Below are 223,481 nucleotides of genomic sequence, written 5' to 3' on the forward strand. Positions count from 1 at the left end.
TAGCTGGTTCTCCGCGAAATCTATTTAGGTAGAGCGTCGACCGAATACCCCAGGGGGTAGAGCACTGGATGGGCTAGGGGTCCTCACCGGATTACCAAACCTAACCAAACTCCGAATACCTGGGAGTACTAGTCGGCAGACACACGGCGGGTGCTAACGTCCGTCGTGAAAAGGGAAACAACCCTGACCTACAGCTAAGGTCCCCAAGTTATGGCTAAGTGGGAAAGGATGTGAGGATCCCAAAACAACCAGGATGTTGGCTTAGAAGCAGCCATCATTTAAAGAAAGCGTAACAGCTCACTGGTCTAAATAAGGGTCTTTGCGCCGAAAATGTAACGGGGCTAAAGCCATACACCGAAGCTTAGGGTTCGTAGCAATACGAGCGGTAGCGGAGCGTTCTGTAAGCTGATGAAGCCATACCCGTGAGGGGTGGTGGAGGTATCAGAAGTGCGAATGCTGACATGAGTAACGTAAGGGGAGTGAGAGACTCCCCCGCCGAAAGACCAAGGGTTCCTGCTTAAAGCTAATCTGAGCAGGGTTAGCCGGCCCCTAAGACGAGGCGGAAACGCGTAGTCGATGGGAACCACGTTAATATTCGTGGGCTTGGAGGTAGTGACGGATCATTGAGGTAGTCCAATCTTATCGGATTGAACGGGCTGCTGCGTGGTTCCAGGAAATAGCTCCTCCTTATAAACCGTACCCGAAACCGACACTGGTGGTCTGGTAGAGTATACCAAGGCGCTTGAGAGAACTATGCTGAAGGAACTCGGCAAATTGCACGCGTAACTTCGGAAGAAGCGTGACCCTTTTCCACGCAAGTGGAGGAGGGTGGCACAGACCAGGGGGTAGCGACTGTTTATCAAAAACACAGGGCTCTGCGAAGTCGCAAGACGACGTATAGGGTCTGACGCCTGCCCGGTGCTGGAAGGTTAAGAGGAGGGGTGCAAGCTCTGAATCGAAGCCCCAGTAAACGGCGGCCGTAACTATAACGGTCCTAAGGTAGCGAAATTCCTTGTCGGGTAAGTTCCGACCTGCACGAATGGCGTAACGACTTCCCCGCTGTCTCCAGCATAGACTCAGTGAAATTGAATTCCCCGTGAAGATGCGGGGTTCCTGCGGTTAGACGGAAAGACCCCGTGCACCTTTACTATAGCTTTACATTGGCATTCGTAGTGGCATGTGTAGGATAGGTGGTAGGCTTTGAAACCTGGGCGCCAGCTCAGGTGGAGCCACCCTTGAAATACCACCCTTATTACTATGGATGTCTAACCGCAGCCCGTTATCCGGGTCCGGACAATGTATGGTGGGTAGTTTGACTGGGGCGGTCGCCTCCTAAAGAGTAACGGAGGCGCGCGATGGTGGGCTCAGAACGGTCGGAAATCGTTCGCTGAGTGCAATGGCATAAGCCTGCCTGACTGCGAGACTGACAAGTCGAGCAGAGACGAAAGTCGGTCATAGTGATCCGGTGGTCCCGCGTGGAAGGGCCATCGCTCAACGGATAAAAGGTACGCCGGGGATAACAGGCTGATGACCCCCAAGAGTCCATATCGACGGGGTTGTTTGGCACCTCGATGTCGACTCATCGCATCCTGGGGCTGGAGCAGGTCCCAAGGGTATGGCTGTTCGCCATTTAAAGCGGTACGTGAGTTGGGTTCAGAACGTCGTGAGACAGTTCGGTCCCTATCTGCCGTGGGTGTAGGAATATTGAAAGGATCTGTCCCTAGTACGAGAGGACCGGGATGGACGGATCTCTGGTGGACCTGTTGTGGCGCCAGCCGCATAGCAGGGTAGCTATATCCGGACGGGATAACCGCTGAAGGCATCTAAGCGGGAAACCCACCTTAAAACGAGTATTCCCTGAGAACCGTGGAAGACGACCACGTTGATAGGCCGGGTGTGGAAGAGCGGCAACGCTTGAAGCTTACCGGTACTAATAGTTCGATCGGCTTGATCGTTCTCATTCCTTATGCTCATCTGACAAAGTCAGATGGTCTGCCAGCGCTCACGCATGAGCGGCCCTTACGGGCCTATGCTCCGCGAGGGCGCCGGAAAACCGGCGACGCGCAGTCGCGCTTGCGGGCTTACGCCCGAAAGCCACAAACGTCGCCTTGGCACAGAAAACAGCTTCTCGAACAACGTGCGTTTTGCCGACCTGGTGGTTATGGCGGAGCGGCTGCACCCGATCCCATTCCGAACTCGGCCGTGAAACGCTCCAGCGCTGATGGTACTTCGTCTCAAGACGCGGGAGAGTAGGTCGCTGCCAGGTCTGCTAAACGCACGTTGAACTCACATCCAAGCGGATGTCAGTGAAATCTTCTCTCTACGAACAAGGCCCGCCAAGGGACCACGGGCCGCGTAAGCGGCCCTTTCATTTGGTGAGCCATCTACCTATTTGTAAGCCAGCCTAGTCGTAGGTGTGCGCTTACGTCCAAAGCAAGCAAACGCTTGCTCAGATCAGCAAGCAAACGCTTGCTTAGTTCGGCAAGCAAACGCTTGCCTAGTTCGGCAAGCAAACGCTTGCCTAGTTCGGCAAGCAAACGCTTGCCTAGAGGTGGCGCGGGGTGGAGCAGCCCGGTAGCTCGTCAGGCTCATAACCTGAAGGTCACAGGTTCAAATCCTGTCCCCGCAACCAAATCAAAATCGGCCCGCCTCAAGCGGGCCTTTTTGTATTTAGCTGTCGGCGCCGGCGACTTTAACCCTCAGCAGCAGCCCGCAAGCAGGCCTTGCCGACCCGCGGTACAGAAAAGCCAAATCCTCTCCCCAAAACCAAATCAAAATCGGCCAGCCTGGATCAATGCCGGCCGGCCGTTCGCGTTTCTAGGCTCGATTGGAGCACATCAGTGCAGGCAGAGCTATTTTTGCATCAATGTAAGTTTGCACTGACATTATACATTGCGAGGCGCTTCACCCCTTGATGACGCCGCGCGCCCGCTTTCTCTCGGCCGCCGCGAGCAATTCGACGAAGGCGCGCACCTTGGCGGGCCGGAAGCGGGCTGGAGGAAACACCGCGTGGATGCCGCCGGTCGGCAAGGTCCACTGCGCGAATATCCGCACAAGCCGATCCCCGACGATATCCTCATCGACCGCATAGTCGGGAAATATACCCAGGCCGATGCCGGCGAGCACGCAAGCATAGGCCGCCGGGCTTTTGTCGCAGACGACGACGGGATTGAGCTCGGTCAGCACCGTCTCGCCGTCCCTGGAGAACAGCCATTGGCCGACGCCGCGCAGCTGGGCGTTGCCGACCCAGGCCAGCGATCGCGCCTGGCGTGGGGTGACGTCGGGCGGCAGGCTTGCAGCGAAAGCCGGGCTCGCCACCACGACCTGCCGTATCGTGCCCAAGCGCCGCGCCTGGTTGGAGGAATCAGTGAGCCAGCCGACGCGGATACCCAGGTCGATCTGCTCATCGACCAGATTGCTCACGGCATCGTCGAAAATCGCCTCGACCCGCATGTTTGGATAGGTCTTCAGATATGCCGCCATCACCGGCGCCACTATCCTGGTGCCATAGTCGAGCGGCGCGGTCAGCCTCAGCATTCCGCTGGGCTCAATCGCCCCGTGCGATATCTCACCATAAGCTGCCTCCGCCTCGCGCAGGATGATCACCGCCCGGTCATAGAAGAGCCGGCCTTCCTCGGTCGGCGTGACGCGTCGGGTCGTGCGCTGCAGCAGCGTCGCGCCCAACTCCTCTTCGAGCCTGCCGATCTGATGGCTGACGACGGCCTTGGCGACGTCGAGCCTGTCCGCCGCCGCCGTGAACGAGCCGGTTTCCATCACCGTGGTGAAGTAGACGAGCCGGTTGAGGTTCAGAAGGTCGGCCAAGGTGAGTGCTTTTGTCTGATCTGATCAGACAGTTTGTATTATTGAGTGGCATTTATCGCAAGACTGCCGCCTGCCACATGTGGGCCAGGACATTCGACCGGCCTCGCAGCCGGTATCCTGCAGCAAGGATGGCAGCGATCGTGAGCAATCCAGACGTGACTTACCTTTTCGATCCGCTCTGCGGCTGGTGCTATGGCGCCACGCCGATGCTGGACAGGCTGTCGGCCAGCGGTGCGCGCATCGAGCTGCTGCCGACCGGGCTGTTCTCCGGCGCCGGGGCACGGCCCATGGATGAGGGTTTTGCCGCCCATGCCTGGGCAAACGACCAGCGTATCGAGCGTCTGACCGGACAGGCATTCACACAGGCCTATCAGCGCAACGTCCTTGGCATCCGCGGCACCTTGCTCGACTCGCATGCCGCGACTCTTGGCATCTGTGCCGCCGGCCTGGAAGATTCTAGCCGCCGGCTCAGCGCACTGAAGGCGATCCAGCGTGCGCGCTATGTCGACGGTCGCGATATCGTGACTGTCGAAGGTGTCGCTGCCGTGCTCGCCGACGCCGGCATGGCGGATGCCGCAGTCATGCTGAAGAAGCCGAGCGAGACATTGCTGGCGGCTTACCGCGAACTGGTCGGGCGCGGCCGCGCCCTGTTCCAGCGCCTGCATGCCAATGGTGTGCCCTCACTCGCAATTATCCGCAACGATGCCCCCCGGCTCATCGGCTCCAACGCGCTGTTCGGCAGCTTCGACAATCTCGTCGCCCATATCGCGGCGGCGTGATCTCCCAACAACCCCCAAACAAGACTGGAAAAAGACATGGCAAAAGTCGCTCTCGTTGGCGCATCGGGCGCTGTCGGTTCGCGCCTGCTCAAGGAACTCTCCGACCGTGGCCACACGGTCACCGGTATTACCCGCAACCCTGAAAAGATTGCCGACCTGCCTGGTGTGACGGCCAAGAAGGGCGATGTCTTCGACAAGGAAGGTCTAGCCAAGCTGATCCATGGCCATGATGTCGTGATCAGCGCCGTGCATTTCCTGGACAGCGATCCCGACACGCTGATCGCCGCGGTGCGCGCTTCGGGCGCGAAGCGCTACCTCATCGTCGGCGGCGCCGGCAGCCTTGAAGTCGCACCCGGCAAGAGGCTGGTCGATACCCCCGAATTCCCGGCAATCTACAAGGCCGAGGCACAGAAGGGCGCCGATTTCCTCGACACGTTGAAGACCGTCGGCGACCTCGACTGGACCTTCCTGTCGCCTTCCGCCATGTTCATCCCGGGCGAGCGCACCGGCCAATACCGCCTTGGCAAGGACACGCTTCTGGCGTCGGACAAGGGCAGCAGCATCTCCTTCGAGGACTATGCCATCGTCATGGTCGACGAGATCGAGAAGCCTGCCCATGTCAGGCAGCGTTTTACGGTCGGCTATTGATCAACCGGCAGCGGCCGTGTCTCGATCGAGGCCGGCCGACGCCAGCCGCATCGGCGCTTCGCGGACGCCGACACGCCGATAGGTTTCGGTGACGAGGCCGTCCTGTCTCAGCTCCTGCCGGCGGCGTTCGACAAAGGCGCGTTCCTCGGCAGTCAAATCGTGCTCGCGCTTGCGAAGCCAGTCTTGGTAGGACGAGTCGAGTTCCTTGACCGGCTTGGCCGTAGTCGAAACCGAAGCCGGCCGGCTGTCGGTGTAGCGCGGCCGCAAGGCGCTGTTGGGATTGTATTCGGTTCGCTTGTCGTTACCCGAAATGACCAGATCCGGATCCGCGACCCGGCCCGACGGGCTGTAGACGAAGGCCGAGGCGATACGGTCGAGCGCAGCATCGACCTCTTTGGGCCGATGCACGACCTCGCGCGGCGCGCGATCGGGAACAGCCAGCCTTGTGATGCCGCGATCATTGATGGCGTCGAGCACCTCACGATGATCGAGCGAGGTGATGACCTCGCGCCGGGCCGGCCAGAAATCATAGGGCGCATGCGCGCCATACCCCTTGCCGATGTGGAAGGCATAGATTTCGGGATAGACCGTCAGCTCCGTGCGGCGGCTCGGCTTGATGTCGTAGAAGGCGGTGATGGCGATCTGCAGCAGATGAGTGGCGCCGATACCGCCAAGCGCATCGTCGATCACCAGGCCGAAACGATCATGCGGGTTCCAGTCCGGCAAGGCCTGCGCGATCGAGGCGGGCTTGCCGTCGATTTCGACGTCGAACATATCAGCCTTCAGCAATGTCACGACATGCATTGCAGTCTCCGTCGTCTTGCGCCGATTCGTCAGAACATCATCTGATCACCGGCGCTTGCGCTTGTCAGCCGGCGTCTGGATTGAGCCGTTCGAATCGGGACAGGTCGCTGGGCCATGCGAGACTCCTTCCCCATCAGTGTCGGCATGGTTAATAGTGTCGACTTCGCGGAGGACCGATCATGGAGCAAAGCCGACTATCGAAGAAGGAGCGGCATGCACTCATCCTGTCGGAAGTGCGCCGCTCGGCCTCGATCCGTATCTCCAGGCTCGCTTTGCGCCTGGGTGTCGCCGGCGAAACGATCCGCCGCGACCTGATCGAGCTTGGCGATGCGGGATTGCTCAACCGTACCTATGGCGGCGCGACGATCTCGCTGGTGACATCCGAGCCGGTGATCGCCGAGCGCAGCCAGACCATGATCGAGGAGCGTGCCCGGATCGGGCGTGGCGCGGCGGGACTGGTCGAGAAAGGCCAAATCGTGATGATCGATGGCGGCTCGACAACCTACGAGGTGGCGCGCAGTCTCTCGCAGCTGAAGCGCGAGCTGACCATCATCACCAACTCCATCGGCGTGGCCTCGGTAACTGGGGCCAATCCGACCTTCCGGGTTATCCTGTGCCCCGGCACCTATGACAGCCGCGAAGCCAGCGTGGTCGGTGAGGATACGGTGGAATTCGTCAGGCGCTACAATGCCGACATTGCCATCATCGGGGCGTCGAGCCTGTCCGCGGACGGGCCTAGCGACATGATCTCGGGGGCGGCGGCGGTCAAGCGGGCGATGATCTCTCGCGCGCTGTCGACGGCGCTTGTGGTGACCAATGACAAGTTCGGCCGCAACAGCCTCGAACGCGTCTGCCCGCTCGGCGAGCTTTCCGACATCGTCACCGATCGTGAGCCGCAGCCGGCACTGCGCGCCATCATCGAAGCGGCTGGAACGGAACTTCATGTCTTCAACGCCGACTGAGCGACCGCTGCGGGAGGATCAGTCGCAATCCGACTCCCGCGGAAGGTTTGCGGCCATCAGGCCGGGAACAGGAACGCCGAAGCGGGATCGAAAAAGATGCGCTGACCTGATGCAATGGCGCTGTCCGCCCCCTCCGCGTCAGAGGTTGGCCTGACATCGATCTCGTCGCCGCCGGCCAGGCGCGCCACGACGCGGCGGCGGTCACCGAAAAAGGCGGTATCGACGATCTCGACGGCCAATGCCGCGTTCGCCGGTCCCGGCGTGAGGCGGAAGGCTTCCGGGCGGACCATCAGCCGGACCTTCTGGCCTTGGCCGAAGGGCGTTGTCGTCTTGACGCCGGTCACGATCGAGCCGTCGGCCAGGCGGATCGTTGAAGCACCGCCCGTGGTTTGCAAATGCTCGGCCGGCAGGAAATTCGAGTTGCCGATGAAGCCGGCGACGAACTCGCTCGCCGGCCGGAGGTAAAGATCCTCGCCCGTGCCGATCTGTTCGATGCGGCCTTCCCTGAACAGAGCGATGCGATCCGAAAGATGCAGCGCCTCTTCCTGGTCGTGCGTGACATAGAGGATGGTGACGCCGGTCTCGCGGTGGATACGGCGGATCTCGGCCTGGATCTCCTGGCGCAGCTTCTTGTCGAGTGCCGATAGCGGCTCGTCCATCAGGAGGATCGGCGGGTCGTAGGCGAGCGCGCGGGCAAGCGCCACGCGCTGCTGCTGGCCGCCCGACAGCGCGCCCGGAAAACGGTCGGCGAAGTTTTCGAGACGCACCAGCGCCAGCATATCGGCGACCTTGCGCTTGACCTCGCCGTCGGACCGGCGGCGCACGCGCAGCGGAAAGGCGACATTCTCGGCGACGCTCAGATGCGGGAACAGCGTGTAGCGCTGGAAGACCATGCCGATGTTGCGCTTGTGCGATGGCACCGAGAGCAGCGACCTGTCCTCTAGGAGCACATCGCCCGAGCTCGGATCCTGGAAACCGGCGATGGCGTAGAGCGTCGTCGACTTGCCGGAGCCCGACGGGCCGAGGAACGTCAGGAACTCGCCCTTGGGCACATCGATGGTGACGTCATGGACGGCGACGAAGGCGCCGAACGTCTTCTCACCGCGCGTATGGACAGGAACGGTCGGGTCATCTGGACAATTTTCTGCGTAGGAGTGCGGTCACGATCATCAGGCAGAGCGTCAGGCCGACGAGCAGGCTGGAGGCGGCGGCGACGATCGGGCTGAGGTCGGCGCGCAGGCTGCCCCAGATCTTCACCGGCAAGGTCTGCAAGGTCGGGCTTGCCATGAAGATCGCCACCACGACCTCGTCCCACGAGGCCAGGAAGGAAAAGATCGCCGCCGAGAAGATGCCGATCCTGATCGACGGCAAAGTGATCCTCAGCCGCGCCTGCAGTGGGCTGGCGCCGCAGACGATGGCCGCGTCCTCGATGGATTTGTCGAAACCCTCGAGCGCGGCGGTGATCGGAATGATGGCGAAGGGCAGCGCCAGGATGGTGTGCGCGATGACGAAGCCGACCGTGGTGCCGGCGAGGCCGATGCGCAGGAAGAAGGCGTAGATGGCGATGGCGAACACGACCACCGGCAGCACCATCGGCGTCAACAGCAGTCCGCGCAGGACCTGGCGTCCGCGAAACTCGCCCCTGACCAGGCTGAAGGAGGCGAACAGGCCGATGACGACGGCGAGGATGGCGGCCATGGCGGCAATTCGGGCGCTGGTCAGCGCGGCATCGATCCAGCTCGGGTCGGCCAGCAATTGCTGGTACCATTTCAGCGTCCAGCCGGGCGGCGGGAAGGCCAGCCAGCGCGAAGAGCCGAATGACAGGAGCACGATGAAGACCACCGGCAGCAAAAGGAAAGCCGCGACCGCCGCCGTGAAGCCGACAAGCGCCACGCGCAGCCATCCGAGCCTGTCATAGTCGAGCAGCATCCTCAGATCCCTCCGCCGGCGCGCCTGGCGCCGACCAGGCGAAGCTGGATCGCGTACAGCGCCATGGTGACGACAAGCAGGACGAAGGCAGCCGCACTGCCGAGCCCCCAGTTGAGCAGCGACTGCACGGTCTGGGCGATCATTTCGGCCAGCATCATGTTCGATGTGCCGCCGAGCAGGGCAGGCGTCACGAAGTAGCCAAGCGACATGACGAAGACCATCAGCCCGCCGGCGGCGATGCCGGGAAGCGACAGCGGCAAGAGGATGCGGCGGAAGGCCTCGAACGGGCTTGCGCCGCAAAGGGCGGCGGCGCGCAGCGTCATCGGGTCGATGGCGCGCAAAGTGCCGACCAGCGGCAGGATCATGAAGGGCAGCATGATGTAGACCATGCCGATGGTGACGCCGGCGAGATTGTTGATGAGCGGCAGCGGCTCGTGGATGATGCCGAGCCCCATCAAGGCCCTGTTGATCACGCCGGTGCGCTGCAGCAGCACCATCCACGCATAGGTGCGGGTGAGAAGGTTCGTCCACATCGACAGGATGATGATGCCGAAGACGATCGAGCCGAGGGCGGGCGGCATGATCGCCAGCATCCAGGCCACGGGAAAAGCCACCACGATGGTGACCGCAGTGACGACGGCGGCGACCAGGAAGGTGTTGAGGAACACCCGCACATAGGTGCCGCTACCGAACAGTGCCGCATAGTTCTGCAAGCCAGGTTCAGGATCGATGACGCTGCGCAGCAAGAGCGCGACCACCGGCACGATGAAGAACAGGCCGACCAGGAGAAGGGCCGGCAAGGCGCTGCCGCTGCCGGCCGGCAGGCCGGCAACCGAGCCGCGTCTGAAGGAATTTCCCTGCATCGAGCGGTCCTATCTCGCAACGGGGCGCGCAAGCCGCGCCCCGTCAACCTGCACCGGCGTTACTTGGTCTGCCATGCGTACCAGCGCGTGGCGATCTCGTCGCGATGCTCGGCCCAGTAGTTCATGTCGAGGTTGATCTGGCCCTCGACATGGGCATCTGGCAGGGCCTTGACCGCATCGGCGGGCATCTCCGCCTTGGCCTTGGTGTTGATGGGCGCATAGCCGCTCGCCTCGGCGAATTTCGCCTGCCCGGTCGGGCTGGTGGCGGCGGCGAGGAACTTCATCGCGCTGCCCTTGTTCTTCGCGCCCTTCGGCACGACGAGCACGTCGGCGGCGGTGAGGTTCTGATTCCAGGCGACGCCGACATCGGTGCCATCCTGCTGCAGGGCGAAGACACGCCCGTTCCACAACTGGCCGAAGGCGGCCTCGCCGGAAGCAATCAGCTGCTGCGAACTCGGCACCGCCGCCCCACCAGACGATATCGGACTTGATGGTGTCGAGTTCTTGAAGGCACGGTCGAGGTCGAGCGGATAGAGTTTGTCCGCCGGCACGCCGTCGGCGAGCAGCGCGATTTCGATGACGCCCGGCGCCGACCATTTGTAGAAGGTCCGCTTGCCGGGGAATTTCTTGGTATCGAACATGTCGGCCCAGCCGGCCGGTTCGCCCGTAACGGCGCCCTTGTTCCAGGCGAGCACGAAGGAATAGTAGAAGCTGCCGACGGCATGCTCATTGCTGAAGCGCGGGTCGAGATCGGCCTTGGGCACGACCGCATAGTCGATCGGCTCCAGCAGCCCGTCCTTGGCGGCCTTTATGGCGAAATCCATTTCCACGTCGACGACATCCCAGGTGACATTGCCGGCGTCGACCATGGCCTTGAGCTTGCCGTAGTCGGTCGGCCCATCCTGTAGCACCTTGATGCCGGAGCTGGCTTCGAAGGGGGCCGCCCAGGATTTGGTCTGCGCTTCCTGTGTGGTGCCGCCCCAGCTGGTGAACGCCATCTCGTCGGCCTTGGCGGCGGTTGCCGCGAGCAGCCCGGCCAGCAGGCCGGTCAAAATCAGTTTCATGTCATTCTCCTCTGTTGGTCTGTTCTTGTTTTTCTCAGTGCACCTGCATCCCGCGCTCCTCAGCGCATGACGAAGGGATCGGGGATCGGCTCGTCCGAGGTGTTGATCCAGACGGATTTCGAGCGCGTGTAATCTCTGATGGCATCGAGCCCGCCTTCGCGGCCGAGGCCTGACAGGCCGTAACCGCCGAAGGGGACGAGCGGCGATACGGCGCGATAGGTGTTGACCCAGACGACGCCGGCATGGATGTCGCGCGCCATGCGGTGCGCCTTGCCGAGATTGCTGGTGAAGACGCCGGAAGCCAGGCCGAAGGGCGTATCGTTGGCGAGCGCCAGCGCTTGCGCCTCGGTGTCGAAGGCAAGCACGCTGAGCACCGGTCCGAACAGCTCCTCGCGCACGCAAGGCAGGTCGCGGTCGCCGGCGTCGATGATGGTCGGCGTGTAATAGAAGCCGCTGCCGGCTGGCCGCGTGCCGCCGCTGACCAGCATGCCGCCCGCGGCAAGGCTCTCGGCGACCACCTTCTCGATCCAGTCTAGTTGGCGCAGCGTGGCGAGCGGACCCATTTCGGTCGCCGGGTCCTGCGGATCGGCGATGCGGATCGCCTCGGCCTTGCGCTTCAGCCTGCCGAGGAATTCATCCTTCACCGAACGCTCGACCAGCAGCCGCGAGCCGGCGACGCAGCTCTGGCCGGTCGCCGCGAAAATACCGGCGACGACCGCGTTGGCGGCGCTGTCGAGGTCGGCGTCGGCAAAGACGACGACTGGGCTTTTGCCGCCGAGTTCCAGCGTGGTGTAGGCAAGGTTCTCCGCCGTGTTCCTGACGATGGCGCGCGCCGTCGACGGGCCGCCGGTGAAGGCGACGCGCGAAACCAGCGGATGGCTGGTCAGGCGCCGGCCGCAATCCTGGCCAAAGCCGGTGAGGATGTTGACGACGCCTGGGGGAAAGCCGGCCTCATGAACCAGTTCGGCAAAGGCGAGCAGCGGCGCCGGGCCGTCCTCGGAAGCCTTGAGCACGATGGTGCAGCCGGCGGCGAGCGCCGGGCCGAGCTTGACGGCCGAGAGGAAGAGCTGCGAGTTCCACGGCACCACCGCGGCAACGACGCCGATCGGCTCGCGGCGGATGGTGACGTCGAGGCCCGCCTTGTCAACAGGCACATGCGCGCCTTCGTGCTTGTCGGCGAGCCCGCCATAATAGCGGTAGTAGTCGCCGACATAGGCGATCTGGGCGCGGGTCTCGCGGATGATCTTGCCGGTGTCGCGTGTCTCGACCTCGGCCAGGCGCCGGGCATTGGCGGCAACGAGGTCGCCGAGCTTGACCAGCAGCTTTCCACGCGCCGTCGCTGTCATCCTTCGCCATGGGTCTGAGCGCAGTGCGCGGTGCGCCGCCTCGACGGCACGGTCGACATCCGCTTCGGTCGCCGCCGGCATTTTCGCCCAGGCTGCCCCGGTCGACGGGTCGACACTGTCGAAAGTGGCGGACGGCTCGTCGAAGTGGCCGTCGATGAAGTTCCTGAAAACAGCGTCGGTCATGGGCTCGCGATCAGAGGAAGGCCGGCATCACCCGGTCGATGAACAGTTGCAGCGATTTCGTCTTGCGCTCGTGCGAAAGCCCGCTGTCGATCCAGATCGAATACTGGTCGTAGCCGAGCGCCTCATAGGCCTTGAGCCGGGCGATGACCTCGTCGGCCTCGCCGATCACCAGATTCTGCCTGATCTTGTCCGGCGCGTATTGCGGCATGGCCGCGATCTCGTCCGCCGTCAGCGGCTCCAATATGCCTTGATGTACCGGCTTCTTGTTTGGAACCAGGCGCCGAACTGGCAGTAGAAAGTCGACAGGTCCTGCGTGAGGCGATCGGCGTCGGCCGCGTCCTCGGCGACGAAGGTGTGCATCAAAAGCATGATTTCCGGCCGTTCGATCTCGGGATGCGCGGCGCAGGCGGCGTTGAAACGCTGCATCAGGCTCGTCACTTCGTCATCGCCGGAAGCCAGCGGCGTCACCTGGACCTTGCATCCATTGGCGACGGCGAAGTTGTGCGAGTTCGGGTCGCGCGCCGCCACCCAGATCGGCGGGTAGGGTTTCTGCAGCGGCTTGGGCGAGGAGGTGGTCGGCGGGAATTGCCAGAACGCGCCGGAGAGTTCGAAGTCGCCGTCCCAGAGGCCGCGGATCGCCGGTATGATCTCGCGCATGCGCTGGCCGGCGCCCCAGGCGTCGAGGCCCGGGAAGACGCGCTGATATTCATAGCTGTAGGCGCCGCGCGCGATGCCGATGTCGAGCCGGCCGCCGCTGATGACGTCGGCCATCGCCGCTTCGCCGGCAAGCTTGATCGGGTGCCAGAAGGGCGCGATCACGGTTCCGGTGCCGAGACGGATACGGCTGGTCTTGGCGGCGAGATAGGCGATGTTGATGAAAGGGTTCGGCGAGATGGTGAATTCCATGCCGTGATGCTCGCCGATCCAGGCGGTCTCGAAGCCTGCCTGTTCGGCCATCAGGACCAGCTCCTCGAGCTCGGTCACAAGCTCGGAATGCGGCTTGGCCAGATCCGACCGTTCCATATGCACGAAGAGCGAGAATTTCATCCGTGGTCACCTGTGTTGACGGCGGAAGCGCCAGCCCTGGCGAGCGGCCGGACCTCGCCTTCGACATCGTTGCCGACATAGACGCCGAATGCGTCCACCGAGCATTCCCTGATATAGCGCGCGAGCATCGAGCGGATCGCCGGGTCGGCGATCTTCAATCCTTCGATCGCGTCGATCTCGATCAGCCTGATGCCGCGATCGCTGGAAGCGGGCACGTCGAACGTGCCGCGATAGTAGACGTGCGTGCGTGAAACAGGCCCGGCGTCGTCCCAGACGGCGAACAGGAAGCCGAGTTGGGCCTCGATGGCCTTCGTCGCAAGCAGCCCTCGCAGGCTTTTGCCATCGCCGGCCGAGCCCAATCCCCGGCCGCGCGGCAGTTCAAAGCCGTCCGCTGTCTCCAGGAACAGGATCCGGCCGCCATTTTCGAGGATGGCGCCGACATCGGTGCCGGGCTGGGTGGCGGCGAGCGCATCCTGGCTGAGGCCGGGTGCGACATAGGCGCCGCGGCAATAGCCGAGCGGCTGCGCGGAATTGTGCTCGAAATCGCGGACGCGGCCGATGAGGATCGAATGATCGCCGGCATCGACCAGCCGCTCCATGTCACAGTCGAAGCATGCGACGGAGCCGTCCAGCACGGGGCTGCCGGTCCGTCCCGGCCGCCAGGCCACGGAGGCAAATTTGTCGGCGGCTTTCGAGGCGAAGATGCCGGACGCCGCCTTCTGGCCCTCGTTGAGGACGTTGATGGCGAAGCTTTTCGAGGTTGCGAAGACGGGATGGCCAAGCGCCTTGTGGGCGATGCAGACCAGCACCAGCGGCGGATCGAGCGACACTGAGGTGAAGGAGTTTGCGGTGAAGCCGCGCGGCTCGCCTTCGGGGCCGATCGTGGTGACGATGGTGACGCCGGTGAGGAAAGAACCCAGCGCGCGGCGGAACTCGCCGCTGTCGAAGCCGGCATTCGTCTTCGCAGTGCCATCTTGTTCTGCCGCTTCGTCCTCGGCGAGGAAGTCAACGATATGGCGCGTGGTGAGGTCCGGTCCCGCCACCGCCATCATGTGCCTCTCGCCCCGCAGCACCGTGCAGCGGCCGCGCGGCGCCAGGCGTGCCATCGCGGCAGACATTGCCGGCGAAGAATTTCTATCCTCGGAGCCAGTCATGAACAGGGCCGGTACGGCCAGCGTCGGCAGGCGGTCGGCCTGATCGCCGTCGGCACGAGCGAACAGGCGATAGGTGCGGGCATAGCCTTCCGGGTCGACCGCGCTCAGTGCAGATGACGTCTTCTCGGCCGCTGCCTTGAGTTCGGCCGGCACCGGATCTCCAAACCAGCGCGCGATAGTCTGCGCGGCGCCGGCAGCGTCGGCACGGCTATTGAGAGCGGCCGCTCGCTCCTGGACGGCCTTGGCCAATTCAGGCGGGCGCCGGAACACGGCGTTGAGGGACACGATGCGGCGGACGCGCTCCGGTGCACGCAGCGCGAGTTCCTGGGCAACGAGCGCGCCCATCGAGTGGCCGATGACGAACGCCTTGTCGAGGCCGAGATGATCGAGCAGACGAATGGCCTGATCGGCGTAGTCGGCCAGCTCCGGATGCTGCGGCGGTAGCGGCGAAAGGCCATGGCCGAGCATGTCGATGGCGATCACGTCAAAGCTGTCGGCCATGCGCTCGATCTGCGGCTGCCAGATCGCGGCGTTCATGCCGACGCCGTGGATGAACAGCACCGGCGCGCCCGCGCCGGCGCGGATGAAGCCTGTGCCGTCGGGCGCCGTGCCCTGTCGAGCCCATGCGGAAGCGTCAGCCATGCACGTCCCCGAGCTCCTTGAGGTCCTGGTAGCGATCGCCGATGCGATGATGCGGGCGGCCGCCGATCGAAGCGCCGAGCGCCACCACCAGCTCGTCCGGCGCCGGCGCATCGCCGATCTGGAAATGCACGGTCAGGTAATGCGAGCGCCGCCCTTCGTCGTTCTTGTCCATCAACGGGATCATGATCGGCGTGTTTGGCCCGCCGCGCAGATTGGTGAAGGCGAGATAGGTCTTGGCGCCGACGGCGCGACGATAATGGTTGCCGAAATGCAGCGTGTGAATCAGCGCCGAGGCATGCTCGATCTCGCCTGACGTGCCGCAAATGGCCGCCTTGCCGTAGCCCTCGATCGCCTCGCCGGAACCGGCGGCGGCAATGATCTCGCGGGTCAGGATTTCTCCCAGCACCGGCGCACAGGCGCGGATTTCGGGCGAAAGGTCGTCGGTGAAGCCACGTCCGGCCCAGGGGTTGGTCAGCACCGCGGCGACCCCGATCAGGCGCAGCGGTCGGGGTGCAGCCTTGCCGCCTTCGATCAGCGTGTTCTCGGAATAGGTCACGATCTTGCGAATGGCAGGCAGCATGAAATCCTCGGGTCGGCGACGTCGTGGGACCATGCGATCCCTGTATCATCTTATGGTATACCATGCTATGGAGCGCCAAGTACCTTGTCAACCGGGCATGGAATCTGTTTTGTGGCGGCGCAGGAGGCAACACATGCCAGACGACACGCTTCGCATCGACCGCAGCGCCAAAACCTTGAGGACGTTAGCGCTGGAGCGCATGCGCGAGGCGATCATGGATTTCCATTTCCAGCCCGGCGAAAGGCTGGTCGAGCGACCGCTTTGTGACCAGCTTGGCGTGAGCCGTTCCGTCGTGCGCGAGGTTCTGCGCCAGCTGGAAGCCGAGGGGCTCGTGCAGATGATCCCTGGGCATGGGCCGGCGGTGGCGAGGCCCGACCTTGGCCGCACCGACGAGATCTATGAGCTCAGGGCGCTGCTCGAAGGCATTGCCGCACGCGCCTGCGCCCTGTCGGCGACCAGCGAACAGCTGGCGACGCTGGAGCGCGCCTTGGCCGACCTGTTCGAGGCGTGGGCATCTGGGACGCCGCCGGCGGTGATGCGGGCGACAACCAAATTCTACGAGGCGCTGTTCGAGGCCGCCGACAAGCGCGTCGCCTGGGAAATCGTCAGCGGGCTGAATGTCCGCATCAACCAGCTTCGTTCCATGACCATCGTCTCGACCAATCGACGCGAAGCGGCGATCGCCGAGATGAACGAGATCATGGATGCGATCCGGGGACGCAAGCCGGACGAGGCGGAAGCCGCGGCGCGGCGCCATGTCGAATCGGCCTGGCAGATCGCCCGCACGGCGCTGCGGCCGCCGGCGTGACGCTGCCTAAGCGCCGCCGGCCATGACCGCTCGCAGCCAGGCTGTGATGGCATCGAAGTCGATCGGCTTCGTCGTGTCGACGTCGAAGAGCGGCCCGCGCCGCAGCGGCTCGGCGCGCTTGGCGAGCTCGATCAGTTCGGGGACATAGGCCGCACCGGGATGGCCGGCGGGACGCTGGTCGAGTCGGGCGCCGTAGCGCTCGGCAAGCACCTCGCCGGGCGCGTGGCACCAGATTTCGAAAGTCTGCTCGACGCCAGCCTTTCGCAGATGATCCTCCAGAACCTCGCGCGGCTGGAAACCGAACCAGGCATCAACGACCACGGTGGTGCCCACCGGGGCTTCGCCGACGACCGACCAGATTGCTTGGTAGCTGGCGCGGCCGAGCGTGCGGTTGAACAAGCGGTCGCCGCCGCCGAGCACTTCGAGGAACGGGTTTTTGATCGTGTCGAGCGCCAGCAATGGCCAGCCCATGCGATCGGCGATGCCGCGTGAAACCGTGCTCTTGCCGCTGGCCGGGATGCCGTTGACGAGCACGGCGCGCCGCGCGCGATTGTGCTGGGCTGACGGCTCCGCCAGTGCCTGCAAGCCGGCGCCGATCACCCCGGCGTCGTCGCCGAGTTGCGCGGCTTCGACCTGGCATTGATACCAGGGCGCCAGCGCCGGTGCGCGGGCGAGGGCTGCGTGTGCCGCCCGGCCGAGGCCGCCGCCAAGCAGCACCAGATCGGGAGCCAGCACGGCAACGGCGGTATCAATGGCAGCGCGTAAGGGCTTCGCCCAGGCGTCGAGCACGTCGCGTGCGGCGATGTCACCCGCCGCATCGCGGGCAAAGAGCTGATCGACCGAAATGTCGACGCCGAGCCCGGCGCGCGCAATGTGGCGGCCGAGCGCCGTGCCCGAACTGGTGGTCTCGACGCAGCCGCGGCGGCCGCAGGCGCAGACCTCGCCATTGACGTCGACGGTGATGTGGCCAAGCTGCCCCGCCGTTGCCGAGCCACGTGTGATCCGCCGATCCTGAGCGACGGCGCCGCCAATGCCGGTGCCGATGGTGAACATGACGATGTTGCCATGGCCCCGCCCGGCGCCGAGCGCCATCTCGGCGGCCAGCGCCATGTTGCAGTCATTGTCGATGGTGACGGGCTTGCCTGTCATGTCTTCGAGGCGCTGGGCCAGCGCAACCGAGGCGAGGTTGACATAGCCGCCCGACAGGACCGCGCCGCGCCGCGCATCGACGCGGCCGGGAACACCGACGCCGATGGCCTTCACATCAGGCGTGTCGAGAAGGCGCACCATGTCGGCGATGCGGCCGAGCACCAGCTCCGGGTCGGGCGCGCTTTTTTCGGAAACGCGCTTGAGGATTTCACCAGTGCTGGAGATGCGGGCGGCACGCAGATTTGTGCCGCCGATATCGATTCCTATGCTGAGAGGCATGGCGTCCTGCGCGTGATCTAAATTCGACTATCAAGCAGCGGCTTTCTGCCGGTAGTGCCCGATCACGGCCTGGATCTCACGCAATCGCGGCACTGCGATGGTCTTAAGCCTTTCGCGCTGGATGTCACGATCGAGTGAGATGCAATCCTTCCACAGCGAGCGGCCAGCGATGACGCCCGAGGCGCCATTCTGCATGGCGATCTCGACCTGGCCAAGGAAGGTCGCGTGGTTGACGCCGGCCGAAAGCACCGCCCACGGCACCTCGCCGGCCATTTTGGTGATGTTGGCGCAGGCTTGCGGCGTTCCGGGGTAGGGAAGCTTCAGCACCTTGGCGCCGCATTCCAGCGAAATCCTGGTGCCTTCTTCGACCAGCCATGGCGTCTTGGCCGCATAGTCCTCGGGGCTTTCCTCATCGAGCTGATAGGTTAGGAACTCGACGACCAGCAGCAGGTCCTCCTGCGCGAAATCGGCGATGCACTGGCGCAGGATGGCGATGTTGTGCTCGTTGGCTTCAGGCTTGTCGGCCCGCAGATACACCATGATCTTGCCGCCGGTGCCGCCGAGTGCGCGGACACGGCGCGCGTCGATGTCAGGAACCAGGCGCGACAAGCGGTAGCCCTCGGGCGAGACGTCGAAACCGGAAGCGTCGAGGCCGATGAGCAGCGCCGTATCGCGGTTCAACACGCCTTCGTCGACAATGCGCGGCACCGCGCAGAGCGGGTCGAGCAGCACGCAGGACGCCGCACTGGCGAGGTAGCGCGTGATGTCGGCCTTGGTGTCGCCGAGCATGTCGTTGGTGATCTTGGCCTGTTCGTCCGGGTCCGACGCCAGCAAGGTCCGCATGCCGCCGCGCTGGTCGCAGGCGATGGCCACCATGGCCCCGTCCTTGCCGCATATCTGCTGATAGCCGCGCAGTTCCGCGGTGGTCATCTTCGTCATGGTCTCAATCCGATGTTGGCGCTCTCTTGCCGAGAGCGCGGATCCCGTGGAAACAACGATGTACAGTTCTGCCTGCCTTGCCGGCAGGACGCCGTGGCGTGCCATCGCCTCGAAGAAAGCGCCTCGCCGGCCTCGCGGCATGGCAGCAGCGCACGTTGCGAGTTGGCTGGATTTGCGCGATAACTCCCGTCGGCGTATGCGTGTGTAACACGTTGCTGAAAGGAATTGCAAGCTGTCTGTTCCCTCCATCCAGGATGCGACCGCATCGCGGACGATGCTGCACACCGTGGCCAAGCTGCATTACGTGGAGGAGATGTCGCAGGTCGATATCGCTCGCCGGCTCGGCGTCTCCACCGCGACGATTTCGCGCCTGCTGCAGCGGGCGCGGGCCGAGGGCATTGTCCGCATCGAGGTTCTCGACCTGGCGACGCCGGAGGACATCACCAGACAGCTGATCGATGGCTTGAAATTGCGGGATGCCGCGGTGGTCGAGACGCCGGCGGCGGGCACGCTGGCGGCGCTCGCGGCACCGCTTGGCGGCCTGCTCAGACAGGCGCAACTGGTGGCGGGCTCCGTCGTCGCCATCGGCTGGGGGCGCGCCGTGCGCGAGGTCATCCGGGCCGGCCTGCCGCGCATGCCCGGCGTGCTGACCGTGGCCGCCACCGGCGGCATGCAGCAGCAGGCGGCGCATTTTCAGGTCAACGAATTCGTGCGGCTCGCCGCCGAGGAGTTCGGCGGCACACCGCATTTCATCCATGCGCCCTATCTGCCGTCCAGCGAACTGCGCGAGGTTTTCCTGCGCGACACCGCCATCCGCGATGCCGTCGCTCTGTGGGAGCGGACCGATGTCGCGATCGTCGGCATCGGCCTGCCGCATGCCATCAATGCCCCGGAGGCGAGTGCCGCCACGCCGAGCGAGCAGGCGCTGGTTCATGCCGCCGGCGACGTGCTTCGCCACTACTTCGATGCCGAAGGCGCGCTGATCGCCTGGGAAGGCGAGAGCCGGATGATCGCCATGTCGCCGGCGCAGCTGCGCGCCGTGCCGCTGGTCATCGGTCTTGCCGCGTCGCCGGAAAAGGCGACGGCAGTCATTGCCGCCGTTCGCGCCGGTCTCATCAACACGCTGGTGACGGATACCAAGACGGCGCAGGCCATCCTCGCGGCGCTCGCGTAGCGATAGAGCGGCAGGACGCTACCGCGTTGCTGGCTCCGGGCGATCCAAGGTTGCGGCCACGAAAACCGATTGTGTCGCCGAAAGCCCCGGGCGATAGTTGGCCAGGGGCTCTGCGGAGCAGTCGGATGTTTTACGGTGTGAAAAGCCCGGCGCTGTCAGCTCGGAAAAACCGAGTTGCAATTTATTTCTGCAAAGTGTTACAAGTTCGAACGCCCGCCGGCAAGGCGAGGCGTGGGGCACAGTTTGCCGAACCTCGCGGAGGCTGAGGAACGGGGCTGTGACCAGGTGCGCCGGCGACTGACCGGCCGACATATCGACTGGAGGGCGCTTGGGAGGAGCTGCCCGCGAAAGGCAACAGGCGTTACCGGCCGTCGGCATCCGAACGGATGACGGCCATTCCAATGTCACTTGCAACGGCAGATCTGCCAATAATGAGGAGGATGTCATGAAGAAGATTGTTGCCGCGCTCGCGGCGCTCGCCGTCAGTGCGACGGTGCTGATCGCGCCCGCACAGGCGCAGGACAAGAAATACACCATTGCGCTCATTCCGGGCCTCACCACCGACGGCTTCTACATCACCATGCGCAAGGGCGCCCAGGCGGCGGCTGACGCGCTTGGCGTGACCCTGGTTTTCCAGGGTGCGCCGGACTTCAACCCGGTCACGCAGGTGCCGGTGCTCGACGCTGTCATCGCCAAGAAGCCTGATGCGATCCTGATCGCGCCGACCGACAAGGTCCAGTTGGTCGAGCCGCTGCGCAAGGCCAATGATGCCGGCATCCCGGTCATCACCGTCGACACTTTCATCGGCAGCGGCGTCTACCAGACCGGCGCCGGCGATGCCGATTTCCCGCTGGCCTATATCGCCTCGGACAATGTGCTCGGCGGCGAGATTGCCGCGCGCGCCCTTGCCACCGCCATTGGCGACAAGGGCAAGGTCTATGTGTCGAACGTCAAGCCCGGCATCTCGACCACCGATCAGCGCGAAGAAGGTTTCAAGAAGGAGATGGCCAAGCATACGGGCATCACCGTGCTGGAGACACAGTTCAATGACGACGACGCCAACAAGGCGGCCTCGCAGCTGCAAGCGGTGTTCGCCCGCAATCCCGACCTGGTCGGCGTCTTCGGCGCCAATCTGTTCTCGGCTCTGGGTGCCGCCAACGGCGTCAAGCAGGCTGGCCAGACCGGCACCGTCAAGGTCGTCGCCTTCGATGCTCCGACCAGCATCGTCGACAACATCAACACCGGTCTGGTCGACGTGGCGATCGCCCAGCATCCGGCCGAGATCGGCTATTACGGCGTCGTCTCGGCCTATGCCCACCTGACCGGCCATTCGATCCCGGTCACCATCGGCACCGGCTTCACGATCATGGACAAGTCCAACATCGCGGATCCAAACATCTCGAAGTATCTCTACTCCGAGTAAGTCCAGACCAGCTCGGCTCTTCCCGGTCCGCCGGGAGGAGCCTGCATTAGGTCCTCGCCAGTCGAGACCTGTTTGAAGGCGCCGCGGAGTATCCATGACCTCGACATCACCAGCCCAGCCTGCCGAGAAGCATGTCGCCCCTCAGGCCGATCACGGCGATCCGGCCCGCAGCCTGATCGCACGCATCGCCGAAGGCCGCGCGTGGCTGTTCCTCGCCGGACTGCTCATCTGTTTCGAGATCTGGTCGCGGCTCGCCTTCGGCGCGACTTTTGTGCTCAATCCGTTCAACCTGCAGTCCATCGCCATCTTCGCCGTGGCGCCGCTGCTGCTGGCGACTGGCCAGACCTTCGTCATCATTTCGGGCGGCATCGACCTGTCGCTCGGCTTCATCATGGGGCTGGCCGCCGTCATCGCCGCGCATGCCACCAATATGGCGGGCGCGGCCATTCCCCTGCCGCTGGCCATGCTGGCGGGCATCCTCGCCTCGGTGATCGTTGCCGGCGTGCCGGGCGTCATCAACGGCCTGCTGATCTCGCGGCTCAAGGTTCCGCCCTTCATCGGCACGCTCGGCATGTTCGGCGTCGCACGCGGTGCCGCTTTCCTGCTTGCCGGCGGCACCACCGTGCCGGTGCAGAATTCCTGGTTCGCACTGCTCGGCAACGGCAAGTTCTACGGCGTGCCCTATCTGGTGCTGATCACTGCCATCTTCGTCATCGTCATGCACTACCTGCTCAGCCAGACCCGGTTCGGCCAGCACAATTACGCCATCGGCGCCAATGTGCAGGCGGCGCGCCGCGCCGGTATCGACATCAGGGGGCACATATTGCGGCTCTATGTGCTGTCGGCGATGTGCGCCGGCCTTGGCGGCGCGCTCTATGCCGCGCGCTTCACGGCGGGTGCTGCACAGGCCGGCGAGCCCTTACTGCTCGACAGCGTCGCGGCGGTGGTGATCGGCGGCGCCAGCCTGTTCGGCGGCTCCGGCACCATCTTCGGCACGGTCGCCGGCGCGCTGGTGATCGCGGTCATCCAGTACGGCTTGGTCTTCGTCAATGTCGAACCGTTCTGGCAGTTCATCGCCGTCGGCGTCGTCATCATCATTTCCGTTCTTATCGACCAGGCGCAGCGCCGGTTCAGTGGAGCCCGTCAGGATGAATAGCACCAACCAGAACGGCCCCTTGCTGGAAGTCCGGAATCTGTCGAAGCATTTCGGCGCCGTGCGTGCGCTCAACGACTTCTCCATGGCCGTGCGGCCGGGCGAGGTGGTGGCGCTGGCCGGCGACAACGGCGCCGGCAAGACGACGCTGATCAAGGCGATATCGGGCGTGTTCCAGCCGACGGGTGGCGAAATCCTGCTGCGAGGCCAGCCGGTCACGTTCTCGACGCCGCAGGAAGCACGCGAAAAGGGCATCGAGACGATCTACCAGGATCTCGCGCTTGCCGACAATCTGTCGATCGGCGCCAACATTTTCCTTGGCCGCGAACCGATGCGCAAGGCGTTCGGCTTCCTGCCGGTGCTCGACCGCAAGGCCATGGCCGAGGCGGCCAAGGCAACGATGGGGCGGCTGGACTTCCATGTCAGCCGGCTCGAGGCTCCGGTCAGTAATTTCTCCGGCGGCCAGCGCCAGGCCGTCGCCATCGGCCGCGCCGTCTACTGGGATGCGCAGATCCTGATCATGGACGAGCCGACCGCCGCCCTTGGCGTACCGGAACAGCGCAAGGTGATTTCACTGATCCACCAGCTCAAGGCACAGGGGCGCGGCGTGATCTTCATCTCGCATAATCTGCAGGACATCTTTGCCGTCTCGGACCGTATCGTCGTGCTGCGGCGCGGCGTCCAGGCCGGCGAGCGCAAGATCTCCGAGACCAATCATGACGAAGTCGTCAAGCTGATGGTCGGCGGTTAGGTGCATTGATATTGAGATGATGCCGGGCTGACCTAACCTCGACACGGTTAGACCATCGATTGCTTAGCCGGCATCCCGGTTCGTCAGCGCGATGTGACAGCAGCCTGAGCCGTGGCCAGGCGTCCAGGTGACGTTGTCGAAGCGCACGCCGGTCGCCTCGAACAGGCCGCGGTCGAAGGCGCCGGCGATGCGGCAGAGCGTGGCGAGCCTTTCGTCGCCAACGCCAGCCTCGACCCAGGCGTCTTTCAGTGGGCAGCGCTTAACCTTGAAGGCGATGCGGTTGTCGCCGCGTTCGACATCGGTCGGATACATCAGGCCGCCATCCGGGCTGACCGCCAGGAAGGCCTCGCCGATGGCGCGTGCATCGTTGGCGCCGAAGCTGGCGAAGGCGGCGGCCGCCACTTCCTTGCCGCGCTGTTCGATGGTGCGAATCATGATCGCCTTGGCCTTGTCGGAACCCAGCTCTCCGGTGAGCTCTTCGAGGAACAGGCGGTAGAGATCGGCGCGGTTGCGGAAGGCGGAATCGAGTTCACGCGACAGTTTCTCGGCTCTGGCTTCCGGGTCGGTCATGGTACCTGCCTGCTGGTTCTGTTCAATCTTGGTGCTGCCGCCACCAGCGCCTTGCCAATGGCCGATTGCGGTGCGTCGATGACGGCGCGGGCATCGCCGCTTTCGGCAATCCGCCCGGCATCGAGAAGGATGACGCGGTGGGCGACGGCGCGCACGACGCCGAGATCATGGGAAATGAAGAGATAGGCGATCCGTTCCTGCCTTTGCAGGTCAAGCAACAGGTCGAGGATCTGGCCGCGCACCGAAACGTCGAGTGCCGACACGGCCTCGTCTAGTACGATCAGCGATGGTTTCGTTGCGATGGCGCGGGCGATGGCGACGCGCTGCCGTTGGCCACCGGAGATTTCGTGGATGGCGCGCGGCGCGAGATCGGCCGTCAGGCCGACGCGCTCGAGCAAGGCGGCGATGCGGCGCGGGCGCTCGGCGCGGGAGGCGATGCCATGGATGCGCAAGGGATCGTCGAGCACACGCGCCACGGTGGCGCGTGGATTGAAGGCAGCAAGCGGATCCTGGAACACCATTTGCAGGCGGGCGCGGCGTGCTCTGAGCGCAGCGTCACTCAAGGCCAGGAAATCATCACCTTCGAAGTCGATGCGTCCGGCGTCCGGCTCGATCAGGCGCAGCACCAGCCGGGCGATCGTCGACTTGCCGCTGCCGGAAGGGCCGGCCAATGCCAGTGTTTCGCCGGGCTCGATATGAAAGAGATATCGTCGACGGCGATGACGGTGTCACCGCCGCGACGGTAGCGTTTGGTGAGATTGGACACGGCGAGCAGGCTCATGCGTGCAGCCCGGCCCGGTTCAGCAAGGGTGCGGCGTCGAGGCCGATATGGGCGTCCAGCAGGGTGCGGGTGTAGGCTTGCGTTGGGGCGCTGACAATCTGTGCCGTCGCGCCAAGCTCGACTAGTTGGCCATGGCGGAACACGGCGATACGTTCGGCGAGTTCGGCGGCGAGTGCGATATCGTGGCTGATGAACAGCAGCGTCATGCCGTCCTCGGCCACCAGCTGCCGGATCAAGGCGACGATCTCTGCCTGCACGATGGTGTCGAGCGCGCTGGTCGCCTCGTCGGCGATCAGCAGTTTCGGCCCGGCCGCGATCGCCGCGGCAATCGCCACACGCTGCTTCTGGCCGCCGGAGAGTTGATGCGGGAAGGCATGCAGGGCCGAGTCCGGGTCGGGCAGGCGGACGCGTTCGAGGAGGGTTTTGGCTTTCGCGTATGCCTGGGACCAGGTGAAGCCGAGATGGGTGCGGGCGACTTCGGCGATCTGTTTGCCGATGGCCATGACGGGATCGAGGCTGGCGGATGGGTCCTGGAAGACGAAGCCGATGTCGCGGCCAAGGAGGGGTGCTCGGCCAAGGCCGGGCCATTCAATTTTTCCGCCAACCGCCGAAGATGCCGGCAGCAATCCCGCAATCGCCAGCGCCAGCGTACTCTTGCCGGAGCCACTTTCGCCGATGATGGCCAGCCGCTCGCCAGCGACGATATCGAAGCTGATGTCCTTCAGCGCCGCCACCGCACTGCCGTCACGGCGGTAGGTCACTGTGAGGTCGCGGATTGAAGCCAGAGCGGTCACGACAGGCCTCTCTTGACCGCCGTCGTCTCGACGATGCCTTCGCCGGCGAGATAGACGCCGAGCACGGTCAGCACCAGCGCAATACCCGGCACGATCGACAGGAAGGGGGCGGTGCGCAGAACGGCACGGCCTTCGGCGATCATCCCGCCCCAGGTGACGCGGTTGGGGTCGCCGAGGCCAAGGAAGGACAGCGCCGCTTCGGTGAGGATCGCGGCGGCGACGATCACCGACGACATCGCCAGCACCGGCGGCAAGGCGTTGGGCAGCACCTCGCGAAAGGCGATTTCAAGCGGATGCATGCCGATGGCACGGGCGCTGGCGACATAGTCGCGTTCGCGAATGGAGAGGACTTCGGCGCGGGCAATTCGAGCCGGTCCGGTCCAGGTGCCGAGCGCTATTGCAGCAACGACGACGCCGAGCGACGGCCCGACGACGCAGACGAAGGCCAGCGCCAGCAGGAAGCTCGGCACGGTCTGGAAGGCGTCTGTAATACGCATCAGCACCTCGTCGACGAGGCCGCCGGCAAAGCCGGCCAGCGTGCCGACCACTGAGCCGATGGCAAGTGCCGCAGCGGCAGCCGCAAGGCCGACAGCGAGCGAGGTGCGGGCGCCGTGAACGAGTTCGGCCAGCACGTCGCGGCCGAGCCGGTCGGTGCCGAGCGGCAGCGACCAGCTTTGGAAGGGCGGCAACAGCGCTGGCCCGGCAATCGCTTGTGGATCGCCGGGGAAAAGCAGCGGCGCGATGAGCGCCATTGCAACCAGTGCAGTCAGAAGGGCGGCGCCGGCGATCGCCTCGGGCGCGCGCACAAAACGGCGGAGCGGGTTCATGCGCCGGCCTCGCTGGCGCCAACGCGTGGGTCGAGGAAGGCATAGGCGATGTCGACGAGCAGGTTGATGACGATGACGAGAACGGCGCTGACGAGGATGATGCCGAGCAGCAGCGGCGTGTCGCGCGAAGCCACCGCTTCCTGCGCCAGCCGGCCAAGGCCGGGCACGGAAAACACGCTCTCGATGACGACGCTGCCGCCAAGCATCTGCGCCGACTGCAGGCCGAGCATGGTGACCAGCGGCAAGAGAGCGTTGCGAGCGACGTGCGCCAGCACGATGCGGCGGCGCGAAAGCCCCCTGGCGCGGGCGGCCAGCACAAAATCCTGCCGCCAGGCCTCGGCCATGCCGGCGCGCATCATGCGCAGATAGAGCGCGAGGTAGATGAAGCCGAGGGCAGCCACCGGCAGGATGAGATGGATGGCGATGTCGGCGGCGCGATCGAGGCCGGTCTTGTCCGAGGCCAGCGTCTCGATGCCGCCGATCGGCAGCCAGCGCAGGTCGACGGCAAAGACCACGATCAGCACGAGGCCGAGCCAGAAGCCCGGCACCGCATAGAGCGCCAGTGAGCCGATCGACAGGAAGCGGTCGCGGACGCTGCTGGGCCTGGCGCCGGCATAGATGCCGAGCGCCGAACCCAGCCCGAAGGACAGCGCGGTGGCACTGACCATCAGCAGCAGTGTGTTGGGCAGGCGCTCGAGGATGACGTCGCGGATTGGCCTGGAGAAGGTCACTGACTGGCCGAGATCGAGATGCAGCAGCGCCCAGAGATAGTTGGCGAGCCGCGTCAGTTCCGACTGGTCGAGGCCCCAGCGATGGCGCAGCAATTCGATCATGCCGGCGTCGCCACCGGTCGAGACGATATAGGCGTCAACGGCATCGCCGGGTGCGGCCTCGAGCAGCAGAAAGGTGCCGATGACGACGATCAGCAGCACGAAGATGCTGCCGAAGAGGCGACGGCGGATGAGGGTGAGGGCGCGGTTCATGGCGAAGCCGCACCAGGGCTAAGCGATAAGCGCCGAGTTCTACGGCGCCCCCCTCTGTCCTGCCGGACATCTCCCCCACTTGGGGGGAGATCAGCCGTTGTTGCCGCCCTCGCCGATTTCCAACGCTGCAGGATTGAGCGAGGCGCAGCAACTGCCAGTCTCCCCGCTTGTGGGGGAGATGTCCAGCAGGACAGAGGGGGGCGCGAAAGAACTCTCACCTTGGAAGCTGAGCACCCGACTACACGACGCGCAAGCCTTGAGAGTACACTAGCCGGCCAGATACGTGTCCGCCCAGTTCGAAACCGCCCAGCGCGGGTTGTTGGCAATATTGCCCACCGTATCACGCGCGACACTGATGAAACTCCATTCGGCGACGTTGATCAGCGGCAGGTCGGCGGCCACCTCTTTCTGGAACTCCTTGTAGAGGTCGGTGCGGGCCGTGGTGTCGAGCGTTTCCGAGGCCTTGGCGATCAGCGCGTCGAGCGCGTCGTTCTTGTAGCCGCCCTGGTTGGAGAACGGCACGCCGTCCGGAATGCCGCTCTGCACCAGGATGGTGGTCGAGATCGCCGGGTCGCCGCGGAACACCGGCGGGCCGACCGCGAGGTCGAAGGCGTGGTCGGTATAGACGGCCTTGATGTGCGCGGCGGAGTCGTTGTTGACCAACTGCGCGTCGATGCCGATGGCCGCGAGCGCCTGGCGCAGATAGTCGCCGAACTGCTTGGTCTCGTTGAAATAGGGCGCCGGCAAAAGTTTCAGCGTGAAGCGGTTGCCGTCAGCGCCCTTCTTGTAGCCGGCCTCGTCGAGCAGTGCGTTGGCCTTGGCGACATCGAAGGCATAGGTCGGCACGTCGGCGGTGTAGAATTGCGGATCGTTCTTCGGCACCGGGCCAGTTGCCGTCGCGGCATAGCCGAGGAACACCGTCTTGACGACGAAGTCCTTGTCGATGGCATGCGCGATCGCCTGCCGCACTTTCACATCGGCCAGTTCCTTGCGGCGATGGTTGATCTCGACGACGAGCTGGTAAGTCAGCCCCTCATAGCCCTTGGTGATCACCTTCAGGCCCGGCACCTTGGAGATGCGGTCGAGGTCGGCCAGCGGCACGGCGGAGAAGGCGGCGAGCTGGATTTCTTCCGCTTCCAGCGCGCTCGCAGCCGACGTGCGGTCGGGCAGCACCTGATAGATGATCTCGTCGAGATAGGGCTCGTCCTTGCCCCAGTAATCGGTGTTCTTCGTCAGCTTGTAATACTGGCCGGCCTTGTACTCGCCGAATTTGAATGGACCGGTGCCGATGGGGGCGTTGTTGGCGGGATTGTCCTCGATCTTGCCGACTTCGTAGACGTGTTTCGGCACCACGCTCGACAGCGCTGGCAGCGCATTGCGGATCAGCTGGAATGGCGTCGGCTTGGCGAATTTGAACACGGCGGTGAGATCGTCAGGCGTCTCGACGCTGGCCAGATCCTTGAACACGGTGCGGCCGAGATTTTGCAGCGGCTTCCAGATCTGCAGCGCCGAGAAGGCGACGTCGGCCGAGGTGAACGGCTTGCCGTCATGCCATTTGACGCCGTCGCGCAGCTTGAATGTCACCGAGAGCCCGTCGGCGGCACCTTCCCAGCTCAGCGCCAGGCGTGGCGCAAGCCCGTCCTTGCCGTCGAAGGAGGCTTCGGCCAGCGTCTCGACGATCTTGCTGGAGATGAAGAAGACGCCGTTGGAGGCGACGATCGCCGGGTTGAGGTTGCGTGGCTCGGAATCCGCAGCGAGCACCAGGCGGCCGCCCTTCTTCGGCGTCTGCGCCCAGCCTGATATCGGCATGGCGGTGGAGGCCAGCAGCATCGCCGAGCCGGCAAGCATTTTGCGTCTGGAAATCGTGAAACCTGACATGATCGAACTCCGTCCTCTCCGCGACCCGATCGGCGCGACAACACCCCTCGGATGCCGGCACCGGCATCCTTGCGGCGGCGATTATGAGCCTTGTCATGGGTTTCGCCAGAGACGGAATTGGCGCATCCTGGCTTGGCTTTGAAATTTTCGTCCGCTGGACCAGTTCAAGAGAACGGGTTCAATTCCATCTATCTGGTAGGACCAGATTTCGCTGATAGACGATGGATGATGACTTGGTGACCGTCAGGCCGTGCTGTCGGCGCATTTCTGGATAGACCAGAACGGGCAAAATGGTGCAGATTTGATTGATAGCCAGGGGATTGGAAGCGGAGCAGCGTCGATCCCAGGCAAATTCAGGGAGAGAGAGATGAACATTGCGCCGGGCAAGAATGCCGTCAGCAATATCCCGTTCGATCAGGCAAGGGTCGACCGGCTGATGGAGGAGGCCGGCATCGATGTGCTGCTCGCGACCTCCAAGCACAACACGCAGTATCTGCTGGGCGGCTACAAATTCATCTTCTTCGCCGCCATGGATGCGATCGGCCACAGCCGCTACCTGCCGATCGTCGTGTACGAAAAAGGCGGACCGGATCATGCGGCCTATATCGGCAATCGCATGGAAGGCGGCGAGCATCAGAACAACCCGTTCTGGACGCCGACGCTGCATGCCGCCTGCTGGGGCACGCTCGATGCCGCCAACCTCGCCGTCGAACATCTGCAAAAGATCGGCAAGGCGGGTGCCCGCATCGGCATCGAGCCCGGCTTCCTGCCGTCTGATGCCTACACGCTGATCCGCAAGGCGTTGCCGGATGCCAAGCTGATCGATGCGACCGACATGCTGGAGCGTATGCGCGCCATCAAGACCGACGCGGAACTGGAGAAGCTGCGCACCGCCTCCGAGCTGATCACCGATTCCATGCTGGCGACCATCGCCTGGGCTCGGGAAGGCACGACCAAGGCCGATATCATTGAGCATCTGCGGCGCGAGGAGACCAATCGCGGCGCGCATTTCGAATACTGCCTGCTGACGCTGGGCTCCAGCCACAACCGCGCCGCCTCGCCACAAGCGTGGAAGAAGGGCGAGGTGCTGTCGATCGATTCCGGCGGCAATTATCTTGGCTATATTGGCGACCTCTGCCGGATGGGCATTCTGGGCGAACCGGATGCCGAACTCGAGGATTTGCTGGCCGAGGTCGAGACGGTGCAGCAGGCGGCGTTCTCGAAGGTCAAGGCGGGCACTCTGGGCGGCGATATGATTTCGCACGCCGAGGGCGTCCTGAAGAAATCAAAGGTGGCGCCCTATACCGATTTCTTCGCCCACGGCATGGGGCTGATCACGCATGAGGCGCCATTCCTGATGACCAACCATCCGGTCACCTATGAAGGCACCTACGCGGCCAAGCCGCTGGAGAAGAACATGGTGCTGTCGGTGGAGACGACGATGCTTCACCCGACACGAGGCTTCATCAAGCTGGAGGATACGCTGGCGGTGACGGATGCTGGTTACGTGATGTTCGGGGACCGGGGGCGGGGATGGAGCAGGGGTGGGGTGGCTTAGCGCGAACGGCGCTCCCCCTCACCCGGATTGCCAGCCGAATTGCAAGGGCAATTCGGGGCAATCCGACCTCTCCCCGAGGGGAGAGGAGGTGCCAGCGCTGGCGCTCTCCTCTTCTCCCCCACGGGGAGAAGGTGGCCGCGTAGCGGCCGGATGAGGGGGCCTCCCCGCAATCGAGGGGGAGGAAGATCACTGCCCCGCTGGAATCAACCTGAAATCCGGCAGTTCCCGCAGCACCAGCTCCGGTCCGGCCGGCGAGTAAACGACAAACAGCTGCATCGGCCCATCGCCGGTGTTCAGCGTCGAGTGGAAACGGCTCTCCGGCACATAGATGGTGCAGCCGGGGCCGACCTTGGCGACCACCGGATTGCCTTGCTCGTCCTCGACCATCTGCTCGCCATGGCCCGAGATGACGAAAATGATTTCCTCGGCGCCTGGATGGTTGTGGCGGGTGTGGCCCTTGCCGGAAGGCAGGTCGACGACGCCGCCGGAAAAACGCTCAGCGCCATTCACTTCAGGCGCGACCGTCAGCGCCAGCCTGCCCCAGTCGAAACCGAAGGCGCTGACGTCCTGCGGATAGACAAACACCTTGCTCTTGTCGGTCATGGTCTCATCCCTTCTTTTTCTTCGCGGTTTTCTCATCACCGAGCGTCACCGCCTTGAAATCGGCCGTCTGTCTCGCGATCGCCGCCTCCGCCGGCAGCCGCTCCATCGAGCTTGCGCCATAGAAGCCGTGCAGGCCTTTGGCATGTGAGAGAATGTAGCGGGCATCATCCGGCATCGAGATCGGCCCGCCATGGCAAAGCAGGATAACGTCGTTGCGCACCGAGCGCGCGGCATCAGCGATGGCGTCGATCGCGACAACGCAGTCGTCGAGCGACTTGGCCGAGGTGGCGCCGATCGAGCCGCCTGTGGTCACGCCCATATGGGCGACGACGATGTCGGCGCCGGCTTTTGTCATAGCGCGCGCCTCGTCCGGGTTGAAGACATAGGGCGTGGTAAAGAGGTCGAGCTTATGCGCCTCGGCGATCATGTCGACCTCGAGCCCGAAGCCCATGCCGGTCTCCTCGAAACTCTGCCGCATGCTGCCGTCGAACAGGCCGATGGTCGGAAAATTCTGCACGCCGGAAAAGCCCATCGTCTTCAGCTCGGCCAGAAGCAGCGGCATGATGACGAACGGGTCGGTGCCGTTGACGCCGGCCAGCACCGGCGTGTGTCTGACCACCGGCAGCACCTCATAGGCCATTTCCTTGACGATCTCGTTGGCATTGCCATAGGCGAGCAGGCCTGCGGCCGAGCCGCGCCCGGCCATGCGGTAGCGGCCGGAATTGTAGATGATGATCAGGTCGATGCCGCCGGCCTCCTCGGCTTTGGCCGACAGGCCGGTGCCGGCGCCGCCGCCGACGATCGGCACGCCCTTGTCAATCATTCCCCGGAATTTCTTCAGTATGTCCTTGCGCGGTATAGCGGGCATGTTTTTGGACCTCAGTGTCTGGCTATGTCGAGGAAGGCGACGGTTGCCGCCCTGGCGAATTCGGGATCGTTGATGTGCAGCGGCCAGCGCGTGACGCGGCGCCTGCCATTCGGCCTGATGGTGCGTTCGATGGCTTCGAACAGGACGTCGTCGGCTTCCGGATCGAAGAAGGCGCCACCTTCAATGTCGAGTGCCGAGACGCCCTTTTCCGGGATGAGAAAATGCACCGGCCCGTCGCAGAGGGCGAGCTTGGTGCCGATCCATTCGCCGATCGCGCGGCATTCCTGCGCCGTCGTGCGCATCAGCGTGACGTTCGGATTGTGCTCGTAGAACAGTCTTCCCCGATACAGTTCCGGAATGGTCGACGGCGCCCAGAAATTGACCATGTCCAGCGCACCAACCGAACCGACATAGGGCACTTTGCTGCGAGCGATCGCGCCGAACCGATCCTGTGTCGCCGGCAGCACACCGCCGAACAAGAGGTCGCAGACCTCGGTCGTGGTGATGTCGATGACACCGGACAGCAGGCCGCTGTCGGCCAGTTTTTCCATGCTGCGGCCGCCAGTGCCGGTGGCGTGGAAGACCATGCAGTCATATCCGGTGCGAAGCTGGTCGGCGATGGCCGTCACGCAAGGCGTGGTGACGCCGAACATGGTCAGCCCGATCGACGGCTTGCCGTCGGGCGCCGGCGCCGGCCTTGCCGCCATGCCCGCTATCGCCTGGGCGGCATTGTGCAGCACCACGCGGGAGAGCCGGTTCAGCCCGGCCATGTCGGTCACAGCCGGCATCATGATGATGTCGGAGACATCGACATAGGGAGCCGTGTCACCCGACGCGAGCGTCGAGACCATGATTTTCGGCAGGCCGAGCGGCAGGGCGCGCATGCCCGACGTGATGATCGACGTGCCGCCGCCGCCGCCAATGCCGATCACGGCGGCGATGTCGTTTCGCGACTGGACGAAGCGGCTGAAGGCGACGCCCATGGCGGCAACCGCAGCACCCCGGTCATTGCCGCCGAGCACGGCTGTGCCGCCGTCCGGATGATGGCTGGCGATTTCCTCCGCTGTGACGTCGACGGGGATGGTTGCTTCGCGTGTTCCGACATCGACGCGTGAAACGGCGGCGCCCGTGGCGGCGATCGCATCGGCCAGGAAGGCGAGCTCCTCACCCTTGGTGTCCGCGGTGCCCACCACATAGATGCGCTTCATTGGCGCCTTCCAAGGTTATTGCAAATTTTTGAGACGCGCGTATCATATTGACATGAATGTCTCACGTCAACGATCTGCTGCAAGCGGCGACACCGAGCGGGGAAGCGGCGAGGCCGCCGAGCGTGGACCCCGGGCGCGCACGAAAAGGCTGATGCTGGAGACGGCGACACGGCTGATGCAGGCCGGCGTCACGCCGTCGGTCAGCGAGGTGGCGGAAGCGGCGGAAGTTTCGCGTGCCACCGCCTATCGCTATTTCCCTAGCCAGGCGGCACTGGTCCAGGCTGTCGTCGACGAGGGGTTGGGACCAATCCTGACCTGGCAGTCGACCTCTCTCGATGCCGAACGCCGGGTCGCTGAATTGTTCGACACGGCCATGCCGCGCATCGAGGCTTTTGAAGCAACGTTCAAGGCGGCGCTGAAGCTGTCGCTCGATCAATGGGCGCGACGCCAGGCCGGCACGCTGGGCGGCGAGCCGGCCTTCACGCGCGGTCATCGCGTCGATCTGCTGCAGCAAGCGATCGCGCCGCTCAAGGGCCACTTGCCGCCGCGCGATTTCAAGCGCCTGGCGCAGGCGCTGTCGCTGATCTTCGGCGTCGAGGTGCTGATCGTGCTCAAGGATATCTGGGGCCTGGACAGCCGCGGGACGAGGTCCGTCGCGCAATGGGCGGCCGGGGTGCTGGTGCGCGCCGCGATGGCCGACTCGGCAATCGGTGGAGAGAAGGCGCCAAGTGCAGGATGACATTATCTGGTTCGACCAGATAGTTGAGCTGGATGCTGATCCTAATGGCGATACGGAGCCGGAAACAAGGCCACTGCATATCAAGGAGTAGGAAAAACAAGAGAAAACAGACAGATGCTGCGCCGAACGGCTTATCGTACCGCCCTCGATCGCTCAAGAAAGAACTTGACGTCTATCTAGAATTGGTAATACCAGATTAGGAGCGACAAAGCGGATCGAAAGTGAGGGCTGCGATCCATTTTCCGGCAGGGCGAGGAGGCCCAAAACCGGAGAAATGCCATCACCGGAGGAACTACCAGGGCCGACCACGCTGCCGGCTCGCATGACAAGGGTAGAATGCGCACCAGGGAGGAACATTATGCGCAAGATAATGACCAGCGTGCTTGCTGGTATCGGCCTGACGCTTGCCTACGGAACATCCGTCCACGCGCAGGACAAGGAACTCACCATTTTCTGGGCGGAATGGGATCCTGCGAACTATCTGCAGGAACTCGTCAACGACTATACGGCCGAGACCGGTGTGAAGGTCACGGTGCAGACGACGCCGTGGCCTGATTTCCAGACCAAGGCCTTCACCGAGTTCAACGCGCATGGCGACGCCTACGACATGGTGGTCGGTGACTCGCAATGGCTGGGCGCCGGTTCGACGCAAGGTCACTACGTCGACCTGACCGACTTCTTCAACCAGCACAAGCTCGGCGACGTGATGGCCCCCGCGACCATCAAGTACTACGCCGAATATCCCGGCGGCTCCGGCAAATACTGGGCGATCCCGCTGGAAGGCGACGCGATCGGCTGGTCCTACCGCAAGGACTGGTTCGAGGACCCGAAGGAGAAGGAAGCCTTCAAGGCCAAGTACGGCTACGACCTCGCCGTGCCGACGACCTACGCGCAGCTGCGCGACATCGCCGAGTTCTTCCACCGTCCGGACCAGAAGCGCTACGGCGTCGCCATCTACACCGACAATTCCTATGACGCGATGGCGATGGGCGTCGAGAGCGCCATCTTCAGCCATGGCGGCGATCTCGGCGACTACGCCACCTACAAGGTCGACGGCATCATCAACTCGAAGGAGGCTGTCGCCGGCCTCGAGATGTACAAGGAGCTCTACAAGTTCACGCCTCCCGGCTGGGGCAAGACCTTCTTCGTGGAGGACAACCAGGCGATCACCGGCGGGCTCGCCGCGATGAGCATGAACTTCTTCGCCTTCTTCCCGCCGCTGGTGAACAAGGCCACCAACCCCTTTGCCGACCAGACGGGCTTCTTCGCCAATCCGGCCGGCCCGGACGGCAAGCGCTTCGCCGCACTCGGCGGTCAGGGAATTTCAGTCGTCTCGTATTCGAAGAACAAGGACGAGTCGATGAAGTTCCTGGAGTGGTTCATCAAGGACGAGACCCAGAAGAAGTGGGCGGAGCTCGGCGGCTACACCTGCAGCCAGGCCGTGCTGAAGTCGGACGCCTTTCAGAAGGCCACGCCTTACAACAAGGCGTTCTACGACACGATGTTCATGGTCAAGGATTTCTGGGCGACGCCTGAATACGCCGAAGTGCTCGATCAGCTGAACCAGAACATCTATCCGTTCGTGGTCGGCGGAAAGGGCACTGCCCAGGAAGCGCTCGACAAGACCGCCGCCGACTGGAAGGCGACGTTCACCAAGTACAATCGTTACAAGTAAACATCACAGCCAGAATGCCGGAGGAGGATTTCCCCTCCGGCATTCCTGTTTTCAGGGAGACGCTCGTTGGCTTCGGTAGCCCTCACCCATCTCGATCCTGCCTCAAGGGCCGCCGCGCGCGGCTGGTCGGATCTGACCATCCGCAACGTGTTCATCATCCCGACGCTGGCGTTCCTGATCGTCTTCAACATCTTTCCGCTGATCTACTCGCTGGGCTATTCCTTCACGAACTTCGCAGCGAACCGCAGCGATCCCTGGCAGTTCGTCGGGCTGCAGAACTATCGCGAACTGCTTAGCGACGATCACATCTGGTCGAATTTCGTCACCACGGCGAAATACGTCATCGTCTCCGTGGCCGGCCAGATGATCGTCGGCTTTGGCCTCGCCCTGCTGCTCAATCGCAGCTTTCCGATGAAGGGCTTGATCACGACACTGCTGCTTTTGCCGATGATGATGTCGGCAGCGGTGGTCGGTCTGTTCTGGCAGTTGCTGTACAGCCCGTCCTGGGGGCCTATTAACTACGTCTTCGGTCTGGGCGACTTCGCCTGGCTCTCCAATCCCGACAGCGCTCTTTACGCCGTTGCGATCACCGACATCTGGATGTGGTCGCCGTTCGTCATGCTGCTCTCGCTTGCCGGCCTCTCTGCCGTGCCGCAGCATCTCTACGAGGCCGCCGCGATCGACCGCGCGGGTTGGTGGTACACCTTCACCCGCATCACCTTGCCGCTGGTCTCGCCGATCCTTTTGATCGCGCTGATCTTCCGCACCATGGAAGCCTTCAAGACCTTCGACATCGCCTACACGATGACGACCCAGCCGACCGCCGAGCTCATTGCGATCCGGCTCTACAAGCAGGCCTTCCAGCAGTGGGACACCGGCAAGTCCTGCGCGCTGGCCTATATCGTGCTGATCATGGTGCTGGCCATCACCAACCTCTACGTCAAGTACCTCAACAAGGTGAAGGAGCGTTGAGATGGCTGCAGTTCGTACAAGCAGCGAAATCGCGCTCAACCGCGTCGCCATCGTCTCGGTGCTGATCGCGACGCTGATCTTCCTGGCGCCGATCTACTGGATCGCCTCGACGGCGTTCAAGCCGAAAGAACTGGCGATCACCGTGCCGCCCACCGTGCTGTTCCAGCCGGAGGTCACGCCGTTCATCCGTCTGTTCACCAAGCGCGTGCAGATGCAGAAGGCCGTCGACCCGCAAGTCTACGAGGCCGCGCCTTGGTGGGAGAAGCGCATCTATGATGGCGGCGAGCGGGTGCTGAAGGTCGGCAAGGACGTGCAGCTTTCGCAGTATCCCAACCGGTTTATGAACAGCCTGATCGTGGCGATCATCAGCACGGTGCTCGCCGTCGGTATGGGAACATTCACAGCCTACGGCTTCTCCCGTTTCAAGATCGCCGGCGAGGCGGACCTGCTGTTCTTCATCCTATCGACGCGCATGCTGCCGCCGGTGGTTGTGGCGATCCCGATGTTCCTGATGTACCGGCTGGTCGGCCTCAACGATTCGCATATCGGGCTGATCATTCTCTACGTCGCCTTCAACCTGTCCTTCTCGGTCTGGCTGATGAAGGGCTTCATGGACGAGATCCCGAAGGAATATGAGGAGGCGGCGCTGGTCGACGGCTACACGCGCATGCAGGCCTTCTTCAAGATCGTGCTGCCGGAGGCTGCCACCGGCATCGCCGCCACCGCCGTCTTCTGCTTCATCACCGCCTGGAACGAGTATGCCTTCGCGCTGATCATGACCAACCGGCGTGCGCAAACCGCGCCGCCCTTCATCCCCAGCCAGATCGGTTCCGGTCTACCGGACTGGACCACGATCGCGGCGGGCACCTTCCTGTTCCTGTTGCCGGTCGCGATCTTCACCTTCCTGCTGCGCAACCACCTGCTTCGCGGCGTGACCTTCGGAGCGATCCGCAAATGAGCTTTCGCGCGGTCAATGAGAAGTACCTTTTGCCGGCTTCGCAGATACTCATGGTTCTGGGCATCGTCGCGCTCTGCCAACCGTGGAGCCTTGGCCTGCATTCCTATGGCGTGACGATCATCCTGATCGGGCTAATCGGCTTCAACGTCACCTCCAAAATCGCGCCGGAGCGCGCGGCGGAAACCGGCGCGGCGGCGCATGGGGGGGGCCCGGCAGTGACACAGATCGAACTTCGCGGCATCGAGAAATTCTTCGGCGCCGTCCAGGTCATCCACAATCTGAACCTTGCTATTGCCGACAACGAGTTCATCGTGCTGCTTGGCCAGTCCGGATGCGGCAAGACGACGACGCTGCGCGCGATAGCGGGGCTCGAGACGATCGACCAGGGCGACATCCTGATCGATGGCAAGCCGGTGCAGCACCTCAAGGCCGCCGACCGCGACATCGCAATGGTGTTCCAGTCGTTCTCGCTCTACCCACACATGACGGTGTTCGAGAACATCGCCTTTCCGTTGCGTGCAACGCGCATGGGCAGCGACGAGGTCGACAAGTCGGTTCGCGAGGTCGCCCGGGTCCTGCGCATCACCGACCTGCTCGGCAAGAAGCCGTCGGCGCTCTCCGGTGGCGACATGCAGCGCGTGGCGATCGGCCGCGCGCTGGTGCGGCGGCCGAAGGCGATGCTGATGGACGAGCCGATCGGTGCGCTTGACGCCAAGCTGCGCGAGGAGATGCGGGCCGAGATCAAGCGGCTGCACATCAAGCAGGGTTCGACCACGATCTACGTCACCCACGATCAGATCGAGGCAATGAGTCTCGCCGACCGCATCGTCATCATGCATGAGGGCTTCATCCAGCAGGTCGGTACGCCGGACGAGGTCTATTCGCACCCCGCCAATTTGTTCGTGGCCCAATTCGTCGGCAGTCCGGTGATGAACGTCGCCGACGCGAGCGTTGCCGACGCGGCCAGCGCCGCCACTGTGACGATCGGCGATGCGCCCGCGGGTTTCGAGTTCCCGCGTGAACTCTTGTCCAAGCTCAACGGCCACGCCGCCAATGGCGGGCTGACACTGGGCATCCGGCCCGAGGGCGTGCTCGTCCGGCGCGATGCCGCGCCCGGCTACATACCGGTCGAGGCGCATATCATCGAGCCGCTCGGCTCCTTCGACGTTGTCGACCTCAAGGTCGGCTCCAAGATGCTGCGCGCCCGCACCAAGGCCGGCTATGTCGCCGGCCCCGGCGAGAAGGTCCATGTCCGCATCGATCCAGAGCAGGCGCATTTCTTCGATACGGCAAGCGGCAAGTCATTGGGGGTGAGATTGTGATGGCCGGAGGACACGAAAGGCCAACGATTTGGCCTTTCGAACAATCGAACGCCCGGAGCCATAGCGGAGGGCAGACGCCCTCGAACAGAAATTGAGACGGTAACATGGCCCATATCGAACTGAAGAACATCACCAAGAAGTTCGGTGGCCACACCGCGCTGACAAGCCTCAACCTCGAAATCGCCGATGGCGAGTTCTTCGTGCTGCTGGGCGAGACGGGCGCCGGCAAGACGACGACGCTGCGGCTGATCGCAGGCCTTGAGAAGCCGAGCGAAGGCCAGGTTCTGATCGACGGTGTCGACGTCGCCGACTGGGGTGCGGCCGAGCGCGACGTGGCGCTGGTGCTGCAGCAGTACTCGCTCTATCCGCGCTACACGGTGCGGGAAAACCTTGAGTTTCCGCTGAAGCCGAAGATCCGCCGGCTGCCCGACGCCGAGATCAAGGATCGCGTCGATCGCGCCGCCCGCACACTGCGCATCGAGCATCTGCTCGACCGCAAGACCGACCGCCTGTCCGGCGGCGAGATGCAGCGCGTCTCGATCGGCCGCGCCATCGTGCGCAAGCCGCGCGTGTTCCTGATGGACGAGCCGCTGTCGGCGCTCGACGCCAAGCTGCGCGAGGCGCTGCGGACGGAACTGAAGAACCTGCAGATGCAGCTCGGCGCCACCTTCCTGTTCGTCACCCACGACCAGATCGAGGCGATGTCGATGGGCGACAAGGTCGGGGTCTTGAACCATGGCCGCATCATCCAGACCGGCACGCCGCATGAGATCTACAACAATCCGCGCGACACCTATGTGGCGAGCTTCGTCGGCTCGCCGCCGATGAACCTCATCGACGGCAAACTGGTGAACGGCCGCGCTGTGATGGCGCCGTTGAATTTCGAACTGCCCTTTTCAGGGGGAGCCAAGGCGAGTGCGGCGACCGATGGTCGCCCGCTCGTCTTCGGCATCCGTCCGGAGGATGTCTATCTCGAGAGCGGCGCTCCCGTCGAAGCGCGCGTCCACGATGTCGAGAACCATGGCGTGGAAAAGATCCTGACGCTTCGGGTCGGCGATACGACGCTGCGCGCCACGGTGCCGGCCAGGACCGATGTCGCCATCGAGCAGCCGGTGCGCTTTGCCTGGAACCCGGACAAGGTGGTGCTGTTCGACAAGGGCAGCGGGATAAGCCTGCGCCACGCGAGTTGAATGCAGCGGGATGCTGTTGCGGTCCGGTGCTCGACAAGCCGTCGCCGATACGCCATGCTTTCGCCTGCTTCAATGTCCGCCAGTCCGATAAGGGATAGCGCATGGTCAATGCAGTCACGCCCCAGGAGGCGGCCGACCGCCTTGCGATCCGCAACCTGATTGACGCCTATGCTCATTGCGCCGATCGACGGGACGCCAAAGGACAAATGGCGTTGTTCACGCAAGACACGGCATTTCACGTGTTCATGGACAGCCGGTCCGCCGAACCGACCTATGTCCTCCACGGCCGCGACGCTCTCGCGCCGGTTTTCGCCGACTTGAACCAGTATCAGGCGACCACGCATTTCAATGGCCAGAGCACGGTTCACCTCGACGGCGACCGGGCAAGTGGCGAAAGTTACTGCATTGCGCATCACCTGACGGTGAAGGGGGAGAACCGAACCCTGATGCTGGCCTCGATCCGCTATCTCGACCAATTCGTCAACCTGGACGGCGCCTGGCTCTTTGCCGAACGCAAATTGATGGTCGACTGGACGGAGACACGCAACGCGCAACCTTGAGCGGCGTTATCCGGCCTGGCGGATGTCGGCCTGTTCCTCGGCGCGCAGATGGCTGGGCGCCGAGCCGATGACACGCTTGAAGGCACGGCTGAAGGCGGCGTCCGATTCATAGCCGAGGCGGGCGGCAACGACGGAGATTTTCATGCGGTCGCGGACCAGCCATTGCCGCGCCTGATGCATCCTGACCTGGGTGACATATCTTGCCGGCGTTTCGCCGACGATGGTGGCGAAACGCTCGGCGAAGCCCGAGCGCGAAGCACCCATCATGCGGGCGAGCGACTCGACCGTCCAGTCATGGTCCGGTTCGAGATGGATGGCGGCCAACACGCGGCCGATGTCGCGGTCCCTGACGGCGGCGATCCAGCCGGAGGAGTCGCCGCAGCCGCGTTCGACCCATGAGCGGATGACTGTGGCGGCCAGCACGTCGGCCAGCCGCGCCAGAATGCCGCCGGAGCCGACGCGCTCCATCGTCACTTCGCGCGCCATCGATTCCAGCAGATGCGGAATGCCCGGCTCATAGGCCTCCAGCTCATGTGTACGCATCACATCCGGCATCATGCCGAGCAGGGGATGCAAGCCGTCAAGATTGAAGTACATGCTGCCGCAGAACAACAGGGTTCCCGGCCGGCAGCACTCCGACATGCCTTCGTTCGACATGCAGTAGACGTCTTTGCAAACCTCCTCGACTTCATAGCCGTGGATCGGCAAAGCCTGCGCGCCGGGTTCGCTGGCAAGCACATGGGCCGCACCTCGCGGCAGCAGGATCGCATCGCCGGCATTGATCTCCACCCATTCGCCGGACGGCTGCTTCAGCCAGCAGCCTTTGCGGCCGATGAAATGAAACCGTGCCGCCGGCTGGGCCGGGAATTGGATGCCCCAGGGCTCCTTCAGCTCGAAGCGGCCATATTCGACGCCGTCGAGGCGCAGGCCGCGCAATATGTCCGTCAGCGGGTCGCCGGTGATCGGAATTTTGGACGAACGGTCAAACATAATGGGGTTTCTAGCATGGAAACTCCAGACCGTCACTCCCTATGTTGCAGTGCAGCCAAATGTTGCGCCGCAAACAAGCCGGAGATCAGCCCCATAGCCAAGCCATCACGGCAAGGCATGGAACGGGTGGAGCCCCCGGCCGGTCATTCCCTATGTGGCGCTGCAAACAGATCGGAGACTGACCATGGCCGAACCCGCGACTGATGTCATCGACGCCGCACTTCTGAACCCCGCAGACAATGATGAACGAACCGAGCCGGCATGGGGTGCCGTGGTCTCGCTGGCGCTCGGGGTGTTCGGCCTCGTCACCGCCGAATTCCTGCCCGCCAGCCTGCTGACGCCGATGGCACGCGATCTCGGCGTCACCGAAGGTGTCGCCGGGCAAGCGGTGACCGCGACCGCAATTGTCGGTGCCATTGCCGCACCCACCATGGCGATCATCACAAGGCGCATGGACCGCAGGCTGGTGATGTGGATGCTGACCTCGTTCCTCATCCTGTCCAATCTCCTGGCCACCTTTGCCTCGTCGCTGCCCATGCTTCTGCTGGCCCGCGTCGTGCTTGGTGTAGCGCTGGGCGGCTTCTGGGCGATGTCGGCGGCCATGGCGCTGCGGCTGGTGCCGATGCGGCTCATGCCGCGCGCCATGTCGATCATCCTGACTGGCGTTTCACTGGCCACCGTCACCGCCGCGCCGGTCGGCGCCTATGTCGGCGACATCTGGGGATGGCGCACGGCGTTCATGATCGCGACCATCGTCGGTGCCCTGGCGCTGCTGGTGCAATTGGCCACCATTCCGAAGCTGCCGCCAATGGGTGTCGCGAGCTTCCGCACCTTGCTCGATGTGCTGGAGCGGCCGTCGATCCGGGTGGCCCTGCTGGTCGTGCTGCTGGTCGCATCGGGGCACTTTGCCGGCTTCACCTATGTGCGCCCCTTCCTCGAAAAGGTGCCGGTGCTCCACATCGAGACGATCTCGCTGGTGCTGCTGGCCTATGGCATAGGCGGTTTCTTCGGCAATATCGCCGGCGGCTTCCTGGCTGAGCGCAACCTCAAGATAGCCGTGGCGCTGGCGCCGCTGCTGATTGCGCTCGCGGCCGCCTCGATGCTGATCTTCGGCGCTTCGCCGGCGATCGCCGCGGCTGCCGTCGCCGCCTGGGGCTTTGCCTTCGGCGCGGTGCCGGTCGGGCTGCAGAGCTGGCTGGTGCGGGCGGCGCCCGACCAGGCCGAAAGCGCCGGCGGGCTGATGGTGGCGACCTTCCAGGTGGCGATTGCGCTGGGCGCCGTCTTCGGCGGCCTGCTGGTCGACCATGCCGGCGTGGCCAGCGCCTTCGCCTATTGCGGCGCCGCAACACTGCTTGCGGCCATCGTGGTGTTCCTGCGCGGCCCGAAGCAGGCCGAATAGTCTTTCATCACCGATCTATCCAGCGGCCCGGGAACCGTCATGGTTTTCGGGCCGCTGTCTTGGGATGGCGGCAACGAATGCATGGCAGCCCGATGTGGCGGCATACCGTTGGCTTTAGACCGCGCGCCCGTCGAAATCGAAGACCGATAAGGTGGACGGGTCGAGATCGGCGACGCAGTTGAGGTTGATATAGGCGCTGCGTTCGCCGCCTTCGCGGACATCTTCCGCAAAGGGGTGGATGCCGCAAGTGCGGCAGAAGCGGTGTGCGATGGCGTGGTTGCCGAATTTATAGGTGCCCAGATCATCGCCCCAGGCCAGGACCGTCAGGTCCTCATGCGGGATGGCACACAAGAGCGCGCCCTTGCGCGAACAGATCGAACAATTGCACCTGATGGCACCGGTCAGCTCCGCCTTGAATTGGAAGGCGACCTTGCCGCAGTGGCAGCTGCCTTTGTACAGCATCAGCATCTTCCTATGGCTGGCAGGTGCAAAGGCACGCTGGCCGGGTTATCCCTTCCGCAAGCCAAACCGGCTGCTTGCCTTAAAGACGCTCTACCTCGGCGGAGTCCGACATCGATATGCAATCAGTCCGCGATTATCTCGAAATCATCCTGTCACGCCTTGCCAATCGTGCGGCCGACGAGAAGGTCTTCACCAAGCTCTATGCCGAGGCCGCGCGGGCCGCGGCTGACGCCAGTGACGCCCGCAGCCGAGCCGGCGTGACGCTTGGACCGCTCGACGGCACCATCGTCTCGATCAAGGATCTCTTCGATGTCGCGGGCGAGGCGACCACGGCCGGCTCGCTGATGCTTCGGACCGCCGCACCCGCGCTGCGCGATGCGGCCATCGTCAGCCGGCTGCGGCAGGCCGGCGCGGTCATTATCGGCAAGACCAACATGACCGAATTCGCCTTCACCGCGATCGGCGACAACATGCATTACGGCACGCCCGGCAATGCCGCCGATGCCAGCCGCATTCCGGGTGGTTCGTCCTCAGGCGCCGGCGTTTCCGTGGGCGAGGGGACGAGCGACATCTCGATCGGTTCCGACACTGGCGGGTCGATCCGCATTCCGGCGGCGCTCAATGGTGTCGTCGGCTTCAAGCCGACGGCGCGGCGCGTGCCGTTGACCGGCGCCTTTCCATTGTCCGCGACACTGGATTCGATCGGGCCGCTGGCTCTGAGCGTTGCTGCATGTGCGGTTGCAGACGCTGCGATGGCCGGAGAGGAACCGCCGCCGCTGCATCTGCCGCTCCCGCTTGCCGGGCTTCGTGTCGGGATTCCGCGCGGCCGTCTTTTCGAAGACACTGAAAGCGAGATCAGCGCGGCCTTCGATCGCAGCCTTGCCAAGATCGAGCGGACAGGGGCGCGGTTGGTGGAAATATCGATCGACGACTTCATTGCCGATATGCGGACCGTCACCAAACGTGGCTCGATCGCTTCCATGGAAGGAGCCGAGATCCATGCCGACTGGTTGGCGACGGGCGCATCTGTCCCCGTCGATCCGCATGTCAGCGGACCGTTGTCGCGGGCGGCGATGCTGCCGGCGCCGGTCTATATCAGGGCCCTGCGCCGCCGCAGCGCGCTCGTCGCCGCCATGGATGAGCGGTTGACATCGGTCGATGTGCTGGCTCTGCCGACCACGCCGGTGACGGCGCCGACCATCGTTTCCATGAGCGAGGATGACGAATTGCGCGACCACGTCGAAGGCCTGCTGCTGCGCAACACGCAGGTCGCCAACCAGTTCGACCTCTGCGCGATCTCGTTGCCAATGCCCGATATGGCCCTGCCGGCCGGACTGATGTTGGTGGCTCGCAACGGCCATGACCGGCATCTGCTGCGGATAGCCGCGGAAGTGGAGAGCCTGTTCTGACGAGCAGTGTCCCTCAGATCGGCAATCAGTGCGCCACGCAGCGCCTGCGCTCGTCTTTATCAGACGCGCGTTCGATACGGGTAACGACCAGCATGGGCGGTTCGTTCGGCTCACCGCGATGTTGGATCGATCCTCTGACGACGAGCTTTCCCGCGTAGAGGTTGTCGGAAGTATCGGGTGCGGCTCTGTCTTGCAGCGGCAATTCGGTTGTGTTTAGCGCCAGGCCCTTTATGATCTTTCCGGTGGCTAGGTCGAGTGCATTGCCCGACGGGCAGGGGGCTTTGGCGCAGACAATCCCATTGCTGCAATAGACATAATCGCTGCCTTGTGCCGCAGCGAGCGACGGCAAGGCCGCGATCGAACATGCGGCAAGACCGAGAATTGCAAGGCGAAGACCGGACATGGCCGCACCGTCGCGGAGAATTGGGGCGAAACCGCGATTGCTATATGTCGAGCGGAAACCGTTGCCGGTAATGATCGACCACGTCCGGATTGCGCAGATTGACCGGCAGTTTTCCGGCCAGCACCAGTAAGGCTTCACCGGCCGCGCCGACGCCCATGCGCATCATCGATTCCTCGGTAATGCCTGCCATATGCGGGGTGATGATGACGTTGTCGAAGCCGAAATAGGGATGGTTTGAGGGCAGCGGCTGCGTCGAAAACACGTCGAGTGCTGCACCGCCGATGCGGCGTTCCTGCAAGGCCTCGATCAGGGCGTCGTCGTCGACCACCGGCCCACGCGAAACGTTGATCAGCAGCGCGTTGGGTTTCATGCGGGCGATGCGCTCACGGCTGATCAGGCCGCGCGTCTCCGGCGTCAGCGGACAGCAGAGCACGATGATGTCGCTCTGCTCGACCAGGGCGTCGATCGACAGGAAGCCAACCTTCTCCGGCGCCGGCTGCATGCTGCGCGTCGTTGCCACCACTTTCAGGTCGAAGCCGTGCGCGGCGATATGGCCGACGGCCTGGCCGACGGCGCCAAGGCCGACAATGCCGATGGTTTTGCCGGCGAGCTCGATGTTGGAATTGGCGTGCTCGCGTCCGGCGAGCCAGCCTTTGGCGCGCAGGTCGCGGTCGACCCTGCGGAATTGCCGCAGCAGCGCAAGTGCGGTGAACATGACATGTTCCGCCACCGAGCGCGCATTGACCGCCGGCACGTTGGCCACCAGCACGCCGGCGGCCGCCGCCGCCTCCATCGGGATCATGTCGAGCCCAGCGCCATGGCGGATGGCAGCCCTCAGCTTCCAGGCGCCCTCGAACAGTGTTGGCGGCAGTGGCGCGCGCACGATGACGATGTCGGCATCCTTCGCCTCCCTGGCCAAGGTGGCAGGATCGAGCGCCGATGCGATCACAAGCTGGCCGGCGCCGGCGAGCCTGGCCGAAGCACGTGGGTGCAGCGGATGGGTCGACAGGATCTTTGGCACGGTCTGGGCCACGATCAGGCCTTTTCGAGTAAGGCGCTCGCGGGCGCAACCGCCTTGCCGCCCTCGATCAGGCCCTTCCAGTAGCTCTCCGCGCCTTGCAGATGGGCGCTCATCAACGCCTGGGCGAGATTGCCATCACGGCGCAGCAGCGCCTCGTAGATCTGCACATGCTCGGCATGAGAACGCACGCTGCGTTCGGGATCGTTGAAGTAGATCGGCAGGCGCTGTTCGCCCATCAGGTAGTAGACGCTGCAGATGTTGTGGAAGACGCTATTCTTGGTGGCGCGCACGATCTCGAGATGAAATTCGCGGTCCTCCTTGGCTAGGCCTTCGCCGGCGGCGATGCGTTCCTCGGAAGCCTTGAGGATTTCGCGCAGCCGCTCGAAATTCTCCTCGGTGGCACGTGAGCAGGCCAGTTCGGCGGCCTTGATCTCATGGATCTTGCGCAATTCGACCGTTTCATAGATCTGCAAGGGATCAAGCGGCAGGCCAGCCCGCGCGAACAGCGCCAGCGCTTCGACGCTCGCCTGCTTGGTGTCGATGTAGATGCCGGATTTGGCGCGGCGCTCGACGATGCGCATGGCTTCCAGGATGGCCAGCGCCTCGCGGATCTGGCCGCGGCTGACACCGAAATGCTCCGCCAGTTCACGCTCCGACGGGGTGCGGCCGGTCTCGCTGTCCGAGTGGGAGAACAGATAGGCGGCGAGTTCGGCGAGAAGGTTCTTTTCTTTCATCGTCAATTGCGTTGCGCGTGCGCCTCCAGGAATCGCTCCGAAACGGTGAATCCCAATCCGGGCTTTTCCGGGATCGCTATCATACCGTCCCTTGCTTCGACAGTCTCTTCGATCAGATCGTGGATCATCGGGTTGGCGCCGAGCGAATATTCGACCGTGAAACTCGACGGCGAGGCGGCGCAGACATGCAAGCCGGCGAAGAAGCAGGGCGCGCCGGCCCACAAATGCGGCGCAAAGCGCAGATTGAAAGCGCTGGCGATGGTGCCGATCTTCATCGCTTCGCTGATGCCGCCACAGAAGGCAGGATCAGGCTGGAAGATATCGGCTGATTTGAGCACGGCGAGGTCGCGGAAAGCATAGCGCGTCGCCTCGCTTTCGCCGGTGGCGATCGGCACGGCGCCGGAGGCGCGCACTTCCGCCATGCCCGGCTTGTCGTCGGCGATCACAGGTTCCTCGAACCAGGCGAGATCGAGGTCGCTGACGAGATGGATGAAGCGTTTGGCTTCGGCAACCGTATAGGTGCCGTGGGCGTCGACCATCAGCTCGACATCGGGGCCGAGCGCCTGGCGCGCGGCGCGGACACGGGCGGCGGAATATGTGCGGCGCCATCCATGGCGCCGACCCGCATCTTCAGCGCCTTGAAGCCGCCCCGGGCGATGTAGGATTTCAACTGTTCGCCGATGGCATCGGCGGCTGCCCAGCCGCCCGAGGCATAGGCCTGCATGCGATCGACCTTGCGGCCGCCGAGCAGCCGCCAGACCGGTTGGCCGAGCGACTTGCCGAGGATGTCCCACAGCGCGATGTCGACGGCGCTGATGGCGGCGATGCTCATGCCGCGCCGCGCAAGTTGCGGCATGGCGTGGCCGGCGCGCGCGGCAGTGTCGTGGCGCACGCCATTGTAGAGCATCTCCCAGATGATGCCGATATCGGCCGGATCGCGGCCGATCAGCTGCGGCCCGACCTCATGGTTCAGCATATGGACAAGGGCGCCGTAGCTGCCGGCGCTGCCGGCGGCGTTCTTGCCTTCGCCCCAGCCGACGAGCCCGTCATCAGTCTCGATGCGCAGGATGGCGGCGTCGAAGGTCGTCACCTGGCCGAAGTCGCTGCGATGTTGCTTCGCGGCTTCGATCGGGATGCGGACCCACCAGGCTTGGACGGTCTTGATGCGCATGTTTTTCCCCAGCCCTGCCGCCCGTCAGGGCGGAAGGGCAAATTTCCCGGAAGCAGTCGACTACTTGATCAGCGGCAGCAGCGTTTCGGCGGTGATGCGCATCTGGTCGGTGTAGAATTTTTCGGTGAGCACGCTGGAGCCGTGATCCTGGATGAACTTCAGCTGCTCCGGCGAGATATCGACCGGGTGGCGCTCGACCATTTCGGGATAGGGCGCTGCCGGCGTGCGGTCTACCGGGGCGACGAACTCGTTGGTCAGCGCGCCGTCGTAGCCGACTTCCTTCAAGGTGGCGACGATCCTGGGCCAGTCGATCTGGCCGAGGCCGGCGGCGAAGCGGTTGTTGTCGGCGACATGGAAGTCGAACAGGCGCTTGCCGACCTGACGGATGGCGTCATGGACGTTAAATTCCTCCATATGGATGTGGTAGGCGTCGAGGCACACGCCGCATTCGGGGCTGACCGCGTCGGCCAGCGCCAGCGCCTGGGCACCGCGGTTGAACAGATAGGTCTCGAAGCGATTGAGCGGCTCGACGGCGATCTTGACGCCGACCTTCTTGGCGTGGGTGAAGCACTCGCGGGTCGCATCGACCACCCACTTCCATTCCTCTTCCTCGGTACCGTCAGGCACCACCTTGCCGACGGTCGCGGGGACAAGGGTGATGATCTCGCCATCGAGTTCGCTGACCATGGTCAGCACGTCCTTGACGTATTGCACCGAGCGCTCGCGCTGTCCCTGGTTCTTGGCGGCAAGGTTGCGTTCGCCCAGCATCAAGGTCACCGCACCCCAGCAGCGGATGCCATGCTCCTTCAAGAGCGCCCGCGTCTCCTTGGTCTTGTACTGCTCGGGCTCGCCGGAAATCTCGATCGACTCATAGCCGAATTTCTTGATGCGCTTCAGCGTCACCTCCAACGGCTCCGCGCGCATCCAGTTGTGCGTCGAAAGATGCATGGTCTGTCCTTCCCAAATTCGTCCGTATGGTTTGCCTGCGACATGCATCGCCAAAAGGCGACGCAGGGTTCCTCCCCAAGGCATCCCCAGCCTTTTTCTCGCAAACTGGTTCGACCAATTGGGCTTGAAGTGAGGTCTACAGCAAATTCCGGGGAACGGCAAGAAGTGCGGCAGCGCAACTTTTTGTGCGAATTATTCCATTGATTGTATTGCGATATATGTCGATATTTCTGGTATGCCGAGGGCTTTGAAGATGCATTGCGGGGCTTGACCAAATTCCGCTATTTGGTAATACCAGAATGGCAATGCCTGCAAAGCGCCCGGTGCGAAAAGACCAAAATGGCTGGCCCTGCTTCCAATCGGCGCTATGCTTGGTCGCGACACAATGAGGGAGGATGCCGATGCCGACGACAATGAAGGGCCCTGGACTGTTTCTGGCGCAGTTCGCGGGTGATGCAGCGCCATTCAATTCGCTGGCCTCGATCACCAAATGGGCCGCCGGTCTCGGTTATAAAGGCGTGCAGATCCCGACCTGGGACGCGCGCCTGTTCGATCTCAAGAAAGCAGCCTCTTCCAAGGCCTATTGCGACGAGGTGAAGGGCATCTGTGCCGATGCCGGCGTCGAGATCACGGAATTGTCGACGCATCTGCAGGGGCAGTTGGTGGCGGTGCACCCTGCCTATGACGCCCAGATGGATGGCTTCGCGCCGGCCTCGGTCCACAACAATCCGAAGGCGCGGCAGAAATGGGCGGTCGAGCAGATGAAGTTCGGCGCCAAGGCTTCGCGCAATCTCGGGCTGAATGCTTCGGTGTCGTTCACGGGCTCGCTGGCTTTCCCTTACCTCTATCCCTTCCCGCAGCGGCCGGCCGGACTGATCGAGGAGGCCTTTGGCGAACTCGGCAAACGCTGGAAGCCGATCCTCGATGTCTATGAAGACAATGGCGTCGATGTCGGTTACGAAATTCACCCCTCTGAGGACGTGTTCGACGGCGCGACCTTCGAGATGTTCCTCGACGCGGTCGGCGGCCATAAGCGCTGCAACATCAACTACGACCCGTCGCACTTCCTCTTGCAGCAGCTCGACTATCTCGAATTCATCGACATCTATCACGAGCGTATCAAGGCGTTCCACGTCAAGGACGCCGAGTTCAACCCGACCGGGCGGCAAGGCGTCTATTCCGGCTATCAGAGCTGGACCAACCGTGCCGGACGCTTCCGTTCGCTCGGTGATGGGCAGGTGGATTTCGGCGGCATCTTCTCCAAGCTGACGCAGTACAATTATGGTTCCTGGGCGGTGTTGGAATGGGAGTGCTGCCTGAAGCATCCCGAAGACGGCGCGGCCGAAGGGGCGCCTTTCATCCAGCATCACATCATCCGCGTGACGGAAAGGGCATTCGACGATTTTGCCAGCGGCACCACGGACAAGAAGCTGCTGCGCGCGATGATGGGTATCTGACACGACTTATCCTTCCCCTCGAGGGGAGGGTGGCCCGAAGGGCCGGGTGGGGTTCAGGCCGAGCTCTGCCCTCTACGACCCCACTCGATCCGCCGCGCGGGATCGACCTCCCCTCAAGAGGGAGGTAACAGCCAGGAGAAAAAGCATGGTCGGCGCATCGAAGTCGGAAACGGGAGGCGGCCCGATCCGCTATGGCATGGTCGGCGGCGGGCAAGGCGCCTTCATCGGGGCGGTGCACCGGATCGCGGCACGCTTGGACAATGAGTTCGTGCTGGTGGCCGGTGCGCTGTCGGCGAATCCCGAGCGCGCCAAGGCGTCGGCCGCCGAACTCGGGCTCGATCCGGACCGCAGCTACGCCTCCTATGCCGAGATGGCCAAGGCCGAGGCCAAGCGCCCTGACGGTATCGAGGCGGTGGCGATCGTCACGCCGAACAATGTGCACGTACCGGCAGCCAAGGCTTTTCTCGAGGCCGGCATCCACGTGATCTGCGACAAGCCGCTGGCGACGACGCTGGCCGAGGCGAAGAAGCTCGCGGCGATCGTCGAGAAGACCGGCAAGGTGTTCGTGCTCACCCACAACTACACCGCCTATCCGATGGTACGGCAGGCGCGCGAAATGGTGGCCAAGGGCGTGCTTGGCGACATCCGCATCGTGCAGTCGGAATATCCGCAGGACTGGCTGACCGAGGATCTCGCCGCCACCGGCCAGAAGCAGGCCTCGTGGCGTGGCGATCCCAAGCAGGCGGGTGCTGGCGGCGCGCTGGGCGACATCGGCACCCATGCCTACAATCTCGCCCGCTTCGTCTCCGGGTTGGAACTGGATTCCCTGTCGGCCGATCTCGATGCCTTCGTGCCGGGGCGGCTGCTCGACGACAATGTCAACGTCATGCTGCGCTTCAAGCCCACTGGCAAGACGCATCCGGCCAAGGGCATGATCTGGGCCAGCCAGGTGGCGCCCGGCCATGAGAACGGGCTGAAGCTGCGCATCTATGGCTCGAAGGGCGGGCTGGAATGGGTGCAGGCCGATCCGAACTACCTCTGGTACACGCCATTCGGCCAACCCAAGCAACTGATCACCCGCAACGGCGCCGGCGCGCTGCCGGTGGCGGGCCGTGTCAGCCGTGTGCCGTCAGGCCACCCGGAGGGCTATCTCGAAGGTTTCGCCAACATCTATCAGGAAGCGGCACGCGCCATTCGTGCGGCACGCAAGAAGGGTGGCAAGCCGGCAAAGGATGTGGTCTTCCCGACCATCGAGGATGGCGTCGAGGGCATGGCCTTCATCGAGGCCTGTGTGAAGTCTTCGAAGAAGAATGGAGCGTGGACCAAGCTTTAAAACAAAAATGATCCGGGGGGATCAAACGGGGGGGGGGGCGTCGATGAAAATCGGCATGTGCATGTTCTTATGGACGACCAGCGTCTCGAAAAAGCACGAGCCGTTGCTTCGCGACATCAAGGCGACCGGCTTCGACGGCGTCGAGATTCCGGTCTTCGCCGGCACGCCGGACGATTATAAAAAGCTCGGCGACCTGCTCGATCGCATCGGGCTGGAGCGGACCGCGGTCTCGGCGATGGGTGATCCCTCGATGAACCTGATCTCGCCGGATGCGGCAACGCGCAAGGCCGGTATCGCCTACATGAAATGGGCGATTGATTGCGCCGATGCACTTGGCGCCAGGACGCTCAGCGGACCGTTGCATTCGACGCTCGGCGCCTTCTCCGGCAGCGGTCCGACGCCCGCCGAGAAGAACCGTTCCGTCGCCTCGCAGCGCGCCATCGGCGACCATGCCGGCATGCGGAACGTGACCATCGGGCTGGAGGCGCTGAACCGCTTCGAATGCTATCTGTTCAACACGATGGCGGACCTGTCGGAGCACATCGACGCGATCGGCCGGCCGCACATCAAGGCGATGTACGACACCTTTCATGCCAATATCGAGGAGGCCGACCCGATCGCGGCCTACACGAAGCACCGCAGGAATGTCGTGCACATCCATATTTCGGAGAACGACCGTGGCGTGCCGGGGCGTGGCAACATTCCGTGGGCGGAGACGTTCGCGGCGATCCGCAAGAGCGGCTATGACGACTGGTTGACGATCGAGTCGTTTGGACGTTCGCTGAAGGATTTGGCGGCGGCGACGAAGGTGTGGCGCGATTTTTCCGAGAGCCCGGAAGCGGTTTATCGCGAGGGGTACAAGCATATCAGGAATGGGTGGAAGAAGGCGGCTTAGGCGCCCTGATCGGGTGCGTCGGTGACCCTTGGCGCGAGGCGAGACGATGATTGCGCTTGGTCCATTTTGTATTTGCGTTTGTGGCTATTGCCAAGTGGTTCTCCACTCCGTCTCGGCTTCGCCGAGCCACCTCTCCCCCTCCGGAGGGAGAGGAAAGGGGAGCCTGGTGGCTGAGGAGAGGAAGAAAGCCTCGGCCTAGGGGGACAGGCGTCGGCTCGGACAGCCTGGCGCTTTTCCTCTACCCCGTCGATCGGGGGAGAGGTGTCGAGCGCAGCTCGACGGAGTGGGGGTCGACCCTTGGCGCGGCACTAAACCATGCCCGCGCTTACGCGTCACAAGGTTAACCCTGCTCGGCCTGGATCCTGTTGTAGTCGTGGATCGTCCGGCTCAGCCGGCGGCGCAGGAAATTCGAGATGTTGTCGAAGATGAAGACGACCAGCAGGATCAGCAGCACCATGTAGAAGACGTTGGCCCAGTTGGAGTTGGTGCGCATCGCTTCCCACAGTTTCAGGCCGATGCCGCCGGCGCCGACGGCGCCGATGATGGTAGCGCCGCGGGTGTTGGATTCCCACTGGTAAAGCGTCTGGCTGATGAAGACCGGGATGACTTCCGGCATCACGCCGTAGCGCTGCACCAGGAGGCCGTTGGCGCCGGTCGACAGCACACCTTCGCGCGGCTTGTCGTCGATGTTTTCCAGCGCCTCGGAATAGGTTTTGCCGAGCGTGCCGATCTCGGTGAAGAAGATCGCGGCACTGCCGGCCAGCGGACCGGGGCCGAAGGCGCGGGTGAAGAACAGCGCCCAGATCAGCATATCCACCGAGCGCATGAAGTCGAAGAAGCGCTTCAGCACCTGGCTGAGCACGCCGCTCGGCGTGATGTTGCGGGCGGCGAAGAAGGCAAGCGGGAAGGCGACGATGCCGCCGAGCAGCGTGCCCAGAAACGCCATGACGATGGTCTGCAAAAGCTTCGTCCAGACGTCGCCGTGCTGCCACTGGGCGTTGTTCCAGATGTTTTCGCCGGCCAGTGCGAGGTTCGAGGTGCCCGGCTTCAGCTCGGGACCGGACACGATCAGCGAGACCACTTCTCCCGCTGATTTTCCGAAGAAGGGCGAGCGTGTGTCGAAGACGAAATTCGCCCAGCCGAGGAAGCGCTTGCGCACCTTGACGCGGTCGACGGTGACGCGCACCTCGCCGACGAAGCCCATCTTGGCGACCACCTCGTCATCATGCGCGGTGATCCAGTCCGGTACCGGCCCTGTGACCACCGGCTTGCCGCTGGTCAGCGCAACCGGCACCGTCTCGCCATTGGCCACGATCGTCGCCTGCGCCTTGTCGAAGGTGACGGATTTCGCTGGACCATCGATCAGCACGGTGAAGGTGCCGTCCGGATTCTTGATCACCCAGTCGGGGTTCGGGTTTTCGCCAAGCGCGGAAAAGCGCGGGTATTTTGGCGTGATCTCAGGCTGGTCGAGGCGGAACTCGGGCTGCAAATCGTAGCTGATCCACTGTGTCAGGAACAGCGGCAGACGCTCCCAGTGTGATTCCCGCAGAACTTGCGGCAGGCTGAAGAACCACAGGACATAGATGAGGTAAGTCAGGATGCCGACGAACAGGAAGAGCGGCGCAAAGCGTTTGTACAGCGGCCGCCGGAACACCTGGGGATAGCGCTCCTCGATCGACAGCATCTCCTCGGCGGTCATCGTCGCCATGGTTTAAGCCCCCATCATAAAGGCTTGCTCGCCGACCAGCTTGCGGCGCAGCCAGGCGGAAAACTGGTCGATGATGAAGATGGTCGTGAACAGGAGCAGCACCAGTGCCAGCGTCTTGGCGCCGAAGCCGCGCGAGATGGAGAGCTTCAATTCCTCGCCAATGCCGCCGCCGCCGACGGCGCCGATGATGGTCGAGATGCGGACATTGATCTCGACGCGCAGCAGCGTGTAGGACATGAAATTGGGCAGCACCTGCGGCAGGCCGGCAAAGCGCACCCGCTCGAACCAGTTGGCGCCGACCGCGCGCAGACCTTCCTCGGCACGCATGTCGATGTTTTCGTTGATCTCGTAGAACAGCTTGCCGAGCGCGCCGATCGAATGCAGGCCGATGGCGATGATGGCGGCGATCGGGCCGATCGAGACGATGGCCGCGAACAGGCCGGCAATGACGATCTCCGGAAAGGCGCGCAGCAATTCCATGAAGCGCTTGACGATCAGCCGCAGCAGCGGATGGGGCGTCAGATTGCGCGCCGCGATGAACGAGAACGGCACCGCGAAGATGAAGCCGATGAAGGTCGAGACCAAGGCGACATTGACCGTGGTGATCATCAGCTCGAAATATTCGGGGATGTAGAAGCCGCCCCAGACATAGATACGGCCGAGCGGGAAGTTGAATTCCTGCGTGCCGGTGTCATGCGGCGAGGCAACGTCGAACAGTGCCCGCCAGACATCGTTCCAGTCCTTGGGGATGAGCCAGCTCAAGAAATCCAGAATATGCGGCAGCCGGTCGAAGAAATGGCCGGCATTGGCCTCGTCGGCGAACCACATGCTGGCGAACATCGCGGCGAGCAGCAGGCCGACGCCAAGCACTGTGTAGAACCGGCGCAGCGACGTCTGGCGTCGCCAGGCATCGGCCATCTGGTGGGTGGCGCCAGAAGGGGCTGTCAAAGGAGCGGCTGTCACGGAAAGGGCCATGATCGGAGATGCAAAAAGGGCGGTGTTTTCAGACACCGCCCTTTCCGATTTCGCCGTTAGCCGCCGATGGCTGCCTTACGGGCTTCGACGATGACGCTGTAGAAGTCGGGCTTCACTGGGACGTAGCCGGTGAAATCACCGCCTTCGACGCCTTCGAAGCAAGCCTTGTCCTTCTGCGGCAGCTGCGTGAAGAAGTTGGCAAGCTTGGCGGTCATGTCGTCGCCGAGCGCGGTGCGCACGACCAGCGGGCCGTTCGGGATCAGGCCCGAACGCCAGACTTCGACGAAGTCGTTGGGGTCGACGGCGCCCTTGGCGACTTCCTTGTGGAAGGTGCCGGAGGTGTAACCGTTCTTGAAGTCGCCGATGCCGGAGGAATCATCCACCGCGACATCGACCTTGCCGTCGCGCACGGCCAGGATGTTGTTCTCGTGGCCGCCATTGAACTGGGTCGAAGCGAAGAAGGCTTCGTTGGAGGCGCCGGTGGTCTTCGGAATCTGCGTCAGCGGGATCAGGTAGCCGGAGGTCGAATCCGGATCGGCATAGCCGAGCTTTTTGCCCTTGGCCGACTTGATGTCGGTGATGCCCGAGGTCTTCAGAGCCAGGCCGATCGAATAGTAACCGGTGGAACCATCGGTCTGCTTGGTGGTGAGGATCGGGGTGACAGCCTTCGGATCCTTAAGATAGACGCTGGCATAGCCCGAGGCGCCGAGTTCGGCGAAGTCGAGCGTGCCGCCGAGCAGGCCCTGGATGACGCCGTCATAATCGGCGGCGGGGAACAGCGAGACCTTTTCGAAGCCGAATTCGGCCTTCAAATGGTCGGCCAGGCACTGGTAGTTGCGCAGCCGGTCGGTTTCGTTTTCACCGCCGAGGATGCCGACGCGGAATTCCTTCAGATCGGCGGCGTGGGCCATGCTGGTCGCCATGGCAAGCACCGAAACGGCGCTGAAAACCATCTTCCTGAACATTTGATGTCTCTCCTGTAAGTTCCGGCCCCGCGCCGGCAGCGTTCTTGATCTTGACAAGTGCCCTTGACGTGGGCGGACGATCCGAGCCGCTCTTTCTTGAACTCAGTAACCTGGGAATGCAGGTTCGAGCGGTCCGGCGGATGCAGCGATCTTTTGCTTGAAGGCAACGCTTGTGGAGGTGATGGCCTCCGATATCTCTACGCCATTGCTGTCGGCGCCGTAGACGAGGCGAACGGCCTCACGATTGAGCTCTTCGGGCGGGCCATCGAAGACGACCTTGCCGGCGGCCATGCCGATGATGCGGTTGCAATAGGCGCGGGCGGTGTCGAGCGTATGCAGATTGGTGACGACGGTGATGCCTTCGCGCAGATTGATGTCCTGCAGCGAATCCATCACCACCTTGGCGTTGAGCGGGTCGAGCGAGGCGATCGGCTCGTCGGCAAGGATCACCTTGGGCTGCTGCATCAGGGCGCGGGCGATGGCGACGCGCTGCTGCTGTCCGCCGGACAGGGTGCCGGCGGGCTGAAGTGCGGTGCGGGCTATGTCGAGCCGCTCGAGCGCGGCGACGGCCTCGGCGCATTCGGCGCGCGAGAACATGCCGAGAAGGTTGGACAGGGTCGAACGGTGGTTCAGCTTGCCAAGCAGCACATTGGTCAGCACGTCGAGGCGCGGCACCAGGTTGAACTGCTGGAAGATCATGGCGCAGTCGCGCTGCCAGCGCCGCAGCGGCGAGCCGCGCAGCTGGGAGACCTCGGCGCCGTCAAAAAAAATCGACCCCTGGCTGGGGTCGACAAGACGGTTGATCATGCGAAGAAGGGTCGATTTGCCGGCGCCCGAACGGCCGATGACGCCGACCATCTGACCCTGCGGGATCGAGATGTTGACGTCGCTAACGGCGGTGTTCTTGCCAAATCGTCGGCTGACACCGCGGATTTCGAGCGTGGCAGAGCTTGCTGACATAGGCAGGTTCCAGTCCGGACCTTATTGATCGTCAGGCATTCGCCTAGCGCAGCCACATGAACCTGCCGTGTCGCCAGCATGTCAGTTTTGTTACGCTCCACAGGCGCGACGACCGGCGACTTGCGGACAATCAGCCGAGCACCAGCAATTCCTCGAAATGCTTCATGTCGCGGAAAGCGCAGAAGGCGGGTGGCTTGATCTCGATCACCGGCGCCTGCCTTGCGAAAAGCGCAAGGCCATCATCGAACAGCGTCTGCCACGCAGCCGCCCTGTCGTCTGCCAGACGCTGGATCTGATAGGCGAAGGTGATGTGGAAGACATAAGCGTCGTGATCGGGATGCCGGTAGCCGAATGGCCCTGCCAGGGCATCGCGCCATCGACGCATGATGCGCACGTCCTCGTCCGTCGCGCCGGCCACGGTGAGGCCTGTGGGCACGACCTCGACCACCTTGATGCTGAACGGGCCGAAGCCTTCGAAACCCTTCAGCCGTTCCAGATAAAGCCGGGTCATGGCGTCAATGCTGGTGTCGAGCGGTACGTTCTGCGGCCAGTAGGGCAGGCGGCGGCGATATTCGATGATGCCCTGGAACAGCGTCATGTGCAGGCTGGAGACGGGCGTGAAGGCAAGCCGGTCGGCGTCGGGCATAGCCAGCATCTTGTCGCGCACCGCAAGCACCACGGCCTCGGACGGCGAACCGCTGACGAGATGGCTGACGACGGTGTTGCCGGGCTCGGTCAGGAAATTGCCTGAGGTGTCGTAGCGCGTGCCGAGATGCGTCGGCGGCATCGGATTGGAGCCGGCAAAGAATCCGGCGAGTGAGGGTGTGACAACGTCGAACATAGCGATCTCCTTGGGGGAGATGGCGTCCTGTCCGAGTCATGTGTCAAGGATGTGAACAGGCTCTCACATGACGATGATGTGAGGGACTATCCCTCGTATTTCTCCAGGAACGCTTCCGCAGAGAGCTCGCGAAAATCGTCGAGCGAGGCGCGCAGCCTGGCGTGGTCCCAGTCCCACCAGGCAAGCGCCTGGTAGCGTCCGGCGGTGCGGCGGTCGAAGCGTTCGCGGATCGGCTTTGCCGGCACGCCGGCAACGATGGTGTAGGGCGCGACATCCTTCGAGACGACGGCGCCGGCGCCGACCGCCGCGCCATCACCGACGGTGACTCCCGGCAGGACGGTCGAGCCGTGGCCGAGCCAGGTGTCGTGACCGATGGTGACGCGCTTGGCACGGCGCTGGGCAAAGAATTCGCTCTCGTGCTCGGCATCGTCCCAATAGTCCGAAGCGCGGTAGGTGAAGTGGTGCAGCGTCGGCCGCCAGGTCGGGTGGTTGGTGGCATTGAGGCGCACGCTTGCCGCGATGTTGGCAAACTTGCCGATCGTGGCGCACCACACGGCGCAGTCCTGCATCATGTAGGAATAATCGCCGAGTTCGCTTTCCGAAACCCGGCTGCGGTCGGCGATCTCGGTCCAGCGGCCGAGCGTAGAATTGTGCACTTCCGCCGTTGGGTGAACCAGCGGCGTCTCCGACAATTTCCTTGTCATGCGGCGAGTTTTCCCGGAGCAAAAGCGGTGACGTCGATGATGCGGTCGGCCACCGCCTCGCGCACATCATGGTCGTGGAAGATGCCAAGCAGAGCGACGCCTGCCGCCTTCTTGGCGGCGATGAGTGCAATCACAACGTCGCGGTTGGTGGCATCGAGTGAGGCGGTCGGTTCATCGAGCAGCAGGATCGGGTGCTCGGTGATGAAGCCGCGCGCGATGTTGACGCGCTGCTGCTCGCCGCCGGAGAAGGTCGCCGGCGGCAGTGCCCAGAGCTTTTCCGGCAAGTTGAGCTGCGCCAACAGGGCGCGCGCCTTGCCTCTGGCTGTCTCGCGCTCCTCGCCGCGCTCGACCAGCGGCTCGGCGACGACATCCAGCGCCGAAACACGCGGCACGGTGCGCAGGAACTGGCTGACATAACCGATCGTTTGCCGGCGCACGGCAAGCACGGTGCGCGGGCTGGCATGAGCGAGATCGATCAATCCATCCTCGTGCCTGACGATGATCTGGCCTTCGTCGACGGCGTAGTTGCCGTAGAGCATTTTCAGGATCGAGCTCTTGCCGGCACCAGACGGGCCGCCAAGCACAGTGCATTCGCCCGCCTTGATCGAGAACGAGACACCGGCGACGACAGGCAGTTTGATGCCATCGCGCAGATGCATGGTGAAGCTCTTGGCGACGTCGGAGACAACGAGGGGCGTCGGCATGGTTACACCTGCAAAATGGAAGAAACGAGAAGCTGCGTGTAGGGCGCGCGCGGGTCGTCGAGCACGCGGTCGGTGAGGCCGCTTTCGACGACGCGGCCGTCCTTCATCACCATCATGCGCTGCGACAGCAGACGCGCCACCGCCAGGTCGTGGGTGACGACGATGGCCGCCAGGCCGAGGTCGGTGACCAGTCCGCGCAAGAGGTCGAGCAGGCGCGCCTGCACCGAGACGTCGAGGCCGCCGGTCGGCTCATCCATGAACACCAGCCGTGGGCCGGTGACGAGGTTGCGGGCGATCTGCAGGCGCTGGCGCATGCCGCCGGAAAAGGCGCGCGGCTCGTCGTCGATGCGATCTTGCTCGATCTCGACGCGCGACAGCCAGTCGACGGCGGTGGCGCGGATCTTGCCGTAGTGGCGGTCGCCGACCGCCATCAGCCGTTCGCCGACATTGGCGCCGGCCGACACCGTCATGCGCAGGCCGTCCGCCGGGTTCTGGTGGACGAAGCCCCAATCGGTGCGCATCAGGAAGCGGCGCTCGGCCTCGCTCATGCGGTAGAGCTCGCGGAACTGGCCGTCGCGCATGCGATAGCTGGCGGTGCCGGAGGAAGGTAAGAGCCGCGTCGACAGGCAGTTGAGCAGCGTCGTCTTGCCGGAACCGGATTCGCCGACGACAGCCAGGACTTCGCCCGGCCACAGGTCGAAGGAGACGTTGTCGCAGCCGACGCGCGAGCCGTAGAATTTGGACAGCGCCGAAACGCGCAGCAACGGTTCGTCGGTCATTGTGCCGGCTCCCCTGTTTCTGAGGCAAAATGGGTTTCTGGGGCAGGGTTGGTTTCAGGGGCAAGGTGGCCGCGATGGCCGTCGGCCCGCCGCTTCTCGCAGTGGTCGGTGTCGGAGCAGACGAACATGTGGCCGCCATGGTCGTCGAGGATGACCTCGTCGAGATAGACGTTCTCGGCCGCGCACAGCGCGCAGGGTTGATCGAAGGTCTGCACCTCGAACGGATGGTCCTCGAAGTCGAGGCTAACGACATCGGTGAAGGGCGGTACCGCGTAGATGCGCTTTTCTCGGCCGGCGCCGAACAGCTGCAGCGCCGGCGAGCGGTGCATCTTGGGATTGTCGAATTTCGGCGTCGGCGAGGGGTCCATCACATAGCGGCCCTCGACCTTGACCGGATAGGCGTAGGTGGTGGCGATGCGGCCGTGCTTGGCGATGTCCTCATAGAGCTTCACATGCATGAGGCCGTATTCCTCCAGCGCATGCATTTTTCGCGTTTCGGTCTCGCGCGGCTCGAGGAAGCGCAGCGGCTCGGGGATCGGCACCTGATAGACCAGCACCTGGCCAGCGGTGAGCGGATGTTCGGGGATGCGGTGGCGGGTCTGGATGATGGTGGCGCTGGCGGTGTCGGTGGTGACAGCGACATTGGCGACCTTCTTGAAGAAGGCACGGATCGAGACCGCGTTTGTGGTGTCGTCGGCGCCCTGGTCGATGACCTTCAGCACATCGTCTGGGCCGATGATCGAGGCGGTGACCTGGACGCCGCCTGTGCCCCAGCCATAGGGCATCGGCATTTCGCGCGAGGCGAACGGCACCTGGTAGCCGGGGATGGCGATGCCTTTGAGGATCGCGCGGCGGATCATCCGTTTGGTCTGCTCGTCGAGGTAGGCGAAGTTGTAGGTGGCGATGTCGGTCATGGCGATCACATCCACATTGTGCTATTGAATTGGCGTCCAGGACGCGGAAACAGGGGCGAATTCAGATGAACTCCACCGGATGGATGCATCTCGGAATTGTGTTTCTGGTGTTCGCCGGCGTCGTTCTCTTTTTCCTTCGGCGCATGATTCTTCCCGCGCCAAAAGGGGGCTCTCACGGTGAGTCCATAGGCATCGGCAATGGTGACTACTCCGGGTATGATAGCTATGGCGGTCATTCCCACGACGGTGGCGGCCATGGAGGCGGGCACTAAGTTCATTGCGCAGCCTCCAATCCCTTGGCATAGCGCGCCAGCCGCTCGGTGAGCGTGCCGGTGTGCAGTTCGAACATGTGGTTGTCGTCGTCGTAGAAATAGATCGAGCTCACCCTCGACACGTGGGCGTGGCGGGCGCATGTCGAGGCCTAGTCTGCCGACGCGTTCGGCGTAGCGGTCGAAATCGGCGTCATCGATCTTGAAGGCGATGTGGTTGTAGCTGCGCTCGGGCAGCGCCTCGCCTTGCATGATGGCGATCCAGATGTCGCCGATCAGGAAGAATTTTTCGCGCGACAGCGAGAACAGCGCGGCGTCGCTGGCATAGACCTCGCGCGCGTCGAACACGCCCTCGAGAATGGCAGTCATCCGGTCGAGGTCACGGACGATGAAGGTCATGTGGGACAGGCCTTCGATCATTCCGCGGCCTCCCGCTTCTCTTCGACCTTCGCGGGGTTTTCGCGGGCTTCGTATTCGGCGCGCATACGGCGCACCAGATCGAGTTCGGCCTGGAAGTCGACATAGTGCGGCAGCTTCAGATGCTCGACAAAACCGGTCGCCTGGACGTTGTCGGAATGCGATATGACGAACTCCTCGTCCTGGGCGGCGGCGACAATGTCCTCGCCAAGTTCGGAGGCTCGCAAAGCCCGGTCGCAGAGCGCCATGGCCATCGCCTTGCGCTCGCTCTGGCCGAAGACCAGGCCGTAGCCGCGGGTGAATTGCGGCGGCGCCTTGACCGAGCCCTTGAACTGATTGACCATCTGGCATTCGGTGACCCGCACCGTACCGAGTGGCGCTGCGAAAGGCAGTTCGGGAACGTCGAGTTCCAGCTCGACCTCGCCGATGCGGATTTCGCCGACAAAGGGATGGTTGCGGGCGTAGCCGCGCTGGGTGGAATAGCCGAGCGCCAGGAGAAAACCCTCATCGCCACGCGACAATGCCTGCAGGCGGATATCGCGCGCCATCGGGAATTCCAGCGGCTCGCGGGTGATGTCGCCCGGCACGTGGTCCTGCGGCATCTCACCATCCGGTTCGATCAGGCCTTCGCGGGCGAGGATCGCCGAGACGCGCGGCATGGCTTGCGCTTCCGTCTCGCGCCGCAGGGGCTCGGCGACATCGGCGCCGGCGGCAAGCTCGGGATCGAGCAGCCGGTGCGTGTAGTCGAAGGTCGGGCCGAGAAGCTGGCCGCCGGGCAGGTCCTTGTAGGTCGCCGACACGCGCCTCTCGACCCGCATCGTGCCGGTGTCGATCGGCCTGGAATAGCCGAAGCGTGGCAGCGTGGTGCGATAGGCGCGCACCAGGAAGATCGCCTCGATCATGTCGCCGCGCGCCTGGACGATGGCGAGTGCCGCCAGTTCACGGTCGTAGAGCGAGCCTTCGCTCATCACCCGGTCGACGCCGAGCGCCAGCTGTTCGACGATCTGGTCGAGGCGCAGTGCCGGCACCGAACGGTCGCCGCGCCGGCGGTCGGCAAGCAGGCTGTGGGCGTTGGCGATTGCGGCCTCGCCGCCTTTTACCGCGACATACATCTTACGCCTCCATCGTCTTGATGCGCGTCGTGCGCGGCAGGCAGGCTATGCCTTCTGGCGTGGCGAGGATGATGTCGACACCGCGCGGAAAGCGCTTGTTGTTCTGCTTCCACTGTTCAGTGAAATGACGCGGCATCTGCGACGGCGCCATCGCGGTGCTGGTTTCGATGCCGGGGCCTTCGAGCAACAGCGGAGCGCCCGAGGTGAGATCGCTGACCTGGAGGATCAGGGTGGTCGAGCGGTCGGGATAATCCTGCGTTCCCTGCGAAAAACCGTCGAGCGCCATCATCTCGGCCGGCGTGGCGACAAAGGCGAAATGCGCGTCGGCGGGTGTGTTGGCCAGCGGCGCGCCGCAGTGGAAGCCAAGCCAGGAGATGACCGCGGCAGACGCGTGCAAGGCCGGGTCGAGCCAAAGCGGCGTGTCGTTGTCGCAGAGCGCCAACGCGATGGCGCCTGATGTTGTCGAGAGCGGCGCGGGCGGGCGGGCCAAGGCCGGCAGAGGCTGCACGCTGCCCGGCCGCGCCATCGCATCCATGACCGCGCGAAACACGGTCTGGGCGTTGAACACCGGATCGGCGAAACCGCCCTCGATCGATTGCGCTGCGATATCCATCAGTCTTCTCCGCGAACCATGGTGAAGAAATCCACCTTCGTCGCCGCCGTCTCGGCGCGGCGTTTTTCATGGGCAGTCGCGAGCGCCGACCGCAAAGGCGCGATCAGCCTGGCCTCGACCTCGGCGCGGCGGGCGGGGTCCTGCCAGAGCGCGTCGGCTATTGCCGAGAGCTTCGCCTTCTGCTTGTCGCGGCCAAGCGCGTAGCAATGGCCGACCTGTCCGGACGGCAGCCGGACCGTGGCGCGGGTGACGGTCGCCTCGCCGACATTGAACGGCGCGCCACCTCCGCCGATGCGGCCGCGCAGCGTCACCAGCCCGGTCTCGGGACCGCGCAGCAGTTCGGCTTGCGAAGGCAGGCCGGCCTCGTTCCAGAGCCGGACGATGTCGTCACCGCTCGATTGCGCGAGCGTCGCCATGGCGGCCTTGCGTTCGGCCTGGTCGCGGGCTTCCTGTCCTCGCATCGGCAGCATTCCTCTTTGCTAAATTTGTCTATTGATATAGACAACTATACAAATTATACATATTACCTAACGCGAGTCCATGACGGGTGGATGACAAACAGTAGAAGCTTGGGGGCGATTCATGATCGGAAGACAGGAAGCCGACAGCATCGAACGACGTAGCGGCGTCTCCCTGTGGCGGCAGATCGCCGACAGGATCCTGCAGGCGATCGCCACCGGCGATTTCGCCGAGAATGCGGCGCTGCCGCCGGAGGTGGCACTGGCCGAGCGCTATGGCGTCAACCGCCACACGGTGCGCAGCGCCATATCGGCGCTTGTGCAGGAAGGCGTGCTGCGGGCCGAGCAGGGGCGCGGCACCTTCGTGTTGTCGCGCAAGCGGCTGTCCTATCCGATCGGCGCGCGCACGCGCTTTTCAACGGGCCTGCAGGGGCAGACCTCGGAACGGCACATCGTGCTGCTCGCCTCTGCGGTCGAGCCGGCGAGCCAGCGTGTCGCCGAGGGGCTTGGCCTGGCCAGGGGCGCCGAGGTGATCAGGTTGGAGACACGCGGCGAGGCCGATGGACGGGCTGTGTCGCGCGCTGCCGGCTGGTTCGAGGCCAGACGCTTTGCCGGCATCGACAAGGCGATGGCTGAGACGGGCTCAATCACCGCGTCGCTGGCCCGCTTCGGCATAGACGACTATCTCCGGCAATCGACCGTGCTGTCGGCGCGCCACGCCGATGCGGCCGACCTTGCCGACCTCGACCTGCAGCCGGGCGCCATCGTGCTGGTCACGGTGGCCGTCAACGTCACGCCGGACGGCCAGCCGATCCAGTTTTCGGAGTCGCGCTTTCCGGCGGAACGGGTCGAGCTGAAACTGTCGGCGCTGTGAGCCGAACTCTGCCGACTATCCGATCTCGATCACAGCTTTGATCAGGCCAGACTTTTCATGCGCCCAGCGGGCGAGGTCGCGCGGCGTGCCATCGAGTGTGGTGCGGTGGGTGACCAGCTTGGCCATGGGCACGGCGCCGTTGCGGATCGAGGCGGCGACGTGGTCGAAATCGGCCTTGAGCGCATTGCGGCTGCCAACCAGCGTCATTTCGCGCTTGTGAAATTCCGGATCGGAAAAGACGATGTCGTCCTTGACGACGCTGACCAGCACCAGTGTGCCGCCATGCGCGACATGGGCGAAGGCCGATTGCACCGACCGGGTGTTGCCGGTGGCGTCGAAGACCACGTCGAAGCCTTCGCCTGATGTCGCTTCCCTGACCAGATCCGGCACCGCTCCGTGCGAGCCGTCGAGGATACTGAAACCAAGTTCGTTTTCGGCGAAAGCGAGCCGTTCCGTACTCATGTCGAGCAGCGTCACGTCGAACCCGGCGATGCGGGCAAAGATGGCGTTGCCGAGCCCGATCGGGCCGGCGCCGATGACCAGCGTGCGGGCGCCGGGCTCGGCGCGGGCGCGCCGCACGGCATGCGCGCCGATGGCGAGGAATTCGACGGCGGCAGCGTCGGCCAGCGACAGGCCGTTGGCCGGATAGAGATTTTGCGCCGGGACAAGAATATGTTCGCACATGGCGCCGTCGCGATGGACGCCGAGCACCTCGATCCTGACGCAGCAATTCGGCTTGCCGTGCCGGCAGGCGATGCATTTGCCGCAGGAGAGATACGGATTGATGACGACCGGTTCGCCGACGGCAAGGTCGACACCGTCACCGGTCTCGACGACCGTTCCCGACACTTCATGGCCCATGATGCGGGGATAGGCGAGGAACGGGTGCTTGCCCTCGAAAATGTGGTAGTCGGTGCCGCAGATGCCGACATGGCTGACCGCGATCAGCGCCCAGCCGGCAGGCGGTGCGACAGGCGCGGGGCGGTCTTCCAGGACAAGATCGCCGGGCGAGCGGCAGACGACGGCTTTCATGCTTCAATCCAGTCAGGGTTTGTAAAACGCCGGCCCATTTCATGGCGGGCCGGCGATCGGTCTTGGTGGTGATCACTTGCCGCCGCGGCGGCGCAGGCCGTCGAAATAGACGATGACGATGATCAGCACGCCAGTGATGATGCGCTGCCAGAAGGCATTGACGTTGAGCAGGTTGGCGCCGTTGTTGATGGTGGCGAGAATGAAGGCGCCGAGCAGCGGGCCGTGCACCGAGCCGACCGCGCCGAACAGCGAGGTGCCGCCGATCACCGAGGACGCGATCGCCTGCAGTTCCCAGCCCTCGGCCTGGGTCGGGTTGCCGATGCCGATGCGCGAGGCGAGCAACACGCCGACAAAAGCCGCGCACAGGCCCGACAGCGTGTAGGCCATGTAGATGGTGCGCTGGACATTGACACCGGACAGGCGCGAGGCTTCGGCGTTGGAGCCGACCGAGAAGAGGTAGCGGCCCCAACGGCTATGATGCAGGAAGATGTAGGCGGGAATGCCGACCAGGATGACCATCCAGAACAGATTGGGGACGCCGAGGAAGGAGTTGCGCGAGAACTCCTGGAAGGCATCGTTGTTGATGGAGATCGAGTTGCCGTTGGTCATCAGAAGGCCGATGCCGCGCAGCGACGTCAGCGTCGCCAGCGTGATGATGAAGGGCGGCAGGCCCATCTTGACGATGCCGAAGCCATGGAAAAGGCCGATGGCAACGCCGACCAGCAGCGTGATCAGGATGGCGAGGAAGACCGGCACGCCGGCATTGATCAGCATCGCCGCAATGACGGTGGCAAAGCCGACCACGGCGCCGACGGACAGATCGATACCACCGGTGATGATGACAAAGGTCTGGCCAACCGCCAGGATGGCGATCATCGAACCCTGACGCAAAAGGTTCGAGATGTTGTTGGCCGAGGCGAAGCTCGATGTCGACAGCGACAGGATGACCCAGAGCAGCACCAGCAGCGCCAGGAGCGTCAGCCCGAACAGGGCGTTGTAATTGCGCTTGGGCTTTTCGGCAGGAATCGCCTCGGTGCTCATATCTTTCCTCCCAGCTTTTCTTGTTTCTCGGCGAGCGCCTGTGTGAGAATTTCCTCGTGATCGGCGGTGCGGAATCCGTGTGTCGCCACCAGCTTGCCACGGCGGAACACGTGCAGCGTGTCGGCCAGCTCATAGACTTCCGGCAGATAGGACGAGATCAGGATGATGCCGGCGCCCTTCGACAAGAGCGCGCCGAACAGGCGGTAAATCTCGGCCTTGGTGCCGACATCGACGCCGACGGTCGGCTCGTCGAAGATGAACAGCTTGGCGCCATGCGCCAGCCATTTGCCGATGACGATCTTCTGCTGGTTGCCGCCCGATAGGCTGGAGGCCAGCGCATGGCGCGTCGGCGTCTTGATGCGGAGGTCGGCGATCTGGCGGTCGGCCTCGGTCTTTTCCTGCGCGCCGGAGATCAACAGATTGTTGGAGATGCGCTTGTAGATCGGCAGGTTGAGATTGAGCCCGACCGGCAAATTGAGGCAAAGGCCTTGATCGCGGCGGCTTTCCGGCGCCAGCGCCATGCCGAGCTTGATCGCGTCATGCTCGGAATTGATCTGGACCGGCTTGCCCTCCCACAGGATCTGGCCAGCCGACTTCTTGTGACGCCCATAGAGCGTGGTGACGAATTCGCTGCGGCCGGCGCCGATCAGACCGTAGAGCCCGACGATCTCGCCGGCGCGGACCGTCATCGAGACATTTTCGAAGCCCTTGCCCGACAGGTTCCTGGTCTCGACGATCGCAGCGCCGGGGGTGAAATGCTCCTTGTGGTAGACCTGCTCGATCGAGCGGTTGATCATCAGCTTGACCAGTTCGGCGTCGTTGGTCTCGCTGATGTTCCTGGTGCCGACCAGCGTGCCGTCGCGCAGCACGGAGACGCGGTCGGCGAGCTCGAAGACTTCCTCCATGCGATGGCTGATATAGATGATGGTCACGCCCTCGGACTTCAGCCGGCGGATCAGGGTGAAGAGCTGGTCGGCCTCCTTGCGGGTGAGGTAGGCGGTCGGCTCGTCGAAGATCAGGAATTTGGTGCCGCGCACGGTGGCGCGGGCGGCGGCGATCAGCTGCTGCTGGCCGATGGTGAGGTCGCCGAGCACGACATGCGCCGGCAGGTCGAAGCCGAGATCGTCGATGATCTTCTGCGCTTCCTTGACCATGGCGCGCTGCTGCAGGATGCCGAAACGCGAATTCTCCTCGCCGAGGAACATGTTGGCGGCGACGGTCAAATGGCGGCAGAGCACGACTTCCTGGTGCACGGCGTTGATGCCGAGCGCCATCGCCTCATGCGGGGTCGCCAGCGGCGCCGGCTTGCCTTCCCAGATGACCTCGCCGGAAGTGCGCGGCATGACGCCGGTCAGAAGCTTTATCAAGGTGGATTTGCCGGCGCCGTTCTCGCCGACAATGGCGTGGATTTCGCCGGACTTGAAGGCCAGCGTCACCGGTTTCAGCGCATGGGTGCCGGGATATTTCTTCTCGAGGCCGCGCAGTTCGAGGATCGTTCTGCCAGGCTCCAGCACAGGGGCTGGATGCAGGTCTTGCGCCGTCGATGTCATGACAATCCTCCCAGATTGGCCTCCCAGATTGGTCTCACGATCTGGCACGCGGCGAGGCTTTGAAATGCCCGCAAGAGCAACCTAGCCCAGGCTGGCGGATTTCCAAGCGATATGGCTGTCGTTTCCGGGGCGCGAGGCCCCGGAAACCAGAGCGGCTATGCCGGGGCTCAGTTGAGCTTCGGGTTGAGCAGCGCGTCGATCTTGGGTTCCTTCATATTGGCCTTGGTGACGAGGTTGGCACCGGTGTCGACATTGGCCTCGACCTTCTCGCCCTTCGAAGCGGCGAGCGCGGTCTTGATGCCGTCATAGCCCATCCGATAGGGATCCTGGACGACGAGGCCGGAAATGACGCCGTCATTGAGGAACTTGATCAGCTTCTCGTCGCTGTCGAAGCCGATCAGCCCGACCTTACCGGCAAGCTTGTTCTCGGCGATCGCCTGACCGACGCCCTGCGCCATGATCAGGTTGGAGGCGAAGATGCCCTTCAGGTCCGGATTGGCGGTGATCAGGTCGGTCGCGATGTTGAGGCCAGTGGTGGCCTGGCCGTCGGCATATTTGTCGGCGACCAGTTCGAGGCCGGGATATTTGGCCTTGAGCTGTTCCTTGAAGCCCTGGGCGCGCTGCTCGAGCGAGCCGGCGCCGGGCAGCGCGGTGATCAGGGCAACCTTGCCTTCGACCTTGCCGCCATTGGCCGCACCGATGGCCGCTGCAAGACCGTCCGCGGCGACGCGACCGCCCTGGACGTTGTCGGTGGTCAGGAACGAGGTAAAGGCCTTGGAGTCGGCGCTGGAGTCGATGCCGATCACCTTGACCTTGCTTGCTGCCTCGTCGATCGGCTTGCCGAGCGCCTTGGCTTCGGTCGGCGCGATGACGACGGCGGCCGGGTTGCCGGCGACGGCATTCTCAAGGATGGAGATCTGGCCGTTGACGTCGGTTTCAGCCTGGGCGCCGAGCTCCGGCACGTTGACGCCGAGATCCTTGCCGGCCTTGCGGGCACCGGCGAGCACGATCTGCCAGTAGAAGGACGTGGTGTCCTTGACGATGATCGGAATGGTCACGTCCGCCGCCGAAACCGGCGCCGAATGCATGACGCCGGCGAGCATCGAGGCTGCTGCCAGAGCCATCACGGCGCGGCGGTTGAGAATGCTGGTCACGAATTTCATAGGATTCCTCCCTAAGTCGCCTGGTGAACGTTACGGAAGCTCCGTTCGGATAGGCGTGGCCCAAACAGAACTTTATCAATAAAAAACATTTACGCTGTTTTTGATAGTGCATCGACCTGGACGATGCAAGCGGTGTTTCGCACCCGACCTCCCATGGCGGGCACAGACACATTCACACGCCGCTCCTCCCCGGACGCAGCCAAACGCTCCCGTTCCGTTCCGCTAACGCATGGAATATTAATTCCATGTGTTAGTCAATATGGAACATTCATTCTTTCTGTCGGGTCGCGGGTTTGTGAAGTCGTGCCTCTCCCACCAAAGCCCATAGTGCCGCCTTCACGCCAGCTCCTGCACCACCGTGTAGGGACGATATTTCTGGTATTCCGTCTCCGGCACGTCGATGTCGAGCAGGTCGAGGTTGCGTGTCAGGTTCGCCAGTTTGGCGGTGCCGGTCAGCACGGTGGCGACCGTCGGTTCGTGCAGGGGAAACTGGAACGCTGCCGCCGCCAGAGGGTAACCGCCTTCGCCGGCGATCTTCTCCATGGCATCGACCCGGTCGAGCATATCGCGGCTGGCCGGCAGATAGTCGAAATGCGCGCCTTGCACCGGCCCGGTCGCCAATATGCCGGAGTTGAAGACGCCGCCGATCACCAGTGACGTCTGCTGCTCGCGGCACAGCGGCAGCAGTTCGGCTTCGGCGCTGCGGTCGAGCAAGGAATAGCGGCTGGCGAGCAGGATGCAGTCGAGCGGCGCCCGGCGCATGACGTCGAGGCAGATCTGGACTTCGTTGACGCCAAGCCCATAGGCGGAAATCGTACCGGCCCGCTTCAGCTCCTCGAGCGCCTTGAGCCCCCCATCCATCAACTGGCGAAAGTGCAGCTCGGTCTTCTCGACGCCATGCGTGTAGACGCCGATGTCGTGCACATAGAGGATATCGATCTTGTTCAGACCAAGCCGCGCATAGCTGAACTCGACCGACCGCATGATGCCGTCATAGGAATAGTCGTAGTCGAGCGCGAATGGCAGCGGATCGACATAGGAATGATCGGGCACCTGGCCTTCCGGCACCGGGCGAAACAGACGTCCGACCTTGGTCGACAGCACGTAGGAATCGCGCGGCTTGTAGCGCAGGAAATCGCCGAAACGGCGTTCCGACAGGCCGAAGCCGTAGAAGGGCGCGGTGTCGAAATAGCGCAAGCCGGCCTCCCAGGCGCCTTGCAGTGTCTCCATCGCCGCCTCGCGCGAACAGGCGCGGTAAAGGCCGCCGATCGCGGCGCCACCGAAGCTGACCTCGGTGACCTCGAGCGCCGTCTTGCCGATGCGGCGTTTTTCCATGCAAACCCTCCCCCGTTGCCGGGCGCTGTCCAGCCCGGCAGTTCTACCACATATGCGTTGAATTCAGAGCGTCGCGCCGAGATGCCAGGGCACGAACTCGTTGTCGCCATAGCCGAAATCCTCGCTCTTGGTCTTGCGGCCGGAAGCCGTCTCGACGATCAGTTCGAAGATTTCGCGGCCCATGCCGGCGATGGTCTTTTCGCCCGAGGCGATGACGCCGCAATTGACGTCCATGTCCTCTTCCATCTGGTGATACATGGTCGAGTTGGTGGCGACCTTGATCGACGGCGTCGGCCGGCAGCCGAAGCAGGAACCGCGACCGGTGGTGAAGACGATGACATTGGCGCCGCCGGCGACCTGGCCGGTGGCCGAGACCGGGTCGTAACCGGGCGTGTCCATGAACACCAGTCCGTTGCCGGTGACCTTCTCGGCATAGCCGAAGACGCCATTGAGTGGCGTCTGGCCGCCCTTGGCGACCGCGCCCAGCGACTTTTCCAGGATGGTGGTGAGGCCGCCGCGCTTGTTGCCGGGCGACGGGTTGTTGTCGATCGAAGCGCCATGCTTGGCGACGTGATCTTCCCACCACTTCACATAGCCGTCGAGCTTCTTGGCGATCTCGGGCGTCGCCGCGCGGTAGGCGAGCAGGTGCTCGGCGCCGTAGATTTCCGTGGTCTCGGAGAGGATGCCGATGCCGCCGACGCCGGCCAGTATGTCGACAGCCGCGCCCAGCGCCGGATTGGCAGTGATGCCCGACATGCCGTCGGAGCCGCCGCATTGCAGGCCGACGACGATCTCGCTGACCGGGATCGGCTCGCGCTTCAACTGGCCGACTTCCTCGGCGATTTCGGCCAGCACGCCCATCGCCTTTTCCACCGATTTGCGTGACCCGCCGGCGTCCTGGATGTTGAAATGGCGTTTGCCGGCAGCCGCACCTTTCTGGCCGTAGAGGGTGAGCTGGTTGACCTCGCATCCGAGGCCGACCATCAGCACGCCGCCGAAATTCGGGTGGCGGGCATAGCCGGCGAGCGTGCGGTGCAGCACCATCATGCCGTCGCCAGTACCGCTCATGCCGCAGCCTTGCCCGTGGACGATCGGTACGAAACCGTCGATGCCGGGATATTTCGGCAGCAAGGTCCGGTTGGCGGTGTCTGCGATGGAGTGGCAGACGGTGGCCGAGCAATTGACGCTGGCGATGATGCCGATGAAGTTGCGCGTGCCAGCGCGGCCGTCGGCGCGGCGATAACCCATGAACGTGCGGGCGCGGTCGGCCTCGGTTGCGTGCTCGGCCTCGCTCGGCGGCACCACCGGCAGGCGACCGGCCTCGAACACCAGATTGTGCGAATGAACGTGTTCGCCGGGTGCGATGTCCTGCGTGGCGCGGCCGATCGCCTGGGCGTATTTGACCACGGCTTCACCGGCGGCAATCGGCTTGATCGCCACCTTGTGGCCGGGCTCGATGATTGCGGAGGCAAGCGCGCCGCCCGGCAGAGCAGTGCCGATTTCGATGCGGCCATTGGCAACGGCGACATTGTCGGCGGGGGACAGAAGAATGGTGTTCGAGACGTTCACGGGCGGTTTCCTGGGTGATCCTGGGATGCGCTGATTGACACGCGCCTGTTAAGAGTTAATGTCTTTTATCGTGAAAAAACAGTTTTGCGTCAATTGTTTTTTCGCGAGCGTTCCGCGTGCCCCGGGTGTGTGGTGGCGCTGCAAACAATGAACCGGACCCCGGCGAAAGCGATTCCTGCTTCTCAGGGTCACGGGAACGTCATATTGCGCTTCAAGCCGGCCGCCGCAAGCGCCGGCATGGTTGGGTCAGGGGATGTCGAAGAGCAACAACGTCTACAAGGACGCCTACAACAGGTGCCTCAGGCTGCTCGACGAAACGCGCAGCCTGCCGTCGGAACCGGAACTGGGCACACTGCTCGGCGTCAGCCGCACCACCGTGCGCAGCATCCTGGCGCGCATGGAGGAAACCGGGCTGATCGCCTGGAACAAGCGCGCCAAGACGGTGCTGCGCGACCCGCGTCCCGACGACTTCTTCCCCGAGGAAGAGACCGACACGCTGGCCGAGATCATCGAGCGCTCATTCATGCGGCGCCTGCTCGCCGGCGGCGCCGAGGCCGGCATGCAGATCAACGAGCTTGAACTGGCGCGCGAGATCGGCGTCGGCACCACCAGCGTGCGCGAGTTCCTGATCCGCTTCTCGCGCTTCGGCCTGATCGAGAAGCGCCGCAACAGCCATTGGGTGCTGAAGGGTTTTACGCGGGCCTTCGCGCTCGAACTGACCGAGATCCGCGAGATGTTCGAATTGCGCTCGGCGGCTGCCTTCGCCGCTCTGCCGACGGACAGCCCGGTGTGGGCCGATCTCGAACGGCTGGAGGACGAACACCGGCAGCTGGCACGAGAGATCGCCACGCGCTTCAACGCGTTTTCCGAGCTGGACGAGCGCTTCCACCGGCTCATTCACCGTGCCTCGCGCAACCGCTTCATCGTCGATTTCTATGACGTCATCGCGATGATCTTCCATTACCACTACCAGTGGAACAAGGCGCAGGAGCGCGAGCGCAACGAAGTCGCGATCGGTGAGCATCTTGCCTATATCGAGGCGCTCAAATCACGCGATCTCGGCAAGGTCGACGCCGCCTGCCGTAAACACCTGAAGTCGGCAAGGCAGACATTGCTGACATCGATACCGGAAAGCCGTCCGCCGCAAAAATCCTGAGCCGCGTTGCCGCAGCATCGAATTGGCGATTTTCGACCTGCCGCGGCCATGATACGTATCCTTCCAGGAATTGCTTGAAGAGGCAGATGGCTTGAACCGCCGGGGGAGACGCTGGAGCATGCCGGCCGCGCTTGTCGCGGCCTGTCTGCTGTTGCTCCAGTCGACGCTCGGCGCCTTCGGCACCGGCCCGAATGCCGCGCAGCTCGACGCTTTCGGCAACGTCATCTGTAGCCGCGATGGCGCCACCCAGCTTCCCGGCGGTGACCAGCACCCGTCCCATCTGCCGGCCTGCTGCACGCTTGGCTGCGGCATGTTTTCATCGGCCTTCGCGCCGCCGCCCGATGCCGGTCTGGCCCTGGGCAGCCTTTCCGTTGAAGCGGTCGCCTTCGTCTTTCCGGCGAGCATTCATCTCGACTTCGCGCGCGAACGCTCGCCGTCGAACCCGCGCGCGCCGCCGCCGGCGGCCTGAGCCCTTTTGCCCGTCGGAACCTTTCGCGGGCGCACCCATCCAAAGATCAAACGGCTCGCGACCGGCCACGGCGCGATCATCACTTCATGGAGCAACCATGTCCCATTCTTCCCCCACAGCGGCGGGCACGCTGTTCAGCCGCACTCTGTCCCGCTTCCAGGAGCATCTCGGCATGGCCGCGCTGGCTCTGGCGATCATGCTCGTCGGCGCCCAGTCCGTCCTGGCGCATGAGTTCAAGGTCGGCGATATCGAGATCGGCCATCCCTGGTCACGCGCCACGCCGGCCGGCGCCAAGGTGGCCGGCGGCTATTTTACCATTACAAACAACGGCAGCGCGCCGGACCGGCTGCTGTCGATTTCCTCCGATATCTCGGACAAGGCCGAACTGCATGAGATGGGTGTCAAGGACGGCGTCATGACCATGCGGCCCGTTGTCGGCGGCCTGGAGATTCCAGCCGGCGGCAAGGTCGTTTTGGGTCCCGGCAGCTATCATGTGATGTTCATGGATTTGAAGCAGCCACCCAAGCAAGGCGAGATGTTCGCCGCCACGCTGACCTTCGAAAAGGCCGGGACGGTGACGATCAAATTCGCCGTGCAGGCCATGGGCAGCGCGGCGCCTCAAGAAGACAACGACTGAACCGGCCATCGTACCGATCAAGATTTTAGAGGGACCATCATGAACAAGTATCTTTTGGCAGCCGGCGCGATTCTCGTGCTGGGGACGAATGCCGCCTTTGCGCACATCACGCTCGAAACCCAGGAAGCGGCGGTCGGTTCGACCTACAAGGCTGTGCTGCGCGTGCCGCATGGTTGCGACGGCAAGGCGACGACCGCCGTGCGCGTGCAGATTCCGGAGGGGGTGATCGCGGTCAAGCCGATGCCGAAACCCGGCTGGACGCTGCAGACCAAGAAGGGCAAATATGAAAAATCCTACCAGCTCTATGGCCAGGCGGTGACCGACGGCGTCAAGGAAGTCGACTGGAGCGGCAGCAATCTGCCGGATGAATTCTACGACGAGTTTGTCTTCCGCGCGACGCTGATGGCGGATATGCCCGTCGGCCAGAAGCTCTACTTCCCGGTGGTGCAGGAATGCGGCGATGCCGCCGACCGCTGGATCGAAATCCCGGCGGCCGGGCAGGATGAAGACGCGCTCGAAAACCCGGCGCCCGGCATCAAGCTCACGCCGAAGAAATAGCTTTCTCCCCTGGCGCGCTCTGCTTGCGGAGCGCGCCGCATCCCCGTGGCATGGCATGACCGCAATATCCTCTCGAATGGTCGATACCAACAGCAAGTTCGTCGGCTGGATCGCCGGCGGGCTGCTGGCCCTGCTCGTGGGGCTCATGGTCATGGCATCGACAGATCAGGCTTTTGCCCATGCCGCGCTGATCAAGACCGATCCGACCGACGGTGCGGTCCTGACGCAGGCTCCGACGCAATTCTCGCTGACCTTCAGCGAGCCGGTTCACCCTTGGTGCTGACCCTGGTGAGGCCCGATGGCACGCCTGTCCCGCTGACATCCTTCCGCCTCACCGACCAGACGGTCGAGATCGACAATCCGCAAGCGCTCAAATCCGGCACGCATGTGCTGAGCTGGCGCGTCATTTCCGCCGACGGCCATCCGGTCGGCGGCTCGCTGCTGTTTTCCATTGGCGCGCCAAGCGAACCGCCCGCCGTGTCCGAAGCCGTCGACTGGCCGCTGCGGTCAGCGGTCTGGATCGGCAAGGTCCTTCTCTACATTGGCCTCTTCTTCGGGGTTGGCGGCGCTTTTGCCCTTGCCTGGCTCGCGGGCGACGGACGGACCGGTCAGCGTTTTGTCGCGACCGCGATCCTGTGCTGCCTGGTGGCGGCACCCTTGTCACTCGGCTTTCAGGGTCTTGACGCGCTCGGGGCGCCACTCTCCCATCTGGCGCAGCCGGTGATCTGGCGGACCGGGCTTGGCACCAGCTTCGGCTGGGCGGTGCTGGTCGCCCTGATTGCGCTTGGGCTCGGTCTGCTGTCGCTGGCCGGGCCGCGTGTGTTCGCCAAGCCATTTGCCCTTGCCGGCCTTGCCGGCGTCGGCGTCGCGCTTGCAGCCAGCGGCCACGCCAGTGCGGCCGAGCCGCAATGGCTGACGCGGCCGATGGTGTTCGTGCATGGCGTCGGCATCGCCTTCTGGGCCGGCGCCCTGGTGCCGCTCGGTCTCGCGCTGAAGCGGCAAACGACTGATGCCGTCGGTTTCCTGCGCCGATTCTCCTCAGCGATCCTGCCTGTCGTGGCGATGCTTGCCGTGGCTGGCATCGTGCTCGCCGTCATCCAGGTGCAGACGCCCTCGGCCTTGATCGGCACCGCTTATGGCCGGTTGCTGCTGGTCAAGCTTGCGCTGCTGGTCTTCCTGTTCACGCTCGCCGCCGTCAATCGCTGGAAACTCACCGCCTCGGCCGAGGCGGGAGCAACGGAAGTGCAGCGCAGGCTCACCCGCTCGATCGGCGTCGAAATGCTGATCGTGCTGGCGATCTTCGGCGTTGCCGCGGGCTGGCGCTTCACGCCGCCGCCGCGGGCGCTGGCGATCGCGGCGGCGCAGCCTGTTTCGGTCCACATCCACGCGCTGCAGGCGATGGCCGATCTCAGCATCACGCCAGGCCATGCCGGCCCGGTCGCCGCCTCGATGATCATCATGACCGGCGATTTCGGGCCGCTCGACGCCAAGGAAGTGACGCTGGTGCTGTCGAAATCCGATTCCGGCATCGAGCCGCTAAAGCGCGCGGCGACCAAGCCCGGCGATGGCAGCTGGCGTGTCGACAACCTCGTCATCCCGGTTCCCGGCCGCTGGACAGTGCGCATCGACATCCTGGTTTCGGATTTCGAGATCGTGAAGATCGAGGCGCCGGTGGACATCAGGCCGTGATGGCCTATATGGCCGCTTGCCAAGCGGCCGGGTGTCTTGCTTGCAACACAATTCGGCGAGGCGGTTGACGCGGCCCGAAAGGCCCGTCAATCATCCCGCCAAATCGCGGGCTCCAACCAACAAGATCCGAAAGCAGGGAAGAAACGATGGAAAAAGCCGAAATCGGCCTGATCGGCCTTGGCACGATGGGCTCCAACCTGGCGCTCAACATTGCCGAACACGGGCACCGCATCGCCGTCTTCAACCGCACAAGGGCACGCACCGACGCCTTTGTCGAGAATGCCGGCGCGCTGAAGGACATGGTTGTCCCTTGCTACAGCCTGGAAGAACTTGCCGCCGCGATCCGGCCGCCGCGCCCGATCATCATCATGGTGCTGGCCGGCAAGCCGGTCGATGAACAGATCGAAGCCTTGCGCGGCGTGCTGTCCAACAACGACATCGTCATCGATGCCGGTAACGCCAATTTCCGCGATACGATGCGGCGCTTCTCCGAACTGTCCGGCTCGGGCCTGACCTTCATTGGCATGGGCGTGTCCGGCGGTGAGGAGGGTGCGCGCCACGGCCCATCGATCATGGTCGGCGGCACCGAGGATTCGTGGAAGCGGGTCGAAAAAGTGCTGACCGCCATCTCGGCCAAGTTCAAGGACGAGCCCTGTGCCGCCTGGCTCGGCACCAATGGCGCCGGCCATTTCGTCAAGACCATCCACAACGGCATCGAGTATGCCGATATGCAGATGATCGCCGAGATCTACGGCATCCTGCGTGATGGTCTGGGCATGGGGCCGAAAGAGATCGGCACGGTGTTCTCCAACTGGAACAAGGGCCGGCTCAATTCCTACCTGATCGAGATCACCGCCAAGGTGCTGGCCGCCGACGATCCCAAGACCGGCAAGCCGGTGGTCGACATCATCCTCGACCGCGCCGGCCAGAAGGGTACCGGCAAATGGTCAGTCATCGAGGCGCAGCAGCTTGGCATTCCGGCGACCGCGATCGAGGCGGCGGTGGCGGCGCGCGTGCTGTCGTCGATCAAGGACGAGCGACAGGCGGCGGAAAAGGCCTATGGCAACATCGGTGTGACGAAAATTTCCGGCGACAAGGACGCTCTGCTGCACGACCTCGAACTGGCGCTGTTCGCCGGCAAGATCGCCGCCTACGCGCAAGGCTTTGCGGTGATGAGCGGCGCCTCAAAGGAGTTCAACTGGAACCTGCCGATGCCGACCATCGCCAGGATCTGGCGCGCCGGCTGCATCATCCGCTCGCAGATGCTCGACACGATGGCCGAGGCGTTCAGCAGCGGCGGCGCTTCCACCAATCTTTTGATGGCGCCGGCTTTCATCTCATTGATGCAGCAGGCGCATCCGTCGCTGCGGCGTATCGTGGCCAAGGCTTCCGAAGCCGGTGCGCCGGTGCCGGCGCTGTCTTCGGCACTTGCCTATTTCGACAGCTATCGCCAGGGCCGCGGCACCTCGAACCTGATCCAGGCGCAGCGCGACTTCTTCGGTGCGCATGGCTTCGAACGCATCGGCGAGCAGGGCGCATTCCACGGCCCGTGGGGCAGCGGCGCTGCGGGCTAGAGCATTTCGCCGTTTCGCGGAAACGGCGAACCGCTCTAACTCTTTGTTTTTGACGCAATTCCGGACGGAAAACCGCTTCACACTTTTCCTGGAATTGCTCTAGTCCGTGGAACGCTTGTAAGCCAGAACTTCGCTTGGCACGCTGAGACTTTGCAGCGAGCCGGGTGCTGCGCCGCCGATCCAGCCGAGAACCGAGCGGGCAAGCTCCGAGCCCGCCAGCCGGAAGTTCTCGTTGACGATCAGCAGTTCGGGCCGGAACAGATGCAAAAGGTCCGATGATTGCTTGGAGACGATATCGACGTCACGGCCAAGCTTGAGGCCGGCATCCTCGATGCCGGCGACGAGCGCGAGCGTGGCGGCGGCGGCGCTGCTGACAAAACCGTCCGGCCTGACATCGCGACGCATCAGCTGCGCGGTCCTCGTCCTGATCTGCTCGATCGAATGGTCGATCGATACGGTGCTGAACGGGATCTCGCTGGCGCCGACCTCGCTCAGCGCATCGGCAAAGCCGTTGACCGTATGGCCGTGATAGGTCAGTCCGACGGGTGGCGTCAGCAGAGCGAGCTTGCGGCGTCCCATGCTCGCAAGGCGCCGTACGGCTTCGACCGCGAAGGCGTGATTGTCGAAATCATGATAGGGATGAACCAGCCCCATGTCGGTGCGGCCATGCGTGGCAAACGGAATGCCGTGCTCCAGCATATAGCGAGCCCTGGCATCATTTGGCTGCGTGCGTGAAATGATGACGCCATCGGCGGAACCGGTCTCGACCAGATAGCGTATGGGGTCGAGCGGATCCTGTGAGCGCGAATAGGGCGTGACGATCAGGTGATAGGGCGTGTCGGCCAGCACTTCCGAAACGCCGTAGATGATGTCCGAGACGAAGCTCATGATCTCGCGCTCGGTGTTGAGTACCAAGCTAATGACATTGGCCCTGCCGGTGCGCAGGCGCACGCCGGCGCGGTTGGGCCGGTAACCGATCTGCTTGGCGACCAGCTGGACGCGGCGCCTGGTCTCGGCGCCGATCTCCGGAGCGTCCTTCAGGGCGCGCGATACGGTGGTGACGCCGAGCCCGGTCATGAAGGCAAGCGTTTTCAGCGTTGGCCGCTCCTTGGCCGACGTCTCGTCGTTCTTTTCCGTACGCCGTTTGTCCATTCGTCCCGCCCATCAGGCGCATAGCAGTCGCAGGGCGGGTCGGCAATCGCCGCAATTTGCGGCATCGCACAATTTCAAACCCGGCGAAGTTGGCAATATACTGAAACGTTACAGATTGCCAATCTCGATCGCCCATTGGCGAACAGGCAGGCGGACACGGGATCGTGATTTATCTTGGGAATACAAGGCGAAGGGGCCTGCCAGCCCCATTTTTCCGGCTTCCGCAGCTGAACTGTTTGTTTTGCGCTGCGATCGCTCATATTGCGACGCACAACGAGATGGTCGATGGCGTATTTTATTCGCGACTCGAAAAAATATCGGACAGGCCGCCTGCTCAGGGTTGCGTCATCCCTGCAATTGCCTTATCCAAAATCTGTAACGTTTCAGATTCTGGGAGGAACCGAAATGCGATACAGGATTTTGACCGCTGCTCTGGCAGCATCGGCCGCGCTGCAGTTTGCCGTCCCGGCCAGGGCCGCGGACCTGGAAGTCATCCACTGGTGGACGTCGAAAGGCGAGTCGGCAGCGGTCTCGCAGTTCGCAAAGGCCTTCGACAATGACGGCCATGGCGACAAGTGGGTGGACAGCGCGATTGCTCTGGGCGAAACCGCCCGCTCGACCGTCATGCAGCGCGTGCTCGGCGGCGATCCGCCCGGTGCGGCCCAGTTCAATCCCGGTCGGCAGTACGAGGAACTGATTTCGGGCGGCAAGCTGCTCGACCTCACCGACATCGCGACCGCCGGCAAGTGGGATCAGGTCATTCGACCGAAGGCGATCGGCAGCGCCTGCCTCGTTGACGGCCACTGGTGGTGCGTCCCGGTCAACATTCACTCGAACTATTGGGCCTGGTATTCCAAGCCGGTGTTCGAGAAAGCCGGTGTGCCGGAGCCGAAGAGCCTGGCTGATTTCATCGCGGCCGCGCCGAAGATCAAGGAGGCCGGCTTCATTCCCTTCGCAATCGGCGGCGACGGAAACGGCTGGCAGATCCAGTTGCTCTTCCAGGACATGGTCACCGAGGCTCTCGGTGTCGCCAAGCGTGACGAGATGTATACCAAGAAGAGCGCCGAAATCGCCGGCGGCCCCGAGATGAAAGGCGTCTTCACGCAGTTGAGGGCGCTGAAGCAGTACACCGACAATGGCTACGCCAACCGCAACTGGAACGACACCACCAATCTGGTGATCACCGGTAAGGCGGGACTTCAGGTGATGGGCGACTGGGCGCGCGGCGAATTCGCGGCCGCCGGCATGACCGGCGTCAAGGATTTCGGCTGCATGATCGGCCTGAACGAGGCCAAGCCGGTGGTCAGCACTGACGGCGATATCATTGTCTTCTTCAAGCAGAATAATCCGGATGTCGAGGCAGCGCAGAAGCGTCTTGCCGCACTGCTCATCAGCCCGGAGGTGCAGGTCGCCTTCAACAACGCCAAGGGGTCGATGCCGGTGCGTGGCGATGTCGACATGTCGACGGCCGATCCGTGCATGCAGAAGTCGCTGAAAGCGGTGGAAGACCCGGCCAACATCGTCACCGCGACGAACCGGTTCATCACCGAGAACACCAACCAGCAGCTCAACGAACTCGTCGCGCAATTCTTCGCCGACGATACCATGACGGCTGACGACGCCACCGCGAAGTTCGCCACCATCATCGGCAATTCCGACTAGGAGCCGATCAGCATCCGAGGCGCCGCACTTGCGGCGGCGCCTCGGCCTAACTCGCTCGCCAAGCAAGAAGGCTTTGTCGGCGGGCTGACAATCGCCGGATCGGAAGCTGTGGCGGTTCGGAAGGCTGGCTTGCGCGCCGGCAGATGGCCAGCGTGTCGGTAGAAGCGGAGAAAAACGGACGATGCAGAGGAGTTGGAGGCAGAGATTTCACCTGCCCGCCGTCATCGGCACGATACCGATGATTCTCGTTGCCGTCGGCGTGTTCGTGATCGGTATCGGCTTCTCGGTGCTCTGGTCTTTCACCAGTTCGAAGCTCTTCCCAACCTACGATTTCGTCGGCCTGGCGCAGTACAGGCGCCTTCGGGCCGACAGCCGCTGGCTGGTCTCGGTCAACAACATCTGGTTCTTCGGCCTGATGTCGATCAGCTGCAACATGGTGTTCGGCTATCTGCTCGCCGTTTTCATGGACCAGCGCATCCGCCAGGAAGACCTGTTCCGCTCGATCTTCCTCTATCCCTTCGCCATGTCGCTGATCGTCACCGGCCTCGTCTGGCAATGGGTGCTCGACCCCAATCTCGGCCTGCAGGCGGCAATGCGCAATCTGGGCTGGTCGAGCTTCAGCTTCGCCCCTCTGGTTGATGCCAACACCGCGATCTACGCGCTGGTCGTGGCGGGCATCTGGCAGGGTTCGGGCGTGACGATGGCGATCCTGCTTGCCGGCTTGCGCGGCGTCGACGAGGAGATCTGGAAAGCGGCGAGGGTCGACGGCATCCCGACATGGCGCACGCATCTGTCGATCGTCGCGCCGATGATGAAGGGCGCCTTCGCCACCGCCTTCGTTCTGCAATGTGTCGGCGTGGTGCGCGTCTATGATCTGGTCATTGCCATGACCGGCGGCGGCCCCGGCATCGCCACATCGATGCCGGCGGTCTACGTCATCCAGCTCATCACCGTCCGTCAGAATGTCGGCCAGGGCATGGCCGCGGCAACGATGATGCTGCTGCCGGTGCTGGTCGTTCTGGGTTTCAGCGGACTTGTCCTGTGGCGGCGAAATCGCCGGCAGGAGGCGCGCGTATGACCGCCGGCCAGATCACCGCAATTCAACCCGTCCAGGACGCGCCGGATCAGGCCGGCGTGGCGCCCTTCGGGCCGAAACCGCGGCGCGTATCGCCCGGCCGTATCGGGATCTACGTATTCCTGGTCATTGCTGCTCTCTTCTTCCTCATCCCGGTCTACATCATGATCGTCACATCGCTGAAGGGGATGCCGGAGATCAGGCTGGGACATCTTTTCAGCCTTCCGGCCGAGCCGACCTTTCAGCCCTGGGCCGACGCATGGCTCCATGCCTGCACCGGCCGCGACTGCAACGGCCTCAGCCCCGGCTTCTACAATTCGCTGAAGATCACCGTGCCGAGCGTGATCATCTCGATCATCTGCGCGTCGATCAACGGTTACGCGCTGACCTTCTGGCCATACAAGGGCGCCAATCTGCTGTTCGGCTTGCTCGTCTTCGGTGCCTTCGTGCCCTATCAGGTCGTGATCTATCCGCTGATCATCGGGCTGAGCTCCGTCGGGCTGTTTGCGACCCTTCCCGGCATCATCATCGTCCACACGATCTTCGGCATGCCCATCCTGACGCTGCTGTTCCGCAATTTCTACGCAGCCCTGCCGGTCGAGCTGTTCAAGGCGGCGCGGGTCGACGGTGCGGGGTTCTGGCGCATCTTCTTCTCCATCATGCTGCCGATGTCGGTGCCGATCACCGTCGTCGCCGTCATCCTGCAGGTCACCGGCATCTGGAACGATTTCCTGTTCGGCATCGTGTTTGCCGGCCGGTCCAACTGGCCGATGACGGTGCAGCTCAACAACATCGTCAACACCACGACCGGCGTGAGGGAATACAATGTCAACATGGCGGCCACCATTCTGACGGCGGCGGTACCTTTGATCATCTACTTCGTCTCCGGAAGATGGTTCGTGCGCGGCATCGCCGCCGGCGCGGTGAAAGGCTGATGGATATGACGCAAAACGGTACCAGCGTATCGATCCAGGACCTGTCGCTGAATTTCGGCGCGGTGTCGGTGCTGAAGACGCTCAATCTCGATGTCGCCGAAGGCGAATTCGTCGTGCTTTTGGGCCCCTCCGGCTGCGGCAAGTCGACCTTGCTCAACTGCATTGCCGGCCTGCTCGACGTTTCCGAGGGCCGCATCTTCATCAAGGGCAAGAACGTCACCTGGGAAGAGCCCAAGGATCGCGGCATCGGCATGGTGTTCCAGTCCTATGCGCTCTATCCGCAAATGACGGTGGAGAAGAACCTGTCCTTCGGCCTGCGGGTCGCGGGCCTGCCCAAGGAAGAAATCGCCAAACGCATCGCGCGCGCCGCGGAGATTCTGCAGATCGAGCCGCTGCTGCAACGCAAGCCCTCGGCGCTTTCCGGCGGCCAGCGCCAGCGCGTGGCGATCGGGCGGGCCCTGGTGCGCGATGTCGACGTCTTCCTGTTCGATGAACCGCTGTCCAACCTCGATGCCAAATTGCGCTCGGAGCTGCGCGTCGAGATCAAGTTGCTGCATCGCAGACTGCAGAACACCATGATCTACGTCACCCACGACCAGATCGAGGCGATGACGCTCGCCGACCGCATCGCGGTGATGAAGGGCGGCGTGATCCAGCAGCTCGACGCGCCGCAGACCATCTACAACCGCCCGGTCAACCGTTTCGTCGCCGGCTTCCTTGGTTCGCCGGCGATGAATTTCATCGACGGCAGGCTGGAGAAGGACAAGGGCGACTGGCACTTCGTCGTCGAGGATGTGCGCATCCCGCTCGCGACCTACGCCTTCGAGAAGGAGCCGGTGCCGGGGCCGGCCGTGTTCGGCATGCGGCCCGAGCATGTCGCCTTCAACAGCGGCACCGGCTGGCCGTTTACGGCTGACGCAAATGTCGAAGTCGTCGAGCCGATGGGCTCCGACACGCTGGTCTGGCTGAAGCTCGGCAAGCAGAATTTCACCGTCCGGGTGACATCGGAGCGCACGCCAAGCAATGCTGATGCGGTGAGCATCGGTTTCGACCCGATGCGGGCCTCGCTGTTCGATGCCGAAACCGGCAACCGCCTTTAATTTTCCCCCAGGATCCGTCCCCCCAAGAGATCCATCCCCCAAGAGACCCACCCACAAGCAGAACGGACAAAGACGATGAACTGGTCATTCCAACTTTACAGCGCCCGCAACTTCCAGCCCTGGGAAGGCGTGCTCGCCACACTCGGCAAGCTCGGCTACACGCAAGTCGAAGGCTTCGGCGGCGTTTATGAAAATCCCAAAGCTTTCCGCGCCGAACTCGATAAGAACGGCCTTTCCATGCCGACCGGGCATTTCTCCATCGATGCGCTGGAAAAGGATTTCGACGGCGTGCGCAGGACAGCCGAAGCGCTCGGCATCAAGCTTTTGATCTGCCCCTATCTGATGGCCGAGGACAGGCCGTCCGATGCCGCCGGCTGGCGCGGCTTCGGCGAACGCCTGGCCAAGGTCGGCGACGTCGCCTCGAAGGCGGGCTATGGCTTTGCCTGGCACAACCATGATTTCGAGTTCAAGGCACTCGCCGACGGCTCGGTGCCGCAGGATCACATCCTGTCTGCCGCCCCCGCTATCGGCTGGGAGATGGACCTTGCCTGGGTGGTGCGTGGCGGCGCCGATCCGCTGCCCTGGATCGAAAAGCATGGCAAGCGCATCGTCGCCGTGCATGTGAAGGACATTGCTAGGCCGGGCGAAGGACTGGACGAGGATGGCTGGTCGGATGTCGGCCATGGCACGATCGACTGGGCGGGCCTGATCAAACTGTTGCGGGCCAAGAGCGCGGCAAAGTACTTTGTCATGGAACAGGACAACCCCAACGACATCGAGCGCTTCGCCCGCCGCTCGCTCGCATCCGTCAAGGCTTACTAGGAACAATCATCATGGCAAAGAAACTGGGTATTGGCGTCATCGGCTGCGGCAACATCTCGAAGGCGTATTTCTCACTGGCGCCGCTGTTTCGCGGCATCGAGATGCGCGCCTGCGCCGACATCAACATGGACGCGGCCAGGGCGCGGGCGAAGGAGTTCAAGCTGCGCGCCGAGACTGTCGAGGACCTGCTCAAGGCCAATGACATCGACATCATCGTCAATCTGACGATACCGGCCGTGCATTACGAGGTGTCGAAACGGGTGCTCGACGCCGGCAAGCACGTCTATTCGGAAAAGCCTTTCGTGCTGTCGCTCAAGGAGGGCCAGGACCTCAAGGCGCGGGCCGAGAAGCAGGGGCTGCGCATCGGCTCGGCGCCCGACACCTTCCTCGGTGGCGCGCACCAGCTGGTGCGTGAGCTGATCGACGAGGGCAAGCTTGGCAAGATCACCAGCGGCACCTGCCATGTCATGGGCCACGGCATGGAGCACTGGCACCCCAATCCGGATTTCTTCTTCCAGCCGGGCGCCGGACCGGTGCTCGATATCGGGCCGTACTACATCACCAATCTCATCCAGTTGATCGGGCCGGTGAAGCAGGTGGCGGCTTTCGCGACAACCCCTGCCAAGGAGCGGACGATTTCATCGAAACCGCGCGCGGGCGAAAAAATCCCGGTCAACACGCCGACCACCATCCATGGGTTGCTGGAGTTCGAGAACGGCGCCGTGGTGACGCTCAACACCAGCTGGGATGTCTGGGCTCACGGCCACGCACCGATGGAACTCTATGGCGAGGCGGGCACGGTGTTCGTGCCGGATCCGAATTTCTTCGGCGGCGACGTGCGCTTCACCGAAGAGGGCAAGCCGGTCAAGAAACTGCCGAAATGGAAGCATCCGCTTGGCGTGCCCAATGAGATGCACGGCCAAGGCATGATGGCCAATTACCGCACATCAGGCCTCGCCGACATGGCGCTGGCGATCGTCGAGGGGCGGCCGCACCGCTGTTCGATGGAACTGGCGCTGCATGCCGTCGATGTCATGACCGGCATCCTGCGTTCCGGCGAGACGGGAAAATTCGTCGCCATGCAGACCACTTGCGAGCGGCCGGCCGCACTCGGCGTCAAGGCAGCCAAGGAGTTGCTGGCCAAGAAAAAGTAGACCTGGCGATTATCGATAATTTTCAAATCTCCCTCTCCCCGTTTCGCCGGGGAGGGGGTAAGGAGAGGGCGAGCATCGATTCAATCGTTCCTTCCGGCGATCCCCGCGCCGCCTCATCCCTAAGGATTTCCCATGCCCTACATCGCCGCCGAAAACCGCTACGAGAAAATGATCTACAATCGGTGCGGGCGCTCCGGCCTCAAGCTGCCGGCGATCTCGCTCGGGCTGTGGCACAATTTCGGCAATGACACGCCGCACAAGACCAAGCAGGCGATCGCCCGCAAGGCGTTCGATCTCGGCATCACCCACTTCGACCTCGCCAACAATTACGGACCGCCGCCCGGCTCGGCCGAGACCGCTTTCGGCGAAATCCTGCGCACCGATTTTTCTGCCTATCGCGATGAGCTGATTATATCGACCAAGGCTGGCTACGAGATGTGGGCGGGACCCTATGGCGAATGGGGCGGGCGCAAATACATGCTGGCCAGCCTCGACCAAAGCCTGAAGCGGATGGGGCTCGACTATGTCGACATCTTCTACTCGCACCGCTTCGATCCCGACACGCCGCTGGAAGAAACGATGGGCGCGCTCGACCATGCGGTGCGCTCGGGCAAGGCGCTCTATGCCGGCATCTCGTCCTACAATTCGCAGCGCACCCGCGAAGCCGCCGATATATTGAAGCAGCTCGGCACGCCCTGCGTCATCCACCAGCCGAGCTATTCGATGCTGAACCGCTGGGTCGAGGAAGACGGCCTGCTCGACACGCTGGAAGGGCTCGGCGTCGGCTCGATCGTGTTCTCGCCGCTGGCGCAAGGCATGCTGACCGACAAATATCTCGGCGGCATCCCCGAGGGCAGCCGCGCCTCGCAGGGCAAGTCGCTGAAGTCGGCCTTCATCAACGACCGCACCATCGCCAACATCAAGGCGCTCAACGCCATTGCCGGCAAGCGTGGCCAGACGCTGGCGCAGATGGCGCTGGCCTGGGTGCTGCGCAAGGGCAAGGTGACGTCGGCGCTGATCGGCGCCAGCCGGCCCGAGCAGGTCGAGGACTGCGTCGGTGCCCTGAAGGTGCTCGACTTCAGCGATGCCGAATTGGCCGAGATCGACAGCTACGCGCGCGAATCCGACATCAATCTGTGGGCGGCCTCCGCCGAGCGCAAAGGCCCGCCGAGGAAATAGGGTTGTCCGACAAGCCGGCAACAAACGGCGGGGGTCTCTCTCGCCGTTTGTTGCCAAATGGCGCTGGGGAGTGGAGCGTACCCACTGGCGGGTCGTGGCCAGCCGTTGATTTCCTCAGATGGCCCGTTCCATGAGGATGGAGGGCAACATCGGCCCAGGGCCAATGCGCAGTTCGATCCGCCTCACCGTTCTAAAACCCAAAGCGGCATAGAACCCCTCCGCGTTGAGGCTGGCCTGGCATTCGAAACGACGCACGCTGGACGACCGGCCATCTTCCGCGCAACGTCGGTACAATTCGCGTCCGATCCCCCGACGCAGCCACTCGGGATGTGTGGCGAAATGCCTGATATGCGCGAGGGCGGGCGTGTCACCTCGGAGCTTCCTGGCAGTTCCCGGGACCAACCGCCGCAGCCGACGGCAAGGTCATCGTCATTTGCCGCGAGATAGTAGGTGCCGGAAGAAAGCAGTGCCGGGTTCGCGCGTGTGATCAAAGGCAGCGCGCCTTCGAGAACGGCCTGATCGTAGGCGGTGCGCATCGAGCCGGGGTAGGAAGCGAGCAGCAACTCGCTTACCCCGGCTTCGTCCTGCGGTGTGGCGCGCCTGACGGTGAAGGTGGCAGACACGCGCTTTTCCCGGGAGCGCGCCGGCGTCAGGGCGTTTTGGGCTTCTGGGCGGTGCCAAGCCCGGCTTTCGGCTTTTCCGGCGCCGGAGCAGGGGTCTTCATCTTCGCCTCGATCCAGCCGCCGTAATTGGCCAGCCGCGTGTAGATGCCATAGGCGTCCTTGTGGCCGCAGGCCGCACTGCCGTCGGCCGGGCCTTCGCCCCAACTGACGACGCCGACCTGGACCGGGCCGCCGGCGCCGGTCATGAACAGCGGGCCGCCGCTGTCGCCGTTGCAGGCGTCTCGCACGCCGCTGGTGGTGCCGGCGCAGATCATGTTGCCGGTCAGCGGGTCGGTCATGTCGGCGGCAATCGCGTTGGCGGCGGCATCGATGCCCTTTTCCGAATAGCGCATGCGGTGGGACAGATCGCCAAGCGCCGCCTTCAGATCATGCGCATAGATGGCCTTGATGCCGCTGTTGCAGGCGCTGTTCGGCTGCAGATCGAGGTCGGCGACCATCAGCGTCGTCGGGAATGTCCCGTCCTGCATCTTGCCCCAGCCGGTGACGGTGGTCTTGCCGGTGTCGGGGGTCGCGTCATGGGTGAGCTTGATGGTCGGCGCATCGGCCGGCTCGGCAAGCCGGAGCAGGCCAAGGTCGTTGTCGAGCGTCTGTTCGCTGTAGCCCTCGTTGACGATGACCTGCAGCACCTTGTGGCGCTTGCCTTCGCTGAGGTCGGTGGCGCCGGTCAGCACGGTGACCGCATCAGGCGAGATCGGCTTGCCCTTGTCGTTGAGGCAGTGCGCCGCCGTCAGCACCCATTGCGGCGCGATCAGGCTGCCGCCGCAGAATTGCGCATTGGCCTGCGAGGCCGGGTTCTCGTCCAGCCTGGCGGTGGTGAGCAGCGCGACCTGGAAAGGATAGGCGCCCTTTTCGGCCTGGTTGCCGCCATAGACCCGGTCGGCGCCGTCGGGGTTCTCCGCCGCTGCCTTGGCCCTGGCCTCGGTCACCCGCTGCATCGGCGAGACCGCCGCTTCGGGCCTTGCGGTGTTTTCATCCGCCCGGCCGGTGTTGATTGAAGTAACGGCAGCGGCAATGCCAAGCAGCGATGCGGCAACGATTGGCCCGAACCGATTTGTGATGTGCACCTGAACCTCCTGAGACAATTCTCCCGCGCGGATCGACGCCGGGCATTGTGCAACGAGGTGCTGCCAGTTCGGCGATCCGCACGCGTGCCGTATCGAAACGGCGCGCGATCGGTCACAAAACCGAATCCCACTTTTGCTAACCGTGCCCGCGAGCAGAACCCGCACAAAATCCTATAGCCCCCCACGGGCTACGTGGAAGCGATTTGTCATTGCCAATCTAGGATTATTTTAGGCAGTATGTCGCGATAGGGTCTTTTGGCGGGGGCTTAGATTGACCGTGGCAAACAACGATCCGGTACGTGCGCCGATTGCCTTAACCATTTTTTCGGTACCACCACGATCTCGACAATATTTCTGTATTTTGATCCAGTCCTTGCTGACTTTTGGGAGAGTCTCACCATGACAAAACTGACAAACGCACTCATTGCGTCTGCATTGCTTTCCACCGCAATGTGGACGGTCCCGGTCTTCGCCGCCGACCCTGGTTCCGCCAGTGCCGGTAATGGCGAAAGCATGCGGGACGTTACTTCAGGCGACTTCAAGGCCGGTCGGGCAAAACCGATCACGACACCGAAACTTACCGATGAAGACAGCCGCGCCGCGCCGCTTACCGACGAGAAGACGGCTGTCAAATCCTATGGCATCGTCGGACGGTCCGCCGATGGCAAGGAGATCAAGATCGAGCCGAGCGAAGCTCTGCGCGAGCTCATCATCAAGGAACTGAACGCGCCGGCCAATGGAGCTGAAGGTGGCCCGCGCAAGACCGAAGACCCCGGGCTTGGCGAAGGCGAAGCCGGCCGCCAGGTTTTCGGCCCCGACGATCGCGAGCAGGTCAAGAACACCAAGACCTATCCGTTCTCGGCAATCGGCTATCTCGAAGCCAAATCGGCAAAGACGGGCAGCTATGGCAGCTGTTCGGCGACGCTGATCGGCCCGCGCACCGTGCTTACCGCGGCGCACTGCCTCTACAGTCACGAGGACAAGGACTGGCTCTCCGAATACCTGTTCGTGCCGGGCCTCAACGGCAGCACCGCCGACGACGCACCGTTCGGCGCCTTCACCTATGAGAGCGCCTATGTGCTGCAGGGCTTCATCGACAACTACCAGGGCTATTACGGTTCGGTGATCCCGTGGGACCTCGGCATCATCACACTGAAGCAGGATGTCGGCACCAATCTCGGCTGGCTGGGTTACGCCAACTATGACGATCTCGGCGACTTCACCGCCAACCTCGTCGGCTATCCCGGCGACAAGCCGATGGGCACGATGTGGAAGGCAAGCTGCGAAGTGCATGCCGAGAACATCGCTCCGGAATATTTCCAGTACGACTGCGATACGTTCCCGGGGTCGAGCGGCAGCTCGGTCTATGCCTATGACACCAAGTCCAAGCAGCGCATCATCACCGGCGTCAACGTGGCGGAAAGCCCCGAAGCGAACACCGCCGTGCGCCTGAACGCCGCCAACGTCCAGTGGATCAACAGCCTGTACAAATAAAACGCGTACGCGCGGTTACAAAAAGGCGGCGGAGCAATCCCGCCGCCTTTTTTCGTGCCGATCCTTCCGCACGGCTTCTCTTGCACCAGGCAGGCACCCCGACTACGCTTGCCTAGCCAAGGGGGCGAGGCATCCAAGGGGCTCAAGGGATGGCGCGGGCAAGGGCAGTGTTCGGGGTCGCGGCCGTATCGATGCTGGCCACGCTGATGCTTTCGGCGGCTTTCGCCGATCCCGCCCCTGTCGGCGGCGCCTGGGCGGAGCGCGTGCAGATCCTCTACCAGGCCGACACACGCTCCGTGCTGCGCAGGACCGTCCGCGTTTGGGATTTCCATCCGGAAGAGAACCTCGACTTCGTCTGGGAACCGGCGGCGGGCCAGTCGCCTGACAAGACGATCGCCGAGGATGGTACCATCAACGGCAAGGGCAGGCTGGTGTGGCGGGTGCGTGGCTCGGCGAGCTATGACCCGAAGACCGTCTATTCCAGCTATTTCGGCGATGTCAGGAACGGCCGGCCCGATGGGCAAGGCCGGCTCGAACTGCGCTCAGGCGAGGTTTTCGACGGCCATTGGCTTTCGGGAGAACTCGACGGAAAAGGTATTCATATCGATGCCGACGGCAATCGCTATGAAGGCCAATTCGTTGACGGCATCCCGAATGGCGAGGGCCGTTTGTTGTCGAAGACAGGCGAGATCTTTGCCGGCTCTTTTGTCGACGGGCTGAAGAACGGCAAAGGCCAGACCCGGCTTGCTGGCGGTACGGTCTATGAATCGCAATGGGTGATGGGCAAGGAAGTCGGCGGTTCGCGCCCGGACGTTCTGGCCGATGCCAGGGTCGGTGGCCTGCTCAAAGCTCAGGCCGGCGGTGGCGATGCCGACAAGGTCGAGATCGGCGTCATCGTGGACCAGCGCATGACGCAGCAGGCCCAGACACAATACCAGCATCTGGTGCGGGATGAGGACATCGCGATCTATCCCGCGGATAATCTTTACAATGACGCCTGGAACGGCACCGGAACGGTCAACACCACCAATGTCTATGACGGTCCGGATTGGGAGGACACGCCGGCCTTTGCCGAGGTCGACCTGAAGACGACAGACGAGTCCAGGGTCAAGCTCGACAGTCTGGAAATGAAGGTCGCGGCAAGCGATGCCTACCGCAAGCCGATGCTGTCGATCTCGGAACATTTCGGCTGCATCGGCTTCCGGCCGGACTTCTCGATCGTCAACAATGGCTGGGGCGACGCCAAGGACATGAAGATGTCTATCCAGTTCACCACGGTGAACGAGGAGGGCAATCCGACCGGCCAGCCAAGCCGCATGTTCACCAAGGACATAGGCGGTTTCGGCGACGGCGTCGACGTGTCGATCAAGAGCGTGCTCGACGAGGCCGGCGTCGATACGGCGAGCCTGGAAACGGGGCGTTTTCCCTGTCCCTCGGTCGACAGTCTCAATGTCTGCCGCAGCCAGCTCACCAACAAGATCAAGTTCGGCGAGGTTGGCGACTATCTCGGCAATTTCAACCAGGCGATGACGCTGAATGCGATCGGCAAGTTGGACTATTCCTGGGCCGACGATCAGGGCAATGTCTACCAGCAGAGCGAGCCCTTCCGCGCCCAGATGACCATGGCGGTCTTCGAGACCCCTGAATCGATGGCCGAATGCGGCGATGGCGGCGGTGGCAGCCCGGAAGCGATGCGCTATCAGAACATCGAATTCCCGATCGGCAAGCAGAACTACACGATCGCCATGCCGGTGCGCGGCAACAAGAATGTCAGCGCCTACACGGCGCGGCTGAAAATGTGGTCGGCGATGTCGTCGATCCACAGTTTCAGCATCGCCGCGCATTTTGCCGACGGCAGCGTGCGCGAGAGCAAGCCGGTGACCTTCTTCTATTTCCGGCCGAAGCAGTCGCTGTTCGAGACCAAGACCGAGCCGGCGGCGTGCTATCTGCCCCGCCAGATGGCCGGCTGCGGCTAAGGTGTATTGATATTCAGGTGAGGCCGGTCTGCAAACGGCCGATACCTGCGCTTCCCCGTTCTACTGCGTCGCAGTAGAACTGAGCTCACGTACGAAAAGTACGCTCCGCTCCGGTTCTCGGCATCAGCCGTTTTGGCCTGACCTGAATCTCAACACACCTTCACGTCGAAAAACGGCAGTCGCCTATTTGCGTCCCATCTCGAAATAGTTGGGCAGCGGAATGAGGCGGGTGAAGATCGTGCCCTGGGCGAAGACGCGCAGTTCCAGCATCGATCCCGGACGAGCGCTCTGCGCTCTGGTCGAACAGGAAATTGCCGAGCGAATAGACCTCCGCCACATCGCCGCCGGCAAGCGGGACGATCGCCTCGCTCGATACATGCGGATGGCCGCCGACAATGACTGAAGCGCCACGCAACCGCATCTGATCGGCAAGCATGTCTTCGCGCGCCGACGGTTCGGTCTTGTATTCGCGGCCCCAGTGGACGAAGGCGACGACCGGCCGTTCGGCATTTTCGTGCAGCAGCCTGTCAAGCAAGGCAGGGGTCAACAGGTCGGTGTTCTTCGAACCGTTGGTGTCGATGTCGGTCAGGCCGACAAGGTCGAGATCGGCAAGCGCCAGCGTCTCGCCCTGGCCGAAATGCGGGATGCCGGCCTCGTCCAGGGCGCGCAGCGTCTCGGCATAGCCGGACGGGCCGAGATCATAGGCGTGATTGTTGGCGAGGCTGACGCCGGCGACATGCAGCCGCTTCAGCATGCTGGCAGCGAGGTCTTCCGGCATGGCCAGCGTCATGTCGTCGATCGCTTCCGGCACGTTGGGCAGGATGACGCCTTCGAGATTGACGATGAGCGGCCGCGATCCGGTCAGCGCCAGGACGCTGTCGACGATCTTGTCGGCAACGCCGTCACGGACCAGGATCTTCTTCATGGCGCGGCCGAAATTCACGTCGCCAGCGAGATAGTAGATCCTGTCCTTTGGCCGCGCGGGGTTGTTGAAGCCGGGGCCAAAGGCGCCGAACAACGCCACCACGTAGCTGGTGGTGCGCTCGACATAGTCGGACGTGTGTTCCTGCGAGTTCTCGTTGGCGATCACCAGCGGCTGGGCGCCGAACAGTTCGCGCTGCAGCCTGGTCTGGATGTAGAGCGCGCCGACGGAATCGGCATGATCTGGCTGGCGAAGTGCCGCTATGCCGTCGAGCGATCCGGCGGCCAGCATGTTCAGCGTCTGCTGGTCGAAACGCCTGGCGTCATGCTGCGGCAGATAGTGCGAGAAGTCAGTGGATTCGACGATCAACGTGTCCTGGTCGACGAGGGGTTTCAGCGCCTCGGCCAGCCTGTCCCAGTCGCCGCGCTTCGCCTTCACCGACATTGCCACCGGCACGATCTTCGCCTCCGGGAAATAGTGGTGCAGGAACGGCAGCATGGCGCGCACGCCATGCTCCTTGTCGAACAGGCAGGACTCTTCGACCATGTCGCCATGCGCTTCCAGAAGGCGCACGGCTTCGGTGTCGGCCGCGACCGGGCCAAGCACGGTGTCGAAGCCGCGCACAGTGGTGGCGTAGAGCTTGTGCGTCTTGTGGAAATGGTCCGGCGACAGGATGACGATGCGCTTGTAGCGGAAGCCGGAGGCTGCCCGGAAGCCGAGCGCCACCAGTTCGGCGGCTAAAAGATGATGCGGCACGGTGATGCCGGTCAGCCGCTGGTTGGAGGGCTGGATAGTGGCGACGCTGGCGATGGCGTCCTTGAACAGCGTGGCGTCGTCGTAGAAGGGTGGGGAAGTTTTCGCTACCGGGTGGGCAGACGATCGGGGCGGCCTGTGCCGTGCCGCCGAGAACCAGAGAGAAGATGATGACCGTCAGCAGGCGGGTTATCACGGCTCGGCCAACACGATGTTCTCCACGCCGCCGACATAATAGAACGGCTTCTGCTTCGACGCGGTCAGCCGCACCACTTCGCGCGAGATGAAATCGGCGAGCCCGAACAGCGTCACGCCGCCGTCGGATGTCCGCGCCTTGCCGCGCAGGCCTTCGAGGATCGAATAGGTGAAGACGCCGTGGCCGAGCTCCGGCAATTCGGCGGCGGTGTTGTTGGCCGCGGTGGCGGAGAACACGACGATGCGCGCGTCCCGCGCATCCTTTTCCAGGCGCGGGTTGAAGGCATTGGCGGCGTGGCAGGTGTCGAGCAGCATGAAGCGCATGCCCTTGGCCCGTTCGACCGATTTCTGGATATCACCCCAATCGACAAGTGACGAACGCTTCCAGCGGTCGGCATCCTGTTTGCGGCCATCGGTCGGGATGAAATAGTAGTCCTCGTCGATGTTGATGCCATGGCCGGCGACGAAAATGATGGTGGTGTCGTGTTCGCCAGGCTTGTCGAGGAAATCGGCGAGCTGGTCGTCGATCGTGTGCGAGTCCGGCTCCATGATGTTGTCGGCGCTGGCGACCGTGTAGGTCTGCTGGGCCTTGTCGGGGCTTTCGTCGAGCGCCTCGCGGTTGACCAGAACCAGCGTCTCCATCGATGAGAACAAAGGCGCCGATTTCTGTGCGACCACTTTGAGGAATTCGGTGGCGTCGTCGACGGGGTAGCGCAAATCGCAGGCATGGCCGGAACAGGCGTCGGTCAGGAACGGATATTTGTCGACGCCGATGACGGCGACATAGAGCTTGCCCCTGGCCTCGGCCTTCTCGGTCCTCCTCGCCAGCGCCGTCACGCTGCGCTCGGTCAGATAGCCATATTCGTTGATGCCGGTGATGCGGATGGTGTTTTGGCCATCCTCGACCGGCACCTCGACTGTTGTCTTGCTGCCGTCGGCCGAACGTGTGGCGATGTCGCCGACATTGCGGCTGTTCGACAGGATCGAAAAACCGGCGACATCGGCGCCCGCCTCCTTGGCGCCTGTGATCTCAACGGCGACATAACCGTCGCGGACCTTGCTCTGGTCGTCGGCAAGGCGGATGCCGAACTCCGGCGGCTTGCGTTGCAACAGCTTCTGCAGCTCATTGTCGACGCCGGGCCGCATCTCCTTGACCGCCTGCTTGGCACTGCGCAGGATGATCGCCCTGCGCACCATTTCCGGGCTCCAGAGATATTTCTTCAGCTGGCCGGCGCGGATGAAGCGGCCTTCATGGTCGCGGCCCTGGTTGACGTGCCAGCCGATCAGCTTGTCGCCCTCGTCAGAGGAATAGTAGTAGCCCTGCGGCATCCAGGCGATCCATTGCGACCCGGCAAAGAACATCGACACGATCAGCTCGTGCGTCTTCAGGTTCCACAGCCTCAGCGTCTGGTCGGCACTGCCGGTGACCAGAAGGCCGGCTTTCTCTGAGGCGACCATGGCGTTGATTTCGCCGGTATGGCCGGTGAATTCGCCGGCAATCCTGGCGGTCGCGGCCTTGTATTCGAGCAGCGTGCCGTCATTGCCGCCGGTGATCAGCCCAAGCCCGTTGTCGATCAGCGTGAAGGCGGAATGGACAAAGCCGTTGGTGGCGTCGTTCTCGATCGAGCGCACCACCTTGCCGCCATTGGCGATCTCCAGCACCGCGTTTTCCAGCGCGTCCTTGCCGCCGGCTGTGGCATGCAGCGACCACTCGCCGTCGCTCAGCGCGGCGCGGGCAAGGAGCCCGGCTCCGTCAACGGCTGCGGATTCTCGAAGAACCGTTCGGTGGTGGGCAGTTCCAGCCTTTTGTCCAATGCGCCCAACTGCTCCGGGCAAGCGACGCGCTCGGGGCAGGGGTTGGCATTGCCCCAGGCGATGATGCCGTTTACCGCATCGATGCCGATGGCGGTTACAGGCTCTCCCACCCCTTGCAGCAAGGCCTTGCGTTCGCCGGTCGCCGGATCCCAGACCTGGATAGCGTTGCGGGTGCCGCCGGCGGTCGCCACCAGCGAGCCGTCGGCATTGGCGGCGCCGGCATAGACCGTGCCGTCATGGCCGCCGTAGTCGAGCAGCTTCTCGCCGCTGTCGGTGTTCCAGACGACAGAGCGATGCTTGTCGGCGCAGCGATAGCCGCAGGAGGCGACCAGAAGCGATCCCTTGGCGAAGGTTAGCGAGCCGATGAGAAAGTCCTGCTTCGGCATGGCACGCACCAGCGTGCCGTCGGCGGCGCGCCAGAGCTGGACCTGGCCGTCCTTGCTGCCGGTGGCGAACAGGCTACCGTCCTGCGAGGCCGCCAGCGCCATGACGCTGATGTCCCGCAATGGCTCGGCATCAGCCGGCAAGGCGATCTCCTCGCCCTTGGTGACGTCCCACAGCCGGATGCCGTTGTCGGTCGTCGTTGCCGCCAACCGGGTTCCTCCCGCGGCGAAGGCCAGCTTGTCGATGTGCCAGGAATCGGCATCGAACTTCTTGTCCAGCGTCCAGCCTGACGTGGCCTTGTCGTCCTGTTTCCAGAGATAGACGACGCCATCAGCACCGCCGGCAGCCAGCGCCTTGCCATCGGGAGAGAAAGCGAGGTCATAGGTCGCGTAGTCGGCGGCCTTGAGCACGGCCTTCATCTTGCCGGTGGCGAAGTCGAACAGTCTGATGTCGCCATAGGGCGGCTTGTCGCCGAGGCCAGCGCCGAAATAGCCGCCGGCGGCGATCGTCTTGCCGTCCGGCGAGACCGCGACCGTGAAGATCTTGCCGTCGTTGCCATTGCCGAGATAGCCGCGGATGGTGCGCAGCGTCACACCGCTTTGCCAGTCCCAGATGCGGATGGTCTTGTCGTCGGATGCCGAGACCAGATCCTCGCCATCAGGTGTGAAGGCGAGGTCGGCGATCCGTGCGGTATGGCCGCCAGTGTCGAGGTCGAGATGGAAATCCGGGCGTCCTCGGCACGGACGGCCGAGGCCGTGACCAAAGCTCCAGCCATGGCCAGCCACCTGCAGGCACGCATGAGGCGGACGCTGACCCGGGCGTTTTCCATCGCTATTTGGCGTCGGCCGCCGGTTGCCCGTTGCGCACATAGGCTTCAATCGCCGTGGCGAAAGTCGGCGAACCACCCTTGCGCTGCTTGTCGACATAGCCGGCAAAATAACTCCAGAACGAGACGGCGTAGTCGCGGAAATAGGCATCGGTCACCTTGCGCGAACACAGGTTGCCGTCGACGCAGAAGGACAGGCGGTTGAGGAAATAGACGATGCGGTCGAAATTCTCGTTGAAGTCGGCGAGCGGCATGTCGCCACCGGAGGCGGTCATCGCCTCGATGCCGATGCGCTGACGGAACACCTGTTCCTCGGTCGGCGAGGGATTGGCGCTGAGCAGATTGTCGTATTTGGCATTGAGTGCCGCGAGACGGTCTTTCAATGCCCGCTGCGCCTGCTGGTAGTCCTTGGTTTCCCAGAGCTCGACCAGCGACATGGTCTGCTCGACGCGCTTCTGCTCCTGGTTGGCCAGGAACTGATAGACCGAGAATGCCAGTGTGAAGATGATGGCGAAACGCACCAGCAAGCCCGACCAGGCATAGACCAGCATGCGCCAATCGCGATCGGTGAAGGGATTGCTCTCCTTCTTGATCTCATGGCTGCTTGGCCAGGGAAAGCCTTCGGTGGTTTCCGGCAGTGTCTGCTTCGCCGCCGGCGCCTTGGCGGGCGCTGCCACCTCTGCCTGCTTTGTCGTGCCCCCGGCTTCTTCATTTGCAGTTGTCCAGTTGGATGGTGGCGGAGGGATCAAGCACGATGCCCGGCGTCTCCAGCTGCTTCTTCAGGCACTGCAGTTGCGGGCGCGAAACCATGAACTGCACGTCCGGTTCCGCAGGCGCCTTTGTCGGTGATGGCAATGCCTCGACGATGCCGCGCGAGGCACAGCTTGAGAGATCGACCACGACAGCGTTGCTGTTGCTTTTGGCGATCTGGTCGTACTGATCAAGAAAACAGGTCGCCAGTTCCGAGTTGGTGACGATCTGCTTGACGCACAGGCCGCAAGCGTCCTCTGCCGAAGCGCTGGCGATCAGCAACAGGCTGCCGGCCAAGCCGACCACCGCCCCGCGCCAGGAAAATACGGAATTCTGCACAATCGATCCTATCTGCTTTTGTCCGGCCATCATGCGCCATGGCTGCGGCCGGGAATGTTCTCATATCGCGCCAATCGCGCAAGGGCCGGCGATACCGGGCCGTGCTGTCCGGCGCCCGAACTCAGGCGCGCGGCACCGTCTCCATCGGGAAGATCATCACCGCGCCCTTCGGGCCGCTCTTGTCGGCAAGCCGCATCACCGAACGGGTCGGCGGCGCCGCGCCGATATCGGCGAGCATGTCGGAGAAGCTGGCGGGGCCGAGCCCGCGCGTCATCGACGCGACGCCGTCCTGCGCCAGGAAGCTCAGATCCTCCTTCTCGCTCTCCGGCGGCGCCTCGGTCAGCACCGCGATCATCCGCTCCATGCCGAAGCTGGTGTCGGTGAAGGCGAGCAACCCTTCCTCCAGCGTGGCTTGCGGGGCGAGACGCTCGGCAACAATGTGGGTGATCGAATAGTCGCTGCCGACATAGAGCACGTTGATGTCGACCAGCTGGTCCGAGCTGTTCTTGGCCAGCACATGCACCTCGTCCCCCGGCGAGACGCGCGGCACAGCGGAAGCCTGCAACGGTTCAAGCCCATCCTTGTCGCGGCGCTTGACCTGGAACTGGACGTCGACATCCTCGGGCTTGTAGTCGGAGGCCGCCGCCAGCCGCGACAGCCCGGTGGCGCGGAAGATGGTGCGCAAATTCCTGGTCGTGGCGTCGACCAGCTTCTGGCGGTCGTCCGGATGGATGATGATCAGCGGCGGCTTGCTGCCGTCCTTCAGGGTCACGTCGCCCGATGCCGGCAGGAACCACAGCGCCGGCTTGTCGGAGGCGTCCCCAGCGGCGCCTGTAATCGCATTCTCACGCATCACCGCGAAGCGCAGCTCGGCGCTCTTGCCGGGATCGACCAGCTCGATGTTGAAGCCGGTCTCCTTGGCCGCGGCCAGCTCGTCGAGAACCGAATTGACCAGCTCGGTTTCCTTCTCCAGTCCCTTGGTCGCGGCCGGCCGCGCGACGGCAAGTTTGTAATCGACGGCGATCTCCGCCACCCGTGCATAGGCGTTGGCGGGAATGTCGGTGAGCTTGAGTGCCGGCTTCTTTTCGAACTCGACCGGCTTGACGTGGCTCTCCAGGTTCTTGGCCGATTGCACTTCCAGATAGCCGACCGCGTCGGACAGCGACGACAGCGCCGACGGCAGGATGGCGAGCTTGCTGCCCGGCGTGAGGCGATGCAGCAGGCCGGCGCCGATCGTCGCCTCGCCGTCCTTGACGACGATGGGCCACTGCATGACGGCGTCGGTCTTGTCAGTGCCGAAGACGCGCGCGTCGAGTTCGCCCTCGAACAGCGGTGTCGGCCGGGTGCGGCTGTCGGCTGAATATTGCTGCAGCACAGCCTGACCAAGCTGGCGATAAGTGACGTTTGGATTCTCCGCCAGTTTCGACAGGATGGTGAAGGTGAACAGGCCGAAGCGCGGCGCATCCGTCGTGCCCTTGGGCAACGGCATCTCCGGCGTCGTCTCCACCGTCTGCGCGGCGTAGAAGGCGACCAGCTTGCCCTTGGTGATCGGCTCGCCGCCGGTCGGCGTCAGGTTGAAGGCCGGCTTGCGCGCGCCATTCTCGTCGAGGCCGCGCGAAGCGCCTGCGACCGTGTCCTCATAGGTCTTGATGGCGGCCGCCCTGGCAGCCTCGTCGCCGCCTACCAGGTCGGCGAACTCAACCTTGCGTTCCAGCTCGTCGTCGACCTCGACGGCGCGAGTCGCGGTGCCGGAATGGCAGCAGTCGAAGACGGCCCAGACGAAAGCGCCCTTGTTGCGGATGGCGTCGAGCGCATCGCCGATCTCATTGTCGACCAGCGCGTTCGGCACGCCGGCGTCGCGGTTTATCCATTTCTCGATGTCGACCGGCAGGAAAATCTCGTCGAGCCCGTCGGTCTCGTCGCCCTTGACCCTTTCAGGCTGCTGGGCGCCATGGCCGGACAGATGCAGATAGACGAAATCGTCACGCTGAACCTTGGCCGCCAGGTCAGCGAGCGCCGCCTTTATCGCCGCATGGGTCGGCAAGCCATTGGCTCCGGGCACGTCCTTGGCAAGCAGCGTGACGTTTTCGGGTGCAAACCGCACCGGGTCGGGCACGTTCTTCAGCAGATACTCGTGCACCAGGCCGGCATCGTTCTTCGGCCCGATCAACCAGTTCCTCTGCGGCAGGGCAGGATATTCAGTGCAGGCGACCAGCAGCGCATGATATGTGCGCGATGCCGCCAGTGCCCGGAACGATACCGTACCGGTCGCCATCAGCGCGGACGTGCCGACAAGCAGCGTCCGGCGTGTCAATTTGATCATATCGCTTCCCCAAGCCCGGTCGAATTTCCCAAGCGAAACCACCCTCGTCGAGGATTTTGTCAGTATTTTGAATGTCGCTGCGCCATCAACCCTATCATCGTCAAATGTGCCGGCACGTCATCGATCGGCCCGGGACAACAACAGAAGAGTAGCAAAGACGACGGTTCGTCGCTATCTGATTGGGACCAGGCGGTTTGCACGGGCAAACAGCCCGGGGACGGCGCAGGACAAGTTGGAACAGAACCATGGCGGCAAGGGATGTGCTGACGAAAAACCAGGTGTGCGTGCTCGAGAAACTCGAGGCCGCCAGCGGGCCGCTCAGCGCCTACACCTTGCTTGACCAGCTGCGCGAGCGCGGTTTTCGCGCGCCGCTGCAAGTCTATCGGGCGCTCGACACGCTGGTGAAGTCCGGCTTCGTGCACCGGCTGGAAAGCATCAATTCCTTCGTTGCCTGCGCCGAACCGCACGACCACAGCCATTCAATGACCGCCTTCGCCATCTGCGACACTTGCGGGCAGGTGACGGAGATGTCCGATCACGACGTCGACCACCGGCTGAACGAATGGGTCAGTTCGACCGGCTTCGCCGCCAAGAAGGCGGTGATCGAATTTCGCGGCGTATGTGCAAAGTGCCGGGCTGAGGCTGCCTAAGCCTTCGCTTCGTCATACCAGGGCGAAGCAAGGAGCGAAGCGACGCGCGCAGACCCTGGTATCCATTCCGTGACATGGACGTGTTGCAGCGATGCAGAACTCAAGTTCTGCTCCGCCGCGATTTTCGAGTGAGGTCCCGGCATGGATCCTCGGGTCAAGCCCGAGGATGACGAAGTTGGCGCTAATGCGCCTCATCCCAGTTGTTCGCGGCACGCGCGTCGACGTGCAGCGGCACCGACATCGATACGGCCGGCATCGCGGCGTTCTCCATGACATGGCGCACGACGGGGATCGTCGCCTCGACTTCGGCCTCGATCGTTTCGAAGATCAGTTCGTCATGCACCTGCAGGAGCATGCGGGCCGATAGTTTCGCCTTGTCCAGCGCTTCCTCCATGCGCACCATGGCGCGGCGGATGATGTCGGCGGCGGTGCCTTGCAGGCGGGCATTGATCGAGGCGCGCTCGTTGAACGCGCGCAGCGACGGGTTGGACGACCTGATATCAGGATAGTGGATGCGGCGGCCGAAGATGGTTTCGACGAAGCCGTGCTCGCGGGCATAGGCCTTGGTTTCCTCGATATAGTCGCGGATGCCGGGGAAGCGCTCGAAGTATTTCTTGATGTAGTTGCTGGCTTCCTCGCGCGGGATCGACAGCTGGTTGGCGAGACCGAAGGCCGAGATGCCGTAGATGATGCCGAAATTGATCGCCTTGGCGCGGCGGCGGATCTCGGAAGGCATGCCTTCGACGGGCACGTTGAACATTTCCGACGCGGTGATGGCGTGGATGTCGGCGCCGTCGGCGAAGGCCTGCCGCAATTGCGGGATTTCGGCGACATGGGCAAGCACACGCAGTTCGATCTGGCTGTAGTCGGCCGAAACCAGCCGGTTGCCCTTGTCGGCGATGAAGGCGGTCCTGATCTTGCGGCCTTCGGCGGTGCGCACCGGAATGTTCTGCAGGTTCGGGTCGGAGGACGACAGCCGGCCTGTCGTCGTCGCGGCGAGCGCATAGGAGGTGTGGACGCGTTTGGTATCCGGATGGATGAAGCCGGGCAGCGCATCGGTATAGGTCGACTTCAGCTTGGTCAGCTGGCGCCAGTCGACGATCTTGCGCGGCAGTTCGTGGCCCTCGGCGGCGAGGTCTTCCAGCAGCTGCGCCGAGGTCGACCATTGGCCGGTCTTGGTCTTGGAACCGCCGGGCAGGCCCATGCGACCGAACAAGATGTCGCCGAGCTGCTTGGGCGAGCCGATGTTGATGCGCTCGCCGATGAGCTGGTAGATTTCCTCTTCCAGGCGGGCAGCGCCCTGCGCCAGTTCACCCGACAGCCTGGACAGGATCTGCCGGTCGACCGAAATGCCGCGCTGTTCCATGCGCGCCAGCACCGGCACCAGCGGCCGTTCCAGCCGCTCATAGACCGAGACCAGCCCCTTGGCGGCAAGCCGTGGCTTCAGCACCAGCCAGAGCCGCAGCGTCACATCGGCGTCCTCGGCGGCGTGCGCCGTCGCCCTGTCGATGTCGACCTGGTCGAAACCGACCGAGCTCTTGCCGGAGCCGGTCACGTCCTTGAGCTGGAGCGGGGTGTGGCCAAGCCATTTCTCGGCCAGTGCGTCCATGCCATGACCGTGCGGGGTACCGGCATCGAGCACGTAGGAGATCAGCATGGTGTCGTCGAACGGCGCGACATCGATGCCGTAGCGGCTCATGATGACCAGATCGTATTTCAGGTTCTGCGCGATCTTGAGGACCGATCTGTCCTCGAGCAGCTGTTTCAGCACGGCCAGCGCCTCGCGAAGCGGGATCTGGTTTTCGAGCGTGCCGCCGCCGAGCAGGTCACCATTGCCGCTCTTGTGGGCGAAGGGAATGTAGGCAGCGCGGCCGGGCGCTGTGGCGATTGCCATGCCGATCAGTTCGGCCTGCATCGGATCACCCGACGTCGCCCTGACGTCGAAGGCGGTGATGCCAGCCTCGCGCGCCTCGGCGACCCAGGCTTTCAGCGTCGCGATATCGCGAATGCAGGGATAGGCCGCCGTGTCGATTTTGCCGGTGGCCGCACGCTCCAGCCGCAACGCTGAGAGCAGGGAAGGGGTGTCGCCTTGCTTTGCCACGTCCGTCGTGGCTGTCGTGGTTGCCGCGCCGTTGGCCTGGCCCGGCTCGGCACCGTTGCGGGCCACAACTGGCGCTCCGGCGCCGACATCAGGGCCGTGCGCGTTATCGGCGCGTTCGACCGTCACGGCGACGGCCTGGACGTCGCCGGCCTCGGTGCTGGTCGCTTCCGCCACGCGGCGGGTCAGCGAGGTGAATTCCATGGTCTTGAGGAAGCCGATCAGCTTCGGCCCGTCCGGCGCATGCAGGACGAAATCGTCCAGCCCGTCGGTCACCGGCACGTCGTTCTTCAGCGTCACCAGCTGGCGCGAGATCAGCGCTTTGTCGGTGTTGGCGATGATCGATTCGCGCCTTTTGTCCTGCTTGATCTCGCCGGCGCGGGCCAGCAGTCCGTCGAGGTCGCCAAACTGCTCCAGCAGTTGCGCCGCCGTCTTCGGCCCGATGCCGGGCACGCCGGGTACATTGTCGACGGAATCGCCGGTCAGCGCCTGCAGGTCGACCATCTTCTCCGGCGGCACGCCCCATTTCTCGATGACCTCGGGGATGCCGATCTGACGGTCCTTCATCGGGTCGTACATGCCGACCGTGTCGCCGACCAGCTGCATCAAGTCCTTGTCGGAGGAGATGATGGTGGTGTCGCCGCCGGCTTCGCGGGCCAGCCGGCAATAGGTGGCGATGAGATCGTCGGCCTCGAAGCCTTCCATCTCGATGCAGGGCAGGTTGAAGGCCTTGGTCGCCTGGCGGATCAGGCCGAATTGCGGGATCAGGTCCTCCGGCGGCGCCGAACGGTTGGCCTTGTATTCGGGGTAGAGCTCGTTGCGGAAGGTTTTCGAGGAATAATCGAAAATGACCGCGAAATGCGTCGGCACAATGCCTACATCGGTGTTGCGGGCATCCTGCATCAGCTTCCACAGCATGTTGCAGAAACCGGAAACGGCACCGACCGGAAGGCCATCGGATTTGCGGGTCAGCGGCGGCAGTGCGTGATAGGCCCGGAAGATGTAGCCGGAACCGTCGATGAGGAAGAGATGATCGCCTTTTTTCATGCCGGCAGGGATAGCGCGGCGCGATGGCTTGGTCCATGCCAAAGACACCGCCAGGTATCGGTTCCGGCAACACCCTGACAGATTGGGGTTCTATAAGCCCGCTCACGAGCACGTTACAAAAGTGTAACGTTGATGCCCTTGAATCGCCACGTTCGGAGACCCAAATACACGTTATCGGCAGTTTTCGCCGAAGTCCGGAGCAAGGCCCGTCCCCCGCCTATCCCGGACAATTGCGGCAGCCTATCCCCCCTCTCCGGGCTGCCGCATCGTTTCGAGTATGAGGCCGCCGTGGTTCCCCCTCCACCACGGCGGTCTTTTTGCCTCGCGGCAGCCGACTGGCGCCGTGGTCCAATGGTCCCGGGCTTTTCGTTTCGCCGCTCTGCCTTTACGGTTCCGGCACTGAATCGAAAGGCTTGCCAAATGTCCGCAGTTTCCCCCGTTCTCGACCGTCTCGACAAGAATCTCGACCAGAGCCTGGAACGCCTGTTCGGCCTGCTCAGGATCAAGTCGATCTCCACCGATCCGGCCTATGCCGCCGACTGCCGCAAGGCGGCGGAATGGCTGGTGGCGGAGCTCAAGCTGATCGGCTTCGATGCCAGCGTGCGCGACACGCCAGGCCACCCGATGGTGGTTGCGCATCATGAGGGGCCGGCAGGCGCGCCGCATGTGCTGTTCTATGGCCATTACGACGTGCAGCCGGTCGACCCGATCGAATTGTGGGAAAGCGATCCGTTCGCGCCGGCGGTGAAGGAGGTTGGGCCTGAGCATAAGGTGATCACCGGGCGCGGCTCTGCCGACGACAAGGGCCAGCTGATGACTTTTGTCGAGGCTTGCCGCGCCTGGAAACAGGTGCATGGCAATCTGCCGTGCCGTGTCACCATCCTGTTCGAAGGCGAGGAGGAGTCCGGTTCGCCGTCGCTGAAACCGTTCCTCGAGGCCAATGCCGAGGAGCTCAAGGCCGACTTCGCGCTGGTCTGCGATACCGGTATGTGGGACCGCGACACGCCGTCGATCTGTGTGGCACTGCGCGGGCTGGTCGGCGAGGAGATCACGGTCAAGGCCGCCGACCGCGACCTGCATTCCGGCCTCTATGGCGGCGCCGCCGCCAATCCGATCCGCATCCTGGCCAAGGTGCTGGCCGACATCCACGACAAGGATGGCCACATCACCATTCCGGGTTTCTATGACGGTGTCGAGGAAACGCCGACGCAGGTGCTGAAATCCTGGGAGACGCTTGGCGAGACGACCGAGACCTTCCTCGGGCCTGTCGGCCTGTCCATCCCGTCGGGCGAAAAGGGTCGCTCGGTGCTGGAATTGACCTGGGCGCGGCCGACGGCCGAGTTCAACGGCATCATCGGTGGCTATACCGGCAAGGGCTTCAAGACGGTGATCGCCGCGGAAGCCTCGGCGAAAGTGTCGTTCCGCCTCGTCCACAAGCAGGATCCAGCCAAGATCCGCGCGGCCTTCCAGCAATTCGTCAAGGACCGCATTCCGGCCGACTGTTCGGTCGAATTCCATCCGCATGGCGGCTCGCCGGCAATCCAGCTTTCCTACGACTCGCCATTCCTGGCCAAGGCCAAGAACGCGCTGTCGGACGAATGGCCGAAGCCGGCGGTGACGACCGGCAGCGGCGGCTCGATCCCCGTCGTCGGCGACTTCCAGACCTATCTTGGCATGGAATCGCTGCTGGTCGGCTTCGGCCTCGACGATGACCGCATCCACTCACCCAACGAGAAATATGAGCTCTCCTCCTTCCACAAGGGCCAGCGCTCCTGGGCGCGTATTCTGGATGCGCTGACGCGCTGAGCGGCGGAAAAGTCGTTTTCTTGTTGATTTTTCACCGGATCGCGGCGAGGACGGGGAACGCCGCGACCGGAGAAGACAATGGCCGACATCCGTTTCCACAAGCATGATTTGCCCGACCTTTCGCATTACAATGTCGAGGCGGTGGCCATCGATACGGAAACGCTGGGGCTGAACCCGCATCGCGACCGGTTGTGCGTGGTGCAGATCTCGCCTGGCGACGGCAGCGCCGATGTCATCCAGATCGCACCGGGCCAGAAGAAGGCGCCAAACCTCGTCAGCCTGCTGAAGAACCGCAACGTGACGAAGCTGTTCCATTTCGGCCGGTTTGACCTTGCCGTGCTCTACAACGCGTTCGGGGTAATGCCCGAACCGGTGTTCTGCACCAAGATCGCCTCGCGGCTGACCCGCACCTATACCGACCGGCACGGGCTGAAGGACATCTGCTTCGAGCTTCTCGGCGTCGGCCTCTCCAAGGCGCAGCAATCATCGGACTGGGCGGCCGAGACGCTGTCGCCCGAACAGCTCGAATATGCCGCGTCCGACGTGCTCTATCTGCACCGGTTGCGCGATGTGCTGGCCGGGCGGCTGGCGCGCGAGGGGCGGACCAAGGAGGCTGATGCCTGCTTCCGCTTCCTGCCGACGCGGGCCAAGCTTGACCTGATGGGCTGGGACGAAGAGGATATCTTCGCTCACAGCTGATGGCTTGAAACCCTCCTGGTCGGTGGCCGGCTGGAACCAGATGCCGGCCGCCGCGTTTTGTCGGCGCAGGTTAACGGCTCAATGGGGGATTGGATGGCCGACCGAAAGCCGATATCGACAGCGCCGACAGACGGCTCCAAGGTTTCTGTCATGTGGAAAGACAGCGACGGCGTCGTGAACGAATCCATCGCGCAATATCGCGATGGCGGCTGGTGGGTCTATACCGACAGCCACACGCAAAAGAAGGTCGAACCGACCAGCTGGCGGCCCACTGCCGGTGACGATGACGACCAGTGAGCGCGAAGCTGGCGAGGCCAGCTGCTTTCGAATAGCTTGAAGCCGTTGATATCGGGGCCGATTCGGAGCCTTCCGCTCCGCCATCGCGCTTTTGCTCGGAGGAAATCGTTATGGGTGTCGAAAGCCTTCTCGTCTTCATCATCATCGGTGCCATCGCCGGCTGGCTCGCCGGTCTCATCGTTTCCGGTTTCGGCTTCGGCCTGATCGGCAACATTATCGTCGGCATCGTCGGCGCGTTTATCGCCGGCTGGCTGTTGCCGCGGATCGGCTTTTCCATCGGCGGCGGCATTCTCGCTTCCATCATCCACGCCACGATCGGCGCCATCATCCTTTTGGTGCTGGTCAAGGTCCTGAAGCGAGCGTGAGGCTCGGCAACCGAAAGAGCGCGCCATGAAGCAGAACACACTCTATCTCCTCATTGGCGCGCTCGTCGTCGTGGTCATTGCTCTCGGCATCTATGTCTACCGCGAGCAGACGAAGCCGAAAGGCGTCGAACTCAAGATCGACGACAAGGGCATTTCGATCCAGCAGAACTGAGCCTGCCGATAATTGGCGGATGCAGGAGCGCGCTATGGGGGCTTCCGACGCGCCGGAAGGTGAAAATCCGCCCAGGATTTCCATTGCGGAATGGGAGCGGCTGAACAGGCCGCCACGACGCGAGGCGTTGCTACGCTATCGCTGGCGGACTTTTCGCTTCCTGAGGACATCCGCGCCGGTCAGTGAATTGCAGGGGCGACAGCAAGCGTTTCGCAACGCGGTCGTCGCCAGCGTCGCCTTCAACCGGCCCGATGTGATCGCATGGCAAATCCATCTCGTGCGCCGATACCTGGCCGAGCACGAGAGCTACATCGTCTTTGACAACAGCAAGAAGGAGGAGGCAAGGGACGCCATCCGCGACCTCTGCCGTCGCCAGCACGTGCCTTATGTCGCCTTGCCGAGGAACAGGCTTGTCGTCAGCAGATCGCATGGCCAGGCACTCAACTGGATCGTGCGGAATTTCATGACTGGCTTCGGGCCGAAGCTCTTCGGCTTCATCGACCATGATATCTTTCCGACGGGACCGTTTTCGATCCGTGACCGGCTTGAAGGCAAGAGCCTCTATGGCAGTATGCGGCACGACACGCCGACGCCGGGCGGCTGGTTCCTATGGCCTGGCTTCTGCTTCTTCGACGGAAGCCTGCTGCGGCGACCGCTGGATTTCGCCCCGAGCTACAGGTTTCATATGGATTCCGGCGGCGGCAACTGGCCGCTGCTTTACCGGTCGATAGATCCGGCGTCGGTCAGGTTCACGCAGAACAGCTTGCTTCGCTTCGGCGAGGGAGATGATCAGCATGAGGACTTTTTCATGGTGGTTGATGGCTGGCTGCATGTAACGAATGCCTCGAACTGGCGAAAACAGCCGGTCGACAGGCGCGAACACCTGGTTGCCCTGCTGCGGCAAGCCGGTGGTCCTGACCAGCCGGATGTGACGTTCGAGCCGATCTGAAAAATGGGGGTCATCACATCGCTCGATTTCCAGATGGCGGGCAGCCTTGATCGATAGAAGCGAGGAGCATGGCTGGCGCCCCGAAATCCAGGGGTTGCGCGGCGTTGCCGTCGCCCTGGTGGTGGTTTTCCATCTCTGGCCCACGGTTCTTCCCGGCGGCTATGTCGGGGTGGACGTGTTTTTCGTCATCTCGGGCTTTCTCATCACCGGTCTGCTTGCCCGCATGGCGACAGCCGGCGGCCGCGCCTGGCTGGTCACATTCTATTCGTCGCGGGTGCGGCGGCTGTTGCCGGCGGCGGTCCTGGCCCTTCTCGTCACGCTCGCCGGGACGCTGTTGTTTCTGTCCAAGGCGCGATGGGAAGAGACGGCCATCCAGGTCGCGGCCAGCGCGCTCTATGTGCAGAACTGGCGGCTTGCCTTGCAGGCGGTCAACTATCTCGGGGCGGCGGAAACGCCAAGCCCGGTGCAACACTACTGGTCGCTGTCGATCGAGGAGCAGTTCTATATCGTCTGGCCGTTGCTGATGGCGGCAGTGATCTGGCTTGCCCGGCGTCTCGGGCGATCCCCGAAGGCTGCATTGCTGGTCGCACTGGCCCTTGTTTTCGCCGGATCCCTGGCGGCCTCGGTGGTCGTGACCCAAGCCGATCCGGCCTGGGCCTATTTCGTCACCCATACCCGCCTCTGGGAACTGGCACTGGGCGGGCTGCCGGCGCTGGCCGGCGGCCGGTTCCCGCTGGCCGCGCCGTTGCGCCTTGCGATGGCGGCGGCAGGCATCGGCGCCATCGTAGTTTCGGCGTTGCTGTTTTCCGCCTCGACACCGTTTCCCGGCTTCCACGCCTTGCTGCCGACGCTGGGCGCCGTGCTGGTCATAGCGGCTGGCGATATCAGGCTTGGCCGGTTGCGCGGCCTCGACGTCACGATCCTGCGCTATGTCGGCGACCGCTCCTATTCGATCTATCTCTGGCACTGGCCGCTGATTGTCTTCTACACGGCAGATCGCCCCGCTGTCGGAGTGCTTGCGGGGCTTGGGCTGATTGCGCTGACGCTCGGCATCTCGGAGCTGTCATACCGCTATGTCGAACAGCGGTACCGCCGGCCGCAATCGCGGACAGAATGGCGCCCCTTGGCCTACGGTTCGGCTGCGATTGCCGTCTGCGTGATAGCGTCCGGTGGGCTTGGCTATGCACTGGACCGTCAAGGCGTCGACATCAGCCTGATCGGAACCCCGAACTATCCAGGTCCCGCGGCGCTGCTGGCCAATGCCGCGGTTCCGGGCGGTGTCGAGCTGCTGCCGCCGCTTGGCAAGCTGAAGCGCGACGTGCCGGTCGTCTACCGCCTGAAAATGCCATCAGGAGCAGGACAGCACGGAGCCGGTGGGCTGCCAGCTTGGCGATTCCGAGGGAAGCCGGACCATTGTGGTCACCGGCGACTCGCACGTGGCGCAATGGGTTCCCGCTATCGACAAGATCGCCAGGGACCACAGATGGAAACTGGTCACCTTCACCAAGGCGGCTTGCCCCTTTACTCGCGCCGCGGTGACGGAAAACGGCAAGCCCTATGAAGCCTGTGCGCAATGGCGCGACAATGTGCTGGCCGAGATCGGCAAGCTGCGGCCCGAGCTGATGTTCACCAGCCAGTCGCGCTACTCCGACACGCCGGAGCCGGCGATGATCGAAGGCCTGCGCAGCATCTGGAGCGAGTTGAACAAAGCGGGTGTGAAGATCATCGCCATCCGCAACACGCCCTTCGTCAAGTTCGATCCCGGTGACTGCCTGGCCGCCGACCCTGGCAAATGCATCACCGCGCGCAAGGAAGTGGAGGCAAGCAACGTGTTTGCGCTCGCCGCCGCGCCATTGCCTGATGTCCGTGTCGTCGACATGAACGATGCCTTGTGCGGCAAGGAAACATGCGCCGCTGTTGTCGGCAACATCGTCGTCTGGCGCGATTATCACCATATGACGGCGACCTACGCGCTGGCGCTGGCGCCCTATCTGGCGAAGGCGGCGGGTCTCTGACCGTCAAGGCCTGGGAATCCCCGTATTGCGCTTGACCGTCGAGGGCGCGATCGGGCTTAGTCGGCACCATCAAAGCGGGGCAAACAGTCGTCGATGGACCGGGAACAATTAGACACTTCTCGGTCCTTTCCATCGTTCGATATCCTGGGCGGGTCGCGAATGATCCCCGGGATCGCCTTCAAGGTCAGCGCGGCGGTGCGGGCGGCGCTTTCGGCGATCGGACGCACGGAGGATCTACGCTTTTCACCGGACAATCGATTGCTGGCAATTGCCGGCTATGCGCGCAAGCGCCTGCTGGTCCTGCGCGTCGACATCAGGGCCGGATCCGATGGCCCTGAAGTCACGATCCACGATTTCATGGAGCTGACATCCGACGATATGGGCGAAATCCATGGCCTGGATTTCATCGATGACCGCACCCTGGCGATCGCCAACCGCGACGGGTTGGTTGCGATCTTCAGCCTGCCGCGCGAGGAACCGGCCGGCCAAAGCCGCGCGATATCAGCCATGCGCCGGGTGAAGGGCAGGCGGCTATGCAAACTGAATTCGCCGGGTTCGATTGCCGTCAGGCTGGAGTCGCACGGCCGCGTCAGCCTGCTGGTCTGCAACAACTACACGCATCTGGTCACCCGACACGTGGTCAACCGGTGGCTCGGCTATCGCACGACGAGCAACCAGCGGCTGCTGGAACGTGGTCTCGATATACCGGACGGCATTGCCCTCAGCCATGACGGCCGCTGGATCGCGGTCAGCAGCCACGGCACCCAGGATGTGAAACTCTACCGCATGTCCGCGTCGCTTGGACCAGACACCGAACCTGCCGGCGTCCTGCAGAATGCCGGCTATCCGCACGGCGTGCGCTTCACCGGCGACGACCGGCATATCCTCGTCGCCGACGCGGGCAGCCGGATGGTGCATGTCTATGCGGGAGACGGTGACTGGACGGGACCGCGAGCGCCCGCGCGCTCGGTCACCGTGCTCGACGAGGACACCTTCCTGCGCGGCAGGGCCAGCCCCGAGGAAGGCGGCCCGAAAGGCCTCGACATCGACCGGTCGAACAGCGTCGTGGCGGTGACCTGCGAGGAGCAGACGCTGGCCTTTTTCGCGCTGTCGTCGATACTCGGTGGGGTTGAAAATTGCCGGCAAGACGGGGCCATTGCATCGGCGTAGTGCCGGAAGCGCGCTTGCGCCCACATGGAATTAGAATGACGGATCGACGCTTCGGCGCTATGATGTCGATACAGGGCGTTTGGGGTCAACCAACTATTACTAGGAGGTTGCCATGAAACACCAAACACTGGACCAACTGCATGCAGTGGCCGAGGTCAACACACAGCCGGTAATGAGCCGAACCCAACGTCTCGCACGTTGGGCCGAGCTTCTTGAACGTGAGCCCAGCCGGCTGCTGACCGCGCTTGCCGGGACCGAATACCGTGCGCTGCCGGAGCGCGATGTCATGCGAGGCGATGGCTCGCCGATAGCGGTTGCCTTCACGGACCCCATTTTGCACGACGAGGGTCTGAAAGACGACAGTTATGGCGAAGCCAAGCGCTTCTTCGAGCTGACCGACCACCAACTGCACGAGATCGTCTGCTACTGCCATGTCGGCGAGGTTATGCAATCGTCCAGGGCAGCGCTCTCGGTCCGTGCGGCGATCGGCTGACGCATGTCCACCAGGTGATCACCTGGTGATGGGTGATTTGGGGCGCGGTCGAACGCGAAGCTGTGACCATTTGCGATCGCGCCCTAATGCGGAACATGTCCGCGACTGCATGGGTCGCGGTTGAGAGTGGTTTGGGGCTGCGCCCCGGACTGTTCCATCGCGGCGGGCCGCTTGCCAGCGTCAAAATCAGGGCCTTGAACAGAGCGCCAACTGCGCACCAACTGCCGGACCCCAGGCATTTGATTATCAATCGCTTTGAATTTTTCCGACTTAACCCGCCCTTAAATCGCCGCATCTACTCTTCAACCCGGACGCCGTTAGCACCGGGGATATTAAGCGCAAGGCATGGCGAACCGCAGAGACAGCCGCATTGAGCCCAGTTTTGAGGGACCGCCTCAGACGCGATCCCAGACGGGCCTTTCGGTGAGCGAGGAGGACCGCGTCGTGCCGAGCAACCGCAAAGCCTCCGCCAAACGCAGATCGTCGAAGGCGAAATCGTCGCGCGGCGGGCGCGGCAGGAGCCGCCGCGGCCTGTTCGGCGTGCTTGGCCGGCTGTTCTACTGGTGCTTCGTGCTCGCCATCTGGGGCGGCATCGCTGTGGCGGGCGTCGTCATTTACTACGGCGCCAAGATGCCGGCGGCCACCACCTGGTCGATCCCCGACCGTGCTCCCAACATCAAGATCGTCTCGGCCGATGGCCAACTGCTCGCCAACAGGGGCATGAGCGGCGGAGAGGCGGTCGGCCTGCACGAAATGTCGCCTTACATTCCGGAAGCCGTCATCGCCATCGAGGACCGCCGGTTCTATTCGCATTTCGGCGTCGACCCGATCGGCCTGTCGCGTGCCATGGTGACCAATCTGCTTGGCGGGCATTTCTCGCAAGGCGGTTCGACGCTGACGCAGCAATTGGCCAAGAACCTGTTCCTGAAGCCTGACCGCACGCTGGAGCGCAAGGTGCAGGAGGTGTTGCTGGCGCTGTGGCTGGAGCACAAGCACACCAAAGACCAGATCCTCGAAATGTACCTCAACCGGGTCTATTTCGGTTCCGGCGCCTACGGTGTCGAGGCGGCGTCGCGGCGTTATTTCGGCAAGAGCGCGCGCGATGTCACTTTGTCGGAGGCCGCCCTGCTTGCCGGGCTCTTAAAGGCGCCGTCGCGGCTGTCGCCGGCGCGCGATCCCAAGGCCGCCGAGGAGCGCTCGCAGCTCGTGCTCGCAGCGATGCGCGAAGAGGGCAAGATCAGCGACAAGGAGTTGAAGACGGCGCTGAGCGCGCCGGCAACGCGTTCGCCGTCCTACTGGACCGGCTCGGAAAACTATGTCGCCGACACCATCATGGAAGAACTGCCCGACCTGATCGGCGACGTGCGCGGCGACATCGTCATCGACTCAACCGTCGACCTGAACCTGCAGAAGCTCGCCGAACAGTCGATCCGCCGGCTGATCGATGAAAGCGGCAAGAAGCTCAACGTCACCCAGGGCGCGCTGGTGTCGATCGACGATTCCGGCGCGGTGCGCGCCATGGTCGGCGGCTACGACTATTCGACCAGCCAGTTCGACCGCGCTTCGGAAGCGCGCCGGCAGCCGGGCTCGGCGTTCAAGCCGTTTGTCTATATGGCGGCGCTTGAAGGGGGCCGCACGCCAGACAGCATCCGCAATGACGCGCCGATCAAGATCGGCAACTGGACGCCGGACAATTACGGCGGCAAGTATTTTGGCAAGGTCACGCTGGCGACGGCGTTGGCCAAGTCGCTGAACTCGGTCGCCGCGCAGCTGACCATGGAGGTCGGGCCGAACGCGGTGGTGGAGGCCGCGCATCGCATGGGCATCCAGTCTGAGCTGCAGGCCAACACCTCGATCGCGCTCGGCACTTCGGAAGTGACGCCCTTGGAGCTGACTTCGGCCTATGTGCCGTTCGCCAATGGCGGCTACAAGCCGGACATCCATTTCATTCGCCGTATCACGACCGCCGAGGGCAAGGTGCTCTACGACAGCGGCGGCGGCAGCGCGCCGCGTGTGGTGAAACCCGAGATCGTCGGCATGATGAACTCGATGATGACCGGCACCGTCGAGATCGGCACCGCCAAGAAGGCGGCTTTTGCCTGGCCGTCGGCCGGCAAGACCGGCACCAGCCAGAATTCGCGCGATGCCTGGTTCGTCGGCTACACCGCCAATCTCACCACCGGCGTGTGGTTCGGCAATGATGACGGCACGGCGATGAAGAAGGTCACCGGCGGCGCGCTGCCGGCGCAGGCTTGGCACGAATTCATGGTCGCCGCGCACGAAGGCGTGCCGGTGCGGCCGCTGCCCGGCACCTGGAAATCGACGCCGGCCGATACGATCGTGCCCGACGACATACCGTCCGCCGACAACAACCAGCCGGCGCCGGTTCCCTCAGCGTCGGTTGGCCAGCAGGCGCCATCCTCACAGGCGGCCGCGCCGGCGACCCAGGCGCCAGCGCCGGCCCGCATGGCGCGGCCTGCCCAGACCGTCGACGCCGATGGCTTCAACATGCCGGCGGATGACGGCACCACCGCTTCGGTCGGGCATCCGGTGCCGCCGGGCAATGTTGGCGGTCCGCTGAAGAAGAAGAAACAGACCTCGATCCTGGATATTCTGGGCGGCGGCTGATGACCAGCGAGCCTTTTCAGCCCAATGGTGTGAAAGACTACAAGCGATTAAGCGTGTGGCAATCGTTGTCGCTGCTTGGGATGACAGTCCTTGTTGTTGTCACTCGGCACCTGCCATACCTCTACTTTCCCAATCCGGCGTACCTCGATCAGGAAAGAGTCGGTGCGATATACGGTTCCTTCATCATGGGGATTTTTCTGCCTTATGGTCTGGCGTGGGTCGTTGCGCGCTTGGCCGGGCGCTCGCGTACCACGTTTTTATGGGTTCTTTGGTCGCTGGCCGGTTTGGCCTTTCTTCTGAATCTCGGCCTGCTTGTCGATTGTCCGACCTGCTATTGAAAAGCTACGGCACGGCCGGCTCACTGGTCTCATGACGACCTCTCGCCATTGTAACCATATTCGGTTAGATCACGCGCCGGAGACCGCGACATGGCTGAACTCGACACAAGAAAAACCATCGTGCTGACCGGCGCCAGCCGCGGCATCGGCCATGCCACGGTCAAGCGCTTTTCGCGCGAAGGCTGGCGTGTCATCACCTGTTCGCGCCAGGCCTTTGCCGAGGATTGCCCGTGGCCGGCAGGCCCGGAAGACCACATCAAGGTCGATCTCGCCGACCAGGAAGATGTCGGCATCGCCGTCTCGGAAATCCGCCATCGGCTGGAAGCGCATGGCGGCCAGTTGCACGCGCTGGTCAACAATGCCGGCATTTCGCCCAAGCTCAAGGACGGCAACAGCCGTATGGACTCGATCGACACGCCGATGCATGTCTGGCGCGACGTGTTCCAGGTCAATTTCTTTGCACCGATCATGCTCGCGCGGGGGTTGTTCAAAGAGTTAGCCGCGGCCAAGGGCTCGATCGTCAACGTCACCTCGATCGCCGGCACCCGCGTGCACCCCTTCGCCGGCACGGCCTACGCCACCTCGAAGGCGGCGCTCGGCTCGCTGACGCGCGAGATGGCGCATGATTTCGGCCCGCACGGCATCCGCGTCAACGCCATTGCGCCGGGCGAAATCGACACCGCGATTCTGTCGCCGGGCACGGACAAGATCGTCGAGACGATTCCACTGCGGCGCCTCGGCACCACGGCCGAGGTCGCCGACATCATCTTCTTCCTGTGCTCGCAGCAGGCGTCCTACGTGACCGGCTCGGAAATCCACATCAATGGCGGCCAGCACGTTTAGGCGGTCGACTTCAGGCCGAGGATTGCTTATCCGGCGATGGTGAGAACGGCCTTGCCGCTGAAGCTGCGCTGCCGCAGTGCGTCCAGGGCCTGAGCGATATCCGTCCACGGCACGGTCAAGGCGACACGGGTTTCCAGCCGGCCAGCCGGGACCAGGGCGAGCAGCGCGGCGATATCAGCGCCAATGCCCGAGCCGGATGTGTAGTAGGCAAACGTCTGAAGCCTCGCGCCCTCGTGGCCTGGAACGAACTGGCGGAATCCAACCGGCGTGAGCTCGCCACTGCTTGAACCGAACATGACGATGGTCCCGCCGGGGGCGACGCGTTCGATCGCGTGGGCGAGGCTTTCGCCGCCGACCGACTCGGTAATCAGCGAAAACGGCCCCTCGGCCAGCTCGATTGCCTCGACCACCTGCCCGGCTCCGAGGCCACGGAGATCGTCGGCATGCCGGGCGGCGGCGATCGCGGTCACCGAAGCGCCTTGCTCGCGGGCGATCTGGATCTGGAAGCGGCCGACCGCACCGCTCGCACCGGTGATCAGCACCTGCTGGCCAATGAGGTCACCGCCATGACGTAAGGTCCTGAGCGCCGTCGTGCCCGCGACCGGAAGCGTGGCCGCCGAGACAAAGCTGACCTTCTCCGGCAGGACGGCGAGACGGTCGGTCGGAACGGCGACCCGTTCGGCCCAGCCGGCCTCGTCGACCAAGGCCACGACCCGGGTACCAACGGCCGGCCCGGAGCCATCGGCTGCCGCCCGCTCCACAATCCCAGCGACGTCCTGGCCAGGTATCCAGCCGTCCGGGCGTATGGCGAGCAGCCGTAGTTCGCCACGGTTCAACGAGGTTGCGTGGACGGCGACCAGCGCTTCGTTCGGGCAAGGCTGTGGCTCGTCCACTTCGGCGAGCTTCAATCCGGCTGCGTTGTCGGAACAGACGGTGAGGGCGAGCATGGGGTACACCTTTGCCAATTGGCGAGAACGACCCGAGCCTACCGATTTACGCTGACGAATAATCTAGATATAAACGCAATTGATCGCTAAAAACTGTCATTCATGAGACAGCCGCTTCGCTACCCATGGCTCGATTTCGACGTCGATGACGTCCTTGCTCCGGCGATCGCCGTGCGCGTCGATGTCACCGAGACCAAGGCCGAGGTGTCGCAGCATTGGCATCGCAAGGGGCAACTCGTCTTCGCGCTCAACGGCGGCGTCACCTGCCGCGTCCCCAGCGGCCTGTGGATGGTGCCGCCGCATTGCGGCGTGTGGGTGCCAAGCCGCATGGAGCACAGCAACATCGCGACGGCCAATGCGCGGATTTTCTTCGTCTACATCGAGCCGGGCGCGGCAGACCTGCCGGATCGGTGCTGCACGCTTTCGATCTCGCCGCTGCTGCGCGAGCTCATCATCGAACTGTCGGATTGCGCGCCTGACGATGCGAGGTGCGCTTTCCTGGGAAGCGTGCTGCTCGCCGAACTGCCTGACATGCCGGTCCAGCAATTGCATCTGCCGATCTCCTCCGAGCCGCGCTTGCGGCGGATCGCCGAAGCGCTGGCGGACGATCCCGCCGACCGCAGCACGTTGGCGCAGTGGGCCAATCGCGTCGCGCTCAGCGAGAGCAGTCTTGCGCGTCTTATCGTGAAGGAGACCGGCTTGAGCTTCGGCCGCTGGCGGCAGCAATTGCACTTGATCGTCGCGATCAGGGAGCTGGCTTCCGGCGCCAGTGTCCAGCGGGTTTCGGGCGATCTCGGCTATGATTCCGTCACAGCCTTCATCACCATGTTCAAAAAGGCGCTCGGCAAGCCTCCCGCGCAGTACCTCAGCAGCATCGCACGCAATGGCGGTTCTGCGTTCGTGGCGTGATCAGGCGGCGGACGGCTCAGTCGCGGATGGCTTGTGACCGAGCACTTCTTCGACGATGCCGCGCGCGATTTCACGTTCGCCCATGATCACCGTGTCGGCGCCGAGCCCCTTGAGATGCTCGACCTCGGCATCGGAATGGGCGCGGGCGACGACGTTGATCTTGGGGTTAGCGGCGCGTGCCCTGAGCACGATCTGGCCGGCCTCGAACGCATTGGGGATGGCAAGGATCAGCCGCTTGGCGCCTTCGGGATTGGCGGCGGCGAACACTTCGGCGTTGGCGGCATTGCCGGCGACGGTTTCGACGCCGTCGGCTTTCAGCTTGGCCAGCGTCTTGTCGGCGTCCTCGATGACGAGGAAGGGCAGGGCTGCTCCTTTCAGCGCCGCGCCGACCAGGCCACCGACACGGCCATAGCCGATCAGGATGGCATGGCCGGTGAGTGCCGTTTTCGGCGGCGGTCCGTCTTCCTTTTTGGATGCTGCAGCAACCGAGGCGATCTGGCCGGGTTCGGTCGCCGGACCGACCGGCTTGGCGTCCGCCGGCGGTACTGTCCTGGCGGCACGCGCTTCCAGCCACGGCTTCATCCAGTCGATCATCAGGAACATCAGCGGGTTGAGCACGATCGACAGGATGGCGCCGGCCAGGATCAGGTCGCGGCCCTGTTCGGGCAGAAGTTTCAGCCCGACGCCGAGTTCGGCCAGGATGAAGGAGAATTCGCCGATCTGGGCAAGGCTCGCCGAAATCATCAAGGCTGTCGCCAGGGGATAGCCGAAGGCGACGACGATGACGAACGCGGCCAGCGACTTGCCGATGACGATGATGGCCAGCGTCGCCAGGATCGGCAGGCCGTTGCTGAACAGGCTGAACGGGTCGAACAACATGCCGACCGAGACGAAGAACAGCACCGAAAAGGCATCGCGCAGCGGTAGCGATTCTTCGGCCGCGCGGTGGCTTAGCTCGGATTCGCTCATGATCATGCCGGCGAAGAAGGCGCCGAGCGCCAGCGACACGCCAAACAGTTTCGCCGCGCCGAAAGCGACGCCGAGCGCGATCGCCAGCACAGCCAGCCGGAACAGTTCACGCGACCCGGTATGGGCGACGTAGTGCAGGATCCACGGAATGACCCGGCGGCCGACCACCAGCATGACGACGACGAAGGCGGCGACCTTGGCGAGCGTAATGCCGACGACACCCCAGATGCCGTAGCTGGCCGGCAGCGACAGCAGGCCGCTCGCGTGCACATCCGCCTGTTCCTGGCCGCTGAGCACGCCGGCAAGGGCCGGCAGCAGCACCAGCGCCAGCACCATGGCGAGATCCTCGACGATCAGCCAGCCGACGGCGATGCGGCCGCGTTCGGTTTCGATCAGCCGGCGCTCCTGCAGCGCGCGCAGCAGCACCACGGTCGAGGCGACCGACAGCGCCAGGCCGAACACCAGACCCGCGCCCATCGACCAGCCGAGCATCCAGGACAGGCCGGCGCCAAGTGCCGTGGCAAAGCCGATCTGGACGATAGCGCCGGGAACGGCGATGGCGCGGACCGACAGCAGATCCTTCAGCGAGAAATGCAGGCCGACGCCGAACATCAACAGGATGACGCCGATTTCGGCCAATTCATTGGCAAGGCCGGCATCGGCGACGAAACCGGGCGTGTTCGGCCCAACCAGCACGCCGGCTACGAGATAGCCGACCAGCGGCGGAATGCGGAAACGATTGGCGAGAGCCCCGAAGACGAAAGCCAGCCCCAGACCGGCGACGATAGTGGCGATAAGGGGCGTGTCATGCGGCATTGTCTATGGAGCGCCTTTCAAGCTGGGGATGTCGGATGTGCGCCGCCCGAAGCCGGCGCCTGTTTTGCAATATGGTGGAAGGGGTGACGGTGATGCAACCCGCAAGGGGTGTGAAATCCACGGTGGGGCGACAAATGCTTGGCCGGCCGCGCCAGCAGTCCCGCTGTCGGGCTGAATTCACAAGCGTATTGCGCCTCGGCATGCGGCATCAAAGACGGGAGCCGCCAGCAGACGACTTTAATCTACTAAATTGGTAGAAATTAGAAAAAACTATTTTGCGCGACCGCGGGCAGGCGGCTAAAAAGACCTGAAATCAAGGCCCGTTTCAGCGGCTTGAATCCGTCCGCACCCTGGATGTGGAATATTTTTCTCCTGCCTTTCGCAGTTGCGAAAAAGCGATTGCCTGTCATCACAGGATGCGCGAGTGCTTTGCTTCTGGTTTTTCGCGCCCGGGCGTAAAACTGCGACACTGTTCCCGGATTGCTTTTCTCATGCCGCATGCCAATGCCAAGCTCAACGCCTTTCCCGTCTTCGTGCGGGTCGAGGGCGAAGCCGTGGCCATTGTCGGCGGCGACGAGGAAGCCTTGGCCAAGGCGCGGCTGATCGGACAATCGAGCGCGGTGCTGCGCATCATCGCCCAAGATGCCGAACCGGAACTGCTTGCCTTCATCGCTCAGTCCGGCGCCAGCCATGTTGCGGCAGCCTACGATGCCTCGCAACTCGAAGGTGCGGTCATGGTGTTTGCCGCCAGCGGCGACGAGATGCTCGACCGCCGTGTCGCCGCGGACGCGCGCAAACTGGGCATCCCCGTCAATGCCGTCGACCGGCCGGAGCTCTGCGATTTCTTCACCCCGGCGCTGGTCAACCGCGCGCCGGTCGCCATTGCCATCGGAACTGAAGGCGCAGGCCCGGTGCTTGCCCAGATGCTGCGCAGCCGCATCGATCAGATGCTGTCGCCGTCGCTTGGATCGCTGGCAACGCTCGCCGCTTCGCTGCGTGGCGCGGCCGAGAAAGTGCTGCCGAAAGGCAATGCCCGCCGACGCTTCTGGAGCAGTTTTTTCCAGGGTGCTCCGGCCCGAGCCGTCGAAGCCGGCCAGCTGTCGCAGGCGCATGACGCCGCCGTGGATCTTCTGCTGTCGAACGCACCGGCTTCGGGCCACATCGCCCTGGTCGGCGCCGGTCCCGGCGCCGAGGATCTTCTGACCCTGCGTGCCCACCGCCTGTTGATGGAAGCCGATGTCATCGTCCATGACGCGCTGGTGCCGGAGGCGGTCGTTGCCATGGGCCGCCGCGATGCCGAGCGCCTTCCCGTCGGCACACGCAAGGGCTGCCACACCAAGAGCCAGGCCGAGATCAACGCGCTGCTGGTCGAGCTCGGCCGCCAGGGCAAGCGCGTCGTGCGGCTGAAGTCGGGCGATCCGCTGGTGTTCGGCCGCGCCGGCGAGGAGATGGCGGCACTGCGCGAAGCCGGCATCGCCTATGAGGTGGTTCCCGGTGTCACCGCGGCCTTCGCCGCCGCCGCCGATTTCGAACTGCCGCTGACCTTGCGCGGCGTGTCGTCGTCGATGGTGTTCACCACCGGCCACGATCTCAAGGGCAATTCATTGCCCGATTGGGCCAAGCTTGCGATTTCCGGTGCCACCGTTGCCGTCTATATGGGCCGTTCGGTCGCGGCCGAAGTCGCCGGTCGGCTGATCGAAGCCGGCCTGTCGCCGGACACGGCGGTCGCCGTGGTCGAAAATGCCAGCCTGGCCAACCGCCGCCGTTTCCACGGCACACTGGCCGATCTGCCGTCACTGGAAGCGCGTGGCGATCTTTCCGGCCCGGTCATGACCATCATTGGCGATGCGGTCGCGGGTGCCAATTTTGAACGGTCCGAGCCGCTCGCGGCACACAGGAATGAAGGCGCGGTCCCAGCCGCGAGTGAGAGAGTTCAGCCATGAAGATACTGACCGCCAACCGCCTGACCGACGGCATCGCCGTCTGGTACGCCGATGGCGGCTGGGCCGAGACGGTGGGCCAGGCCGACCTTGCCCATGACAAGGCGGCCGAGGATCGCCTGGAGGCGATCGGCGCCAAGGCCTATGCCGACAATGAGGTGGTCGATGTCAATCTGATCGACGCGGAAGTCGTCGACGGTGTCGTCGAGCCGGTGCGGCTGCGCGAGAAGATCCGCGCCGCGGGCCCGACCATCCGCGGCGATCTCGGCAAGCAGGCCGAGCGGGCGGCATAGCCAGATTCGAGTGAAACGGGCGGACGCGCCCTGAAAGACGAAGCATGTACCGTTACGATGAGTTCGACCACGATTTTGTCCAGGCCCGTGTCGCCGAGTTCAGCGAACAGGTCCAGCGCCGGCTGTCCGGCGAGATCACCGAGGACCAGTTCCGGCCGCTCAGGCTGATGAATGGCGTCTACCTGCAGCTACACGCCTATATGCTGCGTATCGCGGTGCCCTATGGCACGCTGAACGGCAAGCAGTTGCGCATGCTCGGCCACATCGCCCGCAAATACGACAAGGGCTACGGCCATTTCACCACGCGCCAGAACATCCAGTTCAACTGGCCGGCGCTGTCGGACATTCCGGCGATCCTGGCCGATCTGGCAAGTGTGGAGATGCACGCCATCCAGACCAGCGGCAACTGCATCCGCAACGTCACCGCCGATCACTTTGCCGGTGCCGCCGCCGACGAGGTCGCCGATCCGCGTCCCTATGCGGAAATCTTGCGGCAATGGTCGTCGGTGCATCCGGAATTCTCGTTCCTGCCCAGGAAATTCAAGATCGCGGTGACGGGTGCCGAGCGCGACCGCGCCGCCATCCAGACGCATGATATTGGCCTGCATCTGAAGAAGAATGCCGCCGGCGAGCTTGGCTTTGCCGTCTATGTCGGCGGCGGCCAGGGCCGCACGCCGATGGTGGCTCGGAAGATCCGCGACTTCCTGCCGGAAGCCGACCTGCTGTCCTACTGCACGGCGATCCTGCGCGTTTACAACCTCTATGGCCGCCGCGACAACAAGTACAAGGCGCGCATCAAGATCCTCGTGCACGAGACCGGCGTCGAGGAGATCACCCGCCAGGTCGAGGCCGAATGGCAGGAATTGAAGGACGCCGAGCTGAAGCTGCCGGATGCCGATATCCGCGCCATCGAGGCCTATTTCGCGCCGCCGGCGCTCGCTGATCGGCCGGAAGGCGACCAGGCGGTCAAGCTGGCGCGTCTCGATTCCAAGGGCTTCTCGGAGTGGCTGGACCAGAATGTGGTGACGCACCGCCATCCCGATTATGCGGCCGTGACCATCTCGCTCAAGGGCATCGGCGAGGTGCCGGGCGATGCTTCCGACAGCCAAATGGAAGCGGTTGCCGACATCGCCGAGAAATATGCCTTCGACGAGCTGCGTGTCAGCCATGAGCAGAACCTGATCCTGCCGCATGTGGCGCGCGCCGACCTCAAAGCCGTTTATGACGCGCTCGTCGACATCGGGCTGGCGACGGCCAACTCCAATTTGATATCGGACATCATCTCGTGCCCGGGCCTCGACTATTGTGCGCTGGCCACCGCACGCTCGATCCCGATCGCGCAGGAAATCTCGCAGCGCTTCGCCTCACTGGAGCGGCAGCGCGAGATCGGCGAACTGAAGCTGAAGATCTCCGGCTGCATTAATGCTTGCGGCCATCACCATGTCGGCCATATCGGCATACTCGGCGTCGAGAAGAAGGGCTCCGAGCTCTATCAGGTGACGCTGGGTGGCTCGGCCGACGAGAACACGTCAGTTGGCGAGATCATCGGCCGCGGCTTCTCGTCGGAAGAGATCACCGACGCCATCGAGCAGATCGTCGAGACCTATCTCGGCCTCCGGCTCAACCCACAGGAAAAATTCATCGACGCCTACCGCCGTGTCGGTCCCGCGCCGTTCAAGGAGGCGCTCTATGCTGGCGAAACCAAGGCCGCTTGACCGTATCGCCGATGTCGATGACGGCGTCGCCGCCAAAGCGGCGGGGCTGGATGCGCTCTACGGCCATCTGAAGCCGCTCGAGATCATCGAACGTTCGGCGCGCGAACTGTTTCGCGACGAGATCGCCGCGGTGTCGTCCTTCGGGGCGGATTCGGCGGTGCTGCTGCACATGATCGCCGAGATCGACCGCACGCTGCCGGTCATCTTCCTCGACACCGGCAAGCATTTCGAGGAGACGCTCGGCTACCGTGACGCGCTCGTCGCCGATTTCGGTCTGACCAATATTCGGGTGATCAAGCCGGACGAAGCCGCGCTCGAGCGGATCGATCCGACGGGCAATCTGCACCAGAGCAACACAGATGCCTGCTGCGACGTGCGCAAGGTCGAGCCGCTGGCGCGTGGCGTGGCGCCGTTTCGCGCCTGGTTCACCGGCCGCAAGCGTTTTCAGGCCTCGACGCGGGCGGCTTTGCCGGTGTTCGAGGCGGTCGGCGCGCGCATCCGCATCAATCCATTGGCGCACTGGACGACGTCGGACCAGGCCGACTATATGCGCGCCCATGCATTGCGCGAAAATCCGCTGGTCGCCTATGGCTATCTGTCGATTGGCTGTTTCCCGTGCACGCAACCGGTGCAGCCGGGCGAGGACGCACGCAGCGGCCGCTGGGCCGGTCATGCCAAGACCGAGTGCGGCATTCACCTGTCGGGGCTGGAAGTGTCGCTGACCGACGCATCCCTGTAGGATATGCCGATATTCAGGTGAGGCTGGCCTGCAAACGGCAGCTTCCGGTGCTCACGTACTTCAAGTACGCTCCGCTCGTCGCAAGGGCGACCCCGGAAGCCGCTATTTTCGGCGCAGCCTGGCCTGGATATCAACACATCCTTGGCTCGTTTGAATATTTAGGACCTTTTTGATGACCGAAACGACGACACCGGAGACCCGGCTCTGGACCCCGCAGGGGTTTCGCGAGGACGAATGGGCCTATGCCGAAAGTGCTGACGCGCTTTCCGGCAATGGCCGCTTCATCCTGCCGCTGCAGGCATTCCTCGGCCTTGATCCGGAGGTGCGCCGGTCGGCCAAGGAGCGGCTCGGCGTGGTGCTGCAGCCCGGCGATCTGCTCGAGAAGATTGCTGACCTGCTCGACCAGCTGTCGCTGGTGGCGCTGGTCTTCCCGGCCTTCAGCGACGGGCGCTCCTTCTCCAAGGCTGAACTGCTGCGCAGCCGCTATCATTTCGAAGGTGCCGTTCGCGCTACCGGCCAGGTGCTGGTCGATCCGTTGCCGCATATGCTGCGTCTCGGTTTCGACGAGTTCGAGATCTCCAATCCAGTGTTGTTGAAGCGCCTGGAAGAGGGCCGCGTCGGCGGGCTGGGCCTCTACTATCAGCCAACCGAAGCGTCGGAGCCGAAGGGACCGAAATACTCCTGGCGGCGCGTTCGCAACAGCTGACGCAGCGGTAATCGCGCGCGTCTTTACATCGGCTGTGATCAGGCCTTCTCTTGGCTGTCCGGACGGAAACATCCGCCGGGCGGGAGGAGAAGATCATGGATTTCGACTATGTCATCGCCGGTGGCGGATCCGCCGGCTGCACGCTTGCCGCGCGGCTTTCCGAAGATCCGTCGAAAACGGTGTGCCTGATCGAAGCCGGCGGCGAGGGCAAGAACCTGTTGATCCGCGCGCCTGCCGGCATCATCGCGCTGCTGCCGGGACGGCCGAAGATCAACAACTGGGCCTTCCAGACGGTGCCGCAAGAGGGTCTCAACGGCCGCAGGGGTTTTCAGCCGCGCGGCAAGGCACTGGGCGGGTCCAGCGCCATCAATGCCATGCTCTATACGCGCGGGCACCGCGGCGACTATGACGAATGGGCCGACCTCGGCTGCGACGGCTGGTCATGGGACGAGGTGCTGCCCTATTTCCGGCGGGCGGAAGGCAATCAACGCGGCGCTGATGCTCTGCATGGCGGTGACGGGCCGCTGCGGGTTGCCGAGCAGCAAGAGCCACGTCCGCTCTCCCGCGCCTTTGTCGAGGCCTGCGGCGAAAACCAGATCCACCGCAATGACGATTTCAACGGGCTGGAACAGGAAGGTGCTGGACTTTATCAGGTGACGCAATTCTGGGGCGAAGGCCGTAATGGCGAGCGCTGCTCGGCGGCCGCTGCCTATCTGCAACCGGCCATGAACAGGTCGAACCTTACCGTCATCACTGGGGCGCATGCCACGACGGTCATCCTCGATGGCAAGCGCGCCACCGGCGTGCGGTATCGCGCGGGCAAGGGCGAAGCCGTTGCGAAAGCCAGGCGCGAGGTGATCGTCTGTGGTGGCGCCTTCGGTTCGCCCCAGCTCCTGTTGCTGTCTGGCATTGGCCCCGCTGCCGAGCTTGCCGTGCATGGCATCCCGGTCATTCATGAACTGCCCGGTGTCGGCAAGAACCTGCAGGATCATCTCGATTTCATCCTGGGCTGGACGTCCAGGGATGCCGACATGATGGGCATCGGCCTGCGCGGCCTGCCCGGCCTGCTGCGGCACATGCTGCGCTGGCGGAAAGATGGCGGCGGTATGATCGCCACGCCCTATGCCGAAGGCGGTGCCTTCCTCAAATCCGATCCGGCGATAGAACGGCCCGACCTGCAACTGCATTTCTGCATCGCGATCGTCGATGATCATGGCCGCAAGCTGCATATGGGATATGGCTTTTCCTGCCATGTCTGCGTGCTGCGGCCGCATTCGCGCGGTGAGGTCGGGCTGTCGACACATGATCCCATGGCACCGCCGCGCATCGATCCGCGCTTTCTTTCGGACGACCGCGACGCCGAGCTTTTGCTCAAGGGGGTCAGGATGATGCGCGGTATCCTGGAGGCGCCGGCGCTGGCCAGATATCGCCACAAGGAAATCTACACCGCCGGTGTTTCGAGCGACGCGGAGTTGATGTCCCACATCCGTGCCCGCGCCGACACCATCTATCACCCGGCCGGCACCTGCAAGATGGGCGTCGACGAGATGGCGGTGGTCGATCCGCAGTTGCGGGTCTACGGGCTCGAGGCCTTGCGGGTCGTTGACGCCTCGGTGATGCCGACGCTGATCGGCGGCAACACCAATGCGCCGACCATCATGATCGCCGAAAAGGCGGCAGATATGATTAAGGCAGCGGCCTGACTGCCGCTCTGGTCGAACCAGCGGTGCTGTTTTCGTTAGAAGCAAGACTGCCTGGAGCGTCTTTGGCAGAGAATGAAGAAAACTGGTCGTACCAATTGTGCGATTTGCACTTTCCCTTTCGCTGCCCTGCCCTTAGGATAGGTCTATTATTTCACGATCCGAAATAAATATGGCCACAAGGGAGGAACCGGGAATGGCTGGCAAGAAAATATTGATGCTCGTTGGCGAGTTCAGCGAGGAGTATGAGATCTTCGTCTTTGAACAGGCCATGCATGCCGTCGGCCACACGGTGCATGTCGTCTGCCCGGACAAGAAGGCGGGCGATGTCCTGAAAACCTCGCTGCACGACTTCGAAGGCCATCAGACCTATACGGAAAAGCTTGGCCACGACTACATCCTCAACAAGACGTTTTCCGAGGTGGATCCGGCCCAATACGATGCCGTCTACGCGGCGGGTGGGCGCGGCCCCGAATACATCCGTATCGACAAGCGGGTGCAGGCGCTGGTGCGGCATTTCCACGAGGCCGGCAAGCCGATCTTCACCATCTGCCATGGCGTGCAGATCCTGATCGCGGTCGACGGCGTGGTGCGGGGCAGGGAAGTGGCGGCACTGCACTATTGCGAGCCGGAAGTGACGCTGGCCGGCGGCATCTATATCGACGTCGCGCCGACCGGTGCCCATGTCGACGGCAATCTCGTTTCAGCCAAGGGCTGGCCTGGCCTGTCCAACTTCATCCGCGAATGCCTGAAGGTGCTGGGCACCGAAATCCGCCATGGCGAGATCCTGATGCGCGACGAGCGCCAGGCAGCCTGAACAGGATTTTTGTTCCCACCGCCGCGCCACGGCGGCGGTCGTTCTACATCGTCGCTCGTGCTTCTCGGAACGAGACCAGCTTGCGGCGGTTTTCGTCCCACAATGCCAGTTTGACGCAGCGCAGGCTGTCGAGCAGCGTGACGCGGCCGATGCCGCGCAGCTCTGGATAGTCCCGCAGCACTTCCTGCAGCCGGTAGCCCGGCACCTTGGCGGAGAGGTGGTGGACATGGTGGACGCCGATATTGCCGGTGAACCAGTTCAGCACCGGCGGCAGGTCGTAATAGGACGAGCCGTGCAGGGCGGCATGCTGGAACTCCCAGTCGTCATCCTTCGCCCATTCCGTCTCCTCGAACTGGTGCTGAACGTAGAACAGCCAGATGCCGGCCGAGCCGGCGAGAATGACGATCGGCAGATGGACAACCAGGAACGCACCGGGGCCGACGGCCCAGATGAGAAGGGCTGCCGCAAGCGCGATGGCGAGGTTGGTGGTCATCGACGACACCCAGGGCGTCAGGCCGCCGCGCATCATGCCGATGGGCAACCTTTGCGAGAAGATGAACAGCCAGATCGGTCCCAGACCGAACATCACCAGCGGATGGCGATAAAGGCGGTATGCGAGGCGCCCGCGCCAGGACAATTGCCGGTATTCGGCAACGGTCAGCGTCCGGATGTCGCCCATGCCGCGCTCGTCGAGATTGCCGGCGCTGGCATGATGCGTCGCGTGGGCGCGCCGCCAGCAATCATAGGGCGTCAGCGTCAGGACGCCGAGCGCGCGGCCGATCCAGTCGTCGGCGTATCGATTGGCGAAGAAAGAGCCATGGCCGCAATCGTGCTGGATCATGAAGATGCGCACCAGGAACCCGGCCGCCGGCAGGATCAGGATCAGCCCCCACCAATGGCCATAGGCATAGGCCGCCGAGGACAGCGCCCAAAGCGTGGCAAACGGAATGAGGGTGATGGCGAGTTCGATGGCGCTGCGTCGCCGGTCCGGCTTCTTGTAGCGCGCCAGAATCTTCAGCCAGGCGCGCTTGCTGTTGGCGGCCGCATCGGGGGAAATCATGTTCATCAGGAAGCATAAGCGGGGCGTGTGGCCGCCGCAAGGCAACCTTCACGCAAAATTACTGTGCGTAATTGTCGCGACAGGCGCTCCTGGGTAGGTCCTCCAGAGCCCTGAGAGGCCGGGATGCCCGGCCGGGGTGCCCCCTATTGGCGGCCACCACCGAGGCTTTTGCTCTCCATCCGATCGAGATGGTCAAGCAACTCCCTGAAGTGATTGGGAATGTCGGCTTCGGCACGGAAAGCCGGCAAGGTGCGCAGAAAGCGCGTCATCGCCTCGGCACCGAACTGGCGCCTGACTTCGGTGGCGAGCTTTTCTCCTTTTTCGGCCTTGTCGCGGGTCATCACTACAATATCCTGTGTCGGCTCGGAAACTCCTCCAGCAAGGGAATGGTTCCCTCATCACGCTTCTGTGGCAAGCCAAGCCGGCAGTTTTGGTAAAATTTGAATTAAAATCGAAGGATCGCCATTGATCGCCGCTCATTTCCGGCCAAAGGCCTAACGGTCGCTTACCCCTTGATTTTTGGCTTCCAAACCTCGATATCGGGCACAAAATCCATACCATTCGAGATGACGGGAAACGGCGATGAGCGACCAGACAAAGACGAACGCGCGCCCAGTGAAGCCGAGGCGGCCGAGGCCAATGCCGAGCGCACGGAAGGCAGCATTGACGGCGATTATGAAGCGCTTGTGCGGCTGCTGAAGGAAAATGAAGAGCTGAAGGACCGCGCGCTGCGCGTCGCGGCCGAGATGGAGAACCTGCGCCGCCGCACCGCGCGCGACGTGCACGACGCGCGCACCTATGCGGTTGCGAATTTCGCCCGCGACATGCTGTCGGTGTCGGACAATCTGCGCCGCGCGCTGGACGCCATTCCGGCGGAGGCCAAGGCGTCGGGCGACGCCGGCTTCAAGGCGCTGATCGAAGGCGTCGACCTGACCGAGCGCGCCATGCTGTCGGCGCTGGAACGGCACGGGTCAAGAAACTCGCGCCGGAAGGCGAGAAGTTCGATCCCAATTTCCACCAGGCCATGTTCGAAGTACCCAATCCCGATGTCCCGGCCAACACCGTGGTCCAGGTCGTGCAGCCGGGCTATTCGATTGGTGAGCGCGTGCTGCGTCCGGCCATGGTCGGCGTCGCCAAGGGCGGCCCGAAAGTCGCCGCCGAGGCGCCGGTCGAGCCGGGGCCGGTGAATGACGAGGCGGAGAAGGATGCGTGATAGCGAGTAGCGAATAGCGAGTAGGGAAATAGTTGATAGCGGCCAACTGGCTTCGTGCTATTCCCTATTCGCTACTCACTACTTGCTATTCGCTCACTCATGCATCCCATCGCCCTTCTCGACTATGCCGGCGTCGCCGTTTTTGCGGCGACCGGGGCGTTGGCGGCTTCGCGTAAGCAGCTCGACATTATCGGGTTCCTGTTCCTGGCCAGCGTCACCGGCATTGGCGGAGGGACCTTTCGTGATCTCATCCTCAATGTGCCGGTCTTCTGGGTGGGAAACCGCGACTATGTGCTGATCTGCGCTGTCGTGGCGGTTCTGGTCTTCTTCACCGCGCACCGCGTCGAATCCCGCTACAAGCTGTTGCTGTGGCTCGACGCCATCGGGCTGGCCGCCTTTTCGGTGATGGGCGCGGCAAAAGGCCTGGCAATCACCGGTTCGCCGGTGGTTTCGATCATCACCGGCATGCTCACCGCGACCTTCGGTGGCATATTGCGCGATCTCCTGGCCGGCGAGCCATCGGTGCTGCTGAGGCCGGAAATCTACGTCACGGCCGCCCTGGCGGGCGCCGCCATCTTCACACTGGGCGATGTCACCGGATTGCCGCAGATCGTCTCGGGGCTGGCCGGCTTCGTCGTGGCACTCGCCGTACGCGGCGGCGCGCTGCGTTTCGGCTGGTCGTTTCCGTCCTACAAGAGCCGGCCCGGCCGACGGCCGGAAGATATTCCGTGAAAAGAAGTGAGTAGCGAATAGGGAGTAGCGAATAGGGATAGCAGTCCTCGGGATTGCGGCGTAGCTCTCGCTATTCGCTATTCGCTATTCGCTATTCGCTATTCGCTATTCGCTATTCGCTATTCGCTATTCGCTACGCCGCGAAGCGCTGCGCTTCGCCGCCATAATAGTTGACGTAGCGGGCGCCGATCTCCTTGACCGGCATCACCACGAAGACGTCGACGGTCGAGAATTCGCGGTCGATGACGCAGCCATCGCCGATGCGGGCGCCGACCCTCAGATAGCCCTTGACCAGAGGCGGCATTGCCGCGATCGCTGCTTTGGCATTGACCGCCTCGATCGGCATCAGATCCATGGAGCAGTACCGATCGGAAACCGCGCGCACGTCCCAGGCGGAGTTGGTGCGGCAGTGATGGGCAAGATAGGTGAGCGCCTCCGCGTGAGCGGCCGGCACGGTGCCATGGAAGGAAGCGCAGCCGGTCATCACGCCGATTTCGTAGTGGTTGATGTAGGCCCAGATGCCTTGCCACAGCGCCTCGATGGTGCGCTTCGAACGGTATTGCGGCAAAACGCAGGAGCGGCCGAGTTCGAGAAAACGCTGGCCGGGATGACGGGCGATGAGCTTGGTCAGCTCGAACTCGCCTTCGGAATAGAAGCCGCCGGCGGTGGCCGCGATTTCTTGCCGCAGCAGGCGATAGGTACCGACGATACGGCGATGTTCGGGACCGGAAAGCGTCGTATCCAGGACCAGAAGATGATCGCAGAGCGGATCGAAGCGGTCGGCGTCGCGACGGTCCTGCGCCTGGAAGAGGTCCTTCCGGGCGCCAAGCTCGTCGTAAAATACCCGGTAGCGCACTTCCTGCGCGGCCGCGATCTCGGCCTCGTTGCGGGCGAGCCGCACTTCGAGATTGCCGATACGGCCGAGTGCTGCGCCTTTTATGACGGAATCGACATTACGTCCGGCAAGCAAGGCGCTGCTGGCGTTTGGCCGAGTGTCACATTCCGGCATAACTGTATGCACGAGTGATTCTCCTTCGAGCCATCCCTCTTGGCACGGGGATACGGTGTAGGTGCAACAGGATTGTGACAGTACCGTGATACGGCGTCGCGGGCAATACTTCGTCGGCTGGCGAAAACGGTCAACCGGCTACGTTCGGTGAGGAGAGCCGAGGCATGTCTCGTCCGCGCGAACCCCATGCGTAGCGCTCAAGGTCCTTGTTTTCATGCACATCGTCCTCGCAAATCGGCGGTCACTTTTGAGTGACATGCATCAACCGCACGGATGGAAAAAGCAGATCAAGCGGCGACCTGGCCCTCGACGGCATTGACCAGCGCGTCGGGGTCGAGCGGCTTGGTGACGAAGCCGCTGGCGCCATGGGCGAGCACCGCATGGCGGGTCTTTTCCTGGCTGTCGGCCGACAGCACCATGATCGGTACGGGCGGCGCTGATATTTCCTCCTCATGGCGGCGGATCGCGGCAATGGCGTCCAGCCCGTCCATGATCGGCATATGCAGGTCCATCAGCACAACGTCGAAGCGGTGCTTGTGCCCGGCGCCAGTGACGGCTTCGACGGCGGCTTTGCCATTGCCGACCACCTTGACGCGGTGCCCCGCCTTCAACAGCGTGGCGCGGGCCAGCATGGCATTGATGTCGTTGTCTTCGGCGATCAGCACGGACAGGCCTTGCTGGCGGTCGCTTGAGGCGCGAAGCGCCGGGGTGCGGCGCTTTTCCGGCTGTGGCTGGGCAAGGGCCGGTGCATGGCTGGTCAAAAGGACACGCAAAAGTGTTCCACCGCGCACCGGTCGGGCCAGGAAGGTCGCGTAGCCGCTGGCGCGGAACTCGCCAAGCATGCCGCGGTCGGTCGGCGCGATCAGCGTGATGGCTTCGCAATCGGAAAAGCCGCTTTGGCGCAACCGCTTGAGCACTCTCCCGTCGCTCTCCTCCATGGCCGCGTCGACCAGAAGCACGTCGCAGCCCTCGGCCAAGGGCGCGGCCTGCGCCACGGTGGTGGCGATACCGGCCGTGCCGCCATTGGCGCGGATGGTGCGGGCGATGGCGTCGGCCTCGACGGCGTTCCTGGACAGGATCACCGCGCGCCTGCCGGCAAGCACGTTCTGCCGGCCCTGCGGCGCCCCGGTGGCCTCCGTGGCCGGGATTTCGAAGACGAATTCCGATCCTTGGCCAAGCCGGCTGGAGACCGAAATCGTGCCGCCCATGGCAGCCACCAGGCGCTTGGAGATGGCAAGTCCCAGCCCCGCCCCGCCATGCGCGCGCGTCGAGGTGCCGTCGGCCTGCTCGAACTCCTCGAAGATGCGCTCCATGTCCTCCTCGCGCAGGCCGGGGCCGGTGTCGGTGATGGTGAAACAGATGCGGTCGCTGGTCTCGGTGCGGGCGCGCGCGACGCTGACCAGCACGCCGCCGCTGTCGGTGAACTTGATGGCGTTGCCGATCAGGTTGAGCAACACCTGCCTGACGCGGCCCGGATCGGCGGTGATCAATTGCGGTACATCCGGTTCGACATGGCAGCCGAGGCCGATACCCTTGGCGAAGGCGCGCGCGGCGAGCAATTCGACGATGTTGTCGGCGATCTCGCGCACCGACATTGGCTGCGGTTCCGGATCGAAACGACCGGCCTCGATCTTGGAATAGTCGAGCAGGTCCTCGATCAGGGCGAGCAAGGCGCTGGCCGAGGTCGAGATGGCGCCGACATAGGTCTGCTGTTCCGGCGACAGGCTGGTGTCGGCCAGGAGCCTCGCCATGCCCATGATGCCGTTCATCGGCGTGCGGATTTCATGGCTGACGGTGGCGAGAAAGCGCGATTTGGCCTGGCTTGCGTATTCGGCCCGCTCACGCGCGGTGATCAGCGAGGATTCGGCGCGCTTGCGGGCGGTGATGTCGCGGGCGATGGCGCGATGCGAAACCGCTCCGCTCTCCTTGTCGCGCACCGACAGTTCGATCCACGAGAACCAGCGCGGGCCGCTTGGCGTGCGGATGGCAACGTCGGTGGAACTCAGGCACTCATGGTCGGAAAAGGCGGCGTCGGGGACGATGCCGACCTCGATGCCGAGTTCGGCCAAGGTCTTGCCGGCAAGATCGCGCTGATCGGTTTCGACCAGATCGGCGAACACCTTGTTGGCATAGACGATGTAGCCGTCGCGGTCGCGATGGATGACGAGATCGCCAAGCGCGTCGATGAGACCGCGAAAGCGCTCCTCGCTTTCCTGCATTTCCCACATGCGGTCGGCCAGCGTCTCGATCTCGGCGCGGCTGCGGGCGGTGGTCTCGTCCAGCAGCACCACGGTCCGGTGGACGCTGCGCCTGGCATGCAGATGCAGGCCAAGGCCGGCGAGGCCGGTGGCCAGCAAGGCGAGGCTGATGAAGATCGGCGCCCCGGTCAGATGCGCGAGGCCCGCCAGAACCATGATGGCAACGAAGGTGAGCAGCGGCAGGCTTTCCCGACTGGCCAATGGCTGCTCGGGCACCAGCGGCGGCGCGGCGATAAACCGCCGCGCCGGCGCCGGAACCGCATCGACATCGTCGCCTTTGTTTGCCTGCTGGCTGTCGGATTCCGCGATCATGCGAAACCCTTGCCAGACAGAGATTATGGAAAATTGCGGCGGATCGTTCGAATTTTAGCGGATAGGGCGTTTTTGCCCCGGTAGCGGCGGATTTGCCACCGGATCTGGCAATTCCGTCCGCTGCGTGCGACCGGCCAGGCGGGTCTACATGTCGACGACGACGCGTCCGCGGATCTTGCCGTCGACGATATCGCGCGCGGCATCGATGATGCCGCCGAAGCCGATGGTCGTGGACAGGCTGGCGAGCTTCTCCAGGTCGAGATCGGCGCCGATGCGCCGCCAGGCCTCCAGGCGCACAGCCTTCGGCGCCATCACCGAATCGATGCCGAGCAGCGAGACGCCGCGCAGGATGAAGGGGGCGACGCTCGACGGCAGATCCATGCCGCCGGCCAGGCCGCAAGCCGCAACCGCGCCGCCATAGGAGGTCATCGACAGCACATTGGCCAGCGTGTGGCTGCCGACCGAATCGATGCCGCCGGCCCAGCGTTCCTTGGCCAGTGGCTTGGCGGGCTGGCTGAGTTCGTCGCGCGAGATCACCTCGGCGGCGCCGAGGTTGATCAGATAGGGGCTTTCGGCATTGCGCCCGGTCGACGCAATGACATGGTAGCCGAGGCTGGACAGGATGGAGACCGCGACCGAACCGACGCCGCCGGCGGCACCCGTCACCACGACCGGGCCGCGGTCGGGCAGGATGCCGTGCCGCTCCAGCGCCATGACACAGAGCATGGCTGTGTAGCCGGCGGTGCCGACCGCCATCGCGTCATGGGCGCTGATGCCTTGCGGCAGCGGCACCAGCCAGTCGCCCTTGACGCGGGCACGCCCGGCATAGGCGCCGAAATGCGTCTCGCCGACACCCCAGCCATTCAGGATGACCTTGTCCCCCTTGCGCCAGTCGGGATTGGAGGACGAGATGACCGTGCCGGCGAAGTCGATGCCCGGCACCAGCGGCCAGCGGCGAACCACCGGCGCCTTGCCCGTGATGGCCAGCCCATCCTTGTAGTTCACCGTCGTCGCCTCGACCGCGACGATGACGTCGCCCTCCATCAGGTCGGCGTCGGTGAGGTCGGTCACGGCGACCGACTGTTTCTTATCGGCGTCGCGCGAGACGAGGATGGCTTTGAAGGTTTCGGACATCTTTTCTCCGCGAGCTTGCTTGGCGTCCTGGACTGTGCGGCGATGGCCGCGCGGGGTCAATCTTTGGAAGGCTTGGCGTTCGAAGACTTGGCGTTCGAAGACTTGGCATTCGAAGTCTTGGGCTCGCGCCGCCAGCCGATGAGTTCGTCGAAAACGACCAGTGCCGCGCCCACTGAAATGAAGGCATCGGCGAGGTTGAAGATGGCAAAGGACCAGACCGGCGTGTGGAACAGGATGTAGTCGATGACGTGACCGTAGACGGCGCGGTCGATCAGATTGCCCAGCGCGCCGCCGATGATCAGGGCAAAGCCGGTGCGCGCGATGACGTGGCCTGATGGCGTGCGGGTGGCGAGATAGAGCACGAAAGCCACGACCAGTACGGCGATGACCACGAGGCCGGTGTCGCCGAAGGAGGAGAACATCGAGAAGGCGATGCCGGTATTGTAGGTGCGAAACAGCGCCAGGAACGGCACCAGATCGAGCTTCTCCTGGAAGGGCAGGCCGGTCTCGACCAGATGTTTTATCCACTGATCGAGCGCGATTGCCGCGACAACGAGCAGCGCGTAGGGGGACCATGATCTCACGGGCGGGCAACCTTCATTGCTGGTCGGCGATTGGTTCGAGCTTCAGCGCGCCGCGCCGGATCTCGAACAGCATGATGCCGGTGGCGACGGCGAGATTGAGCGAATCGGCGCGGCCCGCCTGCGGAATCCTGAGCAGCCTGTCGCAACTCGCCGCCAGGCTTTCCGGCAGGCCCTGCTGCTCATTGCCCATCATCAGCAGCACCGGTCCGCGAGAAAAATCGACAGAGCGGTAGTCGACCGCACCCATTAGATGGGTGCCGGCGACGAGGCCCGAAAAGCCGCCGCGCCAGGCAAGGAAAGCCTCGGTCGTTGCCTTCGCCACCGGCACGGCGAAAATCGACCCCATCGTGGCGCGCACCGTCTCGACGGAAAACGGATCGGTGGTGTCGCCGACCAGGATGACGCCCTTGGCGCCGACGGCATCGACGGTGCGGATGACAGTGCCGAGATTGCCGGGGTCACGCACCCGATCGAGCGCCACCCAGACATCGCCATTGTCGGCACGGATTTCCCTGAGGGCCAGGAATTTCTGCGTGAAGACGCCGACCACCATTTGCGGATTATCGCGGCGGGTGATGGCGACAAGCACCTTTTCCGACACTTCGAGCACCGTGCCGCCGGCGGCTACCGTGCGCGCCGCGACCTTTTCCACGGCGGCATTGCCGCGTCCGGCCTTGGCGAACACCAGCGTCCTGATCTGCCAGCCCAGGTCGAGCGCATCGATCACCAGCTTCAGCCCCTCGGCCATGAAGGCGTTCTGCTGGTCGCGGAACTTCTTCAAGGCGAGTGCCTTGATGTCCTTGATCAGCGGATTGGCGAGGCTGGTGACTTCCTTCACCTGGCCGGGTGCGCCGACGTGCCGCTCGTTCATTCAGGACTCCCGGGCATTCAGGCCACCCAGCGCGAAAACAGTGAGGTCGAAAGCGCCCTGCCGGCGGACTTTTCGCGGATGATCAGCTCACCCGACTCGACCCTGCCGCCCATGCCGGCAAAGGTATCGCGCATTAAGGCATGGATGGCGAAGAAGGAGGCGCGGATCGAATAGGCGGTCAGCACCACGGCAAGCGGCTTTGGGGTCAGGATCGCGCGGCAGAGGTCGGTCAGATCCGGCAGGTCCTCGAACAATTGCCAGACCTCGCCCTTGGGCCGCGGCCATAGGCCGGCGGGTCGAACAGGATGATGTCGTAGCGGCTGCCGCGGCGCTCTTCGCGCTCGGCGAATTTCACCGCGTCGTCGACGATCCAGCGGATCGGCTTGCCGCCAAGCCCTGCCATCTCCTGGTTTTCACGCGCCCAGCCGATCGCCTTCTTCGAGGCATCGACATGGGTGACTTCGGCGCCGGCACGGGCCGCCACCAGCGAGGCGAGGCCGGTATAGCCGAACAGGTTGAGCACCTTGACCGGCCGCTTCGCCGCCGCGATCAGCCCGGCCATATGGTCCCAGTGCGAGGCCTGCTCGGGAAAGACGCCGACATGGCGGAACGAGGTGAAACGGCCGAGATAATCGATGCCGTCATGCTTCATCGGCCAGGTCTCACCGAGCGGCGTCTTCGGGAAACGCCAGCGGCCGATGCCTTCCTCGTCGGTGTCGCCGGTGAAGATGGCGTCGGCACGCTCCCAATCTTTTGCCGGCAAGGCTTTCTGCCAGATCGCCTGGCCCTCGGGCCGGACGATGCGATAAGGGCCGTATTGTTCGAGTTTTTGGCCGGCACCACTGTCGAGCAGTGCGTAATCAGCGTTGGGCGCCACTTCGAGGATTACCGGAAGTTGTTCAGCGGGCAGCGCCCCTTCGCGGCGGGCGAGGATGCGCGGTGCGGATTTCGGTTCGGTGCGATCGTCGTTTCTGATCTCAGCCCGCCCACGCGGCCTGGCGTCCGGCCGTGGGGCCCCACGCGTCTCGTGAGGACGCGCCTCTCCGGCTCCGCCTTTCGCGGGCGGGCGGTTGTCGCGGCGTTTGTCGCGAAAAGACTTCAAGCAGGAGCATCTCCGAGCGGCGTGCCGCTTTTGGCATGAGGACAGCGGCGGTGCAACAAGCGATGGCCCGCAGGTCGATTGGTGCAGCTGGAAGCCTTCGTCTTCGAAGTGGGCGGCGGTGTTGCGGCATCGCGCTTGTTTTTTCGCGCGCTTGGTTTATGAGGGCGCCATTGTTGTTTCTGGAATGGGAGCGAAAGATGACGAGCATCTTCACCGCGCACCCCTCGAGGGTTCCGGCGTAAGCCAGCATTTCGCTGACTGAAGCCGGTCGAACGGATGCCTGACGGCGTCCGGTTTGTGACCTTATCCAGAAGTGTTCTTATCATGGGCAATTTTATCGGGGGCCCAGGCCTCCCTTCGTCGTGCGCCGCGCCTGCCGCGCATATCCAGCATTGTTTTTCGCCGCAGACATGGATCGAAGGCGCGGCACTTCAGCAGCTGAAAACCGTCGCGGCCTTGCCCGGCGTCACTTCGGTTGCGGCCTTTCCGGACCTGCATCCCGGCAAATACGGTCCGACCGGCATTGCCGTGTTGTCGCAGCGTCTGCATCCGCAACTGATCGGCAATGACATTGGCTGCGGCATGTCACTGTTCGAGCTCGATCTGCCATTGCGTAAGCTCAGGATCGACAAGGCCGTCGAATGCCTGCGCCGGATCGAAGCCGAAGACATCGATCCGCATGCGGCGCTCGCCGCCTCGGATTTGCCGACGGATCTCTATCCGGAAGCGCTGGGCACGATCGGCGGCGGCAACCATTTCTGCGAGCTGCAGGCGGTCGACCAGGCCGATGTGGCTGGGGAAGGCCTGTTCGATCGCCAGAAGCTTTATCTGCTGGTGCATTCCGGCTCGCGCGGACTTGGTGCCTTTGTCTTCGGACAGATGCTGGATTTCCAGTCGGCAGTGACGGTCGGGCTCGATCCTGAGTCCGCCGCGGGCAGGGACTGGCGTCGCCAGCATGACCTTTGCGTCACCTGGGCGTCGCTCAACCGCCGGCTGATCGCCGAGCGCGCGGCCAGCGCCTTGCGCAGCGAAATCCGGCTGGTGGCCGATGTGCCGCATAACCTTGTCCGCGACCGGGCCGATCGTTTCGTCCACCACAAGGGCTCGGCCGCGGTACGGGCTGGAGATGTCGCACCGATCGCCGGTTCGCGTGCCAGCCTGAGCTATGTCGTGCGGGCACTCGACGCGACGGGTCCGTCGCTGGGCGGCATTTCGCATGGCGCCGGCCGCAAGTACGACCGTGCCACCATGCATGGCCGTGCCGGGCGCAACAGGTCGGAGCGCGACGCTTTGCTGAGAAATGCGTGGGGCGGGCAGTTGATCTGCGACGACCGCAACCTGGTCATCGAGGAAGCGGCTTCCGCCTACAAGGATGCCGGGCAGGTGGTGCAGGATCTTGCCGATGCCGGCCTGGTCGTGACGCTTGCGGCGATGAAACCGCTGGTGACCTACAAGAAGGCGATGGAAGGTCCGCCCGACCGAACGCGCAAGAAGCCATCGCGCGAACGCGTGGCAAGGAGGGCGAACCATGGCCGCGATTGACATGCTCGTCACCTCGGGCAACGGACCGGTCGAATGCCGCATCGCCTTGATGGCGCTGGTCGAGATCATCGAGAAGGAGGCCGATCGGCTTGGTTGCGCGGTCGAGGTCACGTTTGGTCACAGACCGGACCGGCATGGCGCCAAATCCGCCGTGCTGAGCCTCGAGGGCCGCAACGCCGAAGCGCTCGCGCAGGACTATTGCGGCACCGTCAAGTTCGTCTTCAAGAGCCCGGTGCGCCCAGGCCACAAGCGGCAGAACTGGTTCGTCGGTGTGCAGGTGGTGGATCTGGCGGATGCCGCTACCGTTTCGATCGCACCGTCCGATGTCCGTTTCGAAACCTTGCGCGCCGGGGGTCCTGGCGGACAGCACCAGAACACCACCGACAGCGCCGTGCGGGCCGTTCACCTGCCAACCGGCATTGTCGTCACGGCCCGCAACGAACGCTCGCAGCACCGCAACAAGGTCATCGCGCTGCGCCGGCTGGAAGCGATGCTGCGTGTCCTTGCCGAGCGTGAGGCTGAAATGTCGAAGACGCAGATGTTCGTGGCCAACAAGGCCCTGGAACGCGGCAACGAGGTCAAGGTGTTCCACCTCTGACGTCGCGGCGGCGTCAAGCTCAGACGGCGGCGCGCCTCGGAGCGAGATATATTATCGTGAAGACTGCAAACCACGAGAATCATGTCCCGCTCCGAACGCCTGCTTGACCTGATCCAGATCCTGCGCCGGCATCGCCGGCCGGTGAGCGGGCGCACGCTTGCCGACGAGATGAGCGTTTCGATCCGCACGCTCTACCGCGACATCGCCACGTTGCAGGGGCAAGGCGCGCCGATCGAGGGCGAGGCGGGGCTGGGCTATGTGCTGAAGCCCGGCTTCATGCTGCCGCCGCTGATGTTCAGCGACGAGGAGATCGAGGCCATCGTGCTCGGATCGCGCTGGGTCGCCAAGCAGCCGGATCGGCGCCTGTCGGCCGCGGCCGCCAACGCGCTGGCCAAGATTGCGGCCGTGCTGCCGGATGATTTACGCGAGGATCTCGATGCCTCGACCCTGTTGGTCGGGCCGCCGGCGCAAGCCGTGGAGGGCATCGATCTCGGCACGGTACGGCAGGCCATCCGCAACGAACGAAAACTCGGTTTATCTATCGCGATGCCGGGGGTGCTGCTTCGCAACGCGTCGTCTGGCCGTTCGCGCTCGGCTTCTTCGACAAGGTACGGGTGATGGTGGCGTGGTGCGAGACGCGGCAGGATTTCCGGCATTTTCGTACCGATCGTATATCCGGCCTCAACGCCATCGATGCGCGCTATCCGCGTCGCCGCCAGGTGCTGCTCAAGGAATGGCGGGCGACGCTCGACAAGCCGCGTGGGTGATGAGGGCTACTGCCAGAATCTGACAGTAGCCTATTCTAAGTTCAGTACGTCGAAGCGCTGAACTTTGGAGAATACGCATGACCACCCCGAATTTCGTCATCCTCTATGTCGACCAGCCGCTGCGGAGCGGCGCCTTCTACAGCGCTCTGCTGGGGCGCGAGCCGGTTGAAAGCGCGCCGACCTTCGTGCTGTTCGTGCTCGACGACGGCTTCAAGCTCGGCCTCTGGTCGCGCCATACGGTCGAGCCGGCAGCGGCGGCCGCAGGTGGCGGTTCCGAGATCGTGTTTGCGCTGGAGACGCCCGAAGCGGTCGACGCCGCACATGCCGACTGGTCGGGGCGCGGGCTGAAGATCCTGCAGACACCGACCGACATGGATTTCGGCCGCACTTTCGTCGCGCTCGATCCCGACAATCACCGCCTGCGCGTCTATTGGCTGTCCGACGGGGAACAGGCTAATGGGGAACAGAAATGAGCGCGTATTGGATCGCGGTGGCGTCGGCGCAGCATGTCCGGTGCGGCCGCGAGGACGGCTTCATGCAGGTCAACCACGGCAAGGCGGCACCGCTACGCCGCGTCAAGCCTGGCGATGGCATCGTCTATTATTCGCCGACCACCGTTTTGGGCGAAAAGGACGGCCTGCAGGCTTTCACGGCAATCGGCACGGTGCGGGAAGGCGAGCCCTATCAAGGCGAAATGGGCGGCGGCTTCACGCCGTTCCGCCGCGATGTCGAGTGGATGGCGGCAGAAGAAGCGCCGATCAAGCCGCTGCTCGACCGGCTGGACTTCACCGCAGGCAAGTCGAACTGGGGGTATCAGCTTCGCTTCGGCCTGTTCGAAATCAACGATCACGATTTTCATCTGATCGCCGAGGCGATGGGTGCCGCGAAGAAGCTTGCCGAGGCTACGGCTTGAGTGCGTTGTAGACGGCAATGCCGGCGGCAAGGTCCTCGAGTGCTGCGCCAACCGACTTGAACAGCGTGATCTCGGTGGAACTTTGGCGTCCCTGTTTCTCGCCGCGCGCCAGTTCGTGCAGGTCGGCAAGGATGGCTTCCGGCTTCAGCACGCCCGACGCAAGCGGGATGACGATGTCGCCGGCCTCCTTGGTGGCGCCGGCGCGGGTGTCGACATAGACGCGGGCGCGCCGGATCGCATCGTCGTCGCTTTCGCGCATGGTCGGCGTGAAACCACCGACCATGTCGACATGAGCCCCCGGCTTCAGCAGCGCGCCCTTGATCAGCGGCTTGGTGGTGATCGTCGCCGAGGAGATGATGTCGGCCTCGCCAAGTTCGGCATCGAGATCACTTGCAGCACTTGCCGCGAAGCCATCGGCGCGCAGATCGGTCGCGACCTTCTCGGCATTGGCCAACGTCCGGTTCCAGATGCGGATGGTCTTGATCGGCCGCACGGCCGAATGCGCTTTGGCGAGAAAGGGTGACAGTGCACCGGCGCCGATCACCAGCAGCCTGGAGGCGTCCTCGCGTGCCAGATAGGAAGCCGCCAGCGCCGAGGCGCAGGCCGTGCGCCACTGGGTCAGCCGCTGGCCGTCGATCAAGGCTTCCGGTTCGCCGGTGGCACCATCGAGCAGGAGATAGAGCCCCATCACCGACGGCTTGCCGATGGCGTTGTTGTCGGGCGAGACAGTGACGATCTTGACGCCGATATGGCCGCCGGAAGACGTGCCGGCGGCGTTGAAATCGGTCCATGCCGGCATCAAGAGCAAGGTCGAGGCCGCACCATCCGGCCGTTCGACCGGGTGATGGTGCCTGACGGGCTGCACCGCACCGTCGCGGAACGCTGTGCGCAACGTCTCGACCAGCCCGGGAAAAGTCAGCGCATGATCGACCTCGGCGGCCGAAATGGTCAGCATGAAAGGCTCCGTGGAAAGAAAGGCGCCGGCCGGCTCATCAATTGGTCGGCTTCGGCAATGCCTGTCCTTGGGCTGACCCTGGGACCGGCCCTTGCGGTGCCGAGGGCGCGCGGCTGACCGCCTGGCGCAGGTTTTCCGCCTCGACGCCGCGCTGGCGCGCCAGCTTGCGGTAGCGGCCCTGCTTGACCCAGGTCGCCAGGCTGCCGACGATCATGCCGATGGCAAGCGCCAGGAACAGGAAAATGAACAGCGGCAAGGTGAGCGTCAGCTTCGGATTGCCGGGATTGAACGGGTCCAGCGTGAAGGCGACGAGTTCGCGGTTGGCGACGGCAAGCGCGATCAGAATGATCGCCAGGGGCACGAAGACCACGATGAGCATGAAACGATTGAGCATTGTGTTTTCCGTCGGAAGCTGGCGCTGAAGGCGCGCCTACTTGCCGCCGTTCAGCCTTTCGCGCAGTTCCTTGCCGGTCTTGAAGAACGGCACCCATTTCTCCTCGACCTCGACGGATTCGCCGGTGCGCGGGTTGCGGCCGGTGCGGGCGGGGCGGTTTTTCACCGAAAAAGCACCGAAGCCGCGCAGCTCGACCCGGTTGCCTTCGGCAAGGGCGTCGGTGATCTCGTCGAAGATCGCGCCGACAATGTTTTCGACGTCGCGCAGGAAAAGATGCGGATTGCGCGTGGCAATAATCTGCACAAGTTCGGACTTGATCATCAGACGGGTCCCCGTGAAAGCAGTTCGGTCGAAATTATGAGGATGATTTTATTGGCTTTTTCAGCTATCCCAAACCGCGCTCAAGGGTGCCAGACGGAAACGAGGCCGTCAAGAAACAAGCGGTCGGCGCCAAGTTCGTGGATGATATCGCCGCTGGAGTCCGGTAGGCCGACCGCGCTGCCGACCATTTTCACCATGGCTTTTGACCACAGGAAGCTGCCGCGCCGGTCCGTATCCTTCCATTCGACCACCTTGAGCTTGGCGTCGACACCCTTGGTCGCCAGCCAGTCGACCGCCTCGGTCTCGCCGCCGACGGCGTCGATCAGCCCGTTGGCGACACCCTGGCGGCCGGTGAAGATCGACCCGTCGGCGAGCGCCAGCGCCTGTTCGTGGGTCATCTTGCGGCGTTCGGCGACGATGCCGACGAACCAGTCGTAGCTGTCGAGGATAAGCTTGCGGACCATGGCGCGCTCGTCGTCATTGGTCGGCTTGAAGGGAGACGGCGAGGCCTTGAGCGGCGAGGATTTCACCTCCTCCAGCTTGACGCCGAGCTTGTCCATCAGGCCGCTGACGTCAGGATACTGGATCAGCACGCCGATCGAGCCGACGATCGAGGTCTTGCGGGCGACAATGTGGTCGGCGGCACTTGCGATCATATAGCCCGCCGATGCGGCGAGCGTGCCGACCTCGGCCACGACAGGTTTGTCGGCGGCCACCTTGCGCACTTCCTCGTAGATGGATTCACCACCAACGGTGGTGCCGCCGGGTGAATCGATCGCCAGGATCACGCCCTTCACCTTCGACGATTTGCGGATGCTCTCCAGCCGCTTGATGAGCTCCTCGTCCTCGGTGATCGTGCCTTCGATCCTGACCTTGGCGATATGGTCGACAGACGAGCCGCCAAGATCGTCGCGATAGAACCAGGCCGACAGCGCAATCACCCCGATTGCCACGATGCCGATGGCCGCAACACGCCAGAATGTCAGCTTGCGCCGCAAACGGCGGCGGTCGATCAGGTCGTCGGCTCTCAATGCCATGGTCAGCCTCACAGTCGGCGGGAAGAGACGCTTTTAGACCATGAAGTCCTCATCGGGAAGCAGTTCCGTCTTGCCCATGGCGCGGCAATCCGCCCGCCGCGATCCCAACGCTGTCTGTTTTGTGACTGGCCTGCGCAAGGGACGCAAGGTAAAGGGGAGCAACGGCGGCGATGAAAAAACGGCGCAAGGACGTTCATTTCTGCTATGAAGTGGCGGCTGTTGTGCCGACCTCGTTTTCGTTTGTACAACAACAGTTGTCACATTTTTGCGGTTTTCGTGGGCTTGTGCTTGCTTGAGGGCGCCGGCCCCCCACCTATAGGCGGTGCTCGCTGGCGGGCAGGGGTTTAGAAGAAAGCAGTCATGTTAGCGCGATCGAATGAACCGACCAGCCCCGAGATGGAGTTGGCTCCCCCGGCGGATGGCTGGGAGCGGGGCGATGCGTTCGACCGCGCCCAGCGTCATTCGCGCCGTGTGCGCGTGCTCAAATTCGCCGTGCCCCTGGCCGCGGCGCTAATCGCCGTCGCCTTTCCGGTCTATTCCTATCTGGCCGCACCGGTCTCCGTCGCGGTGCAGGCCGAAGGCGCCGCCTTTTCCAACGGCAAGCTGGTGATGGCCAATCCCAAGCTCAACGGCTTCACCAAGCAGAAGCAGCCCTATCGATGACCGCCCTGCGGGCGATACAGGATGTCAACACGCAAGGCATCATCGAACTCGAAGGCATAGACGCCAAGGTGCCGGTCGGTCCGGACAATGTCGCCGCGATCAAAGCTTCGCGCGGTACCTACGATCGCGACGGCAATACGATGAAAATGACCAGCGACGTCACGATCACCACGACCGACGGCATGCGAGCCAAGTTCAAATCGGTCTTCCTCGACATGGGCAAAGGCACTATGAAGACGGATGATCCCGTCGACGTCAGCAGTGGCGGGTCGCAGATCACAGCGAATTCCCTGTCGGTCCAGGACAATGGCAAGGTCCTGGTGTTCGAGAACAGGGTGCGCGTCAACATCGATCCCGCCAGTGCGAAGGCGGCTGAGGCAAAGGGCGAAGAAGCGAATGTGGCTCAATAGTTCGACACGGCTTGCGGCCGCAACTTCGGCGTTGCTCCTGCTGAGCCTTGTGCCGTCGCTGGCGCAGTCCAGCGCCACCAGTCAGGTATCAGGCCTCAAACTGTCTGGCGACAAGCCGATCCAGATCGAAAGCGACAGCTTGAAGTCCGGCAGGCCGAAAATGTCGCCATCTTCACGGGCAATGTCACCGTCGTCCAAGGGCCGACGCTGATGAAGGCCGGCAAGATGATGGTCTATTATATCAAGGATCCCAATGCCGCGGCCAAGGGCACGGAAGCCGCGGGCGCGGCGATGACGGGCTCGGCCAACATCGACCATCTGGAGATCTCCGACAAGATCTACATCAAGTCGGATCAGCAGGTCGCGACCGGCGATCAGGGCAGCTTCGATATGAAGAGTCAGGTGCTGGTGCTTTCGGGCAAGAAGGTCGTTCTGTCGCAGAACGACAACGTCCTGGTCGGCTGCAAGCTGACCGTCCAGATGAAAAGCGGGCTGGCCCAGGTTGATCCATGCTCTGGGCAGCGTGTCCAGATGTCGATCACGCCGCCGCCGAAATCGGGAGCGACGAACCCCTGATGGCCAGCCTGTCATCGCTGACGGCGCGTCTTCCGGGACGAGCCGCGGCTAAGGTTTCGGCTCCGGCCACGATCACCGTCGACAAGGCGAAGTTCAAGGGAACCTTGATCGCCAAGGGCCTGACCAAGAGCTACAAGGGCCGCAAAGTCGTCAGCGGCGTCACGCTCGGCGTGCGTGCCGGCGAGGCCGTCGGTCTGCTCGGCCCCAACGGCGCCGGCAAGACGACCTGTTTCTACATGGTCACCGGCCTGGTGCCGGTGGATGAAGGCACGATCGAGATCGACGGCTTCGACGTCACCTCGATGCCGATGTATCGTCGTGCGCGTCTCGGCATCGGTTATCTGCCGCAGGAGGCGTCGATCTTCCGCGGCCTCGATGTCGAGCAGAATATCCGCGCCGTGCTCGAAGTGGTCGAAAAGGACCGCAAGGTGCGCGAGCGCAATCTCGACGAACTGCTCGAGGAATTCCACATCAGCCATCTGCGCAAGGCGCCATCCATGTCGCTCTCTGGCGGCGAGCGGCGGCGCCTGGAAATCGCGCGCGCGCTGGCGACGCGCCCGGCCTACATGCTGCTCGACGAGCCCTTTGCCGGCATCGATCCGATCGCTGTTGCCGATATCCAGCAGTTGGTGCGTCACCTGACCGCACGCGGCATCGGTGTCCTCATCACCGACCACAATGTGCGCGAGACGCTCGGCCTGATCGACCGCGCCTACATCATCCATGCCGGTCAGGTGCTGACCCATGGCCGCGCCGACGAAGTGGTGGCGAACCCGGATGTGCGGCGGCTTTATCTCGGCGAGGGTTTTACGCTCTGACGCGTTTTTCCCGCGCAATTGCGAGCCGCAACACACTTGGCCTGGAATTGCCTTGGGCGTGAAATTTGTTTCCTGACACGATTTTTTGCGTGCGACGGCCTGATTTTCGGCGATTTTGCTCCGAGATAACGCTCCGGTAAGCGGCTTTTGCTAGGCTTTGCCTTGACAAGCAAAAGCCGGGCCAGTTTCTATGGTCGGCCGCGAAATTTGCGGCAAGTCAGGACGCGTAGAGGAGGCGTTTGAAACCGAACCATGGCGTTGGCGGCGAAACTACAGCTCCGACAATCGCAGTCGCTGGTGATGACGCCGCAGCTGATGCAGTCGATTCGGCTGCTGCAGTTCACCCATGTCGAACTCGAGCACTTCATCGACGAGGAAATCGAGCGCAACCCGCTTCTGGAGCGCGCCGAGCCGCAGGATGACGCGGCGAGCGACCAGGCGCAGAAGATCGATGCGGAGCCGCAAGCGGCCGTCGAGGGCGACTGGTTCGAGAACGAGGCGGGATGGAGCGCCGAGGCGATCTCGGAGAAACTCGATACGTCGCTGGAGAACCTGTTTCCCGACGATCCCGGCACCAGCGAGCGGCTCGGACCCGACCTGACGGCGCAATGGAAATCGGCTTCCGGCAATGGCGGCGGCTCCTCGTCCGAGGGGCTCGACGCCGGCGACATGGCGGCGGGCGCCATCACCTTGCGTGACCATGTCGGCGAGCAGGTCGCACTTGCCTTCGCCGATCCGGCGGCGCGACTGATCGCGGCCGACCTCGCCGACGGGCTCGACGAGGCCGGTTATTTACGCGCTGACCTGGCCGAGGTCGCCGCGCGCCTGGGCACTGACGCAGCGGCCGTGGCCAAGGTGCTGGCGGTGTGCCAGACTTTCGATCCGGCCGGCCTGTTCGCCCGCGACCTTGCCGAATGCCTATCGCTGCAGCTTGCGGTGCGCGACCGCCTCGACCCGGCGATGAAGGCCCTGGTTGCCAATCTCGAGCTCCTGGCGCGACGCGATTTCCAGACGTTGAAGCGGATCTGCGGCGTCGACGAAGAGGATTTGCTCGACATGCTGGCCGAGATCCGGGCACTCGACCCGCGCCCGGGCATGGCGTTTTCGGGCGGCGCCAGCGACGCCATCGTCGCCGATGTCGAGGTGCGCGCGGCCAATGACGGCAGCTGGACCGTCGAACTCAACGCTGAAACACTGCCGCGCGTGCTGGTCGACCATATCTATTTCGCCCAGGTGTCGCCGCACGCGAAGAACCAGGCGGAAAAGGATTTCCTGGCCGAGTGCCTGCAAAACGCCAACTGGCTGACGCGCAGCCTCGACCAGCGGGCAAAGACGATCCTCAAAGTGGCCTCGGAAATCGTGCGCCAGCAGGATGCGTTCCTGGTCCATGGCGTGCGCCAGCTGAAGCCGCTCAATTTGCGCACGGTGGCCGACGCCATCGGCATGCACGAATCGACCGTCAGCCGCGTCACCGCCAACAAATACATGCTGACCCCGCGCGGCGTGTTCGAACTGCGCTATTTCTTCACCGCCTCGATCGCCGCGTCGGGCGGCGGCGACGCGCATTCCTCAGAGGCGGTGCGGGATCGTATCAAGCAGCTGATCGACGAGGAGAAACCCGTCGATGTACTTTCGGACGACGCGATCGTCGACATGCTCAAGGAGAGCGGCGTCGATATCGCCCGGCGCACGGTCGCCAAGTATCGGGAAGGCATGAATACTCCGTCTTCCGTGCAGCGCCGGCGCGAGAAGCGGGCGCTCGCCAGCGCAGGGCGTTAAAGCAATTCCAGGAAAAGTGTGAAGCGGTTTTCCCACAGGAATTGCGTCAAACAAAGAATTCCCGATTTTCCACAGCTTTCGAGCTTCATTGACAAGCCGCGGGGAAGTGGCTAGAAGCCCGCCCGCATGAGACGGGCCCGATGCCCGCTAGCGGATGGTCCGTCACGACAATGGCCTCGGGACGGTCAAAAGGGCGGCTTGTGATCAACCGGAAAGTTCGGATTTAAATCGGCGCGAGTGACGCCGCAAAGCTTGTGCGCACGGATCACGAGTATAAACTCGGGCCAGTTTGAAGCCTGAGCAAGGAAGGTCAGTTTTCAGATGAATCTGCGCATATCGGGAAAACACATGGATATCGGCGATGCGTTCCGCACACGCATCAACGATCGTGTCGGCGAAGCGATCGGCAAATATTTCGATCGCGGTTTTGCGGGACACGTCACCGTCATCAAATCGGGTTCACGCTATTCGGCGGATTGCATGATCCGGCTGGATTCCGGCGCTTCGCTGCAGGCCACGGGCGATGCCCAGGATCCGACCTTGGCCTTCGAGGCCGCGGCCGATCGGCTGGAGACCCGGCTTCGGCGCTACAAGCGCCGTCTCAAATCGCACAATTCGGGCAATGGCAATGACGGGTTGACCGACATCGCCTATACGGTGATGGCGCCGCTGGCCGATGACGACGAGGAGATCCCGGAGGATTTCGCGCCGGCCATCGTCGCCGAATCGACCATGACGCTTAAGACTATGTCGGTGGCCTCGGCGGTCATCGAGCTCGATACCAAGGACAGTCCGGTGTTCGTTTTCCGCAACGCCGGAACCGATCATCTCAATATCGTCTATCGCCGGCCCGACGGAAACATTGGCTGGATCGACCCGTCCACGACCAAGGTCGCACAGGGATAAAAGCCAGCCGCACGAGGGGTGGGGACTGGTGACGGCAGGCGAACAAGGGATTTTCAAGCATGGATCTGAGCGATCTTATCAGCGTTCCGGCGATTTTGCCGGCGTTGAAGGCGAACTCCAAGAAGCAGCTTCTGCAATTGCTGTCCGAACGGGCCGCGGGGATTTCGGGCATTCCGGAGAGGGAAGTGTTCGACACCATCCTGCAGCGTGAGCGGCTGGGCTCGACCGGTGTCGGCAACGGCATCGCCATTCCGCATGGCAAGCTCGCCGGCGTGAAGCGCATTGCCGGTGTTTTCGCCCGGCTGGAAACGCCGGTCGATTTCGAGTCGCTGGATGACCAGCCTGTCGATCTGGTGTTTCTGCTGTTGGCGCCGGAAGGGGCTGGCGCCGATCACCTCAAGGCCCTGTCACGCATCGCGCGGGTGCTGCGCGACGCCGACACGGTGGCCAAGATCAGAGGGACGCGCGACGCCACGGCGATCCACGCGCTGTTGTCGGACACGCAGGCCTCGCACGCCGCCTGAAGCTGGATTTTGAAAAAGACTGCCAAGGGCCGCCGCGAGCGGCCCTTTTCGTTTCAGCCAACCGATCGCCAATTCTTTGTTTTGGCGCAATTTGGAATGCGCCCTTCGGAGCGGACAGCTTGACTAAGCAGAATTGACTTGGAAGCCGGGCTTTCGAAAGATGGAAGCCATGACTGCACATCGCGCGCACAGCATCGAGTTCAAACGTCAGGTAGTGCAAGAGTTCCTCTCCGGCGAGACGCTTCATGGTCTGGCCAGGCGGCACGAACTAGCGCGTAACCTGATCCGTATCTGGGTCCAGAAATACGAGGCCGGCGCCTTCGACGAGGATGTAGCGGCGGCCGAGACGATGCAGACCTATGAGGCTCGGATCGCCGCGCTGGAGCGGCTGGTAGGCCGGCAAGCCTTGGAAATCGAGTTTCTAAAGGGGGCTCTGAAAAGCGCACCACGTCCCAGAAGCGGGCCTACATCCGTGATCACCGGCCCCGCGGTGTCTCCATCGCTGAAGGATGCCGGCTGATGGGGATCGCGCGATCAACCTACTACGATCAGCCCGAAACCGCCGTGGATGACACAGCGCTCGTCGAGACGATGGGTGAGATCTCCGACAGCTTCGAAGCCTACGGCTATCGCCGCATGCAGGCGGCGCTGCGGCAGAGCGGCATTGTCGTGAACCACAAGAAGATCAGACGATTGATGCGCGAGCATGATCTGCAGCCCAGGATCAGGCGACGCTTCATCGCCACCACGGACAGCAATCATGAATTGCCGATCTTCCCGAACCTGGCGAAGGACGTGACACTCGATGGCCCGAACCGGCTTTGGGTAAGCGACATAACCTACGTGGCGATTGCGGCAGGCTTCGTCTACGTCGCGGTCATCTTGGATGCCTGGTCCCGCAAGGTCGTTGGTTACGCCATCGGCCGTTCGATCGACGCGCGCTTGACCGTTGCAGCATTGAAGGCGGCAATCGAACGGCGAAAGCCGCCGCCGGGCTGCGTCCATCACTCGGATCGAGGGGCGCAATATGCCGCGCTCCTCTATCGCAATCTTCTCGCCGAGCACGATCTTATTGGATCGATGGGTCGGCGCGGCAATCCCTACGATAATGCCAAAGCGGAAAGCTTCATGAAGACGATGAAGGTCGAAGCCATCTATCCGATGGCCTATGAAACCTTCACCGACGTCGCTGAGGACCTTCCCCGCTTCATTGATGAGGTCTACAACACCCGCCGATTGCATTCAGCGCTCGGCTATCTCAGCCCGCAACAGTTCGAAGACCAACACGCCCGGAAGATGGTCAAAACTGCCGCTTGATCCTGTCCGCTCCGAGGGGCGCACTCCAATTCCCAAGGGAAAACGCTATGCGTTTTTCCCGGGAAAACCGCCAAACACTTTTCCTGGAATTGCTTTAGTGAATGGCAACGGTGGTCAGGTCGTTTTCCATGGCGCCGGCCAGTGCGCGGTCACGCGCATCGGAAAGCAGGATCGGCTGGCCGTTTGCGGCAAACAGGGCCCACAGCTCCAGGCCGGGCGCGATTTCACCGATGTTCGGGAAGCGGCCGAGCAGGTCATCGCTCGAGACCTTGCGCAGATAGGCGACCGAGCCTTCGCCGAGATGGGCGAATTCGCCATTGGTCATGGTGATCGTTTCAGTTCTGGTCATTTCAAGCCTCCTTGGCGCGTGGACGCCGCCCTTTCCCGGGGCAATAGGCCATCCCGCATGAGAGCCATCGGTAAAGATCAGTCTTTCACCGATATGTTTATTTTCCGTACCAGCCGTTCGGACTCCGGCCGATCGAGGTCGATCGACAACAGGCCGTTCTTCAGCTCCGCCGCGATCACCCGCATGCCGTCGGCCAACACGAAACAGCGCTGGAACTGGCGCGCGGCGATGCCGCGATGGAGGAATTCGCGCTCGGTGTCGTCGGTCTGACGGCCGCGCACGACCAACTGGTTTTCCTCCGTTGTCACATCGAGATCGCTTTCGGCGAAACCGGCGACGGCGAGCGTGATGCGCAGCCTTTCGGCCTTGCCGTCGGCACCGCTGAGCCGTTCGATGTTGTAGGGAGGGTAGCTGTCACCGGATTTTGCCAAGCGCTCCAAGGTCTTTTCCATGGCGTCGAAACCAAGGAGAAGCGGGCTGGAGAAAGGCGTCATTCGGCTCATGTTACACTGTCCTCTCAAGAGCGACATAAAGTGGAAAAACCCAGATGGCATTTTTCCCGATGGCCTTGATATGGTCCGCCCCGCGACCAAGTTCAAGCCACCACAAGACCCGCCCAAAAAGACCAGGCCTTGGACTCACAGGAATAATCAACATGGCGCTTGAAACGACGTGCGGATGCAAGGAGAAGCGCCGAGGTCGTCCTTCAGGCGTGCTCTCGATCCGGTGAGCTCACGGCCAGCCAAACAAGGAATTGAAATGCCCCAACCACGCAAGATCATCATCGACACCGACCCCGGCCAGGACGATGCCGTCGCCATTCTGCTGGCGCTCGGCAGCAGCGAATTGGAGATCGTCGGCATCACTGCCGTTGCCGGCAACGTGCCGCTGAAGCTCACCGAAAAGAATGCCCGCAAGATCTGCGAACTGGCCGGCCGGCCTGAGATCAAGGTCTATGCCGGTGCCATCCGTCCCCTGGCGCGCACGCTGGTCACCGCCGAGGAAGTGCATGGCAAGACCGGCCTCAACGGGCCGCAGCTTCCCGAACCGACGATGAAGCTGCAGGAGCAGTATGCCGTCGATTTCATCGTAGAGACGCTGATGAAGGAAGAGAGCGGCACCATCACGCTCTGCCCGCTCGGGCCGCTGACCAACATAGCGCTGGCGCTGATCCGCGAACCGCGCATCGCTCCGCGCATCAAGGAAATCGTGCTGATGGGCGGCGGCTTCTTCGAGGGCGGCAACGTCACGCCTGCGGCCGAATTCAACATCTATGTCGATCCGCAGGCCGCCGATCTGGTGTTCAAGTCCGGCATCCCGATCGTGATGATGCCGCTCGACGTCACCCACAAGGCGCTGACGACGACCAAGCGCACGCAGGCCTTCCGCGCGCTCGGCACCAAGGTCGGCACCGCGACCGCCGAGATGCTGGAGTTCTTCGAGCGTTACGACGAGGGCAAATACGGCACCGATGGCGGGCCGCTGCACGACCCCTGCGTCATCGCCTATCTTCTGAAGCCGGAGCTGTTCAAGGGCCGCAACTGCAATGTCAGCGTGGAAACCGCCTCGGAACTGACCATGGGCATGACCGTGATCGACTGGTGGGGCGTGACCAAGCGGGAAAAGAACGCCATGGTGATGCGCGATATCGACCATGACGGCTTCTTCGCGCTGCTGGTGGAGAGGCTGGGGCGGCTGTGAAAACTCCCTTCTCCCCGTTCACGGGGAGAAGGTCCCGGCAGGGGGATGAGGGGCGACGCAAACGTTGATATTTTACTTGCAGCCTTGGCGCTGCCCCTCACCCGATCGCTTCGCGACCACCCTCTCCCCGTGAACGGGGCGAGGGAAGGGAGTTTTTACTTCGACCTTGAAAACGCCAGCCAAAGGCCGCCGCCGACCAGGAAGCTGCCGCTGATCCTGGACATGAGCTTGATGCGGCTGGCCGACAGCAGGCGTCCGGCGCGGCTGGCGGCGAGCGCATAGGTCGAATCCGACAGGGCGGCGAAGATCATGGCGGTCAGGCCCATGACGACGATCTGCAGCGTATAATTGCCTTGCGGCGCGATGAACTGCGGAAAGAAGGCGCCGAAGAACACCAGCGTCTTGGGATTGCTCAGCGCCACCAGCAGGCCCTGCAGGAAGAAGCCGCCGCGCGGCCTTCTCGCCGTTCCGTCGGCGTTCAGCGTGCCCTTGGAGCGGAACATCTGGACGCCCATCCAGATCAGATAGGCGGCGCCGATCAGCCGCACCCATTCGAACCAGTGGCCCATGCCCGCGATCAGCGTGTTGAGGCCGATGCCGACGATGGCGATCATGATGGCAAGCCCGGCCTGCGTGCCGGCGACATTGGCAAGGCCGGCGCGGGCGCCATGGCGGATGCTGTTGGCAATGATCAGCGTGACCGTCGGACCGGGCACCAGGATGATGACGATGCAGGCGAGGACATAGGCGGCGTAGAGTTCCAGCGACATGATTTTTCCTCAAAATGCCGCCAATGCGGCGTAGTGGACGACAATCAATGCATGGCGACAGCCTCTGCGCAAGCCGTCCACGAAGCGCTGCACCCATGCGCTCGCGTCAAGCGCCGGCTTGCCAGGGCTGTGTCGCCTCATAGGCTGCGGCCGCCCTCAGCACGGCGAGGTCGCCGCGCGGCCGGCCGATCAGCTGCATGCCCATTGATCGCCCCCTGTCATCGAAGCCGACGGGTACGCTGACCGCCGGGCAGCCGCCCAGCGTGGCAAAGGCGGAAACCTGCATCCAGCGGTGATAGCTGTCCATTGGCCGTCCGGCGACCTCGCTTGGCCAGTGCGTGCCGATCTCGAAAGGGAAGACCTGCGCGGTCGGCAGGGCGATGAGATCGAAGCGGTCGAAGATCGACAGCAGCGTGCGATGCCAGGAGGTGCGGATCACTGAGGCCGCGCGGATCTGCGGCGCCGTCAGCCGCATCGCGTTCTCGATTTCCCAGATGGCTTCCGGCTTCAGCAGGCCGCGCCTGGAGGGGTCGTCGTAATGGACCTTGAGGGCGCAGCCGCTGCTGGCCTGGCGCAGCGTGACGAAGGCATGCCACAGTGCTTCGAAATCGAAATCCGGCAGCAAGGGTTCGACCGCGAAGGACTGGCCCGCGAGCCGGCCGAGTGCCGCCTCGCACAGATCGAGGATGCCCGCTTCGATCGGCAGATGGCCGCCGAGGTCGCCAAACCAGGCGATGCGGCCGCCGGTCGGCGGTATTGCGAGGCCTTCGAGGAACGAGCCCGGTTTCTCATAGGACAGGGGTGCCTGCGGATGGTAGCCCGCCTGCACGTCGAGCAGCAGCGCCATGTCGGCGACGTTGCGGCCCATCGGCCCTTCGACGCCCATCTGTGCATGAAAGACCTCGAAGTCCGGTCCGCCGGGCACAAGCCCCTGCGACGGGCGGAAACCGTAGACATTGTTCCAGCCTGCCGGATTGCGTAGCGAGCCGCCGAAGTCGCTGCCGTCAGCGACAGGCACCATGTCGAGCGCCAGCGCCACCGCCGCACCGCCGCTCGAGCCGCCGGCGGTGAGTGCCGGGTCGAAGGCGTTCAGCGTCGGCCCGAAGACATTGTTGTAGGTGTTGGATCCCAGCCCGAATTCGGGGACATTGGTCTTGCCGATGATGATGGCGCCGGCGTCGCGGATGCGCTCGACGAAGAAATCGTCTTCCTGCGGCACGAAATCGGCGAAGATCGGCGAGCCGAAGGAGGTCCTGAGCCCGGTCGTCGAGGCAAGGTCCTTGATTGCGATCGGCAGGCCGAAGAGCGTCCCGGTTTCGCTCACCCGCCGGCTATCGGCTGCGTCAGCCTCGCGCAGGATGTCGCCGCGGTCGCGCAACGAGACGATGGCATTGACCAGCGGATTGACCGCCTCGATGCGATCGAGGAAGGCGGTCACCACCTCGCGCACGGACAGTTTCTTGCGGCGGATCGCATCGGCAAGCGCGATGGCCGACAGGCGGCAGATATCGCCGGCCGGCGGCACGGCATGTTTCGTCTGGGGACGCATCATTTCAGCTGGCTTCCTGCAAGGCCTGATCGACATCCTTGGCCAGCGGGATCGCCGGTTGGGCACCGGGCTTGAGGCATGCCAGCGAGCCAGCCGTACCGGCCCGTGCCAGTGCCTTGTCGAGCGCAAGGCCGGACGACAGGCCGGCGGCGAAGTAGCCGCAGAAGGTGTCGCCGGCGCCGACCGTGTCGACAGGCGTGATCTTCATGGCCGCAACGGTCAGGAAATCATTCGGTGTCGCCGCCATGACGCCGTCGCTGCCGAGCGTGACGACGATGGTGCGGCCGGTTTTCGCGGCGAAGTCGCGCATGCGCGCCGCGCGGTCGCGGCCGCTCAGCTTCAGCGCCTCGCCATAGAGGTCGAACTCGGTCTCATTGGCGACGGCATAATCGGCCTTGCCAAGGAAAGCCGCCGCATCGCCCTGGAAAGGAGCGGTGTTGAGCACGGTGATGGCGCCGGCGGCCCGTGCCTGGTCGAGCGCGGCATCGACGGTCGCCAGCGGGATCTCGTGCTGGAGCAGCACGACATCGCCCTTCTTCAGGAAGGCCTTGGAAAGGTCACCGGGCACCACGGAAGCATTGGCGCCGGGCACCACGGCGATGATGTTCTCGCCGTCGTCACCGACCATGATCAGCGCCGTTCCGGTCGAGGCAAAGGTTTCGCCCACGCCTGACAGGTCGACCTTGGCCTCGCGCAGCAATGCCAACGCCTCGGCGGCGAAACTGTCCCTGCCAACGGCGCCGACCATGCGCACGGGAACACCGGCGCGTGCGGCGGCCAGCGCCTGGTTGGCGCCCTTGCCGCCGGGCGCTGTGGCGAAACCGGAGCCGCTCACCGTTTCGCCGGGGGTCGGCAAGCGGTGGACTTTGGCGATTAGGTCGAGGTTGATCGAGCCGATGACGACTATCAAGAAAGTGCCTCCCTGCCAGCGCTGGCCGGAAATCAGGATCGACTTTCGGAAAGCACGATGTGGATCGAAGATGGCGAGGTGCGCCGATGCATCACTATGGCTGCACCGGCACCCCGGTTGCGCGGGAAGCTAGCGCGTCATGCGGTGACTTGCCAGACCATGTGGATATCAAAAGGCGATTTGTCGCCTCACTCGCAGCGCACGGTGACCGTGCCCTGATAGCTGCCGGCGGGAAAGATGCCCGATGATTTGGTGGCGGTGAGGTCAACCTCGATAGTGTGGGTGCCGTTGACGACGCGCTGCGGCACGCTTCCGGAGGTGTCGACGCCGGTGCCGTCGAGGCGGTAGACGGTGCTGAAGTTGACATTGGTGCCGCCGCCGCTTGGCGCCGACGAGAACGATGCGGGCGCCGGTGCGGAAACGGAATAACAATCGAGCAGGTTGAGCAAGGTGCAAAGCAGCGAGCTGGCGGTGATGGTGGCGCCCGCGCTCGATCCGCCGGCCTGCTTGGAGCCGAACACGTTAAGGCCGGGATTTGCCTTCATCGTTCCCGACGCCCCGACCGTGATGGTGCAGGTGCCGATGATTGCCGCGGACGCAGGCTGGCTGAGGCCGGCAAGGGCTGCCATCGCCAGCAGCGCGCGGCTATTTCTTCTTCTTCTTTCTCTTGCCATCGCTGTTTCCGGTCCTGATGCTCCAGCCTTCGTTGGCCCATCCCGGTGATGCGGCCGCGGTAGCGGGAGCGCTGGCGGCCACGCTTCCCGTCGGGCCGTCGCCGCCGAGGCCCATTTTGAGCAGTTTCAGCTCCAGCTGCAGGCGCTGGACCTCAAGTTCGTACAACCGGCTGCAGTCGAGACGCGTCGGTGTACGCCCGATCGGGATCACCACCCGGCCATAGGTGGCGACGCCATTGTCCGTCTGGTTGTTGCCTCTGATGACGCCGAGATCCATATAGGCACCGGAACCGGAAACGGCGGAACGGCAAGTGGTGCCGTCCGCGGCATGGACCTCGTCCTGGCCCTGAGGCAAGGTGACACCGGGCAAATTGAAGCCGTTCTCGTTCTGGTTGAGATTGTAGATCTGGTCCTGGGCCTGGGTTGGAACGGTGCTTGTCACAGCAACCGCGACTGCCAGCGTCAGGACTTGCGGTGCCCAAAAAACTTTCCGCATATCTGTGCCCTTATCTGCGTCTGTTGATTGGGGAAGGGGATGCTTTCGGTACAGATACGCACTTTACGCTCGGCGGCGCCGCCGAAAGGCACGACCACAAGGACAGGGCGGGAAGCCTGGGAACCCAGTTGGAAGGCACTCGGAGAGATCCTGGCGTCCACCGGCTGAAAATCCTGATCGTAGACGTGGATTTCGACCTTGATCTTCTGGTCGTATGGATTGGCCGGGTATACGCGGACCGCGAAGACGTCGGTGAAACTGTTGACCTCGCCGCGCATCGGCGACATCGACTGCGCCGCCGCGGCAACGGGGATCAGGCCGACGGCCAGCGCCGTCGCCAGGGTTCGAAAAGTGTCAAGGATGCCTCCTTCCCGGGCGCTACTCGCAGCGAAGCGTTACCGTTGCCTGATAGTTTCCGTTGGCGAAGCGGTTGCTGCCGCCCTTGGTGCCGGCGAGATGGACCGAAACTAGGTCGGCGCCGGGCGAGCTGATGGCGGTCGCCGAGCCGGTCTCGACGATGGAGTGCGCACCGGCGGAAGAGTAGGTTGGTGTCCAGGTGGTCGATGTGGTGTCGGCCGCCGGCACCGTCGTGGTGGTAACCGGATCGACGCTCAGCGACACGCCGCCGGTCGTCGTCAGCGTGACGGTTCCGGCCGAGCCGCCGCTGTTGTGGGAGCTGAGGGTCTGGAGGTCGGGACTGACCGTCATCGTGCCATTGGTGGCAATGACAAGCGTGCAGGTCGGGGAGATCGTGCCATTGAAAATGACATTTTGCGTCGTCGCCAATGCAGTCTGGTCCAGACATGCGACCAGCAAAGCTGCACCGAAGGCGGTGCGAAACAATTTCATCGAGACCTCCTATTAAGTCGGATCGCCCGAATTAATATGAGTCATGATCGCTTTATCGTGGTTAATTTAGCGTAAACTTAAATAATTCGCGGCAATAATGACCATGAAGAAACCGATGGTTGTCCTCGGTTGTATCCAGAAATTTCGATGAGAAATCGCACTAATACTTAATAGTGTGACTATTCATATATTTCTTGGGTCGCAATTGAAAAATCGACATTTTACGACGACACTTGGCCCGCCTCCCAGCCCAGGATGGCGCGCTTGCGGGTCAGGCCCCGATGGTAGCCGGTGAGGTCACCGGACTTGCCGATGGCGCGGTGGCAAGGCACCACGAAGGAGAGCGGGTTGGCGCCATTGGCGGCACCGACCGCCCGGCTGGCGCTTGGCGCGCCGATGCTGGCGGCGATCGAGGAATAGGTGCGCGCCTTGCCCATCGGGATCTGCAGCAGCGCCTCCCAGACGCGGACCTGGAAGTCGGTGCCGATCATGACGACATGCAGCGGCTGGTCGGGGCGCCACAATGTCGAGTCGAAGATGCGCGCGGCATAAGGACCAGTAGCGGCCATGTCCTCGACATAGATGGCGTTCGGCCAGCGGCTGGACATGTCGGCGAAGGACGCACGTTCCTCGCCGGGGTCGCTGAAGGCGAGGCCGGCAAGGCCACGGTCGGTGGCCATGATCAGGGCGGTGCCGAAAGGCGAGGGGTGATAGCCGTAGCGGATGGTGAGGCCGGCGCCGCGTGTCTTGTAGTCGCCCGGCGACATCGCCTCGTGGGTGACGAACAGGTCATGCAGCCGGCCGGGACCGGACATGCCCAGTTCGAACGAGGTTTCGAGCAGCGGCATGCCGGAATCGAGCAGCCGGCGCGCATGGTCGAGCGTCACCGCCTGCAGAAAGGCTTTTGGCGACAGGCCGGCCCAGCGGGTGAACAGTTTTTGCAGGCCGGTCGGCGTCTCGCCGACCTCCTCCGCGAGTTCCTCGAGCGAAGGCTGGTCGCGATAGTCGAGGCTGATCTTCTCGATGGCGCGGCGCACGATCTCATAGTCGCTGCCTTGCGGCGTGATGTCCTTCTTGAGGACGGCTGTCTGTGTGCTCATCGAACTGTCTCCTTGACCAGGAATATCGCCCCTTGGGGCGCCGATCGCCACCCGAAACTTGCCTTCTTGCCGCGCATGCCCAGATAGACTCGGGGTTTCGTGCCAGGAGTCGCTTATGGCTGGCGAGAAAGTGCATCTGACAGGGGCCAGGGAAACCTTGCTGATGACGCTCTATGGCAAGGCGCTGGAGAGCCGGCTGTCCCATTCGCTGCTTGCGGATCATTTCGCCGACGAGGCGGTGCGCAAGATCGACTATGATTTCTCTAGGCTCAAGGTAGACGAGAATCTCGGCATCGGCCTGGCGATCCGGGCCAAGACGCTGGACGTTCGTGTTGAGGATTTCCTGGCCAGAAATCCTGGCGCCATCGTGCTGCATCTTGGCTGCGGGCTCGATACGCGCATCTTCCGTGTCGATCCACCACCAGGCGTGGACTGGTTCGATGTCGACTATGCGGAGGTCATCGAGCTCAGGCGCAGGCTCTACCCGTCCCGCGACCATTACCACCTCATCGCTTCGTCGGTGACCGAGCCCGGCTGGCTGGCCGACGTGCCCCGCAACCGCCCGGCCATCGTGGTGGCGGAGGGGCTGACGCCCTATCTTCCCGCAGACGAAGGGCTACGCCTGGTTTCGCGGCTGGTCTCGCATCTTGCCGGCGGCGAATTGATGTTCGACGCCTACAGCCGTTTCGGCCTGACGCTGCTTCGCCTCAATCCGACCGTCAAGGTGACGGGCGCGGAAGTTCACTGGGCGATCGACGATCCACACGAGCTGGAACTGGCGGTCCCGAAGCTGCGGTTCGTCGAGGATATCTCCGCCTACAAGCCGGAACACGCCGCCCGCATGGGCTGGTCCGCCAAACTGTTCGTGCGGCTTTGGAAGCACATTCCGGCGCTGCGCAAGGTCGGCAGGCTTTTGCGCTATCGTTTCTAGATTCAGCGCGCCTTGGCGGTCGCCAGTGCGCGTGAGAAGGCGGTGGCAAAGCTCTCGCGGGACTCGGGATCGAGAAAGCCACCGATCGGAACGTTCTGGCCTTGGCCTTCGACCGTCATTTTGGTGATGCCGATTTCGGCATGACGGGCGACCGAAAACCGCGCCCAGAACGGGTTGAAGCGGTGCGCTTCCGATTTTCCCGAGGGGGCCGTCTTGCGGATGTCGAGGCTGGTGCGCGAGACCGAAACCTCCTCGCGGGCGCGGGCGGCCCGATAATTGGCGCGGAAGGCGATGTAGACGGCGACCACGTCGAGGCCGAAGAAGCCGAACACCGGCCAGGCACCGCGCGACAAGAAAAACGTGCCGGTCACCAGCCAGCCGAACAGCAGCGCGCCCATCAGGACCAGGAAGCCTGTCCTGCCCAGCGACCGGTGCGGCGTCAGCAATGCGTGAAAGAAGGGCTCGTCAGCCTGGAACGAGGCGTTTGTGTCGCTCATGACAGGATATTATAGGAGGGAAATGGCGAGCCCCAAGTCCAAAGATTCTTCCATGCCCGAAAATGAGCTGCCGGCCGGCCGCCGTGATGGTTCGAACGCCAAGCCGCGCCCACGGCCGGTGCGGCAGACGTCGCGCTACAGTCCGGCCGAAGTGCACGAGATCTTCCGCCGCTTTTCGGTCCAGCGACCGGAGCCGAAGGGCGAACTCGAACATGTCAACGCCTTCACGCTGCTGGTGGCGGTGGTGCTTTCGGCGCAAGCGACCGACGCCGGCGTCAACAAGGCGACACGAGCCCTGTTCAAAGCCGCAGATACGCCGCAGAAGATGTTGGCGCTGGGTGAGGCCAAGGTCGGTGACTACATCAGGACTATCGGGCTGTGGCGCAACAAGGCCAAGAACGTCATCGCGCTTTCACAAGCACTGATCCGCGACCATGGCGGCGCGGTGCCTGATGACCGCGACGAGCTGGTCAAACTGCCGGGCGTCGGGCGCAAGACCGCCAATGTCGTGCTCAACATGGCCTTCGGCCAGCACACGATGGCGGTCGACACGCATATTTTCCGCATCGGCAACCGGCTTGGCCTGGCGCCCGGCAAGACACCCGAACAGGTCGAGCAGGGGCTGCTGAGGATCATCCCGGACGAATATATGCGCCATGCGCATCACTGGCTGATCCTGCATGGCCGCTATGTCTGCAAGGCGCGCAAGCCGGATTGCCCGGCCTGCGTCATCGCCGACATCTGTAAGGCCGAGGAGAAGACGACCAGCATTCCGGCGCCACTGGTGGAGATCGCTCCGCTTGAAACGGCGGTCTCTGGCGATCAGGTGCCGTAACCGCGCGCCATCGCTGCCGCGAAGACCGGGATCAGCAGGAAGACGAAGGCCTCGGCGCGGATATAGGTCTTCACCGAGGCCAGTTCGCCCGCTGGCACGGCGAAGGAGGGATTGGCGCTGGCCTGCCGGTTCCAAGAAATGAAGCGCACAGTCGGGATGATCGATAGCAGGCCGACAAGGCCGAAGGCCGCCATCTTGGCCCAGAACACCCAGTTGTAGACGTAGAACTCCCAACCCTTGAGGCTCCAGAAGACACGGCCGATACCGACGATGATGACGAGCGCGGCGATGATGCCGTAGTGGCGGTCGATGCCGGCGAGCCGCTTGAGTGTCACGGCGGGCAGGTCGCCGCGGATCAGCACGAATTCGGCACCGATGATCCCTGCCAAGGAAAACACCAGCAGATGATGGACAATGGCAAGCACAAGGTCTGTCGTGTCCATGCTTCTTCCCCTGGGTTTGATGGCCCCAGCGCGTGTCCGAAAAAGGTCGCGTCCCCGGGGGCTGAATCAGCGTGCCGGGAAAATAACACTGTCAGGCAGAATTCCCATAGCACCTGGCCATACGGCTTGCCTGGATGATGGCGCGTCTCGTGCTGGCCCTTGCACCGCAGGGGCGATTTGCTAAGCGCAGGCACCATCAGCGAGGCAAGTCCCATGAACAATCCGCAAGCGACCATCGCACCCGTCATCGAGACGCAGCGAACCATTTTGAGGGCGCACCGGATCGAGGATTTCGACGCCTATGTCGCGATGTGGGCCGATCCGGTCGTCACCCGTTTCATCGGCGGCAAGCCGCGCACGCGCGAGGAAAGCTGGATGCGCTTCCTGCGTCATGCCGGCCTGTGGTCGCTGCTGGGCTACGGCTTCTGGGCGATCGAGGAGAAGGCGACAGGCCGCTTCGTCGGCGAGGCCGGCTTTCATGACCTGAAGCGCGACATGGAACCGTCGATCGAAGGCATTCCCGAGGCCGGATGGGCTTTGGCGCCGGCCGTGCACGGGTCGGGCCTTGCCACAGAGATCGTCAGTCGCGTGCATGTCTGGGGCGACGAGACCTTCAGACGTACCAAAACCGTCTGCATCATCGATCCGGAAAATACGGCTTCACAGAATGTCGCCAGGAAGTGCGGCTACAGCGAGGTGACGCGGACCCTCTATCACGATGCCCCGACCATCCTGCTGGAGCGACGGCCCTAAACCGGGGTGAGGCCTAACCGGCCTTGCGGCGCAGCTTCCGTGTCAGATCGGCCCATGGATCGGCGCTCTCCGCGGCCGGCGTGACACCCCGCCCAAGCAGCTCCGTCGAGGCATCGAAAGGCTTCGGTCTGGCGATCCCATAGCCCTGGGCATAGTCGACGCCGATCGCCTTCAGGGCCGCGGCGATGCCGTCGTTTTCGACGAATTCGGCGATGGTGCGCTTGCCCATGACCTTGCCGATGTGGTGGATCATCTCGACCATGGCGCGGTCGATGCGGTCGTCCAGCATGTCCTTGACGAAGCTGCCATCGATCTTGAGGTAGTCGACCGGCAGGTGCTTCAAATAGGCGAAGGACGACATGCCGGAACCGAAATCGTCGAGTGCGAAGCGGCAGCCCAGGCCGCGCAGATCGGCAATGAAGCGCATGGCGTTGGTGAGATTGGCGATGGCGCTGGTTTCGGTGATCTCGAGGCAGATCATGGCCGGTGAAATGCCATGGACGAGAAACTGCTCGCGCAGGAAGCCGAGAAAGGTCTCGTCGCCGAAGGTCGCGCCGGAAAGATTGATGGCGCATGTGGCGATCGGCGCGATGGTCGGATCGGCTTGCCGTGCGGCCAGGATGCGGAAGGTGTTACGCACCACCCAGCGGTCGATCGACGGCATCAGGCCGTAGCGCTCGGCCGCGGGAATGAAGCTTTGCGGGGTGACGAAGCTGCCGTCTTCGTCGGTCAGCCGCAACAGGATTTCGATATGCGCTCCCGCCTCGGCGGCGTCGTCGTTGAGTGGCCAGATTTCCTGGGCATGCAGCCTGAAGCGGTTTTGCTCAAGCGCGGCGTGCAGGCGCTGCACCCAGGCCATCTCGCCGAAACGCTGGCGCAAAGCCATGTCGCCATCGCTGTGGATCTGGACCCGGTTGCGGCCTTTCTCCTTGGCCATATAGCAGGCGACATCGGCGGCACGCAGCGTCTCCTCGATTGTCACGTGCGCATCGGCGATCTGTACCATGCCGATGCTGACACTGGTGTTGAAGGGCCTGTTATCCCAGGCGAAATGCAGGTCCTGCACGGCTGTGCGCAGCCGTTCGGCGGTGTCGGCGGCGGTTTCGCAGTCACTGTCCACGAGCAGCACACCGAATTCGTCGCCGCCCAGCCTGGCCAGCACGTCGCCCGGCCGCAATTCGTGGGTCAGCAGCGCGGAGATCTGGCGCAGCAATTGGTCACCAGCGGCATGGCCGCAGGTATCGTTGACCAGCTTGAACTGGTCGAGATCGAGATACATCAAGGCATGCTGCCGGGGCTGGCCCTGCAATTCGACGATCGTCCTTTCCAGCCGGCTTTCGAAATCGCGCCGGTTGGCGAGCCCGGTCAACGCGTCATGCGAAGCCTGCCATGAAAGCCGCTCGATATAGTCCTCTTCGCGCGTCATGTCGTGGAAGGCGAGCACCGCGCCGACGACCTCACCGGAAACCAGCAGCGGTGCGCCGGTCAGCGCGACAGGAACAACAGAGCCGTCCGGCCGCTGCAGCAATTGCGGACGGGCGCTGGAACGGCGCGGTTCGCCGGCCAGGAGACGATCGACCAGCTGCGTTTCTTCAACGCTGGTGTCTTTGTCGACGAGGCGAAACAGCGATGCGATCGGTTTGCCCCTGGCAGTGCCGAACGGGCAGGCCAGCAGTTTCTCGGCAACTGCGTTCATGTAGTCCAGCCGCCCGTCACGGCCGGTGCTGATGACAGCCTGGCCGATCGAAGCCAGCGTGACCTGGGCGCGCTCGCGCTCGGCATTGAGCGCCAGCTGGAAGGCCTGGCGCTGGGCCAGGAGTTTGCGCGTGCGCAACACGGCAAGCAGGATCAGCAAGGCGGCGGTGACGAGATTGGCGAAGGTGAGCAGCATCCGGATGAAGCGTGACCCCTCGCCGAGACTGTCCGAGAAAGCCTTGGAAAGGGGGCTGATCTGACGATCTAGCTGATGGATATCCGTCTTCCAGGCGTTGATCTCAGCCGGTGACGCCTGCCCCTTGCTGAACGTCGCGTGCATCGCGTCGCCGAGCTGCTGGATGGCCAGGATCATCGCGTCGGCAGCGGTCCAGTGCCGGATAGCGGTGTCGAGATAGATAAAGCCGCGGAAATTCTGGAATAGCCAGATCATCCCGGTCACGTCGTCCGGGTGGTTTCTGCCCTGCAGAAAGCCTGCGCGCGCCGCCTCTGTATCGGGGTCGGGCTGCTCGAGCGCCAAGCGGGCCGAGCGGTCGGCCAGCGGAACGGCGATCGCTTCGCGATACTCACCGAAGAACTCCTCATTGCCGGTGTCGGCATAGAGGCTGAGGAAATAGATGGCGTGCTTTTGCCCCTTGGACCACTGGCTTTCGCCGCCGACATAGGCGCGTACCGCCGAAAGCGTGTAGAGGCTGAGGCTGGCGACCAGCGCCTGGATGAGGACGACGGCGATGAACGGCCAGACGAGCCCGAGAAGACGGGGGTTGGCGTTCCTCGATGACAGCTTCATCGAATTCACGGACGGGCCATGATCCTGTCAGCGCGTCTGTCCGACTGTTAAACCCGTCGGTTTAAGACGCTGTTCTTCCCTCATGTCGCTCAAATGGCGACAGCAATCGGGTTATCACGCCGGGCTTAACAGCAAATAAATAGTTCCGTTCTCTATGAAGCCTTTTCTTGACGTGGGCAGTCGAATATTACGCAACGTCAAGTGACTGCTTAAAGTTGAATCAGTTTGTATTCGAAGCTTATCGGTCCTCTTGCAGATCGCAACCGCCGGAGCTAGGGCAGAGCTTCTGCCGCAAGACTTGCCTGTTCGAGCATGGAGGCATCCTCACCGAAGGCGCGGGTCGCGCGAGCCGCCGCCTCGAGCAGCGGACGTTTCATGCGCTGAAGGAAGGCGGCATCGACGCGCGTGCTCGGGCCAGCCAGCGTCAAGGCGCCGAGCAGGATGCGTCCCGGTCCGAACACCGGCGCCGAGATGCCCGCCGTCTCGGGATCGCGGTCGCCGACGGCGAGGCAGTTGCAAGTCCTGCGGATGGTCTCGTAGGGTTCACCCATCTGGCCGGAAAACGCCGCAAGCACGCGCCCGCCCGAGCCGACCAGCAAGGGCAGTACGTCGCCCTCGCGAATGGTATAGCGGATCGGATGCTTGGATTCGACGCGATAGAGGCAGGTGCGGACGTCGCCCGAGCGGACATAGAACGCAACGCTTTCCCAGCTTCGCTCGGAAAGATCGCGCATGATCGGCAACAGGATGTCGACCGCCACGACCGAACGCTGATAGAGCGCGCCCAGCCGAAAGGTGGCCGGCCCGACGCGGTAACGCCCATCGTCGAGGCGCTCGAGCAGCTGCCCGCGCAGCAGCGAATTCGCCAGCCGCAGGATCGTGCTCTTGTAGAGGCCGGTACGCGCCGCGATTTCGGCCAGGCTGAGCGAGCGATCGGTCGCGGTGAAGGCATCGAGGATGGCAATCGCCCGATCAAGTGCCGCAACACCTTCGGCCGAGGCGCGCCGGCTTTCCGCATCAGTCGATCTGCTTAGTAGGTCCATCGCGGTTCCCAGTTCGGAGAAGCCCGAGCGGAGCCACTCTGTCGGCCACTGGACCGTTCTGTCCAGCAGAATATCGTTCCCGTTGACAGAACTCAGTAACATCTGCTTGAACTCGATCACGGGTCTGTGAATGCAGGCGCGTTTGGCAGGCACCGGAGGAGGTGTCGTGATCTGGAGGAATCCCATGCTGAACAGACGCAGATTTTTGATGAGCACGGCGGCGGCAGGTGCTGCCGGCCTTGCAGGACTTCATCTCACGCCCGCTTTCGCTGAAGGCGCACCGCAGATCCAGATTTTCGTGCCGGCGGCACCCGGCGGCGGGTGGGACCAGACAGGGCGCACGATGGATCAGGTGCTGCGCGCAGAGAAGCTCATCTCGGGCTCGCAGATCACCAATGTCGGCGGCGCCGGCGGCACGGTCGGGCTGCCACAGTTCATCAGCCAGTGGAACGGCAAGGGCAATTCGCTGATGGTCGCCGGCATGGTCATGGTCGGCGCCATCATCGCCAACAAGGCCGCCAACAATCTGACGCAGGTCACGCCGATCGCCCGTCTCACCGGCGAATTCGAGGCCCTGGTGGTGCCGGCGGAATCGCCATTCAAGACCGCCGCCGATTTCGTCGCGGCGCTCAAGGCCGATCCGACCAAGGTTCCGGTGGCCGGCGGTTCCGCCGGTGGCTCCGACCACATCCTGTTCGGCCTGATCGCCAAGACGGTCGGTGTTCCGGCGACCAGTCTTTCCTATGTGCCGTTCGCCGGCGGCGGCGAGGCCTTGTCGGCGCTGCTCGGCAACCAGGTGGCGGCCGGCATTTCCGGCTTTGGCGAATTCTCCGAGCAGATCAAGGCGGGCGCTCTGAGGCTGCTCGCCATCTCGGCCGACAAGCGCCAGGACGGCATCGACGCGCCGACGCTGAAGGAAGCCGGCATCGATGTCGAACTGTTCAACTGGCGCGGCGTTTTCGCGCCTCCCGGCGTGTCCGACGCCGACAAGGCGGCGATGATCACGCTGGTCGAGACCATGGCCAAGAGCGATGCCTGGGCCACGGAGTGCAAGAACCGCAACTGGACGCCCATCCTGCTCACCGGCGACGACTATGCGAAATTCGTCGCCGGGGATTCGGCGCGCATCGAAGCCATCCTCAAGGACCTCGGCCTCGCCTGATTTCCCCAGGGGGACGGCGCGAGCCGTCCCTCATTTTTCTATTCCAGCCGATCGCAGGAGAGAGTGCGGTCGGCCAATGAGTGAAGGTACGTGAAGCCGGCAGCGGCTGCCGGCTGTCTTGGCCAACTACCGGGGGAGGGACATTCATGAGCACCATCAACCAGCCGGCGGCGCCCTCGCGCCTTGCCGTGCCGGAATTGCTTGTTGGCATCGGCCTTCTGGCCTGTGCCGGCGCCGTGGCCTGGCAGACGCTGGCGATTCCGGTGTCGCCGCTCTATTCCAAGGTAGGCCCGACCGTCTTTCCCTATCTCACCATGGTCGGCCTGATGGTGCTTTCCCTGCTGCTCATCCTCGCAGCACTTCGCGGCGGCTGGCAGCCGGAGGAGGAAAAGGAAACGCCGGCCGATTGGAAGGCGATGGGCTTCGTCGTCATCGGTCTTCTGGCCAACCTGCTGCTCATCCGGCCGCTCGGCTTCACCGCGGCATCGGTCATCATGTTCGTTCTCGTCTGCTACGGCTTCGGCAGCAGGCACACGCTGCGTGACGCGCTCACTGGCCTTATCCTGGCGCTGGCCGCCTATTTCGGCTTCGCCAGGGCGCTTGGCGTCAACATCGGTGCCGGCTTCATCGAGAACCAGCTGAACACGGTGATCGACGCGATCATCGGCGCTCTGGGAGGCTGACGCCATGGAAACGCTTGGCCATCTCGCCCACGGCTTCTCGGTCGCCTTCACCCCGATGAACCTGATGTGGTGCCTGCTCGGCACCACGCTCGGCACCGCCATAGGCGTGCTGCCCGGCCTCGGGCCGGCGCTGACCATCGCGCTGCTTCTGCCGATCACCTATCAGGTGGCGCCGGAGGCGTCCTTCATCCTGTTCGCCGGCATCTATTACGGTGCCATGTATGGCGGCTCGACGACGTCGATCCTGCTCAACACGCCGGGCGAAAGCGCCACCATCGTCACCGCGCTGGAAGGCAACAAGATGGCGCGGTCCGGCCGTGGCGGTGCCGCACTCGCCACCTCGGCGATCGGCTCCTTCGTTGCCGGCACGATCGGAACGCTGGGCGTCGCTTTTCTGGCGCCGGTGGTGGTCAAGTTCGCGCTGGCCTTCGGCCCGGCCGAGTATTCTCGCTGATGGTGCTGGCCTTCATCACGGTTTCGGCCGTGCTCGGCTCGTCCTCGGTGCGCGGGCTCACCAGCCTGTTTGCCGGCTTCGTCATCGGCATGATCGGCGTCGATCTGCAGACCGGCCAGCCGCGCTTCACCTTCGGCTCGACCGAACTGCTCGATGGCGTCGACGTCATCATCGCCGCGGTCGGCCTGTTCGCGGTCGGCGAGACGCTCTACATGGCCTCGCGCCGCTATGCCGGCAAGGACGAGATCGTGCCGCTGAAAGGTTCGCTCTACATGACCGCGGCCGAATGGGGCCGCTCATGGAAGGCCTGGCTGCGCGGTGCCGCGATCGGCTTCCCGATCGGCGCCATGCCGGCTGGCGGCGCCGAAATCCCGACCTTCCTGTCCTACGCCATCGAAAAGAAGCTGTCGAAGCATAAGGAGGAATTCGGCACGGTCGGCGCCATCGAGGGCGTTGCCGGTCCCGAGGCCGCCAACAATGCGTCCGCAGCCGGCGTGCTGGTGCCGATGCTGACGCTCGGCCTGCCGACCTCGGCGACGGCGGCGATCATGCTGTCGGCGTTCCAGAGCTACGGCATCAATCCCGGCCCGCTGCTCTTGACGACGCAGGCCGACCTGGTCTGGGGCCTGATCGCCAGCCTGTTCATCGCCAATGTCATCCTCGTCATCCTCAACCTGCCGCTGATCGGGCTGTGGGTGCGGCTGTTGGAGATACCGGCGCCGCAGCTTTATGCCGGCATCCTGGTGTTCGCCACCGTCGGCACCTATGGCATCTCGCAGTCGCCGATCGACCTCGTCATCCTCTATCTGCTGGGGGCGGCGGGCTTCCTGATGCGGCGCTTCGATTTCCCGACCGCGCCCGTCATCATCGGCATGATCCTCGGGCCGCTCGCTGAAACTCAGTTCCGCCGGGCAATGACCATCTCGAATGGCGACTGGTCGGTGTTTTATACGCACAAGCTGTCGCTGACGCTGCTGACGCTCGCCTTCATCGGCCTGGTCGGGCCGCATATCTGGGCCTTCATCGAGCATCGCCGGCGGCGCGGACCGGAGCATGTGCCGGGCGATGCCTGACCGATTTGAGAAGACATGACAGACCTGCTTTCCGGTATCCGCGTCCTCGACCTGACCAATGTTCTGGCCGGGCCCTATTGTGCCTATCAGCTGGCGCTGCTGGGGGCCGATGTGATCAAGGTCGAGGGACCGCAAGGCGGCGACCTGGCGCGCCAGCTCGGCGGCTCGCCAAGGCTCAATCAAGCCGGCATGGGCGCCTCGTTCCTGGCGCAGAACGCCGGCAAACGATCCGTGGTGCTCGACCTGAAGAATGAAGCGGATCGCGAGCGCTTCCTCGACCTGGTCGCCAGTGCCGATGCGCTGGTGGAGAATTTCCGACCCGGCGTGATGGATCGGCTTGGCCTTGGCTATGAGGCGCTGAAGGCGGTCCGCCCCGGCCTCGTCTATTGCGCGATATCGGGTTTCGGCCAGACCGGGCCGATGCGCGACAATCCCGCCTATGACCAGATCATCCAGGGCCTGTCGGGCATCATGAGCATCACCGGCACGCCGGAAACCGCTCCGCTGCGCGTCGGCTATCCCGTTGCCGATACGCTGGGCGGGCTGGTCGGTGCCTTCGCGATCGCATCGGCGCTGGTCAGGCAGAAGACATCGGGCGAGGGCGCCTTTCTCGACGTCTCGATGCTCGAATGCACGCTTTCCGCGCTTGGCTGGCCGGTATCGAACTACCTGACGGCAGGAGTCGATCCCAAGCCGATGGGCAATGAGAACATGACTGCGGCACCTTCCGGCGCCTTCCGCACCGGCGATGGATTGCTCAACATTGCCGCCAACAAGCAGGAGCAGTTCGTAACGCTTTGTCGGCTGATTGGGCGGGCGGAGCTGGCCTCGGACGCGCGCTTCGCTGAGCGCGAGACACGCAAGCACAACCGTACGGCGCTGAAAGCCGAGATCGAGGAGGCTCTTGCAGACGCCTCGGCGGCTGTATGGGAAGAGACGTTCAACCGTGCCGGCGTGCCGGCGGGCAGGGTGCTGACGATCCCGCAAGTGCTGGCCGAACCGCAGGTGCTGGCGCGCCAGGTGACGGCGAATTTTGACGATGTTGCCGGCATGGACAGGCCGCTGACCGTGCTGCGCGGCGGCTTCATGGTCGATGGTGAGGCGCCGTTGCCGACGAAGCCGCCGCCGGCGCTCGGCGCGCATATGGACGAGATTTTCGCCGGCCTGCCGCCACGCGCCAAAGCAAAGGCCCGGGCATGAGCGGCGCGGAGAAGAAGTCAGGCCGTGAGCGCGGCGAGGAATGGTGGCAGACCGGCATCATCGAGATGAGCCCCGGCGTCATCCGGCTGCGCGGCTATGAAATCCAGGACCTGATCGGTCGCGTCAGCTTCCCGGCAATGATTTGGCTGATGTTGCGTGGCGAACTGCCCAGCGAGGACCAGGCAGCCTTGCTCGGTATAGCGCTGGGTGCGGCCGTAGATCATGGCCCGCAGGCACCGTCGATCGCCATTGCCCGTATGGCCGCCACCTGTGGCGTCGGCATCAACAGCGCCATGGCTTCGGCCATCAACGTGCTCGGCGATGTGCATGGCGGCGCCGGCGAGCAGGCGCTGTCCTTCTACGGTGATGTCGCCGTGGCGATCGATGGCGGAATGGCGCTGGATGAGGCGGTCCCGGCACGGCTCGACCGGTTCTTCGCCGAGGAAAAGGGCTATGTGCCGGGGCTCGGTCACCGCTTTCACCCAATCGATCCGCGCGCGCCGCGGCTGCTTGAACTGACCCGGGATTTTGCCGCGCGCGGCGTGGTCAATGGACGGTTCGCCGACATCGCCCAGGCGATCGAGGCTGATGTCGCGCGGCGCAAGGGCAAAAAAATCCCACTCAATATCGATGGCGCCACGGCGGTCATCTATGGCGAACTCGGCTTCCCGCCGCCGCTGACGCGCGGGCTCTTCGTGCTGTCGCGTTCCGTCGGCATCCTGGCACATGCCTGGGAGCAGTCGCAGCAGAGTGAGCGCAACAAGGGGCCGCTGCCGCGCGAATGGCTGTGGGCCTACACCGGCAAGCCGCTGCGGCCTTTTCCCGAAGATGGCGACAAGAGCGGGTAAGGGCCTGCCTCAGGCAGCGTCGATCGGCGCCTGTTTGGGAATCGTCAAGGTCGCCACAAGCGTCGAAAGGTCCGGCTCGTCAATGAGCATCGCCGCATCGGCTGGAGCGAGCCAGGCCCGCTGCCGCCGCTTGGCTTCCTGCCAGTTGGCCAGTTCCTCGGTCACCTCAAGCAGATAGACGATGACGTCGACACGAATGAAGTTGTTGGCCAGCCGTTTCCAGTAGGAATAGGTGCCCGCCGGCTGCTTCAATGTCTTGCCGAGCACGCCGGCTTCTTCCATCGCCTCGATGGTGGCTGCCTTGCGGCCGCTTTTGCCCTTCATCGGCCATCCCTTGGGGACGATGAAGCGCTGCGTCGTCCGCGACGTGACCAACATCACCTCGATATCGCCGCCCGAGGTCAACCGAAAGGGGATCGCCGCGACCTGGCGGATCCGCTCGCCCTTCTTGGCCTTGCGCACGGCCTTTTTCTTGGTGGCTGCCATTCGTAACAATCCAGTCGGTGCAGTGCCCCATAGCGTGATGCGGCGCCTTTGCAAAACCCAAACTGCCGCAGGGGCACCTGAAGGCCCCTATCATGTAAGTCGGCTAAATAAAAGAGTGGTCCGCCTGTCAGCGACAGGTGCTCACGGCGGTGTTGCCGATTATCTGCGTCTGGCAGCTCGACCTGACCTGCGGCACCACCGGCGGCGGCTGCTGGACGATCACGCGGTCCTGGGCGCGATACTGCTGTTGCTGCTGCTGAAATTGCTGCCGCTGCACCCGGTTCTGCAAGATCTGCAAATCGTTCTGCTGGATCAACGCGTTGCTTTTGGCCGCGGGATTGAGCACCTGCGCTGAAGCGGGCAGAGCAAAGCCGGCCACGAAAGCCGCGACCAGCGCCGCTGATGCAAGTTTCACCGATGGTCGACGCGCCGACATCCGCCCATTCCCGCGAAAAATCCTGTTCATCCGCCATATATAGGGCGTTCGCCCGACGATGCCATGGCCGGCCCATCGGTCGCCTTGAAATCGATCACGCCCCCTGCTGGCCATCCGACCGCGACCGCGAATTGCCGACGACGCCAATGCTTGAGATCGGCATGGACGTCGCGCCCGGCGACACTGCGGCATTCGCTTCATGGAAGGCCAGGTGGAGTTGCCCCAATAAAGGTCGCTTCGTGGCTGCGGAGAATCTACCCGGCAACCCCGCATTGCACTTGACGGAGGCGATCGATTCGCCGCTCTATCGGGTCGGCGCTGGCCTCGAGCTGAATGGCGTCAATGGTGTCGGCATGTCCGTCAGGTATAACGGCGCCTTCGGGGAAACGGTCAAACAGAATGCAGCCAGCGCGTCTCGCAAGGTCAGTTTCCAGACTGGCTCGAGACGGAGCCGGGCGGGAGAGGTCTTGATGAGGAAATACGCATATTTTGTTGCGATGCTGGGTGCGGCCTGCATCGCCGGTCTGCCGGCCGTGGGCGCGCAGACCAAGGGCGACAAGGTGGCGGCGCCGCCCGCCGCGGCTGACGCGCCGCAGCTGCCCGGCGGGGCATCGGCCTTGTCCGAAACCCATGGCGACTGGACGGTCAACTGCCAGATATCGGGCACGAACAAGGTCTGCAGCCTGTCGCATCAGCAGTTCAACAAGCAGAGCAACCAGCGGCTGCTGGCGATCGAGCTGTCGAGCAAGACCGGCGATGATGCCACCGGAACCCTTGCCTTGCCGTTCGGGCTGGCGCTGGCCAAGGGCGTCACCCTGACCATCGACGACCAGAAGCTCGACGGCAGCCTGGCGTTCAACACCTGCCAGGTGGTCGGCTGCCTGGTGCCGGTGGCGTTCGATGCCAATGTCACGCCGCTGCTCAAGAACGGCACGACGCTGAAGATCGACGCCTTCGCGGCCGATACCGGGCAAGCGGTGAGCTTTTCCATTCCGCTCAACGGTTTCGGCGGGGCGCTCGCCCGCACGGCGGAACTGTTGTCGAACTGACGGCCTGAGTCAGGGTATCTAATACGCGGCGCCTAACTGACGCCGCGTATGGCAAGCAGCGGCTATGTTGGCGGCAGGGTTTTCCCGCCAACACTCTTCAAACAACGATCGTCTTCAACCGCTCGGCGATGAGTGCGGCGAGCCGCGCCGCGACCTCGTCCTTGGTCATTTCGGGCCATTCCTCGACCCCCGTCTTTGAGACGATCCGCACCTTGTTGCGGTCGCCGCCCATGACGCCGGTGGGGCCGACGCCGCTTTCATGTGAGACGTCGTTGGCGACGATAAAGTCGGCCCCCTTCTTCTTCAGCTTGGCCTCTGCATTGCGCAAAAGATCCTGCGTCTCGGCGGCGAAGCCGACGACCAGGCCGGGCCGTTGGCTGTGATGGCCGACGCCGGCAAGGATGTCGGGGTTCTCCACCATGCGCAGCACGGGGGGGCCTTCGCCCGCCACTTTCTTGATCTTCTCGCCGGCCGAATTCTCGCTGCGCCAGTCGGCGACGGCGGCGACGAACACCGCGGCGTCCGCCGGCAGAAGCTGTTCGACCGCATCGCGCATCTCCTGCGCACGCTCGACATGGATGGTCTTCACGCCGGCCGGGTCGGCAATGTTTACGGGACCGGAGACGAGGCGCACATCGGCGCCAAGCCTTGCCAATGCCGCGGCGATGGCGTGGCCCTGCTTGCCGGAGGAACGGTTGGCGATATAGCGCACCGGGTCGATCGGTTCGTGTGTTGGGCCGGAGGTGACGATGATCTTGCGTCCTGCCAGCGGCTTGGGGCCGGCTTCGAGCAGCGCCTCGACCGCGGCGACGATCTCCAGCGGTTCGGCCATGCGGCCTTCGCCGGCTTCATTGCTTTCAGCCATTTCGCCTCTGGCCGGGCCGATGAAGCGGATGCCGTCCTTGCCCAATGTCGCGCGGTTGCGGCGCGTGGCCGGATGCGCCCACATTCTTGGGTTCATCGCCGGCGCCATCAACACCGGCTTGTCGGTGGCGATGAGCACGGTGGAGGCCAAATCGTTGGCATGGCCATTGGCAAGCTTGGCCATCAGATCGGCGGTGGCGGGCGCCACCACCAGAAGGTCGGCCTCGCGCGACAGCCTGATGTGGCCGACATCGTGCTCGTCATTGCGGTCGAACAGTTCGGTGAAGACATGGTCGGCCGAGAGTGCGCCAACCGATAGGGTGGTGACGAATTCCTGTGCAGCAGCAGTCATTACCACGCGCACCCCAGCACCGCGCTCGCGCAGCCGGCGGATCAGGTCCAGCGCCTTGTAGGCGGCGATGCCACCGCCGATGATGAGCAGGATGCGCTTGCCAGAGAGGCTGCCCCGCGGAGGGATTTTGCTTGCCGAAGAGGCAACCGGCGTGGCCGCAACGTGCGCGCTGGCCAAATCGCGCAAGGTCTTTTCGATCTGGTCGATGCGGCCGGACCCGATCTGACCGTCGACGGCGGCCCGGATCATCACCCGCGCCTGTTCTTCCATGGAGCGGTTGTTTTCGGCCGCCAACCGGCGCAGTAACTCCTTGACCTCACCGTCAAGGTTGCGGATCGTGATGCTTGCCATGTGATTGCACTTTGCTCATCTTAACCGATGGCGATGATAGCAATGCAATCAATCTGCAGCAAGTTGCGGGCTCGAGCTTCGCTTTCCAGGCCTAAAGAATCTTCCAGGCTATATAGACCAGCGTCAGCGCGATCACCCACAGCGCCATGCGGCCGGAGCGGCTGTAGCGCGCCTCGGCCTTGCCGATGGCACGCGCCGTGGTCTCGTCGAAGCGCAGGCCGTGCTCGGCCATCAGGTCAATCTCACGCGACAGTCGGTCGGTGCGCGCGGCAAGCTCGGGCGCCTGGCGGGCGAGCGTCAGCAGCGCCTTGGCGCCGTCGCGCGCATCGACCATCATGCCGCGCGGGCCGAGGTTTCCGGCGATCCAGCCGCCGACCACCGGCTCGGCCGTCTTCCACATGTTGAAGGCCGGGTCGAGCGTGCGCGCCACGCCCTCGACCACCACCATGGTCTTCTGCAGCAGGATCAGTTCCGGTCGCGTCGCCATGTCGAAGAGTTCGGTCACTTCGAACAGCAGCGTCAGAAGTTTGGCCATGGAGATGGTCTCGGCCGGCTGCCCATGGATCGGCTCGCCAATGGCGCGGATCGCTTGCGCGAAGGCCGCGACATTGTGCTGGCGCGGCACGTAACCGGCCTCGAAATGCACTTCGGCGACGCGCAGATAATCGCGCGTGATGAAGCCATAGAGGATTTCGGCGAGGAAGCGGCGCTCCTTCTTGCCGAGACGTCCGGCAATGCCGAGGTCGACGGCGACGATGGTGCCGTTTGCCTCGACGAACAAATTGCCCGGATGCATGTCGGCGTGGAAGAAGCCGTCGCGCAAAGTATGGCGCAGGAACGACTGGATGAGGTTGGCAGCGATCGCTTTCAGATCATGGCCGGCCTCCTCCAGGCCTGCGATGTTGTTCATCTTGACGCCGTCGACCCATTCCATGGTCAACACGTCGCGACCGGTGCGTTCCCAGTCGACGTAAGGCACGCGAAAGCCGGGATCATCCCTGGTGTTTTCGCCAAGTTCGGAGAGTGCCGCCGCCTCGAGGCGCAAATCCATCTCGATCTTGGTGGTCTGCGCCAGCGTCTCGGTCACCTCGACAGGCCGAAGCCGGCGTGAGGAGGGGATGTATTTCTCCTGCAGGCGGGCGGCAAGGAAATAGCTTTCGAGGTCATGGAAGAAGCGGCGGCGCACGCCGGGACGGATGACTTTCACCGCGACCTTGGTGGCAACGCCGTCATGGATGGTTTCGGCGGTATGGACCTGGGCGATGGAAGCGGCGGCGACCGGGTCGCCGAACTCGGCGTAGAGATCACCCACCTTGCGCCCGAGCGAGGCTTCGATGGCGGCGACCGCCTCGGCCTTCGGGAAGGTGTGCATCTTGTCCTGCAGCATGGCGAGGTCGAGCGCCATGTCGTTGCCGACGACGTCGGGCCGCGTCGCCAGGAACTGGCCGAGCTTGACATAGGACGGGCCGAGCCGGACCACCGCCTTGGCCAAGCGGTCGCTGCGCTCATAGGCCAGCGCGCGGCGGCGGGTGAACAGCCGCGCCAGCCGCCAGCCGAATTTCGGCAGGCCGGACAGTTCCTCGCCTGGCAGAGCGGCGATGACGCCCTCGCGCACCAGCACCCAGCCGGCCCGTGCGAGCCTGAAACCAGCGCCGACGCTGCTCATGGCTGCACCCTGGCCGGTCGTTGCGACCGGCACGAGCCATATCGGGGATGGGAAATGCGGGCCAGCCTCAAAGCTTCCAGCCCGAATGCAGCGCGGCAATGCCGCCGGAATAGTTGCGGAAGGAAACGCGGTCGAAACCAGCGCGGGAGATCATTGCCGCGAAATTCTGCTGGTTGGGGAATTTCGCGATCGATTCGATCAGATAGGAATAGGGCTCGCCGTCGCCGGTGACCATCTTGCCGATCCTGGGAATGGCGTTGAACGACCAGGCTTCATAAGCCTTGTCGAGCAGCGGCATCTCGACCTCGGAAAATTCCAGGCACAGGAAGCGGCCACCCGGCTTCAGCACGCGGAACGCTTCGCCGAGCGCGACATCGATGCGCGGCACGTTGCGGATGCCGAAAGCGATGGTGTAGGCGTCGAATGTGGCGTCAGCAAAGGGCAGTTCCTCGGCATTGGCCTCGACGAAATCGGTGTTGCCGGACAGGCCCTTCTTTTGCGCCCTATCGCGGCCGACACTGAGCATCGAGCCGTTGATGTCGAGCACGGTGGCATGCGCGTTGCCATGGCTGGCATCGACGATGCGAAAGGCGATGTCGCCGGTGCCGCCGGCCACATCCAGGACCTTCCAGCCCGCCCGCCTCGGCGGATTGAGCCACGTCACCATGGCATCCTTCCACAGCCGGTGCAGGCCGGCTGACATCAGATCGTTCATCAGGTCGTAGCGGTTGGCGACCTTGTGGAAAACATCGTTGACCAGGGACTGCTTTTCGCCTTCCCCTACACGCTTGAAACCATAGGAGGTTTCCATGCCGCCGGCGGCCGTGGTTCTCTCAACTGACATTTTTTTGATCCGTCATAAAACCGGCGGGACCATAGCCGATCGATGCTGTGGGCGCTATTGTTTAAGGCGCGGTGTTCAGCCGCGCTTCCAGGTGGTGGGTTTTCAAGACCTGGACTGACCGACGGGATGTTTGAATGCCTTTGAAAGCGGAACTGCACTGCCACATTGAAGGGGCAGCGGCGCCAGAACTTGTCATCCGCCAGGCGCAGAAATACGGCAAGGATACCTCGCCCTATATCCAGAACGGTTCCTTCGTCTGGCACGACTTCACCTCCTTTCTCGCGGCTTACGATTTTTCCGCCGATCTGTTCCGCACCGAGGAGGATTACGCACGGCTGGCCGACCACTATCTGACCAGCCTGGCCCGTGACGGCGCCATCTACTCCGAAGTGTTCACCTCGCCGGACCATGCCAGGAAGGCAGGCCTGTCGCCCAAGGCCTATACCGACGCGCTCGGCGAAGGCATGCTGCGCGCCAAGGCCAAGACCGGCATTGAGGGCCGCATGATCGTCACCGGCGTGCGCCATGTCGGCGTCGAATCGATCGAACAGGCGGCGCGCTTTGCGGCGCGCTGCGGGCATCCGCTGGTCACCGGTTTCGGCGTTGCCGGCGACGAGCGCATGGGCGAGATGGAAGACTATGTCAGGGCTTTCGAGATCGCCCGCGAGGCCGGGCTCGGCATCACCATCCATGCCGGTGAGCTGACGGGCTGGGAGACCGTGCAGGCGGCGCTCGACCATATCCGCCCCTCGCGCATCGGTCATGGCGTGCGCGCCATCGAAAACCCGGACCTTGTGCGGCGCATCGCCGACGAGGGCATCGTGCTGGAATGCTGCCCCGGCTCCAACATCGCGCTCAAAGTGTTCGACAATTTTGCCGACCATCCGTTTCCCGCCTTGCAGGCGGCCGGCTGCAAGGTGACGCTCAACTCCGACGACCCGCCCTATTTCTGGACCTCGCTGAAGCGCGAATACGATATCGCGGCGGAGCATTTCGCGATGAACGAGAAAGCGCTGGCGGCCGTCACCCGAACCGCCATCGAAGCCGCCTTCGTCGACAGGAAGACCAAGACAGCACTTCTCGCCCGGCTGAACGGCGCGGCGCGCTGATTTTCTTCCGACAAAGCTGTGGTCGGTTGCCGCTAAGCGGTTCCTTGGCCGGTGCATTGTCGTTAGGGTCGTTCCAGCTGCCTGAAGCGCGTCCGCGCGCCGGGCGACACGCATCAGGAGAACACCATGAAGGGCGTCACCGTCGTCGACCACCCGCTTGTCCAGCACAAGCTGACCATCATGCGCAAAAAGGAGACCTCGACGGCCGGCTTCCGGCGGCTGTTGCGCGAGATATCGCTGCTGCTCGGCTACGAGGTGACCCGCAATCTCGAACTGACCACCACCACCATCGAGACCCCAATCGAGGAAATGGAAGCGCCGACGCTGGAGGGCAAGAAGCTGGTTTTCGCTTCGGTGCTGCGCGCTGGCAACGGCTTGCTGGAAGGCCTGCTCGACTTGGTGCCGGCGGCCCGCGTCGCCCATATCGGCCTCTACCGCGACCACGAGACGCTGGAGGCGGTCGAATATTTCTTCAAGGCGCCGAGCGATCTCGCCGACCGGCTGGTGATCGTCGTCGACCCGATGCTGGCGACCGCCAATTCGGCAATCGCGGCGATCGACAAGCTGAAGGGGCGTGGCGCCACCAACATCCGGTTCCTGTGCCTTTTGGCGGCGCCCGAAGGCATCGAGCGTTTCACCAAGGCGCACCCGGACGTTCCGGTCTTCACCGCGTCCATCGACCGCCAGCTCAACGAGAAGGGCTACATCATGCCCGGCCTCGGTGACGCCGGCGACCGCATGTACGGGACGAAATAGTACCAGGCAAAGTTGCCTGGTACTATTTACCGAATGTTTACGAAACGGCGCGGTTTTGGCGCCTGTTAAAGCGGCAAACACCATCCCGGGCTAAAGGATCGGCGATCACAAAGGCCGATCCATGCTGCGCAAGCTTCTCATCCTCAGCGTCTTTGCCGGAGCATCGGCATCGATCCCGGTCGTCTATCAGTCGAATCCGCAGATATTCGAAACCCTGCTGAAATCGGCGGTGACGGCCAAGCCCGCTACCGAGGCTCAACCGGAGGTCAGCCTGGCGTCCGTTCCCGACAAGCCGGCGGCACCGCTGCCGACCGGCCGCAAGGTTGTCGTCGCCGCGGACGGGCGCGGACACTTCTCGTCGACTTTCAAATTGAACGGCCGTCAGGTCGACGGCATGATCGACACCGGCGCCACACTGGTCGCGGTCAACACGTCGACGGCGCGCCGGATCGGGCTGTCGCTCAATCCGTCCGATTTCAGCCACGAGGTCAACACCGCCAACGGCTCGATCAAGGCGGCGGTGGTGATGATCGACCGGCTGCAGATCGGCAGCATCAGCGTCGACGGTGTGCAGGCCATCGTGCTCGACGACAAGGCGTTGCGCACCAATCTGATCGGCATGAGCTTTCTCAGCCGACTTGGCAAATACCAGGCCGAAAACGGCACGCTGCTGCTCGTCCAATAATCAACCGCGCGGCAGGATCCGCCGGATGACGGTTTTGTCGGCCGGCGGTTTCGAAGCGCCGATGGCATAGGCTGAAACCACGGCGGCGGCGGCGGCCTCGGCATCGGAGGGCGAGCAGGCGTGGACCAGCGCCAGCGCATCGCCGGCGTGAACTTCCGCCCCTATGGGCAGCAGCCTGGTGATGCCGACGCTGGGGTCGATCTTGTCGTCAGGCCTTGTGCGCCCGCCGCCCAAGCCAACCACCGCAAGGCCGATGTCGCGGGTGGCGATGCCGGTGACGAACCCGTTTGTTGTCGCCTTCACCGCGAATTCGGTTGGCGCGTCGGGCAGATATTTTTCCGGCTTCTCGATGAAATCCGTGGGGCCGCCAAGCACCGCCACCATGCGCGCGAAGGTGGCGGCGGCGCGGCCGCTGGTCAGCGTCTCGGTGGCGCGGCGTAAGCCATCCTGGTTGGATGACACCAGTCCCGCCGACTGTAGCATTTCGGCGGCTAGCGCCAGGGTCACGTCCTCTAGGCGCTTGTCGCGCAGACGGCCGGTGAGGAAATCGACGGCGTTGCGCACCTCGACGGCATTGCCGGCGGCGGACGCCAGCGGCTCGTTCATGCCGGTGATCAGTGCCGAGACCTTCAGCCCGGCGCCACTGGCGACCTCGACCAGGCTGTTGGCGAGCGCGGTCGCGTCGCGCGACTTCTCCATGAAGGCGCCATTGCCGACCTTGACGTCCAGCACCAGCGAGCCCAGGCCGGCGGCCAGCTTCTTCGACAGGATCGAGGCGGTGATCAGCGGCACCGATTCCACGGTGCCGGTGACGTCGCGGATGGCATAGAGCCGGCGGTCGGCCGGCGCCAGATCGGCGGTCTGGCCAATGATGGCGCAGCCTGTTTCCAGCACCGCCCGGCGAAACAGCGCGATATCGGGCTGGCTGGCGTAGCCGGGGATCGCATCCATCTTGTCCAGCGTGCCGCCGGTATGGCCAAGGCCGCGGCCCGAGATCATCGGCACATAGGCGCCGCAGGCAGCGACGATCGGCGCCAGCATCAGCGAGACATTGTCGCCGACGCCGCCCGTCGAATGTTTGTCGGTGACCGGGCCGGGCAGGTCCGACCAATCGAGCACATCGCCGGAATCGCGCATGGCCAGCGTCAAGGCCACGGCCTCGTCGCGGCTCATGCCGTTGAAGAACACCGCCATGGCAAAAGCCGCGGCCTGGCCATCGGTGACGGCGCCCGAGGTCACGCCGTCGACGAAGGCTACGATTTCACCGGCCGAGAGCCTGTGGCCGTCTCGCTTGTGGCGGATGATTTCCTGCGTAAGCATCAGCTCTCTAGCAGCCCGTCGCGGAACACTCTGTGCAGGACCGTCGCCAGCCGAGACCCGCCGACCGGCGCCATGTCCTTGGTCTCCTGGTGCGAAAGTTCCGCTCCGGTCATGCCGGCCGCCAGATTGGTGATGACCGAGCAGGCGGCGACGCGTAGGCCAAGGAAGCGGGCGAGAATGACTTCCGGCACGGTCGACATGCCCACCGCATTGGCGCCCATGATGCGCGCCATGCGGATCTCGGCCGGGGTTTCGAAACAGGGGCCGGAAAACCACATATAGACGCCCTGGTGCAGCACGGTGCCGGTCGCCTTCGCGGCGCGCTCGATGGCCTTGCGGATGCCGGCATCATAGGCTTCGGTCAGGCCAACGAAGCGGCGGTCGCTGGGCTCGCCAATCAGCGGATTGCTGCCCGAGAAATTGATGTGGTCGGTGAGCAGCATCACCGAGCCCGGCGGCATGTCCGGATCGACCGAACCGGCGGCGTTGGTGAGGATCAGTTTGGTGATGCCAATGCCGGCGAGCACTTCCAGCACCGGGCGCATAGCCGCCGCATCGCCATGTTCATAGTAATGGGCGCGGCCCGACAGCATCAGCACCGGTGTGCCGGCAAACAGCCCGGCCACCACTTCGCCGGCATGGCCGCTGACGCCGCTCCTGGGAAAACCCGGCAGGTCGGCATAGGGGACGCGGATCGGGTGCTCGATCCGGTCGACAAGGACGCCGAGGCCCGACCCCAGCACCAACGCTGTCGACGGCGCCAGGCCGTCCAGCCTTTCGATCAGATGGTCCACCGTTTTTTCGGTCATTGCAGCCCGCTCTTCATTTGAGCCAACTCTTCATTTGAGAATGTCGCCGCGGAAGCCGTAGGGCAGCATGTCGCCCATGGTCACGGTCTCGGCCACGCCGGTGTTGTCGCAGAGGTAGAGTTTTGTCTCCGGGCGGCAGAACTCGGCCAGCCGCTGGCGGCAGCCGCCGCAGGGCGAGCATTTAGCCATGCGCTCGGCAAGGACCGCGATTTCGACGATCTTGCCGCCGCCGGCCATGATGTAGTGGCCAAGCGCGGTGGTTTTCGGCGCACCAGCCTTCCGGATAAGAGGCGACTTCGATGTTGGCGCCGGTGAAGACGCGTCCGTCCTCGGTGCGCAAGGCCGCGCCCACCGGAAATTTCGAATAGGGCGCATAGGCCTTGGCCATGGCGGTCCTGGCCGCTTCGAACAGATCATGCGACATTTCAGTTGTTCTCTCCGATGATCGTGTCCAAAACCCGGTGCGTGCCTCGCGCCGGGCCTAGCGTTCCTTGACGTAGGGCACGCCGCCGGCGCGCGGCGGGATGGCCTTGCCGATGAAGCCGGCGAGCAGGATGACGGTGAGGATATAGGGCAGCGCCTGCATGAACTGCACCGGCACCTTGCCGATGATCGGCAGCGGCGAGCCCTGCAGGCGGATTGCCGCCGCATCGAGGAAGCCGAACAAAAGGCAGGCGAACATGGCGTTGACCGGCTTCCACTTGGCGAAGATCAGCGCGGCCAGCGCGATGTAACCCTTGCCGGCGGTCATGTCCTTCACGAAGCCGCCATTCTGCACCATTGACAGATAGGCACCGGCGACGCCGGTGAGGATGCCGGTGCAGATCAGCGCCCGATAGCGCAGCCAGGCGACCGAAATGCCGGCGGTGTCGACGGCGGCCGGATTCTCGCCGACGGCGCGCAGCCTGAGGCCGAAGCGGGTGCGGAACAGCACCCACCAGGTGAACGGCACCATCAGGAAGGCGAGGTAGACCAGCAGCGAATGGCCTGAAATCAGTTCCGCATAGATCGGCCCGATGATAGGCACATCCTTGGCAGCTTCGGCGCCGGGCCAGACAATCGCGTCGAAGCGCTCGCCCGGTTGCAGCGCCGGCGTGCGCCCGCCTTGGCTGAACCAGGCCTGACCGAGGATGATGGTCGAGCCGGCAGCGATGAAATTGATCGCCACGCCGGACACGATCTGGTTGCCGCGATGGGTGATCGAGGCGAAGCCATGCACCATGGCAAAGGCGACCGAAATCAGGATCGCCATGCCGAGGCCGATAAAGGCCGAATGAAACACGGAAGCCGCGGCGGCACCGGCGAAGGCGCCGACCAGCATCTTGCCTTCCAGCCCGATGTCGAAGATGCCGGAACGCTCGGAAAAGAGGCCGGCGAGGCAGGCGAGCAGCAGTGGCACCGATAGGCGGATGGTCGAGTCCAAAATCTGCACGATGGCGATAAAGACATCCATCTCAGGCGCCCTTTCCCTTGATCGCTTCCATGCCGACCGACCTCGGGCTGAACGAGGCGAACAGCGCCTGGATGTAAGGCCTGAACATGTGTTCCAGCGCGCCGGCGAATAGGATCACCAGACCCTGGATGATGACGATCATGTCACGGCTGATCGCCGGCATCTCGAAGGCGAGTTCGGCGCCGCCCTGATAGAGCATACCGAATAGGACCGCCGCCAGCACGATGCCGACCGGATGCAGGCGCCCCATCAGCGCCACGGCGATGCCGACGAAGCCGGCGCCGGAGACGAAGTCGATCGCGACATTGTGCTGGTCGCCCATCACCGGATTGAGCGCCATCATGCCGGCGAGCGCGCCGGAGATCATCATCGCGGTGATGATGATGCGGGTTTCGGAAATGCCGGCATAGCGGGCGGCCTTCGGGCTATGACCGTAGGTGCGCATCTCATAGCCGAGCTTGGTGCGCCAGATCAGCAGCCAGACCAGGAAGGCCATGAGCAGCGCCAGCAGGAAGGTGACGTTGAGCGGCGCCGAGCGGATCTTGGCGCCGAACAGTTCGATGATCCAGTTGAGCTTCGGCAGTTCGGCGCCCGCGAAGAAGTTGCGCGTCTGCGGGGCTTGCGACCCCGCCGGCTTCAACGGCCCGACCAGAAGATAGACCATGATCGAGGCGGCGATGAAGTTGAACATGATGGTGGTGATGACGATGTGCGAACCGCGCTTGGCCTGCAGGTAGGCGGGGATCAGCGCCCACAAAGCGCCGACAACCGCCGAAGCGACGATGGCCAGTGGAAATGTCAGCCACCAGGGCAGCGTGCTGTCGAAGGACAGGCAGACGATGGCGATGCCAAGGCCAGAAATGTAGGCCTGCCCCTCGGTGCCGATGTTGAACAGGCCGCAATGCGCCGCCACCGCCACCGAAAGCCCGGTGAAGATGAAGGTGGTGGCATAGAAGAGGGTGAAGGCGATGCCGGTTCCCTTGCCGAAGGCGCCCTCGACCAGGATGACGGCGGCGCGGAACGGATTTTCGCCGACAAGGAGCACGACGAAGCCGGCGACGATGAAAGCCACCGAAAGGTTGATCAGCGGGATCAGCCCATAATCGGCCCAGGCCGGCAGTTTGGCGTAAGGCGTGCTCATGCGGCGGCCTCCTGCTCGACGCCCGCCATCAGCAGGCCAAGCTCGCCCTCGGTCGCCTCCGGGCCGCGCTCGCCGACGATGCGGCCGGCAAACATCACCAGGATGCGGTCGGAGAGCGAGCGGATCTCGTCGAGCTCGACCGACACCACCAGCACGGCCTTGCCCTGGTCGCGCATGGCAATCAGGCGCTTGTGGATGAATTCGATGGCGCCGACATCGACGCCGCGCGTTGGCTGGCCGACGATCAAAACACCCGGGTCTTGTTCCATTTCCCGCGCGAGCACGATCTTCTGCTGGTTGCCGCCGGAGAAATTGGCCGTCTTCAGCCGCGGATTGCTTGGCCGGATGTCGTATTTCTCTATCTTGTCCTTGGCGTCAGCCATGATGGCATCGACGTTGAGGAACGGCCCTTTGAGATAGCGGGGGTCGTCGTGATAGCCGAGGATGGAATTCTCGTTTTCCTCGAAGGCCAGCACCAGCCCGACATGATGGCGATCCTCCGGCACGTGAGCGAGCCCGCGGTCGCGCAGTTCGCCGGGGTCGGCCTTGCCGGTGAGATCGATCGGCTTGCCGTCCAACATGACGGAGCCGGAAACGGCGTGCCTGATGCCGGAAATCGCCTCGAGCAGTTCGGATTGGCCGTTGCCTGCGACGCCGGCAATGCCGACGATCTCGCCGGCGCGCAGGTCGAAGGAGATATCGTCGACCATGGTGACGCCACGGGAATCCTTGACCGTCAGGTTCTTGACCGCGAGCTTGACGGCGCCGGCTTCGGCTTCGCCCTTCTCGACCCGCAGCAGCACACGGCGCCCGACCATCAGTTCGGCCAGTTCCTCGACGGTGGTTTTCTTGGTCTCGCGGGTCGCCACCATCGTGCCTTGGCGCATGACCGAGACGGTGTCGGTGATGGCCATGATCTCGCGCAGCTTGTGGGTGATCAGCACCACCGTCTTTCCCTGCTCCTTCAACTGCTTGAGGATGCGGAACAGGTGGTCGGCCTCGGCCGGCGTTAACACGCCGGTCGGCTCGTCGAGGATCAGGATTTCGGCGCCGCGATAGAGCGCCTTGAGGATTTCGACGCGCTGCTGCAGGCCGACCGGCAGTTCCTCGATGATGGCGTCGGGATCGACCTCGAGCCCGTATTCGCGCTCCAGCCGCTCCAGCTCGGAACGCGCCTTGGCGATGCTGTGCTTCAGCAGCGCATCGCTTTCGGCGCCAAGAATGATGTTTTCCAGCACCGTGAAATTATCGACCAGCATGAAATGCTGGTGCACCATGCCGATGCCGAGCGCGATCGCGTCGTTGGGCGTCTTGATCGACGCCGGCTTGCCGCCGACGCGGATTTCGCCGCTGTCGGCCTGGTAGAAGCCATAGAGGATCGACATCAGCGTCGACTTGCCGGCGCCGTTCTCGCCGACGATGCCGTGGATGGTGCCGCGCGCGATCTCCAGATTGATGTCGCGGTTGGCACGCACGGCGCCAAAACTCTTGTTGATGCCGATCAGTTCGATTGCGGCTTGCGCCATGCAGCCAGTCCCACTCTTATTTTTTTATCGCTTGGTCAAAACGCCTAGCATGACGCTCCGCCCATGCCAATCGGCCGGAGCAGCATCCACTCTCGGCAAATCCCGGTGCGCTTGTCAATTTCCAACGTGTCCGCCAGCTTCATATTCGCTAATATGACGACGTCGAAATTCGCATCACGATGCAAGGCGTTGTGGTGCAGCATCAGGGACTGCAAATGATCATGCCCGCCGACCGGCTGACGACGCTGGAAATCCGCGCCGCCGAGCAGGAAAAGACCATCGAGGAATTGTCGGGCCAGATCGCCGAGCAGTGGAAGGTGGTCGAACGCATGCAGCGTAAGCTCGACGCCCTGACCGACCGTTTCCTGGCGCTGGAGGAACAGTCGGCACCCGACGTGCCCGTAACCAAGCCGCCACACTGGTGAGGAAAAGGGGAGGGCGCAAATCATGGCCAGTGAAAGCGACCGTATCGCAAGGGCCGGCGACTATGTGCTCGGCCTGATGAACGACGCGGAGCGCGAGCGGGCCGAGCGCGACCTCGAGATCGATCCCGCCTTCCGCGACGCGGTGGTGCGGCTTGCCGAACGCATGCATGTCTTCGACCGCGTCGAAAAACCTGCCTTGCCCGCCAATCATTGGGCACTGGTCACGCAACGCCTCGCCGAATTGCCGCAGATGCGCAGCGTTGGTCTGGGCAATGATGCCAAATCGCGAACGGTGATCCGAAGCCTGTCCCTGCCGCCATATGGCATTGGCGTGCATTCGCTCGGCGGCCGGCGCGGATTTTTCGTCGCCATCGTGCTGATTGTGGTCTTCGCGCTCGGCTATCTAGTGGGTCGGCTATAGCCCGAGCTCGCGCGACATCAGCAACATGGGGTGGCCGTCCTGCTCGAACGGCTCGACGACCACCCAACCGAGCGCGGAATAGAAATCACGCGCTTCCCACGTATAGAGGTAGAGCCTCTCCACATCGATCGACGCCGCATGCGCTTCGATGGCCGCGACCAGCGCACTGCCGATCCCCTTGTTGCGGTGGTTGCGATCGACGACCAAGCCGGCCAACCATGGCGTCAGGTCGTGCGCCGGCTCCAATTCGTGGCGGACCAGCAGGCATGTGCCGACCGCTACGTCGTCGACCCGCGCCACCAACGCCGTCTCGAAGCCGTCCCCGATTAGCAGCGTGCGGAGCCCGGCGGCGTCCTCGTCCGGCGTCCTCGCGCTGCCCTCGAAAAAGGCGGCAACGCGCAATCGTGCCCCCGCCACGACGTCACGGTCGGCCATGGGTTCTATGATCGCTTCACTCTTGCCTCGGTCGTCAGACGTCTTCCAAAAACAAAACCGCCGGGCCAAAGCCCGGCGGTTCGCAAAATGAGTGCTTGCCGATCAATAGGGGCAGGCGTTGTCGGCCGTGTAGTCGTGCACCTGGATCTTGCCGGCGATGATGTCGGCTTTGGCCTTTTCGACCGCCGCTTTCATCTCAGGGGTGACCAGCGCCTTGTTGTTGTCGTCCATGGCGTAGTCGACGCCGCCTTCCTTGAGGCCGAGATTCTCGAGGCCACCCTTGAAGGTGCCGTTCTTGCCATCCATGAAGGCGGTGTAGACGGCAACGTCGACGCGCTTCATCATCGAGGTCAGAACCTTGCCTGGCTGCAGGCCATTCTGGTTGGAATCGACGCCGATGCCGAGCTTGCCGGCATCCGCCGCCGCCTGCAGCACGCCGACGCCGGTGCCGCCGGCCGCGGCGTAGACCACGTCGGAGCCCTGGTCGATCTGCGTCTTGGCGATTTCGCCACCCTTGGCCGGGTCGTTCCAGGCGGCCGGCGTGTCGCCGGTCATGTTCTGGATGACGTCGGTCGCGCCGGCCGACTTGGCGCCGCCGACATAGCCGCATTCGAACTTGCGGATCAGCGGGATGTCCATGCCGCCGATGAAGGAGACCTTCTTCGTCTTCGATGCCATCGCCGCCATGATGCCGACGAGGTAGGAGCCTTCATTCTCCTTGAACACCAGCGAGCGGACATTGGGCAGGTCGACGGCGTCGTCGATGATGGCGAAGTTCAGGTCGGGATATTCGGCCGCGACCTTCTTCAGCGCATCCTCCCAGGCAAAGCCGGCCATGACGATCGGGTTGTGGCCGTCCTCGGCGAAGCGGCGCAGCGCCTGCTCGCGCTGCGAGGCGTTGGAGACCTCGAATTCGACATAGGGGACGCCGGTCTCGGTCTTGAATTTCTCGGCGCCATGGAAGGCAGCCTCGTTGAAGGATTTGTCGAACTTGCCGCCCAGATCGTAGAGGATGGCCGGCTGGACATCCGCGGCGAAAGCCGGAAGAACCATTGCGGTTGCGGCCAGGAGGCCGAGAACGATACGTTTCATGTGATCCACACCCTGTCGGTTATTTTTTCCGTTACGCACCGCCTGGCTGCCCGGTTCACCGGCAACCACGCGACGTCAGCCAGGAGTGTATTCCCCTCCCGCTCCTGGGCAATCTGGCACGGCCCGAAACAAAATTCACGCGGAATTTTGACCTTTTGGAAAAGCGTGCCACGGGCAGACCGTGCCGCAAGGCGATCCTTGCGCGCAAGAGCGGTTCATCGTTTCACGGAAACGCCGAACCGCTCTAACTTTTTGTTTTGACGCAATTCCTGTGGGGAAAGCGCTATGCGCTTTTCCCGGGAAAACCGCTTCACACTTTTCCTGGAATTGCTCCAGCCGTCAGGCGGTGGCGGCCGGCATGGCGCAGGCGATGCCCGTGCCCTTGAGGTTGCAGTAGCCGTAAGGGTTCTTTGCCAGATATTGCTGGTGATCGGCCTCGGCGAAGTAGAAGGCGGGCGCCGGCGCGATCTCGGTGGTGATCCGGCCGTGACCGGCACCGCGCAGCGCCGCCTGATAGGCGTCGCGCGAGGCGTTCGCCGCCTGGAATTGCGCATCGCCGGATGTGTAGATCGCGGAGCGGTAGGTGGTGCCGACATCATTGCCCTGGCGCATGCCTTGCGTCGGGTCATGGCTTTCCCAGAACAGTCGCAGAAGGTCGGCATAGGAGACGATCTTGGGGTCGAAGACGACCAGCACCACTTCGGCATGGCCGGTCAGCCCCGTGCAGGTTTCCTGATAGGTCGGATTGGGCGTGATGCCGCCGGCATAGCCGACGGCGGTAACCCAGACGCCTTCGGTCTGCCAGAACAGGCGCTCGGCGCCCCAGAAGCAGCCAAGCCCGAACATCGCCGTCTCCAGCCCCTCGGGGTAGGGCCCCTTGAGCGGCCTTTTCAGGACATGGTGCTTGGAAATTGTCGGGATCGCCTTGGCACGACCCGGCAAAGCCTCGGACGGCTTCGGCATATTGAGCTTCTTGTTCAGCATGTCGCTGAGAAAGAACATGCGTGGGCTTCCTTCCCTGGGCGGGTAGCAAGAAAATTGATCAGTTGGCGGCGAATTGGCCTGTGCGCCGCTGGCGCCTGTAGCCGATGGCGTAGAGCAGGAAGGCCAGCACCGCGAACACGGCAAAGCCCGGCTGGTTAAGCACCCAGGCGATGGCGCCATCCCACAGCAGCGGGCTGGCCTTGGCGCGGACGAAGGTTTCGAAGGCCGCCCGCGTGTCCGGCGAGACGGCCAGCCAGCTGGCATTGAGCGGGGTCAGCACAAGCGCCGAAGCCGCCACCGTGCGCGTCGTGTCGAGCACCGCCATGATGACGGAAACCGACAGCGCGACCATGGCGGCGAGACGAAAAATGAAGCGAAACATCAAGCTCTCCCCCGGCCGATCCTGGACAGGATCTCCGGCACCAGCGAGAAATAGAGTGCGCATGGCTTGCCCGCAACCGCGATACGCGAATTTGAAGGTTCGCTCTCTCCCTATGTCACCGGCTTGCGCCTGCGCCGATGAACGAGCCAGACGGCGAGAATGCCGCCGCCGATGGCGCCGACCACCAGCCCGCCCAGGCCGAAGAAGGCGGCGAAATAGCCGCAGCCACCCTCGAAGCAGCTCACCTCGGCGACATCGGCGATCACCGAACCGGCAAGGAAGCCGCCCACGGCACCGAATGATGCCGAGCAAGGCAGCGACAATGGAAACGCCGACCGGCGGTGCTTCGGTTTGCGGCTTGGCGTAGACGGTCTCGGCGCCGGAGCCGCCGCGCAGCAGGTAGATGCAAAGCAGGCCGATGCCGATTTCGATGGCGGAGATGCCCAGGCTCCTGGCGGAGAAGACGAACTCCGGCACGACAAGCACATAGGCCTGCCTAGCCAGCACCCAGACGATGAGGGCGATCTGCCAGACAGTGAAATGGCGGGGGAAGCGCCCCGAGCGGCCAAAGGCGAGGCCGAGCAGGTAAAGCCCCCACAGGATGATGATGACATCGGCGGCGAGCCCGCCAAGCAGGAAGTAGAGGATCTTGTCCGGCACGCCGGAATTGCCGACCAGCCACCAGGCCGAGGCCAGGCCATAGACCGACCATGCCATGACGAAGATGAGCCAGCCCACCGGGACGTAAAAAAGGTCGCCACCCGGGCGGCTGGCTGGCGCCTGCCCACGGCCCGGTTGTTCGCTGCTTGATGTCATGTCGGGACGATGCCCCCGCAAAGCCTCTGCTCCACTCGACAGGTGGCCGGCGGCGAAGTCAAGCGCGGCGGGTCCTGCGGCCTTGCCTGTGCACATCATTCGGGGCCGACACCCCGGAAACGGGTGCGATGGTGGCCTCGCGAAACACCATGTGGCCGGCAAAGCGAATAGACTGCGCTTATGGCTTGGCATTCGGCGCGGGATCGACTAGATGAGCCCCGCGCCTGTTGCTTCGACGGCTCAGGTGCCGGGGAAGGATGTCCGCTGGTTGGGCGGCATCCATGGCGCGGACATTCCGCACCGCGGCCGAAGGAGATGCATCTCCCCAACCCGCGCGGCGAAACCGGCCGGCGCGAAGGCAAGGACGGAGAGGTGGCCGAGTGGTTGAAGGCGCACGCCTGGAAAGTGTGTTTACGGGAGACCGTAACGCGGGTTCGAATCCCGCTCTCTCCGCCATCCTGCTTCGCTCTTCGAGCTTCGCAGGATTGGAGAAAGCGCTGGAACGAAGCAGGATGCCCTCCGAAGCCTTGGCGTAGGAGGGCGGGTTCGAACTTTCTCCCGCGTCCCCACCACATAAATTTTCAAGTCTTTGAAACGGTTGACAAACCAAGACCCCTATCCGTCTGAAGTCATCTGCACGCTTGAGAAACGCCCCGCCACACTGTGGCTCGCTCAGGGGGGCGGCACACCAAATGACAGCGAAAAGTTTACCTGCATAGCAAGTCCCGCAACCAAAAGGGACCAACGTACGATGGTCACTAGAAGCACATCGATATCAGCTTCATTGTTTCGATCTGGCATAGTCTAGCGCGAACTGAAGGTAGCCTCTGATTGCCCTTCACCGACGATGAAATCCGGTCAGCCGCGACGGATAAGTGTCGGGCGGCTCAGGTACTTATTGGCCGTGAGGCAGATGACGATGCGGGATCACTACGTTTCAAATGAAAGACGCTAGGCAAGTGCCACAAGACGTGTGATTATCATCGCCTTTATCATTTCGTAAACAACAACAGAGTTCCAGACTACGGGGAGGAAACTGTAAATGGCCAGGAGATCAAAAGTCGTACCGCGTAACCCGGTCCAGACGGCAGATGCGCCGGTGAAGATTTGTTTTGAACGCATTATACCCGATGAACTTGATCAAGAACGCTTCGTGCGGCGGCGGATGCGGGAGCAGATGATTGAGGCGGCGGGAGGCGAAAGAAGCTCAAGGCCAGCGGGGTTCTGGGCGTCGCCAGGATGGCCCTGGTCAACTCCAAGAAATGGAGCCCGGGGACAACATTGCGTTGCCGGTTTCTGGACGGTAGCGCCAAGATGAAGTCCAAGGTGAAAGCAGTCGCGCTCGAGTGGCAAAAATATGCCGATGTCAAGCTGAAATTCGTTAGCCAGGGAGACGCCGAAATTCGGATTTCATTCTTTGCCGACAACGGCTCGTGGTCCGCAATCGGTCGGGATGCCCTTAACGCGAGCTACTTTCCCACCAACCAGCCGACGATGAATTACGGCTGGTTGCGTGATGACACGGACGAAGAAGAATACCACAGGGTGGTCACGCATGAATTCGGCCACGCCCTTGGCTGTATCCATGAGCATCAATCACCCAAATTTACGCGCACCTGGAATGAGTCTGCGGTAATGAAATATTTCCAGGGCCCCCCAAATTACTGGAGTCCGGAAGACATCAGGGTCAATGTCCTGGAGAAATATTCACCGAAAGGCATAACAGCCACCGATTTTGACCCGAAATCCATCATGCTCTATGCATTCGACGGAGCCCTTTTCTCGGATGGCCTTGGGCCTACCAACCAAAACACTGCGGTGTCGGACAAGGACGTGGCCATGATCAAGAAGATGTATCCGTAACCTTCGGCGGGCCTCTTTTCACGAGCAATGATTGCGAAAGGGGCGATGGTGGCGGGTACTTCGAAGAATACTGCAAAGGCTCCGGCCGCACCCACCCGCCAGGCTCAATCCAACGGGGGTAGCCAGCAAGGTGAACCTGTTGACGACGCCGCAGCCAGGCTCGGCGCAGAATCGACCGCTCCCGGTGGCGGGGGCTTGCCCGCCGATGCCGCAGCACTGACGCCGGACGCCCTCGGCATGCCGCTGCGGCTCGGCAATCGGACATTTAGACAGAATAGCCGCCTTCATGGCCGCCGCCTCACCGTCCTTCCCGATCTGCCGGACATCCGGGATCGCATTTATCAGCCACGCCTTCGCGCGCTGGAGCCCAGCATTTATCCAAGAATTGCGTTCACGGTCAGGAACCAGGGAGGCTTGCAGAGCTGCACCGGGCATGCGCTGGCGCATGCCCTAGACTGCTTACTGCATCGCGAGGAGTTGCAGTCCGCCGCCAAGCGAGTCAGCGCGCGCATGCTTTACGAAATGGCTAAGCGGAACGACGAGTGGGCCGGTACCAGCTATGTCGGATCGAGCATCCGGGTGCCATAAAGGGATTTTACCGAAACGGTGCTTGCAGCGAAGCGCTTGCTCCCGACGGAACTGATGATGGGAACTGGACCCTGACCTACGAGATGGCCAAGGATGCTAGAGGGACGCGCCTTGGTGCCTATTACCGGCTGCAGCCCGATCTTACCGACTTTCATGCCGCGATCGACGAGGTCGGCGCGATCTATGTGTCGGCGCATATCCACGAGAACTGGACCAGCCCGCAAAAGAGGCAAACGGCCGACGGGTGGACGGGTGAGTACCAGATCAAGCCCGGCGGGCCAGCTGCTGGCGGTCATGCCTTCGCCCTGGTCGGCTATGATGCTGAAGGTTTTTGGGTGCTGAACTCATGGGGATCTGAATGGGGGCGCGGTGGCGTGGCCCATTGGCTCTATGAGGACTGGGCGGCAACGATGATGGACGCCTGGGTACTGCAACTCGGTGTCCGCGCGCCGTCGGCCTTCAGCGCCTTTCCGCGAAGCGTCCCCTCCGGCGTGGTCGTTCCGAACGCCGCAAGCGCCCCCAACCGGGGCGACATTGTCGGCCACTTTATCAATATAGATGATGGTCGCTACGTGCTCGACGGCCGCTACGCATCGCCGACGGCAGCCGAGATGGACGAGACGATCAAGCGGATTGTCGATCCGAACTCCAACAAGGACGTCGGCAAAGACACCGGCAAAGGCTATGACCATCTGTTGATCTACGCGCATGGCGGTTTGAACACGCCGGATGACGAAGCGAATCGGATCGCTGTTTGGAAGCGCAACGAAATCTTCTCTCGAAACCGGATTTATAACTTTCATCTCATGTGGGGTTCGGGGTTCATCGACGAGGCGTTCGGGCCACTCTCTCAAACCGCCAACGCGCGCGCCGGCGGAATCCTCGGCGACGTCTTGTTCGAAACCATCGGGAAGCCGCTGGGCACACGTGCCTGGCGCAACATGAAGCAGGACGCAAGGGCCGCGTTCCTGCAGAATCGACAGGACGGCTATGGTGGCGGACTGTATGGCTTGTCGATGCTGCTCAAGGGGCTGGACAAGGCTGGACGGCGCCGAAACTACATCTGGTTGGACACAGCGCCGGCGCGATCATACTGGGCCGATTCCTTGAAGTATTCAAAGATATCGGCCTTGCCAACATCGAGTTGGAAACTATCCATCTCATGGCGCCCGCCTGTACCGTCGATTTCTTCAATGCGCTCTACGGTCCTTACCTGAGGAAAAACAGTCCGCTCGTGGGCAAGCTGTATATGTACAACCTCGATGGCCGGCTCGAGCTCGACGATAAAGTCGGCGTCGCGCCGCTCCCCTCCTATAGTCATTCCCTGCTCTACCTGGTGTCACGCGCCTATGAAGACGCTCCAAACACGCCGCTAGCCGGGATGCAGATCTATGACTCTTTCACGGCTTCATACAAACAGCTCTCGACAAGCTATTCGGTAGGCAAAGATACCGGCCCGACGAGCCACGGAGGCTTTGACAATGATCCGGCAACGCTGACGGCGATCATGTCCCGCATACTGGGCGGCAAGGTCCCCGAGCCCCCGACGGCCGGCGAGCTCACGGGCTACTGACCGGTTCAATCAACGATGACGGATTCTAGATGTTTTCGGTCTGACCTTCCAGGCTTTGCGCCTCAGCGAGAACGCAGCGGGTTCAAACTCAGCAGGCAGTACGAACAGAGGCTAGGAGCCAAGAAGGAATTCGCCGATGACGGAAGTGCTGAAGGCTATCCAGGCAGCCAACGCAGGAGGCCAGGAACGCCGAGCCATATATCCAACCGTGCGCATCACGTTCACCACTTCGTGTCCTTTCAGGCGATAAAGGACGCCGGATTCTTGCTATGCTGTTTCCTCCTTGAGGGGGAAACATGCCGGACATCAGGTGGACCGGGCATCTGATGTAGCCCTACGGGCCATCGGCGTGGAGGAACAAAAGCGTCCATTTGGAACCTCCCGCCTTGCCGCGCGTTTCACGGCGTCCCGTCCGTGGACCAGCCCGGATATTTCTCCTGGCGCTGCGACAATCAGGAGCCGTTTCATGTACGACAAGCTGTTTCATTCGCCGGTGGCGCTCACCGTCGGCCTTGGCTTCAAGCGCGAGATTGCCTCGCTGGCCGAAATGCACGATTTCCTGACCGACTGGACGACGTCGCGCCGTGGTCCGCTTTATCGCAATGCTGTCGAAGCGTGTGGCCTTGCGCTGGAAGGCTGCATCACCAGGGATGAAGCGCGCCGTGCGCTCGTCGCATTCGCGAAAGCCACTGGCATTCTCTGGCCCGAGATCGAGCCGGTGATCGTGGCGCGCGCCGTCGCGCGCGGCTGTGGCGGCTACGCCGCCTGAGTTTGAGGCCATCCGCTCGTGGTGGCCAATTCCGCATCGACCGTCACTGAAAGCCCGGCCTGGACCTCCCGAGCCGGGCTTTGCTTTTGCTGCACGAAGATCGCAACTATCTCTCGATAATGTTTGTCGAGAGGCGATCAACCTTTCGAAGGTGCCCGCCTGCGTGCCGGCCTGGGCCTCGTCGGATCAGGCGCCTGCGCTGACTGCGCGGCAAGGCGCAACTCTCTCAGCCTGGCTGTCTTTGCTTCGCGGGCCGCCCGCTCGGCATCGATCACGATCTGCGATTCACGTTTGGCGCGCTCGTCGCGCTGGGTGTCGACTTTTGCACGGTTCATCTGCTGCTACCTCCATCCCGCAGGGGGCGGTTCGGAACAAATCGCCGCCTCTTCCGGCCCCGCATGGTGCAGCGTCGCGGCGGGGACGGCGATTACAAATGATGGTCGGAAGACTTTTGTCATCGATATCGGGGAGGGCCGTCAGTCGCACCACCCCGAAGAGACGACGAGCGATGCCTCGAAGATACGGCGTCCACTCTCGTCGCGCACCTTGACGGTAATGGCCGTGCGGTCGTTCTCGATCATCTCATCACGGACGATGTCGGGCAGGATGCGGATCGCTTCGCGCCGCAGCCGCTCGCGCGTTTCGAAGACCTGGCCGTCATCATCGACCGTCAGACCGTCGCCATTGTAGAGGTCGAGATAGTATCGAGGCATGATGGGCTGAACCTCAGGCTGATGAAATGGCGAGATAGTCAATCGACAATTCGCGGGCTAAGCAGTTGTTCCATCAGCGGGCGGCATTTGCCGTGGAACAAGCAGGCCTAACAAATGTTAATGCCCGTAAGCTTCCAAAGGCCTAGTCCATCCCAAGCCGCCTTTTGCTTCCGACAGAACACATGGCGATCGGCTTCTCAGGCCCTTTCGCTGGAGGTTGCGGTGCTTGAATCCCTCTACCTGAACCTGGGTCAGCATGACGCGCTGTCAGACGCCGAGAAGGCGCTGCTGGCTGGCGCCATGACCTTCGAGCGGCATTTCGCCACCGGCCAGGACATTGTCGCATCGGGATCGCGGCCGACCTATTCAACGCTGATCCTCGACGGGCTGGCGGCGCGCTATAAGGTGCTGGAGAATGGCGGCCGGCAGTTCACCTCATTGCAGGTGCCCGGCGACTTCGTCGATCTCCATGCCTTCCTGCTGAAGACGATGGATCACGGCATCGTCGCTTTGTCGCCCTGTCATGTCATGTTCGCCGATCACGGCCGGCTACGCACCATCACCGAGCAGGCGCCGCATTTGACCCGGCTGTTGTGGCTGGACACGCTGGTCGACGGCGCCATCCACCGCGAATGGATCGTCGCCATGGGGCGGCGCTCCAAGACTTCGCATCTGGCGCATCTGGTCTGTGAGCTTTTCGTGCGGTTGCAGGTGGTGCAGCGCACCAACGGCATGAGCTTCCACCTGCCGCTCTCGCAAGCGGAGATGGCCGACGTGCTTGGCCTGTCGGTGGTGCACATGAACCGGGTTATCGGCGCCTTGCGCAAGGTCGGCGTCGTCAGCTGGGCAAACCACGCGGTGACCATTCTGGACTGGCACCGGCTGCAGGAAATCGCCGAGTTCGACCCGACCTATCTCAGCATGATGCGGGAGCCACGTTAGCTTATTCCTGACGCGGCTCCCCTGATCCTGTGCGTGAAGATTTATGCTGCTTCGGCCGCGACGTTGACAGCCGACTCCGCGATCGTGGTCAGCGCCTGGTCCGTAGCCTTCTCTTCCTTCAGCGTCGCTTCGAGAAGCGTCACGGCTTCGTTCAGGCCGAGTTCACCGGCCCACGTCCTCAGCGTGCCATAGCGCGAGATCTCGTAGTGTTCGACCGCTTGCGCGGCGGCCAGCAGGCCGGCATCGAGCGCGGGAGATCCCTTGTACTCTTCCATGATCTCGGCACCTTCCTCGGTGATGCCCATGATGGCCGCACAGGTCTTGCCGACCGGCTTCTTGCCGATGACGCCGAAGACTTTCTCCAGCCTGGCGACATGGCCTTCGGTTTCGGTGCGGTGCTTTTCGAAGGCGGCTTTCAGCTCGGCGCTTTGCGCGGCCTTGGTCATTTTCGGCAGCGTCGCCAATATCTTCTTTTCGGCGAAATAGATGTCCTTCAGCGTGTCGTGAAACAGGTCGTCGAGTATTTTCTGTTTTGCCATCGTCATATCCCTTTGGTGAGCCCTCTGGTCGACAATCTCCCGCTGGAGGATTCGTTCCGCCCGTTCAGCCAATGAGTGATCGCGACGAGCCGTCCGGCAAAAAATCTTTATAAAATTCCTATTTCTTTCCGGTCCGCGCCGTCTCGAACCTTTATGGCGATCGGGTCCATATCCTCCAGGGAACACACAGCTCGGTCGCGATTATCTGTCGTGGCGGAGTGGTTCCATTTGGTTTCCGCCTGCCGACTGCAGGTGCACAGCGCAATGCGCAAATAAAACGAAGATAAGGAATACACACGATGGATATCGTCGTTATCGGGCTGGAGATTTTGTTTTTCGCTCTCTCCGTCGCCTACATAAAAGTCTGCGACATTCTTTGAGCCGGAGGATCGAAACATGCTTCTCGACTATATCCTCGGCGGCGGTGTGACCTTGTTCCTGCTCGCCTACCTGACATACGCCCTGGTTCGCCCAGAACGCTTCTGACGGCAACAGCAAGGCACGGAAAGCTACAGCCATGACTCTCAACGGATGGATACAGATCCTCGCCTACTGCGTGGTCGTCGTTCTGCTGGTGAAGCCGCTCGGCGGCTACATGTACCGCGTTTTCAACGGCGATCGCACATTCCTCTCGCCGATCCTCGGCCCGTCGAACGGGCACTTTACCGCATTTCGGGAACCAGCGAGCGCGAGGAGCAGCACTGGACCGCCTATGCGGCCGGCATCATGTTCTTCAGCCTGGCCAGCTTCCTCGTGCTCTATGTCCTGCTGCGCCTGCAGGGCGTCCTGCCCTACAATCCGGCCGGCATGACAGCGGTTGAGCAGAACCTTGCCTTCAACACCGCCGTCAGCTTCGTGACCAACACTAACTGGCAGAATTACGGCGGCGAAAGCACGATGTCCTACCTCGTGCAGATGGCTGGCCTGACCGTGCAGAACTTCATGTCCGCGGCGGTCGGCATCGCCATCGCGGTGGCGCTGATCCGCGGCTTCGCCCGGCATTCGGTCAAGTCGATCGGCAATTTCTGGGTCGATATGACCCGCTGCACACTCTACATCCTCCTGCCGGCCTGCATCGTGCTGACCCTTGTCTATGTCTGGCTCGGCATGCCGCAGACGCTCGGCCCCTATGTCGACGCCACCACGCTCGAAGGCGCCAAACAGACGCTCGCCCTTGGCCCTGTCGCCTCGCAGGTCGCCATCAAGATGCTCGGCACCAATGGCGGCGGCTTCTTCAACGCCAATGCCGCGCATCCTTTCGAAAACCCCGACGCGATCTCCAACTTCATCCAGATGGTGACGATCTTCGCGCTTGGCGCCTCGCTGACCAACGTGTTCGGCCGCATGGTCGGCAACCAGCGCCAGGGCTGGGCGATCCTGGCAACGATGGGTGTCCTGTTCATCGCCGGCGTCACCATCTGCTACTGGGCGGAAGCCGCCGGCAATCCGCTGGTGCACGCGCTCGGCATCGACGGCGGCAACATGGAAGGCAAGGAGAGCCGCTTTGGTATCGCCTTGTCGGCACTGTTCGCCGTCATCACGACGGCCGCCTCCTGCGGCGCGGTCAATGCCATGCATGACTCGTTCACCGCGATCGGCGGCTTCATACCGATGATCAACATGCAGCTCGGCGAAGTCATCGTCGGCGGCGTCGGCGCCGGTTTCTACGGTATCCTGATGTTCATCGTCATCGCCGTCTTCGTCGCCGGCCTGATGGTCGGCCGCACGCCCGAATATCTCGGCAAGAAGATCGAGGCCAAGGAGGTCAAGATGGCGATGCTCGCCATCCTCGCCCTGCCTCTGGTCATGTTGGTCTTCACGGCCATCGCGGTCGTGCTGCCAAGTGCTGTGGCCTCGATGGCCAATGGCGGTCCGCACGGCTTCTCCGAAGTTCTCTATGCCTACACTTCGGCGGCGGCGAACAACGGCTCGGCCTTTGGCGGCCTCAGCGGCAACACGCCCTGGTACAACATCACGCTCGGCATCACCATGTGGGTGGGGCGCTTCTTCGTCATCATCCCAGCGCTTGCCATCGCCGGCTCGCTGGTGGCGAAAAAGACGGTTCCGGCCTCCGCCGGCACCTTCCCGACCGACGGTCCGCTCTTCGTCGGCCTGCTGGTCGGCGTCATCCTGATCGTCGTTGGCCTCACCTTCTTCCCGGCGCTGGCGATCGGACCGATCGTCGAACACCTGGCCATGATCCACGGGCAGACCTTCTGAGGCCGCCATGTCCTGGTTCAAAACACGCGTCGCAACGTTGAGCGTCGGACCGACAGAGAGGGGGAGAATCCCCCCTCCTTTCCCGACCGTGTCCACATTCCTCGGCATTGCGGCAGCCATGATCGTGATCTGGCTGCTGGTCTATGGGCCGCCGCATCTTCCTTCGGCATCCGATCGATCGGTGCCCGCCAACATTTCAGATACTGGAGCCAACAAATGAGCCAGTCCAAATCCGCGAGCATCATGGATGCCCGCATCTTGTGGCCCGCCATCGGCGGGGCCTTCAGGAAACTGAACCCGCGCACCTTGATCAAGAACCCGGTGATGTTCGTCGTCGCCGTCGTCTCGGCGCTGACCACCGTTCTCTTTGTCAGGGATCTCATCACCGGCGGCGGCGATTTCAAGTTCACGCTGCAGATCATCATCTGGCTGTGGTTTACCGTGCTGTTCGCCAATTTCGCCGAAGCGGTCGCTGAAGGCCGCGGCAAGGCGCAGGCCGACTCGCTGCGCAAGGCGCGCACCGAGACCCAGGCCAAGCTTCTGGCCGGCGAGGACCGAGCCAAGTTCAAGCTGGTGCCCGGCACCAGCCTGAAGGTCGGCGACATCGTCCTCGTCGAGGCCGGCGACATCATCCCGTCGGACGGCGAGGTGATCGAAGGCGTCGCCTCGGTCAATGAAGCGGCGATCACCGGTGAGTCGGCGCCCGTCATCCGCGAATCCGGCGGCGACCGCTCGGCGGTCACCGGCGGTACGCAGGTGCTGTCCGACTGGATCCGCGTGCGCATCACCGCCGCCTCCGGCCACACCTTTCTCGACCGCATGATCTCGCTGGTCGAAGGTGCCGAACGCCAGAAGACGCCGAACGAGATCGCGCTCAACATCCTGCTCGTCGGCATGACGCTGATCTTCGTGCTGGCTACCGCGACGATCCCGAGCTTCGCCGCCTATTCGGGCGGCTATATCTCGGTGACCGTGCTCGTCGCCCTGTTCGTCACTCTGATCCCGACCACGATCGGCGCGCTGCTGTCGGCGATCGGCATCGCCGGCATGGACCGCCTGGTGCGCTTCAACGTGCTGGCCATGTCCGGCCGTGCCGTCGAGGCGGCCGGCGACGTCGACACGCTGCTGCTCGACAAGACCGGCACGATCACGCTCGGCAACCGCCAGGCGACGGAATTCCGTGCGGTCAAGGGCGTCACCGAGCAGGAACTGGCCGACGCGGCGCAGCTTGCCTCGCTTGCCGACGAAACGCCGGAGGGCCGCTCGATCGTCGTCTTAGCCAAGGAGAAATACGGCATCCGCGCCCGCGACATGGCAACGCTGCACGCAACCTTCGTTCCCTTCACCGCGCAGACCCGCATGAGCGGCGTCGATGTCGACGGCTCGTCGGTGCGCAAGGGCGCGGTCGATTCCGTGCTTGCCCATGTCAACCAGTCGACGGTCGCCGCTCACGGCACGCGCCCAAGCAGCGAGTCCGTGCGGGATCTCCAGGCGATCGCCGACGAGGTCGCCAAGTCCGGCGGCACGCCGCTGGCGGTCGAGCGTGACGGGCGCCTGCTCGGCGTCGTCCATCTCAAGGACATCGTCAAGGGCGGCATCAGCGAGCGCTTCACGGAACTGCGCCGCATGGGCATCCGCACGGTGATGATCACCGGCGACAATCCGCTGACGGCGGCCGCGATTGCCGCGGAAGCCGGTGTCGACGACTTCCTTGCCCAGGCGACACCCGAGGACAAGCTGAAGCTGATCCGCGACGAACAGGCCAAGGGCAAGCTGGTCGCCATGTGCGGCGACGGCACCAACGATGCGCCCGCCCTGGCCCAGGCCGACGTCGGCGTCGCCATGAACACCGGTACGGTTGCCGCGCGCGAAGCCGGCAACATGATCGACCTCGACAGCGATCCGACCAAGCTCATCGAGATCGTCGAGATCGGCAAGGCGCTCTTGATGACGCGCGGCTCGCTGACGACATTCTCGATCGCCAACGACGTGGCCAAGTACTTTGCCATCATCCCGGCCATGTTCGCCGTCTTCTACATCGCACCGGGACAGACCACCGGCCCGCTGCAGGCGCTCAACATCATGCATCTGGCGACGCCGCAGAGCGCCATCCTGTCGGCGATCATCTTCAACGCGCTGATCATCATCGCGCTGATCCCGCTGTCGCTGAAAGGCGTCAAATATCGTGCGATCGGTGCCGGCGCGCTGCTCAGCCGCAACCTCTTGGTCTACGGCCTCGGCGGCATCATCGTCCCGTTCGTCGGCATCAAGATAATCGACATGGCCGTCACGGCCCTTGGCCTTGCATAAGGATCATTCCGATGCTCAAGCAAATCAGACCCGCGATCATCATGATCGTCTTCTTCACCGTGCTGACCGGCCTGGTCTATCCCCTGGGCATGACCGGCATTGCGCAGGCGCTGTTCCCCCGCCAGGCCAATGGCAGCCTGATCGTGAAGGATGGCAAGGTCATCGGCTCCGAGCTGATTGGCCAGTCCTTCGCCAGCGACAGATATTTCCATGGCCGGCCCTCGGCCGCCGGCAACGGCTACGACGCCACGGCGTCGGGCGGCACCAATCTCGGCCCGACCAACCCCAAGCTTATCGAGCGCATCAAGGGCGACACCGAGAAGCTGAAGGCGGAGAATCCGAACCAGCCTGTGCCGATGGACCTGGTGACGACGTCCGGCAGCGGCCTCGATCCGCACATCAGCCCGGATGCCGCGTATTTCCAGGTTCCGCGCGTCGCCAAGGCCAGGGGCATCGACGAAGCCAAGGTCAAGACACTTGTCGACGGCCAGGTCGAAGGCAGGGAACTCGGCTTCATGGGAGAGCCGGTGGTCAATGTGCTGGCGCTCAACCTGGCGCTGGACGCCGCGAAATAGGTGATGGCGAGGGCCGGGGATCGACAGCATCCCCGGACCTCTCCATGATCGATCCTGATGCCGGAAGACAGAAGCAACGAAAACCGACCTTCCCCCGACGCGCTGCTCGAGCATGCCGAGCGGGAGGGGCGCGGCCGTCTGCGAATATTCCTCGGTGCCGCCCCCGGTGTCGGCAAGACGTACGAGATGCTGATGTCTGGCCGTGCCAGGCTGGCCGACGGCATCGATGTGGTGATCGGCATCGTCGAGACGCATGGCCGCAAGGAAACCCTGGCCCTGGTCGACGGCTATGAGGTCATTCCCCGCCGCAATGTCGACTACAAGGGGCGCGTCCTCGACGAGATGGATATCGACGCCATCCTCGCCCGGCGCCCGGCGCTGGTTCTCGTCGACGAACTCGCCCACACCAACGCGCCCGGCAGCCGCCACCCCAAGCGCTATCTCGACGTCCAGGAAATCCTGACGCAAGGCATCGACGTCTACACGACGCTCAACGTCCAGCATGTCGAAAGCCTGAACGATGTTGTTGCCCAGATCACCAAGGTCAGGGTCCGCGAGACGGTTCCTGACTCCATCATCGACCAGGCCGACGATGTCGAGATCATCGATCTCACCCCCGACGACCTGATCAAGCGGCTCGAGGAAGGCAAGGTCTACTTCCCCAACACGGCGCAACGCGCCATCGAGAACTATTTCTCGCCCGGCAATCTGACGGCGCTCAGGGAACTGGCGCTGCGCCGCACTGCCCAGCGCGTCGACGAGCAGTTGCTCAATCACATGCAGTCCCATGCCATCCAAGGGCCCTGGGCGGCCGGGGAAAGGGTCCTCGTCTGCCTCGACGCGCGCCTGGGCGGTGCGGCCCGCATCCGCTATGCGCGCAGGCTGGCCGACCGGTTGCGTGCCCCGTGGACAGCACTGCATGTCGACAGTCCCCGCTCGGCCAGCATGCCCGAGGAGGACAAGGACCGGCTGGCAAACAATTTGCGCCTCGCCCAGCAGCTTGGCGCCGAGGTGACGACCATTCCGGGTCAGAATGTGGCGCAGGACATCGTGCGCTATGCGACGGCGAACAATTTCACCCATATCGTGGTCGGCCGGCCGACCCGCTCGCGCTGGCGCGAACTGATCGAGGGCTCGCTGACCTATGATCTCATCCGCAATGCCGGCGACATCAGCGTCCATGTCATTTCGGGAAACGAACGCAGCACCGAGGCGACGTCGAGGAACGTAAGGACCGCGGACGAGCAGACGCCATTCCAAATCTGGCCCTATCTCCTGGCCACGGCCTATGTCGCCGGCTCGCTCGCCTTCGCCGTGCTGCTCGACCAGTTTCTCGATGTTCGCAACCTCGCGATCATCTTCCTCATCGGGGTGCTGGCGTCGGCGGTGACCGGCGGTCTCTTGCCGGCTCTGTACGCTTGTCTCCTCAGCGCCCTTGCCTTCAACTATTTCTTCCTGGAGCCGCGCTACACGCTGACGATCCGGGATCCGGAGAGCATTGTCGCGCTCGGCGTATTCCTGGTCGTCGCCGTCATTGCCAGCAATCTGACGGTGCGCGTGCAGCGCCAGGCGATCGCCGCCCGCTCGCGGGCGCGGGCCACGGAGGACATCTACCTCTTTTCCAAGAAGCTCGCCGGTGCCGGCACGCTCGACGACGTTCTGTGGGCCACCGCCTTCCAGATCGCCTCGATGCTCAAGCTGCGGGTGGTGCTGCTTCTGCCTGAAGACGGCACCATCACCGTCAAGGCCGGCTATCCGCCCGACGACACGCTGGCCGAGGCCGACATTGCCGCCGCCCGCTGGGCCTGGGAGCACAACCGCGCCGCCGGGCGTGGCGCCGATACGCTGCCCGGCGCCAAGCGGCTCTATCTGCCGTTGCGGACGGGGCGCACGGCAATCGGTGTCGTCGGTCTCGACAATGACAAGCAAGGCCCACTGCTGACGCCGGAGCAGCAGCGCCTGCTCGACGCGCTGGCCGACCAGGCGGCGGTCGCCATCGAACGCATCCAGCTCGTCGCCGATGTCGACAGGGCCAAGCTCGCCGCCGAAGCGGACAGGCTGCGCTCGGCGCTGCTGACCTCGATTTCGCATGATCTGAAGACGCCGCTCGCCGCCATCATGGGCGCGGCCGGCACGCTGCGGGAATTCGCGCCCGCTCTTCCCGAACAGGACCGGGCGGAGCTGCTGACGACCGTGCTCGACGAATCCGAGCGGCTGAACCGCTTCATCGCGAACCTGCTCGACATGACCAAGATCGAGTCCGGCGCAATGGAGCCGAACTTCGCTTTCCACTACGTCGGAGACATCGTCGGCTCCGCCCTGCAAAGGGCGAAGAAGATCATCGCCGAGCACAAGACCGAGATCGACATCCCGGCGGATTTGCCGATGTTGAAGGTCGATCCCGTGCTGTTCGAGCAGGCGCTGTTCAATCTCCTCGACAATGCGGCGAAATACGCGCCGGCAGGCTCGACGATCCGCGTGCAGGGTTGGACCGACAATGGTTCCGTCATCCTGCAGATCATGGATGAGGGGCTGGGCATTCCTCCTGGCGATCTGGAACGGATTTTCGACACGTTCTACCGGGTGCGCAAGCGCGACCAGGTTCGCGCCGGCACCGGGCTCGGCCTGTCCATCTGCCGCGGCTTCATCGAGGCGATGGGGGGCACGATCACCGCGGCAAACCGAACCGACCGTTCGGGTGCGGTTTTCACCATCAAAATGCCGAAGCCGACGAACCCGCCCGATCTCGGCGCCGCCAGTACGGACGACAATGATGTGGGTGATTTGGGATGTGGGTGATTTGGCATGACGAACACGAATGTCAGGATACTGGTCGTCGATGACGAACCGCCGATCCGCAAACTGCTGCGCGTCGGCCTCGGCAGCCAGGGCTATGCGGTCAGCGAGGCGCCGAACGCCAAGGCGGCGATCGAATTGATGGACCAGGAAAAGCCGGACCTGGTGCTGCTCGATCTCGGCCTGCCCGGCATGAGCGGCCATGAGCTGCTGCGCAAATGGCGTGACGACGGCCTCGACATTCCCGTCGTCATCCTCTCCAGCCGCACCGACGAGGCCGGCATCGTCAACGCGCTCGAACTCGGCGCCGACGATTATGTCACCAAGCCGTTCGGCATGAACGAACTGGTGGCGCGCATCCGCGTGGCGCTGCGGCACAAGTTCCAGCAGCAGGGCGAGAAGCCGGTCTTCCAGAGCGGTGACCTCAGCGTCGATCTGGTCAAGCGCATCGTCAAGGTCGAGGGCAAGGAGATAAAACTCTCGCCGAAGGAATACGACATACTGCGCATCCTGGTGCAGCATGCCGGCAAAGTGCTGACCCACCATTTCATCCTGAAGCAGATCTGGGCGACTCGACCGACGTGCAATATCTCAGGGTCTATGTCAGGCAGCTCCGGCAGAAGATCGAGAAGACCCCCGACCAGCCGCACCACATCACCACCGAAACCGGTGTCGGCTACCGCCTGCGGGTCGACTGAGACAGCCCCATCGATTGAAGCTGCTTCAGCCGATGGCTTCCAGCGGCCGGTTTGCGGCCGTGGATGCCCGCAAGGCGGCGAAACAGCCGAGAATGCCAAGCGGGACGAAAGCGAGGAACAGCCAGCTCGCGACATTGGCCGCCGCGTCATGGTTCAGCCCTTGCGAAAAGCCGCTGGCATTGGCGACGATGCCGGCAAGGGCAGCACCCACGGCGTAGCCGATGCGCTGCATGGTCGGCACCGCGGCCGAGGCGATGGTCTGCTCCTCGTCCGGGGCGGAGGCGACGATGACGCGGGTCAGGAACGGCCAGGCAATGCCGAAGCCGCCGCCCTGCAACAGGGCGCAGACCAGGATCAGCGGGATCGAGCCGAGGGGTATCGTATAGGCAAAGCCGGCAATACCGGCCGCGATCATCAGCGCACCGACGACGATGATCAACCGCTCGCGTTGCGGCGGGGCGTTGGCGACGAGGATCGACAGGATCGACCAGGCGATCGATTCGGCGGCGATGATGTAGCCGGTGGTCAGAAGCGGAATGTCATGAAGGCTGGTCAAAAGCAGCGGCCCGTAGACGCCGAAGGAGCAGGTGGCCACGGAAAAGGCTGCGACCATGGTCATGCCGGCGCCGACTGGCGTGTGCCACGAGAACAGCCGCGACGGGAACAACCGGGAGCGCGGCTTCAGCGCGTCGATGGCGAAGAATAGCGCCAGGCCGGCGAGGCCCAGCACGATCAGCAGCGAGGAGCGCAGCAGGGCAATGTCGACGCCGGCAGAGGCGATCAGCACCACGGCAACGGCAAGGCAGGCAAGGGCGGCGAACGGGAAGGGCGGTGTCTTGCCCGTGCTTGCGATGGGTCGCGTTGCTTCCGGGGTGTTGAGCACGAGGAAGCTGGCCAGCGCCATGGCGGTGCCGCCGAAAGTGAAGACGCCGAAGGCCCAACGCCATGACAAAAGCTCGGTCATGATCGCGCCGAGCAACGGGCCGCTGAAGGCGGCAACGCCCCAGATCGCCGACATGATGCCGAAAAGCTGCGGCCAGATGGCGCGCGAGAACAGCCGCTCGACCGAGACGAAGGCGAGCGACACCAGCGCGCCGCCGCCCAGCCCCTCGATCAGACGGCCGGCCAGGAACAGTTGCATGGAAGGCGAGGTGGCGCAGATCAGCGCCCCGGCCGCATAGAGCAGGGCCGCGACCACCATATTGGTACGCAGCGCCACATAGCTGACCAGACGTCCGGCCGCGGCACCGGCGACGATGGCGCCGAGCTCGTAGATCGCCAGCGACCAGCCGACGAGTTGCACCCCGGCCAGTTCACCAACCATGGCCGGCATGACGGTCGCCACCATCGTCTCGTTGGTGGCGTGCAGCAGGATGCCGAGGCTGATGAAGCAGAAGCGCGCCAGATCGCCGCTCGCCCACAATGCGCGCCAGTCGACCCTGTTTGTGCTGATTTCAGTCATGTCCACCCCAGTCCTGCATATCTCGATGCCGGCGCATGCCACCAGAAGCCAGCAAGGCTTTCCGGCAGGACCATGCGCGACAATAGCGCCGCATCCAGGCGCTGCTCAGTCGGGGCAGGTTTGTAAGACCTCAACCACGGTTGAGTTCAAGCGGTTCGTTTCGGTGGACCATCGCAACGTTCGAGATTGGCCGAAGCCGCCTCCGACGTCGACGCCATCAATTCTCGGTGCTGCGCAGCTGGAACTGGCTGACGCCGATGGCGAGATTGATTCCGGTCTGCGTCTGCAGGCTGAGCGGCTGCAGGGTGAAGGCCTGCGATGAACCGCCGACCAGCAGATTGGCGCCGGCCCCCACGGCCGCCGTCACCTCGGCGCTGGCGCCGATATAGTCGCCCGCCAGTGCACCCGGCGCGTAGATGTTCTTCAGCGGCGTCAGCACCAGCCATTGCATCACCGCCTGCTTTGTCGTGCCGATATCGAGACCGTATTTGTTGACGGCGCCGAAATAGGCTTCCGGCGCGAAGCTCTTGTCGGCCGGGTGAAGGTGCAGCTCAGATCCTTGCTCGAGCCGAAGATGAAGCCGGTGCCGCCCGATATGGCGCATTCAAGCGTGCCGAGTTCGATGCCCCGGTCCTGTGCTCGTGCCTGTGGCGCGCCAAGCACGATGGCAATCACGGCAGCAGCGATGGCTGTCTTCGGCATACTGTCCCCCTCAAAAATAAAACGGCGCGGAACCATCCTATCCGGTTCCGCGCCGCAGGGTAGAGAGGAGCGCTTGGCTCCATGCAATCACTTCAGCGAGTGGATCAGCTCAAGGGAGGTCACGGCCACGGCGAGATTGACGCCGGTCTGTGCCTGGACGCTGAGCGGCTCCAGCATGAAGGCGCTGTCGAAGCCACCGACCAGCAGATTGGCGCCGCCACCGGTGACGACGCTCGCCTCGGCGTTGACGCCGTAGTAGCTGCCGGCAAGGTCACCCGCATCGCGGTCGCGGGTCGCGGCAAAAACCGCCCAGACGAGCTGGCCCTGATGCGTCTGGCCGAGATCGACACCGATCTTGGAGATGACGCCGGTGTAAATCTCCGACGGTCCGTGATGGTAGGGACGGAAGACGCAGGACACGCCCTTGTTGGAAGCGACGATGTAGGCGGTGCCGCCATCGATGGTGCAGTCGAGCGTGCCGAGTTGCAGCTTGCCGGCGCTGGCCGGGGCGGCAGCGAATACGGTCGTTGCAAGGGCAGCGGCGCAGACGAGTTTCTTGATCATGGGAGGGTCCTTTCGCAAATCGCCTGGAAATAACGGCTTGAATGGCCAGAGCGTTCCGTCGAAAACTTGGCGTGAACAAGGCAAGGGTTAACGCATTGTCGCAGGGGTTAACGCGCGGTTGCCGGATTGGCGGCGATCTTCGGCGCCGCGTGTCCTTTTGGACACGCAAGCAACCCGTACTGCTTAGCCGGTTAAGCGGAAGCCGATCTCAGCTGGCGCTGCCACCGACGCGCGACAAGCCGTCCTTGGCCGGCTGGTAGCTCGGGTTGAGGCGGACGGCTTCCTTGTAGGACTTCGCCGCCTTCGCCTTGTCGCCGCGCCGCTCGTAGATCAGCGCCTGGTTGGCCCAGGCCTCGGCGTTCTTGCCGTCGAGCTTGATGGCCATGTTGAAATCGGAGAAAGCGTTGTCCTCGTCGCCCGTCGCCAGATAGGAGAGGCCACGGCCGTTGTAGGGCTCGGCGGCATCCGGCGCCAGCGAGATGGCGGTCGAGAAATCCTCGATGGCGAATTTGTGCTGGCCCTGGCTCTGATAGATCAGGCCGCGATTGTGGTAGGCACGCGCATCCGTCGTGTCGAGCTGGATCGCCTTCTGGAAATCGTTGAAGGCGTCCTGGGTGCGGCCCGCCTTGCGGTAGAGATTGCCGCGGCCGATATAGGCGGCGTCATAATTGCCGTTGATCTGGATCGACTTGTTGTAGTCGTCGAGCGCGGCCGCCTGATTGCCAAGGAAGCGCTGGATAAGCGCCCGGTTCGAATAGGCCTGGTAGAAATTCGGATTGAGCTGGATGGCCTGGTTGAAGTCCTTGAGCGCTGCCTGGTACTGGCCGCCACGGCCATAGGCCGAGCCGCGCACATTGTAGCCTTCAGGATCCTGGGGATTGCGCTGGATGACCGCCGACAGCGAGGAGATGTTCTCGCTCGACCCTTGCGCCTTGTCGATGTTGTTGAACTCGCCGGTCGGGCCTGATGTCTGGCAGCCGGCAAGCACCAATCCGGAAAGCAGGGCGGCTGTCAGGGCGAAACCACGCAATGCGGTCCCGCGCTCCACGCTTGTTGCGTTCATGTCTGCCCTGTCCTCACTTCAAGCCGCGTCGTTCAGGTCCGGATCCCCCCTCCGGGCCGGGTCACAATCAAAATAAAAAGGTGGCGGCGATTCCGCATCGCGCCACCTCAGTATCCTTCGAAAAGGACGAAATATTGGCGATAATCAGCGCGGCGGACGCGCTGCGCCAGCGGCACCACCAGCAGCCACCGGACGCGGCGTCATCGGCAGCAGGCCTTCGCGCTGGGCGCGCTTGCGGGCCAGCTTGCGGGCGCGGCGCACGGCTTCCGCCTTTTCACGGGCGCGCTTCTCGGAAGGCTTCTCGTAGTGACCGCGCATCTTCATTTCGCGGAAAATGCCTTCGCGCTGCATCTTCTTCTTGAGCGCGCGAAGCGCCTGATCAACGTTATTGTCGCGGACGAGTACCTGCACGGGCAATCCTGTCTTTCGGGTTTGATATCAACAGGCAAGTGGCCATAGCCACTAGCCTCCGCGGCGGTCGACACCACGAATTGTGGCGGCTGATAGCAGAATCAGGCCGCGCTGTCCACAGTCGAAATGAAGGACAACAGCCAAATTGCCACGGTCGCCCCGAGATAGGGCGCCAACTACGCGGTGGCCAGGTGCAGCCGCTCGAAATCCTCGAAGAATTCGCCGTAGTCGCAGGTGATCTCTTCACCCGCTGCGATGTCGCGGGTCGCGGTGGCGCCGCCATATTGCGAAAAGTCGGTGTTCGGCGTCGCCGAATGGTTCATGAAGCGGCCATTGTCGACTTCATAGACCATGAAACCCGGCCGATCCGGGCTCGGATAGGCATAGCGGTCGAGCAATTCCTTCAGGGGCTCCGGTGCGGCCTCATATTTGTCCATCGGGATCAGCCGGTCGAAATCCGGGTCAAGCCGCCAAATCGAGGCGCCTTTCCGGATCGGCTCGGCGGCGAACATGCCGACGCCCTCGATTGCGCTCGCGGCCACATAGGTTCGGATCAGCATCATGGTTTCGGGACCCGTTTCGATGAGAAAACGGAATCGCCAAATCGCGCGGAAAAAGCAAGACCGGCCGCCTGCGTCAAAGCGGCGAACCGGCCTGTTCGATGCAAAAACCCTTCACGTCCGGTTGATCGAGACGCCGCCATCGGCAAACAGCGCGGTTCCCGTGGTGAAGCTCGAAGCGTCCGAGGCAAGGTAAAGCGCCGAGCGGGCGATCTCCTCCGGCTGCGCCATGCGCTTCAGCGCATGGATACCTTCGACAAAAGCGCGGGCTTCGGGCGTCGTTGTCGTCGCGCCCGGTGTATCGGTGCCGCCCGGCAGCAGCGCGTTGACGCGCAGGCCTTTCGGCCCGTATTCGGCGGCCAGAACCTGTGTCAGGCCGATCAGGCCGGCCTTGGCGGCGGCGTAGGCGGCCATGCCCGGCATGCCGGCGGTGTAGCCGACAAAGCTGGAGGTGAAGATCAGCGAGCCGCCGCCGCGCTCCAGCATGGCGGGTATTTGGTATTTCGCCCCTAGAAAGGCACTGGTCAGGTTGATGTCCATGGTCTCGTGCCATGTCGCCGGCATCATGTCGGGCAGGGGCGCCATCAAGCCGACGGCGCCGGCATTGTTGAAGGCGATGTTGAGGCCGCCGAAGCTTTCGACCGCCAGATCGACAAGCGCCTTCGCATAGGCTTCGTCCCTGACGTCACCGGCAAGGGCGACGGCCGTGCCTTGCGCGTCCGATATCTCGGCGACAAGTGTGTCGAGCTCGGCCTGACGGCGGGCGGCGACGACGATCTTAGCGCTTTCCTCGGCGAAGAGTTTTGCCGTGGCGCGGCCGATGCCGGAACTGGCGCCAGTGACGATGGCGATCTTGTTGGCGAGTGCGAGCATCTTTTGCATCCCTGTTTTTCGCGCTGGTCTCAGCGGCAATCGGGATGCTTGGTCGCAGATGGGGCGGGGAGGAACCACCCGATACCTGCGAAGGTGTCGTCGTCCTGCACTATTGCTTCAGCAGCCAGCCGAGCCGATCGAGCGAGAAGGCGTAGCTGATGACAATCAGCACAGCCATGATGATGCTCGTGGTCGTGTAACCCGCAGCATAGAATCCGGCAGCGCCGCCGAACAGGATGATCAGTTCGAGCGCGAGCCGCACTGTGCCCGGCACAGGCACCGGTGCGCGGCCTGACCGGCTTGGGTCGTTGAGCACCGCGAAGGTGCCCCACAGCACGGCCGCAATGAGCGGCAGGGCCAAAGCGAGGACCCAGCGCCACCATTCGTCGGAGAGGGTCCAGCCGGCAATGCCGAGACCAACCAGGGCGGCAAGCTCCAGCAGGAAGCGCAACGTCAAATTCCACCAGGCATTGCCCACGATCGCTCTCCGAAGATTCGCGACAGGCAATGTGGCTGAAGGCCGTCACGACAGCCAGCCCGCATGCCTCTTTTTCGTCGTGGCGCAAAACGGCAAGCGCCGTCGCAAACAGCGCAAGGGTGGAAGCGCCGTTTCGCTAGTGATACACCTCGCGCGCCGGGCCGAACAAAAGCCCGGCTGCAATCCGCTAGATCTGTTGGCGCGAGGCTGGGACGTTGAAAAAATATTCGGTATTCGCCATCGCACGCGAGGCCATGCGCGGCCACAAGGGCTGGGAGGAGCAGTGGTCCTCGCCGGAGCCCAAGAAGGAATACGACGTCATCATCGTCGGCGCCGGCGGTCATGGGCTGGCCACCGCCTATTATCTTGCCACGGTGCATGGCATCACCAATGTCGCGGTGCTGGAAAAGGGCTGGCTGGGCGGCGGCAACACCGGCCGCAACACCACCATCATCCGCTCCAACTATCTCTATGACGAGAGCGCCGGCATCTACGACCATGCGCTGAAACTGTGGGACGGGCTCAGCCAAGAGCTCAACTACAACGTCATGTATTCGGCGCGCGGCGTCATGATGCTGGCGCACAATGTGCACGACATCCAGGTGCTGAAGCGCCATGTCCATGCCAACCGGCTGAACGGCATCGACAATGAATGGCTGTCGCCGGAGCAGGCCAAGGAGTTCTGCCCGCCGCTCAACATCTCCAGGGATGCGCGCTATCCGGTCGTCGGTGCCGCCTTGCAGCGCCGCGGCGGCACGGCGCGCCACGATGCGGTCGCGTGGGGCTATGCACGCGGCGCTTCGGCGCGCGGCGTGCACATCATCCAGAATTGCGAGGTCACTGGGGTCAAGCGTGCGCCGAACGGCGCGGTCATGGGTGTCGACACGACGCGCGGCTTCATCGGCGCCAAGAAGGTCGGCGTCGTCGCGGCCGGCCATTCCTCGGTCATCATGAACATGGCCGGCGTGCGCATGCCGCTGGAAAGCTATCCGCTGCAGGCGCTGGTGTCGGAGCCGATCAAGCCGGTGGTGCCCTGCGTGGTGATGTCGAACACCGTGCACGCCTATATCTCGCAGTCCGACAAGGGCGAACTGGTGATCGGCGCCGGCACCGACCAGTATGTCTCCTATTCGCAGACCGGCGGTCTGCACATATTGCAGCATACGCTCGACGCCATCTGCGAGATGTTCCCGATCTTCACGCGCATGAAGATGCTGCGCTCCTGGGGCGGCATTGTCGACGTGACGCCCGACCGCTCGCCGATCCTGGCCAAGACGCCGGTGCCCGGCCTCTACGTCAATTGCGGCTGGGGCACGGGCGGCTTCAAGGCGACGCCCGGTTCGGGCCATGTCTTTGCCCACACCATCGCCAAGGACGATCCGCATCCGATCAACGCGCCCTTCACCATCGAGCGCTTCCGCACCGGCCGCCTGATCGACGAGGCGGCGGCGGCGGCGGTGGCGCACTGATGGCCGTCGAGAGGCTTTGCAACCAACCGGCCATCGGCCACGGCGAATTGTAGGAACGAACAGAATGCTTCTCATCCGCTGCCCCTATTGCGAGGAAGAGCGCCCGGAGCTCGAATTCCGCAACGCCGGCGAGGCGCATATTGCGCGCTCGGCCAACATTGCCGGCGAGAGCGACGACGACTTCGAAAAGTTCTTCTTCATCCGCTCGAACCCCAAGGGCATCATCTATGAGCGCTGGCGGCACATGCATGGCTGCGCGCGCTTCTTCAACGCCGTGCGCGACACCGTCACCGACAAGTTCGTCATGACCTACAAGGCCGGCGAACCCAAACCCGCCAAGCTGCCGGGAGTTGCCAAATGAGCGGCGCGTTCCGCATCCCGAGAGCCGGTCGCCTCAGCCAGGCCAAGACCGCGCGGTTCAGCTTCGACGGCCAGTCCTATGCCGGCATCGAGGGCGACACGCTGGCCTCCGCACTGCTCGCCAATGGCGTGCATCTGGTCGGCCGCTCGTTCAAGTACCACCGGCCACGCGGCTTCCTGTCGGCCGGCGCGGAAGAGCCCAATGCGCTGGTGCAGATCGTGCGCGACGACGCGCGCAAGACGCCGAATGTGCGCGCCACCGTGCAGGAGCTCTATGACGGGCTCGCCGCCAATTCGCAAAACCGCTGGCCGTCGCTGTCCTTCGATGTCGGCGCGGTCAATGACCTGGCGTCGCCGATGTTTTCGGCCGGTTTCTACTACAAGACCTTCATGTGGCCGAAGGCGGCCTGGAAGAGCCTGTACGAGCCCAAGATCCGCGAAGCCGCCGGCCTTGGCGTTTCGCCGGACAAGCCCGATCCCGACCATTATTCCTCGCGCTACGCGCATTGCGACGTGCTGGTGCTGGGCGGCGGTGCCGCCGGCCTCGCAGCGGCATTGGCGGCGGCCGAGACCGGTGTGCGCGTCATCCTCGCCGATGAGCAGGCCGAGTTCGGTGGCAGTCTGCGTTTCGAAACCGGTGCGAAGATCGACGGCCAGGACGGTTTTGTCTGGGCACAAGCAGCAATCGCCAAGCTCGCCGCCATGGACAATGTCCGCGTGCTGTCGCGCACCACGGCGTTCGGCTATTACGCGCAGAACTTCGTCGGGCTGGTCGAGCGTGTCAGCGATCATTTGAAGGCTCCCGGCCATGATTTGCCGCGCGAGCGGCTGTGGCAGATCAGGGCCAAGCGCGTCGTCCTGGCCTCCGGCGCCATCGAGCGCCACATGGTGTTCGCCAACAATGACCGGCCGGGCATCATGCTGGCGGGTGCGGCGCGCACCTTCCTCAACCACTATGGCGTAGCGGTCGGCAGGAATGTCGGCGTCTACACGGCCAATGATTCCGCTTACGCGGCGGCGATCGACCTGAAGAAGGCCGGCGTCAACATCGCGGCGATCGTCGATCTGCGCGACAATCCGACCGGTCCGGTGATCGACGAGGCGCGGGCGCTCAGCATCGAGGTCAATTTCGGCCGCGCGGTGATCCGTGCCGGCGGCAAATTGCGGGTGTCGTCGATGACCGTGCAGCCGAAGAATGGCGGCGGCGAGCGCACCATTCCCGTCGATGCGATCCTGATGTCGGCCGGCTGGACGCCGTCGGTACACCTGTTTTCGCAGTCGCGCGGCAAGGTCGCCTTCAACGACGAGACCAAGCGCTTCGTGCCGGGCACCTATGCGCAGGACTGCGTTTCCGTCGGCGCCTGCAACGGCACGGACGGCTTGTCGGCAACGATGGACGAAGCCTATGCGGCCGGCGCCATTGCGGCCAAGGATGCCGGCGCCAAAACCACCAAGGGCACGAAGCCGAAGGTCGACGCCTCGGAGAGCTGGTCGCGCGGCATGCTGGGTGCCGCACCCGGCGCCGGCCCGGACATGACGGTCAAGGCCTTCGTCGATTTCCAGAACGATGTCACCGCCAAGGACATCCGCCAGGCGGTGCATGAAGGCATGCGCTCGATCGAGCACGTCAAGCGCTTCACCACCAACGGCATGGCGACCGACCAGGGCAAGACCTCGAACATGCACGGTCTGGCGATCGCGGCGGAAACGCTGGGCAAGCCGATCCCCGAGGTCGGCCTGACCACGTTCCGCGCACCCTATACGCCGGTCACTTTCGGCGCGATCGTCAGCCATGCGCGCGGGCCGCTGTTCGACCCGACGCGCAAGACGGCGACGCATCCGTGGGCCGAGGCGCAAGGTGCGGTGTTCGAGGATGTCGGCCAGTGGAAGCGCGCCTGGTATTTCCCGAAGGCCGGCGAAGACATGCATGCCGCGGTCGACCGCGAATGCGTCGCGGTCCGCACGACGGCCGGCCTGTTCGATGCCTCGACGCTCGGCAAGATCGAGGTGGTCGGACCGGATGCGGCCAAGTTCATGGAGCTGCTCTACACCAATCCGTGGGAGAAGCTGGAACCCGGCCGCTGCCGCTATGGCATCATGCTGCGTGAGGACGGTTTCATCTATGATGACGGCGTCGTCGGCAGGCTGGCGCCGGACCGTTTCCATGTGACGACGACGACCGGCGGCGCGCCGCGCGTCATGAACCACATGGAGGACTATCTCCAGACCGAATTCCCGCATCTCAATGTGTGGCTGACCTCGATCACCGAGCAGTGGGCTGTCATCGCGGTGCAGGGGCCGAAATCGCGCGACATCATCGCACCGCTGGTCGAAGGCATCGACATGTCGGATGAGGCGCTGCCGCATATGTCGGTGCGCGAAGGCAAGATCTGCGGCGTGCCGACAAGGCTGTTCCGCATGTCGTTCACCGGCGAGCGCGGCTTCGAAGTCAATGTGCCGGCCGATTACGGCCAGGCCGTCTGGGAAGCGCTGTGGGCCGAAGGCCAGAAGCATGGCGCTACCGCCTACGGCACCGAGTCCATGCACGTGCTGCGCGCCGAGAAGGGCTACATCATCGTTGGCCAGGACACGGACGGCACGGTGACGCCGAACGACGCCGGTCTCGACTGGGCGGTCGGCAAGAAGAAGACCGACTTCGTCGGCATCCGCGGTATGGCGCGGCCGGATCTGGTCGCCAAGGGCCGCAAGCAACTGGTTGGCCTGAAAACCAAGGACCCGAAGGTGGTGCTGGAAGAGGGCGCGCAGATCGTCGAGGATCCCAAGCAGGCGATCCCGATGAAGATGATCGGTCATGTCACTTCGAGCTACTGGTCGCAGAATTGCGGCCGCTCGATCGCGCTGGCGCTGGTCGCCGGCGGCCGCGACCGGATGGGCGACACGCTCTATGTGCCTATGCCGAACGGGGTGATCGAAGTGGAGGTTACCGGCATGGTGTTCTTCGACGAGACGGGAGGCCGCCTCAATGGCTAAGGCTGCTGCAAAGAAAACGGCTGCGGCCGCATCGCCTTCGGTCGACCGCCGTCCGGCATTGGCTGGACGCGCCGTCTCCGCGACAGGCGTCAAGGTCGAGGTGCTGCCGCCGGCGGAGCGCATCTCTCTGCGCGCGCCGGAGGCTTCGGTCGCGGCGCTTTCCAAGGCGCTCGGCCTGACCTTGCCGAAGAAGCCGAAGACTTCCGCGTCGAAGGCAGGCCGCACCGCTTTGTGGCTCGGCCCCGACGAGTGGCTTGTCATCGACGAGGGCGCAAACGATCCGCTCGCCGACTGTGCGACGGTCACCGCGCTGCATTCGGCGGTCGGCATTTCACACCGCAACATCGCGATCTCGGTCACCGGTCCGGCGGCCGAAGCCACGATCAATTCGGGTTGCCCGCAGGATCTGTCGCTCGACGCCTTCCCGGTGGGCGCCGCTTCGCGCACCATCCTCGGCAAGGCCGAGATCGTGCTGTTGCGCACCGCCGCTGACGCCTTCCGGGTCGAATGCTGGCGTTCCTTCTCGGATTATGTCTTTACTTTCCTGTCCGAGGGAGCCCGCGACGCGGCTGGCTGATCCCGGAACGTTTGCCGCCCGCGTTCGTTGTGCGGCAACAGGTCGAGGGAGAAATGCCGATGCCGTCAAAGTCCGCGCCGAAGTCGCCGGTGAAAAAGACACCGGCCGTCCGCTCGCTTGAGCATGAGCAACACGAAGCGTCGAGCGCGGAAGAGGAACTCGAGGAGGGCCTCGAGGACACGTTTCCGGCCAGCGATCCGGTGTCCATCACCAGTTCGGCGATCCCCGGCGGGCCCGCCAAGCCTGGCAAGGCCAAGACCGTCCCTGGACGGAAACCCCGCAAGCGCTGATTTTCAGCAATTTTGGTCGAAAGGCATCTTCCCAAGATATCGCCAGTTGAGATATTCAAAGCGCTTTGGAGAGGAAAAATGCCGATAAAAGCTGTTGTCTGGGGCGAGAATGTCCATGAGCAGACCAATGCCGCCGTGCGCGACCTCTATCCGCTGACCATGCATGGCACGATCGCCGCCGCGCTCAACCACGACAAGGGCATCGAGGCGACCACCGCCACCTTGCAGGAGCCCGAGCACGGCCTGAGCGAGAAGCGCCTGGCGGCCACAGATGTGCTTTTGTGGTGGGGCCATGCCGCCCATGGCGAGGTCAAGGACGAAATCGTCGAGCGCGTGCAGAAACGGGTCTGGGAAGGCATGGGGCTGATCGTGCTGCATTCCGGCCACTATTCGAAGATCTTCAAGCGGCTGATGGGCACGCCCTGTTCGCTGAAATGGCGCGAGGCGGGAGAGCGTGAGCGCGTCTGGGCAATCAACCGCAGCCACCCGATCGCACAAGGCATCGGCGAATGCCTGGAGATCGGCGAGACGGAAATGTATGGCGAGCCGTTCGCGGTGCCGGAGCCGCTCGAGACGGTGTTTGTCTCCTGGTACGAGGGTGGCGAGGTGTTCCGCTCCGGGCTGACCTACCAGCGCGGCGCGGGCCGCATCTTCTATTTCTCGCCCGGCCACGAGACCTATCCGATCTATCACAATGAGGGCGTGCAGCAGGTGCTGCGCAATGCCGTGCACTGGGCGCATAACCCGGCGCCCGCATGGGCCGGCATCACCAATGCGCCGAACGTGCCGACGAACAAGGCCAAGGAGAAGATCGTGCAAAAGGGCCTGCGCCTGCATGCCGATGGCGACAAGGGGTTGAGTTAATGAGGGACCTGATCTGATGCATCGCCTGCTCTTGCTCGGCACCGGCTGGATCGCCGGACATCATATCGAAGAGTTCGCAAAGGTTCCTGGCTGCAGTATCGTCGCCTGTGTCGATCAGCTGCCTGGCCGCGCGGCGGCCTTTGCCGCTGCCAACCAGATCGGCGTTTCTTTCGAGAGCCTTGAAGCGGCGATCGCCTGGGGCGAGTTCGACGCCGCCATCAACGCAACGCCGGACGGTGTGCACAAAGCGACGACGCTGGCGCTGCTTGCCGCGGGAAAACATGTCTTTTGCGAAAAGCCGCTGGCGCCGAATCATGCCGATGCGCTTGCCATGACCGAAGCGGCCGAGGCCGCAGGCCTCGTCAATATGGTCAATCTCACCTACCGCAATTCACCGGCGATCCAGGAAGCACGGCGTCTGGTGTTGGCGGGCGCGATCGGCGAATTGCGCCATGTCGAGGCGAGCTACAAGCAGAGCTGGCTGGTCAGCAAATCCTGGGGGGACTGGCGCGTCGAGGACAAATGGCTGTGGCGCCTGTCGAGCCGGCACGGTTCGACCGGGGTTCTGGGCGATGTCGGTATCCACATCCTCGACTTCGCCACCTATGGCGCGGCCCAGGATATCGTCAGCCTGAATGCCGATCTGGTGACGTTTCCGAAGGCCGAAGGCGATCGGATCGGCGACTATGTGCTGGACGCCAATGACAGTGTGGCGATGACGGCACGGCTCACATCCGGCGCGCTGGCGACGATCATGGCGAGCCGCTACACAACCGGCCATGGCAATGACCTGTCGCTGACGCTGCATGGCACCAAAGGAGCGCTCAAGGTCGAGACCGATGGCAAAGCAGCGCGGCTGTCGGCATGCCTGGGAAAGGACGTCGATGTTCAGCTCTGGCGTGAGCTAGCCTTGCCGGATGTCAAGCGCAACGCCCGGCGTTTTGTCGATGCGCTGGATGCCGGGCAGAATGGCGATCCGTCCTTCCGGCGCGCCGCCGTTATGCAGAAGCTGATCGACGCGGCCTTCGAGAGTTCGGCGGCCAGGCTGCCGGTCACGCTCGGCTGACATATGCTTCTGGCCGGCTCGTGCCGGCCAGAAGCGCGCAAAACTTTAGAACGCGCTCGGCACGATCCACGGGTTGATGCCGATGCCGAGGCGCGGGCCTTTGCCTTCAGCATTGTTTTCCGTGGCGCCCTTCTTCTCGACCGAGCCGGTCGAGGCGCAATCCAGCTTCACATTGGTCTTGGTGTCGACGCAGGTCGCGGCCGGCACGTGCTTGACCGGGTGGGTGGTGTTGGCGGCGAAGGCCGAGCCGGAAAGTGCCAGCACGGCGGCGAGGGTGAGGAGGGTCTTTTTCATTGTCAGTCTCCGTTTTCGACGGGTAAATCTTTTCCGTACATGTACGGTGCTACGTACAGATACGTCCGCCGATCGCGAAGTTCAAGCCAAAATCGTACGCGTACGGTAAAATTTTGTTAACCAAGAAATTCGCCCTCCGGTAGGCCGGGGAAGGTCGCGAGGAAGTATGGAAACGAAGGAGTTGGCGTTCAGCAGTTGACCGGAGTCTCGGTCAGCGGCGGCACGTTCTGCGTGCTGAGTGCGGCCAGTTGGAAATCGCACATCCGTTTCACGAAAGCATGCGGGTCGCCGAAGGGGTAGAACGGAAAGGTGATCAACAGCGAGATCGTGCCGTGGCCGACCGCCCACAGCATGGTGGCGATGGCGCGCGGATCGCCCTGCAATTTTCCGGCGGCGACGCAGGCCTCGACCCGGCTGATCAGCGCCTTCATCGCCGGGTTGGCCTCGTGCATTTCTTGAAAACTCTGGCCTTCCGGCGGCCTGGTCTTCTCGGTCATGAAGACGGTGCGGTATTCGTTGGGATTGCCGAGGCCGAAGGCGGCATATTCGGTCATCACCGCCTGCAAGGCCTCGATCGGATCGTCGGACGGATGCTCCTCGATGCGGCGGGCAAGCGTCTCGAAGGCATCTTCGGCCAGCGCGAACAGAATGTCCTGCTTGTCGGCGAAATAGGAATAGACCGACATCGGCGCATAGCCGACCCGCTTGGCCAGTTTGCGGATGGTCAGGCCTTCATAGCCTTCTTCCCGGACGAGCTTGTGCGCGGCCTCGACCAGCTCGGAGCGCAGCTCGGCCTTCTGTTTTTCGCGGCGTTTCTGGACGCTCGGCGGCAAGTCTGGGGCCTCTCGGTGGGT

Annotated in this window: 206 protein-coding genes, 2 tRNA genes, 2 rRNA genes and 17 pseudogenes (1 of these 227 cut by a window edge); 112 read left to right on the plus strand and 115 right to left on the minus strand. The window is 63.5% G+C overall.

What is annotated here, in order from left to right; genetic code table 11:
• From AC0V8S_RS09495 to AC0V8S_RS09505, 3 genes are all read left to right on the plus strand, one after another.
• Positions 1–1,955, plus strand: a 23S ribosomal RNA gene (locus AC0V8S_RS09495); it begins 899 nt to the left of the window's first position.
• A 196-nt stretch (positions 1,956–2,151) separates the two neighbouring features.
• Positions 2,152–2,266: ribosomal RNA gene (gene rrf / locus AC0V8S_RS09500) — 5S ribosomal RNA — on the plus strand.
• 289 nt (positions 2,267–2,555) lie between these two features.
• Positions 2,556–2,632 (plus strand) — tRNA-Met (locus AC0V8S_RS09505).
• A gap of 272 nt (positions 2,633–2,904) precedes the next feature.
• Here the strand turns inward: AC0V8S_RS09505 and AC0V8S_RS09510 are convergent.
• A complete protein-coding gene (locus AC0V8S_RS09510; protein WP_475437508.1) occupies positions 2,905–3,822 on the minus strand; it encodes a LysR family transcriptional regulator in 918 nt (305 codons plus the stop codon).
• Between the two features lie 140 nt (positions 3,823–3,962).
• On the opposite strand from AC0V8S_RS09510, the gene AC0V8S_RS09515 reads away from it, so the two are divergent.
• Both AC0V8S_RS09515 and AC0V8S_RS09520 read left to right on the plus strand, forming a co-directional pair.
• Positions 3,963–4,601 carry a DsbA family protein gene (locus tag AC0V8S_RS09515; protein ID WP_183463355.1) on the plus strand — a complete coding sequence of 213 codons (639 nt, stop codon included), beginning with the start codon at positions 3,963–3,965 and terminating at the stop codon, positions 4,599–4,601.
• A 36-nt stretch (positions 4,602–4,637) separates the two neighbouring features.
• On the plus strand, positions 4,638–5,249 hold the full coding sequence (locus AC0V8S_RS09520) for an NAD(P)-dependent oxidoreductase (protein WP_475437509.1): 612 nt from the start codon (positions 4,638–4,640) through the stop codon (positions 5,247–5,249).
• Here the strand turns inward: AC0V8S_RS09520 and AC0V8S_RS09525 are convergent, their stop codons facing one another.
• A complete protein-coding gene (locus tag AC0V8S_RS09525; protein ID WP_475437510.1) occupies positions 5,250–6,053 on the minus strand; it encodes a hypothetical protein in 804 nt (267 codons plus the stop codon).
• Between the two features lie 179 nt (positions 6,054–6,232).
• Between AC0V8S_RS09525 and AC0V8S_RS09530 the strand changes: the two genes are divergently transcribed.
• Entirely contained in the window at positions 6,233–7,015 is a 783-nt protein-coding gene (locus AC0V8S_RS09530) for a DeoR/GlpR family DNA-binding transcription regulator (RefSeq protein WP_183463344.1), read from the plus strand.
• 56 nt (positions 7,016–7,071) lie between these two features.
• Here the strand turns inward: AC0V8S_RS09530 and AC0V8S_RS09535 are convergent.
• The 8 genes and pseudogenes from AC0V8S_RS09535 to AC0V8S_RS09570 all read right to left on the minus strand — a co-directional run bounded on the left by AC0V8S_RS09535 (position 7,072) and on the right by AC0V8S_RS09570 (position 15,823).
• Positions 7,072–8,147, minus strand: a pseudogene (locus tag AC0V8S_RS09535) (ABC transporter ATP-binding protein).
• Positions 8,144–8,944, minus strand: coding sequence for an ABC transporter permease (locus tag AC0V8S_RS09540; protein ID WP_475437511.1), 801 nt, complete (start codon positions 8,942–8,944; stop codon positions 8,144–8,146). The pseudogene AC0V8S_RS09535 and the gene AC0V8S_RS09540 overlap by 4 nt, the downstream one beginning before the upstream one ends.
• A gap of 2 nt (positions 8,945–8,946) precedes the next feature.
• Complete coding sequence (locus AC0V8S_RS09545; RefSeq protein ID WP_475437512.1) at positions 8,947–9,807, minus strand: ABC transporter permease; 861 nt, start codon at positions 9,805–9,807, stop codon at positions 8,947–8,949.
• A 59-nt stretch (positions 9,808–9,866) separates the two neighbouring features.
• Entirely contained in the window at positions 9,867–10,871 is a 1,005-nt protein-coding gene (locus tag AC0V8S_RS09550; protein WP_475437513.1) for an ABC transporter substrate-binding protein, read from the minus strand.
• Positions 10,872–10,930: 59 nt separating this feature from the next.
• On the minus strand, positions 10,931–12,400 hold the full coding sequence (locus AC0V8S_RS09555; protein WP_475437514.1) for an aldehyde dehydrogenase: 1,470 nt from the start codon (positions 12,398–12,400) through the stop codon (positions 10,931–10,933).
• Positions 12,401–12,410: 10 nt separating this feature from the next.
• A pseudogene (locus AC0V8S_RS09560) lies at positions 12,411–13,447 on the minus strand (LLM class flavin-dependent oxidoreductase).
• Positions 13,444–15,243, minus strand: coding sequence for an alpha/beta fold hydrolase (locus tag AC0V8S_RS09565; protein ID WP_475437515.1), 1,800 nt, complete (start codon positions 15,241–15,243; stop codon positions 13,444–13,446). Before AC0V8S_RS09565 ends, AC0V8S_RS09560 begins: the two are co-directional and overlap by 4 nt.
• Positions 15,236–15,823, minus strand: coding sequence for an amino acid synthesis family protein (locus AC0V8S_RS09570; RefSeq protein WP_183463332.1), 588 nt, complete (start codon positions 15,821–15,823; stop codon positions 15,236–15,238). Before AC0V8S_RS09570 ends, AC0V8S_RS09565 begins: the two co-directional genes overlap by 8 nt.
• A 133-nt stretch (positions 15,824–15,956) precedes the next feature.
• Here AC0V8S_RS09570 and AC0V8S_RS09575 point away from each other — a divergent pair, with 133 nt between their 5' ends.
• A complete protein-coding gene (locus AC0V8S_RS09575) occupies positions 15,957–16,631 on the plus strand; it encodes a GntR family transcriptional regulator (RefSeq protein ID WP_475437516.1) in 675 nt (224 codons plus the stop codon).
• Between the two features lie 6 nt (positions 16,632–16,637).
• On the opposite strand, the gene AC0V8S_RS09580 is transcribed toward AC0V8S_RS09575, so the two are convergent.
• Positions 16,638–18,059 (minus strand): ROK family protein, encoded by a 1,422-nt coding sequence (locus AC0V8S_RS09580; protein ID WP_475437517.1) that lies wholly within the window; start codon positions 18,057–18,059, stop codon positions 16,638–16,640.
• 30 nt (positions 18,060–18,089) lie between these two features.
• Positions 18,090–18,998, minus strand: a complete 909-nt coding sequence (locus AC0V8S_RS09585; RefSeq protein ID WP_475437518.1) for a tagatose-bisphosphate aldolase — start codon at positions 18,996–18,998, stop codon at positions 18,090–18,092.
• Between the two features lie 274 nt (positions 18,999–19,272).
• On the opposite strand from AC0V8S_RS09585, the gene AC0V8S_RS09590 reads away from it, so the two are divergent.
• The 4 genes from AC0V8S_RS09590 to AC0V8S_RS09605 all read left to right on the plus strand — a co-directional run bounded on the left by AC0V8S_RS09590 (position 19,273) and on the right by AC0V8S_RS09605 (position 23,499).
• On the plus strand, positions 19,273–20,172 hold the full coding sequence (locus tag AC0V8S_RS09590) for a sugar-binding transcriptional regulator (RefSeq protein ID WP_475437519.1): 900 nt from the start codon (positions 19,273–19,275) through the stop codon (positions 20,170–20,172).
• 445 nt (positions 20,173–20,617) lie between these two features.
• Positions 20,618–21,595 (plus strand): ABC transporter substrate-binding protein, encoded by a 978-nt coding sequence (locus AC0V8S_RS09595; protein ID WP_027043366.1) that lies wholly within the window; start codon positions 20,618–20,620, stop codon positions 21,593–21,595.
• 94 nt (positions 21,596–21,689) lie between these two features.
• Positions 21,690–22,751, plus strand: a complete 1,062-nt coding sequence (locus AC0V8S_RS09600) for an ABC transporter permease subunit (RefSeq protein WP_475437520.1) — start codon at positions 21,690–21,692, stop codon at positions 22,749–22,751.
• Complete coding sequence (locus AC0V8S_RS09605) at positions 22,744–23,499, plus strand: ATP-binding cassette domain-containing protein (protein ID WP_183463322.1); 756 nt, start codon at positions 22,744–22,746, stop codon at positions 23,497–23,499. Before AC0V8S_RS09600 ends, AC0V8S_RS09605 begins: the two co-directional genes overlap by 8 nt.
• Positions 23,500–23,562: 63 nt before the next feature.
• Here AC0V8S_RS09605 and AC0V8S_RS09610 read toward each other — a convergent pair whose 3' ends face one another.
• From AC0V8S_RS09610 to AC0V8S_RS09635, 6 genes and pseudogenes are all read right to left on the minus strand, one after another.
• Positions 23,563–24,069, minus strand: a complete 507-nt coding sequence (locus tag AC0V8S_RS09610; RefSeq protein WP_475437522.1) for an L-2-amino-thiazoline-4-carboxylic acid hydrolase — start codon at positions 24,067–24,069, stop codon at positions 23,563–23,565.
• A pseudogene (locus tag AC0V8S_RS09615) lies at positions 24,066–24,850 on the minus strand (ABC transporter ATP-binding protein). The gene AC0V8S_RS09610 and the pseudogene AC0V8S_RS09615 overlap by 4 nt, the downstream one beginning before the upstream one ends.
• Positions 24,847–25,644 carry an ABC transporter ATP-binding protein gene (locus tag AC0V8S_RS09620; protein WP_475437523.1) on the minus strand — a complete coding sequence of 266 codons (798 nt, stop codon included), beginning with the start codon at positions 25,642–25,644 and terminating at the stop codon, positions 24,847–24,849. The pseudogene AC0V8S_RS09615 and the gene AC0V8S_RS09620 overlap by 4 nt, the downstream one beginning before the upstream one ends.
• Positions 25,641–26,471 carry an ABC transporter permease gene (locus AC0V8S_RS09625; RefSeq protein WP_475437524.1) on the minus strand — a complete coding sequence of 277 codons (831 nt, stop codon included), beginning with the start codon at positions 26,469–26,471 and terminating at the stop codon, positions 25,641–25,643. Before AC0V8S_RS09625 ends, AC0V8S_RS09620 begins: the two co-directional genes overlap by 4 nt.
• Positions 26,468–27,454 carry an ABC transporter permease gene (locus tag AC0V8S_RS09630; RefSeq protein WP_475437525.1) on the minus strand — a complete coding sequence of 329 codons (987 nt, stop codon included), beginning with the start codon at positions 27,452–27,454 and terminating at the stop codon, positions 26,468–26,470. Before AC0V8S_RS09630 ends, AC0V8S_RS09625 begins: the two co-directional genes overlap by 4 nt.
• 267 nt (positions 27,455–27,721) lie before the next feature.
• Positions 27,722–29,332 (minus strand): ABC transporter substrate-binding protein, encoded by a 1,611-nt coding sequence (locus tag AC0V8S_RS09635; RefSeq protein WP_475437526.1) that lies wholly within the window; start codon positions 29,330–29,332, stop codon positions 27,722–27,724.
• Positions 29,333–29,699: 367 nt separating this feature from the next.
• On the opposite strand from AC0V8S_RS09635, the gene AC0V8S_RS09640 reads away from it, so the two are divergent.
• Positions 29,700–30,890, plus strand: coding sequence for a M24 family metallopeptidase (locus AC0V8S_RS09640; protein WP_475437528.1), 1,191 nt, complete (start codon positions 29,700–29,702; stop codon positions 30,888–30,890).
• Positions 30,891–31,076: 186 nt separating this feature from the next.
• On the opposite strand, the gene AC0V8S_RS09645 is transcribed toward AC0V8S_RS09640, so the two are convergent.
• Genes AC0V8S_RS09645 through AC0V8S_RS09655 form a run of 3 tightly spaced genes read right to left on the minus strand, consistent with a single transcriptional unit; the run spans position 31,077 to position 33,569 of the window.
• Positions 31,077–31,493, minus strand: a complete 417-nt coding sequence (locus AC0V8S_RS09645) for a cupin domain-containing protein (RefSeq protein ID WP_183463308.1) — start codon at positions 31,491–31,493, stop codon at positions 31,077–31,079.
• Positions 31,494–31,497: 4 nt separating this feature from the next.
• Positions 31,498–32,361: a phosphoenolpyruvate hydrolase family protein gene (locus tag AC0V8S_RS09650; RefSeq protein ID WP_183463306.1), complete on the minus strand. Its 864-nt coding sequence runs from the start codon at positions 32,359–32,361 to the stop codon at positions 31,498–31,500.
• An 11-nt stretch (positions 32,362–32,372) separates the two neighbouring features.
• A complete protein-coding gene (locus AC0V8S_RS09655; protein WP_475437529.1) occupies positions 32,373–33,569 on the minus strand; it encodes a Tm-1-like ATP-binding domain-containing protein in 1,197 nt (398 codons plus the stop codon).
• Positions 33,570–33,621: 52 nt separating this feature from the next.
• Between AC0V8S_RS09655 and AC0V8S_RS09660 the strand changes: the two genes are divergently transcribed.
• The 7 genes from AC0V8S_RS09660 (at position 33,622) to AC0V8S_RS09690 (ending at position 40,985) form a co-directional block, all read left to right on the plus strand.
• Positions 33,622–34,308 (plus strand): TetR/AcrR family transcriptional regulator, encoded by a 687-nt coding sequence (locus tag AC0V8S_RS09660; RefSeq protein ID WP_475437530.1) that lies wholly within the window; start codon positions 33,622–33,624, stop codon positions 34,306–34,308.
• A gap of 358 nt (positions 34,309–34,666) precedes the next feature.
• A complete protein-coding gene (locus tag AC0V8S_RS09665) occupies positions 34,667–35,983 on the plus strand; it encodes an ABC transporter substrate-binding protein (RefSeq protein ID WP_183463299.1) in 1,317 nt (438 codons plus the stop codon).
• Positions 35,984–36,049: 66 nt separating this feature from the next.
• A complete protein-coding gene (locus AC0V8S_RS09670) occupies positions 36,050–36,955 on the plus strand; it encodes a carbohydrate ABC transporter permease (RefSeq protein ID WP_475437531.1) in 906 nt (301 codons plus the stop codon).
• A 1-nt stretch (position 36,956) separates the two neighbouring features.
• Complete coding sequence (locus tag AC0V8S_RS09675) at positions 36,957–37,913, plus strand: carbohydrate ABC transporter permease (protein ID WP_183463291.1); 957 nt, start codon at positions 36,957–36,959, stop codon at positions 37,911–37,913.
• Positions 37,914–38,128: 215 nt separating this feature from the next.
• Positions 38,129–39,235 (plus strand): ABC transporter ATP-binding protein, encoded by a 1,107-nt coding sequence (locus AC0V8S_RS09680; protein WP_475438595.1) that lies wholly within the window; start codon positions 38,129–38,131, stop codon positions 39,233–39,235.
• A gap of 104 nt (positions 39,236–39,339) precedes the next feature.
• Positions 39,340–40,425, plus strand: coding sequence for an ABC transporter ATP-binding protein (locus AC0V8S_RS09685; protein ID WP_475437532.1), 1,086 nt, complete (start codon positions 39,340–39,342; stop codon positions 40,423–40,425).
• Positions 40,426–40,526: 101 nt separating this feature from the next.
• Complete coding sequence (locus AC0V8S_RS09690) at positions 40,527–40,985, plus strand: nuclear transport factor 2 family protein (protein WP_475437533.1); 459 nt, start codon at positions 40,527–40,529, stop codon at positions 40,983–40,985.
• A 6-nt stretch (positions 40,986–40,991) separates the two neighbouring features.
• Here AC0V8S_RS09690 and AC0V8S_RS09695 read toward each other — a convergent pair whose 3' ends face one another.
• Positions 40,992–41,975 carry an AraC family transcriptional regulator gene (locus AC0V8S_RS09695; RefSeq protein ID WP_475437534.1) on the minus strand — a complete coding sequence of 328 codons (984 nt, stop codon included), beginning with the start codon at positions 41,973–41,975 and terminating at the stop codon, positions 40,992–40,994.
• Between the two features lie 184 nt (positions 41,976–42,159).
• Here AC0V8S_RS09695 and AC0V8S_RS09700 point away from each other — a divergent pair, with 184 nt between their 5' ends.
• On the plus strand, positions 42,160–43,374 hold the full coding sequence (locus tag AC0V8S_RS09700) for an MFS transporter (RefSeq protein ID WP_475437535.1): 1,215 nt from the start codon (positions 42,160–42,162) through the stop codon (positions 43,372–43,374).
• Positions 43,375–43,488: 114 nt separating this feature from the next.
• Here the strand turns inward: AC0V8S_RS09700 and AC0V8S_RS09705 are convergent, their stop codons facing one another.
• A complete protein-coding gene (locus tag AC0V8S_RS09705; RefSeq protein WP_475437536.1) occupies positions 43,489–43,836 on the minus strand; it encodes a GFA family protein in 348 nt (115 codons plus the stop codon).
• A gap of 116 nt (positions 43,837–43,952) precedes the next feature.
• On the opposite strand from AC0V8S_RS09705, the gene AC0V8S_RS09710 reads away from it, so the two are divergent.
• Entirely contained in the window at positions 43,953–45,245 is a 1,293-nt protein-coding gene (locus tag AC0V8S_RS09710; RefSeq protein ID WP_475437537.1) for an amidase, read from the plus strand.
• Positions 45,246–45,270: 25 nt separating this feature from the next.
• On the opposite strand, the gene AC0V8S_RS09715 is transcribed toward AC0V8S_RS09710, so the two are convergent.
• The 5 genes and pseudogenes from AC0V8S_RS09715 to AC0V8S_RS09735 form a co-directional block, all read right to left on the minus strand.
• Complete coding sequence (locus AC0V8S_RS09715) at positions 45,271–45,786, minus strand: hypothetical protein (RefSeq protein WP_475438774.1); 516 nt, start codon at positions 45,784–45,786, stop codon at positions 45,271–45,273.
• The gene (locus AC0V8S_RS09720; protein WP_475437538.1) at positions 45,689–46,681 is read right to left on the minus strand and encodes a hydroxyacid dehydrogenase; all 993 of its coding nucleotides are present in this window, start codon (positions 46,679–46,681) and stop codon (positions 45,689–45,691) included. The genes AC0V8S_RS09715 and AC0V8S_RS09720 overlap by 98 nt, the downstream gene beginning before the upstream one ends.
• A gap of 2 nt (positions 46,682–46,683) precedes the next feature.
• Positions 46,684–47,403, minus strand: a complete 720-nt coding sequence (locus AC0V8S_RS09725; protein WP_475437539.1) for a FadR/GntR family transcriptional regulator — start codon at positions 47,401–47,403, stop codon at positions 46,684–46,686.
• Positions 47,404–47,405: 2 nt separating this feature from the next.
• Positions 47,406–48,574, minus strand: a pseudogene (locus AC0V8S_RS09730) (mandelate racemase/muconate lactonizing enzyme family protein).
• A gap of 60 nt (positions 48,575–48,634) precedes the next feature.
• On the minus strand, positions 48,635–49,522 hold the full coding sequence (locus tag AC0V8S_RS09735) for a sugar phosphate isomerase/epimerase family protein (RefSeq protein ID WP_183463272.1): 888 nt from the start codon (positions 49,520–49,522) through the stop codon (positions 48,635–48,637).
• A 401-nt stretch (positions 49,523–49,923) separates the two neighbouring features.
• On the opposite strand from AC0V8S_RS09735, the gene AC0V8S_RS09740 reads away from it, so the two are divergent.
• The 3 genes from AC0V8S_RS09740 to AC0V8S_RS09750 all read left to right on the plus strand — a co-directional run bounded on the left by AC0V8S_RS09740 (position 49,924) and on the right by AC0V8S_RS09750 (position 53,207).
• On the plus strand, positions 49,924–50,979 hold the full coding sequence (locus tag AC0V8S_RS09740) for a sugar phosphate isomerase/epimerase family protein (RefSeq protein ID WP_475437540.1): 1,056 nt from the start codon (positions 49,924–49,926) through the stop codon (positions 50,977–50,979).
• Between the two features lie 145 nt (positions 50,980–51,124).
• Positions 51,125–52,312 (plus strand): Gfo/Idh/MocA family protein, encoded by a 1,188-nt coding sequence (locus tag AC0V8S_RS09745; RefSeq protein ID WP_475437541.1) that lies wholly within the window; start codon positions 51,125–51,127, stop codon positions 52,310–52,312.
• A 43-nt stretch (positions 52,313–52,355) separates the two neighbouring features.
• A complete protein-coding gene (locus AC0V8S_RS09750; protein ID WP_475437542.1) occupies positions 52,356–53,207 on the plus strand; it encodes a sugar phosphate isomerase/epimerase family protein in 852 nt (283 codons plus the stop codon).
• A 340-nt stretch (positions 53,208–53,547) separates the two neighbouring features.
• Here AC0V8S_RS09750 and phnE (AC0V8S_RS09755) read toward each other — a convergent pair whose 3' ends face one another.
• The 14 genes and pseudogenes from phnE (AC0V8S_RS09755) to phnG all read right to left on the minus strand — a co-directional run bounded on the left by phnE (AC0V8S_RS09755) (position 53,548) and on the right by phnG (position 64,629).
• Positions 53,548–54,915: a phosphonate ABC transporter, permease protein PhnE gene (gene phnE / locus AC0V8S_RS09755; RefSeq protein ID WP_475437543.1), complete on the minus strand. Its 1,368-nt coding sequence runs from the start codon at positions 54,913–54,915 to the stop codon at positions 53,548–53,550.
• A gap of 3 nt (positions 54,916–54,918) precedes the next feature.
• On the minus strand, positions 54,919–55,833 hold the full coding sequence (gene phnE, locus AC0V8S_RS09760; RefSeq protein WP_432421262.1) for a phosphonate ABC transporter, permease protein PhnE: 915 nt from the start codon (positions 55,831–55,833) through the stop codon (positions 54,919–54,921).
• Between the two features lie 113 nt (positions 55,834–55,946).
• On the minus strand, positions 55,947–56,855 hold the full coding sequence (gene phnD / locus AC0V8S_RS09765) for a phosphonate ABC transporter substrate-binding protein (RefSeq protein ID WP_183463262.1): 909 nt from the start codon (positions 56,853–56,855) through the stop codon (positions 55,947–55,949).
• Between the two features lie 102 nt (positions 56,856–56,957).
• A complete protein-coding gene (gene phnC, locus AC0V8S_RS09770) occupies positions 56,958–57,815 on the minus strand; it encodes a phosphonate ABC transporter ATP-binding protein (protein WP_475437544.1) in 858 nt (285 codons plus the stop codon).
• Positions 57,816–57,945: 130 nt separating this feature from the next.
• Positions 57,946–58,656 carry a DUF1868 domain-containing protein gene (locus AC0V8S_RS09775; RefSeq protein ID WP_475437545.1) on the minus strand — a complete coding sequence of 237 codons (711 nt, stop codon included), beginning with the start codon at positions 58,654–58,656 and terminating at the stop codon, positions 57,946–57,948.
• An 86-nt stretch (positions 58,657–58,742) separates the two neighbouring features.
• A complete protein-coding gene (locus AC0V8S_RS09780) occupies positions 58,743–59,360 on the minus strand; it encodes a DapH/DapD/GlmU-related protein (RefSeq protein ID WP_475437546.1) in 618 nt (205 codons plus the stop codon).
• Entirely contained in the window at positions 59,357–60,064 is a 708-nt protein-coding gene (gene phnL / locus AC0V8S_RS09785; protein WP_475437547.1) for a phosphonate C-P lyase system protein PhnL, read from the minus strand. Before phnL ends, AC0V8S_RS09780 begins: the two co-directional genes overlap by 4 nt.
• A 2-nt stretch (positions 60,065–60,066) precedes the next feature.
• The gene (gene phnK / locus AC0V8S_RS09790; protein WP_013892928.1) at positions 60,067–60,843 is read right to left on the minus strand and encodes a phosphonate C-P lyase system protein PhnK; all 777 of its coding nucleotides are present in this window, start codon (positions 60,841–60,843) and stop codon (positions 60,067–60,069) included.
• Positions 60,840–61,757, minus strand: coding sequence for an alpha-D-ribose 1-methylphosphonate 5-phosphate C-P-lyase PhnJ (locus AC0V8S_RS09795; protein ID WP_475437548.1), 918 nt, complete (start codon positions 61,755–61,757; stop codon positions 60,840–60,842). The genes phnK and AC0V8S_RS09795 overlap by 4 nt, the downstream gene beginning before the upstream one ends.
• Positions 61,758–61,762: 5 nt before the next feature.
• A complete protein-coding gene (locus tag AC0V8S_RS09800) occupies positions 61,763–62,035 on the minus strand; it encodes a hypothetical protein (protein ID WP_475437549.1) in 273 nt (90 codons plus the stop codon).
• A pseudogene (fosX, locus tag AC0V8S_RS09805) lies at positions 62,032–62,446 on the minus strand (FosX/FosE/FosI family fosfomycin resistance hydrolase). The gene AC0V8S_RS09800 and the pseudogene fosX overlap by 4 nt, the downstream one beginning before the upstream one ends.
• On the minus strand, positions 62,443–63,555 hold the full coding sequence (locus AC0V8S_RS09810) for a carbon-phosphorus lyase complex subunit (RefSeq protein ID WP_475437550.1): 1,113 nt from the start codon (positions 63,553–63,555) through the stop codon (positions 62,443–62,445). The pseudogene fosX and the gene AC0V8S_RS09810 overlap by 4 nt, the downstream one beginning before the upstream one ends.
• Before the next feature lies 1 nt (position 63,556).
• Positions 63,557–64,168 carry a phosphonate C-P lyase system protein PhnH gene (gene phnH, locus AC0V8S_RS09815; RefSeq protein ID WP_475437551.1) on the minus strand — a complete coding sequence of 204 codons (612 nt, stop codon included), beginning with the start codon at positions 64,166–64,168 and terminating at the stop codon, positions 63,557–63,559.
• The gene (gene phnG / locus AC0V8S_RS09820) at positions 64,168–64,629 is read right to left on the minus strand and encodes a phosphonate C-P lyase system protein PhnG (protein WP_475437552.1); all 462 of its coding nucleotides are present in this window, start codon (positions 64,627–64,629) and stop codon (positions 64,168–64,170) included. The genes phnH and phnG overlap by 1 nt, the downstream gene beginning before the upstream one ends.
• 121 nt (positions 64,630–64,750) lie before the next feature.
• Between phnG and phnF the strand changes: the two genes are divergently transcribed.
• Entirely contained in the window at positions 64,751–65,500 is a 750-nt protein-coding gene (gene phnF / locus AC0V8S_RS09825; RefSeq protein ID WP_475437553.1) for a phosphonate metabolism transcriptional regulator PhnF, read from the plus strand.
• Between the two features lie 15 nt (positions 65,501–65,515).
• Here phnF and AC0V8S_RS09830 read toward each other — a convergent pair whose 3' ends face one another.
• The 6 genes from AC0V8S_RS09830 to AC0V8S_RS09855 form a co-directional block, all read right to left on the minus strand.
• On the minus strand, positions 65,516–66,532 hold the full coding sequence (locus AC0V8S_RS09830) for a zinc-binding alcohol dehydrogenase family protein (RefSeq protein WP_475437554.1): 1,017 nt from the start codon (positions 66,530–66,532) through the stop codon (positions 65,516–65,518).
• Positions 66,533–66,604: 72 nt separating this feature from the next.
• On the minus strand, positions 66,605–67,573 hold the full coding sequence (locus AC0V8S_RS09835) for an ABC transporter permease (RefSeq protein ID WP_475437555.1): 969 nt from the start codon (positions 67,571–67,573) through the stop codon (positions 66,605–66,607).
• A complete protein-coding gene (locus AC0V8S_RS09840; protein ID WP_475437556.1) occupies positions 67,570–69,123 on the minus strand; it encodes a sugar ABC transporter ATP-binding protein in 1,554 nt (517 codons plus the stop codon). The genes AC0V8S_RS09835 and AC0V8S_RS09840 overlap by 4 nt, the downstream gene beginning before the upstream one ends.
• A gap of 167 nt (positions 69,124–69,290) precedes the next feature.
• Positions 69,291–70,286 (minus strand): ABC transporter substrate-binding protein, encoded by a 996-nt coding sequence (locus tag AC0V8S_RS09845; RefSeq protein ID WP_183463238.1) that lies wholly within the window; start codon positions 70,284–70,286, stop codon positions 69,291–69,293.
• Between the two features lie 336 nt (positions 70,287–70,622).
• Positions 70,623–71,621, minus strand: coding sequence for an aldo/keto reductase (locus AC0V8S_RS09850; protein ID WP_475437557.1), 999 nt, complete (start codon positions 71,619–71,621; stop codon positions 70,623–70,625).
• Between the two features lie 63 nt (positions 71,622–71,684).
• Positions 71,685–73,190, minus strand: coding sequence for a UxaA family hydrolase (locus AC0V8S_RS09855; RefSeq protein WP_475437558.1), 1,506 nt, complete (start codon positions 73,188–73,190; stop codon positions 71,685–71,687).
• 253 nt (positions 73,191–73,443) lie between these two features.
• Here AC0V8S_RS09855 and AC0V8S_RS09860 point away from each other — a divergent pair, with 253 nt between their 5' ends.
• The 6 genes and pseudogenes from AC0V8S_RS09860 (at position 73,444) to gndA (ending at position 79,273) form a co-directional block, all read left to right on the plus strand.
• Positions 73,444–74,346, plus strand: coding sequence for a GntR family transcriptional regulator (locus tag AC0V8S_RS09860; protein ID WP_475437559.1), 903 nt, complete (start codon positions 73,444–73,446; stop codon positions 74,344–74,346).
• 118 nt (positions 74,347–74,464) lie between these two features.
• Positions 74,465–74,815, plus strand: a complete 351-nt coding sequence (locus AC0V8S_RS09865; protein ID WP_475437560.1) for a DUF2946 family protein — start codon at positions 74,465–74,467, stop codon at positions 74,813–74,815.
• Positions 74,816–74,912: 97 nt separating this feature from the next.
• Positions 74,913–75,452, plus strand: a complete 540-nt coding sequence (locus tag AC0V8S_RS09870; protein WP_475437561.1) for a copper chaperone PCu(A)C — start codon at positions 74,913–74,915, stop codon at positions 75,450–75,452.
• Positions 75,453–75,491: 39 nt separating this feature from the next.
• Positions 75,492–76,010, plus strand: a complete 519-nt coding sequence (locus AC0V8S_RS09875; protein WP_475437562.1) for a YcnI family copper-binding membrane protein — start codon at positions 75,492–75,494, stop codon at positions 76,008–76,010.
• Between the two features lie 76 nt (positions 76,011–76,086).
• Positions 76,087–77,699: pseudogene (locus AC0V8S_RS09880) on the plus strand (copper resistance CopC/CopD family protein).
• A 146-nt stretch (positions 77,700–77,845) separates the two neighbouring features.
• A complete protein-coding gene (gene gndA, locus AC0V8S_RS09885; protein WP_475437563.1) occupies positions 77,846–79,273 on the plus strand; it encodes an NADP-dependent phosphogluconate dehydrogenase in 1,428 nt (475 codons plus the stop codon).
• Positions 79,274–79,372: 99 nt separating this feature from the next.
• Here gndA and AC0V8S_RS09890 read toward each other — a convergent pair whose 3' ends face one another.
• Positions 79,373–80,425 carry a LacI family DNA-binding transcriptional regulator gene (locus tag AC0V8S_RS09890; protein ID WP_475437564.1) on the minus strand — a complete coding sequence of 351 codons (1,053 nt, stop codon included), beginning with the start codon at positions 80,423–80,425 and terminating at the stop codon, positions 79,373–79,375.
• Positions 80,426–80,830: 405 nt separating this feature from the next.
• Here AC0V8S_RS09890 and AC0V8S_RS09895 point away from each other — a divergent pair, with 405 nt between their 5' ends.
• The 7 genes from AC0V8S_RS09895 (at position 80,831) to mgrA (ending at position 88,352) form a co-directional block, all read left to right on the plus strand.
• A complete protein-coding gene (locus tag AC0V8S_RS09895) occupies positions 80,831–82,087 on the plus strand; it encodes an ABC transporter substrate-binding protein (RefSeq protein ID WP_475437565.1) in 1,257 nt (418 codons plus the stop codon).
• Between the two features lie 181 nt (positions 82,088–82,268).
• On the plus strand, positions 82,269–83,165 hold the full coding sequence (locus tag AC0V8S_RS09900) for a carbohydrate ABC transporter permease (protein WP_475437566.1): 897 nt from the start codon (positions 82,269–82,271) through the stop codon (positions 83,163–83,165).
• Positions 83,162–84,097 carry a carbohydrate ABC transporter permease gene (locus tag AC0V8S_RS09905; RefSeq protein ID WP_475437567.1) on the plus strand — a complete coding sequence of 312 codons (936 nt, stop codon included), beginning with the start codon at positions 83,162–83,164 and terminating at the stop codon, positions 84,095–84,097. The genes AC0V8S_RS09900 and AC0V8S_RS09905 overlap by 4 nt, the downstream gene beginning before the upstream one ends.
• Complete coding sequence (locus AC0V8S_RS09910; protein ID WP_475437568.1) at positions 84,097–85,197, plus strand: ABC transporter ATP-binding protein; 1,101 nt, start codon at positions 84,097–84,099, stop codon at positions 85,195–85,197. The genes AC0V8S_RS09905 and AC0V8S_RS09910 overlap by 1 nt, the downstream gene beginning before the upstream one ends.
• A 75-nt stretch (positions 85,198–85,272) precedes the next feature.
• The gene (locus AC0V8S_RS09915) at positions 85,273–86,019 is read left to right on the plus strand and encodes a sugar phosphate isomerase/epimerase family protein (protein WP_475437569.1); all 747 of its coding nucleotides are present in this window, start codon (positions 85,273–85,275) and stop codon (positions 86,017–86,019) included.
• Positions 86,020–86,030: 11 nt separating this feature from the next.
• A complete protein-coding gene (locus AC0V8S_RS09920; RefSeq protein WP_475437570.1) occupies positions 86,031–87,173 on the plus strand; it encodes a Gfo/Idh/MocA family protein in 1,143 nt (380 codons plus the stop codon).
• Positions 87,174–87,305: 132 nt separating this feature from the next.
• Positions 87,306–88,352, plus strand: coding sequence for an L-glyceraldehyde 3-phosphate reductase (gene mgrA, locus AC0V8S_RS09925; protein ID WP_475437571.1), 1,047 nt, complete (start codon positions 87,306–87,308; stop codon positions 88,350–88,352).
• Positions 88,353–88,466: 114 nt separating this feature from the next.
• On the opposite strand, the gene AC0V8S_RS09930 is transcribed toward mgrA, so the two are convergent.
• Both AC0V8S_RS09930 and AC0V8S_RS09935 read right to left on the minus strand, forming a co-directional pair.
• A complete protein-coding gene (locus AC0V8S_RS09930) occupies positions 88,467–88,754 on the minus strand; it encodes a GNAT family N-acetyltransferase (RefSeq protein WP_475437572.1) in 288 nt (95 codons plus the stop codon).
• 247 nt (positions 88,755–89,001) lie between these two features.
• Positions 89,002–90,099 (minus strand): S1 family serine peptidase, encoded by a 1,098-nt coding sequence (locus AC0V8S_RS09935; protein ID WP_475437573.1) that lies wholly within the window; start codon positions 90,097–90,099, stop codon positions 89,002–89,004.
• 399 nt (positions 90,100–90,498) lie between these two features.
• Here AC0V8S_RS09935 and AC0V8S_RS09940 point away from each other — a divergent pair, with 399 nt between their 5' ends.
• A complete protein-coding gene (locus tag AC0V8S_RS09940; RefSeq protein WP_183463207.1) occupies positions 90,499–91,593 on the plus strand; it encodes a trypsin-like serine peptidase in 1,095 nt (364 codons plus the stop codon).
• 149 nt (positions 91,594–91,742) lie between these two features.
• On the plus strand, positions 91,743–93,569 hold the full coding sequence (locus AC0V8S_RS09945; RefSeq protein WP_475437574.1) for an MORN repeat-containing protein: 1,827 nt from the start codon (positions 91,743–91,745) through the stop codon (positions 93,567–93,569).
• 160 nt (positions 93,570–93,729) lie between these two features.
• On the opposite strand, the gene amrB is transcribed toward AC0V8S_RS09945, so the two are convergent.
• From amrB to AC0V8S_RS09975, 6 genes are all read right to left on the minus strand, one after another.
• Complete coding sequence (gene amrB, locus AC0V8S_RS09950) at positions 93,730–95,316, minus strand: AmmeMemoRadiSam system protein B (RefSeq protein ID WP_475438596.1); 1,587 nt, start codon at positions 95,314–95,316, stop codon at positions 93,730–93,732.
• A 120-nt stretch (positions 95,317–95,436) separates the two neighbouring features.
• Entirely contained in the window at positions 95,437–97,275 is a 1,839-nt protein-coding gene (locus tag AC0V8S_RS09955; RefSeq protein WP_475437575.1) for a caspase family protein, read from the minus strand.
• Positions 97,161–98,423, minus strand: coding sequence for a WD40 repeat domain-containing protein (locus tag AC0V8S_RS09960; RefSeq protein ID WP_475437576.1), 1,263 nt, complete (start codon positions 98,421–98,423; stop codon positions 97,161–97,163). The genes AC0V8S_RS09955 and AC0V8S_RS09960 overlap by 115 nt, the downstream gene beginning before the upstream one ends.
• A 46-nt stretch (positions 98,424–98,469) precedes the next feature.
• A complete protein-coding gene (locus AC0V8S_RS09965) occupies positions 98,470–99,141 on the minus strand; it encodes a DUF4760 domain-containing protein (RefSeq protein WP_475437577.1) in 672 nt (223 codons plus the stop codon).
• A 31-nt stretch (positions 99,142–99,172) separates the two neighbouring features.
• Positions 99,173–99,520, minus strand: a complete 348-nt coding sequence (locus AC0V8S_RS09970) for a hypothetical protein (protein ID WP_475438597.1) — start codon at positions 99,518–99,520, stop codon at positions 99,173–99,175.
• Positions 99,521–99,674: 154 nt separating this feature from the next.
• On the minus strand, positions 99,675–101,876 hold the full coding sequence (locus AC0V8S_RS09975; RefSeq protein WP_475437578.1) for a caspase family protein: 2,202 nt from the start codon (positions 101,874–101,876) through the stop codon (positions 99,675–99,677).
• Positions 101,877–102,121: 245 nt separating this feature from the next.
• On the opposite strand from AC0V8S_RS09975, the gene AC0V8S_RS09980 reads away from it, so the two are divergent.
• The gene (locus AC0V8S_RS09980) at positions 102,122–102,526 is read left to right on the plus strand and encodes a Fur family transcriptional regulator (RefSeq protein WP_095199553.1); all 405 of its coding nucleotides are present in this window, start codon (positions 102,122–102,124) and stop codon (positions 102,524–102,526) included.
• A gap of 181 nt (positions 102,527–102,707) precedes the next feature.
• Here AC0V8S_RS09980 and polA read toward each other — a convergent pair whose 3' ends face one another.
• Positions 102,708–105,671 carry a DNA polymerase I gene (gene polA / locus AC0V8S_RS09985; protein ID WP_475437579.1) on the minus strand — a complete coding sequence of 988 codons (2,964 nt, stop codon included), beginning with the start codon at positions 105,669–105,671 and terminating at the stop codon, positions 102,708–102,710.
• 420 nt (positions 105,672–106,091) lie between these two features.
• Here polA and AC0V8S_RS09990 point away from each other — a divergent pair, with 420 nt between their 5' ends.
• From AC0V8S_RS09990 to AC0V8S_RS10050, 13 genes and pseudogenes are all read left to right on the plus strand, one after another.
• Complete coding sequence (locus tag AC0V8S_RS09990) at positions 106,092–107,477, plus strand: M20/M25/M40 family metallo-hydrolase (RefSeq protein WP_475437580.1); 1,386 nt, start codon at positions 106,092–106,094, stop codon at positions 107,475–107,477.
• A gap of 78 nt (positions 107,478–107,555) precedes the next feature.
• On the plus strand, positions 107,556–108,176 hold the full coding sequence (locus tag AC0V8S_RS09995; RefSeq protein ID WP_258581465.1) for a ribonuclease D: 621 nt from the start codon (positions 107,556–107,558) through the stop codon (positions 108,174–108,176).
• Positions 108,177–108,269: 93 nt separating this feature from the next.
• Positions 108,270–108,473, plus strand: coding sequence for a hypothetical protein (locus AC0V8S_RS10000; protein WP_475437581.1), 204 nt, complete (start codon positions 108,270–108,272; stop codon positions 108,471–108,473).
• A 110-nt stretch (positions 108,474–108,583) separates the two neighbouring features.
• A complete protein-coding gene (locus tag AC0V8S_RS10005; RefSeq protein ID WP_095199549.1) occupies positions 108,584–108,838 on the plus strand; it encodes a GlsB/YeaQ/YmgE family stress response membrane protein in 255 nt (84 codons plus the stop codon).
• 25 nt (positions 108,839–108,863) lie between these two features.
• Complete coding sequence (locus AC0V8S_RS10010; protein ID WP_082525739.1) at positions 108,864–109,010, plus strand: hypothetical protein; 147 nt, start codon at positions 108,864–108,866, stop codon at positions 109,008–109,010.
• A 34-nt stretch (positions 109,011–109,044) separates the two neighbouring features.
• Entirely contained in the window at positions 109,045–109,959 is a 915-nt protein-coding gene (locus tag AC0V8S_RS10015) for a hypothetical protein (RefSeq protein WP_475437582.1), read from the plus strand.
• Positions 109,960–110,080: 121 nt separating this feature from the next.
• A pseudogene (locus AC0V8S_RS10020) lies at positions 110,081–110,956 on the plus strand (acyltransferase family protein); the annotation flags it as partial.
• Between the two features lie 376 nt (positions 110,957–111,332).
• Entirely contained in the window at positions 111,333–111,974 is a 642-nt protein-coding gene (locus AC0V8S_RS10025) for an SGNH hydrolase domain-containing protein (protein ID WP_475437583.1), read from the plus strand.
• 159 nt (positions 111,975–112,133) lie between these two features.
• Positions 112,134–113,144 carry a YncE family protein gene (locus tag AC0V8S_RS10030; protein WP_183463181.1) on the plus strand — a complete coding sequence of 337 codons (1,011 nt, stop codon included), beginning with the start codon at positions 112,134–112,136 and terminating at the stop codon, positions 113,142–113,144.
• Between the two features lie 112 nt (positions 113,145–113,256).
• Entirely contained in the window at positions 113,257–113,637 is a 381-nt protein-coding gene (locus AC0V8S_RS10035; RefSeq protein WP_095199545.1) for a hypothetical protein, read from the plus strand.
• A gap of 345 nt (positions 113,638–113,982) precedes the next feature.
• Entirely contained in the window at positions 113,983–116,265 is a 2,283-nt protein-coding gene (locus AC0V8S_RS10040) for a transglycosylase domain-containing protein (RefSeq protein ID WP_475437584.1), read from the plus strand.
• Complete coding sequence (locus AC0V8S_RS10045; RefSeq protein WP_183463177.1) at positions 116,265–116,603, plus strand: hypothetical protein; 339 nt, start codon at positions 116,265–116,267, stop codon at positions 116,601–116,603. Before AC0V8S_RS10040 ends, AC0V8S_RS10045 begins: the two co-directional genes overlap by 1 nt.
• Positions 116,604–116,693: 90 nt before the next feature.
• A complete protein-coding gene (locus tag AC0V8S_RS10050; RefSeq protein ID WP_095199543.1) occupies positions 116,694–117,446 on the plus strand; it encodes an SDR family NAD(P)-dependent oxidoreductase in 753 nt (250 codons plus the stop codon).
• A 26-nt stretch (positions 117,447–117,472) separates the two neighbouring features.
• On the opposite strand, the gene AC0V8S_RS10055 is transcribed toward AC0V8S_RS10050, so the two are convergent.
• Positions 117,473–118,393, minus strand: a complete 921-nt coding sequence (locus AC0V8S_RS10055) for a zinc-binding dehydrogenase (RefSeq protein WP_475437585.1) — start codon at positions 118,391–118,393, stop codon at positions 117,473–117,475.
• Positions 118,394–118,495: 102 nt separating this feature from the next.
• Between AC0V8S_RS10055 and AC0V8S_RS10060 the strand changes: the two genes are divergently transcribed.
• A complete protein-coding gene (locus AC0V8S_RS10060) occupies positions 118,496–119,302 on the plus strand; it encodes an AraC family transcriptional regulator (protein WP_475437586.1) in 807 nt (268 codons plus the stop codon).
• Here AC0V8S_RS10060 and AC0V8S_RS10065 read toward each other — a convergent pair whose 3' ends face one another.
• Together AC0V8S_RS10065 and AC0V8S_RS10070 are read right to left on the minus strand one after the other, a co-directional pair.
• Positions 119,303–121,087 carry a cation:proton antiporter domain-containing protein gene (locus AC0V8S_RS10065; RefSeq protein ID WP_475437587.1) on the minus strand — a complete coding sequence of 595 codons (1,785 nt, stop codon included), beginning with the start codon at positions 121,085–121,087 and terminating at the stop codon, positions 119,303–119,305.
• 260 nt (positions 121,088–121,347) lie between these two features.
• Positions 121,348–121,587 carry a hypothetical protein gene (locus AC0V8S_RS10070; protein WP_183463169.1) on the minus strand — a complete coding sequence of 80 codons (240 nt, stop codon included), beginning with the start codon at positions 121,585–121,587 and terminating at the stop codon, positions 121,348–121,350.
• On the opposite strand from AC0V8S_RS10070, the gene cysG reads away from it, so the two are divergent.
• The 7 genes from cysG to AC0V8S_RS10105 all read left to right on the plus strand — a co-directional run bounded on the left by cysG (position 121,579) and on the right by AC0V8S_RS10105 (position 128,997).
• Positions 121,579–123,030: a siroheme synthase CysG gene (gene cysG, locus AC0V8S_RS10075; protein WP_475437588.1), complete on the plus strand. Its 1,452-nt coding sequence runs from the start codon at positions 121,579–121,581 to the stop codon at positions 123,028–123,030. The two genes, AC0V8S_RS10070 and cysG, sit on opposite strands and share 9 nt — an antisense overlap.
• A complete protein-coding gene (locus AC0V8S_RS10080) occupies positions 123,027–123,320 on the plus strand; it encodes a DUF2849 domain-containing protein (RefSeq protein ID WP_032931682.1) in 294 nt (97 codons plus the stop codon). The genes cysG and AC0V8S_RS10080 overlap by 4 nt, the downstream gene beginning before the upstream one ends.
• 44 nt (positions 123,321–123,364) lie before the next feature.
• Positions 123,365–125,035 (plus strand): nitrite/sulfite reductase, encoded by a 1,671-nt coding sequence (locus AC0V8S_RS10085; RefSeq protein ID WP_475437589.1) that lies wholly within the window; start codon positions 123,365–123,367, stop codon positions 125,033–125,035.
• Positions 125,010–125,774, plus strand: a complete 765-nt coding sequence (locus AC0V8S_RS10090; RefSeq protein ID WP_475437590.1) for a phosphoadenylyl-sulfate reductase — start codon at positions 125,010–125,012, stop codon at positions 125,772–125,774. Before AC0V8S_RS10085 ends, AC0V8S_RS10090 begins: the two co-directional genes overlap by 26 nt.
• 172 nt (positions 125,775–125,946) lie before the next feature.
• Entirely contained in the window at positions 125,947–126,480 is a 534-nt protein-coding gene (locus tag AC0V8S_RS10095) for a DUF934 domain-containing protein (protein WP_475437591.1), read from the plus strand.
• 95 nt (positions 126,481–126,575) lie between these two features.
• Entirely contained in the window at positions 126,576–128,183 is a 1,608-nt protein-coding gene (locus AC0V8S_RS10100; protein WP_475437592.1) for a GMC family oxidoreductase, read from the plus strand.
• 193 nt (positions 128,184–128,376) lie between these two features.
• Positions 128,377–128,997, plus strand: coding sequence for a DJ-1/PfpI family protein (locus AC0V8S_RS10105; RefSeq protein WP_095199533.1), 621 nt, complete (start codon positions 128,377–128,379; stop codon positions 128,995–128,997).
• Between the two features lie 43 nt (positions 128,998–129,040).
• Here the strand turns inward: AC0V8S_RS10105 and AC0V8S_RS10110 are convergent, their stop codons facing one another.
• Together AC0V8S_RS10110 and AC0V8S_RS10115 are read right to left on the minus strand one after the other, a co-directional pair.
• The gene (locus AC0V8S_RS10110) at positions 129,041–130,063 is read right to left on the minus strand and encodes a fatty acid desaturase (protein WP_095199532.1); all 1,023 of its coding nucleotides are present in this window, start codon (positions 130,061–130,063) and stop codon (positions 129,041–129,043) included.
• Between the two features lie 137 nt (positions 130,064–130,200).
• A complete protein-coding gene (locus AC0V8S_RS10115) occupies positions 130,201–130,401 on the minus strand; it encodes a hypothetical protein (protein ID WP_183463154.1) in 201 nt (66 codons plus the stop codon).
• Positions 130,402–130,639: 238 nt separating this feature from the next.
• Here AC0V8S_RS10115 and grpE point away from each other — a divergent pair.
• Together grpE and AC0V8S_RS10125 are read left to right on the plus strand one after the other, a co-directional pair.
• Positions 130,640–131,270, plus strand: a pseudogene (grpE, locus tag AC0V8S_RS10120) (nucleotide exchange factor GrpE).
• Between the two features lie 99 nt (positions 131,271–131,369).
• The gene (locus AC0V8S_RS10125) at positions 131,370–132,002 is read left to right on the plus strand and encodes a trimeric intracellular cation channel family protein (protein WP_095199529.1); all 633 of its coding nucleotides are present in this window, start codon (positions 131,370–131,372) and stop codon (positions 132,000–132,002) included.
• Positions 132,003–132,135: 133 nt separating this feature from the next.
• On the opposite strand, the gene olsB is transcribed toward AC0V8S_RS10125, so the two are convergent.
• From olsB to AC0V8S_RS10155, 6 genes and pseudogenes are all read right to left on the minus strand, one after another.
• Positions 132,136–133,011 carry a l-ornithine N(alpha)-acyltransferase gene (gene olsB, locus AC0V8S_RS10130; RefSeq protein ID WP_056577807.1) on the minus strand — a complete coding sequence of 292 codons (876 nt, stop codon included), beginning with the start codon at positions 133,009–133,011 and terminating at the stop codon, positions 132,136–132,138.
• A 287-nt stretch (positions 133,012–133,298) separates the two neighbouring features.
• The gene (locus AC0V8S_RS10135) at positions 133,299–135,581 is read right to left on the minus strand and encodes an ATP-binding protein (protein WP_475437593.1); all 2,283 of its coding nucleotides are present in this window, start codon (positions 135,579–135,581) and stop codon (positions 133,299–133,301) included.
• A 144-nt stretch (positions 135,582–135,725) separates the two neighbouring features.
• On the minus strand, positions 135,726–136,715 hold the full coding sequence (gene acuI / locus AC0V8S_RS10140) for an acrylyl-CoA reductase (NADPH) (protein ID WP_475437594.1): 990 nt from the start codon (positions 136,713–136,715) through the stop codon (positions 135,726–135,728).
• Positions 136,716–136,771: 56 nt separating this feature from the next.
• Positions 136,772–137,299 carry a signal peptidase II gene (gene lspA / locus AC0V8S_RS10145; protein WP_475437595.1) on the minus strand — a complete coding sequence of 176 codons (528 nt, stop codon included), beginning with the start codon at positions 137,297–137,299 and terminating at the stop codon, positions 136,772–136,774.
• A gap of 13 nt (positions 137,300–137,312) precedes the next feature.
• A complete protein-coding gene (locus AC0V8S_RS10150; RefSeq protein WP_183463146.1) occupies positions 137,313–138,170 on the minus strand; it encodes a TrmH family RNA methyltransferase in 858 nt (285 codons plus the stop codon).
• A 17-nt stretch (positions 138,171–138,187) separates the two neighbouring features.
• Positions 138,188–139,272, minus strand: a pseudogene (locus AC0V8S_RS10155) (RsmD family RNA methyltransferase).
• Positions 139,273–139,596: 324 nt separating this feature from the next.
• Here AC0V8S_RS10155 and AC0V8S_RS10160 point away from each other — a divergent pair.
• The 5 genes and pseudogenes from AC0V8S_RS10160 (at position 139,597) to AC0V8S_RS10180 (ending at position 143,092) form a co-directional block, all read left to right on the plus strand.
• Complete coding sequence (locus AC0V8S_RS10160; protein ID WP_475437596.1) at positions 139,597–140,814, plus strand: RNA ligase RtcB family protein; 1,218 nt, start codon at positions 139,597–139,599, stop codon at positions 140,812–140,814.
• Positions 140,801–141,412, plus strand: coding sequence for a peptide chain release factor H (gene prfH / locus AC0V8S_RS10165; protein WP_475437597.1), 612 nt, complete (start codon positions 140,801–140,803; stop codon positions 141,410–141,412). The genes AC0V8S_RS10160 and prfH overlap by 14 nt, the downstream gene beginning before the upstream one ends.
• 81 nt (positions 141,413–141,493) lie before the next feature.
• Positions 141,494–142,179: pseudogene (locus AC0V8S_RS10170) on the plus strand (helix-turn-helix transcriptional regulator).
• Positions 142,180–142,256: 77 nt separating this feature from the next.
• Positions 142,257–142,652 (plus strand): VOC family protein, encoded by a 396-nt coding sequence (locus AC0V8S_RS10175; RefSeq protein WP_183463143.1) that lies wholly within the window; start codon positions 142,257–142,259, stop codon positions 142,650–142,652.
• The gene (locus AC0V8S_RS10180) at positions 142,649–143,092 is read left to right on the plus strand and encodes an EVE domain-containing protein (RefSeq protein WP_183463141.1); all 444 of its coding nucleotides are present in this window, start codon (positions 142,649–142,651) and stop codon (positions 143,090–143,092) included. The genes AC0V8S_RS10175 and AC0V8S_RS10180 overlap by 4 nt, the downstream gene beginning before the upstream one ends.
• Here AC0V8S_RS10180 and lhpI read toward each other — a convergent pair.
• The 4 genes from lhpI to sppA form a co-directional block, all read right to left on the minus strand.
• Complete coding sequence (gene lhpI, locus AC0V8S_RS10185) at positions 143,082–144,047, minus strand: bifunctional Delta(1)-pyrroline-2-carboxylate/Delta(1)-piperideine-2-carboxylate reductase (RefSeq protein ID WP_183463139.1); 966 nt, start codon at positions 144,045–144,047, stop codon at positions 143,082–143,084. The genes AC0V8S_RS10180 and lhpI overlap by 11 nt on opposite strands.
• A 37-nt stretch (positions 144,048–144,084) precedes the next feature.
• A complete protein-coding gene (locus tag AC0V8S_RS10190) occupies positions 144,085–144,441 on the minus strand; it encodes a DUF1049 domain-containing protein (RefSeq protein ID WP_183463137.1) in 357 nt (118 codons plus the stop codon).
• A gap of 36 nt (positions 144,442–144,477) precedes the next feature.
• Positions 144,478–144,762: an integration host factor subunit beta gene (locus tag AC0V8S_RS10195; protein ID WP_006200394.1), complete on the minus strand. Its 285-nt coding sequence runs from the start codon at positions 144,760–144,762 to the stop codon at positions 144,478–144,480.
• A gap of 80 nt (positions 144,763–144,842) precedes the next feature.
• Positions 144,843–145,799 (minus strand): signal peptide peptidase SppA, encoded by a 957-nt coding sequence (gene sppA, locus AC0V8S_RS10200; protein ID WP_183463135.1) that lies wholly within the window; start codon positions 145,797–145,799, stop codon positions 144,843–144,845.
• Between the two features lie 360 nt (positions 145,800–146,159).
• On the opposite strand from sppA, the pseudogene lptC reads away from it, so the two are divergent.
• The 8 genes and pseudogenes from lptC (at position 146,160) to AC0V8S_RS10240 (ending at position 152,792) form a co-directional block, all read left to right on the plus strand.
• Positions 146,160–146,872: pseudogene (lptC, locus tag AC0V8S_RS10205) on the plus strand (LPS export ABC transporter periplasmic protein LptC).
• Positions 146,859–147,448, plus strand: a pseudogene (locus AC0V8S_RS10210) (LptA/OstA family protein). The pseudogenes lptC and AC0V8S_RS10210 overlap by 14 nt, the downstream one beginning before the upstream one ends.
• Positions 147,448–148,266: an LPS export ABC transporter ATP-binding protein gene (gene lptB, locus AC0V8S_RS10215; protein ID WP_475437598.1), complete on the plus strand. Its 819-nt coding sequence runs from the start codon at positions 147,448–147,450 to the stop codon at positions 148,264–148,266. The pseudogene AC0V8S_RS10210 and the gene lptB overlap by 1 nt, the downstream one beginning before the upstream one ends.
• 252 nt (positions 148,267–148,518) lie before the next feature.
• The gene (rpoN, locus tag AC0V8S_RS10220; RefSeq protein WP_475437599.1) at positions 148,519–150,045 is read left to right on the plus strand and encodes an RNA polymerase factor sigma-54; all 1,527 of its coding nucleotides are present in this window, start codon (positions 148,519–148,521) and stop codon (positions 150,043–150,045) included.
• A 321-nt stretch (positions 150,046–150,366) separates the two neighbouring features.
• Positions 150,367–150,951 carry a ribosome hibernation-promoting factor, HPF/YfiA family gene (hpf, locus tag AC0V8S_RS10225; protein ID WP_095199513.1) on the plus strand — a complete coding sequence of 195 codons (585 nt, stop codon included), beginning with the start codon at positions 150,367–150,369 and terminating at the stop codon, positions 150,949–150,951.
• A gap of 59 nt (positions 150,952–151,010) precedes the next feature.
• A complete protein-coding gene (gene ptsN, locus AC0V8S_RS10230) occupies positions 151,011–151,475 on the plus strand; it encodes a PTS IIA-like nitrogen regulatory protein PtsN (RefSeq protein WP_095199512.1) in 465 nt (154 codons plus the stop codon).
• Positions 151,476–151,644: 169 nt separating this feature from the next.
• On the plus strand, positions 151,645–151,995 hold the full coding sequence (locus AC0V8S_RS10235; RefSeq protein ID WP_183460044.1) for a transposase: 351 nt from the start codon (positions 151,645–151,647) through the stop codon (positions 151,993–151,995).
• Positions 151,974–152,792: an IS3 family transposase gene (locus tag AC0V8S_RS10240; RefSeq protein ID WP_244661964.1), complete on the plus strand. Its 819-nt coding sequence runs from the start codon at positions 151,974–151,976 to the stop codon at positions 152,790–152,792. Before AC0V8S_RS10235 ends, AC0V8S_RS10240 begins: the two co-directional genes overlap by 22 nt.
• A 94-nt stretch (positions 152,793–152,886) precedes the next feature.
• On the opposite strand, the gene AC0V8S_RS10245 is transcribed toward AC0V8S_RS10240, so the two are convergent.
• A complete protein-coding gene (locus tag AC0V8S_RS10245; protein ID WP_095199511.1) occupies positions 152,887–153,141 on the minus strand; it encodes a BQ00720 family protein in 255 nt (84 codons plus the stop codon).
• Between the two features lie 77 nt (positions 153,142–153,218).
• A complete protein-coding gene (locus tag AC0V8S_RS10250; protein WP_013893014.1) occupies positions 153,219–153,644 on the minus strand; it encodes an Hsp20 family protein in 426 nt (141 codons plus the stop codon).
• 256 nt (positions 153,645–153,900) lie between these two features.
• On the opposite strand from AC0V8S_RS10250, the gene AC0V8S_RS10255 reads away from it, so the two are divergent.
• Positions 153,901–154,842, plus strand: a complete 942-nt coding sequence (locus tag AC0V8S_RS10255; RefSeq protein ID WP_183463129.1) for a nucleoside hydrolase — start codon at positions 153,901–153,903, stop codon at positions 154,840–154,842.
• Between the two features lie 155 nt (positions 154,843–154,997).
• On the opposite strand, the gene AC0V8S_RS10260 is transcribed toward AC0V8S_RS10255, so the two are convergent.
• From AC0V8S_RS10260 to AC0V8S_RS10295, 8 genes are all read right to left on the minus strand, one after another.
• Positions 154,998–155,612, minus strand: coding sequence for a LysE family translocator (locus tag AC0V8S_RS10260; protein WP_183463122.1), 615 nt, complete (start codon positions 155,610–155,612; stop codon positions 154,998–155,000).
• Between the two features lie 106 nt (positions 155,613–155,718).
• Positions 155,719–157,164: an amidase gene (locus tag AC0V8S_RS10265; protein WP_183463120.1), complete on the minus strand. Its 1,446-nt coding sequence runs from the start codon at positions 157,162–157,164 to the stop codon at positions 155,719–155,721.
• Position 157,165: 1 nt separating this feature from the next.
• Positions 157,166–158,071: a ribokinase gene (locus AC0V8S_RS10270; protein WP_475437600.1), complete on the minus strand. Its 906-nt coding sequence runs from the start codon at positions 158,069–158,071 to the stop codon at positions 157,166–157,168.
• A 188-nt stretch (positions 158,072–158,259) separates the two neighbouring features.
• Positions 158,260–158,745, minus strand: coding sequence for a hypothetical protein (locus AC0V8S_RS10275; protein WP_475437601.1), 486 nt, complete (start codon positions 158,743–158,745; stop codon positions 158,260–158,262).
• The gene (locus tag AC0V8S_RS10280) at positions 158,717–159,241 is read right to left on the minus strand and encodes a hypothetical protein (protein ID WP_475437602.1); all 525 of its coding nucleotides are present in this window, start codon (positions 159,239–159,241) and stop codon (positions 158,717–158,719) included. Before AC0V8S_RS10280 ends, AC0V8S_RS10275 begins: the two co-directional genes overlap by 29 nt.
• Positions 159,208–159,528, minus strand: coding sequence for a hypothetical protein (locus tag AC0V8S_RS10285; RefSeq protein ID WP_475437603.1), 321 nt, complete (start codon positions 159,526–159,528; stop codon positions 159,208–159,210). The genes AC0V8S_RS10280 and AC0V8S_RS10285 overlap by 34 nt, the downstream gene beginning before the upstream one ends.
• A 91-nt stretch (positions 159,529–159,619) precedes the next feature.
• Positions 159,620–160,090 carry a hypothetical protein gene (locus AC0V8S_RS10290; RefSeq protein ID WP_183463113.1) on the minus strand — a complete coding sequence of 157 codons (471 nt, stop codon included), beginning with the start codon at positions 160,088–160,090 and terminating at the stop codon, positions 159,620–159,622.
• A 221-nt stretch (positions 160,091–160,311) separates the two neighbouring features.
• A complete protein-coding gene (locus AC0V8S_RS10295; protein ID WP_475437604.1) occupies positions 160,312–161,190 on the minus strand; it encodes a methylated-DNA--[protein]-cysteine S-methyltransferase in 879 nt (292 codons plus the stop codon).
• Between the two features lie 115 nt (positions 161,191–161,305).
• Between AC0V8S_RS10295 and AC0V8S_RS10300 the strand changes: the two genes are divergently transcribed.
• Positions 161,306–162,121, plus strand: a complete 816-nt coding sequence (locus AC0V8S_RS10300; protein WP_475437605.1) for a class I SAM-dependent methyltransferase — start codon at positions 161,306–161,308, stop codon at positions 162,119–162,121.
• A 2-nt stretch (positions 162,122–162,123) separates the two neighbouring features.
• Here AC0V8S_RS10300 and AC0V8S_RS10305 read toward each other — a convergent pair whose 3' ends face one another.
• A complete protein-coding gene (locus AC0V8S_RS10305; protein ID WP_475437606.1) occupies positions 162,124–162,618 on the minus strand; it encodes a DUF2244 domain-containing protein in 495 nt (164 codons plus the stop codon).
• Between the two features lie 22 nt (positions 162,619–162,640).
• Here AC0V8S_RS10305 and nth point away from each other — a divergent pair, with 22 nt between their 5' ends.
• Positions 162,641–163,453 carry an endonuclease III gene (gene nth / locus AC0V8S_RS10310; protein WP_475437607.1) on the plus strand — a complete coding sequence of 271 codons (813 nt, stop codon included), beginning with the start codon at positions 162,641–162,643 and terminating at the stop codon, positions 163,451–163,453.
• On the opposite strand, the gene AC0V8S_RS10315 is transcribed toward nth, so the two are convergent.
• Positions 163,441–163,896, minus strand: a complete 456-nt coding sequence (locus AC0V8S_RS10315; RefSeq protein ID WP_475437608.1) for a DUF2214 family protein — start codon at positions 163,894–163,896, stop codon at positions 163,441–163,443. The genes nth and AC0V8S_RS10315 overlap by 13 nt on opposite strands.
• A gap of 213 nt (positions 163,897–164,109) precedes the next feature.
• Between AC0V8S_RS10315 and AC0V8S_RS10320 the strand changes: the two genes are divergently transcribed.
• Positions 164,110–164,649 carry a GNAT family N-acetyltransferase gene (locus tag AC0V8S_RS10320; protein ID WP_475437609.1) on the plus strand — a complete coding sequence of 180 codons (540 nt, stop codon included), beginning with the start codon at positions 164,110–164,112 and terminating at the stop codon, positions 164,647–164,649.
• A 13-nt stretch (positions 164,650–164,662) separates the two neighbouring features.
• Here AC0V8S_RS10320 and AC0V8S_RS10325 read toward each other — a convergent pair whose 3' ends face one another.
• On the minus strand, positions 164,663–167,152 hold the full coding sequence (locus AC0V8S_RS10325; protein ID WP_475438598.1) for an EAL domain-containing protein: 2,490 nt from the start codon (positions 167,150–167,152) through the stop codon (positions 164,663–164,665).
• 272 nt (positions 167,153–167,424) lie between these two features.
• Positions 167,425–168,195 (minus strand): IclR family transcriptional regulator, encoded by a 771-nt coding sequence (locus AC0V8S_RS10330; RefSeq protein WP_475437610.1) that lies wholly within the window; start codon positions 168,193–168,195, stop codon positions 167,425–167,427.
• Positions 168,196–168,379: 184 nt separating this feature from the next.
• On the opposite strand from AC0V8S_RS10330, the gene AC0V8S_RS10335 reads away from it, so the two are divergent.
• The 5 genes and pseudogenes from AC0V8S_RS10335 to AC0V8S_RS10355 all read left to right on the plus strand — a co-directional run bounded on the left by AC0V8S_RS10335 (position 168,380) and on the right by AC0V8S_RS10355 (position 173,615).
• On the plus strand, positions 168,380–169,357 hold the full coding sequence (locus tag AC0V8S_RS10335; protein ID WP_475437611.1) for a Bug family tripartite tricarboxylate transporter substrate binding protein: 978 nt from the start codon (positions 168,380–168,382) through the stop codon (positions 169,355–169,357).
• Between the two features lie 146 nt (positions 169,358–169,503).
• A complete protein-coding gene (locus tag AC0V8S_RS10340; protein WP_475437612.1) occupies positions 169,504–170,040 on the plus strand; it encodes a tripartite tricarboxylate transporter TctB family protein in 537 nt (178 codons plus the stop codon).
• A 4-nt stretch (positions 170,041–170,044) separates the two neighbouring features.
• A pseudogene (locus tag AC0V8S_RS10345) lies at positions 170,045–171,567 on the plus strand (tripartite tricarboxylate transporter permease).
• A 15-nt stretch (positions 171,568–171,582) separates the two neighbouring features.
• A complete protein-coding gene (locus AC0V8S_RS10350; protein WP_475437613.1) occupies positions 171,583–172,767 on the plus strand; it encodes a CaiB/BaiF CoA transferase family protein in 1,185 nt (394 codons plus the stop codon).
• Positions 172,764–173,615, plus strand: coding sequence for a citryl-CoA lyase (locus AC0V8S_RS10355; RefSeq protein WP_475437614.1), 852 nt, complete (start codon positions 172,764–172,766; stop codon positions 173,613–173,615). Before AC0V8S_RS10350 ends, AC0V8S_RS10355 begins: the two co-directional genes overlap by 4 nt.
• Positions 173,616–173,624: 9 nt before the next feature.
• Here the strand turns inward: AC0V8S_RS10355 and AC0V8S_RS10360 are convergent, their stop codons facing one another.
• Positions 173,625–174,101, minus strand: a complete 477-nt coding sequence (locus AC0V8S_RS10360; protein ID WP_475437615.1) for an NUDIX hydrolase — start codon at positions 174,099–174,101, stop codon at positions 173,625–173,627.
• A gap of 127 nt (positions 174,102–174,228) precedes the next feature.
• Positions 174,229–174,537 (minus strand): hypothetical protein, encoded by a 309-nt coding sequence (locus AC0V8S_RS10365; RefSeq protein WP_475437616.1) that lies wholly within the window; start codon positions 174,535–174,537, stop codon positions 174,229–174,231.
• 470 nt (positions 174,538–175,007) lie between these two features.
• Between AC0V8S_RS10365 and AC0V8S_RS10370 the strand changes: the two genes are divergently transcribed.
• On the plus strand, positions 175,008–175,586 hold the full coding sequence (locus tag AC0V8S_RS10370) for an invasion associated locus B family protein (protein ID WP_475437617.1): 579 nt from the start codon (positions 175,008–175,010) through the stop codon (positions 175,584–175,586).
• Positions 175,587–175,683: 97 nt separating this feature from the next.
• Here the strand turns inward: AC0V8S_RS10370 and coaBC are convergent, their stop codons facing one another.
• The 3 genes from coaBC to ubiE form a co-directional block, all read right to left on the minus strand.
• A complete protein-coding gene (gene coaBC, locus AC0V8S_RS10375; RefSeq protein ID WP_475437618.1) occupies positions 175,684–177,153 on the minus strand; it encodes a bifunctional phosphopantothenoylcysteine decarboxylase/phosphopantothenate--cysteine ligase CoaBC in 1,470 nt (489 codons plus the stop codon).
• A gap of 91 nt (positions 177,154–177,244) precedes the next feature.
• Positions 177,245–178,819: a 2-polyprenylphenol 6-hydroxylase gene (gene ubiB, locus AC0V8S_RS10380; RefSeq protein WP_475437619.1), complete on the minus strand. Its 1,575-nt coding sequence runs from the start codon at positions 178,817–178,819 to the stop codon at positions 177,245–177,247.
• A gap of 67 nt (positions 178,820–178,886) precedes the next feature.
• A complete protein-coding gene (gene ubiE, locus AC0V8S_RS10385; RefSeq protein WP_475437620.1) occupies positions 178,887–179,663 on the minus strand; it encodes a bifunctional demethylmenaquinone methyltransferase/2-methoxy-6-polyprenyl-1,4-benzoquinol methylase UbiE in 777 nt (258 codons plus the stop codon).
• A gap of 134 nt (positions 179,664–179,797) precedes the next feature.
• On the opposite strand from ubiE, the gene AC0V8S_RS10390 reads away from it, so the two are divergent.
• The 3 genes from AC0V8S_RS10390 (at position 179,798) to AC0V8S_RS10400 (ending at position 182,213) form a co-directional block, all read left to right on the plus strand.
• On the plus strand, positions 179,798–180,772 hold the full coding sequence (locus AC0V8S_RS10390) for an adenosine deaminase (RefSeq protein ID WP_475437621.1): 975 nt from the start codon (positions 179,798–179,800) through the stop codon (positions 180,770–180,772).
• Positions 180,773–180,898: 126 nt separating this feature from the next.
• A complete protein-coding gene (upp, locus tag AC0V8S_RS10395) occupies positions 180,899–181,528 on the plus strand; it encodes a uracil phosphoribosyltransferase (RefSeq protein WP_095199484.1) in 630 nt (209 codons plus the stop codon).
• 121 nt (positions 181,529–181,649) lie between these two features.
• Entirely contained in the window at positions 181,650–182,213 is a 564-nt protein-coding gene (locus tag AC0V8S_RS10400; RefSeq protein WP_475437622.1) for a TIGR02281 family clan AA aspartic protease, read from the plus strand.
• Here AC0V8S_RS10400 and deoA read toward each other — a convergent pair whose 3' ends face one another.
• From deoA to AC0V8S_RS10430, 6 genes and pseudogenes are all read right to left on the minus strand, one after another.
• Entirely contained in the window at positions 182,214–183,533 is a 1,320-nt protein-coding gene (deoA, locus tag AC0V8S_RS10405; RefSeq protein WP_475437623.1) for a thymidine phosphorylase, read from the minus strand. It lies immediately after the preceding gene.
• Positions 183,533–184,342, minus strand: coding sequence for a purine-nucleoside phosphorylase (locus AC0V8S_RS10410; RefSeq protein ID WP_475437624.1), 810 nt, complete (start codon positions 184,340–184,342; stop codon positions 183,533–183,535). Before AC0V8S_RS10410 ends, deoA begins: the two co-directional genes overlap by 1 nt.
• 30 nt (positions 184,343–184,372) lie before the next feature.
• Positions 184,373–184,766 (minus strand): annotated as a pseudogene (cdd, locus tag AC0V8S_RS10415) (cytidine deaminase).
• A 57-nt stretch (positions 184,767–184,823) separates the two neighbouring features.
• Entirely contained in the window at positions 184,824–185,795 is a 972-nt protein-coding gene (locus AC0V8S_RS10420; RefSeq protein ID WP_475437625.1) for an ABC transporter permease, read from the minus strand.
• 1 nt (position 185,796) lies between these two features.
• A complete protein-coding gene (locus tag AC0V8S_RS10425; protein ID WP_475437626.1) occupies positions 185,797–186,936 on the minus strand; it encodes an ABC transporter permease in 1,140 nt (379 codons plus the stop codon).
• Positions 186,933–188,462 carry an ABC transporter ATP-binding protein gene (locus AC0V8S_RS10430; protein WP_475437627.1) on the minus strand — a complete coding sequence of 510 codons (1,530 nt, stop codon included), beginning with the start codon at positions 188,460–188,462 and terminating at the stop codon, positions 186,933–186,935. Before AC0V8S_RS10430 ends, AC0V8S_RS10425 begins: the two co-directional genes overlap by 4 nt.
• Before the next feature lie 218 nt (positions 188,463–188,680).
• Here AC0V8S_RS10430 and AC0V8S_RS10435 point away from each other — a divergent pair, with 218 nt between their 5' ends.
• Both AC0V8S_RS10435 and AC0V8S_RS10440 read left to right on the plus strand, forming a co-directional pair.
• Positions 188,681–188,887 carry a SlyX family protein gene (locus tag AC0V8S_RS10435; RefSeq protein WP_179297894.1) on the plus strand — a complete coding sequence of 69 codons (207 nt, stop codon included), beginning with the start codon at positions 188,681–188,683 and terminating at the stop codon, positions 188,885–188,887.
• 22 nt (positions 188,888–188,909) lie between these two features.
• Complete coding sequence (locus tag AC0V8S_RS10440) at positions 188,910–189,308, plus strand: hypothetical protein (protein WP_183463059.1); 399 nt, start codon at positions 188,910–188,912, stop codon at positions 189,306–189,308.
• Here AC0V8S_RS10440 and AC0V8S_RS10445 read toward each other — a convergent pair.
• The 4 genes from AC0V8S_RS10445 to AC0V8S_RS10460 form a co-directional block, all read right to left on the minus strand.
• Positions 189,303–189,743, minus strand: coding sequence for a GNAT family N-acetyltransferase (locus AC0V8S_RS10445; protein ID WP_475437628.1), 441 nt, complete (start codon positions 189,741–189,743; stop codon positions 189,303–189,305). The two genes, AC0V8S_RS10440 and AC0V8S_RS10445, sit on opposite strands and share 6 nt — an antisense overlap.
• Before the next feature lie 102 nt (positions 189,744–189,845).
• Positions 189,846–190,835, minus strand: a complete 990-nt coding sequence (locus AC0V8S_RS10450) for a BMP family lipoprotein (RefSeq protein ID WP_095199473.1) — start codon at positions 190,833–190,835, stop codon at positions 189,846–189,848.
• A gap of 339 nt (positions 190,836–191,174) precedes the next feature.
• Positions 191,175–191,837 (minus strand): peptide-methionine (S)-S-oxide reductase MsrA, encoded by a 663-nt coding sequence (msrA, locus tag AC0V8S_RS10455; RefSeq protein ID WP_475437629.1) that lies wholly within the window; start codon positions 191,835–191,837, stop codon positions 191,175–191,177.
• Between the two features lie 40 nt (positions 191,838–191,877).
• A complete protein-coding gene (locus AC0V8S_RS10460) occupies positions 191,878–192,201 on the minus strand; it encodes a hypothetical protein (protein ID WP_172224260.1) in 324 nt (107 codons plus the stop codon).
• 1,182 nt (positions 192,202–193,383) lie between these two features.
• On the opposite strand from AC0V8S_RS10460, the gene AC0V8S_RS10465 reads away from it, so the two are divergent.
• From AC0V8S_RS10465 to AC0V8S_RS10490, 6 genes are all read left to right on the plus strand, one after another.
• Positions 193,384–193,473, plus strand: a tRNA-Ser gene (locus AC0V8S_RS10465).
• Between the two features lie 783 nt (positions 193,474–194,256).
• Positions 194,257–194,880 carry a matrixin family metalloprotease gene (locus AC0V8S_RS10470; RefSeq protein WP_475437630.1) on the plus strand — a complete coding sequence of 208 codons (624 nt, stop codon included), beginning with the start codon at positions 194,257–194,259 and terminating at the stop codon, positions 194,878–194,880.
• 195 nt (positions 194,881–195,075) lie between these two features.
• Positions 195,076–195,468, plus strand: coding sequence for a hypothetical protein (locus AC0V8S_RS10475; protein ID WP_475437631.1), 393 nt, complete (start codon positions 195,076–195,078; stop codon positions 195,466–195,468).
• 83 nt (positions 195,469–195,551) lie between these two features.
• Positions 195,552–196,685, plus strand: a complete 1,134-nt coding sequence (locus AC0V8S_RS10480) for a hypothetical protein (RefSeq protein WP_475437632.1) — start codon at positions 195,552–195,554, stop codon at positions 196,683–196,685.
• A gap of 17 nt (positions 196,686–196,702) precedes the next feature.
• Positions 196,703–197,041 carry a hypothetical protein gene (locus AC0V8S_RS10485; protein WP_475437633.1) on the plus strand — a complete coding sequence of 113 codons (339 nt, stop codon included), beginning with the start codon at positions 196,703–196,705 and terminating at the stop codon, positions 197,039–197,041.
• Between the two features lie 466 nt (positions 197,042–197,507).
• Positions 197,508–197,810: a DUF982 domain-containing protein gene (locus AC0V8S_RS10490; protein ID WP_475437634.1), complete on the plus strand. Its 303-nt coding sequence runs from the start codon at positions 197,508–197,510 to the stop codon at positions 197,808–197,810.
• Positions 197,811–197,947: 137 nt separating this feature from the next.
• On the opposite strand, the gene AC0V8S_RS10495 is transcribed toward AC0V8S_RS10490, so the two are convergent.
• The gene (locus AC0V8S_RS10495) at positions 197,948–198,145 is read right to left on the minus strand and encodes a hypothetical protein (protein ID WP_475437635.1); all 198 of its coding nucleotides are present in this window, start codon (positions 198,143–198,145) and stop codon (positions 197,948–197,950) included.
• A 141-nt stretch (positions 198,146–198,286) separates the two neighbouring features.
• Complete coding sequence (locus tag AC0V8S_RS10500) at positions 198,287–198,523, minus strand: DUF6894 family protein (protein ID WP_258581554.1); 237 nt, start codon at positions 198,521–198,523, stop codon at positions 198,287–198,289.
• 222 nt (positions 198,524–198,745) lie between these two features.
• On the opposite strand from AC0V8S_RS10500, the gene AC0V8S_RS10505 reads away from it, so the two are divergent.
• A complete protein-coding gene (locus tag AC0V8S_RS10505; RefSeq protein WP_183463043.1) occupies positions 198,746–199,465 on the plus strand; it encodes a Crp/Fnr family transcriptional regulator in 720 nt (239 codons plus the stop codon).
• 41 nt (positions 199,466–199,506) lie between these two features.
• On the opposite strand, the gene AC0V8S_RS10510 is transcribed toward AC0V8S_RS10505, so the two are convergent.
• Entirely contained in the window at positions 199,507–200,004 is a 498-nt protein-coding gene (locus tag AC0V8S_RS10510; RefSeq protein WP_475437636.1) for a YciE/YciF ferroxidase family protein, read from the minus strand.
• Between the two features lie 396 nt (positions 200,005–200,400).
• Here AC0V8S_RS10510 and kdpF point away from each other — a divergent pair, with 396 nt between their 5' ends.
• The 6 genes and pseudogenes from kdpF to AC0V8S_RS10540 all read left to right on the plus strand — a co-directional run bounded on the left by kdpF (position 200,401) and on the right by AC0V8S_RS10540 (position 208,603).
• The gene (gene kdpF, locus AC0V8S_RS10515; RefSeq protein ID WP_032918612.1) at positions 200,401–200,490 is read left to right on the plus strand and encodes a K(+)-transporting ATPase subunit F; all 90 of its coding nucleotides are present in this window, start codon (positions 200,401–200,403) and stop codon (positions 200,488–200,490) included.
• 31 nt (positions 200,491–200,521) lie between these two features.
• Positions 200,522–202,224, plus strand: a pseudogene (gene kdpA / locus AC0V8S_RS10520) (potassium-transporting ATPase subunit KdpA).
• Between the two features lie 216 nt (positions 202,225–202,440).
• The gene (gene kdpB / locus AC0V8S_RS10525) at positions 202,441–204,534 is read left to right on the plus strand and encodes a potassium-transporting ATPase subunit KdpB (RefSeq protein WP_475437637.1); all 2,094 of its coding nucleotides are present in this window, start codon (positions 202,441–202,443) and stop codon (positions 204,532–204,534) included.
• An 11-nt stretch (positions 204,535–204,545) separates the two neighbouring features.
• Positions 204,546–205,109, plus strand: a complete 564-nt coding sequence (kdpC, locus tag AC0V8S_RS10530) for a potassium-transporting ATPase subunit KdpC (RefSeq protein ID WP_475437638.1) — start codon at positions 204,546–204,548, stop codon at positions 205,107–205,109.
• Between the two features lie 57 nt (positions 205,110–205,166).
• Entirely contained in the window at positions 205,167–207,908 is a 2,742-nt protein-coding gene (locus AC0V8S_RS10535; RefSeq protein ID WP_475437639.1) for a DUF4118 domain-containing protein, read from the plus strand.
• Positions 207,909–207,914: 6 nt separating this feature from the next.
• A pseudogene (locus AC0V8S_RS10540) lies at positions 207,915–208,603 on the plus strand (response regulator transcription factor).
• A gap of 25 nt (positions 208,604–208,628) precedes the next feature.
• Here the strand turns inward: AC0V8S_RS10540 and AC0V8S_RS10545 are convergent.
• The 8 genes and pseudogenes from AC0V8S_RS10545 to AC0V8S_RS10580 form a co-directional block, all read right to left on the minus strand.
• Positions 208,629–210,065, minus strand: a complete 1,437-nt coding sequence (locus tag AC0V8S_RS10545) for an MFS transporter (protein WP_475437640.1) — start codon at positions 210,063–210,065, stop codon at positions 208,629–208,631.
• Between the two features lie 217 nt (positions 210,066–210,282).
• Positions 210,283–210,767: pseudogene (locus AC0V8S_RS10550) on the minus strand (DUF992 domain-containing protein).
• 87 nt (positions 210,768–210,854) lie between these two features.
• A complete protein-coding gene (locus AC0V8S_RS10555; RefSeq protein WP_183463020.1) occupies positions 210,855–211,331 on the minus strand; it encodes a DUF992 domain-containing protein in 477 nt (158 codons plus the stop codon).
• A gap of 208 nt (positions 211,332–211,539) precedes the next feature.
• Positions 211,540–212,394 carry a tetratricopeptide repeat protein gene (locus tag AC0V8S_RS10560; RefSeq protein ID WP_475437641.1) on the minus strand — a complete coding sequence of 285 codons (855 nt, stop codon included), beginning with the start codon at positions 212,392–212,394 and terminating at the stop codon, positions 211,540–211,542.
• Positions 212,395–212,538: 144 nt separating this feature from the next.
• Positions 212,539–212,805, minus strand: coding sequence for a 30S ribosomal protein S21 (rpsU, locus tag AC0V8S_RS10565; protein WP_010911429.1), 267 nt, complete (start codon positions 212,803–212,805; stop codon positions 212,539–212,541).
• A 176-nt stretch (positions 212,806–212,981) separates the two neighbouring features.
• The gene (locus AC0V8S_RS10570; RefSeq protein WP_183463018.1) at positions 212,982–213,368 is read right to left on the minus strand and encodes an SET domain-containing protein; all 387 of its coding nucleotides are present in this window, start codon (positions 213,366–213,368) and stop codon (positions 212,982–212,984) included.
• A gap of 111 nt (positions 213,369–213,479) precedes the next feature.
• The gene (locus AC0V8S_RS10575; protein WP_475438599.1) at positions 213,480–214,238 is read right to left on the minus strand and encodes an SDR family oxidoreductase; all 759 of its coding nucleotides are present in this window, start codon (positions 214,236–214,238) and stop codon (positions 213,480–213,482) included.
• Positions 214,239–214,347: 109 nt separating this feature from the next.
• The gene (locus tag AC0V8S_RS10580) at positions 214,348–214,716 is read right to left on the minus strand and encodes a YrdB family protein (RefSeq protein WP_475437642.1); all 369 of its coding nucleotides are present in this window, start codon (positions 214,714–214,716) and stop codon (positions 214,348–214,350) included.
• 215 nt (positions 214,717–214,931) lie between these two features.
• Here AC0V8S_RS10580 and AC0V8S_RS10585 point away from each other — a divergent pair, with 215 nt between their 5' ends.
• From AC0V8S_RS10585 to AC0V8S_RS10615, 7 genes are all read left to right on the plus strand, one after another.
• Positions 214,932–216,185, plus strand: coding sequence for a sarcosine oxidase subunit beta (locus tag AC0V8S_RS10585; RefSeq protein WP_475437643.1), 1,254 nt, complete (start codon positions 214,932–214,934; stop codon positions 216,183–216,185).
• Positions 216,186–216,249: 64 nt separating this feature from the next.
• Positions 216,250–216,546: a sarcosine oxidase subunit delta gene (locus AC0V8S_RS10590; protein WP_095199452.1), complete on the plus strand. Its 297-nt coding sequence runs from the start codon at positions 216,250–216,252 to the stop codon at positions 216,544–216,546.
• Positions 216,543–219,536, plus strand: coding sequence for a sarcosine oxidase subunit alpha (locus AC0V8S_RS10595; protein ID WP_475437644.1), 2,994 nt, complete (start codon positions 216,543–216,545; stop codon positions 219,534–219,536). Before AC0V8S_RS10590 ends, AC0V8S_RS10595 begins: the two co-directional genes overlap by 4 nt.
• Positions 219,529–220,113: a sarcosine oxidase subunit gamma gene (locus tag AC0V8S_RS10600; RefSeq protein ID WP_475437645.1), complete on the plus strand. Its 585-nt coding sequence runs from the start codon at positions 219,529–219,531 to the stop codon at positions 220,111–220,113. The genes AC0V8S_RS10595 and AC0V8S_RS10600 overlap by 8 nt, the downstream gene beginning before the upstream one ends.
• Before the next feature lie 59 nt (positions 220,114–220,172).
• Positions 220,173–220,403, plus strand: a complete 231-nt coding sequence (locus AC0V8S_RS10605) for a hypothetical protein (RefSeq protein WP_183463003.1) — start codon at positions 220,173–220,175, stop codon at positions 220,401–220,403.
• Positions 220,404–220,481: 78 nt separating this feature from the next.
• Positions 220,482–221,267, plus strand: a complete 786-nt coding sequence (locus tag AC0V8S_RS10610) for a ThuA domain-containing protein (RefSeq protein WP_475437646.1) — start codon at positions 220,482–220,484, stop codon at positions 221,265–221,267.
• A gap of 16 nt (positions 221,268–221,283) precedes the next feature.
• Positions 221,284–222,333 carry a Gfo/Idh/MocA family protein gene (locus AC0V8S_RS10615; protein ID WP_475437647.1) on the plus strand — a complete coding sequence of 350 codons (1,050 nt, stop codon included), beginning with the start codon at positions 221,284–221,286 and terminating at the stop codon, positions 222,331–222,333.
• A gap of 45 nt (positions 222,334–222,378) precedes the next feature.
• Here the strand turns inward: AC0V8S_RS10615 and AC0V8S_RS10620 are convergent, their stop codons facing one another.
• Positions 222,379–222,627 (minus strand): DUF680 domain-containing protein, encoded by a 249-nt coding sequence (locus tag AC0V8S_RS10620; RefSeq protein WP_183462997.1) that lies wholly within the window; start codon positions 222,625–222,627, stop codon positions 222,379–222,381.
• A 188-nt stretch (positions 222,628–222,815) separates the two neighbouring features.
• Positions 222,816–223,460, minus strand: coding sequence for a TetR/AcrR family transcriptional regulator (locus tag AC0V8S_RS10625; RefSeq protein WP_095199446.1), 645 nt, complete (start codon positions 223,458–223,460; stop codon positions 222,816–222,818).
• Positions 223,461–223,481 lie beyond the last annotated feature (21 nt).

This window comes from Mesorhizobium oxytropidicola (assembly GCF_056174625.1).

Bases quoted from the DNA above. Each gene is read 5' to 3' on its own strand.
- AC0V8S_RS09600 (WP_475437520.1), top strand. From the start codon at position 21,690: ATGACCTCGACATCACCAGCCCAGCCTGCCGAGAAGCATGTCGCCCCT.
- AC0V8S_RS10245 (WP_095199511.1), bottom strand. From the start codon at position 153,141: ATGACCAGAACTGAAACGATCACCATGACCAATGGCGAATTCGCCCAT.
- AC0V8S_RS09920 (WP_475437570.1), top strand. From the start codon at position 86,031: ATGGCAAAGAAACTGGGTATTGGCGTCATCGGCTGCGGCAACATCTCG.
- AC0V8S_RS09895 (WP_475437565.1), top strand. From the start codon at position 80,831: ATGCGATACAGGATTTTGACCGCTGCTCTGGCAGCATCGGCCGCGCTG.
- nth (WP_475437607.1), top strand. From the start codon at position 162,641: ATGGCGAGCCCCAAGTCCAAAGATTCTTCCATGCCCGAAAATGAGCTG.
- rpoN (WP_475437599.1), top strand. From the start codon at position 148,519: ATGGCGTTGGCGGCGAAACTACAGCTCCGACAATCGCAGTCGCTGGTG.
- AC0V8S_RS09625 (WP_475437524.1), bottom strand. From the start codon at position 26,471: ATGAACCCGCTCCGCCGTTTTGTGCGCGCGCCCGAGGCGATCGCCGGC.
- AC0V8S_RS09525 (WP_475437510.1), bottom strand. From the start codon at position 6,053: ATGCATGTCGTGACATTGCTGAAGGCTGATATGTTCGACGTCGAAATC.
- AC0V8S_RS10510 (WP_475437636.1), bottom strand. From the start codon at position 200,004: ATGGCAAAACAGAAAATACTCGACGACCTGTTTCACGACACGCTGAAG.
- AC0V8S_RS09750 (WP_475437542.1), top strand. From the start codon at position 52,356: ATGAAAATCGGCATGTGCATGTTCTTATGGACGACCAGCGTCTCGAAA.
- AC0V8S_RS09940 (WP_183463207.1), top strand. From the start codon at position 90,499: ATGACAAAACTGACAAACGCACTCATTGCGTCTGCATTGCTTTCCACC.
- AC0V8S_RS10315 (WP_475437608.1), bottom strand. From the start codon at position 163,896: ATGGACACGACAGACCTTGTGCTTGCCATTGTCCATCATCTGCTGGTG.
- AC0V8S_RS10135 (WP_475437593.1), bottom strand. From the start codon at position 135,581: ATGATCGCGGAATCCGACAGCCAGCAGGCAAACAAAGGCGACGATGTC.
- AC0V8S_RS10010 (WP_082525739.1), top strand. From the start codon at position 108,864: ATGAAGCAGAACACACTCTATCTCCTCATTGGCGCGCTCGTCGTCGTG.
- AC0V8S_RS10050 (WP_095199543.1), top strand. From the start codon at position 116,694: ATGGCTGAACTCGACACAAGAAAAACCATCGTGCTGACCGGCGCCAGC.
- AC0V8S_RS09710 (WP_475437537.1), top strand. From the start codon at position 43,953: ATGCAATCAGTCCGCGATTATCTCGAAATCATCCTGTCACGCCTTGCC.
- AC0V8S_RS09570 (WP_183463332.1), bottom strand. From the start codon at position 15,823: ATGCTGCCTGCCATTCGCAAGATCGTGACCTATTCCGAGAACACGCTG.
- AC0V8S_RS10160 (WP_475437596.1), top strand. From the start codon at position 139,597: ATGGGCAATTTTATCGGGGGCCCAGGCCTCCCTTCGTCGTGCGCCGCG.
- AC0V8S_RS10295 (WP_475437604.1), bottom strand. From the start codon at position 161,190: ATGAGCACACAGACAGCCGTCCTCAAGAAGGACATCACGCCGCAAGGC.
- AC0V8S_RS10420 (WP_475437625.1), bottom strand. From the start codon at position 185,795: ATGGATGTCTTTATCGCCATCGTGCAGATTTTGGACTCGACCATCCGC.
- AC0V8S_RS09740 (WP_475437540.1), top strand. From the start codon at position 49,924: ATGCCGACGACAATGAAGGGCCCTGGACTGTTTCTGGCGCAGTTCGCG.
- AC0V8S_RS09865 (WP_475437560.1), top strand. From the start codon at position 74,465: ATGCCGGCCGCGCTTGTCGCGGCCTGTCTGCTGTTGCTCCAGTCGACG.
- olsB (WP_056577807.1), bottom strand. From the start codon at position 133,011: ATGCCGGAATGTGACACTCGGCCAAACGCCAGCAGCGCCTTGCTTGCC.
- AC0V8S_RS09910 (WP_475437568.1), top strand. From the start codon at position 84,097: ATGGATATGACGCAAAACGGTACCAGCGTATCGATCCAGGACCTGTCG.
- prfH (WP_475437597.1), top strand. From the start codon at position 140,801: ATGGCCGCGATTGACATGCTCGTCACCTCGGGCAACGGACCGGTCGAA.
- phnK (WP_013892928.1), bottom strand. From the start codon at position 60,843: ATGACCGACGAACCGTTGCTGCGCGTTTCGGCGCTGTCCAAATTCTAC.
- AC0V8S_RS09660 (WP_475437530.1), top strand. From the start codon at position 33,622: ATGAATGTCTCACGTCAACGATCTGCTGCAAGCGGCGACACCGAGCGG.
- mgrA (WP_475437571.1), top strand. From the start codon at position 87,306: ATGCCCTACATCGCCGCCGAAAACCGCTACGAGAAAATGATCTACAAT.
- AC0V8S_RS09580 (WP_475437517.1), bottom strand. From the start codon at position 18,059: ATGCCTCTCAGCATAGGAATCGATATCGGCGGCACAAATCTGCGTGCC.
- AC0V8S_RS09530 (WP_183463344.1), top strand. From the start codon at position 6,233: ATGGAGCAAAGCCGACTATCGAAGAAGGAGCGGCATGCACTCATCCTG.
- AC0V8S_RS09650 (WP_183463306.1), bottom strand. From the start codon at position 32,361: ATGCCCGCTATACCGCGCAAGGACATACTGAAGAAATTCCGGGGAATG.
- AC0V8S_RS10060 (WP_475437586.1), top strand. From the start codon at position 118,496: ATGAGACAGCCGCTTCGCTACCCATGGCTCGATTTCGACGTCGATGAC.
- ptsN (WP_095199512.1), top strand. From the start codon at position 151,011: ATGGATCTGAGCGATCTTATCAGCGTTCCGGCGATTTTGCCGGCGTTG.
- AC0V8S_RS10035 (WP_095199545.1), top strand. From the start codon at position 113,257: ATGAAACACCAAACACTGGACCAACTGCATGCAGTGGCCGAGGTCAAC.
- cysG (WP_475437588.1), top strand. From the start codon at position 121,579: ATGCCGCATGCCAATGCCAAGCTCAACGCCTTTCCCGTCTTCGTGCGG.
- AC0V8S_RS10400 (WP_475437622.1), top strand. From the start codon at position 181,650: ATGCTGCGCAAGCTTCTCATCCTCAGCGTCTTTGCCGGAGCATCGGCA.
- AC0V8S_RS09800 (WP_475437549.1), bottom strand. From the start codon at position 62,035: ATGAACTTAGTGCCCGCCTCCATGGCCGCCACCGTCGTGGGAATGACC.
- AC0V8S_RS10045 (WP_183463177.1), top strand. From the start codon at position 116,265: ATGACCAGCGAGCCTTTTCAGCCCAATGGTGTGAAAGACTACAAGCGA.
- AC0V8S_RS10335 (WP_475437611.1), top strand. From the start codon at position 168,380: ATGCTGAACAGACGCAGATTTTTGATGAGCACGGCGGCGGCAGGTGCT.
- AC0V8S_RS10030 (WP_183463181.1), top strand. From the start codon at position 112,134: ATGATCCCCGGGATCGCCTTCAAGGTCAGCGCGGCGGTGCGGGCGGCG.
- kdpF (WP_032918612.1), top strand. From the start codon at position 200,401: ATGCTTCTCGACTATATCCTCGGCGGCGGTGTGACCTTGTTCCTGCTC.
- AC0V8S_RS09655 (WP_475437529.1), bottom strand. From the start codon at position 33,569: ATGAAGCGCATCTATGTGGTGGGCACCGCGGACACCAAGGGTGAGGAG.
- AC0V8S_RS10610 (WP_475437646.1), top strand. From the start codon at position 220,482: ATGCCGATAAAAGCTGTTGTCTGGGGCGAGAATGTCCATGAGCAGACC.
- AC0V8S_RS09775 (WP_475437545.1), bottom strand. From the start codon at position 58,656: ATGTTCGACGTTGTCACACCCTCACTCGCCGGATTCTTTGCCGGCTCC.
- AC0V8S_RS10360 (WP_475437615.1), bottom strand. From the start codon at position 174,101: ATGGCAGCCACCAAGAAAAAGGCCGTGCGCAAGGCCAAGAAGGGCGAG.
- AC0V8S_RS10605 (WP_183463003.1), top strand. From the start codon at position 220,173: ATGCCGTCAAAGTCCGCGCCGAAGTCGCCGGTGAAAAAGACACCGGCC.
- upp (WP_095199484.1), top strand. From the start codon at position 180,899: ATGAAGGGCGTCACCGTCGTCGACCACCCGCTTGTCCAGCACAAGCTG.
- AC0V8S_RS10180 (WP_183463141.1), top strand. From the start codon at position 142,649: ATGAGCGCGTATTGGATCGCGGTGGCGTCGGCGCAGCATGTCCGGTGC.
- AC0V8S_RS09840 (WP_475437556.1), bottom strand. From the start codon at position 69,123: ATGACATCGACGGCGCAAGACCTGCATCCAGCCCCTGTGCTGGAGCCT.
- AC0V8S_RS10285 (WP_475437603.1), bottom strand. From the start codon at position 159,528: ATGTCGCCGATGCGCGGCGAGGTCAACAGTTTCACCGACGTCTTCGCG.
- AC0V8S_RS09690 (WP_475437533.1), top strand. From the start codon at position 40,527: ATGGTCAATGCAGTCACGCCCCAGGAGGCGGCCGACCGCCTTGCGATC.
- AC0V8S_RS10425 (WP_475437626.1), bottom strand. From the start codon at position 186,936: ATGAGCACGCCTTACGCCAAACTGCCGGCCTGGGCCGATTATGGGCTG.
- AC0V8S_RS10350 (WP_475437613.1), top strand. From the start codon at position 171,583: ATGACAGACCTGCTTTCCGGTATCCGCGTCCTCGACCTGACCAATGTT.
- AC0V8S_RS09595 (WP_027043366.1), top strand. From the start codon at position 20,618: ATGAAGAAGATTGTTGCCGCGCTCGCGGCGCTCGCCGTCAGTGCGACG.
- AC0V8S_RS10255 (WP_183463129.1), top strand. From the start codon at position 153,901: ATGCCCCAACCACGCAAGATCATCATCGACACCGACCCCGGCCAGGAC.
- phnG (WP_475437552.1), bottom strand. From the start codon at position 64,629: ATGCGAGGACAGGAAGCCCGCGACCAGGCCGAACGCAAGGCCGCCATG.
- AC0V8S_RS10125 (WP_095199529.1), top strand. From the start codon at position 131,370: ATGCATCCCATCGCCCTTCTCGACTATGCCGGCGTCGCCGTTTTTGCG.
- AC0V8S_RS10290 (WP_183463113.1), bottom strand. From the start codon at position 160,090: ATGAAATTGTTTCGCACCGCCTTCGGTGCAGCTTTGCTGGTCGCATGT.
- AC0V8S_RS09520 (WP_475437509.1), top strand. From the start codon at position 4,638: ATGGCAAAAGTCGCTCTCGTTGGCGCATCGGGCGCTGTCGGTTCGCGC.
- phnF (WP_475437553.1), top strand. From the start codon at position 64,751: ATGATCGGAAGACAGGAAGCCGACAGCATCGAACGACGTAGCGGCGTC.
- AC0V8S_RS10445 (WP_475437628.1), bottom strand. From the start codon at position 189,743: ATGGCCGACCGTGACGTCGTGGCGGGGGCACGATTGCGCGTTGCCGCC.
- AC0V8S_RS10110 (WP_095199532.1), bottom strand. From the start codon at position 130,063: ATGAACATGATTTCCCCCGATGCGGCCGCCAACAGCAAGCGCGCCTGG.
- AC0V8S_RS09850 (WP_475437557.1), bottom strand. From the start codon at position 71,621: ATGGAAAAACGCCGCATCGGCAAGACGGCGCTCGAGGTCACCGAGGTC.
- AC0V8S_RS09675 (WP_183463291.1), top strand. From the start codon at position 36,957: ATGGCTGCAGTTCGTACAAGCAGCGAAATCGCGCTCAACCGCGTCGCC.
- AC0V8S_RS09645 (WP_183463308.1), bottom strand. From the start codon at position 31,493: ATGACCGACAAGAGCAAGGTGTTTGTCTATCCGCAGGACGTCAGCGCC.
- AC0V8S_RS09590 (WP_475437519.1), top strand. From the start codon at position 19,273: ATGCTGCACACCGTGGCCAAGCTGCATTACGTGGAGGAGATGTCGCAG.
- AC0V8S_RS10595 (WP_475437644.1), top strand. From the start codon at position 216,543: ATGAGCGGCGCGTTCCGCATCCCGAGAGCCGGTCGCCTCAGCCAGGCC.
- AC0V8S_RS09540 (WP_475437511.1), bottom strand. From the start codon at position 8,944: ATGCTGCTCGACTATGACAGGCTCGGATGGCTGCGCGTGGCGCTTGTC.
- AC0V8S_RS09845 (WP_183463238.1), bottom strand. From the start codon at position 70,286: ATGAAATTCGTGACCAGCATTCTCAACCGCCGCGCCGTGATGGCTCTG.
- AC0V8S_RS09640 (WP_475437528.1), top strand. From the start codon at position 29,700: ATGAACATTGCGCCGGGCAAGAATGCCGTCAGCAATATCCCGTTCGAT.
- AC0V8S_RS10175 (WP_183463143.1), top strand. From the start codon at position 142,257: ATGACCACCCCGAATTTCGTCATCCTCTATGTCGACCAGCCGCTGCGG.
- AC0V8S_RS09835 (WP_475437555.1), bottom strand. From the start codon at position 67,573: ATGAGCACCGAGGCGATTCCTGCCGAAAAGCCCAAGCGCAATTACAAC.
- AC0V8S_RS09810 (WP_475437550.1), bottom strand. From the start codon at position 63,555: ATGTATGTCGCGGTAAAAGGCGGCGAGGCCGCAATCGCCAACGCCCAC.
- polA (WP_475437579.1), bottom strand. From the start codon at position 105,671: ATGAAAAAAGGCGATCATCTCTTCCTCATCGACGGTTCCGGCTACATC.
- AC0V8S_RS10275 (WP_475437601.1), bottom strand. From the start codon at position 158,745: ATGGCAAGAGAAAGAAGAAGAAGAAATAGCCGCGCGCTGCTGGCGATG.
- AC0V8S_RS09870 (WP_475437561.1), top strand. From the start codon at position 74,913: ATGTCCCATTCTTCCCCCACAGCGGCGGGCACGCTGTTCAGCCGCACT.
- AC0V8S_RS09875 (WP_475437562.1), top strand. From the start codon at position 75,492: ATGAACAAGTATCTTTTGGCAGCCGGCGCGATTCTCGTGCTGGGGACG.
- AC0V8S_RS09630 (WP_475437525.1), bottom strand. From the start codon at position 27,454: ATGAACCGCGCCCTCACCCTCATCCGCCGTCGCCTCTTCGGCAGCATC.
- AC0V8S_RS10430 (WP_475437627.1), bottom strand. From the start codon at position 188,462: ATGGCGCAAGCCGCAATCGAACTGATCGGCATCAACAAGAGTTTTGGC.
- phnL (WP_475437547.1), bottom strand. From the start codon at position 60,064: ATGCCGACGCCCCTCGTTGTCTCCGACGTCGCCAAGAGCTTCACCATG.
- AC0V8S_RS09980 (WP_095199553.1), top strand. From the start codon at position 102,122: ATGGCGGCAAGGGATGTGCTGACGAAAAACCAGGTGTGCGTGCTCGAG.
- AC0V8S_RS10280 (WP_475437602.1), bottom strand. From the start codon at position 159,241: ATGCGGAAAGTTTTTTGGGCACCGCAAGTCCTGACGCTGGCAGTCGCG.
- AC0V8S_RS10330 (WP_475437610.1), bottom strand. From the start codon at position 168,195: ATGGACCTACTAAGCAGATCGACTGATGCGGAAAGCCGGCGCGCCTCG.
- AC0V8S_RS10355 (WP_475437614.1), top strand. From the start codon at position 172,764: ATGAGCGGCGCGGAGAAGAAGTCAGGCCGTGAGCGCGGCGAGGAATGG.
- AC0V8S_RS10000 (WP_475437581.1), top strand. From the start codon at position 108,270: ATGGCCGACCGAAAGCCGATATCGACAGCGCCGACAGACGGCTCCAAG.
- AC0V8S_RS10015 (WP_475437582.1), top strand. From the start codon at position 109,045: ATGGGGGCTTCCGACGCGCCGGAAGGTGAAAATCCGCCCAGGATTTCC.
- kdpB (WP_475437637.1), top strand. From the start codon at position 202,441: ATGAGCCAGTCCAAATCCGCGAGCATCATGGATGCCCGCATCTTGTGG.
- AC0V8S_RS10040 (WP_475437584.1), top strand. From the start codon at position 113,983: ATGGCGAACCGCAGAGACAGCCGCATTGAGCCCAGTTTTGAGGGACCG.
- coaBC (WP_475437618.1), bottom strand. From the start codon at position 177,153: ATGGCAAGCATCACGATCCGCAACCTTGACGGTGAGGTCAAGGAGTTA.
- phnE (WP_432421262.1), bottom strand. From the start codon at position 55,833: ATGGCCGATGCCTGGCGACGCCAGACGTCGCTGCGCCGGTTCTACACA.
- phnE (WP_475437543.1), bottom strand. From the start codon at position 54,915: ATGGCGACGATGACCGCCGAGGAGATGCTGTCGATCGAGGAGCGCTAT.
- AC0V8S_RS09830 (WP_475437554.1), bottom strand. From the start codon at position 66,532: ATGAAAGCCGTCGTCTGCCGCTCGCCCGGCGATCTTGTCCTGGAAGAC.
- AC0V8S_RS10080 (WP_032931682.1), top strand. From the start codon at position 123,027: ATGAAGATACTGACCGCCAACCGCCTGACCGACGGCATCGCCGTCTGG.
- AC0V8S_RS09575 (WP_475437516.1), top strand. From the start codon at position 15,957: ATGCCAGACGACACGCTTCGCATCGACCGCAGCGCCAAAACCTTGAGG.
- AC0V8S_RS10325 (WP_475438598.1), bottom strand. From the start codon at position 167,152: ATGAAGCTGTCATCGAGGAACGCCAACCCCCGTCTTCTCGGGCTCGTC.
- AC0V8S_RS10500 (WP_258581554.1), bottom strand. From the start codon at position 198,523: ATGCCTCGATACTATCTCGACCTCTACAATGGCGACGGTCTGACGGTC.
- hpf (WP_095199513.1), top strand. From the start codon at position 150,367: ATGAATCTGCGCATATCGGGAAAACACATGGATATCGGCGATGCGTTC.
- AC0V8S_RS09975 (WP_475437578.1), bottom strand. From the start codon at position 101,876: ATGATCAAATTGACACGCCGGACGCTGCTTGTCGGCACGTCCGCGCTG.
- AC0V8S_RS10320 (WP_475437609.1), top strand. From the start codon at position 164,110: ATGAACAATCCGCAAGCGACCATCGCACCCGTCATCGAGACGCAGCGA.
- AC0V8S_RS10235 (WP_183460044.1), top strand. From the start codon at position 151,645: ATGACTGCACATCGCGCGCACAGCATCGAGTTCAAACGTCAGGTAGTG.
- AC0V8S_RS10440 (WP_183463059.1), top strand. From the start codon at position 188,910: ATGGCCAGTGAAAGCGACCGTATCGCAAGGGCCGGCGACTATGTGCTC.
- AC0V8S_RS10055 (WP_475437585.1), bottom strand. From the start codon at position 118,393: ATGCTCGCCCTCACCGTCTGTTCCGACAACGCAGCCGGATTGAAGCTC.
- AC0V8S_RS10460 (WP_172224260.1), bottom strand. From the start codon at position 192,201: ATGTTTCGCTTCATTTTTCGTCTCGCCGCCATGGTCGCGCTGTCGGTT.
- AC0V8S_RS10480 (WP_475437632.1), top strand. From the start codon at position 195,552: ATGGCCAAGGATGCTAGAGGGACGCGCCTTGGTGCCTATTACCGGCTG.
- ubiE (WP_475437620.1), bottom strand. From the start codon at position 179,663: ATGTCAGTTGAGAGAACCACGGCCGCCGGCGGCATGGAAACCTCCTAT.
- AC0V8S_RS10560 (WP_475437641.1), bottom strand. From the start codon at position 212,394: ATGAACGCAACAAGCGTGGAGCGCGGGACCGCATTGCGTGGTTTCGCC.
- AC0V8S_RS09545 (WP_475437512.1), bottom strand. From the start codon at position 9,807: ATGCAGGGAAATTCCTTCAGACGCGGCTCGGTTGCCGGCCTGCCGGCC.
- AC0V8S_RS09725 (WP_475437539.1), bottom strand. From the start codon at position 47,403: ATGAAAGAAAAGAACCTTCTCGCCGAACTCGCCGCCTATCTGTTCTCC.
- AC0V8S_RS09635 (WP_475437526.1), bottom strand. From the start codon at position 29,332: ATGTCAGGTTTCACGATTTCCAGACGCAAAATGCTTGCCGGCTCGGCG.
- AC0V8S_RS09945 (WP_475437574.1), top strand. From the start codon at position 91,743: ATGGCGCGGGCAAGGGCAGTGTTCGGGGTCGCGGCCGTATCGATGCTG.
- AC0V8S_RS09605 (WP_183463322.1), top strand. From the start codon at position 22,744: ATGAATAGCACCAACCAGAACGGCCCCTTGCTGGAAGTCCGGAATCTG.
- phnC (WP_475437544.1), bottom strand. From the start codon at position 57,815: ATGTCAGCAAGCTCTGCCACGCTCGAAATCCGCGGTGTCAGCCGACGA.
- AC0V8S_RS10450 (WP_095199473.1), bottom strand. From the start codon at position 190,835: ATGAAACGTATCGTTCTCGGCCTCCTGGCCGCAACCGCAATGGTTCTT.
- phnH (WP_475437551.1), bottom strand. From the start codon at position 64,168: ATGGATATCGCAGCGCAATCGATCGAGGGCGGTTTCGCCGATCCGGTG.
- AC0V8S_RS10100 (WP_475437592.1), top strand. From the start codon at position 126,576: ATGGATTTCGACTATGTCATCGCCGGTGGCGGATCCGCCGGCTGCACG.
- lhpI (WP_183463139.1), bottom strand. From the start codon at position 144,047: ATGCTGACCATTTCGGCCGCCGAGGTCGATCATGCGCTGACTTTTCCC.
- AC0V8S_RS09555 (WP_475437514.1), bottom strand. From the start codon at position 12,400: ATGACCGACGCTGTTTTCAGGAACTTCATCGACGGCCACTTCGACGAG.
- deoA (WP_475437623.1), bottom strand. From the start codon at position 183,533: ATGCTTACGCAGGAAATCATCCGCCACAAGCGAGACGGCCACAGGCTC.
- AC0V8S_RS10410 (WP_475437624.1), bottom strand. From the start codon at position 184,342: ATGACCGAAAAAACGGTGGACCATCTGATCGAAAGGCTGGACGGCCTG.
- AC0V8S_RS09780 (WP_475437546.1), bottom strand. From the start codon at position 59,360: ATGACAAGGAAATTGTCGGAGACGCCGCTGGTTCACCCAACGGCGGAA.
- AC0V8S_RS09905 (WP_475437567.1), top strand. From the start codon at position 83,162: ATGACCGCCGGCCAGATCACCGCAATTCAACCCGTCCAGGACGCGCCG.
- ubiB (WP_475437619.1), bottom strand. From the start codon at position 178,819: ATGAGCAGCGTCGGCGCTGGTTTCAGGCTCGCACGGGCCGGCTGGGTG.
- AC0V8S_RS09745 (WP_475437541.1), top strand. From the start codon at position 51,125: ATGGTCGGCGCATCGAAGTCGGAAACGGGAGGCGGCCCGATCCGCTAT.
- AC0V8S_RS10265 (WP_183463120.1), bottom strand. From the start codon at position 157,164: ATGATGCGTCCCCAGACGAAACATGCCGTGCCGCCGGCCGGCGATATC.
- AC0V8S_RS09990 (WP_475437580.1), top strand. From the start codon at position 106,092: ATGTCCGCAGTTTCCCCCGTTCTCGACCGTCTCGACAAGAATCTCGAC.
- acuI (WP_475437594.1), bottom strand. From the start codon at position 136,715: ATGTCCGAAACCTTCAAAGCCATCCTCGTCTCGCGCGACGCCGATAAG.
- AC0V8S_RS10495 (WP_475437635.1), bottom strand. From the start codon at position 198,145: ATGAACCGTGCAAAAGTCGACACCCAGCGCGACGAGCGCGCCAAACGT.
- sppA (WP_183463135.1), bottom strand. From the start codon at position 145,799: ATGGCATTGAGAGCCGACGACCTGATCGACCGCCGCCGTTTGCGGCGC.
- AC0V8S_RS09890 (WP_475437564.1), bottom strand. From the start codon at position 80,425: ATGGACAAACGGCGTACGGAAAAGAACGACGAGACGTCGGCCAAGGAG.
- AC0V8S_RS10195 (WP_006200394.1), bottom strand. From the start codon at position 144,762: ATGATCAAGTCCGAACTTGTGCAGATTATTGCCACGCGCAATCCGCAT.
- AC0V8S_RS10300 (WP_475437605.1), top strand. From the start codon at position 161,306: ATGGCTGGCGAGAAAGTGCATCTGACAGGGGCCAGGGAAACCTTGCTG.
- AC0V8S_RS10570 (WP_183463018.1), bottom strand. From the start codon at position 213,368: ATGATGCTGATCCGAACCTATGTGGCCGCGAGCGCAATCGAGGGCGTC.
- AC0V8S_RS10575 (WP_475438599.1), bottom strand. From the start codon at position 214,238: ATGCTCGCACTCGCCAACAAGATCGCCATCGTCACTGGCGCCAGTTCC.
- AC0V8S_RS09665 (WP_183463299.1), top strand. From the start codon at position 34,667: ATGCGCAAGATAATGACCAGCGTGCTTGCTGGTATCGGCCTGACGCTT.
- AC0V8S_RS09550 (WP_475437513.1), bottom strand. From the start codon at position 10,871: ATGAAACTGATTTTGACCGGCCTGCTGGCCGGGCTGCTCGCGGCAACC.
- AC0V8S_RS09915 (WP_475437569.1), top strand. From the start codon at position 85,273: ATGAACTGGTCATTCCAACTTTACAGCGCCCGCAACTTCCAGCCCTGG.
- AC0V8S_RS10250 (WP_013893014.1), bottom strand. From the start codon at position 153,644: ATGAGCCGAATGACGCCTTTCTCCAGCCCGCTTCTCCTTGGTTTCGAC.
- AC0V8S_RS09995 (WP_258581465.1), top strand. From the start codon at position 107,556: ATGGCCGACATCCGTTTCCACAAGCATGATTTGCCCGACCTTTCGCAT.
- AC0V8S_RS10260 (WP_183463122.1), bottom strand. From the start codon at position 155,612: ATGTCGCTGGAACTCTACGCCGCCTATGTCCTCGCCTGCATCGTCATC.
- AC0V8S_RS09860 (WP_475437559.1), top strand. From the start codon at position 73,444: ATGTCGAAGAGCAACAACGTCTACAAGGACGCCTACAACAGGTGCCTC.
- lptB (WP_475437598.1), top strand. From the start codon at position 147,448: ATGGCCAGCCTGTCATCGCTGACGGCGCGTCTTCCGGGACGAGCCGCG.
- AC0V8S_RS10365 (WP_475437616.1), bottom strand. From the start codon at position 174,537: ATGTCGGCGCGTCGACCATCGGTGAAACTTGCATCAGCGGCGCTGGTC.
- AC0V8S_RS10085 (WP_475437589.1), top strand. From the start codon at position 123,365: ATGTACCGTTACGATGAGTTCGACCACGATTTTGTCCAGGCCCGTGTC.
- AC0V8S_RS10105 (WP_095199533.1), top strand. From the start codon at position 128,377: ATGGCTGGCAAGAAAATATTGATGCTCGTTGGCGAGTTCAGCGAGGAG.
- AC0V8S_RS10370 (WP_475437617.1), top strand. From the start codon at position 175,008: ATGAGGAAATACGCATATTTTGTTGCGATGCTGGGTGCGGCCTGCATC.
- AC0V8S_RS10150 (WP_183463146.1), bottom strand. From the start codon at position 138,170: ATGAACGAGCGGCACGTCGGCGCACCCGGCCAGGTGAAGGAAGTCACC.
- kdpC (WP_475437638.1), top strand. From the start codon at position 204,546: ATGCTCAAGCAAATCAGACCCGCGATCATCATGATCGTCTTCTTCACC.
- AC0V8S_RS10005 (WP_095199549.1), top strand. From the start codon at position 108,584: ATGGGTGTCGAAAGCCTTCTCGTCTTCATCATCATCGGTGCCATCGCC.
- AC0V8S_RS09695 (WP_475437534.1), bottom strand. From the start codon at position 41,975: ATGTTTGACCGTTCGTCCAAAATTCCGATCACCGGCGACCCGCTGACG.
- AC0V8S_RS10535 (WP_475437639.1), top strand. From the start codon at position 205,167: ATGCCGGAAGACAGAAGCAACGAAAACCGACCTTCCCCCGACGCGCTG.
- AC0V8S_RS10555 (WP_183463020.1), bottom strand. From the start codon at position 211,331: ATGATCAAGAAACTCGTCTGCGCCGCTGCCCTTGCAACGACCGTATTC.
- AC0V8S_RS10390 (WP_475437621.1), top strand. From the start codon at position 179,798: ATGCCTTTGAAAGCGGAACTGCACTGCCACATTGAAGGGGCAGCGGCG.
- AC0V8S_RS09685 (WP_475437532.1), top strand. From the start codon at position 39,340: ATGGCCCATATCGAACTGAAGAACATCACCAAGAAGTTCGGTGGCCAC.
- AC0V8S_RS10490 (WP_475437634.1), top strand. From the start codon at position 197,508: ATGTACGACAAGCTGTTTCATTCGCCGGTGGCGCTCACCGTCGGCCTT.
- AC0V8S_RS09585 (WP_475437518.1), bottom strand. From the start codon at position 18,998: ATGACGAAGATGACCACCGCGGAACTGCGCGGCTATCAGCAGATATGC.
- AC0V8S_RS10190 (WP_183463137.1), bottom strand. From the start codon at position 144,441: ATGCTCAATCGTTTCATGCTCATCGTGGTCTTCGTGCCCCTGGCGATC.
- AC0V8S_RS09610 (WP_475437522.1), bottom strand. From the start codon at position 24,069: ATGACCGACCCGGAAGCCAGAGCCGAGAAACTGTCGCGTGAACTCGAT.
- AC0V8S_RS10090 (WP_475437590.1), top strand. From the start codon at position 125,010: ATGCTGGCGAAACCAAGGCCGCTTGACCGTATCGCCGATGTCGATGAC.
- phnD (WP_183463262.1), bottom strand. From the start codon at position 56,855: ATGTTCAGGAAGATGGTTTTCAGCGCCGTTTCGGTGCTTGCCATGGCG.
- AC0V8S_RS09900 (WP_475437566.1), top strand. From the start codon at position 82,269: ATGCAGAGGAGTTGGAGGCAGAGATTTCACCTGCCCGCCGTCATCGGC.
- AC0V8S_RS10095 (WP_475437591.1), top strand. From the start codon at position 125,947: ATGACCGAAACGACGACACCGGAGACCCGGCTCTGGACCCCGCAGGGG.
- AC0V8S_RS10470 (WP_475437630.1), top strand. From the start codon at position 194,257: ATGGCCCTGGTCAACTCCAAGAAATGGAGCCCGGGGACAACATTGCGT.
- msrA (WP_475437629.1), bottom strand. From the start codon at position 191,837: ATGTTCTTTCTCAGCGACATGCTGAACAAGAAGCTCAATATGCCGAAG.
- AC0V8S_RS10065 (WP_475437587.1), bottom strand. From the start codon at position 121,087: ATGCCGCATGACACGCCCCTTATCGCCACTATCGTCGCCGGTCTGGGG.
- AC0V8S_RS10590 (WP_095199452.1), top strand. From the start codon at position 216,250: ATGCTTCTCATCCGCTGCCCCTATTGCGAGGAAGAGCGCCCGGAGCTC.
- AC0V8S_RS10620 (WP_183462997.1), bottom strand. From the start codon at position 222,627: ATGAAAAAGACCCTCCTCACCCTCGCCGCCGTGCTGGCACTTTCCGGC.
- AC0V8S_RS10615 (WP_475437647.1), top strand. From the start codon at position 221,284: ATGCATCGCCTGCTCTTGCTCGGCACCGGCTGGATCGCCGGACATCAT.
- AC0V8S_RS10545 (WP_475437640.1), bottom strand. From the start codon at position 210,065: ATGACTGAAATCAGCACAAACAGGGTCGACTGGCGCGCATTGTGGGCG.
- AC0V8S_RS09735 (WP_183463272.1), bottom strand. From the start codon at position 49,522: ATGCATCTTTCGACGCACAACTGGATGCGCGCGGAGCCGTTGGAGGTG.
- AC0V8S_RS10600 (WP_475437645.1), top strand. From the start codon at position 219,529: ATGGCTAAGGCTGCTGCAAAGAAAACGGCTGCGGCCGCATCGCCTTCG.
- AC0V8S_RS09795 (WP_475437548.1), bottom strand. From the start codon at position 61,757: ATGACCGACATCGCCACCTACAACTTCGCCTACCTCGACGAGCAGACC.
- AC0V8S_RS09705 (WP_475437536.1), bottom strand. From the start codon at position 43,836: ATGCTGTACAAAGGCAGCTGCCACTGCGGCAAGGTCGCCTTCCAATTC.
- AC0V8S_RS10305 (WP_475437606.1), bottom strand. From the start codon at position 162,618: ATGAGCGACACAAACGCCTCGTTCCAGGCTGACGAGCCCTTCTTTCAC.
- AC0V8S_RS09700 (WP_475437535.1), top strand. From the start codon at position 42,160: ATGGCCGAACCCGCGACTGATGTCATCGACGCCGCACTTCTGAACCCC.
- AC0V8S_RS09565 (WP_475437515.1), bottom strand. From the start codon at position 15,243: ATGGCTGACGCTTCCGCATGGGCTCGACAGGGCACGGCGCCCGACGGC.
- AC0V8S_RS10070 (WP_183463169.1), bottom strand. From the start codon at position 121,587: ATGCGGCATGAGAAAAGCAATCCGGGAACAGTGTCGCAGTTTTACGCC.
- gndA (WP_475437563.1), top strand. From the start codon at position 77,846: ATGGAAAAAGCCGAAATCGGCCTGATCGGCCTTGGCACGATGGGCTCC.
- AC0V8S_RS10340 (WP_475437612.1), top strand. From the start codon at position 169,504: ATGAGCACCATCAACCAGCCGGCGGCGCCCTCGCGCCTTGCCGTGCCG.